The 230,686-nt window shown below is 57.5% G+C and carries 184 protein-coding genes, 17 pseudogenes and 1 riboswitch (1 of these 202 cut by a window edge); of the genes and pseudogenes, 93 read left to right on the top strand and 108 right to left on the bottom strand.

Features of this window, described 5'->3' with window-relative positions:
* From hxsC to CCGE525_RS39315, 4 genes are all read right to left on the bottom strand, one after another.
* A protein-coding gene (hxsC, locus tag CCGE525_RS35215) for a His-Xaa-Ser system radical SAM maturase HxsC (protein WP_120708959.1) crosses the window boundary here: on the bottom strand, positions 1 to 93 show its start. The gene continues 990 nt to the left of window position 1, outside the view; the window shows 93 of its 1,083 coding nt (coding positions 1-93); its start codon is at positions 91 to 93; its stop codon lies beyond the left edge, outside the window.
* A complete protein-coding gene (gene hxsB, locus CCGE525_RS35210; RefSeq protein WP_120708958.1) occupies positions 90 to 1,496 on the bottom strand; it encodes a His-Xaa-Ser system radical SAM maturase HxsB in 1,407 nt (468 codons plus the stop codon). Before hxsB ends, hxsC begins: the two co-directional genes overlap by 4 nt.
* A gap of 457 nt (positions 1,497 to 1,953) precedes the next feature.
* Entirely contained in the window at positions 1,954 to 2,157 is a 204-nt protein-coding gene (locus CCGE525_RS39320; RefSeq protein WP_245472459.1) for a hypothetical protein, read from the bottom strand.
* 46 nt (positions 2,158 to 2,203) lie between these two features.
* A complete protein-coding gene (locus CCGE525_RS39315) occupies positions 2,204 to 2,518 on the bottom strand; it encodes an isocitrate lyase/phosphoenolpyruvate mutase family protein (RefSeq protein WP_245472458.1) in 315 nt (104 codons plus the stop codon).
* A 715-nt stretch (positions 2,519 to 3,233) separates the two neighbouring features.
* On the opposite strand from CCGE525_RS39315, the gene CCGE525_RS35195 reads away from it, so the two are divergent.
* Positions 3,234 to 3,773: a peroxiredoxin gene (locus CCGE525_RS35195; protein ID WP_120708956.1), complete on the top strand. Its 540-nt coding sequence runs from the start codon at positions 3,234 to 3,236 to the stop codon at positions 3,771 to 3,773.
* A 70-nt stretch (positions 3,774 to 3,843) separates the two neighbouring features.
* Complete coding sequence (rpoN, locus tag CCGE525_RS35190; protein WP_120708955.1) at positions 3,844 to 5,283, top strand: RNA polymerase factor sigma-54; 1,440 nt, start codon at positions 3,844 to 3,846, stop codon at positions 5,281 to 5,283.
* A gap of 46 nt (positions 5,284 to 5,329) precedes the next feature.
* Here the strand turns inward: rpoN and CCGE525_RS35185 are convergent, their stop codons facing one another.
* Positions 5,330 to 5,995 carry a nitrogen fixation protein NifQ gene (locus tag CCGE525_RS35185; RefSeq protein ID WP_120708954.1) on the bottom strand — a complete coding sequence of 222 codons (666 nt, stop codon included), beginning with the start codon at positions 5,993 to 5,995 and terminating at the stop codon, positions 5,330 to 5,332.
* A gap of 469 nt (positions 5,996 to 6,464) precedes the next feature.
* Here CCGE525_RS35185 and CCGE525_RS35180 point away from each other — a divergent pair, with 469 nt between their 5' ends.
* The 17 genes from CCGE525_RS35180 to CCGE525_RS35100 all read left to right on the top strand — a co-directional run bounded on the left by CCGE525_RS35180 (position 6,465) and on the right by CCGE525_RS35100 (position 23,202).
* Entirely contained in the window at positions 6,465 to 6,785 is a 321-nt protein-coding gene (locus CCGE525_RS35180) for an iron-sulfur cluster assembly accessory protein (protein WP_120709184.1), read from the top strand.
* 25 nt (positions 6,786 to 6,810) lie between these two features.
* A complete protein-coding gene (locus CCGE525_RS35175) occupies positions 6,811 to 7,473 on the top strand; it encodes an iron-sulfur cluster assembly scaffold protein (protein WP_120708953.1) in 663 nt (220 codons plus the stop codon).
* A 29-nt stretch (positions 7,474 to 7,502) separates the two neighbouring features.
* Positions 7,503 to 8,729 (top strand): cysteine desulfurase NifS, encoded by a 1,227-nt coding sequence (gene nifS / locus CCGE525_RS35170; RefSeq protein WP_120708952.1) that lies wholly within the window; start codon positions 7,503 to 7,505, stop codon positions 8,727 to 8,729.
* Between the two features lie 200 nt (positions 8,730 to 8,929).
* Positions 8,930 to 9,313 carry a nitrogenase stabilizing/protective protein NifW gene (nifW, locus tag CCGE525_RS35165; RefSeq protein WP_120708951.1) on the top strand — a complete coding sequence of 128 codons (384 nt, stop codon included), beginning with the start codon at positions 8,930 to 8,932 and terminating at the stop codon, positions 9,311 to 9,313.
* A 181-nt stretch (positions 9,314 to 9,494) separates the two neighbouring features.
* Positions 9,495 to 10,346: an electron transfer flavoprotein subunit beta/FixA family protein gene (locus CCGE525_RS35160; protein WP_120708950.1), complete on the top strand. Its 852-nt coding sequence runs from the start codon at positions 9,495 to 9,497 to the stop codon at positions 10,344 to 10,346.
* 65 nt (positions 10,347 to 10,411) lie between these two features.
* Complete coding sequence (locus CCGE525_RS35155) at positions 10,412 to 11,470, top strand: electron transfer flavoprotein subunit alpha/FixB family protein (protein WP_120708949.1); 1,059 nt, start codon at positions 10,412 to 10,414, stop codon at positions 11,468 to 11,470.
* An 11-nt stretch (positions 11,471 to 11,481) separates the two neighbouring features.
* A complete protein-coding gene (locus CCGE525_RS35150; protein WP_120708948.1) occupies positions 11,482 to 12,786 on the top strand; it encodes an FAD-binding protein in 1,305 nt (434 codons plus the stop codon).
* A 12-nt stretch (positions 12,787 to 12,798) separates the two neighbouring features.
* Complete coding sequence (locus CCGE525_RS35145; protein ID WP_120708947.1) at positions 12,799 to 13,098, top strand: ferredoxin family protein; 300 nt, start codon at positions 12,799 to 12,801, stop codon at positions 13,096 to 13,098.
* Between the two features lie 178 nt (positions 13,099 to 13,276).
* A complete protein-coding gene (gene nifA, locus CCGE525_RS35140) occupies positions 13,277 to 15,025 on the top strand; it encodes a nif-specific transcriptional activator NifA (protein WP_120708946.1) in 1,749 nt (582 codons plus the stop codon).
* A gap of 229 nt (positions 15,026 to 15,254) precedes the next feature.
* Positions 15,255 to 16,736: a nitrogenase cofactor biosynthesis protein NifB gene (gene nifB, locus CCGE525_RS35135; RefSeq protein ID WP_120708945.1), complete on the top strand. Its 1,482-nt coding sequence runs from the start codon at positions 15,255 to 15,257 to the stop codon at positions 16,734 to 16,736.
* 33 nt (positions 16,737 to 16,769) lie between these two features.
* Positions 16,770 to 16,964, top strand: a complete 195-nt coding sequence (locus tag CCGE525_RS35130) for a 4Fe-4S binding protein (RefSeq protein WP_120708944.1) — start codon at positions 16,770 to 16,772, stop codon at positions 16,962 to 16,964.
* A gap of 97 nt (positions 16,965 to 17,061) precedes the next feature.
* Entirely contained in the window at positions 17,062 to 17,385 is a 324-nt protein-coding gene (locus tag CCGE525_RS35125) for a nitrogen fixation protein NifZ (RefSeq protein WP_120708943.1), read from the top strand.
* Positions 17,382 to 17,594, top strand: a complete 213-nt coding sequence (gene nifT / locus CCGE525_RS35120; protein ID WP_120708942.1) for a putative nitrogen fixation protein NifT — start codon at positions 17,382 to 17,384, stop codon at positions 17,592 to 17,594. The genes CCGE525_RS35125 and nifT overlap by 4 nt, the downstream gene beginning before the upstream one ends.
* 34 nt (positions 17,595 to 17,628) lie before the next feature.
* Entirely contained in the window at positions 17,629 to 18,510 is an 882-nt protein-coding gene (locus CCGE525_RS35115) for an SIR2 family NAD-dependent protein deacylase (RefSeq protein WP_120708941.1), read from the top strand.
* Between the two features lie 659 nt (positions 18,511 to 19,169).
* Positions 19,170 to 20,375, top strand: a complete 1,206-nt coding sequence (locus CCGE525_RS35110) for an AAA family ATPase (protein WP_120708940.1) — start codon at positions 19,170 to 19,172, stop codon at positions 20,373 to 20,375.
* Positions 20,368 to 22,875: a S8 family peptidase gene (locus tag CCGE525_RS35105; RefSeq protein WP_120708939.1), complete on the top strand. Its 2,508-nt coding sequence runs from the start codon at positions 20,368 to 20,370 to the stop codon at positions 22,873 to 22,875. The genes CCGE525_RS35110 and CCGE525_RS35105 overlap by 8 nt, the downstream gene beginning before the upstream one ends.
* A gap of 12 nt (positions 22,876 to 22,887) precedes the next feature.
* Complete coding sequence (locus CCGE525_RS35100; RefSeq protein ID WP_120708938.1) at positions 22,888 to 23,202, top strand: hypothetical protein; 315 nt, start codon at positions 22,888 to 22,890, stop codon at positions 23,200 to 23,202.
* Positions 23,203 to 23,716: 514 nt separating this feature from the next.
* Here the strand turns inward: CCGE525_RS35100 and nodQ are convergent.
* The 11 genes and pseudogenes from nodQ to CCGE525_RS35045 all read right to left on the bottom strand — a co-directional run bounded on the left by nodQ (position 23,717) and on the right by CCGE525_RS35045 (position 34,354).
* On the bottom strand, positions 23,717 to 25,627 hold the full coding sequence (gene nodQ, locus CCGE525_RS35095; RefSeq protein ID WP_120708937.1) for a bifunctional sulfate adenylyltransferase/adenylyl-sulfate kinase NodQ: 1,911 nt from the start codon (positions 25,625 to 25,627) through the stop codon (positions 23,717 to 23,719).
* Positions 25,627 to 26,526, bottom strand: coding sequence for a sulfate adenylyltransferase subunit CysD (gene cysD, locus CCGE525_RS35090; RefSeq protein WP_120708936.1), 900 nt, complete (start codon positions 26,524 to 26,526; stop codon positions 25,627 to 25,629). The genes nodQ and cysD overlap by 1 nt, the downstream gene beginning before the upstream one ends.
* Before the next feature lie 5 nt (positions 26,527 to 26,531).
* Positions 26,532 to 27,281, bottom strand: coding sequence for a sulfotransferase domain-containing protein (locus CCGE525_RS35085; RefSeq protein WP_120708935.1), 750 nt, complete (start codon positions 27,279 to 27,281; stop codon positions 26,532 to 26,534).
* The gene (locus tag CCGE525_RS38615; protein ID WP_162950418.1) at positions 27,278 to 27,616 is read right to left on the bottom strand and encodes a hypothetical protein; all 339 of its coding nucleotides are present in this window, start codon (positions 27,614 to 27,616) and stop codon (positions 27,278 to 27,280) included. The genes CCGE525_RS35085 and CCGE525_RS38615 overlap by 4 nt, the downstream gene beginning before the upstream one ends.
* 32 nt (positions 27,617 to 27,648) lie before the next feature.
* Complete coding sequence (locus tag CCGE525_RS35075) at positions 27,649 to 28,434, bottom strand: ABC transporter permease (protein WP_120708934.1); 786 nt, start codon at positions 28,432 to 28,434, stop codon at positions 27,649 to 27,651.
* 3 nt (positions 28,435 to 28,437) lie between these two features.
* On the bottom strand, positions 28,438 to 29,352 hold the full coding sequence (nodI, locus tag CCGE525_RS35070; protein ID WP_120708933.1) for a nodulation factor ABC transporter ATP-binding protein NodI: 915 nt from the start codon (positions 29,350 to 29,352) through the stop codon (positions 28,438 to 28,440).
* Positions 29,340 to 31,067, bottom strand: a complete 1,728-nt coding sequence (gene nodU, locus CCGE525_RS35065) for a nodulation protein NodU (protein WP_120708932.1) — start codon at positions 31,065 to 31,067, stop codon at positions 29,340 to 29,342. Before nodU ends, nodI begins: the two co-directional genes overlap by 13 nt.
* A 35-nt stretch (positions 31,068 to 31,102) precedes the next feature.
* Positions 31,103 to 31,820, bottom strand: a pseudogene (gene nodS, locus CCGE525_RS35060) (nodulation methyltransferase NodS).
* Positions 31,738 to 33,096, bottom strand: coding sequence for a chitooligosaccharide synthase NodC (gene nodC, locus CCGE525_RS35055; protein ID WP_120708930.1), 1,359 nt, complete (start codon positions 33,094 to 33,096; stop codon positions 31,738 to 31,740). The pseudogene nodS and the gene nodC overlap by 83 nt, the downstream one beginning before the upstream one ends.
* A gap of 11 nt (positions 33,097 to 33,107) precedes the next feature.
* Complete coding sequence (gene nodB / locus CCGE525_RS35050; RefSeq protein WP_120708929.1) at positions 33,108 to 33,767, bottom strand: chitooligosaccharide deacetylase NodB; 660 nt, start codon at positions 33,765 to 33,767, stop codon at positions 33,108 to 33,110.
* On the bottom strand, positions 33,764 to 34,354 hold the full coding sequence (locus tag CCGE525_RS35045; protein ID WP_120709183.1) for a NodA family N-acyltransferase: 591 nt from the start codon (positions 34,352 to 34,354) through the stop codon (positions 33,764 to 33,766). The genes nodB and CCGE525_RS35045 overlap by 4 nt, the downstream gene beginning before the upstream one ends.
* 331 nt (positions 34,355 to 34,685) lie before the next feature.
* Between CCGE525_RS35045 and CCGE525_RS35040 the strand changes: the two genes are divergently transcribed.
* Positions 34,686 to 35,612: a LysR family transcriptional regulator gene (locus CCGE525_RS35040; protein WP_120708928.1), complete on the top strand. Its 927-nt coding sequence runs from the start codon at positions 34,686 to 34,688 to the stop codon at positions 35,610 to 35,612.
* A 385-nt stretch (positions 35,613 to 35,997) separates the two neighbouring features.
* On the opposite strand, the gene CCGE525_RS35035 is transcribed toward CCGE525_RS35040, so the two are convergent.
* Complete coding sequence (locus CCGE525_RS35035) at positions 35,998 to 36,525, bottom strand: helix-turn-helix domain-containing protein (RefSeq protein WP_245472455.1); 528 nt, start codon at positions 36,523 to 36,525, stop codon at positions 35,998 to 36,000.
* A gap of 682 nt (positions 36,526 to 37,207) precedes the next feature.
* Here CCGE525_RS35035 and CCGE525_RS35025 point away from each other — a divergent pair.
* Complete coding sequence (locus CCGE525_RS35025; RefSeq protein WP_120708925.1) at positions 37,208 to 37,687, top strand: protein psiB; 480 nt, start codon at positions 37,208 to 37,210, stop codon at positions 37,685 to 37,687.
* Positions 37,688 to 38,629: 942 nt separating this feature from the next.
* Positions 38,630 to 39,922, top strand: a complete 1,293-nt coding sequence (gene repC / locus CCGE525_RS35020) for a plasmid replication protein RepC (RefSeq protein ID WP_120708924.1) — start codon at positions 38,630 to 38,632, stop codon at positions 39,920 to 39,922.
* Between the two features lie 223 nt (positions 39,923 to 40,145).
* Here repC and CCGE525_RS35015 read toward each other — a convergent pair whose 3' ends face one another.
* Entirely contained in the window at positions 40,146 to 40,613 is a 468-nt protein-coding gene (locus tag CCGE525_RS35015; protein ID WP_120708923.1) for a helix-turn-helix transcriptional regulator, read from the bottom strand.
* A gap of 813 nt (positions 40,614 to 41,426) precedes the next feature.
* Here CCGE525_RS35015 and bioB point away from each other — a divergent pair.
* From bioB to CCGE525_RS34990, 5 genes are read left to right on the top strand one after another with little or no spacing between them, the layout of a single operon-like run.
* Positions 41,427 to 42,410, top strand: coding sequence for a biotin synthase BioB (gene bioB, locus CCGE525_RS35010; protein WP_120708922.1), 984 nt, complete (start codon positions 41,427 to 41,429; stop codon positions 42,408 to 42,410).
* On the top strand, positions 42,407 to 43,552 hold the full coding sequence (locus CCGE525_RS35005; protein WP_120708921.1) for an 8-amino-7-oxononanoate synthase: 1,146 nt from the start codon (positions 42,407 to 42,409) through the stop codon (positions 43,550 to 43,552). The genes bioB and CCGE525_RS35005 overlap by 4 nt, the downstream gene beginning before the upstream one ends.
* On the top strand, positions 43,549 to 44,187 hold the full coding sequence (gene bioD, locus CCGE525_RS35000; RefSeq protein ID WP_120708920.1) for a dethiobiotin synthase: 639 nt from the start codon (positions 43,549 to 43,551) through the stop codon (positions 44,185 to 44,187). The genes CCGE525_RS35005 and bioD overlap by 4 nt, the downstream gene beginning before the upstream one ends.
* Positions 44,184 to 45,452: an adenosylmethionine--8-amino-7-oxononanoate transaminase gene (locus CCGE525_RS34995; protein WP_120708919.1), complete on the top strand. Its 1,269-nt coding sequence runs from the start codon at positions 44,184 to 44,186 to the stop codon at positions 45,450 to 45,452. The genes bioD and CCGE525_RS34995 overlap by 4 nt, the downstream gene beginning before the upstream one ends.
* Positions 45,449 to 46,438, top strand: coding sequence for a beta-ketoacyl-ACP synthase III (locus CCGE525_RS34990; RefSeq protein ID WP_120708918.1), 990 nt, complete (start codon positions 45,449 to 45,451; stop codon positions 46,436 to 46,438). Before CCGE525_RS34995 ends, CCGE525_RS34990 begins: the two co-directional genes overlap by 4 nt.
* A gap of 150 nt (positions 46,439 to 46,588) precedes the next feature.
* Here CCGE525_RS34990 and CCGE525_RS34985 read toward each other — a convergent pair whose 3' ends face one another.
* The 3 genes from CCGE525_RS34985 to fixL form a co-directional block, all read right to left on the bottom strand.
* Positions 46,589 to 47,263 (bottom strand): helix-turn-helix domain-containing protein, encoded by a 675-nt coding sequence (locus tag CCGE525_RS34985; protein ID WP_425375941.1) that lies wholly within the window; start codon positions 47,261 to 47,263, stop codon positions 46,589 to 46,591.
* Between the two features lie 508 nt (positions 47,264 to 47,771).
* Complete coding sequence (gene fixJ / locus CCGE525_RS34980; protein ID WP_120708917.1) at positions 47,772 to 48,401, bottom strand: response regulator FixJ; 630 nt, start codon at positions 48,399 to 48,401, stop codon at positions 47,772 to 47,774.
* Positions 48,388 to 49,938, bottom strand: coding sequence for an oxygen sensor histidine kinase FixL (gene fixL / locus CCGE525_RS34975; RefSeq protein WP_425375940.1), 1,551 nt, complete (start codon positions 49,936 to 49,938; stop codon positions 48,388 to 48,390). The genes fixJ and fixL overlap by 14 nt, the downstream gene beginning before the upstream one ends.
* Positions 49,939 to 50,152: 214 nt before the next feature.
* Between fixL and hemN (CCGE525_RS34970) the strand changes: the two genes are divergently transcribed.
* Positions 50,153 to 51,505, top strand: coding sequence for an oxygen-independent coproporphyrinogen III oxidase (hemN, locus tag CCGE525_RS34970; protein ID WP_120708915.1), 1,353 nt, complete (start codon positions 50,153 to 50,155; stop codon positions 51,503 to 51,505).
* A 173-nt stretch (positions 51,506 to 51,678) separates the two neighbouring features.
* Here hemN (CCGE525_RS34970) and CCGE525_RS34965 read toward each other — a convergent pair whose 3' ends face one another.
* The 15 genes from CCGE525_RS34965 to ccoN form a co-directional block, all read right to left on the bottom strand.
* Positions 51,679 to 51,903: a hypothetical protein gene (locus CCGE525_RS34965; RefSeq protein ID WP_120708914.1), complete on the bottom strand. Its 225-nt coding sequence runs from the start codon at positions 51,901 to 51,903 to the stop codon at positions 51,679 to 51,681.
* 226 nt (positions 51,904 to 52,129) lie between these two features.
* Positions 52,130 to 52,741 (bottom strand): thiamine phosphate synthase, encoded by a 612-nt coding sequence (locus CCGE525_RS34960; RefSeq protein ID WP_120708913.1) that lies wholly within the window; start codon positions 52,739 to 52,741, stop codon positions 52,130 to 52,132.
* A complete protein-coding gene (locus CCGE525_RS34955; RefSeq protein ID WP_120708912.1) occupies positions 52,738 to 53,511 on the bottom strand; it encodes a thiazole synthase in 774 nt (257 codons plus the stop codon). Before CCGE525_RS34955 ends, CCGE525_RS34960 begins: the two co-directional genes overlap by 4 nt.
* 2 nt (positions 53,512 to 53,513) lie before the next feature.
* A complete protein-coding gene (gene thiS / locus CCGE525_RS34950; RefSeq protein ID WP_120708911.1) occupies positions 53,514 to 53,711 on the bottom strand; it encodes a sulfur carrier protein ThiS in 198 nt (65 codons plus the stop codon).
* The gene (thiO, locus tag CCGE525_RS34945; RefSeq protein WP_120708910.1) at positions 53,711 to 54,682 is read right to left on the bottom strand and encodes a glycine oxidase ThiO; all 972 of its coding nucleotides are present in this window, start codon (positions 54,680 to 54,682) and stop codon (positions 53,711 to 53,713) included. The genes thiS and thiO overlap by 1 nt, the downstream gene beginning before the upstream one ends.
* Position 54,683: 1 nt before the next feature.
* On the bottom strand, positions 54,684 to 56,510 hold the full coding sequence (gene thiC, locus CCGE525_RS34940; RefSeq protein WP_120709181.1) for a phosphomethylpyrimidine synthase ThiC: 1,827 nt from the start codon (positions 56,508 to 56,510) through the stop codon (positions 54,684 to 54,686).
* A gap of 92 nt (positions 56,511 to 56,602) precedes the next feature.
* Positions 56,603 to 56,714, bottom strand: a riboswitch (TPP riboswitch).
* A gap of 193 nt (positions 56,715 to 56,907) precedes the next feature.
* Positions 56,908 to 57,588: an OmpW/AlkL family protein gene (locus CCGE525_RS34935; protein WP_120708909.1), complete on the bottom strand. Its 681-nt coding sequence runs from the start codon at positions 57,586 to 57,588 to the stop codon at positions 56,908 to 56,910.
* A 420-nt stretch (positions 57,589 to 58,008) separates the two neighbouring features.
* Positions 58,009 to 58,170, bottom strand: a complete 162-nt coding sequence (gene ccoS / locus CCGE525_RS34930) for a cbb3-type cytochrome oxidase assembly protein CcoS (RefSeq protein WP_120708908.1) — start codon at positions 58,168 to 58,170, stop codon at positions 58,009 to 58,011.
* The gene (locus CCGE525_RS34925) at positions 58,167 to 60,467 is read right to left on the bottom strand and encodes a cation-translocating P-type ATPase (RefSeq protein WP_120708907.1); all 2,301 of its coding nucleotides are present in this window, start codon (positions 60,465 to 60,467) and stop codon (positions 58,167 to 58,169) included. Before CCGE525_RS34925 ends, ccoS begins: the two co-directional genes overlap by 4 nt.
* Positions 60,464 to 60,949, bottom strand: a complete 486-nt coding sequence (locus CCGE525_RS34920; RefSeq protein WP_120708906.1) for a FixH family protein — start codon at positions 60,947 to 60,949, stop codon at positions 60,464 to 60,466. The genes CCGE525_RS34925 and CCGE525_RS34920 overlap by 4 nt, the downstream gene beginning before the upstream one ends.
* Entirely contained in the window at positions 60,946 to 62,520 is a 1,575-nt protein-coding gene (ccoG, locus tag CCGE525_RS34915; RefSeq protein WP_120708905.1) for a cytochrome c oxidase accessory protein CcoG, read from the bottom strand. Before ccoG ends, CCGE525_RS34920 begins: the two co-directional genes overlap by 4 nt.
* A 372-nt stretch (positions 62,521 to 62,892) precedes the next feature.
* Entirely contained in the window at positions 62,893 to 63,756 is an 864-nt protein-coding gene (gene ccoP / locus CCGE525_RS34910) for a cytochrome-c oxidase, cbb3-type subunit III (protein WP_120709180.1), read from the bottom strand.
* Between the two features lie 5 nt (positions 63,757 to 63,761).
* Positions 63,762 to 63,911 carry a cbb3-type cytochrome c oxidase subunit 3 gene (locus tag CCGE525_RS34905; protein WP_120708904.1) on the bottom strand — a complete coding sequence of 50 codons (150 nt, stop codon included), beginning with the start codon at positions 63,909 to 63,911 and terminating at the stop codon, positions 63,762 to 63,764.
* Positions 63,912 to 63,920: 9 nt separating this feature from the next.
* Complete coding sequence (gene ccoO / locus CCGE525_RS34900) at positions 63,921 to 64,652, bottom strand: cytochrome-c oxidase, cbb3-type subunit II (protein WP_120708903.1); 732 nt, start codon at positions 64,650 to 64,652, stop codon at positions 63,921 to 63,923.
* 11 nt (positions 64,653 to 64,663) lie between these two features.
* Positions 64,664 to 66,280 carry a cytochrome-c oxidase, cbb3-type subunit I gene (gene ccoN / locus CCGE525_RS34895; RefSeq protein WP_120708902.1) on the bottom strand — a complete coding sequence of 539 codons (1,617 nt, stop codon included), beginning with the start codon at positions 66,278 to 66,280 and terminating at the stop codon, positions 64,664 to 64,666.
* A gap of 361 nt (positions 66,281 to 66,641) precedes the next feature.
* Here ccoN and CCGE525_RS34890 point away from each other — a divergent pair, with 361 nt between their 5' ends.
* The 6 genes from CCGE525_RS34890 to CCGE525_RS34865 all read left to right on the top strand — a co-directional run bounded on the left by CCGE525_RS34890 (position 66,642) and on the right by CCGE525_RS34865 (position 74,077).
* Positions 66,642 to 67,085, top strand: a complete 444-nt coding sequence (locus CCGE525_RS34890; RefSeq protein WP_120708901.1) for a pseudoazurin — start codon at positions 66,642 to 66,644, stop codon at positions 67,083 to 67,085.
* Positions 67,086 to 67,858: 773 nt separating this feature from the next.
* Positions 67,859 to 69,211 carry an STM4012 family radical SAM protein gene (locus CCGE525_RS34885; protein WP_120708900.1) on the top strand — a complete coding sequence of 451 codons (1,353 nt, stop codon included), beginning with the start codon at positions 67,859 to 67,861 and terminating at the stop codon, positions 69,209 to 69,211.
* A complete protein-coding gene (locus CCGE525_RS34880; protein ID WP_120708899.1) occupies positions 69,208 to 70,176 on the top strand; it encodes a class I SAM-dependent methyltransferase in 969 nt (322 codons plus the stop codon). Before CCGE525_RS34885 ends, CCGE525_RS34880 begins: the two co-directional genes overlap by 4 nt.
* A 4-nt stretch (positions 70,177 to 70,180) precedes the next feature.
* Positions 70,181 to 71,419 (top strand): MFS transporter, encoded by a 1,239-nt coding sequence (locus CCGE525_RS34875; RefSeq protein WP_120708898.1) that lies wholly within the window; start codon positions 70,181 to 70,183, stop codon positions 71,417 to 71,419.
* Between the two features lie 431 nt (positions 71,420 to 71,850).
* Positions 71,851 to 72,543, top strand: coding sequence for a carbonic anhydrase (locus CCGE525_RS34870; protein ID WP_120708897.1), 693 nt, complete (start codon positions 71,851 to 71,853; stop codon positions 72,541 to 72,543).
* Positions 72,544 to 72,547: 4 nt separating this feature from the next.
* Positions 72,548 to 74,077, top strand: a complete 1,530-nt coding sequence (locus tag CCGE525_RS34865) for a SulP family inorganic anion transporter (RefSeq protein ID WP_120708896.1) — start codon at positions 72,548 to 72,550, stop codon at positions 74,075 to 74,077.
* 1,002 nt (positions 74,078 to 75,079) lie between these two features.
* Here the strand turns inward: CCGE525_RS34865 and CCGE525_RS34855 are convergent.
* The 5 genes from CCGE525_RS34855 to CCGE525_RS34835 form a co-directional block, all read right to left on the bottom strand.
* Positions 75,080 to 76,495 carry an amino acid permease gene (locus tag CCGE525_RS34855; protein WP_120709179.1) on the bottom strand — a complete coding sequence of 472 codons (1,416 nt, stop codon included), beginning with the start codon at positions 76,493 to 76,495 and terminating at the stop codon, positions 75,080 to 75,082.
* A 156-nt stretch (positions 76,496 to 76,651) separates the two neighbouring features.
* On the bottom strand, positions 76,652 to 77,860 hold the full coding sequence (locus CCGE525_RS34850; RefSeq protein WP_120708894.1) for a beta-ketoacyl-[acyl-carrier-protein] synthase family protein: 1,209 nt from the start codon (positions 77,858 to 77,860) through the stop codon (positions 76,652 to 76,654).
* Positions 77,861 to 78,136 carry an acyl carrier protein gene (locus CCGE525_RS34845; protein ID WP_120708893.1) on the bottom strand — a complete coding sequence of 92 codons (276 nt, stop codon included), beginning with the start codon at positions 78,134 to 78,136 and terminating at the stop codon, positions 77,861 to 77,863.
* A gap of 90 nt (positions 78,137 to 78,226) precedes the next feature.
* On the bottom strand, positions 78,227 to 80,152 hold the full coding sequence (locus tag CCGE525_RS34840; RefSeq protein WP_120708892.1) for an acyltransferase family protein: 1,926 nt from the start codon (positions 80,150 to 80,152) through the stop codon (positions 78,227 to 78,229).
* Between the two features lie 206 nt (positions 80,153 to 80,358).
* The gene (locus CCGE525_RS34835; RefSeq protein ID WP_120708891.1) at positions 80,359 to 80,949 is read right to left on the bottom strand and encodes a NodA family N-acyltransferase; all 591 of its coding nucleotides are present in this window, start codon (positions 80,947 to 80,949) and stop codon (positions 80,359 to 80,361) included.
* Positions 80,950 to 81,429: 480 nt separating this feature from the next.
* Here CCGE525_RS34835 and CCGE525_RS34830 point away from each other — a divergent pair, with 480 nt between their 5' ends.
* The 4 genes from CCGE525_RS34830 to queC all read left to right on the top strand — a co-directional run bounded on the left by CCGE525_RS34830 (position 81,430) and on the right by queC (position 84,301).
* A complete protein-coding gene (locus CCGE525_RS34830) occupies positions 81,430 to 81,648 on the top strand; it encodes a hypothetical protein (protein ID WP_120708890.1) in 219 nt (72 codons plus the stop codon).
* Positions 81,649 to 82,533: 885 nt separating this feature from the next.
* Positions 82,534 to 83,166 carry a 7-carboxy-7-deazaguanine synthase gene (queE, locus tag CCGE525_RS34825; protein ID WP_120708889.1) on the top strand — a complete coding sequence of 211 codons (633 nt, stop codon included), beginning with the start codon at positions 82,534 to 82,536 and terminating at the stop codon, positions 83,164 to 83,166.
* Positions 83,163 to 83,522 carry a 6-carboxytetrahydropterin synthase QueD gene (gene queD / locus CCGE525_RS34820; protein WP_120708888.1) on the top strand — a complete coding sequence of 120 codons (360 nt, stop codon included), beginning with the start codon at positions 83,163 to 83,165 and terminating at the stop codon, positions 83,520 to 83,522. The genes queE and queD overlap by 4 nt, the downstream gene beginning before the upstream one ends.
* 11 nt (positions 83,523 to 83,533) lie before the next feature.
* Complete coding sequence (queC, locus tag CCGE525_RS34815) at positions 83,534 to 84,301, top strand: 7-cyano-7-deazaguanine synthase QueC (RefSeq protein WP_120708887.1); 768 nt, start codon at positions 83,534 to 83,536, stop codon at positions 84,299 to 84,301.
* Between the two features lie 154 nt (positions 84,302 to 84,455).
* Here queC and CCGE525_RS34810 read toward each other — a convergent pair whose 3' ends face one another.
* Both CCGE525_RS34810 and CCGE525_RS34805 read right to left on the bottom strand, forming a co-directional pair.
* The gene (locus tag CCGE525_RS34810; RefSeq protein ID WP_120709178.1) at positions 84,456 to 85,505 is read right to left on the bottom strand and encodes an AraC family transcriptional regulator; all 1,050 of its coding nucleotides are present in this window, start codon (positions 85,503 to 85,505) and stop codon (positions 84,456 to 84,458) included.
* Positions 85,506 to 85,722: 217 nt separating this feature from the next.
* Positions 85,723 to 86,661: a LysR family transcriptional regulator gene (locus CCGE525_RS34805; protein WP_120708886.1), complete on the bottom strand. Its 939-nt coding sequence runs from the start codon at positions 86,659 to 86,661 to the stop codon at positions 85,723 to 85,725.
* Positions 86,662 to 88,352: 1,691 nt separating this feature from the next.
* Here CCGE525_RS34805 and CCGE525_RS34795 point away from each other — a divergent pair.
* Positions 88,353 to 88,805, top strand: coding sequence for an SgcJ/EcaC family oxidoreductase (locus tag CCGE525_RS34795; protein WP_120708884.1), 453 nt, complete (start codon positions 88,353 to 88,355; stop codon positions 88,803 to 88,805).
* A 488-nt stretch (positions 88,806 to 89,293) separates the two neighbouring features.
* Positions 89,294 to 90,634, top strand: coding sequence for an oxygen-independent coproporphyrinogen III oxidase (gene hemN, locus CCGE525_RS34790; RefSeq protein ID WP_120708883.1), 1,341 nt, complete (start codon positions 89,294 to 89,296; stop codon positions 90,632 to 90,634).
* A gap of 362 nt (positions 90,635 to 90,996) precedes the next feature.
* Here hemN (CCGE525_RS34790) and CCGE525_RS34785 read toward each other — a convergent pair whose 3' ends face one another.
* The 3 genes from CCGE525_RS34785 to CCGE525_RS34775 form a co-directional block, all read right to left on the bottom strand.
* Positions 90,997 to 92,031 (bottom strand): porin, encoded by a 1,035-nt coding sequence (locus tag CCGE525_RS34785; protein WP_120708882.1) that lies wholly within the window; start codon positions 92,029 to 92,031, stop codon positions 90,997 to 90,999.
* A gap of 510 nt (positions 92,032 to 92,541) precedes the next feature.
* Positions 92,542 to 92,766: a ferredoxin gene (locus tag CCGE525_RS34780; RefSeq protein WP_120708881.1), complete on the bottom strand. Its 225-nt coding sequence runs from the start codon at positions 92,764 to 92,766 to the stop codon at positions 92,542 to 92,544.
* 33 nt (positions 92,767 to 92,799) lie between these two features.
* Positions 92,800 to 93,978: a cytochrome P450 gene (locus CCGE525_RS34775; protein ID WP_120709177.1), complete on the bottom strand. Its 1,179-nt coding sequence runs from the start codon at positions 93,976 to 93,978 to the stop codon at positions 92,800 to 92,802.
* An 844-nt stretch (positions 93,979 to 94,822) separates the two neighbouring features.
* Here CCGE525_RS34775 and CCGE525_RS34770 point away from each other — a divergent pair.
* From CCGE525_RS34770 to hypE, 16 genes and pseudogenes are all read left to right on the top strand, one after another.
* Positions 94,823 to 95,848 carry an L-histidine N(alpha)-methyltransferase gene (locus CCGE525_RS34770; protein WP_245472452.1) on the top strand — a complete coding sequence of 342 codons (1,026 nt, stop codon included), beginning with the start codon at positions 94,823 to 94,825 and terminating at the stop codon, positions 95,846 to 95,848.
* A gap of 771 nt (positions 95,849 to 96,619) precedes the next feature.
* Positions 96,620 to 98,563, top strand: a complete 1,944-nt coding sequence (locus tag CCGE525_RS34765) for a flavin-containing monooxygenase (RefSeq protein ID WP_120708880.1) — start codon at positions 96,620 to 96,622, stop codon at positions 98,561 to 98,563.
* 212 nt (positions 98,564 to 98,775) lie between these two features.
* A complete protein-coding gene (locus CCGE525_RS38610; protein WP_162950417.1) occupies positions 98,776 to 98,928 on the top strand; it encodes a hypothetical protein in 153 nt (50 codons plus the stop codon).
* Between the two features lie 134 nt (positions 98,929 to 99,062).
* On the top strand, positions 99,063 to 100,145 hold the full coding sequence (locus CCGE525_RS34760) for a hydrogenase small subunit (protein WP_120708879.1): 1,083 nt from the start codon (positions 99,063 to 99,065) through the stop codon (positions 100,143 to 100,145).
* A 26-nt stretch (positions 100,146 to 100,171) separates the two neighbouring features.
* Positions 100,172 to 101,962, top strand: coding sequence for a nickel-dependent hydrogenase large subunit (locus tag CCGE525_RS34755; RefSeq protein WP_120708878.1), 1,791 nt, complete (start codon positions 100,172 to 100,174; stop codon positions 101,960 to 101,962).
* Positions 101,963 to 101,971: 9 nt separating this feature from the next.
* Positions 101,972 to 102,685, top strand: a complete 714-nt coding sequence (gene cybH / locus CCGE525_RS34750; RefSeq protein WP_120708877.1) for a Ni/Fe-hydrogenase, b-type cytochrome subunit — start codon at positions 101,972 to 101,974, stop codon at positions 102,683 to 102,685.
* Positions 102,686 to 103,276, top strand: a complete 591-nt coding sequence (locus CCGE525_RS34745; RefSeq protein ID WP_120708876.1) for a HyaD/HybD family hydrogenase maturation endopeptidase — start codon at positions 102,686 to 102,688, stop codon at positions 103,274 to 103,276. It begins immediately after the preceding gene.
* Between the two features lie 150 nt (positions 103,277 to 103,426).
* Entirely contained in the window at positions 103,427 to 103,723 is a 297-nt protein-coding gene (gene hypC / locus CCGE525_RS34740; protein WP_120708875.1) for a HypC/HybG/HupF family hydrogenase formation chaperone, read from the top strand.
* Between the two features lie 280 nt (positions 103,724 to 104,003).
* The gene (locus CCGE525_RS39975; RefSeq protein ID WP_120709175.1) at positions 104,004 to 104,153 is read left to right on the top strand and encodes a thioredoxin domain-containing protein; all 150 of its coding nucleotides are present in this window, start codon (positions 104,004 to 104,006) and stop codon (positions 104,151 to 104,153) included.
* Between the two features lie 155 nt (positions 104,154 to 104,308).
* A pseudogene (locus CCGE525_RS34730) lies at positions 104,309 to 105,291 on the top strand (hydrogenase expression/formation protein).
* Between the two features lie 1,238 nt (positions 105,292 to 106,529).
* A pseudogene (gene hypA / locus CCGE525_RS34715) lies at positions 106,530 to 106,873 on the top strand (hydrogenase maturation nickel metallochaperone HypA).
* A pseudogene (hypB, locus tag CCGE525_RS34710) lies at positions 106,873 to 107,779 on the top strand (hydrogenase nickel incorporation protein HypB). The pseudogenes hypA and hypB overlap by 1 nt, the downstream one beginning before the upstream one ends.
* A 23-nt stretch (positions 107,780 to 107,802) precedes the next feature.
* Positions 107,803 to 110,053 (top strand): annotated as a pseudogene (hypF, locus tag CCGE525_RS34705) (carbamoyltransferase HypF).
* Entirely contained in the window at positions 110,044 to 110,271 is a 228-nt protein-coding gene (locus CCGE525_RS34700; RefSeq protein ID WP_120708873.1) for a HypC/HybG/HupF family hydrogenase formation chaperone, read from the top strand. The pseudogene hypF and the gene CCGE525_RS34700 overlap by 10 nt, the downstream one beginning before the upstream one ends.
* Positions 110,268 to 111,425, top strand: a complete 1,158-nt coding sequence (hypD, locus tag CCGE525_RS34695; RefSeq protein ID WP_120708872.1) for a hydrogenase formation protein HypD — start codon at positions 110,268 to 110,270, stop codon at positions 111,423 to 111,425. The genes CCGE525_RS34700 and hypD overlap by 4 nt, the downstream gene beginning before the upstream one ends.
* Positions 111,422 to 112,466: pseudogene (gene hypE, locus CCGE525_RS34690) on the top strand (hydrogenase expression/formation protein HypE). Before hypD ends, hypE begins: the two are co-directional and overlap by 4 nt.
* A 168-nt stretch (positions 112,467 to 112,634) precedes the next feature.
* Here hypE and CCGE525_RS34685 read toward each other — a convergent pair.
* From CCGE525_RS34685 to CCGE525_RS34675, 3 genes are all read right to left on the bottom strand, one after another.
* Positions 112,635 to 113,216, bottom strand: coding sequence for a hypothetical protein (locus tag CCGE525_RS34685; RefSeq protein WP_120708871.1), 582 nt, complete (start codon positions 113,214 to 113,216; stop codon positions 112,635 to 112,637).
* A 32-nt stretch (positions 113,217 to 113,248) separates the two neighbouring features.
* The gene (locus CCGE525_RS39305) at positions 113,249 to 113,593 is read right to left on the bottom strand and encodes a cytochrome P450 (RefSeq protein WP_245472449.1); all 345 of its coding nucleotides are present in this window, start codon (positions 113,591 to 113,593) and stop codon (positions 113,249 to 113,251) included.
* Positions 113,594 to 113,991: 398 nt separating this feature from the next.
* Positions 113,992 to 114,429 (bottom strand): SyrB-like regulator, encoded by a 438-nt coding sequence (locus CCGE525_RS34675; RefSeq protein ID WP_120708870.1) that lies wholly within the window; start codon positions 114,427 to 114,429, stop codon positions 113,992 to 113,994.
* Positions 114,430 to 114,817: 388 nt separating this feature from the next.
* Between CCGE525_RS34675 and CCGE525_RS34670 the strand changes: the two genes are divergently transcribed.
* A complete protein-coding gene (locus CCGE525_RS34670) occupies positions 114,818 to 115,114 on the top strand; it encodes a hypothetical protein (RefSeq protein WP_120709174.1) in 297 nt (98 codons plus the stop codon).
* A 244-nt stretch (positions 115,115 to 115,358) separates the two neighbouring features.
* Here the strand turns inward: CCGE525_RS34670 and CCGE525_RS34665 are convergent, their stop codons facing one another.
* The gene (locus CCGE525_RS34665) at positions 115,359 to 116,462 is read right to left on the bottom strand and encodes an ROK family protein (protein ID WP_245472447.1); all 1,104 of its coding nucleotides are present in this window, start codon (positions 116,460 to 116,462) and stop codon (positions 115,359 to 115,361) included.
* Between the two features lie 684 nt (positions 116,463 to 117,146).
* Between CCGE525_RS34665 and CCGE525_RS34660 the strand changes: the two genes are divergently transcribed.
* From CCGE525_RS34660 to CCGE525_RS34645, 4 genes are all read left to right on the top strand, one after another.
* Positions 117,147 to 118,373 carry a DegT/DnrJ/EryC1/StrS family aminotransferase gene (locus tag CCGE525_RS34660; protein ID WP_245472482.1) on the top strand — a complete coding sequence of 409 codons (1,227 nt, stop codon included), beginning with the start codon at positions 117,147 to 117,149 and terminating at the stop codon, positions 118,371 to 118,373.
* Positions 118,374 to 118,452: 79 nt separating this feature from the next.
* Positions 118,453 to 119,121, top strand: coding sequence for an HAD family hydrolase (locus CCGE525_RS34655; RefSeq protein ID WP_120708868.1), 669 nt, complete (start codon positions 118,453 to 118,455; stop codon positions 119,119 to 119,121).
* Positions 119,122 to 119,295: 174 nt separating this feature from the next.
* Positions 119,296 to 119,799, top strand: coding sequence for a GNAT family N-acetyltransferase (locus CCGE525_RS34650; protein WP_120708867.1), 504 nt, complete (start codon positions 119,296 to 119,298; stop codon positions 119,797 to 119,799).
* Positions 119,800 to 120,075: 276 nt separating this feature from the next.
* Positions 120,076 to 120,792, top strand: a complete 717-nt coding sequence (locus CCGE525_RS34645; protein WP_120708866.1) for a GntR family transcriptional regulator — start codon at positions 120,076 to 120,078, stop codon at positions 120,790 to 120,792.
* A gap of 1,032 nt (positions 120,793 to 121,824) precedes the next feature.
* Here CCGE525_RS34645 and CCGE525_RS34635 read toward each other — a convergent pair.
* The 5 genes from CCGE525_RS34635 to CCGE525_RS34615 form a co-directional block, all read right to left on the bottom strand.
* Entirely contained in the window at positions 121,825 to 122,991 is a 1,167-nt protein-coding gene (locus tag CCGE525_RS34635) for an ABC transporter ATP-binding protein (RefSeq protein WP_120708865.1), read from the bottom strand.
* Between the two features lie 76 nt (positions 122,992 to 123,067).
* The gene (locus tag CCGE525_RS34630; protein WP_120708864.1) at positions 123,068 to 124,093 is read right to left on the bottom strand and encodes a Gfo/Idh/MocA family protein; all 1,026 of its coding nucleotides are present in this window, start codon (positions 124,091 to 124,093) and stop codon (positions 123,068 to 123,070) included.
* A 32-nt stretch (positions 124,094 to 124,125) separates the two neighbouring features.
* Positions 124,126 to 124,956, bottom strand: a complete 831-nt coding sequence (locus tag CCGE525_RS34625; RefSeq protein ID WP_120708863.1) for a carbohydrate ABC transporter permease — start codon at positions 124,954 to 124,956, stop codon at positions 124,126 to 124,128.
* Position 124,957: 1 nt separating this feature from the next.
* Positions 124,958 to 125,887 carry a carbohydrate ABC transporter permease gene (locus CCGE525_RS34620; protein ID WP_120708862.1) on the bottom strand — a complete coding sequence of 310 codons (930 nt, stop codon included), beginning with the start codon at positions 125,885 to 125,887 and terminating at the stop codon, positions 124,958 to 124,960.
* 75 nt (positions 125,888 to 125,962) lie between these two features.
* Positions 125,963 to 127,429: an ABC transporter substrate-binding protein gene (locus CCGE525_RS34615; RefSeq protein WP_120708861.1), complete on the bottom strand. Its 1,467-nt coding sequence runs from the start codon at positions 127,427 to 127,429 to the stop codon at positions 125,963 to 125,965.
* 278 nt (positions 127,430 to 127,707) lie between these two features.
* Here CCGE525_RS34615 and CCGE525_RS34610 point away from each other — a divergent pair, with 278 nt between their 5' ends.
* Both CCGE525_RS34610 and CCGE525_RS38605 read left to right on the top strand, forming a co-directional pair.
* A complete protein-coding gene (locus tag CCGE525_RS34610) occupies positions 127,708 to 128,964 on the top strand; it encodes an ROK family transcriptional regulator (RefSeq protein WP_120708860.1) in 1,257 nt (418 codons plus the stop codon).
* A gap of 176 nt (positions 128,965 to 129,140) precedes the next feature.
* Positions 129,141 to 129,449 (top strand): hypothetical protein, encoded by a 309-nt coding sequence (locus CCGE525_RS38605; protein ID WP_162950416.1) that lies wholly within the window; start codon positions 129,141 to 129,143, stop codon positions 129,447 to 129,449.
* 137 nt (positions 129,450 to 129,586) lie between these two features.
* Here CCGE525_RS38605 and CCGE525_RS34605 read toward each other — a convergent pair whose 3' ends face one another.
* From CCGE525_RS34605 to CCGE525_RS34595, 3 genes are all read right to left on the bottom strand, one after another.
* A complete protein-coding gene (locus CCGE525_RS34605) occupies positions 129,587 to 129,904 on the bottom strand; it encodes a DUF982 domain-containing protein (protein ID WP_120708859.1) in 318 nt (105 codons plus the stop codon).
* A 115-nt stretch (positions 129,905 to 130,019) separates the two neighbouring features.
* Positions 130,020 to 130,229 (bottom strand): hypothetical protein, encoded by a 210-nt coding sequence (locus tag CCGE525_RS34600; RefSeq protein ID WP_120708858.1) that lies wholly within the window; start codon positions 130,227 to 130,229, stop codon positions 130,020 to 130,022.
* Positions 130,230 to 130,423: 194 nt separating this feature from the next.
* A complete protein-coding gene (locus tag CCGE525_RS34595) occupies positions 130,424 to 130,879 on the bottom strand; it encodes a phasin (protein WP_120708857.1) in 456 nt (151 codons plus the stop codon).
* A 484-nt stretch (positions 130,880 to 131,363) separates the two neighbouring features.
* Between CCGE525_RS34595 and CCGE525_RS34590 the strand changes: the two genes are divergently transcribed.
* Positions 131,364 to 132,119, top strand: coding sequence for an aquaporin (locus CCGE525_RS34590; protein WP_120709171.1), 756 nt, complete (start codon positions 131,364 to 131,366; stop codon positions 132,117 to 132,119).
* A gap of 401 nt (positions 132,120 to 132,520) precedes the next feature.
* On the opposite strand, the gene CCGE525_RS38600 is transcribed toward CCGE525_RS34590, so the two are convergent.
* Positions 132,521 to 132,802 (bottom strand): hypothetical protein, encoded by a 282-nt coding sequence (locus CCGE525_RS38600; protein ID WP_162950409.1) that lies wholly within the window; start codon positions 132,800 to 132,802, stop codon positions 132,521 to 132,523.
* Here CCGE525_RS38600 and CCGE525_RS34585 point away from each other — a divergent pair.
* The 3 genes and pseudogenes from CCGE525_RS34585 to CCGE525_RS34580 all read left to right on the top strand — a co-directional run bounded on the left by CCGE525_RS34585 (position 132,743) and on the right by CCGE525_RS34580 (position 134,726).
* On the top strand, positions 132,743 to 133,333 hold the full coding sequence (locus CCGE525_RS34585) for a NodA family N-acyltransferase (RefSeq protein ID WP_120709170.1): 591 nt from the start codon (positions 132,743 to 132,745) through the stop codon (positions 133,331 to 133,333). The genes CCGE525_RS38600 and CCGE525_RS34585 overlap by 60 nt on opposite strands.
* A gap of 112 nt (positions 133,334 to 133,445) precedes the next feature.
* A pseudogene (locus CCGE525_RS39970) lies at positions 133,446 to 133,559 on the top strand (LysR family transcriptional regulator); the annotation flags it as partial.
* Between the two features lie 150 nt (positions 133,560 to 133,709).
* Positions 133,710 to 134,726 (top strand): helix-turn-helix transcriptional regulator, encoded by a 1,017-nt coding sequence (locus CCGE525_RS34580; protein ID WP_120708856.1) that lies wholly within the window; start codon positions 133,710 to 133,712, stop codon positions 134,724 to 134,726.
* Positions 134,727 to 135,265: 539 nt separating this feature from the next.
* Here the strand turns inward: CCGE525_RS34580 and CCGE525_RS34575 are convergent.
* Positions 135,266 to 136,186 carry a sterol desaturase family protein gene (locus CCGE525_RS34575; protein WP_120708855.1) on the bottom strand — a complete coding sequence of 307 codons (921 nt, stop codon included), beginning with the start codon at positions 136,184 to 136,186 and terminating at the stop codon, positions 135,266 to 135,268.
* Positions 136,187 to 137,253: 1,067 nt separating this feature from the next.
* Here CCGE525_RS34575 and hisC point away from each other — a divergent pair.
* Complete coding sequence (gene hisC / locus CCGE525_RS34570; RefSeq protein WP_120708854.1) at positions 137,254 to 138,372, top strand: histidinol-phosphate transaminase; 1,119 nt, start codon at positions 137,254 to 137,256, stop codon at positions 138,370 to 138,372.
* Positions 138,373 to 138,466: 94 nt separating this feature from the next.
* Positions 138,467 to 139,495: an LLM class flavin-dependent oxidoreductase gene (locus CCGE525_RS34565; RefSeq protein WP_120708853.1), complete on the top strand. Its 1,029-nt coding sequence runs from the start codon at positions 138,467 to 138,469 to the stop codon at positions 139,493 to 139,495.
* On the opposite strand, the gene CCGE525_RS34560 is transcribed toward CCGE525_RS34565, so the two are convergent.
* Entirely contained in the window at positions 139,465 to 140,484 is a 1,020-nt protein-coding gene (locus CCGE525_RS34560) for a LysR family transcriptional regulator (RefSeq protein WP_120708852.1), read from the bottom strand. The two genes, CCGE525_RS34565 and CCGE525_RS34560, sit on opposite strands and share 31 nt — an antisense overlap.
* A 1,150-nt stretch (positions 140,485 to 141,634) precedes the next feature.
* Here CCGE525_RS34560 and CCGE525_RS34545 point away from each other — a divergent pair.
* From CCGE525_RS34545 to CCGE525_RS34535, 3 genes and pseudogenes are all read left to right on the top strand, one after another.
* Positions 141,635 to 142,591 carry a glycoside hydrolase gene (locus CCGE525_RS34545; protein ID WP_120708849.1) on the top strand — a complete coding sequence of 319 codons (957 nt, stop codon included), beginning with the start codon at positions 141,635 to 141,637 and terminating at the stop codon, positions 142,589 to 142,591.
* Positions 142,592 to 142,842: 251 nt separating this feature from the next.
* Positions 142,843 to 142,965: pseudogene (locus tag CCGE525_RS39965) on the top strand (cupin domain-containing protein); the annotation flags it as partial.
* A gap of 240 nt (positions 142,966 to 143,205) precedes the next feature.
* Positions 143,206 to 144,315: a flavin monoamine oxidase family protein gene (locus CCGE525_RS34535; protein ID WP_120708848.1), complete on the top strand. Its 1,110-nt coding sequence runs from the start codon at positions 143,206 to 143,208 to the stop codon at positions 144,313 to 144,315.
* Between the two features lie 571 nt (positions 144,316 to 144,886).
* On the opposite strand, the gene CCGE525_RS34525 is transcribed toward CCGE525_RS34535, so the two are convergent.
* From CCGE525_RS34525 to CCGE525_RS34485, 9 genes and pseudogenes are all read right to left on the bottom strand, one after another.
* Positions 144,887 to 145,786: a LysR family transcriptional regulator gene (locus CCGE525_RS34525; RefSeq protein WP_120708847.1), complete on the bottom strand. Its 900-nt coding sequence runs from the start codon at positions 145,784 to 145,786 to the stop codon at positions 144,887 to 144,889.
* A gap of 953 nt (positions 145,787 to 146,739) precedes the next feature.
* A pseudogene (locus CCGE525_RS34520) lies at positions 146,740 to 147,576 on the bottom strand (hypothetical protein).
* Positions 147,577 to 148,061: 485 nt separating this feature from the next.
* On the bottom strand, positions 148,062 to 148,928 hold the full coding sequence (locus CCGE525_RS34515; protein WP_120709169.1) for an ABC transporter permease: 867 nt from the start codon (positions 148,926 to 148,928) through the stop codon (positions 148,062 to 148,064).
* 13 nt (positions 148,929 to 148,941) lie between these two features.
* Positions 148,942 to 149,859 carry an ABC transporter permease gene (locus CCGE525_RS34510; protein WP_120708846.1) on the bottom strand — a complete coding sequence of 306 codons (918 nt, stop codon included), beginning with the start codon at positions 149,857 to 149,859 and terminating at the stop codon, positions 148,942 to 148,944.
* Positions 149,856 to 150,830: an ABC transporter ATP-binding protein gene (locus CCGE525_RS34505; RefSeq protein WP_120708845.1), complete on the bottom strand. Its 975-nt coding sequence runs from the start codon at positions 150,828 to 150,830 to the stop codon at positions 149,856 to 149,858. Before CCGE525_RS34505 ends, CCGE525_RS34510 begins: the two co-directional genes overlap by 4 nt.
* The gene (locus CCGE525_RS34500; protein WP_120708844.1) at positions 150,827 to 151,846 is read right to left on the bottom strand and encodes an ABC transporter ATP-binding protein; all 1,020 of its coding nucleotides are present in this window, start codon (positions 151,844 to 151,846) and stop codon (positions 150,827 to 150,829) included. The genes CCGE525_RS34505 and CCGE525_RS34500 overlap by 4 nt, the downstream gene beginning before the upstream one ends.
* A gap of 16 nt (positions 151,847 to 151,862) precedes the next feature.
* Positions 151,863 to 153,425 (bottom strand): ABC transporter substrate-binding protein, encoded by a 1,563-nt coding sequence (locus CCGE525_RS34495; protein ID WP_120708843.1) that lies wholly within the window; start codon positions 153,423 to 153,425, stop codon positions 151,863 to 151,865.
* A gap of 468 nt (positions 153,426 to 153,893) precedes the next feature.
* Entirely contained in the window at positions 153,894 to 154,670 is a 777-nt protein-coding gene (locus CCGE525_RS34490) for a DeoR/GlpR family DNA-binding transcription regulator (protein ID WP_120708842.1), read from the bottom strand.
* A 447-nt stretch (positions 154,671 to 155,117) separates the two neighbouring features.
* Positions 155,118 to 156,659: a pyridoxal phosphate-dependent aminotransferase gene (locus CCGE525_RS34485; RefSeq protein ID WP_245472441.1), complete on the bottom strand. Its 1,542-nt coding sequence runs from the start codon at positions 156,657 to 156,659 to the stop codon at positions 155,118 to 155,120.
* 310 nt (positions 156,660 to 156,969) lie between these two features.
* Between CCGE525_RS34485 and CCGE525_RS34480 the strand changes: the two genes are divergently transcribed.
* Positions 156,970 to 158,277, top strand: a complete 1,308-nt coding sequence (locus tag CCGE525_RS34480) for an alkaline phosphatase family protein (protein WP_120708841.1) — start codon at positions 156,970 to 156,972, stop codon at positions 158,275 to 158,277.
* 38 nt (positions 158,278 to 158,315) lie between these two features.
* Here CCGE525_RS34480 and asnB read toward each other — a convergent pair whose 3' ends face one another.
* From asnB to CCGE525_RS34465, 3 genes are read right to left on the bottom strand one after another with little or no spacing between them, the layout of a single operon-like run.
* Positions 158,316 to 160,205: an asparagine synthase (glutamine-hydrolyzing) gene (asnB, locus tag CCGE525_RS34475; protein ID WP_120708840.1), complete on the bottom strand. Its 1,890-nt coding sequence runs from the start codon at positions 160,203 to 160,205 to the stop codon at positions 158,316 to 158,318.
* A gap of 31 nt (positions 160,206 to 160,236) precedes the next feature.
* Positions 160,237 to 161,151 (bottom strand): class I SAM-dependent methyltransferase, encoded by a 915-nt coding sequence (locus CCGE525_RS34470; protein ID WP_120708839.1) that lies wholly within the window; start codon positions 161,149 to 161,151, stop codon positions 160,237 to 160,239.
* Between the two features lie 16 nt (positions 161,152 to 161,167).
* Positions 161,168 to 161,779: a CDP-alcohol phosphatidyltransferase family protein gene (locus CCGE525_RS34465; protein ID WP_120708838.1), complete on the bottom strand. Its 612-nt coding sequence runs from the start codon at positions 161,777 to 161,779 to the stop codon at positions 161,168 to 161,170.
* Between the two features lie 1,113 nt (positions 161,780 to 162,892).
* Here CCGE525_RS34465 and CCGE525_RS39960 point away from each other — a divergent pair.
* Positions 162,893 to 162,940: pseudogene (locus tag CCGE525_RS39960) on the top strand (hypothetical protein); the annotation flags it as partial.
* 74 nt (positions 162,941 to 163,014) lie between these two features.
* Positions 163,015 to 163,122, top strand: a pseudogene (locus tag CCGE525_RS39955) (ribonucleotide-diphosphate reductase subunit beta); the annotation flags it as partial.
* Here the strand turns inward: CCGE525_RS39955 and CCGE525_RS34450 are convergent.
* From CCGE525_RS34450 to CCGE525_RS34425, 5 genes are all read right to left on the bottom strand, one after another.
* Positions 163,109 to 173,653, bottom strand: a complete 10,545-nt coding sequence (locus tag CCGE525_RS34450; protein ID WP_245472434.1) for a non-ribosomal peptide synthetase — start codon at positions 173,651 to 173,653, stop codon at positions 163,109 to 163,111. The pseudogene CCGE525_RS39955 and the gene CCGE525_RS34450 sit on opposite strands and share 14 nt — an antisense overlap.
* Before the next feature lie 40 nt (positions 173,654 to 173,693).
* Positions 173,694 to 177,227: an amino acid adenylation domain-containing protein gene (locus CCGE525_RS34445; protein ID WP_162950414.1), complete on the bottom strand. Its 3,534-nt coding sequence runs from the start codon at positions 177,225 to 177,227 to the stop codon at positions 173,694 to 173,696.
* Positions 177,228 to 178,336: 1,109 nt separating this feature from the next.
* Complete coding sequence (locus CCGE525_RS34440; RefSeq protein WP_120708835.1) at positions 178,337 to 178,723, bottom strand: ectoine synthase; 387 nt, start codon at positions 178,721 to 178,723, stop codon at positions 178,337 to 178,339.
* A gap of 1,023 nt (positions 178,724 to 179,746) precedes the next feature.
* A complete protein-coding gene (locus CCGE525_RS34430) occupies positions 179,747 to 180,607 on the bottom strand; it encodes an alpha/beta fold hydrolase (protein ID WP_120708834.1) in 861 nt (286 codons plus the stop codon).
* A 323-nt stretch (positions 180,608 to 180,930) separates the two neighbouring features.
* Positions 180,931 to 182,184: a glycosyltransferase gene (locus tag CCGE525_RS34425; RefSeq protein WP_342637470.1), complete on the bottom strand. Its 1,254-nt coding sequence runs from the start codon at positions 182,182 to 182,184 to the stop codon at positions 180,931 to 180,933.
* A gap of 904 nt (positions 182,185 to 183,088) precedes the next feature.
* Here CCGE525_RS34425 and CCGE525_RS34420 point away from each other — a divergent pair.
* Positions 183,089 to 184,123, top strand: coding sequence for a LacI family DNA-binding transcriptional regulator (locus CCGE525_RS34420; protein ID WP_120708832.1), 1,035 nt, complete (start codon positions 183,089 to 183,091; stop codon positions 184,121 to 184,123).
* A gap of 5 nt (positions 184,124 to 184,128) precedes the next feature.
* Here the strand turns inward: CCGE525_RS34420 and CCGE525_RS39950 are convergent, their stop codons facing one another.
* The 10 genes and pseudogenes from CCGE525_RS39950 to CCGE525_RS39945 all read right to left on the bottom strand — a co-directional run.
* Positions 184,129 to 184,971 carry an AMP-binding protein gene (locus CCGE525_RS39950; RefSeq protein WP_425375939.1) on the bottom strand — a complete coding sequence of 281 codons (843 nt, stop codon included), beginning with the start codon at positions 184,969 to 184,971 and terminating at the stop codon, positions 184,129 to 184,131.
* A 185-nt stretch (positions 184,972 to 185,156) separates the two neighbouring features.
* Complete coding sequence (locus tag CCGE525_RS34405) at positions 185,157 to 186,404, bottom strand: SfnB family sulfur acquisition oxidoreductase (protein WP_120708831.1); 1,248 nt, start codon at positions 186,402 to 186,404, stop codon at positions 185,157 to 185,159.
* A 32-nt stretch (positions 186,405 to 186,436) separates the two neighbouring features.
* Positions 186,437 to 187,231 carry an ABC transporter ATP-binding protein gene (locus tag CCGE525_RS34400; protein WP_120708830.1) on the bottom strand — a complete coding sequence of 265 codons (795 nt, stop codon included), beginning with the start codon at positions 187,229 to 187,231 and terminating at the stop codon, positions 186,437 to 186,439.
* Positions 187,232 to 187,320: 89 nt separating this feature from the next.
* On the bottom strand, positions 187,321 to 188,655 hold the full coding sequence (locus CCGE525_RS34395; RefSeq protein ID WP_120708829.1) for an ABC transporter substrate-binding protein: 1,335 nt from the start codon (positions 188,653 to 188,655) through the stop codon (positions 187,321 to 187,323).
* A 96-nt stretch (positions 188,656 to 188,751) separates the two neighbouring features.
* Positions 188,752 to 189,795 carry a branched-chain amino acid ABC transporter permease gene (locus tag CCGE525_RS34390; RefSeq protein ID WP_120708828.1) on the bottom strand — a complete coding sequence of 348 codons (1,044 nt, stop codon included), beginning with the start codon at positions 189,793 to 189,795 and terminating at the stop codon, positions 188,752 to 188,754.
* A 1-nt stretch (position 189,796) separates the two neighbouring features.
* Positions 189,797 to 190,693 carry a branched-chain amino acid ABC transporter permease gene (locus CCGE525_RS34385; protein ID WP_120708827.1) on the bottom strand — a complete coding sequence of 299 codons (897 nt, stop codon included), beginning with the start codon at positions 190,691 to 190,693 and terminating at the stop codon, positions 189,797 to 189,799.
* Positions 190,693 to 191,604, bottom strand: coding sequence for an ABC transporter ATP-binding protein (locus tag CCGE525_RS34380; RefSeq protein WP_120708826.1), 912 nt, complete (start codon positions 191,602 to 191,604; stop codon positions 190,693 to 190,695). The genes CCGE525_RS34385 and CCGE525_RS34380 overlap by 1 nt, the downstream gene beginning before the upstream one ends.
* Positions 191,605 to 191,724: 120 nt before the next feature.
* Positions 191,725 to 192,834: a dimethylsulfone monooxygenase SfnG gene (sfnG, locus tag CCGE525_RS34375; RefSeq protein ID WP_120708825.1), complete on the bottom strand. Its 1,110-nt coding sequence runs from the start codon at positions 192,832 to 192,834 to the stop codon at positions 191,725 to 191,727.
* Between the two features lie 33 nt (positions 192,835 to 192,867).
* The gene (gene msuE / locus CCGE525_RS34370; protein ID WP_120708824.1) at positions 192,868 to 193,449 is read right to left on the bottom strand and encodes an FMN reductase; all 582 of its coding nucleotides are present in this window, start codon (positions 193,447 to 193,449) and stop codon (positions 192,868 to 192,870) included.
* 425 nt (positions 193,450 to 193,874) lie between these two features.
* Positions 193,875 to 193,976, bottom strand: a pseudogene (locus tag CCGE525_RS39945) (recombinase family protein); the annotation flags it as partial.
* 617 nt (positions 193,977 to 194,593) lie between these two features.
* Between CCGE525_RS39945 and CCGE525_RS34360 the strand changes: the two are divergent.
* Positions 194,594 to 195,643 carry a class I SAM-dependent methyltransferase gene (locus CCGE525_RS34360; protein ID WP_120708822.1) on the top strand — a complete coding sequence of 350 codons (1,050 nt, stop codon included), beginning with the start codon at positions 194,594 to 194,596 and terminating at the stop codon, positions 195,641 to 195,643.
* A 421-nt stretch (positions 195,644 to 196,064) separates the two neighbouring features.
* A pseudogene (locus CCGE525_RS34355) lies at positions 196,065 to 196,474 on the top strand (recombinase family protein); the annotation flags it as partial.
* Between the two features lie 531 nt (positions 196,475 to 197,005).
* Here CCGE525_RS34355 and CCGE525_RS34350 read toward each other — a convergent pair.
* The 10 genes and pseudogenes from CCGE525_RS34350 to CCGE525_RS34295 form a co-directional block, all read right to left on the bottom strand.
* Entirely contained in the window at positions 197,006 to 197,407 is a 402-nt protein-coding gene (locus CCGE525_RS34350) for a hypothetical protein (RefSeq protein ID WP_120708821.1), read from the bottom strand.
* 326 nt (positions 197,408 to 197,733) lie between these two features.
* A pseudogene (locus CCGE525_RS34345) lies at positions 197,734 to 199,128 on the bottom strand (M10 family metallopeptidase C-terminal domain-containing protein); the annotation flags it as partial.
* A 389-nt stretch (positions 199,129 to 199,517) separates the two neighbouring features.
* Positions 199,518 to 200,834: an HlyD family type I secretion periplasmic adaptor subunit gene (locus tag CCGE525_RS34340; protein ID WP_120708819.1), complete on the bottom strand. Its 1,317-nt coding sequence runs from the start codon at positions 200,832 to 200,834 to the stop codon at positions 199,518 to 199,520.
* Positions 200,831 to 202,606 (bottom strand): type I secretion system permease/ATPase, encoded by a 1,776-nt coding sequence (locus tag CCGE525_RS34335; RefSeq protein WP_120708818.1) that lies wholly within the window; start codon positions 202,604 to 202,606, stop codon positions 200,831 to 200,833. Before CCGE525_RS34335 ends, CCGE525_RS34340 begins: the two co-directional genes overlap by 4 nt.
* Before the next feature lie 149 nt (positions 202,607 to 202,755).
* Positions 202,756 to 202,980 carry a hypothetical protein gene (locus tag CCGE525_RS34330; RefSeq protein WP_120708817.1) on the bottom strand — a complete coding sequence of 75 codons (225 nt, stop codon included), beginning with the start codon at positions 202,978 to 202,980 and terminating at the stop codon, positions 202,756 to 202,758.
* A gap of 1,136 nt (positions 202,981 to 204,116) precedes the next feature.
* On the bottom strand, positions 204,117 to 206,075 hold the full coding sequence (gene acs / locus CCGE525_RS34315) for an acetate--CoA ligase (RefSeq protein ID WP_120708816.1): 1,959 nt from the start codon (positions 206,073 to 206,075) through the stop codon (positions 204,117 to 204,119).
* A gap of 52 nt (positions 206,076 to 206,127) precedes the next feature.
* Positions 206,128 to 206,856, bottom strand: a complete 729-nt coding sequence (glnQ, locus tag CCGE525_RS34310; protein WP_120708815.1) for a glutamine ABC transporter ATP-binding protein GlnQ — start codon at positions 206,854 to 206,856, stop codon at positions 206,128 to 206,130.
* Positions 206,853 to 207,509 carry a glutamine ABC transporter permease GlnP gene (glnP, locus tag CCGE525_RS34305; RefSeq protein WP_104840450.1) on the bottom strand — a complete coding sequence of 219 codons (657 nt, stop codon included), beginning with the start codon at positions 207,507 to 207,509 and terminating at the stop codon, positions 206,853 to 206,855. Before glnP ends, glnQ begins: the two co-directional genes overlap by 4 nt.
* Positions 207,510 to 207,599: 90 nt before the next feature.
* Entirely contained in the window at positions 207,600 to 208,331 is a 732-nt protein-coding gene (gene glnH / locus CCGE525_RS34300; protein WP_120708814.1) for a glutamine ABC transporter substrate-binding protein GlnH, read from the bottom strand.
* A 186-nt stretch (positions 208,332 to 208,517) separates the two neighbouring features.
* Complete coding sequence (locus tag CCGE525_RS34295) at positions 208,518 to 209,870, bottom strand: ArgE/DapE family deacylase (RefSeq protein ID WP_245472481.1); 1,353 nt, start codon at positions 209,868 to 209,870, stop codon at positions 208,518 to 208,520.
* A gap of 140 nt (positions 209,871 to 210,010) precedes the next feature.
* Here CCGE525_RS34295 and CCGE525_RS34290 point away from each other — a divergent pair, with 140 nt between their 5' ends.
* Entirely contained in the window at positions 210,011 to 210,427 is a 417-nt protein-coding gene (locus CCGE525_RS34290; RefSeq protein ID WP_120708812.1) for an Lrp/AsnC family transcriptional regulator, read from the top strand.
* Positions 210,428 to 210,497: 70 nt separating this feature from the next.
* Here the strand turns inward: CCGE525_RS34290 and CCGE525_RS34285 are convergent, their stop codons facing one another.
* Entirely contained in the window at positions 210,498 to 210,980 is a 483-nt protein-coding gene (locus tag CCGE525_RS34285) for an Lrp/AsnC family transcriptional regulator (RefSeq protein WP_120708811.1), read from the bottom strand.
* Positions 210,981 to 211,105: 125 nt separating this feature from the next.
* On the opposite strand from CCGE525_RS34285, the gene alr reads away from it, so the two are divergent.
* Together alr and CCGE525_RS34275 are read left to right on the top strand one after the other, a co-directional pair.
* The gene (gene alr, locus CCGE525_RS34280; RefSeq protein ID WP_120708810.1) at positions 211,106 to 212,239 is read left to right on the top strand and encodes an alanine racemase; all 1,134 of its coding nucleotides are present in this window, start codon (positions 211,106 to 211,108) and stop codon (positions 212,237 to 212,239) included.
* A 31-nt stretch (positions 212,240 to 212,270) separates the two neighbouring features.
* Positions 212,271 to 212,690 (top strand): annotated as a pseudogene (locus CCGE525_RS34275) (FAD-dependent oxidoreductase); the annotation flags it as partial.
* 361 nt (positions 212,691 to 213,051) lie between these two features.
* Here CCGE525_RS34275 and CCGE525_RS39290 read toward each other — a convergent pair.
* Positions 213,052 to 213,396, bottom strand: a pseudogene (locus CCGE525_RS39290) (FAD-dependent oxidoreductase); the annotation flags it as partial.
* A gap of 107 nt (positions 213,397 to 213,503) precedes the next feature.
* Between CCGE525_RS39290 and CCGE525_RS34265 the strand changes: the two are divergent.
* The gene (locus CCGE525_RS34265) at positions 213,504 to 213,764 is read left to right on the top strand and encodes a hypothetical protein (RefSeq protein ID WP_162950407.1); all 261 of its coding nucleotides are present in this window, start codon (positions 213,504 to 213,506) and stop codon (positions 213,762 to 213,764) included.
* Positions 213,765 to 214,262: 498 nt separating this feature from the next.
* Here CCGE525_RS34265 and CCGE525_RS34255 read toward each other — a convergent pair whose 3' ends face one another.
* The 3 genes from CCGE525_RS34255 to CCGE525_RS34250 are packed head-to-tail and all read right to left on the bottom strand — an operon-like array spanning position 214,263 to position 215,812.
* Entirely contained in the window at positions 214,263 to 215,051 is a 789-nt protein-coding gene (locus CCGE525_RS34255) for a hypothetical protein (protein WP_120708806.1), read from the bottom strand.
* Positions 214,987 to 215,481 carry a hypothetical protein gene (locus tag CCGE525_RS38590; protein ID WP_162950413.1) on the bottom strand — a complete coding sequence of 165 codons (495 nt, stop codon included), beginning with the start codon at positions 215,479 to 215,481 and terminating at the stop codon, positions 214,987 to 214,989. The genes CCGE525_RS34255 and CCGE525_RS38590 overlap by 65 nt, the downstream gene beginning before the upstream one ends.
* A gap of 49 nt (positions 215,482 to 215,530) precedes the next feature.
* Positions 215,531 to 215,812 carry a hypothetical protein gene (locus CCGE525_RS34250; protein ID WP_120708805.1) on the bottom strand — a complete coding sequence of 94 codons (282 nt, stop codon included), beginning with the start codon at positions 215,810 to 215,812 and terminating at the stop codon, positions 215,531 to 215,533.
* Positions 215,813 to 215,950: 138 nt separating this feature from the next.
* Between CCGE525_RS34250 and CCGE525_RS39285 the strand changes: the two genes are divergently transcribed.
* The 3 genes from CCGE525_RS39285 to CCGE525_RS34230 all read left to right on the top strand — a co-directional run bounded on the left by CCGE525_RS39285 (position 215,951) and on the right by CCGE525_RS34230 (position 221,044).
* The gene (locus CCGE525_RS39285) at positions 215,951 to 216,322 is read left to right on the top strand and encodes a hypothetical protein (RefSeq protein WP_245472432.1); all 372 of its coding nucleotides are present in this window, start codon (positions 215,951 to 215,953) and stop codon (positions 216,320 to 216,322) included.
* A 166-nt stretch (positions 216,323 to 216,488) separates the two neighbouring features.
* On the top strand, positions 216,489 to 218,846 hold the full coding sequence (locus tag CCGE525_RS34240) for a hypothetical protein (RefSeq protein ID WP_120708804.1): 2,358 nt from the start codon (positions 216,489 to 216,491) through the stop codon (positions 218,844 to 218,846).
* Between the two features lie 533 nt (positions 218,847 to 219,379).
* The gene (locus tag CCGE525_RS34230) at positions 219,380 to 221,044 is read left to right on the top strand and encodes a COG3904 family protein (protein WP_245472429.1); all 1,665 of its coding nucleotides are present in this window, start codon (positions 219,380 to 219,382) and stop codon (positions 221,042 to 221,044) included.
* Positions 221,045 to 221,138: 94 nt separating this feature from the next.
* Here CCGE525_RS34230 and CCGE525_RS34225 read toward each other — a convergent pair whose 3' ends face one another.
* A complete protein-coding gene (locus CCGE525_RS34225) occupies positions 221,139 to 222,008 on the bottom strand; it encodes a hypothetical protein (protein ID WP_120708801.1) in 870 nt (289 codons plus the stop codon).
* Between the two features lie 186 nt (positions 222,009 to 222,194).
* On the bottom strand, positions 222,195 to 222,701 hold the full coding sequence (locus CCGE525_RS34220; RefSeq protein ID WP_120708800.1) for an HIT family protein: 507 nt from the start codon (positions 222,699 to 222,701) through the stop codon (positions 222,195 to 222,197).
* A gap of 129 nt (positions 222,702 to 222,830) precedes the next feature.
* Here CCGE525_RS34220 and CCGE525_RS34215 point away from each other — a divergent pair, with 129 nt between their 5' ends.
* The 5 genes from CCGE525_RS34215 (at position 222,831) to CCGE525_RS34195 (ending at position 225,850) form a co-directional block, all read left to right on the top strand.
* Entirely contained in the window at positions 222,831 to 223,139 is a 309-nt protein-coding gene (locus CCGE525_RS34215) for a hypothetical protein (RefSeq protein ID WP_120708799.1), read from the top strand.
* Positions 223,140 to 223,691: 552 nt separating this feature from the next.
* Positions 223,692 to 223,916 (top strand): antitoxin MazE family protein, encoded by a 225-nt coding sequence (locus CCGE525_RS34210; RefSeq protein WP_120708798.1) that lies wholly within the window; start codon positions 223,692 to 223,694, stop codon positions 223,914 to 223,916.
* On the top strand, positions 223,913 to 224,236 hold the full coding sequence (locus CCGE525_RS34205; RefSeq protein WP_120708797.1) for a type II toxin-antitoxin system PemK/MazF family toxin: 324 nt from the start codon (positions 223,913 to 223,915) through the stop codon (positions 224,234 to 224,236). The genes CCGE525_RS34210 and CCGE525_RS34205 overlap by 4 nt, the downstream gene beginning before the upstream one ends.
* A 111-nt stretch (positions 224,237 to 224,347) precedes the next feature.
* Positions 224,348 to 224,635, top strand: a complete 288-nt coding sequence (locus CCGE525_RS34200) for a DUF7673 family protein (RefSeq protein WP_120708796.1) — start codon at positions 224,348 to 224,350, stop codon at positions 224,633 to 224,635.
* Positions 224,636 to 224,674: 39 nt separating this feature from the next.
* Positions 224,675 to 225,850: a site-specific integrase gene (locus CCGE525_RS34195; protein WP_120708795.1), complete on the top strand. Its 1,176-nt coding sequence runs from the start codon at positions 224,675 to 224,677 to the stop codon at positions 225,848 to 225,850.
* Positions 225,851 to 225,980: 130 nt separating this feature from the next.
* Here the strand turns inward: CCGE525_RS34195 and CCGE525_RS34190 are convergent, their stop codons facing one another.
* Positions 225,981 to 226,187, bottom strand: coding sequence for a cold-shock protein (locus CCGE525_RS34190; protein ID WP_120708794.1), 207 nt, complete (start codon positions 226,185 to 226,187; stop codon positions 225,981 to 225,983).
* A gap of 104 nt (positions 226,188 to 226,291) precedes the next feature.
* Positions 226,292 to 226,651, bottom strand: coding sequence for a hypothetical protein (locus CCGE525_RS38815; RefSeq protein WP_205587534.1), 360 nt, complete (start codon positions 226,649 to 226,651; stop codon positions 226,292 to 226,294).
* Between the two features lie 1,011 nt (positions 226,652 to 227,662).
* Here CCGE525_RS38815 and CCGE525_RS34175 point away from each other — a divergent pair.
* The 3 genes and pseudogenes from CCGE525_RS34175 (at position 227,663) to CCGE525_RS38585 (ending at position 229,288) form a co-directional block, all read left to right on the top strand.
* Positions 227,663 to 228,478: a calcium-binding protein gene (locus tag CCGE525_RS34175; protein ID WP_120708792.1), complete on the top strand. Its 816-nt coding sequence runs from the start codon at positions 227,663 to 227,665 to the stop codon at positions 228,476 to 228,478.
* A 67-nt stretch (positions 228,479 to 228,545) separates the two neighbouring features.
* Positions 228,546 to 228,765: pseudogene (locus CCGE525_RS34170) on the top strand (hypothetical protein); the annotation flags it as partial.
* 376 nt (positions 228,766 to 229,141) lie between these two features.
* Entirely contained in the window at positions 229,142 to 229,288 is a 147-nt protein-coding gene (locus CCGE525_RS38585) for a hypothetical protein (RefSeq protein WP_162950412.1), read from the top strand.
* Positions 229,289 to 229,621: 333 nt separating this feature from the next.
* Here the strand turns inward: CCGE525_RS38585 and CCGE525_RS34160 are convergent, their stop codons facing one another.
* Positions 229,622 to 230,599, bottom strand: coding sequence for a 3'-5' exonuclease (locus tag CCGE525_RS34160; RefSeq protein WP_120708791.1), 978 nt, complete (start codon positions 230,597 to 230,599; stop codon positions 229,622 to 229,624).
* Positions 230,600 to 230,686: the final 87 nt, after the last annotated feature.

The following is a 230,686-nucleotide window of genomic DNA, read 5'->3' as shown; positions in this document are numbered from 1 at the left end:
ATCATGCTCACTATCCACCGCGTCCGTGCGCAAGCGTACGATGCTTGGATGATCGATTGGAACGTCATCGATCTTGAGCCGCAAATCGATCATGTGTGTACCGGAGCCAGTGACGGATCGAACTGCGGAATTCCAGCCCAAACCGCGAGGCTCTTTTGGACTTTCTTGTCATCCGAATAGAGCAGCTCGAAAATCTTGTCGAAGATTGCAGTGTGACGGCGACAGAAAGCTGTGTCGCGTTTCGGCAAATCGATGCGCCCGTAACGGGACAGGTCGTCAACAACGTCCACACCGCAGGCGGCTTGGTACGGACAGTGAAGGCAATCGGGATGGAATGAATTGGAGGATTCTTCGTTCAGCATATCTAATTTGGGCTGATCGATGCCATCCCAAAGATTGCCGACGCTGAGATCGATCTGTCCTATCCTCGTGACCATCCTGGCTTCATCCGTCGGATAGAAAGTACCGTCGTAGTCGATAACGATGTAGTCTCGGCCGAGAATATTCGGATTGCGTAGGTCAACGTGCTGGTTGTGGCCACCACGCAGAACACGGCGCAAGCAGTGAGTGAAGTAGAACTCTTCGACCGGCTGAGCGGCGGTCCAATTGTGCTCGATCAGCGCGTCGATAAAATCGGCATGGTAGGCATTCCATTTGTCTTCGAGACCGGAGGTCTGAAATCGTTTTCGAGCAAAGCCTTGGTGATTTACGGGTCGAAGGAAAATGGAGCGAAAACCGAATCGACCGAACGTATCGATTATCTCGGAAGCAACCGGCAACTTGTTGATGTCTAGCGTCGGGAGCGCCGAGACCTTTCCCTGGCCCAAGCGCTCGATGGCATAGCTGAGGTTCGATACAAATTGCTGCGTGTCGTTGGAATTTGCGGTTCGTTGCCGCTCATGCGTCGAGAGGTTGCCGTCGAGCGACGTGCTTACGAAGACGTCCGGGGCGTCCAGAAAATCCCAAGCTTCTTCCGACACGGATTGCAAATTGGTGCATACCGTGAAGGAAACTTCTTGGAACTTGCGACGAGCGAAATCTCGAACCTTTTCCAATAAGTCCAACCGCAGCAGCGGCTCGCCACCCTGGAATTCGATTTTGGCGCTCGCGGAATCCATGCCATCGAGAAATCGGATAACGCGTCCAAGCGTCTCATCCGTCCAATCAAAGCCCGGAGTGCTCTCGTTCACGCGAGACACCTGGCAATACGCACATGCCAAGTTGCAACGTAGGGTCGGAACGAGAATGACATAATTCAGCTCGTGAGGACGATGTAATCGTCGAGCCCATCGATAAGCAAATCCCAAATAGGCCGGGTCGTCGATCTCATTGAACCCATGACCATTCGCTTCAAGAAAACCCTTATCCATTGCCGTCAGCCTTCCGGTCGCATAGCGATCGAGAAACTGGGCGTCAGCTTTGAAGTAGCCGCCCGCGTCATCGGCAAAGAAATAGCCGGAGCCGAACGGTTTGAACTTAAGGGGGAATACGGTCATCGCCCGAGGACACCGTCGACCAGCGCACGCCTGAGCGGAAGCGTCTCGGCATAAATTTTCTCCCGATACAGACAGTGGCGGAACTCTTGGACCAACAGATCGACCGGGGCTATGCCATCGTCCAACAGGCTGACCGTTTGAGATACTTCGATTTCTATACCTGCATGCAACGCAGTGAATCGAACAATCGCAGCGGCGAGATATGGACGCATTGTCGGATCGAGTTCGATCGCACTGCGGCGAATCTTCGCTGGGCTCGGAGTGTGAGAGTTTTGCGGTTTCACGTCAGTGCAGCGTCACCCATTCTGTATGAGGGAGATTGTAGCAATGCCAACATTCGAACACCAGGGGGGTTGCACGGAACTTTCTCTTCGGATTCCTGGCGAACCACCGTCCTCTTCCAGTGTTCAAGGCCAATTTGGCACCGGGGAAGCAGCGCGTCACCCGCGTCGCCGCGTTACAGGCTTTCGGCGCGCAACAGAGCCGTCTCGAGCCCGTAATCGGCGATCAACGCCCCGGCGCTGGCGACAAGCACAAGGTCGCTTTCTGTGATGTTCTTAATCGCCTTCAGGCGGCCGGAGAACTTCTCGATATCGTCCAGCGAATGACGATCGCCGACAGAGGAATTCATTTTCGGGAAGCCCTTATCGTCAATACCCACACCAGAGGCTCCATGTTGCAAGAGCTTTGCTGCCATCAACTGCGCATTATTGATGTTCCGCGAAGCCGGAGTCACCATCAGCTAGGATCAGCAGTCCGCTGGCGTCCGTCATTCGTTCCTCCACCTCAATCAGATTTGTCCAACTTGTCTCATTGACTTCGCGGTAGCCGAGGGTCTCCGAAATGGACAGGTCGGACGCCCAAATGGCCTTGAAGCTCGCCTGCAGGCAACCGCAACAGGAAAGCCCATCATGCGCGTCCATCAGATACGTCAGGCCCGGGGAGGAAATCAGATACTCGAAGCGTTCTCGTCGGATCCTCAATCGCCCGATGCTCTTGGGAACGAAAACAGTTTGATCCATGGTCATGCTCCATCGGAAATCTGCCAGTGCCGTGTGCCGGAAAAGCCGTCAAAGCAAGTTGACTGCCGGATGGGCGCACCGCAGGACTTGCGGCCCGGGCCTGAGACCCTAGGTCGATCTTCCGACATTCTTGTCCCGCTTCGAACACAAAATGGTTTGCGCATGGACACATGCGGAGGACCGAAATATTCGATCACCATGATCCGGCCCGAACTTGAATCTCACCACGATCGAACACGCGTCGCTTGCCGAAGAACTGTAGGGTGGTCCAGATCCTAATCTGAATATGGTCGAGAGCCGCAACAGCGCCGCGCCGGTCGGTGCTGCGAGAAAAGGTGTCCGGCAGATCGCCGTGCCTACACGCGCACGCACGGCAGGCGCTGCGGTCCCTGTCGGTGGTGCGCGTTGATACGACCGATAGACTATCCGGAACGTTTCCGCCTTTTTTGAATATCGGACGCGTCTGGTAACGAGCAACCAACCAAGGTCACCGCGGCGGGCGTTATTTAAGGCCGAGATATTTGGTTCAGCGCCTTTGCTCGCTGCGCGTCCCGTCCTCATCCTCAAGCCAAAGCTCAGTGCGAAAGCAGCGTGATTCTCTGCCTTGGAGGCAAATGGCATGGCGCTTGCCTGACCAGCATGCATGCCAAAATCGGATACGGCGGCCGCAAACGCGAAACAATGCGTCAGCTTTTCTTGTGAAGGAGCAATATGAATGACCATGAAGAAGACTGTTCCCTTCGTCACGTTCCGCACGCGTGTTCGCGACGCTTCCCTGCCGGGGCCAAATCCGTATTATTGGAAAGACAACACATCCGACGACTATTTCAGTGGCAAGCGCGTCGTCTTGTTTTCGTTGCCAGGCGCCTTCACCCCCACCTGCACCAACCAGCAGCTACCGGAGTTCGAGAGCCTTCATGGGGAGTTCCGGAAGCAGGGCATCGATGAGATTTACTGTCTCTCCGTAAACGATGCATTCGTCATGAACGCTTGGGGCAAGTCCGTAGGGGTTCAGAACGTCAAGCTCATCCCTGACGGCTCGGGCGAATTCACCCGTAAGATGGGCATGCTCGTCGCCAAGCACAATCTCGGTTTCGGAATGCGTTCCTGGCGCTACGCCGCGGTGATCGATAACGGCGATGTGGAGCAATGGTTCGAGGAAGAAGGCTTCTCGGACGACTGCCAAACCGATCCCTACGGCATTTCGTCGCCCCAAAACGTACTGAAAACGCTCAAGGCCTCGGCCGCAGCGTGATCCCACAGGAATCAAGGTCTCATAAATCGCGCGACTAAGTACAAAGATCGATGGGAGCTTCCCTCTTAGGATGCAGTATTTAGCAAACCTTCTCCAGCGCCAAAGGCAATCGCTGGTTATCACGCCCCAGCTCATCCAATCCATTCGCTTGCTGCAACTGGCGCACGGCGAACTGCGTCAGTTCGTCGAGCAGGAATTAGAGAAAAACCCCTTTCTGGAGCTGGCATCAAGCGACGGCATGGCTTCTGACGATGTCGTGTCGACCTCGGAAAGCGGCCCGGACATCGGCGCACACGACAGCAAGGTTGATGCGCCGACACGTGCCGACGCCCCCGAGCCGCTCGGGGAATGGAAATCAATTCGAAATACTGCCAATGCTTCGTCAGAGCAGCGCCCGGCCTTCGAGGAGTTTGCTGCCTCGACCGAAACATTGCACGACGATGTCGCTCGGCAGATCGCCTTGACTGCATTTACCTCAAGAGATCGGCTGATTGCCGGCGCGCTCGCCAATCATCTGGAAGACACCGGATATCTTCAGGTGAACCTTTCGGAGCTGGCGGCGAGTCTCGATGCCCGCGAAGATGAGCTCGAACGGGTTCTCGCAACCTTGCAGCTTTTCGATCCACCTGGAATTTTTGCACGAACTCTTAGCGAATGCCTCGAGATACAGTTGCGCCAGCGAGATCGGTTCGACCCCGCTATGGAAGCGCTGGTTGCCAATCTTGAGCTGGTCGCGCAACGCGACTTTCGCGCATTGAAACGGCGCTGCGGCGTCGACGAAGAAGACCTTCTCGACATGTTGCATGAAATCCGAACACTGGATCCCAGGCCTGGAAATCGCTTCCAGTCCGGAAGACCGGAAGCCATCATCCCCGACGTTCGGGTCATGCCTTCCACCGGAGGCGGGTGGCAAATCGAGCTCAATCCCGACATGCTGCCCAAAGTGCTCATCAATCAAACCTATTTTGCCGAAGTCTCTCGTCTGACCGCGCATGATCCGCAAGATCAGGCATTCCTCAATGAATGCTTCCAAAACGCGAACTGGTTGGTTCGCAGTCTCGATCAGCGCGCCAAGACGATCCTTAAGGTAGCGACCGAAATCGTCCGTCAGCAGGATGTCTTTCTGGAACACGGCATCGCCCATCTTCGGCCGCTCAATCTCAAGACTGTCGCTGACGCGATCGAGATGCATGAGTCGACCGTAAGCCGAGTGACTTCGAATAAATACATTCTCACGCCAAGGGGCGTGTTCGAACTGAAGTATTTTTTCACGGTCGCGATTGCCTCCTCCGAAGGCGGCGAGGCACACTCAGCCGAAGCTATCCGCCATCGCATCAAGGCGATGATCGCCGCGGAAACGGAAGACAATGTGCTTTCCGATGACAGCATGGTCGCCCAACTTAGGGCAAGCGGAATCGATATTGCGCGACGTACCGTCGCAAAATATCGCGAAGTAATGAACATCCCCTCCTCCGTGCAACGTCGCCGCGAGATGCGTGCAGGCTTGTAATGATGACGATCAGGCCTGATGGTCCCCCACCGCTGGCGAAAGCGACTCAACAACGGCTTTCGCCTTTCTCGGGGCCGAAGCACGCTTCGATCTCGCTGCATTCCTGACAACTGGGAGAGGCGCACAGCGAAAAGCCTTCAGCCTCGCAGAGCTTGCGGTAGAGGTACTTCTTCCATCTCATGTTGTTCGTGTTTCCGGCCGCCAGCATCGGAAAATGCGTAGCGAACAAGCGGCCGAGGTCGGCTCGGTCAAGGAGGCCAAGGTCCTGCCAAAGATGGTCGTCGCGCAGGGCGCGTCGGGCAATGATTTTGGCAAAGCGGGCGCTGGCCGGGTCGTTTGGCCGGGCATGCGCCAGTAGCAGGCCGCGCAGAAGCTCTTCCTCCGTACCGAGCTCTGGATCGCTCGCCGCCTCAGAGGAGAACGCCTCGACCAGTCCGGCGGGGAAATTCCGCCCCAGGATGTCCCGCAGCTCGGTAGGAGAAAGGCCGGTTGCCTCGGTCGCCGACACCTGGCCGGCTTCGATCTCCTCAAGCGCCTGCGAAAAGACACAGGTAAGCACATATTCGTCAAAATCCATCTCGATGTCCATTCGCAGCCACCGCCCGACATTGGGTGACCGTGAGTATTGCTGCCGACTGGGCTGATAGGACATCCGTATTCCGCGATTGATGTCATTTCCCTTTAAAACCTGGATCTGATGCAGATCTGACATGGCGCGTTCATTCCTTCGCTCATTGATCAGGGCCGGCTGCTGTAGGCGGCCGCCACGAGAGAGTTTCAAAAATTATGCCAGCCTGGCCAAACAACCGCGTCGGGCACAACTTTCCGTGGTTTTTTCAACCACTTCATAAGTGTGCGCAAAGGATTTCGATTCGACATCAGATGTCGCCTAGTCGACAAACTCGACAGTTGCCCTTGGTGCCGAGCCTTTCGCGGTGAACTGCCACGAGAGTTCTCGCAGCGACGATGACGGCCCTGGCGGGAAGATGGCGCATGGATACTTTGGCGGGCGTCCTGGAGTTCACAGATGATTGCCCGGTTTTTTAGGCTTGCGGTTCAACGATATCGGACACCTGCATATTATCGGTAGAAAGATCCAACTGTTTGCGAAGGTTTTTCTCTTTGGCACGGTAGATGCACGGTCGTTCGCGAATTTGCAAACGACCAATGAGAACCATTACATGATCACGCTCACCGAGAATGCCGTTGCCGCCATGAAGACTGCGCTCAGCGGAGGGGCCGAGCCTGCGCAAGGCGTGCGCATCACGGTCGAGCCCGGTGGCTGCGCTGGGCTCAAATACTTGATGGGACTGGAAGGCGGCCCGCGCGAAGGCGACGCAATCATTGAGACAGACGGGGTCAGGCTGTTCGTGGACGTGGGCTCCCAGCCACATGTCAACGGCATGACCGTCGACTTCGTCATGGGGCTGGAGTCCTCAGGCTTCATCTTCGACAATCCCAACGCGGCAGAGAAGTGCGCTTGTGGCAAGTCCTTCACCTGATCATCTGCGATTGATGTGAAAAGTCATGCGGAACAATCGCGATAAGCTCAAGAAATCATCTTGCGATCACAAGGGCGCCCGCGTTCTGCAAACCGCCAATCCCGAAAGCAACGGTGGCGCGGTTGTCTGCGGCAACGCGCTTGGATTGGTGATGAGATTCGATCAGCCGATGGAAGCAATCACTGCCGCAAAATTACAGGCGCTCTGCAGCCGTTTCGCGATCGCCTGCTCGTCGGATTTGATCGAATTCATCATCGGCAAAACCGCGCTGCGTATCATCAATTACGACTTAGCGGATTTTCTTGATCGGCCGCCCTTCGCAGGCTCGCCATCATCGACCGGGTCATTTGCGATGCGAAGTCGCGCGTCCCGGCCAGGTGCTTCGAAGCTGCCGAAGAAGCGGTTGTCGAGGTCGCTGCGGCGTTGGTCGTCGAAGGCTTCCTTGCGTCAGAAAAGAGCTGGGCGGCAGGCACAAAGGAAGGCACCGTACTCGAGGGCGAGGAAACATTTGTGCAACCGACGATCGTTTGCGGTGGAATCTCGCCGTGGCCGTGGGGCGCATGACGGGGCCCACCTGAAACATTCCGAGCGGCATCTAAAACTGCCAAATGACGTCGCTGCAACGAGGTCGGGCAATCGAACGCTGCCGCTGTCGTTCTCGCCTGACGGAAAGATGAAGACCACTTAGCGTCATTCGGTCAACTGAGGATTGCCTCGATGAGGTCTGTATATCTCGACAACAATGCAACGACGCGAGTCGATCCGGAAGTGGTGCAAACGATGCTGCCGTTCTTTACGGATCAATTCGCCAATCCGTCGTCCGGTCACAATTTTGGCTCGTCGGCCAGCGCGGCCATCACGACCGCGCGCCGGCAACTGCAAGCACTGATCGGCGCGGAGTTTGAGCATGAGATCGTCTTTACCTCCGGCGGGACGGAAAGTGATAACGCAGCGATCCTGTCGGCGCTCGAAATTATGCCCGACCGCACACAAATCGTGACGTCCGTCGTCGAACATCCGGCCGTGCTGACGCTATGTGCGCATCTTGAGAAGAGGCACGGCATTAAGGTGCACAGGATTCCAGTCGACCAGCATGGTCGCCTCGACCTCCAAGCCTACCGGATGGCCCTCTCTCCCCATGTTGCAATCGTCTCGATCATGTGGGCGAACAATGAAACCGGCACGATCTTCCCGGTCGCCCAACTCGCCAGTTTGGCTAAGGAGGTCGGCGCCATTTTCCACACAGACGCGGTACAAGCAGTTGGAAAACTTCCGATACATCTGAAATCGAGTGCGATCGACATGCTGTCGCTCTCCGGCCATAAACTACATGGCCCCAAAGGGATCGGCGCGCTGTGGGTAAGGCGCGGCGTGCGCTTCGAAGCGATGATCAAGGGGGGGCACCAGGAGCGCGGTCGGCGCGCGGGCACGGCAAACACCGCCGGCATCGTCGGGCTCGGCAAGGCCGCTGAACTTGCCTTGAAATTCATGGAAGACGAAAACGGCCGGGTAAGATCACTGCGAGATCGCCTGGAGAAAGAGCTTCTGCAGCGCATCCCAGATGCGTTCGTCACCGGCACACCATTGGAGCGGTTACCGAACACATCGAATATCGCTTTCGAACAAGTCGAAGCTGATGGCATACTCCTTCACCTTGATCGCTATGGCATCGCCTGCTCCTCCGGTTCCGCTTGCACGTCTGACTCGCCGGAGCCGAGCCACGTCCTGACGGCGATGAACATTCCCCATATTTCGGCACTCGGAGTCATCCGCTTCTCCCTGTCGCGTGACAACTGCGACGACGATATCGACTACGTGCTCGATGTTTTACCTGGAATTGTCAGCGATCTGCGTGGCTCTTCTTCGGTTACGCCGAAACGGGCAAAGCGTCGAAGGCCTTTGGGGTTTGTTGACCCGAAGGAGAAGGGCAGAAATCCCTCATGAATCGGTCGCGATCCATTCAAACGATACGAAGTCGCCTGACTGCAACGACGTCACTCGCTTCCCCTGACGAAGGCGGAAAAACTCCGACTTGCCAGCCGCGTGATGCCAGGAGCCTGAGGGATATTCGTCGGCGGTTTTCGCAGCGGGCTAATGGCCCCCGAACTCAGCAGAGACCACCATTTCCGATTAGGGAGAATGTCATGAGCAGTTGTTACAAGAGCAGTCGAACCATTGACACCACCGAAATTCTCGCACGGTTGAAAAAATTGTCCGCTGCGGAGGAATTTTTCGAACTCCTTGACGTTTCCTTTGATCCCAAGGTGCTTGACGTCTCACGGCTCCACATCATGAAGCGTATGGGACAATATCTGGCCGAAGAAGATTTCTCCGATGTCCCGGAGCAGGTCGTTGCTGCCCGGGCCCGCGCCATGCTTGAACGTGCCTACGAAGATTTTGCGACGTCCTCGCCACTTACGCAGCGCGTCTTCAAGGTACTTAAAGATCACGATCCTGCCAGACCCAGCCAACCGGGCCACGCCTTCGTGCCGTTCCATTCCATCCTGAAGCGTTTCGGCAAGGAATGAATGCGACATGGTTGCGGCTTGAACGATGTCGAAAAGCCGACAAACTCGGTAACAGCGCCGGCACCCCTATAGAAAACATCCGAATTTCAAAGGGATGGAAAAGCTAAGAAGGGTTGGCACAGATGGTGCTTTGCAAAAGATCGAGTACCGAACCCGTCATTCGAACAGGAGCAAAGAGACCATGCACGTTGTCGTCTGTATCAAGCAGGTGCCGGACTCCGCCCAGATACGCGTCCATCCTGTGACGAATACGATTATGCGCCAGGGTGTGCCGACCATCATAAATCCTTATGATCTGTTCGCCCTTGAAGAAGCATTACGGTTGCGCGACCTCCACGGCGGCGAGGTCACAGTTCTCACCATGGGTCCGCCTATGGCAGAGGATTCATTGCGCAAGGCGCTTACCTACGGTGCAGATCGGGCGATACTGTTGACCGACCGCCATTTCGCCGGTTCCGATACGTTGGCAACCTCTTTTGCTCTTTCGCAGGCGATCGCGAAGATTGGCGAGACCTTCGGCGCGCCCGACATCGTCTTCACGGGCAAGCAGACGATCGACGGCGACACTGCCCAGGTCGGGCCCGGCATCGCCAAGCGCCTCGATCTCCTGCAGCTCACCTACGTCTCGAAAATCGCCTCCATCGATCTGGAGGCGCGCGAAATCAAAGTCGACCGCCGATCGGAAGGAGGCACGCAGATGCTGCATGGAAGGCTTCCCTGCCTCATCACCATGCTGGAAGGCACCAACGAGATCCGCCGCGGCTCGCTCGACGACGCGCTACGCGCTGCACGCAGCCCGATTGTAAAGTGGAGCGCAGCCGATGCCGGCATTGAGGACCTGAGCAAGTGCGGGCTGCGTGGTTCGCCGACGGTCGTCAAACGCGTCTTTGCCCCTACAGCCCGGGTGGAAAAGGCGGAGCAAATCACCACGGCCGATAAGGGCCTGATCGATCTTGCCGATGAGTTAATCGTCGAAATCTTCGCCCGTCAGCCGGCGCTGGAACAGGAACTCGCCTTCGACGCTAGCGCCTAACGGCTAGGAGCACGACATTGACTGCAACTCAGGAAACACCTCCTCCTGTCGCCGGCCGTGCCGGCATGAAGAAAGAACTTCCGGAGCATTTCAAGGACTATCGACACGTTTGGGTCTTCATGGAACTGGAGCGCGGGCATGTCCATCCCGTCTCCTTCGAACTGCTAGGCGAAGGCCGCAAGCTCGCAGACCAGCTAGGCGTCGACCTTGCAGGCGTCGTTCTCGGACCTCCGGGAGACGCCACACAGCATGCCATTGCCGAGGCCTTTGCTTATGGCGCCGACGTTGCCTACCTCGTCGAAACCCCGCTGCTCGCGGACTATAGGAACGAGCCTTTCACCAAAGCACTGACGAATCTCGTCGTCACCTACAAACCCGAGATTCTGCTTCTCGGTGCGACGACGCTTGGCCGTGACCTTGCCGGTTCCGTGGCGACAACCTTGTTCACAGGTCTTACGGCCGATTGCACCGAACTCGACGTGGATAGGGACGGTTCCCTTGCCGCAACGCGGCCGACTTTTGGCGGCTCTCTTCTTTGCACAATCTACACCCTCAACTGCCGACCGCAGATGGCGACAGTGCGGCCCAGGGTCATGGAGATGCCGCAGCGCACGAATAAGCCGATCGGATGCGTCATTCAGCACGAGGTGCCGATGTTCGAGGAAGAGATCGTCACCAAAGTCCTCGGGTTCCTTTCCGATGGCCAGTCGGCTAATTCCAATCTCGCCTATGCCGATGTCGTGGTGGGCGGGGGCTTGGGGCTCGGTACGGCGGAAAACCTCAAGCTTGTGAAGAATCTCGCGCGGGTGATTGGAGCCGAATATGGCTGTTCGCGGCCGCTGGTCCAGAAGGGCTGGATGCCGGCAGATCGGCAGATCGGTCAAACCGGCAAGACCATCCGGCCGAAGCTCTATATAGCGGCCGGGATTTCCGGCGCCATCCAGCACCGGGTTGGCGTCGGGGGAGCTGATCTTATTGTGGCAATCAACACCGACCCGAACGCACCGATTTTCGACTTCGCCCACCTCGGGGTCGTTACAGATGCGATCCGCTTTTTGCCGGCACTGACTGATGTTTTCACGCAACGGCTGTCGCCGCACAGTCGCGATAAACTTGCGAACTAGGGGACAGGGCCATGAGTGAGGAAAAGTTTGACGCCATTGTCATTGGCGCCGGCATGGCCGGCAACGCAGCTGCTTACACGATGGCAAGCCGTGGCCTCAAGGTGCTGCAGTTGGAGCGTGGTGAATATCCGGGCTCCAAGAATGTCCAGGGCGCCATCATGTACGCAAACATGCTGGAAAAAATCATCCCCGATTTTCGAGATGATGCGCCTCTCGAGCGGCATCTGGTCGAGCAGCGCTTCTGGATGATGGATGACACGTCCCACGTCGGGATACAATACCGATCGGACGACTTCAACGAATCGCGGCCCGAGCGCTACACAATCATTCGTGCCCAGTTCGACCGGTGGTTTTCGCGCAAGGTGCGCGCGGCCGGAGCAACGGTCCTCTGCGAGACGACCGCGACTGAACTCGCGCACGAAGGCGGCAAGGTGATCGGTGTGCGCACCGACCGTACCGGCGACATCATCCTTGCGGACACGGTCGTTCTCGCAGAAGGCGCCAATGGACTGCTTGGCACACGGGCCGGTTTGCGTCAGACGCCGACACCGGAGAGCGTGGCGCTGGCAGTCAAGGAAATTCACTTTCTGCCAGAAGATGTGATCGATCAGCGGTTCGGTCTTCATGGCAACGAAGGCTGCGTGATCGAGGCAGCCGGCACCATCTCCCGCGGCATGGCGGGGCTCGCCTTCCTTTATACCAACAAGGAGTCGATCTCCCTTGGCATCGGCTGTCTCGTCTCCGACTTCGCTGCGACTTGCGAAAGCCCTTATGAGTTGCTCGAAGCATTCAAGAACCATCCGTCGATCAAGCATCTGATCGCGGGTACCGAGGTGAAAGAATATGCAGCCCATCTCATTCCCGAAGGTGGGTACAAGGCAATACCCGCTCTCTTCGGCGATGGCTGGGTCGTTGTCGGCGACGCAGCACAGCTCAATAATGCCGTTCACCGCGAGGGTTCCAATCTTGCCATGACGTCGGGTCGCATCGCCGGGGAGGCTATTTTCGATGTGAAGAGCCGCGGAGGTCGAATGACGAAAAAGAATCTCGCCCTTTACAAGACAATGCTGGACGAGTCCTTTGTCATTAAAGATCTTAAGAAATACAAAGACATGCCAGCGCTCCTCCATACCAACTCCCGCAATTTTTTCATGACATACCCGAAGTTGATGTCAGAGGCCTCGAAAAATTTCATGCGCGTCGACGGTACGCCGAAGATCGAAAATGAAAGAGCGACCACGGCCGCCTTCATAAAGGCGCGCTCGCGCCTGGGGCTGGTCAGTGATGCGGTTCGCCTGGCATTCGCTTGGCGTTGAAGGAGAAATATGATGACCGTTGCAGCGACGAAGTTGCGCGTGGAGGACAAGCTTTTCCAGAACCGCTATCTGGTTGATCCGGGACGTCCGCACATCACCGTGCGACCGCACGAGCATCCGAGCGCGAACCTGCGGGCGTTGACGCGCATCTGCCCGGCGAAATGCTATGAGCTGAATGACAAAGGCCAGGTAGAGATTGCCGCCGACGGCTGCATGGAGTGTGGCACATGCAGGGTGTTGTGCGAGGCCAGTGGTGAGGTTGTGTGGAACTACCCGCGCGGTGGCTTCGGTGTTCTTTTCAAGTTCGGGTGAACGGCTCTATTCTCAAATAGGTCAACAGCACACTGTTTTGATCGCATCCAGGCGCTGCATCAATTTCGCGTGGAACCAGCTTGCAATTTCAGAAACTAACATTAGAGTTTCTATTTATACAAATAAGTACAAACGATGGTAGTGATGTGATCGTTTTACACAGCTAAAGGTGCTGAAAATGACCCGCATCCTACGCGATTGCGCCGATAAAGTTGGAACTTTGCCCGGATCATCCAGCAAAACGCCTGAAGTGGAAATCTCATGCAGCGGGATCTATGAAATATCCAAGCTCCTGACTGCCGCTGTCCCGCTGGAAATCACGCTTGCCAATGTCGCCAATATCCTCCCCACCTTTCTGCGGATGCGTCACGGAGCAATTGTCGTGCTGGCCGGCGAAGGGGAGCCGGAAATTACCGCGTCGGCCGGCGTCGCCGACTGCCGTCAATCCGGCGCTCGCTACATTGTTCCAGGCGCTGCGATAGACCAAATCGTGACGACCGGGCAGCCGCTCGTGATAAGGGAAACTAGCAAGTCCGATTTATTCCGGGCCGATCCTCAGCCGTCTGTGAGCAGCGACTCTATCCCAATCACATTTATCGGTGTCCCTCTAAAGGCTGCGCACAAACTAGTAGGAACGTTATGGATCGACCGCTTCAGGGACAGCGCCACCGAGCTCCGTCATGACGAAGATATCCGCTTCCTTACCATGGTCGCCAATCTTATTGGCCAAACTGTATCGTTCCATCGAGCCCTGAGCACGGCCGGTCCGCAGATCCTTCAGCCGCAGCGAAAATCCCCCGAGGGCAACAGGAACGACGCCAGCCGGGCTGCGCGAGTCAAAGTCGACTGGATCGTCGGGGAAAGCCCCGCAGTCAAGCAGGTGCTGGAGATCGTTTCCGCCGTGGCAATGACGAATACCACCGTGCTTCTGCGGGGTGAAAGCGGCACCGGTAAAGAATTTTTTGCACAAGCCATCCATGAGCTTTCCCCTCGCAGGAAGAAGTCTTTCGTCAAATTGAACTGTGCCGCACTGCCGGAAGGTGTTTTGGAATCGGAATTGTTCGGACATGAAAAGGGTGCCTTTACCGGGGCTGTCTCACAACGCGCGGGGCGTTTCGAATTGGCGAACGGCGGAACGCTTCTCCTTGATGAAATCGGCGAGATTTCGCCTGCCTTTCAAGCCAAGCTCTTGCGCGTCTTGCAGGAAGGCGAGCTGGAGCGGGTGGGCGGAACCAAGACACTCAAAGTCGACATCCGGCTCATATGCGCAACCAACAAGGACCTCGAAGTGGCTGTCGCGAATGGGGAATTCAGGGCCGACCTTTACTATCGCATCAACGTGGTGCCGATCGTCTTACCACCGCTTAGAGAGCGGCCCGGGGACATTCCACGCCTTTCAAAAGTTTTCCTCGACCGTTTTAACAGGGAGAACAATCGCGAACTCGCCTTCACGGCGCCGGCACTGGACCTGATCTCGCAATGCTACTTCCCTGGGAACGTCCGCGAGCTGGAAAATTGCGTGCGGAGGACGGCCACACTGGCGCATTCAAAGGCGATCGCTCCCTCGGATTTCGCTTGCCAGAACAGCCAATGTCTTTCGGCGCGCCTTTGGAAAGGAGACGACGGTGGTCATGGCGGTAAGACCATCGATGAACTCACTCGAGGTAGAACGATACCAGCAGTATCGCCGTTCTCCACCCCGCCCGGCGGCGCATCGCACTCGGAGGTGATGCCCGTCAAGGCCTGCGATCCAAACGGTCCGGCATGCCCGGCCATATCACCGCGCCTAACGGAGCGGGACCGGCTGATCGACGCGATGGAGAAGACCGGATGGGTTCAGGCCAAAGCGGCCCGCATGCTCGGCCTCACGCCGCGCCAGGTCGGCTATGCTCTGCGCCGGCATAATATCGAGGTCAAAAAGTTCTAAGGCTATCTCCTTCGTCAGGTCGAAGACGATCCATTGCTCCGCATGACAAAGGCGCGTCGCGTTTGCGACCCAGCCTGTGTGCCCAGCGTCAGGAACTAACAAAACTATGTCGGAGCACACGTCTTGAATCGGACACCAGACGCTAAGACGCCTGACATCAAACGATTTCTGGGGTTGGCATAGCTGTTGCAGTTTGATCTGCGACGTTCACCAACAACGGAGTTGTTTGATGACTGCATCGATGATTTCGCTTGATAGCCTGGCCAGCGCCAAAACGTCCCACCGCAGGCTGACTATCGCGAAGTCCAGTAACTGCAAATCTTCGTCCTGCGGCTCAACCGCCAAGCCGAACGACATAGACGCAGCAGTCTGGGAGAAGATAAAGGATCATCCGTGCTATTCAGAAGAAGCACACCACTATTTCGCGCGCATGCACGTCGCCGTCGCGCCAGCCTGCAATATCCAATGCAACTACTGCAATCGCAAATATGACTGCGCCAACGAAAGCCGGCCCGGGGTCGTCTCGGAAAAGCTGACGCCAGACCAGGCTCTGCGCAAGGTCATTGCGGTCGCCAACGAAGTGCCCCAGCTTTCGGTCCTAGGCATCGCCGGGCCGGGCGATGCCTGTTACGACTGGCAGAGAACTAAGGCAACATTCGAAAAGGTTATCGCTGAAATCCCCGATATCAAGCTGTGCATCTCGACCAACGGGCTAGCACTGCCAGATCATGTCGACGAGCTTGCAAGCATGAATGTCGATCACGTGACCATCACCATCAATATGGTCGACCCGCAAATCGGTGCGAAGATATACCCCTGGATTTTTTACAACCACCGGCGCTACACCGGCATCGAAGCCGCCGAAATCCTGCACGAGCGGCAGATGTTGGGCCTGGAGATGCTGGCGGCTCGAGGCATCCTCACCAAGATCAATTCGGTCATGATACCCGGCGTCAACGACGAGCACTTGATCGAGGTGAACAGATGGGTGAAGGAGCGTGGCGCGTTCTTGCACAACGTCATGCCGTTGATTTCGGAGCCGGCGCACGGCACCTACTACGGCCTGACCGGGCAACGCGCTCCGCGGCCAATCGAATTGAAGGCGCTTCAGGATCGTCTCGAAAACGGCGCCAAGCTGATGCGCCATTGCCGGCAGTGCCGTGCTGATGCCGTCGGCCTACTGGGCGAGGACCGTGGCAAGGAATTTATGCTCGACCAAATTCCTGGCGAGCTCTCCTACGACGACCGCAATCGCGCGGCATACCGCGAGGTAGTCGCGCAAGAGAGAAGCATTCACGCAGCAGCCAAGAGCGAGGCGATAGAAATGGTCAAGGCGGCAGGCCCTGACGGGTCACTTCAAATCGCGGTAGCGACCAAGGGCGGCGGCCGCATCAACGAACATTTCGGCCATGCGAAAGAATTCCAGATTTATGAGGCTTCCCCGAGAGGAATCGCCTTCGTCGGCCATCGCAAGATCGAGCAGTATTGCCGCGGCGGTTGGGGTGACGACGCCACACTCGACGCCGTCATCGTTGCGCTCGAAGGGATCGACATCGTGCTCTGCGCCAAGATCGGAGATTGTCCTAAGAAGCGGCTGGCGGACGCCGGCATTCGAGCAATGCACGCTTATAGCTATGATTACATCGAAACCGCAATCAGTGCGGTTTATGCCGCCGAGTTTGGAGTCGGCCCGCTGACGGCGACGGCGTGAACTGTTTTATTTGAACGTCCTCAGGAGTTGATAATGGCTTTCAAGATCATCGCATCCCAATGCACCCAGTGCGGAGCCTGCGAGTTCGAATGTCCATCAGGTGCGATAGAACTCAAGCGTGATAACTACGTGATCGATCCGGATAAATGCACAGAATGCGAGGGAGCTTTCGAGACGCAGCAATGCGCAGCGGTATGTCCGGTACCGAAGACCTGCGTTCCAGCCTGATCTTCTCTTCGCTGGTCGCGGAAGGCAATATCCCCGTCAAAGGACACTTTGAACTTCGTCGTTAAGCGGAGCAGTCCCAAGAAAGTAAGGAACCGCGGTGAGCCCAGGACGCGAACAAGAGGTGGAAATCGGCTCTCCGCCGCAATTCCTGCCGGGCGAGCGGGTCCGTGCCACACGCCATATAAAGAATGACGGCACCTATCCGGGCAAAGACGTTGGAGAAAACCTGGTGCGGAAAGGCGATGAGGGTTATGTGCGCGACATCGGCACCTTTCTACAGCAGTTCTACATCTATGCGGTCGAATGGATCGATCGCGGCACCATCGTCGGCATGCGCGCGCGTGAACTGACGAGCCTCGACAAAGCCGCGGTTGGCATTGCCGAAACGGCCACCAGCCCCAAAGAAGGAATAGCTCCGTGAAGGTCATGATCCGCAGAACCGGAACCTGCCTGACAGCATATGTTCCCAAGAAGGATCTCGAAGAGCCGATCATTGCCATGGAGAATGAAAATTTATGGGGCGGGTGCGTGCTGCTTAGGAACGGTTGGCGGCTCGCCCTGCCCGACCTGCCGCAGGACACGCGTCTGCCGATCACTGTCGAGGCAAGAAAGATATCTGAGGAGGACTAGGCGCTGCTAACGAACAACGAAAGGCGACAAGGGCATGACTGCGCGTCTTAACTCCGATCATCTTTCGGTCTGCAGGGATCATCACGCCGAAAGGCAACTTCATTTGCTGAAGGAAGCGCTCGTCGCGGATGAGCTCATCCCATATCTCGGTCCCGGGCTCCTGCAACTGAGTTCGGCGGCACCGCCTGTACCGGACAGGCCGGCGGCCGTTGCAGCAGCTCTTAACAAACGGGCGACCGTCTCTTCCAAGATACGCAGTAACATGTGGTCGGTCGCGCAATTTATCGAGCAGCGCAGGCATCGTCGGACGCTTCAAGCCTGGATGGCGGAGATATTCGCCCCATCCGTGCCGCCGACTGCCCTCCACCTCTGGCTTGCGACGCTGCCACTCTCGCTCATCATCGACAGTTGGTACGACGGAACGATGCGAGCAGCCATCGCGGCGAAAGGCCGAACAGACGTTGTCGAGATACAGGGCATCACGCGGGCAAACGAGAAAGCGCACATTTGGACGAAAACCTACGATTTGTCCGGGAGGGAGCTCGGCCCCGGCCCAGTGGCAAGGACGGTGCTTTATGCGCCGCATGGGAGCGTTCGGCCCGCCGCCAACTTTCTCGTCTCCGATTCTGATTATGTCGAAGTCCTGACCGAAATCGATATCCAGACGCCGATCCCTGAAAGAGTGAAGGAGCGACGCACCAATCGCGGTTTTTTCTTCGTCGGCTGCCGCTTCGACGATCAGATGTTACGCATTTTCGCCCGCCAGATCATGAAGCGTTCCAACGGGCCACACTTCGCCGTGATTGACGCCGAAACCATGACCAAAAACGAACGCCGCTTCTGCGCGGAATGCACCATCACCCTGATCGACCTGTCGATTAGCGAGGTTGCGGCTGGTCTTGTCGATCCGACATAGCTGCAGGCGAGCCAGACTCCGCAAATCGCATGCCGACCGAGGATCATAAAGTCTTCCCGACGTTACGCCGAATTCGGCAGAAAATCACCAATAGCCAACGCCTGCTTTGCGCCCGCAAGCGGACGCCGGCTCGGCTTGGATGCATGACCGATCCGGGGCCGGTTGTCTACTGACGGCTTTCTGGTGAGTGGCGGAGGGAAGCTGTCCTTCGCTGGGATGGCCGACGACGTTCGCGTCGGACGGAACTAGAGCGGTTCAGCGTTTCACGGAATCGCTTTCCCGCTCTAGCCCTTTGTTTTTACGCAATTCCGGACGGAAAACCGTTTCGCACTTTTCCTGGAATTGCTCTAGTCACCGGCTCCTGAAATGGCTCGATCAAATTCGGCGATACCGGGCCAGCCAAGGCCGAGCGCCTCTATTCAAGTAGCAATTTGGTGGTGGGCATCGGCCTACCACTGTTCGCAAGAGCGCTCCCCAGCCGCGTCGGTGCCGCGGCCCCGGCGCTGTGTTTCCGCACCAAAAGCCAGAACCGACGCAACCCGACGCCGACATTGTGCACCAAATATCAGTAATGCGCATCATTTTCCGCTTGAAATGCACCGGTTGTTGTTATATATGCATCATAGTGGCGTAACGGTGCAACGCGCCGAGGATTTTTCATGGACCATTTTACTATCATCCAAGCCCTCTGCCGCGCCGCGATGGCGGATGCCTCTCCAGCTCTGCGCAAGCAGATCGAGCGCCTGCGTGACGCATTAGCCAAAGATGGCGAACAGCAGCAGTCGGCTGCCTTGGCCAGCATTCTTACGACTGCCGACCGGACCAAGGAACTTGCCCCGAGCCGCATCGAACGGTCCAAGACGCAGATTTTTGGTGAACCTCTGACCCGCAACACGCCGGTGCCTGTCGATCGTGAAACGTCGGCCCCGCTTGCTGACATTATCTTTCCGGCTGACATCCAGTCAGCGGCTCCCTTGTTCAACGAGACCGTCAGTCAGGCTATCGGCACAATCATTGATGAATGGGCAAATTTCGATGCGCTCGCCGAAATCGACATTCGGCCATCGAAGACCTGTCTCATCTACGGTGTTCCCGGAACGGGCAAAACTCGTCTGGCACTCTGGATCGCCCAGCAGCTTGATCTGCCCGTAGTGCTTGTGAAGCTTGACGGCCTCGTGTCATCGTTTCTCGGCACGACGGCGCGAAACATCGGCAACCTGTTTACGTTCGCGAACCGCCATCGTTGCGTTTTGCTGCTGGATGAGTTCGACGCCATCGCGAAAGTTCGAGATGATCCGCAGGAGGTCGGCGAGATCAAGCGGGTGGTGAACGCGCTCCTGCAGAATCTCGATATTCGCCGCGATGTGGGCTTTACGATTGGCATCACCAATCATCCCAAGCTACTGGATTCGGCTGTCTGGCGGCGCTTCGAGGTCCAGCTCGAAATCCCCAAGCCCGACTTCGAGATCCGTAAGGCTATTGCCGCGCATTTCATGCGCCCTGTGAAGGCGCCAGACAGCCATTTGCGTCTGATTTCGTGGTTCACCGAGGGCTCCACCGGGGCTGAGATCGAGTCGCTCGTGCGGACATACAAAAAGGCGACGACTGTACGAGATGAGGACAGGCGCGGGCTTTTGGACACGCTGCGACAGTTCGCGACCCTGAACGCGGCGCGGGTTCAAAGCGAACGGCGGGCGTTGCTGTTCGATGATGCAGGCAATCTGTTCCGCGCGATGCGCGATGACCCGATCCTTGGCTTCTCCATGGCTGATATTGGCGAAATCGCCGGCAAGGACAAATCAACAGTCAGCCGGCAGCTTGGCCGTGTAGCCAAGATGGGCGAAGGTGAGGTTTCCAATGGCTAGCCCGATCCAGATCGTCCTCAACCCCGAGAATTATGAGGAAGCCCGCGACGCTGGCGGCGGAGGCGGACACAAGGACTTCTTCGCGCATCGCGATGCCGAATTCGCCAAGCACAAGGCGGCCCTCATGAACCAGATCGACACGATCTCGGGGGTTCTGAGTGCTCAAGCTCAGGGTGACGTCGGCTTTGTGAAAGTCATCCTGCGCCGGGAGGCATGGGCCAAGAGCCATCGCCCGGTCGCGAGTCTATTCCGCAACGATCGCACGCCGGTCGTGGGCGGGGGTGATCTGGGTGTCATGATCGTTGCCGCGCGCCCCGGCGCCCTGCAGCAAGTCTCATCGGAGATCGACAAAGCCGAGTCTCATACGGAGATGCGTTTCAACGAGAACAAGCAGAAGGACGAACCTCATCCCACTGCTCGCAAGAGCGAGACGGGTGCGATTGACCGGATCGAACTTTATGGCCCCTCAGACCGCCGTAGCTTCTCCGTGGAGGAGGCGGTTGCATGGCTCTCCAAGCCAGCGACCGGCGGCAGCTATCAAGTCGAATTATTCGAGGCCCTGCCGCCCCGTTCCGAATGGGATCGTCTCGATGCGGGCCAACGCCGGCTCGTCGAGAGCTTCATCGCAGGTTTCAGCCAGCTCAATGGCGGCGTGACGGTCGAACGGCTGCCTAATCACCGCAACAGGCATCCGCTCCTTTCCGTCCGCCTTGACCAATCGAGCGATCAGCCGGTCCTGCAACTGACCGGTTCCACGGTCAGTGAACGCCGCCGCGAGTTGGCGCCATTCAGCGCTGACACTGGGCGCCACGCCCGCCTGCTTGGCTTTCTTGATAGTCATCCGTTGGTCCGGCGCATCGAGTTGCCAGGCATCGTTGTCCGTGCAAGTCAGTCGGTCAATCCTATCGCCCGCACGCGACCGACCGACCTTGCTCTTCCGGTTCGCGACAGTCGTCGAACACACCCTCGGATGGGGATCATTGACGGTGGCATCAGCGATGCGCTGTCCGAGTGGGTTATCGATCGCTGGGACATTCTCGCTGACGAAGATGTTGACCTTGCGCATGGCACCTTCATTGGTGGTTTGGCGGCAGTGGGCGGCGCCTTGAATGGCGTGGAAATCTGTTCAGAACCCGATGGCGCAGAGTTGGTCGACGTCGCCGTGTTCCCGAACGAACGAAAGGCAGGAGCCTTCGCGTCCTACTACCCCGAAGGTCTTCCCCAGTTCTTCGACGAAATGGAGACGGCGGTATCCGATGCTCGCGCCCGGCATGGGGTCCGGGTGTTCAACATGAGCCTCAACATTTTGCAGCCGGCCGCCCCTGATCGCTACAGCCCACACGCTGCGCGCCTCGATCATATCGCTGAGAGCAACAATGCGATCATGTTCATTTCGGCGGGCAATATTCAGCCACAGGATCTGCGGGCTGAATGGCCCGCCGATGCGACCGCAGCCCTCGCCAATCTTGCAACTGCTCGTAACGATAGCCTGTTGACCCCTGCAGAGAGCGCTCGCAACGTCGCCGTCGCGGCGCTCAACCCGCCGGGACACAGCGGCTGCGTGGCTTTTGCACCGACTCGCTTCAGCAGGCGTGGTCCCGGTTTGCGTGCGGGTGTGAAACCCGATCTTGCACATATCGGTGGCGCTGGCTCGTTACATCCCGAACTCGGGCATGGCCTCTTTTCCATCCTGCCCGACGGAACCGTCGTGGATGGCTGCGGCACCAGCTATGCTGCGCCGCTCGCCGCGAAAACGGCCGCCGTTCTTGATCATGCCATCGAAGGCGAGGTCTCACGCGAAACGCTGATCGCCCTGATGGTCCATCACGCCGAAATGCCGGTGCCTTTGCAACCGAAGGAGCTCGCGCCGATCGCGCGTCATATGGTGGGCTTTGGTCTCCCGCCTTCGGCGGATCGGATCCTTGAGACCGGCGATCATAGTATCACCCTTGTTTTCGCATCGCGGATTCAACGCGATCAGCAGATCAACTTCCGTTTCCCTTGGCCCGCCTCGCTGGTCGGGCCGGGCGGGAAATGCCGAGGTCGGGCGAAGATCACCTTGGTCTCCACCCCGCCTCTCGATGCGCGGTTTGGCTCGGAGTTTGTTCGCGTGAACATCAATGCCACCTTGCAGCAGGAAAAGCCAAAGGGTGGATGGAAAGGGCAACTAGAGCCCCTCTATCTTCCGTCAAAACGCGAAGCACAGGTCATTGAGGCCGAGCGCATCGAATATGATCTGAAGTGGAGCCCGGTTAAAGTGTTGGCCAAGACCTTCCCGAAGGGTGTTGGCGCTTCCTCCAACTGGCGGCTGTTCGTGGACTATCTGACCCGTGCCGGAGAGGTCATGCCGGAGGAAGGCGTGCCGTTCACGGCTATCGTCACGATCAGCGATCCGGATGCTGAACAGCCTGTGTTCAACGATATGCGTCAGAGCCTTCAGGCGCTTGGCACGCAGATCGCGGATATCCGAACCGCGGCGCGCATTACACCAAGGGTTTAATAGGGGGCAGACATGGCGAAATCAGTGTCTCTCGAAACCGGCCGCACCTTTGCGACCATCACCTCCGCGAAGCAACATTTCGCGCCGATGCTCGACCGCAACGACCTTAAGCAGCCATTCTCGGGCGGTGATCTGGCGGATATAGCGGCACTCTACCGCGATTATTGCGCCAAGACCAATTGGCCGCTTCCCTCGTCCCCAACATCCTTCTACCCGACCTACGAGCGCGATGAAGGCTACACCACACGCTGCTTTGGCGTGACGTTCGCCAATGGCTCAATAGGGCGATTTTCCCTGGATAAGGCGCTCAGGGCAATCGCGGTCTGAGACCGTTCCATCCCTAGCAAGCTGGTGCTAGCCATCTGCCGGTAAACCTCTTGCGCAACGTATTCGGCGAGGCGGCCCAGACCTACCGGAATGCTGTCGCCGTGTGGAGTGGCATTGGGGAAGTCCGTGACGGCGACGCTTCGACCTGTTCAGTTTCGAAGAGATCGACTTGAACGAAGACCCAGGGGAGCTGGCCACCGACACTCGTTCGTAACTGCGAAGTCTCGGCCCTGCCTCGCCAGCCGCAGCACGTCGGCGCCGGGAGGCTTGATGATTGATACGTTTGACCGCACATCGGTCGATCACGAAGCAAATGCTGCAGTTGCTGAAATGATGAAGAGCCGAGCGGAACACACCAGATGAACATCTCGGACGCAATATGCCTCGACATCAATCGTCTGCCGAAAGAGGATCTGCAATTTCGCAAGTTTGCCGAACTAAAGCCTGAGCCGCGGGTAACACCAAACCGCCGCTCGGATGACTGACGCCCAGCGCACGCCAAAAAAAGCGAGCGTTAAGCCAGGCGCTGTTTCTCCTCCATTCGCCTTCGAAGGAACTCCTCTATCTGAAGCGCTAACGTCGCCGGCTCCTGGCCAACCGTTTTGAGATGAAGTTCCGGATCCTCAGGCGCCTCATAGGGAGACGAGACGCCGGTGAAGTTGGCAATGTTGCCGGCAAAGGCCTTTTTATAGAGTCCCTTCGGATCGCGCCGCGCACATTCCTCCAAAGGCGTGTCGACAAAGATCTCGATGAACTCGCCTTCCTCCAAAAGCTCGCGCGCCATACGTCGCTCCTCTCGGAAGGGCGAAATGAAGGAACAAATTACGATCAGCCCAGCGTCGGCCATCAACCTGGCGACCTCGGCGACGCGGCGTATATTCTCGACCCGATCAGCCGCGGTAAAGCCAAGATCGCGATTGAGACCGTGGCGTATGTTATCTCCGTCCAGGAGATAGGTATGCTTGCCGCATGTATACAGGAGCGCCTCGAGTGCGTTGGCGATCGTCGACTTGCCCGAGCCCGACAGACCGGTGAACCAAAGAACAGCGGACTTTTGGTTCTTAAGCGCGGTGCGAGCGGCCTTGTCGACGTCGAGCGCTTGCCAATGAACGTTGTCGGCACGACGAAGCGGGAAATCAATCATGCCGGCACCGACGGTCGCGCTGCTTACCCGATCGACGATGATGAAATTGCCCGTTGACCTATTTTCCTCGTAGGCGTCAAACACGATCGGTCGTTGCGTCATGATGTTGCAGACGCCCACCTCGTTCATCTGAAGCAATTTAGCTGGTTCGCGAACGAAGCTGTCGACATTCAGTTGGTGCTTGAGCGCAGTCACCGTGGCGCCGACACTGTCCGTTTCCGTTCGCAAGAGGTAGCTTCGTCCGGGGAGCATCGGATTGGCATCGAACCAAATGAGATGCGCCTGGAATTGGTCGGCGACAAAAGGTCTTGAGGCGGGGTCAACCAGCATGTCGCCCCTGGAGACATCTAACTCGTCGGCAAGAACCAAGGTTACCGGTTCCCCTTCTGCGGCAGATATCTGGTTGCCGTCGGGTGCAATGATCGCCCTGACCGAGGAGCGCCGCCCTGATTTAGAGACGACCACCGGATCGCCGACGGCAATTTTTCCGGATGCGATCCGGCCCGCATAGCCGCGAAAATCCGGATTGGGCCGCATGACGAGCTGAACAGGAAAACGTGAGGCTCTTTGCTTATCAGCTGGGTCGAGTTCAACAGTTTCCAGATATTCAAGAAGGGCCGGGCCTTCATACCAGGGTAATTGCCCGGATTTCAGCACAACATTGTCTCCGAAGCGGGCGGACATCGGAATGGCCGTTATGCTGGCAAAACCCAGCTTCGCCGAGAAGCTTACATATTCGGCCACGATGGCATCAAATACCGGCTCGCTGAAATCCACGAGATCGATCTTGTTCACCGCCAGCACGACATGGCGTATGCCGAGAAGCGAGGCGAGATAGGAGTGCCTGCGCGTTTGCTGGAGCATGCCTTGGCGGCTGTCGACGAGGATGATGGCAAGATCGGCCGTCGATGCGCCCGTTACCATATTGCGCGTATATTCGTGGTGACCGGGCGTATCGGCAACGATGAACTTGCGCTTCGACGTGGAGAAATAGCGATATGCGACATCAATGGTGATGCCCTGCTCGCGCTCTGCCTCAAGGCCGTCGAGCAGCAGAGAGAAATCGATTTCCTCGCCATTGCCGCCGCGGATACCGATGCGGCGAAGGTCTGCCAATTGGTCTTCGAAGACCAAATCCGCATCGCAAAGCAATCGACCGATCAAGGTCGATTTGCCGTCGTCGACCGAGCCGCAGGTGATGAATCGAAGAACCGGTGTTTTGTCCTCTTGGACCAGATGCTCTTCCATGTCATGCGCTGATATCGAAAAAGGATATGACATCAGAAGTACCCTTCGCGCTTCTTCTTCTCCATTGCGCCGGCCTCGTCGAGATCGATCAGCCGGCTCTGTCTCTCGGAGGTGCGTGCCTCCACGATCTCGCGCAAAATTTCTGGAACCGTCGCCGCACTGGATTCGATCGCGCCCGTCAAAGGGTAGCAGCCGAGCGTGCGGAAACGGATCATGCGTTGCGTGACGGTTTCGTCGGGCTCAAGCGGCATGCGCTCGTCGTCGACCATGATCGTCGTCGTACCGCGGCGCACGACGGGCCGCGGCGCTGCGAAATAGAGTGGCACGACGGCAATGTTTTCCTTTTGGATGTACCGCCAGACGTCGAGCTCGGTCCAGTTCGAAAGCGGAAAGACGCGCATCGTTTCGCCTGCGCTGACACGCGTGTTGTAGGTTCTCCACATCTCCGGACGCTGGCGTTTCGGATCCCAGGCGTGCTGGGCGTTGCGAATGGAAAAGATCCGTTCTTTCGCTCGCGATTTCTCCTCGTCGCGGCGGGCGCCTGCGAGCGCAGCATCAAAACGGTATTTGTCCAACGCCTGGCGCAGCGCCATGGTCTTCATCACGTGCGTGTGCACGTTGGAGCCGTCTCGAAAGGGACTGATACCCTGATCGATGCCATCGTGATTGACGTGGACAATCAATTTCAGGTCCAGTTCCCGCATCGTACGGTCGCGGAAGGCGATCATCTCCCGAAACTTCCACAGGGTGTCCACATGAAGAAAGGGAAAGGGCGGTTTTCCCGGGAAGAACGCCTTCATTGCAAGATGCAATAAAACGGAAGAGTCCTTTCCGATGGAATAGAGTACAACCGGATTTGAAAAGGTCGCAGCGACTTCCCGAATGATATGGATGGCTTCGGATTCGAGGTATCGCAGATTGTCGAATGACATCTCATTTATCCTTGCGGAGCCGATGCGTCGTCAAGCTCGAAGAACTTCGCGTAAGGCCCACCTGCAAAGTGCCGCCGCAGCTCTTCAAAATTCTGCAGCGAGCGAGTGATCGACCGTGTTTCCTGCCGTTGAATGGTGGCGCGATTGGAAGACTGATGCGCGGGAGCTCCCAGGAAGGCCAAAACCGTTGCCAGGCATGCGCTCGGTTTGAGAAGAAGATCCTCGTATTCGATCACCAGCAGTTTGCTCGGATCGAACGCACCTTTGACCCGCGCATGGAAATCGTCGGCGGCTTTGAAATAGGCTTCGCATGCGTTAACTGACAGCCAGACACTTGGGGGCTCATTACTGTCCGGGCTAAATTTCAGCCACTGACCCGTTTGCCTTGCCTGCACGAGCGATCGCAGGGATTCCAATGTATTGCGAGTAAGCAGAATGACCTTCAGGCCTTGCCAACGTGCCAATTCGTCGAAAAAGCCCGGACGGTCATAAAATTGAGGCTCGTTGATTTTACAGCCGACGTGCGTCACCTTCTTTTCGCTCGGCGGATAGCGCAGATAGGCAAGCTCGAGAAGCTCGCGATCGCTGTGCCGCAGACGATCCTTATCGGGCCAATTTTCATCATAGCTGTTGAGCAACTCTCCGTTGCTCAACACATTAGGATGGTCGTTCAGCAACGCTTCGAGATAGTGCGTCCCAGTTCGCGGCATTGCGAGGATTACAAATGGCTCGGGCGACGATACGGAATGGATCATTGCGCATGTTTCCAACTGATATTGATCACAAAGGCGGGTGGCGCCTGCACAAGAACTCCGCGGTCGCGCTGGCGAGCGTAAGGGCTCTCCGGCTGCTTCTTTGTGGCAGTTCCCCAAAATCGGACCGAGGGCCGGAGGTCGCGCGATCGGGCCGAAAAACCGATGAAGCTCATCATGGTGCTGGAGATCCGTAACGCTGGCAAATTGACTGGATTCCATCCAGAATTTCGCGTGATAAAGTGACTTCGGCAGCGGCGAAGTTGTGCGTCAGTTGCGTTAGGGAAGCCGAGCGCGCTTACCTTCAGGCCGCTGCGGCCGAGTTCGCGATACTGCATTTCATATCTCCTTTTCGTAAGCGGTCATGGCTTCAGGGCATGAGGCGCCGTCGCAACAGTGTTGCGGAAAGAAAGAACGGCAAGGCCGCGTAGAGGCAAAGCGCACCAACGTGCAGGCCGACATTGACCGGAGGCCGGCCAAGCATTGCCGGGCGAATGAGGTCGATCGCATGCGCGAGCGGCAGGAAGTGCCCCATTTCCTGAAATCCGCCGGGCAGCTGTGTGGCCGGAAACACCGCGCCGCACAGAAACAACATGGGTGTGAGGACGAGCGTCTGGTAGAAAATGAAATAGTCGTAACTGGGTGCGAGTGCCATGACGACCATCGCCAGGCTCGCGAATGCAAATCCGGTCAGCGCGATGACCGGCAGTACATAGAGGACCGAAGGCCATGCCGCATAGCCAAGAATAGTGGCAACGACCAAGATCCCGGTGCCGGCCAGAAAAGCCTTGGTCGCGGCCCATGCCAATTCGCCAAGGACGAGATCGCCAAGGGTGAGTTGTGTGTAAAGGATCGCTTCCCAGCGGTGAGTCTGCATGCGAGCGAAAGCCGCATAAATCGTTTCGAAGGTGGCGGAGGTCATGGCACTTGCCGCAACCATGCCGCCGGTCAGAAATGCGATATACGGAGTGCCGTCAACGCGACCGACCATTATTCCCAGGCCGAAGCCGAGACCGAACAGGTAGATCATCGGATCGGCGAGATTGCCGAGTATCGACGCAAGCGCGACCTTCTTCCATGCCAGATAGTTGCGGCGCCACACCGCGATCCAGTTCCAAGCGTTAGCCGGCAGCGTCGTCGAGCAACCTTCACCCATCGTTCATTTCTCCATCTCGCGCCCGGTCAGCCGCAAAAAAACATCCTCCAGATTCGGTGGTCTCTGCAAAAGACGCAGTCCCGTTCGCCCGCGCATTTGCGCCAGCACCGGCTCCGGATCGGACGCATAACAAAAGAGCGTCTCGCCGCTCACCTCCAACCGTTGCGCATATGGCCGGATCAGAGAATGTAGTTCTTGCGGGTTGCCGCCATATATCTCGATCACCTGGCACCCGATCTGCTCGTCGACAAGCGCGTGCGGGGGGCCTTCGGCGATGATGCGTCCTTTCTCGACGACGCACAGGCGGTCGCACAGCCGCTCGGCCTCTTCCATGAAGTGGGTGGTCAAGATAATCGTCTTGCCGAGCGCCAGAAGCGCCCGCAGACGCTCCCAGATCAGGTGGCGCGCATGCGGATCGAGACCCGTGGTCGGCTCGTCCATGACCAGCAACTGCGGATCGTTGATCAGCGCACGTGCCAGCGTCAGGCGCCGCTTCATGCCGCCGGACAGTTCGGAAACGCGTGCATGCGCCTTGCTCTCGAGGCGCGCGAACTCGAGCAGCGACGGAATGACCTTTTCGACCTCGTATGTGCGCATGCCGAAATAGCGTCCGAACACCAAAAGATTTTCGCGCACGGTGAACTCGGCGTCGAGATTGTCGAACTGAGGGACGACGCCGATTAGCCTGCGTGCCATGCGAGCGCGCGCCGGCACCGGCACACCAAGCACGGTGATCTTGCCGGCGTCAGGGAGAGTCATGCCGAGAAGCATGCGCGCAATTGTGCTTTTTCCAGCGCCGTTCGGCCCCAGTAGGCCAAAGCACTCTCCGGCTGCGACGGAAAACGACAGCCCGTCGACAACGGTTTTGTCACCGTATGACTTCCTGACGCCGTCAAGCTCGATTGCTACCGCGGACATGCGCTCATCTTCGTATTGTGTGCACTACCTTCTGGCGGCAGTCCGGTTACCTGCTCCTTGGTAAACAGCACGCCCTCGCACCATACATGTTCGATGCGCCCCCATTGGCAGGCCGCGGCGGCATCCGGGAAGAAGCCACACCCGTGGAGGTTTGCACTCGTGTTGCAAAGCAACGGAATGCCTGTGAGTTTTTCATACTCGATGAGAAGCTCGGTAACATCGTGTCGAGAGCTTCTGGAAATGGTCTGCAAACGCGCAGATCCGTCGAGATGCATGACAGCGGGAATTTTGGCCTGCCACTCCGGGCGTGTCTGGTGGTCGAACAACATGTAAGGATCGGGCGTGCCGGGACTGAATATATCCGGCGCCCGGTCCTCCAGGCATATCGGCGCCACCGGCCGGAAGTGTTCGCGAAGTTTGACTTCGTTGAGATAGTCTTTCATTTCCGGTGAAGTCGCGGCTGCGAGAATACTTCTGCCTCCCAATGCTCGCGGTCCGAGCTCGGCGCGCCCGGCAAGAAAGACGACGGGCTTGTTGCTGGCGAGAATCGTGGCGAGTTCTGACATGGTGCACGGCGCGGCTTTCCATCCGGGCGGCACATCGCCATTTTTCAGAGCCGGGCCACTATAGACCGACCACTCGAGCGGCACGAAGCCTTCGTCAGCCGCCATGGCGCAGCAAGCGGCACCGATTGCAGAACCGCTATCATTCGGAAAAGGCGGGACCCAGACGGCGTCGAACAGACCAGTTCCACGCAGTGCACTGTTCCATTTGATGTTGAGACCGCAACCGCCGGCTACGCACAAATTTCGCAGCCCGGGGAAAGGATGGCGCTGCAAGCAAAGATCCAATTCGCCGACCAGGAGAAGCTCAAGGAAAGAATGGAATGATGCAAGTACATTTTCGGGTGCCTTGTCCTCTAATCGGAGCACGCTGGCATCGAAGAAATCATGCACGGCGACAAGCGATGCCTCGGCGTCGTTGATGTTTGCGCGGTAACGGCGGGCAATTTCGGTATCGCCGGAAAAGTGCTTCTCGTAGAGATCCTCAAACACTTCAACGATGTCTTCGTCAATTGACCCAAGCGCGATATAGGCCATCAGCTTACCGGCGACACCTAGATCCCAGCCCGCGCGGCTCGCCCGCTTGTAAGGTCCGAAGTAGTGACCCGCGGCCGCGTAGGCTTGCCCTATCATTGGGAACAAGGATTCGAGGAACCGGGCTCCCTGAGCATCGACGTAGTAAAGACGCGGGAAGATGCAGCCATCCCACACCAAACAGAATGAAGGTTCTCCGGCCTTGGCAAACGGGCTGGTGCAATATGCGGAGGCGACATGGCCGCTCACATGTGGATAGCTCCGATAAGAAAAAACGTGATCATCGAGGATAAGACCGGAGCCATCGAGCGAATCGAGAACACCCTCGGCATGGCGTTCAACATAAGGCGCTCCCTTGAGGGTAAGGGGAACCGCACCACTGAGGACCTGGAACTGCGACTCGACCTCTCCGTCCCAGCCGTCGATGACGAACTGATCGATATCCCGCAAATTCAGGCCGTGTTCGGCCAAAGCGGTGACGATTGCCTCCAGATTGCCGATGGTTTGATATCGCTGATTATTGTCACGCTTCTCCTGCTCAATGCAGAAGACGAGTCGTCCATCCTCGATAAGGGCGATCGCCCCGTCATGGGTCAGTTTGATACCACAGATGCGCATAGTGTCTCCATGTCTAACGTCGACCATTCGATTGATCAGGAAGAGGAAACCGGATTGAGGAAACGCGCGAGCACGCAGTCTTCGTTGTCCGAGTGACCCCGGAACTCAAGACGTTCCACCTCAACCAGCTTTTCGTTCAGCATGGCGATGACCGTCTCGGCGCCAGCAACATGACCCCAGCGCCGGCAGTTTGCGTCGCGTGCCGAGCCGAAAACCAGATGGCCGCCTGGCGCAAGCATCCGAAGCAGGTTGCCGATCGCCATGCGCATCTCGGCAATGCCCCCGATGTAATAAAGAACTTCCGCGACGACGATCAGATCGAACAGCGCGTCGGAGGAATACTGTTGTACGTCCGCGACGATCCAGCTGACGTGCGCGGGCTTATTCATTCGTTGACGAGTTCGAGCAATTGCTCGTGGCACGACGTCGATAACGGTAAGCCGCTGGCAGTGAGGCGCTAGTTTCTCGGTGAAGGCGCCGGCCGCGCAGCCGACTTCGAGCGCGCTTGTGATGGCACCTTGGGCAAGCGATAGCCGAAGCATTTGCGCATGACGCTCGCGTTCGAACGGATTACCGTCGAGGCGCCATGGATCGACTGTCGCCAGTTCCCGATTCAACAATTGATAATTCTCTTGAAGTTTCAAATCCGTGCACCCTAGTAAAGCAACCATTACTTGTCGCTGGCAATGCTGTCATATGCGACCAATCTTGATGCATCGCGCGCAAGATTGTATCGGCGAAACGGAGCCTCATTTTCCGGCGATTCATTCATGTTTGGCTCAGCGAGCGGATCTTGGATGGGGCTCTGTTTTCCAGCTTTATCCGGTGCCTTGGCAGCAGAGCCTCGCGACAACCAGTCGCTATTGCTGAGCGTACACAGCGCATAGGCTTTCAAGGGCAGCAGGAGAAAGATGTTGATGAAGGTATGCAGGGAAAAGCCTACAAATCGAAATTGGCGAGCACGGACCGCTGCAACGCTGCAGCGGATCATGGTCATCGATGCAATCATTAGGCATGTCCACCAAGGCACGGTCCCAGTCATCGCGAACTGTGCCAGGCCTGTCAGCACCGACAGAGCGAGCAAGAGGGGGCCCAGATTCTGACCAATCACGTCCAAGGTGAGAAAACGATCAAGACCAGGCAGAAGGTTCAACGCAAGCAACGTGTCGCGGAAAGTGCTGCGTGCCCAGCGAAGTTGTTGACGCAGATACGGGCGCAGTCGGTCTGGAACAACTGTTGCCGCGATGGCGGTCGGAACGTACTCGGTTCGAAATCCGGCTTTCAGCATGAGGATCGTGAGATGGCGGTCCTCGCCAAAATCGCTTCGCTTTCCCCGAAACATTTGCGTTTCGTACTGGTCAAGCAGCAAGGTGAGCGCAGTGCGGCGGTACATGGCGCATGGGCCGCAGCAGCACATAACAGCACCGAAACGAGCCTGTGCCGCCCGCTCCTCATTGCAGGCCAGCCAGTATTCCATATCGATCAAGCGGGTCAACCAAGTGTCGCGCCGGTTGCTGGCAGCCAGCTGGCCCATAGCCGCGCCGATTGCTGGATCACGCATCTTAACTGCAAGTTTCATGACGACGTCTGAAGCAAGTGTCGTGTCCGAGTCGACGTTGAGCACCAAATCGCCAGAGGAGCGGCGTATCGCCGCTATTTGCGCCTTGCGTTTTCCAGCATTCTCGTGGAGCAGAATGAATGTGAATCTTGGATCACGTGCAAACGCTGCGTGTACGGGTGTGACGGCATCGCGATTGCTGGAACCATCATCAATAACATAGACACGCAGTTCTCCGGCGTATTCTTGGTCGGCGATCGAAGCCAGGCAATCCCAAAGCGTGGCCGGATCCTCGTTGAAGCAGGGGATGATGACATCCACGCTCGGCAAGGGAGCGGAACCGATCGGCTCTGCGGAGGTCGATGAATCGTTGGTCGGCCGAGCATAAACGACCTGCATGCTCCTATAGGCAGTCGAGAGCAGCGCATAAAGCGAGATGGCGGCAGTGCTGGTTGTGTCGAGCAGATTCATGGATATCGCTTTCAGTGATGTTGAGGAAGCGAGCGGATTGCAAATCCGCGGTCGCGCACGACTGGAATGATACGAGAGAGCGCCATGATGGTCTGATAGCGCAGACTGCTGTCGCCGCTCGGTTTCGCCTCGCTAGGAGGACATCCGTCGTGCAAGAGAACGATTGCTCCGGGACGGATAGAGGCGAGCACTGTATCGACGATGGCGTCGACGCCAGGACAAGACCAGTCTCGCGGGTCTACCGACCAGTGGACGGCCGCAAGCCCTGCGCTGGCGGACGCAGAAAGAACCTCTTGCGTCCAGCTCCCGTATGGCGCGCGCATATACTGGAGCGATGCCAGCGGGCATGCGATCTTGATGGCCCTGTTCGCTTCAAGTAATTCGTGTTGTATTTCGCCGGGTCCGCATTTGGTAAGGTCGGGATGAGTCATCGTGTGATTGGCGACCTTGTGCCCTTCTGCGATCATTCGTTGGATGAGTTTCGGCTGTTCGGCCGCGTAAGTTCCGATAACGAAGAACGTCGCCGGTACCCGGTATTGCGCCAGCACATCCAGAACCTCCGGCGTGCAGAAGGGATGAGGTCCGTCGTCGAACGTCAGATAGACGCTGGGCTGGCCGGTGCCGTCAGCGCACGGATCGTGCACTTCGTATAAGCAATCGAGGTGCGTCATAACTCCGGTCCGTTCCGGTCGATCGTCGTACCAGCTGGCCAATCGGAGATTGGCCGTCCAACAGGCAGAATAATGACAAGTGGGTCCTCGACGCGCGTGGGCGGCAGGTCTGTACGCGCGTGTGGCAGCGTGGATCGTACGCTAATCTCCGACACAACAGTCACCGGGCCGTTTCGACCGAACCTCTCAATGTGTTTTTGCAATGCGGGCCGCACCGTGCCGAAAGCAAACGGAACAGCCAGTTCGCGCAACACCGGAAGCATGGCTTGGATCGAATGCCCGATCCCCAAACCCTCGAGATCCGGACGCACACCATATAGTCCGAGCTCAGCCACCAACTGATCGGTTGTGCCAACCTTTATGAACCGGCGCAGCAATCCCATGTGAGCGGCGACGCCACTAGCGTCATAGGCGATTGCACGAAGCTCAGGTCTTGCTCCGGCCCAGCTTTGACTGCCCTCGAACGGCTTTGCATTAAAGGCACCGGTTGGCCCATAGGTCTTTCGAAAGAACTCGGCGAGTTCGACATGTTCGGCGAGTTCCAACTCGCTTTCCCAGCACAGTCTCCACTGCACGTCAGCGCGCATGCAAAGACCTCCTTTTGCTTGCTGTAATTCTGAGAGAAACATCGTGCGATTGAAGCAACGGCTCGTCTGCTGGACGTCGGTTGCAGCCATTATCGATTGCGACGCTAAACAATCGTGAAAGTAGAGCCTTTCTATGCCGCTCGCGTCAGAGGTGATTAACTCTCTCAATACTTCCGACCTTCCTCAGTCGTTTGTACACTTGCGCCGATGTACTCGTCTGCTATTCGACATACTTGTCAGGTTATCGACATTTTTCTCATGCACCATCGGCGCAAATCGGTAAAATTGATTGTTTGGATGGCATCCATCCACGGTTTGGATGAAGGATAAAATGCGCTTTAAGGGACTCGATCTAAATCTGCTTGTTGCGCTCGATGCACTGATGACCGAGCGTAATCTGACGGCGGCGGCACGCAACATCAACTTAAGCCAGCCTGCCATGAGCGCGGCCGTTGCTCGATTGCGCGCCTATTTCGACGATGAATTATTCACGATGAATGGGCGCGAACTTGTCCTGACGCCCCGAGCGGAGAGCCTCATTTCGGCAGTCCGTGAAGCTTTGCTCCACATTCAGCTCTCCATCATCTCCTGGGAGCCATTTGATCCCTTCCAATCGGATCGCCGTTTCAGGATCATCCTTTCCGATTTCCTCACGCTGGTGTTTATGGAAAAGGTCGTGAAGCGTGCGGCGCGCGAAGCTCCCGGGGTGAGCTTCGAATTTCTGCCTCTTGCCGATGATTACGACGAGCTTCTGCGCCGCGGCGAAGTCGATTTTCTAGTTCTGCCGGAAGTGTTCATGCCAAGTGCGCATCCCCGAGCGAAACTGTTTGAGGAGACACTCGCTTGCGTCGGCTGTCGCTCGAACGAGCAGCTATCACAGCCGCTTACGTTCGACAGATATATGTCCATGGGTCATGTCGCGGCCAAATTCGGGAATGCCCGCAGGCCTTCCATCGAGGAATGGTATCTGCTCGAACACGGCTTCAAGAGACGTATCGAAGTCGTCGTGCAGGGCTTTAGCATGATCCCACCCGTGCTAACGAATACCAACCGTATAGGGACAATGCCGCTGCGACTGGCTCAACATTTCGCAAAAAACCTACCCCTGCGGATCATGGAACTTCCACTGCCACTTCCTGCATTCACCGAAGCCGTTCAATGGCCTGCGCTTCACAATGGTGATCCGGCAAGCCTTTGGATGCGCAGGATCCTGTTGCAGGAGGCATCCCGCCTTGCTGCTTCGCTCGCAGATCGTTGAGCGTCTCGGGCACGCCTGGATCTGGAGGCAGATGTGGATTTGAGCCATTCCGGGCGGGATCTCGCCAGATCAACGCAGACTCAGGTGCCAACAAATTAGCAGGAATGTCTTTGGAGGCGGCAATGGAGCGTCGCTTTCAAACAGTCGTCGATGCGAGCTTGCAATCATTGGCCTGCGTTGACTACCGCTTTGATTTCGCACCCGAAGTCCCGGAAGAACATTGCGTCAATTACGTCCTGGGGTGAACGTGGGCTGAGGGCGGGACTTGGACCATAGGATAAGGCGACAAGTCGAGCGCACGGGCTCCGCGCCGGAATGGCACGCTCAAATTCGATCGACCGTCGCGGCGCCCCTTGCGCCTTCCCCGAAAGCTGTGGCGCACATTTCATGGTTTGCCGTCGTCACTAGGGATATCGACGGCAGCGCGACACGAAGGGTTAACTGCCGGAGCGCCATCGCCATCGCCATGGTCACAGGTCTCTCCTATGCGACCTAACAAGCAGAAAACGTCCCGCAAAGTCTCTTCGTCGAAGGTCCGCAACTTCTCGATACAGCCCAGCAGCAGAGCTGCTTTGGCTTCAGTCCGACCCCAAAGATGGGGTGCTGCCGGCGCAATAATCTCTTCCGGAGTTGCGTCCAAAACCTCACAAAAGTGAATCAGTCGACCCACTGTCAGACGAGAGACCTTATTTTCGTAGCGGCCATAGACCTGTTCGCTGAGACCAAGCAAGGGCGCGAGCTTCGAGCGAGACAGTTTTCGTCTGTCGCGAGCCTCGCGAAGGCTGATGCTGATCTGTTCTTCGAGTTCAGCGCTAAGTGCTATTCGCCCGTCAAAAGGTTTTCGATAGACCGGCCTGTTTATGCCTGGATCGTCGATCCGCTTTAAACCGAGTTCTTTAATCCATTGCTTCAATGATGGTCCTGCCATTGCTCGGACTGAAGGTCAGCGCTCAGGACCTCTTTATACGGATAAATGTCGCCGTTAAAACCTCTAATTCAAATTTTCCGATCTTATTTGGCGCATATTTTGACCGCACGATCTCATGCAAAGTTCGCCGTGGCCGAAACTATATAGTTATCTATCAAATGGTTAAGTGCATATTGCGTAAAAGCCACCTCGCATGCGGAACCGAGTTGTCGCACCAAATTGGCTACGCTTGGGATAATGTGAACGCGGGTGCCTGCAACGCACTGGCTCAATCGCTCCGCCAAACCGCTTTCCTCGCCCTCAATGTCCATCATAGGTTGATTATTTGTAGGAATATGGCTCGACCAAATATCTGCCCGAGACTTCTCACCGGGTAGTCTGGCAATAAATTTGGCGCATTGCCGGTATAGTGTCATTGCAAAATTTCGGTAGAATATTCGAAATATTCCAACTGATTCAGCGTCATATCCACTAATTTCGCGCAAAGCAGAATCGGACTTGATCGCAAAAAACGTGCCAAATTGGCTCGGAAAGCATTTACACAGCTCGGAGAAATCAGCATATTGCGCCGCGTTGTCGCTATCCAGGGTTGGTAACGCAAATCACCGGCCCTTCTCTTCATTTTTGTACGACACGAGATCGCTTCAAAAAATAGAAGGCTGAGGAAATGAAAAAAATCGCATACGTGTTGGAGTCGGAAACCGCCTTGTTTCGAGCCGTTAAGTTGCATCGTGGAGGTGGAGATAGCATTGCACCGATCTATGACCTGATCGGCGGCAGGGTGATCGAGATGATCCGCTTTGACGAAAAGCACTGGCTGTTTTTTGACGAGGACGCATTGCGAGACGGCCTAACCGCCTTCACGATCTTTGATGGCTGCCCGAAGCCGCTTGCTGGAAATATCGTTCTTATCGGAGGCGACGGTGGACAGCTTTATCGGTCGCCATTGATAACGATTGCGGATGCGGCGGCACGCTTCCAATGTTGCCGACCGGTGCTCGACCCTGTCTTTGTCACGACTGACGACATGACCTCGAAGGGTCTCATTCTTGCGGGAGCATTAGCGAGCTTACAAGTGCGCATTGATCGCCGGCCCCCAATGCTGGAAGAGAGCCGATATCATGACAATCATGGTTCAATACAATGATATCATCGCCACACTCGCCGGAACGTCCGCGAGTGTGGCGGCAAGGCTGCGGAACGCAGAACTGACGGGTCCGTGCATTTGCATGTGATCGATCATTGAATTGCCGCGGCGGCACTGCGGCCAGACAGATTATGGATATAATGGAGCCCCAGGGAAAGGCCCACAACTATTCACAATCTCAATATGGAGAACCCGCGCACCGGTAGGCGACAATCCGACCAGAAGATCCAATCTCACGCCGGCGGCAGAAACCGGGTTCATATGGACTCGCTGGACGGCACACCAGAACCCTCCTGCTGCCGTCGCCAAGACCTTGCAAGGAGACGGCCGGAAGGGCTGATGACGGAGCGGTCATCAATTGCGTCGATGATCAGCCGGCCGATCATGGTCTGGTTTGGAAAACCTGCCCTCGCCCAAATCGCCATTCCATTCAGCCATCCAGATTCACATCCGCGCTCCTCAACCGTAAGTACGGGAGGGCCGCCGCGTTCCGGGCTGGTGTCATTGGTCCGATTTTAAAGCGCTCGGCGAATTGTCGAACCCATATCCATAAGGCGAACCAAAAAGGCTCGCGCAAAACGGCATTTATCCAGGCCGCTCAATCTTCTAAAAGTAATATAAAATCAATGAACTAACTCGCCGATCGCCCCGACCGTGACGTCAAGTAGCAGTCCAGATCGGTACATATCTTGCGCCAAATTGATTTGTTAAGATATGCTTTCCGCATTACCCACAACGATCCCGACGCATGAGCCGGGCTTGAAACGGAGATGACGAAACCGACCAGAAAAAGAAAACCGCTCCCGAAGAAATCCGGAAGCGGGTCTGTAAGAGAATAAATTAAGCCAAAACCTTTCTCGCAGACCCTTCCTTCCTTGTCAACAAAAAACACCAATTTGGTGAACGGCGGAGCTTTGCCTGGTCCCGAATGGAGACGAGGACATGGACGATACGACCCCCCATCAGCGGCCAGTCGGCCGCAAGATGACGCCCCAACGCGCCGAATTCCGGCGCTTGGCACAATCGGCAGAAGTCGGAATGGTGACCCGTGCCCAATTGGCGGTGCTTGCTCAAAATCTGACTTGCACAGGTCTGATAAACGGAACCGAAAGCCATCTTTTGCTGATATTGATCAACACCGCTCCCGCCGATGCCTTCGACAAATCGGGGCAACCAATCGTCTTCAAATCAAACCGTCAATTGGCATTTGAGGTCGGACGCTCGGTCGGTCGGGTCAGTCGAATGCTTTCCCGGTTTTTCGATCTGGGTTTGATCACGATGCAGGACAGTGGAAATTATAAGCGATATCCGATCAGAAACAGTGACGGCGACATAACGGATGGATGTGGGGTCGACCTACGAATATTAATCGCGCGCTATGGCGAGCTCGATCGCCGTGTAAAAGAGATCCGGGCGGAGAAGAAGGCGACCGAAGCGGCGCTGCGACGCTATCGAGGCGCGTTGCGAAATACCCGTTATGCACTGGCTGCCGCTGATCTTAGTGCAACAGCGCGCCGACGCGTCGCCGACCGTATCGAGCGCATCAGCAATTATGTCGGCATTGCTGCCAAGGCATCCAACTATCTGCTACGTCGTGCGACCTTCCTTCTTGAATGGTCCATCGACCGGCTGATGCAGCTCGCCCCTCGACGGCAAGGCCAGCGTGAGGCAGAAAAAACGACATGTTTAGATGTCGAAAACGACATGCACAAACAGATTACACCTCCTTATCAATCAGAACGTAGTAATGGCCAAGCTGGTTCGGTTCATGCCGGACGACTTGGTTTTCCAAAAGCCGGCGCCGCCAGCAACTGGGCCTTGGAACAAAGCGCGGCGGCCCGGCCAGGCTCAATCGGCGAGCGCGACACTCGGCGGCAGGCCCTGGTTGCCCTCAAGGATGTCATGCGTGCAGCGCCGACGCTTAAGGAGCTTGGATGCGCTCCCAACAACTTTCGGGACCTTGTTCGGCTGACACCGATGTTGTGCCGCTTCACCGGGATTTCAGAGGGTATCCGTAGCAATGCCGTCGCGACGATGGGCGAACTGCAAGCAGCAGTCGCAGTGGCAATTACCCTTGAAAAAACCAACCGGCAGGAAGTCGCCTCGCCCGGCGGGTATTTGCGGGCAATGACTGAGCGGGCTGCCGCGGGCAAATTACATCTTGCCCGCTCGGTCTTCGGGCTGGCCGCCCGCAGCGGTCCGGAGGCATTTGACCGAACCGTCGGGCAAACTTAGCTGACGGCCGATGGCGATATCATCATCGGCGTTGCGGCAATCGGCGCATGCGATGATCAAGCAGAAATGAAAGGATGTGGCCTCACGCCGCGCAAGTGCGACGTCGTTATTTCAGAAAGAGGATGATGGAGAACATCTTTGGCGAGATCACCGGTTAAGAGGAGCGTCGGCTGGCCGGGTGGTTCATGGCCAAGATCCGAGCTTACCAACGCTTGATGTCTCGTCAGATCGGGTTGTCGTCGGCGGTCATGCGCCTCAAGAGCCGAATGAGGTCGTGCGTTGCGTCGCTCGGAAGCTTTCTGACTATTCGATCCAGCGTAAGACGATCCTCGGCTTCCTCCTGCGTGCGCCCCCAAAGATGCGGCGCGGCTTCAAAGATCATATCTATGGGCGTGAAGCCGAGAATCTCACAAAGATGGATCATTCGGGTGACCGTCATTTTGGAAAATGCCCGTTCGTAGCGACCGTAGACAGGTGTCGACAGACCGAGCATTGGCGCAATATCTGCGCGAGAGAGGCCCTTGGCCTCGCGCGTTTTTTTCAGAAAGGCGCTGATCAGTTCTTCCATGTCTCCCAGCGTCGTCACGTTGCCGTCAAAACCGGGCTTCCGATAGATCGGCTTGTCGACTTCCGGATCGGTGGTGTCCACGAGGCCTTTTGAACTTTTGTAGCTTGCTAGATCTTGCGTCACCGCTCGTCCCTTTTTCCAGCAAATTGCTGGTTGGCTTGGCTCACATCGGAATCGACTTGGATCATCTGTTTCCGCCGCTTTTCAGTCGTTTTCCATACCTTCATGAACGATCTTTTTCGCTTATAACAACTTTAAAGCGTTTAGCCAAATTGCTTCAGTAAACGCCTGGCCGACGCACTCAAATCTGGGGCGCAATATCGGCGGTCGGATTTGAAAAGGAGCAAAAGTTCTTCATCGCGACCGCGTCCTCATGATCACTATTGCCTTGAAATACGGTCGAAATTGGCGACATGCCTCGAAGCGGCTCAAGATAGTTGTTCGCGGTCATCATACGAATCCCACGTCAACGGCCGACCCGAACGTGCGATCCATTTTCGTGTTTGTTTATATCCCATTTGGTTAATTGGAAAAGCAAGATTTTGACACTGATCAAAGATCTGCAGGAAGGCTTGGCTGGTGCGCTCACTTTCCAGTTGAATCCGCGCGACTTTGTGAAGCCACCGCGGACGAATGACCGAGACAGAGCACTCTTCGCAAACTGACCCCGCGAAAGTCCTTTTGCGCCGGCATCGCCGTTTGCGCAGCTTGTTGCGGCACCAGTCGCTTCAACCCCGGATCGAGCAGCCTAATTTAAAGGCCGACGAATAGACCTTCGAGGAACTTCTGTCTCGGATCCGCCGCCGCGACCGTCCGCCTCACCTATTGAACCTTCGGCGGTCACCGCCATATGAGCCCCTTGCCTGGCAGCTCACAGGATTATAGATAAATCCGGATTTTATCGATAATGATTCTGCAACGAGACGGAGATGTTTGATGGCTCTGCTGCGAATAAAGGATGGGCGCAAAGCCCTACGATTAGGTCATTCCGAAGCAGAAAAAATCTATAATTTGCCATTCAGCGACCTACTGTTCCGCGCGCACGGCGTGCATCGGTTGAACTTCGATCCCAACGCCGTGCAGATGAGCCGGCTTCTTTCGATCAAGACCGGTGGCTGCGCCGAGGACTGCGGCTACTGCAGCCAATCAGCACACTATCCAACGGGGCTTAAAGCGTCGAAGCTCATGGAGGTCGAGCGGGTTGTCGCCGAGGCGGCCAAGGCAAAAGAGGGCGGTGCAACGCGTTACTGCATGGGCGCTGCCTGGCGCGGCCCGAAAGAACGCGACATGGAAGCGATCGTTGCGATGGTTCGCGGCGTCAAGGCGCTCGGCATGGAGACCTGCATGACGCTTGGCATGCTGTCGACAGGGCAGAGCGCCGAACTCGCGGCTGCAGGCCTCGACTATTACAACCACAATATCGATACTTCCGAGCGCTTCTACAGCGAGATCATCACCACCCGCACCTTCGCCGATCGACTGGAAACGCTTTCGAACGTACGCGACGCCGGGATCAAGGTCTGCGCCGGCGGTATCCTTGGCATGGGGGAAACGGCTGACGACCGCATCTCCATGCTGGTGACGCTCGCCAACCTGCCCTCGCCGCCGGAAAGCGTGCCCATCAACATGCTCATTCCGATCCCTGGGTCGAAGCTCGCCGATGCCGCGCCGATCGATCCCATCGAGTTCATCCGCACCATTGCGCTTGCGCGAATTCTGATGCCGCAATCCCATGTGCGCCTGTCGGCTGGTCGGACTGATATGAGCGACGAGACACAGGCGCTCTGTTTCTTCGCCGGCGCCAATTCCATCTTCGTCGGCGATACGTTGCTGACCGCCGACAATCCGGGGGAGGACCACGACACCGGCCTTTTCCGCCGCCTTGGCTTGAAGCCCATGGAACTGGAGCCGCGTGCATGACAGGCGCGGGCCTCGCGCGGTATCGCCGGAGATTGAACGGGCTCGAACGCAAGGGGCGGTATCGGGCCCTCCTGCCGCAAGGGGGCGTCGACTTCACCTCGAACGACTATCTGGCACTCGCCAATTCTCCGCGCCTCAAGGCTGCCATCGCCGCAGCGATCGAACGGGGCGTGCCGGTTGGTGCCGGCGGCTCGCGGTTGCTGCGCGGCAACCATCCGGAGCATGAGGCGCTCGAAGCCGAGGCCGCCGCTTATTTCGGCGTGGAACGCTGTCTCTATTTTGGAAGCGGCTATGCCGCCAACGTCGCGCTCTTTTCGACCCTGCCGCAGCGGGATGACCTGATTGTTCATGACGTACTGGTACATGCGAGCGCGCATGAAGGCATCTCGGCAAGCAAGGCACCATCGGTCTCCGTGCCGCACAATGACGTCCAGGGCTTTGCCGAGGCCATTCAAAAATGGCGGACTGCTGGCGGCGCCGGCCATCCGTGGATTGCCGTCGAAAGCCTCTATTCGATGGATGGCGATCGGGCTCCTCTGACCGAGCTCGCCGAACTGGCCGATCGGCATGACGGCTTTCTGGTGATTGACGAGGCCCATGCGACGGGCGTTTTCGGTCGCGGTGGGCGCGGATTCGCCCACAGCCTGGAGAGCCGCGACAACATCGTCGTCCTCCACACCTGCGGCAAGGCGCTTGGTAGTAGCGGCGCGCTGGTCGGCGGTAGCGCGGTGCTATGCGACTATCTCATCAACCGGGCACGCGGCTTCATCTACTCGACCGCGCCATCGCCGCTTATGGCTGCGGGCGTGCGCGAGGCGTTGAGGGTTCTTGCCGACGAGCCCGAACGCCAGGCCTCTCTGGAAGCATTGCAGACATTCGCCAACGCGGAGCTTGCTGCGACATTTGGCGCCGACGGTAGTGGCTCGCAAATTCTGCCGGTTCCGATCGGCGACAACGCACTGTGCTTGCGGATTGCAGCACGGATGCGCGACGAAGGCTTCGACATCCGCGCGATCCGGCCGCCAACAGTACCCGAAGGCACGGCAAGGCTCAGAATTGCCATCACGCTGAACGTCGACAGGACGACGATATCGCACATGTTCGCGCAGCTCGCCGCCGTTATCGCGGAGGAAAAACCGTGACGCTGAGGCTTGTGGTCACCGGCACCGACACGGGCATCGGCAAGACCGTTTTCTCGGCAGCCCTGACGGATGCGCTCGGCGCTTCCTATTGGAAGCCGGTCCAATCCGGCCTCGAAGGCGAAACGGACAGTGAGACGGTGCAGCGGCTTGGTCGGATACCGTCGGAGCGCATCATGCCGGAAGCCTACCGGCTGCAGACACCGGCTTCGCCGCATCTTGCGGCCAGGATCGACGGAGTCCGGATAGAGGCCGAAGCCCTTATTCCGCCCAGCACCGATGCGCCGCTGATCATCGAAGGCGCAGGTGGATTGCTGGTGCCGCTCACCGAAGAGATCGTCTTCGCAGACGTCTTTGCCCGCTGGCAAATACCCGTCGTCCTTTGCGCCCGCACGGGCCTCGGAACCATCAATCACATATTACTATCGCTGGAGGCGCTGCGCGCCCGGTCCATTCCAGTTTTCGGCGTCGCCTTTATCGGCGTTCAACAAGCGGATACGGAAAGCATCATCGCAAAGCTGGGGCAGGTCCGTTTACTCGGACGACTTCCAAAGCTCGATGCGCTCACACCGGAGCTTCTGCGGCAGGCCTTTAGCGAAAATTTCGACATAGATCTCTTCCGCAAGGAGCCGGCATGACGTGTTCGCCCGTATGGCATCCCTTTACGCAGCACGCGCTCGAACCCGTGATGAAGCGTATCGCAAAAACCGAAGGTGCCTATCTTGTGGACGAAGATGGCGCGGCCATTCTCGACGCCATCTCCTCCTGGTGGGTGATTACCCACGGCCACCGTCATCCGGTGATCATGGATGCGATCCGGCGCGCCTGCGAAACCTACGACCAGGTCATCTTCGCCGAATATACCCATGAACCGGCCGAAGAGCTGGCCAGAGGCTTGATCGAGGTCGCGCCTGCTGGGCTCAAGCACGTCTTCTATTCCGACAGCGGCTCCACCGCGGTCGAGGTGGCGCTGAAGATGGCGCTCGGCTTTTTCCATAACACGCAAAAGCCGCGCAGCCGCATCGTGGTGATGGAGCACAGCTATCACGGCGACACGATCGGCACGATGTCGGTCGGAGAGCGTGGTGTGTTCAACGCCGCTTACGAGCCGCTGCTTTTCGAAGTCGACAGGCTGCCCTTTCCGACGATCGGCGAGGAGCAGGCCACGCTCGATGCGTTCGAAGATGCTTGCCGGTCAGGCGAGGTGGCGGCGCTCCTCATCGAACCGCTCATTCTCGGAGCGGGCGGGATGAAAATCTATCGAGCCTCCCTGCTCACCGAGCTGAAGCGAATCGCCGAGCGATACGGCGCTCTGATGATCGCCGACGAAGTGATGACTGGCTGGGGCCGGACGGGCAGTCTGTTTGCCTGCGAGCAGGCGCATGTAACCCCTGATATACTCTGCACATCCAAGGGCTTGACGGGCGGCGCGCTGCCGCTGGCGGCAACGATCTGCAGCCGCGAGATATTCGATGCGCACCTCTCGTCGGACCGGCGCAAGACTTTCTTCCATTCCAGTTCCTATACCGCCAACCCTATCGCCTGCGCGGCGGCGGTGGCCAACCTGAAGATTTGGAAGACTAACCCCGTGGGGGAGCGCATCGCAAAGCTCGCAGAGCGCCAAAGCAAGGGGCTCTCCCGCTTTGAAGGCGATCCGCGGTTTGACAATATTCGTCAGATCGGCACGATCGCCGCGCTTGATCTCGTCGTGCCGGAAGGCGGTTACCTCTCGGAGGTCGGGCCTCCCCTTCGGGCCTTCTTCCGTAAGCGAAGGCTGCTGATCCGTCCGCTGGGTAACGTCATCTATCTGATGCCGCCTTACTGCATTACCGCCGATGACCTTGGCCGGTCGTATGACGCGATTGGCGAGGCAGCGGGCCTTCTTGCGGCTGGGCGGCTATGAGGGGGGCGCGGTCATCTTCTCTGGCGGGCGTCGGCCACGCCGTACCCGATCGGCGCGTCGATAATGCCGAGATTGAAGCGCGGCTCGGCCTGGAGCCCGGCTGGATCGAGCGCCGGACCGGTATCCGCGCGCGCCACTGGGTTGACGATGCGGAGACGCTCAGCGGACTTGCGGCAAAGGCCGCTGAGGCTGCCCTTTGCGACTGCGGCATGGCGCGTGACGACATCGCGCTGACCCTGCTCGCCACATCGACGCCCGATCATCTGCTGCCACCCTCTGCCCCGCTGCTGGCGCATCGCCTTGGCCTTCAAAATAGCGGTGCGATCGATCTTGCCGGTGCATGTTCCGGCTTCCTCTACGCGTTGACGCTTGCCGACGGCTTTGTCCGCACGCAGGGACGGCCGGTCTTGGTCGTCGCGGCCAATATTCTTAGCCGGCGGATCAATCCGGCCGAACGGGCGAGCGCCGTTCTCTTCGCGGATGCCGCCGGCGCTGTCGTATTGGCGCCATCAAGCGATACGGAGAGGGGCATTCTAGGCGTGGACCTCGCCTCAGACGGAAGCCGTTATGATCTGATTTCCATTCCGGCCGGTGGCAGCAACAGGCCCTTCGCACCGGGTATGGCGGTAGAGGATTTCCTGATGACGATGCGCGACGGTCGCGAAATGTTCACGCAAGCGGTGGACATGATGGCGACCAGCGGCGCCCGCGCGCTCGCTGCCGCCCATCTGGATGCGGCAACGATCGACCGCTTCGTGCCGCATCAGGCTAACGCCCGCATTTTCGACGCCGTTACCGACAGGCTTGGGATCGATCCGGGAAAAACTGTGCGGACGATCGAAACCTATGGAAATTCTTCCGCCGCGACGATCGCGCTCTCCCTGTCAGTATCGCATCGGGCCAAGCCGTTCGTTTCGGGGGAAAAGCTGCTACTGACAGCCGCAGGAGCGGGCCTGACCGGAGGTGCTGTCGCTTTTGGCACATAGCCCGGCAACATGATCCAGGTGAACGTATCCGAGAATGAAATCAGCTGATGCGCGTCCGCCGAACCATGTCCAAGACGAAATGGTGGCACACAGGATGGAAGACAACCACCTGCTGCTGCTGCGACCTGCAACGCGGCTGCATTGCACTGATCAACCGGCTCGTGCAGGCTCAGATGGCGAGGCGGCATCTCCACAGAGCGAACGAAGAGCATCGGGGTTCATAATGTAGACTATCCTCGCATGTCGCAGGGCGATGACGCTACGCTCCCTCAATTCGGTTATGGCGCGCGAAACCGTCTCGATTGTCAGGGCGAGATAGTCGGCAATATCCTGCCGCGACATGGCGAGTGTTAGCTGCCGAGTGCCTCCCAAGCGGTTGGAGAGATCTGTCAAAAATAAAGCGACCCGCTCAATGGCAGACTGCCGTCCGATAACCACCAGGTGTTCCTGAGCACGCTCCATGCCGTCTACCGCAAGCGCCAGAAGTTCCGGCAAATGCTGCTGGACAGGGCCTCGCTCAAACACCGCCATTCTTGTCTCGGCGATGGCTTCGGCAAAAAACCGATGCTGAGGGCCAGCTTCGAAGCCGAACATTTCCCCCGCAAGATGGAAGGAAACGACCTGGCGACCTCCGTTCGCGAAGACGCGGGATACCCGAACAGCTCCAGCAGAAACCTGAAAACATTTATCCGTGGCGTCGCCTTCTGCGTATATCTGTTCGCCACGCTGACACGTCACGATCGAGTGTGCTCTCGGTATTTGCGCCCTGACGATTTTCGCGGGCATCGCGCAACTCGGTACTGCGGTCTTAACATTGGCATGCATCTCATATCCCCCATCGTCCGGGGGAGATTGCCGGTTCTTATCACGGTAATAAATTCGGTTTCATCACTAAGAAAAATTACTTAGGCGCAACGCTGGACGGTCTCATTGCCACTTTATCCATATCCGCTTTAAGACCTGTTCGTCATTGGAAGCGGCCGCTCACAACCGTCCTGAGATCGTGCTGCTGATCGATTTGGTCGGAAGGACCAGGGCAGCCTGGCCGCCACTGCGGGCGCTCAATCGATAAGCAGATGGCATGTCACCGCAGTTTCTGCAGAAATTCCGCGCGACTGGCTCGATCTCATGCTGACGTCCGGTCGCATGACGCGCTTTTTTCGAGGAGTTTCTCCGTCCGAGACATCGCAGGACCTAGGTGAATAGTCCTTCAACTTTAAGCGCACGGGCCAAGGGCAGAGATCACCGGAGATCCCAACGGTTCCCTGGAGATCGAGCATTGTCATTCCGTTTTGCATTAATGGCTTGCGCTAGAATGCCGCGTACGGCGAGATCAAGGCCGCGAAGACGGCTCGAAGTCGACAGCGAGAGCCATGCGGACAAGATGCGGAAGGTTTTTTGCTTTCATTTTCGACATGACGCTGGCGCGATGAACGTCCACCGTACGACGGCTGATGTCGAGGTCATGTGCGATCGATTTGTTCGGACAGCCGGCCACCACAGCAAAGAGCACCTGGCGCTCCCTTTTGCTCAGGGTTCGGACGCGTGCTTGAATGGAGGCGATCTCGTCGACATTAGCATCAGGGCCGCGCAAACGCTCTGAGGCTCGTTCGATCGCCTCTATTATCACGCTGTCCTCGAAAGGTTTCTCTATGAAGTCGAGTGCACCCGCTTTCATGGCTTCGACCGCCACCGGCACATCGCCATGTCCGGTGACCACGATGGAAGGAATGGGGATCTTTTTCACGCCAAGTTGGCGGATGAGATCAAGACCTGACATCTCGGGCATCCTGAGGTCAGTGATAAGAATTCCCCTGTGGACGTGCGGGGCGAAGGAAAGAAACGAGATGGCCGATTGATGCGCCTTAACGGCATAGCCGTTCATGGCCAGTATGAAGACGAACGATTTGCGCATCGGCTCCTCGTCGTCGACGATATGAATCGTAAAGTCAGTTGGTTTCATCCGTTTTTCCTTCCACATAGGCGGGAAGCGTGAACTGGAAGGCGGCTCCACCAGCAGCGTTTTTTGAGACTGTCATTTCACCTCCATGGGCTTCGACAATACGTTTCGAGATCGAAAGGCCGATCCCCATCCCACTCGCCTTGGTCGTGACGAACGGCTTGAAGAGCTCCGCGGCAATTTCTTCCGGAATGCCTCCGCCGGTGTCTTCCACGATGACGGCGACTTCGCCCGCTTCGGTTGGCATCGTGCGGATCGTGAGCTCGCGATGCTCGACGTGGCGCATTGCCTCTATGGCGTTTCGCATCAAATTGATGAGGACCTGCTCGACCTGAACACGATCGACCATCACCATCTCAGCGCCGGGCACGTATTCGAATACAGTCCTGACGCCGTTTTCGCGGCAACCGACAAGCGCCAGCGCGCCTGCTTCCTTCACCACTTTGCGAATGTCTTCGGGTGCCCTTTCCGTTTCGCCTTTCGTGATAAGCCCCTTGAGATGTTTGATGATCTGTCCCGCCCGAAGGGACTGACTTGCGATCTCCTGTAGAGCATCTCGCATCTCCGTTGCGACGGTGTTGTTCCTGTCGCGCAAGAGCCTCGTGCACCCACAAGCGTAATTTGCGATCGCCGACAGAGGCTGGTTCAGCTCGTGCGCAAGGATAGATGCCATTTCGCCCATTTCGCCCAAACGGGCCAATCTCGCCAATTCCGCCTGGATGCCTTCGAGGCGGGCGGCAGATTCTTCTCGCTCCGTCAGATCTCTTATGAAGCCGGTGAAAAACCGTTCACCGCCCGATTCCATCTCGCCCACGGTGAGCTCCAAGGGAAAGGTCGATCCATCATTTCTTCGCCCGACGACGACGCGATCGATGCCGATGATGCGCTTCTCGCCGGTTTTAAGGTACCGTTGCATATAGCCGTCGTGGTCGCCTCGATGAGGTTCGGGCATTAATATTCGCAGGTTCTCGCCGATGACTTCCTGTTCTGCATACCCGAACTGCCGGATGGCGGCGGTGTTGAAGGAAACAATCGTGCCATCGCTAGTACTGACCACCGCAGCGTCGGGCACTGTGTCCAATATCGATCTCAGATGCACATCGCGGGCTGTGACGACAGTCTCAAACTTGACGATGGCGTGTCTCGTCGCCTGCAGCGCCTCTCCCATGCAAGCAATCAGCAGCACCGATGCGCCGAAGAAAACCAATTCGACAACAGTCGGATCGGCGGCATCGTGTAGTCGCTGAACAAACACAGCCGAGGCAAGCGACGCGCCCGCGGAAAGAACAATCGGTTTCAAGCCGCCGACCATTGCGACGATCAGAATAGCGGGAGTAAACGACAATAGAGTTAGGTTGTCGCTGATGAACTGCGATAGGGCCAATCTCAGTGCGAGAACGCCTAACGGTGCCGCCACGATAATATAGCCGGCGATCGGTTTGCCTCGCCACCTGACGAACATCTTACCGATTCGCGTGGTCCTACCAACGCTTTGTGAACGCACTCCGTCATCCACCAGAGGATTAGGTGCTGTCGCCATGCCGAGCCTCTCGACTGTCAGAGCAAGATTGAGCCGAACGCTCTTCATTGACTAACCGCGGCTCCCATCATCATTCGCATGTGGGTCGGCGTACGACCGCAGAACATAAATCAAGAGAAGTCCGAAACACTTTTTGTTGTCGATCAAAGAGCTATGCAAAGCGCGTGCCTAAGATGCCACGCATTCCCAACCGCTCTCTGTAGAAGGATTTCGAATGCAATCGGCTCTTATTGTAAAATATGGCGAGGAGCGCCTGCCCCGCTACACGAGCTACCCGACATCGCCGTGCTTCACACCCGATGTTGATGACAGCACCTATGGCGACTGGCTTACCGCCGTCCCGCTGGAGAAGGCGGCATCGCTTTACGTGCACATACCGTTTTGTCGGTCGATGTGCTGGTACTGCGGCTGTCACACGACGATCACGCGCGGCGACCGACCGATCGTCGACTATCTGCAAATGCTGCGCGAGGAGATATGCCTTGTATCTGCAAGGACGAAAGCGCCGATCAATATCGACCACCTACATTTCGGTGGGGGAACGCCAACAATCATGGGGCCGAAAAAATTGCTAGGGCTGATTGAGCTTCTGCATGAGCATTTCGGTTTCACCGATTCCACCCAAATCGCGTTGGAAATCGATCCGAGGACGCTAGATCAAGAGATGGCGACGGTTCTCGGAGAAGCGGGGATACACCGAGCAAGCGTCGGAGTGCAGACCTTCGATCCAGTGGTGCAGAAGGCGATCAACCGTATCCAAAACATTGAACAGACGATGCAGGCGGTTTCTCACCTGCGTCGGGCGGGCGTCGATAGCATCAATTTCGATCTTGTGTATGGCCTGCCACACCAGACGGTCAAATCCTGCATCGAGACGACCAAGGCCGCAATCGAGATGTGTCCTGACCGTTTCGCAGTCTTCGGCTATGCGCACGTACCTTCCTTCAAAAAGCATCAGCGACTGATCGACGAAGTCGCGCTCGCCGACGCGGAAAGCCGCATTGCCCAGGCAGAGGCAATCGCGGAAAACCTTCTTGCAGCCGGCTATCGCCGCATTGGGATCGACCATTTCGCTCGGCCAGGCGACAGTCTGGCGATTGCGCAGGCAAACGGACAACTGCACCGCAACTTTCAGGGCTATACGACCGACGCATGTGAAACGCTCATCGGGTTCGGTGCGTCGGCGATTGGCCGCATGGCAGGCGGCTACGTTCAGAATGAGATACACCCCGGTCGCTATGCGAAGCGGATTGTATCCGGGCGTTTGGCCATAACGAAAGGCTACCGCTCGTCGGCCGAGGATCGACTGCGGGCAAGCGTCATCGAGCGCCTGATGTGCGACTTCCAAGTCGACGTCCCGGCGTTGGCTGCTGTACAGGGCTTGGAGTCCGGCGCACTTCTCGACGGTAATGTCAGGCTTGCCATGCTAGAGGCCGACGGAATTCTTGAAAACACGGGCGGCGTTATTCGTTTGCGGGAAGAAGGGCGATTCCTGATCCGCGCCGTTGCCGCCGCTTTCGATTCGTACCTGCTGCAATCGGCGCGGAACTACAGCAAGACGGCTTAAAGTTCTTCTCTGCACTGCCGGAATCATACCGGGGTAAGGGGCGGGAGCGGCTTCGACGTGTCAGTTATATCGCCGGGAAGCCGCTTGGTTTCTAAGCGGCTTGCCGGGGCCGGACGAAGAGTTGTTGGCAGCCATCTTGCGCTCGCACCAACGAACGCGGATGGAACCGAAAACTAATTTGCCGCAACTCTTCGAGCGAGGGCCATCACATATTCATCTGCGATATCTGCCAAGGTCAAAGCGACCTCGGATTCCTTCCAACCGGCGGCAACAGCCGTTAGCACGAACTCTCGAAATGCCCCGGTCAGTACCTCCTCGCGCTCGACAACGCGATAGGGGTCATTCGCGGCGTGCTGAGGGGCGCTGATCTTTATTGTTGTCGGTCGGATAGGTGTCATTGAGACGTCCCCCTGAAGGTATGACTTATTGCAGATTTGTCCTGCACCTCTGTCTTAACTGCATCGCTATTATGCTTCTTTTCTAAAAGGTTAGGCGGGGTGTGTCGTTAGCCATGCATCCGGGAATTTGCCGGAGCGTCCATTTTTGCAATTGCTGGTTCGAAATTCTTCGCTTTAGGTGTGGGGGCGGTGTCCCGACGCTGCGGCCACAAACGCCGGATGACGTTCACGGGTACCTCAAGGTCTTGGTTGTTGCGATCCATTCCCTGGTTTTCTGTTCCGGATTCTCGCTCAAGACAATATCGGTTACGACCGCCGCACTATCGGCCCCATTTTCGAACACGCCGGCAATGCGCTCCACGGTCAGTCCACCAATGGCGACAAGCGGCAGCCGGCCGATGCGGCTCTTCCAGTCGCGGATCCGGTCGAGCCCCTGCGGCGCCCAGGCCATGGCCTTGAGAATGGTCGGATAGATCGGTCCGAGGGCGATGTAGTCGGGTTCGGCGGCAAGCGCCGTCGCCAACTCCGCCTCGTCATGTGTCGATAACCCCAGTTTCAGTCCGGCGGCGCGAATGGCAGAAAGATCGGCGGCGGCAAGATCCTCCTGGCCGAGATGGACGAAATCGCAGCCCTCTTCGATCGCGAGCTGCCAATAGTCGTTGACGATCAACTGGCATCCGTGCGCCGCACAGACTGCTTTTGCCCGCCGGATATCTATGCGTATATCCGATAGCGCCCGTTCCTTGACGCGCAGTTGCACGAGTTTGACACCAAACGGCACCAGCCTTTCGATCCAGGCGGCACTGTCGACGATCAGATAGAAGGGATCGAGCTTCACGCGAAAACCGCCTTTCCGATTACGGGTGTCGACGGAACCGCCATGTCGCGCGGCTCCAGCATGCCGGCGCCGAATGCCTGGTGGCCGGCCTCAATGGCCTTGGCGAAGGCTTCCGCCATGGTGGCGGGATCGCCGGCGCCGGCAACCGCGGTGTTGAGAAGGACCGCATCGAAACCCAGCTCCATCACCGTCGTTGCATGCGACGGGCGGCCGATGCCCGCGTCGACGATCAGCGGCACATCTGGAAAATGCGCGCGCATGGATCGAAGGGCGGAAAGATTGAGCGGCCCCGCCGCGGTGCCGATCGGCGCGCACCAGGGCATCAACACCTTGCATCCCGCCTCCAGCAGGCGCTCGGCCACGACCAAGTCGTCAGTCGTATAGGGAAAGACCTCAAAGCCATCGCTTGCGAGAATGCGGGTCGCTTCCACCAGCGCGAAGACATCCGGCTGCAGCGTATCGTGATTGCCGATCACCTCCAGCTTGATCCAGTTGGTCTGAAACACCTCGCGCGCCATCTTGGCCGTCAGCACGGCCTCGGATACGCCATGGCAGCCGGCGGTGTTGGGAAGAACGCTGACGCCGAGCGCCCGGATCATGTCGAAAAATGCGCCGCCATTGCGTCCACCGGCCATTTCACGCCGCAGTGACACGGTGACAATCTCCGTCCTGGATCGCCTGACGGCCTCGGCCAGGACGGCCGGCGAGGGATAACGCGCAGTGCCGAGAAGGAGTCGCGATCCAATCTGGGTTCCGTAGAGATCAAGCATGGTCAGCCTCCCTGCATCGGGGTCAGGATTTCGATCCTGTCATTGTCGTTCAGAAGGTGATCGTCGCGATCCTCGCGATGAACGAGTTCGCCGTTGACGGCGGTCGCCAGCCACTCGCCCTCATAGGCGAGCGCGGCCAGAAGCTGCGAAAGTGTGGTTGCGGCAATCGTCTCGGGTTCACCGTTTATGATCAGGCGCATCAGCGGCTCCTTTGCTTCGTTGGCCCGGAAAAGACCATGTCCGCAGCTTCAGCCGCCATGGTCGGTGCCAGTAAAAAACCGTGGCGATAAAAACCATTGAGGAAGATGACATTGGCCTCCCGCATTACGCGGGGAAGGTTGTCTGGAAAGGCCGGGCGTATGCCTGTGCCAGTTTCGACGATGGTGGCATCGGCGAAAGCGGGATGCAGCGCATAGGCGGCGTTCAGCAGCTCCATCAGCGAGCGGGCGGTGATCTGCCCTTGGAAGTCCGTTTCAATCATTGTCGCGCCGACCAAGAACAGGCCCTTGCCGCGCGGCACGATATAGACCGGAAAACGCGGATGCAGCAGGCGGACAGGCCGCGCAAGGGCGACTTCCTCCGTCTGCAGATAGAGCATCTCGCCCCGCACACCGCGCAACTCCCGGCTTTTGCCGATGCGCGCGGCCCCGGTGCAATCGACGATGCCAGGGAACTCGCGGTCATCCGCGATTTCATTGACGAAGGTCACACCCTTCACCAACAAATCCGCTTTCAGTGAACGTAGCGCCTCGCGCGCGTCCAGATGGGCTTCCTGCGGAAAGAACAGGCCTTGCCGGAAGCGAACGGCAAGCCAAGGCTCGAGGACGGGGATTTCGTCTTCGTCAACCCAACGATAACCCGTCGTGCGGCTAGCGAATCGCTTCAGCTCGCTTTGATCCCGGTTCGGCGCGACGACAAGCGTGCCGTTGCGAACGACTTTGCCCGGCAAAATCGCTTCCCATCGGTCGGCGGAATCCCGACCGCGTTCGAGCACGGCCTCATCGGCGCTTTCCCGCTCGCACCATGGCGCCAGCATGCCGCCGGCGAGCCAGGAGGCTGCCCGGTCGAAATTCTGGCTGGGATCTACGATTGTGACCTCAGCACCGCGGGTATGCAGTTCGTGAGCCACCGTGAGGCCGGCGACACCGGCTCCTTTGACGAGGATACGCATGTCACTCGGCCGGATGTGCGGTTTCATCGATCGGCATGTAGAGGTCGCCGCCCTCCCGGTATTTCGCGGCCATCGCTTCCAGCCCCTCCTTCTGCGCCTCGGCGCGGATGTCGTGCGAAATCCTCATCGAACAGAATTTCGGGCCACACATCGAGCAAAAATGCGCAACCTTATGGGCTTCCTTTGGCAGGGTTTCGTCATGGAAGCTGCGGGCGGTATCGGGATCGAGCGACAGGTTGAACTGGTCCTCCCAGCGGAATTCGAAGCGGGCACGCGACAATGCATCGTCGCGGATACGGGCGGCTGGGTGACCCTTAGCGAGATCTGCCGCATGGGCGGCGATCTTGTAGGTGATGACGCCGGTCTTGACGTCGTTGCGGTCGGGCAGGCCAAGATGCTCCTTCGGGGTGACGTAGCAGAGCATGGCAGTACCGAACCAGCCGATCATCGCCGCACCGATGCCCGAGGTGATGTGATCGTAGCCCGGCGCGATATCCGTCGTCAGCGGCCCAAGCGTGTAGAAGGGCGCCTCGCCACAGACGGCGAGCTGCTTGTCCATGTTTTCCTTGATCTTGTGCATCGGTACATGGCCGGGCCCTTCGATCATCACCTGGCAATCCCTGGCCCAAGCGATCTTCGTCAGTTCGCCCAGCGTCTCGAGTTCGGCGAACTGCGCGGCGTCGTTGGCATCGGCGATCGAGCCGGGGCGCAGGCCGTCGCCGAGCGAGAAGGAGACGTCATAGGCGCGGCAGATGTCGCAGATATCCTCGAAATGCTCGTAAAGGAAGCTCTCGCGATGATGATGGAGACACCACTTTGCCATGATCGAACCGCCGCGCGAGACGATGCCGGTTACGCGATTGACGGTCAGCGGGATGTAATGCAGTCGTACGCCAGCATGGATAGTGAAATAGTCGACGCCCTGCTCGGCCTGTTCGATCAGCGTGTCACGATAGACCTCCCAGGTGAGGTTCTCGGCAATGCCATCCACCTTCTCCAGCGCCTGATAGAGCGGCACGGTGCCGATCGGCAGCGGCGAGTTGCGGATGATCCATTCGCGGATGTTGTGGATGTTGCGGCCGGTCGAAAGATCCATCACGGTATCGGCGCCCCAGCGGGCGGCCCAGACCATCTTTTCGACCTCTTCCGCCATCGAGGAAGTAACGGCGGAATTGCCGATATTGGCGTTGATCTTCACCAGGAAATTCCGGCCGATGATCATCGGCTCGCTTTCCGGGTGATTGATATTGGCCGGGATGATCGCCCGGCCGACGGCAACCTCCTGGCGGACGAATTCCGGCGTCACATGATCCGGAATATGGGCGCCGAAACTCTCGCCGTCGCGAATCAAGGCCTCGGCTTTCGCCTTGCGGCCGAGATTTTCGCGGATGGCGATGAACTCCATTTCCGGCGTGATGATGCCGGCCCGCGCATAGGCAAGTTGGGTCACTGCCTTGCCGTCTCTGGCCCGCAGCGGTTGGCGTCGCCCTGGGAATTGCGGCGTCAGCCGCTCGCCGCTAACAAAACCGTTGTCCTCGGGGCGCACATGGCGGCCTTCATAGGCTTCGACATCGCCGCGAGTAAGCACCCAGTCGCGACGGAGCTGCGGCAGGCCTTGCTCGATGCGGATATCTGCCGCTTGGACAGTATAGGGACCGGAGGAATCATAGACGACGACCGGCGGCTCGCCCGAGGTCGGATGGACGCTGATCTCGCGCATCGGTACGCGGATGTCGGTGTGTATGTCTCCCGGAATGTAGATCTTGCGTGACGCCGGCAGCGGGCCGGTGGTGACGGTCGGGGTGAGGTTGTTTGCGGCAATGGTCATGGTTTGAGGCTCCAAGTTGCAGTTGGAGACCCAGTCAATCAGCCGGAATGATGGAAAGACGCCGGCATGGAACCCACGCGGGAATCCGAAGCCTTCGAGCGCTTGCACCGTCCCTACGCCAGTATGAACTGGATCAGGTTCAACGGGTCACTGCGCACGCTAGCAGTATCTCAGCCCCTTGCCGGGACCCCCCTGGTGAATAGGAAGATGCTAATGCTTGCCAGATGAAGCTGTCAAGCCGGCAGCGATCTGCGTTGATTGGTCCTGCATGCTCTCCATTTGACGAACCTTTCGGGAGGCGTGGTAGAAGCTGCTGCCTGCAATGTCGTTCTTGACCATATCGCAAGCGCTTCTTCTATCGCAAAAGGGGTTGCTGGTCGCCCAGAAGCTTCATCGACTAGAAACGATAGGTCACGCCGGCGCCGAGCAGCCATGGATCGAGCTTAGCCTTGCCACTGACGCCAGCGCCACCGACATTGGCATCGAAATCAGGCCTCAGGAATATTTTTTTCGCGTCGAAGTTCATGCCCCAATGGTCGTCGATCATATAGTCGAAGCCAGCCTGCAGGGCGACACCGAATGTGTTTTTGACATCGAGGCTGCGCGCAGTTTTTCCTGACTGGTTGTAGAAGACCGTGTAGTTGACGCCGGCGCCGACATAAGGCCGAAAAGCGCCAAGCTCGGTGAAATGGTATTGTAACGTGAGCGTTGGCGGCAGCAGCCAGGTCTTGCCAATCTCGCCAAGCGCTGAAATCGAGCCGCCGCCATGGACCTTGGCGTAAGTGGTACCGAGGATGAGTTCCGCAGCGATATTCTCGGTGAAGAAATACGAGATATCGAATTCTGGTATGATCGTGTCCGAGAAGGAAAGATCCGAACCCGGCAATCCGTCGACGCGTCCAGAATCGGTGGTGACCACACCAAGCGCCCGCAGCCGCATCTGCCATGGGCTTCGGTTCGCCACCGCGCGGATGGGAGCCTTAGCTTGTGGTGTCGGCAGATCGGCAGCTTCTGCAGTGCTAACGGCAACCAATGCTGCGGCAGCGACGATGGCACGTGCGATGTCGTTGGAAGTCATCCTTGTCTCCTTCGATCCGAAATTCGTTCAGTCGAGGAGCAGTAGCATCGGCTGGCTCGCCATGATTTGAGGCGGCTCAACTAAAGGAGATTAGTCTGTTTATCGCGGACAAACCCGCTCCTTCTGTGGCAGTTTCGCAACAATAAGACACGTGAAAAGGTGCTTGCTGCGGCGAATTTGGCGCAACAGTAGCAAGGACGGCGGGAAAGCCCTTTTGCTGCGGCTTGACGGTATACTTTCGTGTTTGGCATGAGACGAGATCGACTATTCCCAGGCGATCGGAAAGCCGCGGGCAACATCAACCCGGTTTCGGCTGGTCATTGCGGAAGCAGGCTGTTCGAGCGGGACCGTCGGTGATTCGCAGCGCTTGCGAAACCAAGGCAATTTTATTCCTTGTCAACTGTGCTTGCTATTCTCGTTTTATTGCTCCTCATCGGGTGCATCACCCTCATTCCCTAGAATGCGCCAGGAAGCGCCTTCCAAATCGTCATACTGCCCGCTCTCAAGCGACCACAGAAATGCTCCAATGCCAAGCGCACCCATGAACAAAGCAAGCGGGATCAAATAGATCAGCACGCTCATGAAATGGAGACCTCCTTCTGCGGGGCGGGATCGGCAGCACGAGCCTCGCATACCAACCGAACTCGCCACCCATTCAGGCGCAATGTATTCGTCACGACTATCAGCGAAGAGCAGGACATTGCGATGGCTGCGACAAGCGGCGTGGCATGGCCCGCGATGGCGATGGGAACAGCGAGCAAGTTATAACCGATGGCAAGTGCGAAGTTCTGTCGGATCAAGGTAGTTGCTGTTCGCGCAAGTGAGATTGCTTCGGGAACCGCGTCGAGCCGGTCGTTAAGGAATACGAGGTCCGCAGCCTGCCGGCCGATGTCGGAAGCGGTCGCGGGCGCCATCGACACATGTGCTGCCGCCAGCGCCGGCGCGTCGTTGATGCCGTCGCCAACCATCATGACCCTGTTGCCGGCCTCGCTCAAACGGGCACACTCCTCCACCTTCTGCTTCGGATTGGATTCGGCAATCCACCGATCCATATGCAATGCTCGTGCCGTCGCCGCGACCACGGCTTGCCGGTCGCCGGACAGGATCATTGTCTGCAATCCCGCGCGACTAAGTTCGCCAATAGCCTCGGCTGCCCCGGGGCGAAGCGTGTCTTCGAAGTAGAAACGGGCGACTTCGATGCCATTCCTCGACAGCACGACCTCGCAGAGCGAGCCATCGGCTTCTTTTTCTTCGCGCGGCGGGATCAAACAAGCGAACCCCGTATTGCCGAGACGATATAGGCCGGCGGTGGTTTCGACCTCGAGGCCCGCGCCCGGAATCTCGACAACGCTGTCGAACCGTTGCCCGTTGCCACCGGCACTCCGCGGCAACGCCAGGGAGAGCGGATGGCGGGAATGCTCTGCAAGACCGGCCGCGATCGCCTTTTCCTCCGGCCCCACCTCCACCATCTCGACGAGCCGTGGCTGGCCCATCGTCAGCGTACCGGTCTTGTCGAACACGACGGTATCGATTTCAGCGAGCCGCTCCAAAGCGGACCCGTCCTTAATGATGATGCCGCGGCGAAACAGGCTGCCCGCGGCAACGACCTGGACGACTGGCACCGCTAATCCAAGCGCGCAAGGACAAGTGATGATCAGCACCGCGACCGCGACAAGCATGGCATGCTTCCAATCTCCGCCAAGGAAGCCCCAGGCAAGAAAGGAAACCAGCGCAAGCAAATGAACTGCCGGAGCGTAAAGGCTTGCTGCACGATCCGCGATCCTGCGATAGCGCGCCCTGCCCCCTTCTGCCGCCTCCATAAGGTTTATTATTTCTGCAAGCAGCGAGTTTTCCGCCGTCTTCGTCGCGCGAATGGTCAATGACGCCATGAGGTTCATCGCGCCCGATCTCACCTCCGCGCCGTTCGCGACGGCAACTGGCGTACTTTCGCCCGTGACGACGGTGAGATCCAGCTCGCCCGTGCCGGCGGTCACGACGCCATCGACAGGGATGCGTTCGCCCGCGCCAATGAAGACGTGATCACCGATGCGGATATCCTCAATCGCGGTGTGGCGCTTGCTGCCGTCGGCGGCTATTACCGGCGCGCCGCGTGGCGCAAGCCTCGCCAGGCTGTTGACGGCAGCCCGCGCCTTTTGCCGCATCATGTAATCGAGCGTGCGGCCGATAAGCAGGAAGAACAGCAACGACACGGAGGCGTCGAACCATGCGTGCTCCCCGTGGTGGATCGTCTCCGACAGTGAGACCGCATAGGAAAGCGTAACGGCCAGCGAGATCGGCACGTCCATGTTGGTGCGCCCGTGCTTCAGAGCATTCCAGGCAGATTGGAAAAAGAAGCGCCCGCCATAAATCAGCGCCGGTGCAGCGATCATCGCGGAGATCCAATGGAACAGGTCACGGGTTGCCGCATTCGCGCCAGACCAGACAGATACGGACAGCAGCATGATGTTTACGGCTGCAAAGCCGGAGACGCCGACAGCCAACAGCAATTGATTGCGCAGGCTGTCGGGCTGGTTCGATGCCAAGGCGGACGTCAAGAGGTGGACGCGATGGCCTGTCCCCATAATCGTGGACAGAATACCGGTAGGATCGACCGGCGCGTCCCCCAATCGCTCGATATAGATGCAAGTGACTCGCCGGGCGGTCAGGTTGACCCGGGCATGCTTTACATAGGGAAGTTTCTGCAACGCCCGCTCGATCGTCGAGATGCAGGCTCCGCAGTGCGCATCGGGAACGCTGAGGTCAAGTTGACGCAATCCATCCCCCAACGGATGGCTCGCAAGAGCGATCTCTTCAGCACTGAAAGAACGATAGCTCGATAGTCCCAATGTGCTTTCGGCGTCCATGGTGCGACAAGTCATTGCCCAAACTCCGCCGTATCGATGCGCACGGCTTCGTGCATCACCGTGACCTCTTTCTTTCGGGAAATGATTTCCACGATCCAGTCGCCTGGCTGAACGTGATGCGCGGCCCGGAAATGGCCTTCATCCTCTTTCACCAGATCCAGTCGGAAATCCTCGTGATCGCCGACCGGTCTCCTGAATTTCAGCGTAACGTCATCGACCGTTGCCGGCGGTCCGTCGCGATTGTAAATATCATAGTGGATGACGTCGCTGCGGACGGACAGATTACCGGAAATGCCGCCGGCGGCCATAGCGCGCATTGCCGCTGCCTTACCGTTGAATTCCTGGCTTGCGACATAGGTGTTTTCAACCACGAGCCCGCTCCATTCCGTAGACGCAAGAATTGCCATCGTAACGTTCACTCCAATGACCACGGCGAAGAACGCGGCCGTGACGATCAGCATGTGACGGCCGGTAAACGTGCGGGCTGCGGCTCTCATTTGCGTATGTCCGGTGTATTGAAGGTGGCATGGTAAGTTGCCCTGTCCTTTTGATTTTCGCCCTCTACGACAAACAGGAATTCGCTGGCGGCCGCAGCCCTTGCGTGTTGTGTCACGTACGCCTTGAACGTGGTGACCTGGTCCGCAGCTGCCTCGACGCTGAAGCTGCGTCCGCCTTCCTTCGACAGTTCCGGGATTTTCATCGTCGCGCCATCCAGGCCCTCGAGCCGAATTTCGATCTTGCGCGGCATCGGCACCATGTTGAGCACACGAAGCGAATACCCATTGCGGATCGAGCCGTCCGATTCCAGGACGTATTGCGGATTCCGATCATGGAGCACGTTCAGTTCCAGCCGTTCGCGCAGCGCCAAATGTGCGAGCATGGCCGCACCGATCGAAGCCCACATCGCTGCATAAAAAATGACGCGCGGCCTGAAGATCACCCGCCAGTTGAAATGCTTGATCTCCTCAACAAAGCTGCCGTCAGCATTTCTGATGAGATTAGGCTGCGCCAGGCTCCTTCCGCTATTGGTCGCAATACCTGCATTTGCCGTATAGTCGCGCAGGGTCGCATACGAGATCAGAGCGCGTGGCTTGCCGACCTTATCCATCACGCCATCGCAGGCGTCGATGCATAAGGCGCAAGTTATGCACTCCATCTGCTGGCCGTCGCGGATGTCTATCCCCATCGGACAGACTGCGGCGCAAGCGTTGCAGTCCACGCAATCGCCGACTGCCCGGCCCGCTGCCTGCGTCTTCTTGGCAGGCCGGGAGCGAGGCTCTCCGCGCCAGTCGTTATAGGTGACGACAAGGGAGTTTTCGTCGAGCATGGAGGCCTGTATACGCGGCCAGGGGCACATATAGATGCAGACCTGCTCCCTCATCAGCCCGCCAAGGGCATAGGTCATCAAGGTGAGAACCGCGACGGTGACGTAGGCAACGTCCGGCGCGTCTCCTTGGACTAAAGCGGATGCAAGAGAAGGCGCGTCCGCGAAATAGAAGATCCACGCGCCGCCAGTAAGAGCGCCGATCAGCATCCATATGGAATGCTTGGCGATCCGCTTCGCAATCTTTTTCGACGTCCAAGGGGCCGCATCGAGTTTCCCGCGCGCGTTGCGCTCTCCTTCGATCGCCCGCTCGACGACGAGGAAAAGATCAACCCATACTGTCTGGGGACAGGCGTAGCCGCACCAGGCTCTGCCTACGACGGAGGTCAGGAGAAAAAGGCCGAAGCCGGCCATCACCAGCAGGCCTGCGACATAGTAAAACTCTTGCGGCCATATCTCGATCGAAAAAAAGAAGAAGCGACGGGACCCAAGGTCGAAAAGGATTGCCTGATCCGGAGCATAAGGCCCGCGCTCCCAGCGGATCCAGGGCGAAAGATAATAGATGCCGAGCGTAATCAACAGGACGATCCATTTGAACCGTCTGAACCGGCCGTGCGCCCGTTTCGGAAACACTTTCTTTCGCGGCGCATAAAGCGGTTGGCGATTGCGCCGGGCGCAAGCGTCGTCGATACTTGGCCGTTCGGCGCGATCGTCATGTGGGCTGGGAGCCGTGTTGAGGTTCATCGCATGCCACCCTGATGATGATCCTCATCTCACATTGGACGAGCCGAGCGTTCTTGACACAAGGCTGGGAGAGAGCGAGCCGTCGGCTCAATCAAAAGGAGAGCCACACTCCGGGAGGGGTGTGGCTCGGAGGAACTACGGGGGAGAAGCCCGCAGGGACGTCCTCCAGCGCCGGATAATATCAGCTTGCGATCCTGCAATCTTTGCGTGAAATCAAAACGTGGCCAAAATTTCCAATCTCGCAGATAGGCTTTTGACCGCTAGAACCCAACGGCTTTGTTCAAATGGAAATTTGTTTGTGATCGATGCTGACGACGTCGCGCGTCGGACGCGAAGAGGATTGTATAATGCTGAGTTTTTCTTTGTTTCTTTCTATTTTCCGCCGCCCAACGAATGGACGAATACCGTCAGCTCCTTCACGATGGGGCCACCCAGGCGGGCCGACCACGCGGGCATGACGCCGTGTTTCGGCAGGCTCACTTGGTGAATGATCGCCTCCTCCCCCCGCCCCTTGAGCCAGATCGCGTCGGCGAGATTCGGTGCCCCGATCTCCTGATTGCCCCTGTCGTCTTCGCCATGGCAGACGGCGCAATTTTCGAGGAAAACCTGCTTGCCGGCTTCGGCCCAAGCCGGATCGAAAGCCGTGTTCGTCAATCCCCAAACGTAGGCAGCGACCTGGCGGATCTGCGTGCGTTCGAGTACATCACCGAAGGCCGGCATCTCGGATACATGCGTTTCGGGATCCGCCTCGAAGCGGATGCCGTGAGCGATGGTCTGTTGAATGGCGGAAAGATTGCCGCCCCATAGCCAGTCGTCGTCGTTCAGATTAGGGAATCCCGGGCCGCCTGTCGCACCGGAGCCATGGCATGGTGCGCAATTGACCTTGAACGCCGACGCGCCACCGGCGATCGCAAACGCGCGCAATTTAGGATCGGCATCGATTTCTTCGACGGATTTTGAGGCGATCAGAATATCGAATCGGGCCTGCTCACGCTTGGCTCTGTCCAGTTCCTGCTGCAGTTCGGCCCGGCTCGAAAAACCAAGGACCTTCTCGGTGGCATCACCGAACGAGGGTATGGGGAGATAGGCGATTGCGTAGCCAACAGCCCACAGGATCGTGGCGCAGAACGTCCACACCCACCATCGGGGCATCGGATTATTCAGCTCGCGAATGCCATCCCACTCATGACCGGTTGTCTCGACGCCACTGATTTCGTCTATATGCTTCTCCGACATCTCGTTCATTCCCTCAAAGGTATGTCAGCGGCGTCAGCGGCGATCCGTTTGCTGCCTGGCCGGAAGGCGAAGACAATCGCTCCCGTGAAGAACAGCACCATTGCCAATAGCCCCCAGCTGTCGGCGAATTGACGCAATGCAGTATAGGTCTCCATGTGATCACCTCAGCGATAACCGGTTGCATCGTCGTATGTCGAAAAGTCTACCAGTGTGCCGAGCATCTGGAGGTAGGAGACCAGTGCATCCATCTCCGTCAGTCTTGTGGGATCGCCATCGAAGTCACCCACCTTTGCTTTCGGGTAGCGCGCGAGCAGATCGGTCGTGTTGGCGTTCGGATCGGCCTGCGCGCGCATGTCGGCCTCGGCGTTTGCCAGCATGTCGGCGGTATAGGGCACGCCGACGTCCTCATTGGCCTTCAGGTCCATGCCGATGTCCTTGACCGTGACGTCCCGGTCCTTGAGGAAGGCATAGGTCGGCATGATCGATTCCGGGACGACCGCGCGCGGATTGGACAGATGCTGCACGTGCCATTCATTGGAATAGCGCTCGCCAACACGTGCCAGGTCCGGGCCCGTGCGCTTCGAGCCCCATTGGAACGGATGGTCGTACATCGATTCAGCCGCAAGCGAGTAGTGGCCGTAGCGTTCGACCTCGTCGCGGAAGGGGCGGATCATCTGGCTGTGGCACAGATAGCATCCTTCGCGGATGTAGATGTTGCGTCCGGCAAGTTCGAGCGGCGTGTAGGGCCGCATACCTTCCACCTTCTCGATCGTGTTCTGAAGATAAAACAGCGGTGCAATCTCGACGATACCGCCTATGCTGACGACCAGGAGCGATCCGACGAGCAGCAGCGTGGCACTTTTCTCAAGAATCTGGTGTTTTGCGATTATAGACATCCGGTTTGATTTCACTCCGCAGCCTTGGCGATGAATGCGCCTGGGATCGCGGCTTCGTCACGCTGGTAACCACGGATCGTCATCGCGACATTGAAGGCCATGACCACGCCGCCGGCCAGGTAAAGGCCGCCGCCGACCGCGCGCAGCAGGTAGTAAGGGAACATTGCCGCGACCGTTTCCGCGAACGAATAAACCAAGAAGCCCTGGCTGTTATATTCGCGCCACATCAGGCCCTGCTGGATGCCGGCGACCCAGAGAGCTGCCGCGTAGATGACGATGCCAAGAGTGGCGAGCCAGAAGTGCCAGTTGACCATGCGCAGGCTGTAAAGCCGCTCGCGACCCCAAAGCGTCGGCGTCAGGTGGTAGACGGCGCCGAACGTAATCATGCCGACCCAGCCGAGGGCGCCGGAATGAACATGACCAATCGTCCACTCGGTATAGTGGCTGAGGGAGTTGACGGTCTTCACGGACATCATCGGCCCCTCGAAGGTCGACATGCCGTAGAAGGCGATGGCAACAATCATCATGCGGATGATGGGATCGGTGCGGATCTTGTCCCAGGCGCCCGATAGCGTCATGAGTCCGTTGATCATGCCGCCCCAGGAGGGCATCCAGAGCATGATCGAGAAAACCATTCCGAGCGTCTGCGCCCAATCGGGCAGAGCCGTATAGTGCAGATGGTGCGGACCGGCCCAGATATACATGAAGATCAGGGCCCAGAAATGAATGATCGACAGCCGGTAGGAATAGATCGGCCGGTTGGCCTGTTTCGGCACGAAATAGTACATCATGCCGAGGAAGCCCGCGGTCAGGAAAAAGCCGACGGCATTGTGGCCGTACCACCACTGAGTGAGAGCATCCTGCACGCCTGAAAAGAGGGAATAGCTCTTGGAGCCGAGGAACGAGACCGGCACCGCCAGGTTATTGACGACATGCAGCATCGCAATCGTGACGATGAAGCTCAGATAGAACCAATTCGCCACATAGATATGCGGCTCTTTGCGCTTCAGGATTGTTCCGAGGAACACCGCAAGATAGGCGACCCAGACGAGCGTCAGCCACACATCGACGTACCATTCCGGCTCCGCGTATTCGCGTGCCTGGGTGATGCCCAGAATGTAGCCGGTGGCCGCCATCACGATGAATAGCTGGTATCCCCAGAAAACGAACCAGGCCAGTTTGCCGCCGAATAGGCGGGCGCGGCAGGTACGTTGGACCACGTAAAAGGACGTCATGATCAGCGCGTTGCCGCCAAATGCAAAGATGACGGCGGACGTGTGGACAGGACGGAGGCGACCAAAGTTCAAGTAGGGCGCGATGTTCAGATCGGGGAAGGCCAGTTGGAGAGCGATCACAAGGCCCACAAGGAAGCCGACGACACCCCAAAAGACCGTCGCGATGAGCCCATACCGGATGACCTCGTCAAAATAGGCCCCCTTTTTGGCTTTGGCGCTAACTGCCTCGGCGGAAAAATCAATCCGACGCACAAGCACGACCACACCCGCCAACAGACAGAAGAATAGTATACCCATCTGGGTTGCAAAAAGCTGGTCATGAGCGGCGCCGGCGCAGACCAGTGCCACGAAAGCGCCGACCGCAACCAGCACGGTTTCAGCGGTATAATTCATGTGATGGTTCCCAAAGCGCAGATGACCGCGCCAGAGGCAGCCATCTTTCTCGCCACTTTGGGGAACTATTCGCACGTGAGGCGCACTCAGTCCTTGATCTCTCTCAACGGAAACTACAATTTTTTTGTGGTGCGCCGACTGGTTGCATCCAATTGCGGTTTAATCGCCGACGATGTGCGCGTCGAGACCGTATGCCGGAACGGCTGGCTTCTCAGCAGCGCTTATCGAGCGTGGACAGTTACCGGCTGCGCATCGCCCTCGGAGAATCTGATCAGAGATTGTTCGACCTCAAGGAATATCTGCCGATACGCGCCTAAACTTCGCCGACAGCTAATCGGGCTGTCGCAAAAGGAGACCAGAAATGTATTTTAAAATCGGTCCGATCGTAGCAACGGCGGCGCTGGCCGCATCGGCGATGCCCCTCATGGCGGCGGATCACCAGATCCGCATGCTCAACAAAGGCGCGGACGGCGCAATGGTCTTCGAGCCAGGTTTCATGAAGATCGCCCCAGGCGACACGATCACCTTTATTCCGGTTGATAAAGGCCACAATGTCGAAACATTTAAGGGCTTGATCCCAAAAGGAGCACCCGAATTCAAATCCAAGCCAAACGAAGAATATCGGACAAAACTCGACATACCCGGCGCCTATGTAGTGAAATGCACGCCGCACATGAGCCTGGGAATGGTGGCCCTCATTCAAGTTGGCGACAACCCCGACAATCTCGATGCCATTAAGACTACGACGGTTCCAAACCTCGTACGCAAGCGCCTCGAAGCCGACCTCGCGCAGATTGCAGAATAATGCGGGTGGTCGGATAAACGAAATGGATGAGTAAGCTCAGGAAGGCGCAAAGTCACGAAGAAGGAGAATGACAGCGGCACGCGAGAAGCCATCCCATACCTCGCAACGATGATGCAGAAACAATAGTGGCCATTCTTGCTGCCTCGAACTGGATCGTGATGGCTCGGTCTGATCGGCGAGCAAAAAAATCGCCTGACTTTACGCCGCCGCCGGCCGGCTCGCATCGGACGGAAGTCGCAGTTCTTGGCGCATGATAATTCAAACAGGAAAATATCCATGGATCAGCCGCCGCCACGGCCCGATGCGTCAGCGATTTGCCACCTCCGTGCAGACGTGGCGCCGTACGACGCAGCAGTACTGAAGTTCGCTCGCGCTGCGCTGCCCGCCGGGAAGTGCGTCGGTCTTATCCGTCCATGGCAACCATGCAGGTAATGGGAGCCTATGCGATCAAAATCTTGGACAACGCGAGCTTAGAAAGCTTAGCAGGCTGATCAGCACGAATGCGGCACGCGAGAGAAGATTTCGGCCCGCTCATTCACTTGAAAAAATGCGCAGTAAAATTGCCCCATCTCAAAGAATGTCGGCGGATCAGCCTTTAAGAGTGGTCTGGGAGCCAATCTGCCGTCGCAAACAGGAGATGAGAGATGAGTCGCAAAATCGGTTTGATCCCGGCGGTAGCAGCACTTCCTGTTTCGGCGACATCGCTCTTGGCCGCGCCATCTGAAGCATGGAAATGAGAAGGAAGCGGGCGAACGATAGCAGGAGAACGGGGCATGCAATCGCTTGCAAAAACCCTGCGGGAAGCCATCGGCAACGGGGAGCTCAAAGCGTATGTATACAGCTATCCCCCGAAGCGGACATATAACGAGCTTGAAAACATTGGACTGAGCAATGTGTGGGACTCAAACGACGTCGGGCCGGTGTCTCTATATATTCATATACCGTTTTGCCGATACAGGTGCACGTATTGCACGCTATTCCTCACCACGCGGCACACGGAAAATCTCATTCGATGCTATGTCGAAAAAATCTGCGAGCAGATACGTCTTTATGCAACATTCGCCGGGCACAGGACTGTGACATCGGTATATTTCGGCGGCGGAACCCCGACCCTCCTGCCCATCGATCAGTTTGCCCAAATTTTTTCCTCCATTCGAGATGGATTTCCGAATATCGATCGTTCAGCCGAGCTGTGTGTGGAAGGCTCTCCAGACACTATGTCGGAGGAGCTGCTAGATTTTCTGAAGAACCAGGGGGTGAACCGGATCAGCATGGGAATCCAAACGATGGATTCCTCCGAACTGAAAGCAAGCGGTCGCCCATACCCGGTTTCGATGTCGATTTCTGCCATTGAAGCAATTCGGAAGCGTTTCGACAACTTTAATCTCGACTTGATCTACGGCCTTTCTGGTCAGACCCAGGAAAGCTGGAAACGCTCGCTGGAGCGGGTTTTGTCCTTCGGGCCGACGACCGTTTCGCTCTATCCGGTGGTCAGCCGGCCCCTTACCGCCCTGCAGAAGCAGCAACGATTGCAACCGCAAGAATATGCAGATGACCATGTTAAATATGCGATCTATGACAGCAATGTCGATTTTATGCAGAAAAATCGATATCGACAGGAATCCTTTACCCGGTTTACCTGCCTTCCCGGAGGCACCAGCGCCTACGGCCAGGAAACGTCCGACTTTCTCGGCGTTCCAATGATAGGCGTCGGAACAGGCGCGCGAAGTTATAACGGGAAATGCCACTACAGCTTCGACTACGCGGTCGACCTGAAGCAGGTCGGCAAAGCCATAGACGATTATCTAAATCTCGAAATCACCGAACAGAATTTGGTGAAGTATGGAATCATCTTGAACGAAGCCGAAGAACGTTTGAGATATTTTATGCTTAATCTTACGCTCAACCAGCTTTCTGAGGCAGATTATTCACGACTATTCCAGCGGAATCTCTATGCCGATTTTTCAGAGGCGATAGATGCTCTGGAAGCCGAAGGGTGCATCGATTTGCGGTCCCATGGCGCCATCCGGCTGACCAGGAAAGGTTACAAATACAGCAACCTGATAGCGCATCACCTCTTCTCGGACCATGTGAAGATCCGTGAAGAAAGGTACGTTCCGAAATGAGCAGTAGCGAACGGTTTTGGGAACAAGGCTATTCGGATCCTAACGTCTGGACCATGGGCGGGCCAAGCCTTGAAGTCTATGAGGTAGAACAGCAACTCCCAAGAAGCGCAACGGTCCTCGACATAGGGTGCGGCGAGGGCAGGAACGCTCTCTTTCTTGCGTTCAGGGGGCATAGCGTAACCGCACTGGAATTGTCATCAAGCGCGGTCAGAAAGCTTAGATCGATTGCAGACGAATTTTCGTTGAATATCGATGTGATCGAAGGGAGAATCGAGGATTTCGTCCCAGATAAAACTTATGACCTGGCTCTTGCGCACTCTTCCTTGCATTTCGTGACCAAGGATGTGTGGGTTCCGTTGGTCAATGAGTTGAGACAACGGACCAGCAAGGGCGGATTTCACAATTTTACATCGATTATTGGGACTTCCCGCTATCCCGTTCCGTACGAGTGTCGGCACGCGAATTCATTTGATCGGGGCGATCTCGAGTCATTGTATGCAGATTGGCAGGTCCTACGGTCTGATTTTTATGCAAAGTGGGATTCCCATCCAGGGATTTCGACGCATGTTCATGCCGTGGAAAAATTTGTGGCTAGAAAGGCAAGGCCGGATGAGCCTTTGCCGTTCATCAAAGTCGATTTGTCGAACGGCGATGAGCTCTCCTTCGAGTTATTCGATAGCATCCCACTCAGGATCCATATTGCGGACGTCAAACTGCCATGCATCCGGCCGAACACGGTCAATCGGATTGAAATATCCGGATTGAACATGAATTCGCCAACTCAGCTGACACGCAGCTATGCTGTTGAAGAGTGGTTCTTTGGCAGGTACGCGCTTCAATTCACCCAGGGCGTGCTGACGGGTAAGTACGAGTACTTTACGCAGCCGATCTCGTTGCGAGCTGTCCAGTCGATGTCGAACCGGCGTGGCGCAGGAGCACAGCTCGGTTCGCGAAACGCTGGATGAATCCATGCGTATCCGAGAATTTCTTCGAGCGTGGGTCAGAGCAAGTGGAAAAGGCGGCTGCGCCAGCGCCAACCAATCCAGCACAGTTGGCGGTGTGGATAGTCGAATTCTCATCCTCACTATCGCTGTGTTTATCACAGGATTGGCCGAGAACGTTTTCATCGGGATTCTGCCGGATGTAGCGCGCGGTCTCGGAGTAACCGAGTCCGAAGCAAGTGTCGTAATTTCAGTTTTTTCGGTCACCTACGCGATCTTCGCGCCTATTGCTGCACTGATCTCTTATCAGTTCGATGCAAAACCGACGCTCGTCATCGCCATCGCGATCTTTGCAAGTAGCAATGCGCCGGTGGTGATCGGCGGATCGGGGCTGCTCTTGATAAGCGCCTCGAGGATCGTCACTGCTACCGCTTGCGCGCAAATATCGATATGCGCCGTCGCTTGCGCAGTCCGGATCGTCTCGGAAAGATACCGGGCCCGTGCCATAGCCGCCGTGTACCTTGGAATAAGCAGCTCTCTTTTTCTGGGAGTGCCCCTGGGCGTCTGGATCACGCATCTGATTGGTTGGCGTGCCGTCGGCCTTGCGATGATCGGGCTATCTATCGTCGCACTATCGCTTGTGCTCTTCCGGCTACCGAATATCGGGCCAAGGAGCAAGGGCTTGCTTTTTGGCAGGCTGTATCTGGCTCATTTCCGAGATCGCAGACAGATGATGGCGCAGTGCGTTTCCATTTTGTTCATTGCAGGTCATTTTACTCTTTTCAGTTATTTGACCTCTTATGCAGCCAGCAAGGGTTTCTCCGGGCCAGGTTGGGAGGCATCGCTTTATGCCGTTTTCGGGTCGTCAGGAGTGGCGGGCGGCATGCTCGCCGGCATCTTCTCCGATCTTGCAGGACGCCGGTTGGCGCTGGTCGCAAGCCCCGCGATTTATCTGGTCACAACGTTGCTATTATGCGTGTCAGAAAGCAGCATCTTCTTTTTCGCGAGCCTGTCACTATGGGGGTGCGCGAGTTGGTCGATCTCGCCGATCGTCCAAAGCTATATTGCGGATCTCGCGCGAAGCCCGAACGACATTGTCATCGGTGCGAATGTGACCGCAATGCACATCGGTGTTGCTGGTGGTGCCGCAGTCGGCGGCGGGCTTCTTGCAAGTTATGACGTGTCGGTGCTGCCGATGGGCGCGGCCGGTCTGGCCGCCATGGCTCTGGCCACAGCAATCTTGCCTGTCAGAAACTCGCATTCTTGACACGGCGCGGGCCCATGGTTGCGTCGGCCTGTTCGTTTGCCGTTCTTACAAGCAGTCGTTGACCCATGCCCTCGCGAAATTCGACATCTGCTCTCGGTCGAACAAATCGATGAAATCGTGGATGATGCCGAACTCTTCGTCACGATTCCGCATCGCAACATCACATCGATTATGAACCTCTCCGCCACCTAAATCGGGTCTCGTTGGGAATTGCCGCCTTGCTTGCGCACACCGGATTTGGCCGGCAGCTGCGGGAGGCAGCTGCATCGCCATCCTGAGCACGTCACATCTTTGCGATTTGGGACGGAGCGACTGAAGGCTTGGCATCGTCTTTGCTTATCCCATTCCCATCTCGCACTTGCGAAATAATCAGATTTCCAATCCGCCGAAGCAAGGTTGCGCCCTGCTTCCACCGACAATGAGGACTTGCTATGGGTGATCTATTAAAAGGTATCTCGAACTTCCGCGGTGCCGTCTTCCCGAACTATCAGGCACTTTACCAGAAGCTTGCGCAAGAGGGACAGCAGCCGCACGCCTTGATGATTTCGTGCGCCGACAGCCGGGTTCTGCCTGAAACAATTACGCAATCAGGACCAGGTGAGCTGTTCGTATGCCGTAATGCCGGAAATATCGTTCCACCGTTTTCCACCGCAAATGGTGGCGTTTCATCAGCAATCGAATATGCCGTCGTAGCACTCGCGGTTCGTGACATCATCGTCTGCGGCCATTCCGATTGCGGCGCGATGAAAGGACTATGCCGTCCCGATTTGCTGAAATCCATGCCGAACGTGGCCGCATGGCTGAAGCACGGCTATGCTGCCCACTCGATCGTTTGCCAAGCCTATCCGGCCGATCTGCCCGAACGCCAAAAAATCCGCGCCATCGCTATGGAGAACGTAATTGTTCAGCTTGATCACCTTCGCACACATCCTTCCGTCGCAGCCAAACTAGCGACCAATGACGTAACGCTGCACGGTTGGTTCTTCGATATCGAAACAGGCGAGGTGGAGGTTTACGATGGGTCGGCCGCTCGCTTCACGAAGATACGCGAGGACGGGCCGTTACCCGCCGCAGTCACTGGCCGGAATCGTCCGCAAGTCGCAGCCGCGATTGCAGCGGAGTAGTGCGATGACCAATAGTAACTTCGTTTTTTCGCGCGACTTTGCTGCGTCGCTTGTCGTTTTTCTCGTTGCCATCCCGCTTTGCCTTGGCATCGCGGTTGCCTCGGGCGTGCCTGTTGCCATGGGCCTCATATCAGGCATCATCGGCGGCATTGTGGTCGGCTTGCTGGCGGGCTCGCCGCTACAAGTATCAGGGCCTGCTGCTGGTCTGGCGGTGGTTGTCTTCGGCTTTGTCGAACAATATGGAGTCGCGATGCTGGGGCCGGTCCTGATCGTCGCTGGGCTTCTGCAGGTCCTTGCCGCGTTCCTGAAGATCGGTTCATGGTTTCGGGCAATCTCGCCTGCTGTCGTTCACGGTATGCTCGCCGGTATCGGCATTCTGATTATCCTCGGACAAATCCACGTTCTGATGGGGGCCAAACCCGCTGCCGGCGGAATCGAGAACGTCGTGGCGATGGAGCGAACATTCGGACATCTTTGGGGACGCGGTTTGACGAGTGAAGCCGCAGACTTGCTTGTAGGGCTGATATCCCTGCTTGCGATGATCGGTTGGGAAAAATTCAGGCCAAAGCGGCTGAAGCTGGTGCCTGGTGCGCTGGTGGGCGTTGCGACCGGAACCATATTGACGGCCGCAATGCGGCTGCCGATTGCCAGGGTCGAGGTTCCCGCATCTCTGGCAAACAGCATTTCATTGCCGACGATGGAAAGTTTCGCAAATATGGCTCATCCGGGGATTGTCGTCACAACTTTGGTGATTGCAGTCATTGCCAGTGCGGAATCATTGCTGTCGTCTGCGGCTGTCGACCGAATGCATGACGGGGTCAGCACGCGCTTCAACAAGGAGCTTTTGGCGCAGGGCATTGGCAATGGGCTCTGCGGTCTGCTCGGTGGCCTGCCGATCACTGGCGTTATCGTGCGCTCATCGGCAAATATTCAAGCTGGGGCGCACACACGGGCATCGGCTGTCCTGCATGGCGTTTGGATTCTCGGTCTTGTGGTGTTTCTGCCGCAATTGCTTTCCATGGTGCCTCTGACGGCGCTGGCAGCGGTATTGCTCGTTACGGGTTGGCGGCTGATCAGCCTTCAGCACGTGCGCATTCTCTTCGATCATCACGGTTGGGTTCCGGTGGGCATTTGGATTGCGACCGTTGCCATGGTCGTACTTCAAGACTTGCTCGTTGGCGTGGCACTAGGTTTGACGCTTTCGATTCTTGAGGTCCTTCCTTATCTACGACGCAAGCTTGCTATCGATCGATTGGAAGAGGCTGAGACAGTTCATCTGATCCTTGCCGGCGTTGCGACTTGCAAGGATGTTCCGGCACTCCTCAATACTTTAGAAACGCTGCCAGCTGATTGCAAAGTCCGGATCGCCGGCGGCGATCTGCATTATGTTGACCACACCTGCGCAGAAACATTGCGCGATTGGCTAAAGCGGCAGAAAAAAGTGGGCCGCACGGTCGATATTCAGCATCCGCCCACCGGCCGTCATCCCCGGTTGGTTCCGATCTTTAAGCGATTGACGGCCGAGATTGCCTAAACGGCAGGGATGCATCGCAAGGACTGCTTAGCAGACGGATGGGCGAAAACATTTTCGGCCATCCGGACGTCATGTGGTGATCAACCGGCTCGGAATGTATCATTCAGAGAGCCTGGCGATGTTTCCGTTGAGGTTTTTAGGATCTATCTGCGCTGGCCGACTGGAAAGCAGCGACTGTGTTGTATCTGGTTTCGCGCAATGCCGCGCTGCAGTGGTATTGCGTCGAAACGGGCTCATGGTCCATCCGAGACCCTTTGCAGAGCGATGGTTCCTGCGTTCTTCGGCAAATAGCGCCAGGGGTCGGCTCTGAGGCTTTGTTGCCGGCAAGCCAGTCCATCCTTCCCACATGCCTCGACGAGGCGCCTCAGACTGCCCGTGTCGGATTTCTGACAATCCCGACAATGATCGCCATGACGAACCGTGGTGCTTCCTACAAACTCACTATGCGAACGAGGGAACGCTATTTCGGATCCAGCTGCCGGTCTCTTGAATTACACAGTCAACCAAGCTTTCGGATCGCCGACGAGACAGCAACGCAGATCGGCAGCTATTTGGTCATCGGGCCTATGCCCATCGCACCATCAGCATTGCCGATAACGTCTCGTCGCATCTCGGGTATATGCTCTGACACGTCCCAAACGAGGTCAGGCGGCAGACCACACTTTGACGGCAAGGCGCTTGAACTCGCGAACGCCAAACGCGCCGCGCTCACGAGCCTTTGACCTTGACGAGGCCAATCGTATCTGGATATCCACATCGGATGCTTCCCACATCTCGCGCCGTTCGAGAGTGGCATTATCGAGCCGCACCGGCACGTTATCGCAGCCTGCGGCTTGGTTGCTTTGCATGATTGCCGAAGGCCCGACCCTTGATCTGGATATGCTGCTTGCTGCCATCTGCGGTACGACGAATGGCGTCGTAGCCGACAGTGCGTGACGGCACGAGTTCAGCATCCTATAGCCGAGCCGTGCCAGCCGTTCCGCCAAGGCGTCAGTTTGCCATTTATGCACCGGCAGGCAATCGTGAGCGTCGTGCTTTGACTACCGCATAGGCGATTGCGAGTAAGACGAACCAAAGCGGCGTGACCTTCAAGGCGATGGCCGTATCGGGCTTCTGCGCCAACGCCCATAGGATGAAGATGAAGAAGCCGAAGACCATCGCGACAGCCGCACGTCCGCCGGGCATTTTGAAGGTGGACTTTTCGTGCAAGTCAGGCCGCTTGCGGCGATATTGCAGGTAAGATGCCAGAATGATCGACCAAATAAAGATGATAAGCACCGCCGAAACCGTGGTGACGATGGTGAAGGCCTCGATAATACTATCTCCGACATAAAGCAGTACGACGCCCGCCAGTAGGAAGATGCACGAGAAGAACAGCGCATTTACCGGCACTTTCCGCTGGTTCAACTTGCCGAACAGGCTCGGCGCCAGTCGGAAAGTCGCAAGCCCGTAGACCATGCGCGATGTCGAATAGATGCCTGAGTTGGCACTTGATGTCGCCGAGGTCAGTACGACGAAATTCACAACATGCGCGGCAATGCCAAAGCCAGCGAGCGAGAACATGGAAACGAACGGGCTCGAATTCGGATCGACTTGATTCCATGGGATGACTGTAAGGATGACGAATAGGGCACCGAGATAGAAGAGAGCGACGCGGACCGGAATCGAGTTGATCGCCTTTGGCAGGTTGCGGACGGAATCTTTGGTCTCCGCCGCGGTCATTCCAACGAGTTCGATACCTGCGAAAGCAAACACCGCAATCTGGAAACCGGCAACGAAGCCGTGGAACCCGTTCGGAAAGAAGCCGCCATGTTGCCAAAGATGCGAGACGGATGCCGTGCTTCCGTTGGGCAGCCTGAAGCCTGTGGAAAGCATATAGGCGCCAGTAATGATAAGCGACACGATCGCGAGGATCTTGATGAGTGCGAACCAGAATTCAATTTCGCCGAAATTGCGAACGGTAGGCAGGTTGAGGGCGAGAAGCGTGAATATCAAGCCAAGCGCCGGTATCCAAAGCGCCAGTTCAGGGAACCAAAACGCCACATAGCTGGAAACGGCAACAACATCGGCCACGCCGGTCACGATCCAGCTCAGCCAATAGGTCCAACCGGTGAAAAACTGAGCCCAGGGGCCGAGATAATCCCCGGCGAAATCCGCAAACGAGCGATATTCCAGGTTGGAAAGCAGGATTTCCCCGAGCGCACGCATGACGAAGAAAAGCATGAAGCCGATGACCGCATAGACGAGCAAGATCGAAGGACCGGCGAGCGAAATGGTCTTTCCTGATCCCATGAAAAGACCGGTGCCGACCGCGCCTCCGATAGCGATAAGCTGGAGGTGCCGGTTGGAAAGATGGCGTGCAAGATGAGCATCCTCTTTTCGATGCGAATCTGCAGCGTTCCGCGGTGCGATATTCATCGGGACCCTTTCGTCGTTGATGATCGACATACTCTGGGCGCCGGCGGCAACGTCACCCAGAGACAGCTGGCCTGAGCGCCCTGTCGGTAAGGTTACTGAGAGGCAGTGTGAGCAAGGCATTGCTGAAGCGACAGACGGTGAGACGTGTGTCTCCCGCTAAGCATGCTTGAATGCCAAAACTGCGTTCGTGCCGCCCATTGCGAAGGCGTTGCTTAGTGCTACGCGCACCTTTCGCTCGCGCGGCACATTGGGGGTAATGTCAAGATTGCAATCGGGGTCTGGTACACGATAATTTGCTGTCGGCGGCACCACGCCCTCCCGGAGAGCCATCACACAGGCGATCATTTCGAGCGCGCTCGACGCGCCAAGGCAATGCGCATGCATGGACTTGGTTGAAGAGACGGACAACGAGCGGGCATGATGACGGAAGACGCGATTGATCGCCGCAGTTTCTATCGGATCATTGGCCTTGGTGCCCGTGCCATGAGCATTTAGATAGTCCACATCCTCTGCATTCAGCCGTGCATCAGATAGGCAGGCGCGCATCGCGGCCATCGGCCCTTCGACACTAGGCGCAACGATGTCGAATGCATCGGCGGAAAGACCAGCGCCGGCGACCTCAGCAAGAATTTTGGCATCGCGCCGTGCAGCATGCTCGTAACTTTCCAGTACGGCCATGCCCGCGCCCTCACCCAATACCAAACCCTTTCGATCGGCCGAGAAGGGCCTGCATGTATCTGATGAAAGTACGCGCAGTGCTTCCCACGACTTCAGGACACCCCATATGAGTGGCGCATCGCTGCCGCCGGCGACCATCGCGTCGGCGCGGCCAAGTCTAATCTGATCCACAGCCGATGCGATGGCATGGTTGGCCGAGGCACAGGCGGACGCAATACCGAAGACCGGCCCTCGCAAACTGAGGTTCATGCTGACCTGTGCGGCAGCCGCACTCGGCATGACCTTCGGTGCAGTGAGAATGGCAGCCCGGCGAACGCCCTCTAAAAGGAGAGCACGGTAGTTTGTTTCAATCGCATCCCAGCCGCAAATGCCCACACCTACAGCTGCGCCGATACGATGAGTGTTTTCTTCGTCAACGGAGAGTTCGGCCTGCTTAGCGGCTTCGCGTGCGGCAATTACGGCAAGTAAGCTGAAGCGATCCATGGAGGCGGATTGCTTCGGGTCAATGCCATGCTCCGGCAGCACCTTGATCTCGGCCCCAATCGTGCCGTTCAACTCATGAAGTTCTGAATTGGTGATGGGGCTAATCGCGGAACGTCCTTCGCGCATAGCTTTCCAGATGGCGGCGACGTTGGTCCCGAGCCCGCACAGCCCACCAATTCCCGTGATAACGACGCGCCTATCCATTCAAACCTCCTTTGCGATCAGAGCGCGGACGGCTTCCACCAGATCGCCGACAGTTTGAAGATTTGCCCAGGCTTCGGTCGTATTGAGCTCGATGCCAATTCCATAGGTCTCCTCTAGATCCCATAGTAGTTCCGTCAGGTCCAACGAATCGAGACCCAGCGAGGCAAGTTCAGTTGCAGTCGTAATTTTGTTTTCAGTTGGAGAGGACTCAGTGCCGTTAGCTGCGGCTTTTTTCTTGATCATTACGATGACGTTGTCTGCGATTTGATCGGGCATCTTGTCTCCTATCGTTTTTGTTTCGACGCATGGGCGGCGCCAGGGTGCGCGTCACCTTCCTCGTCACTGGAAGTTTTTGTCGAACATGCTCTAACGGGCCGCCCTGATCAGCTTTTCAGCTAGTTTTGTCTGACGAGCGATGATCTCTGATCCTTCATAGGAAAGGTGACCGCTGTCCCGGTAAAGGAATTTGCCGTCGATCTCGGTTTTGCACGTGGTGCCGTCGCAAAGAAAGTTGTGATAAGAAACCACCCCAACATCAGCCTTCAAGCCCACTTCGTTCAACAGCTCGAGCGTACGGGCGCGTCTCCGGCGGTATTCGCTGACATATATTTCGCAGCCGCTGTAGCGCCCAAGAATAATCGCTCCCCTCGCCTTCCGCTCAAGGCAATCGCCAATGTCGAAGTTTCCGACTGGCGGAGGAGCAACCACAACCACTCGCTTGCCCAAAGCGCGAACATCTTTGACGAGAGCCTTGATTCCCTCAACGGTTATATACAGAGAGGCCTCGTCATCGGTGAGGGTCTCACCGCTTCTCTTAAGCACCATAAATTGATTCGATACGGGGGTATCGAAAGGGCTTGAGATGGCCACCGTGCTGATCTCCGGCCGATTTCTCAAAATGGCCAGAACACGATCATTGAATGCAATGCAGTCCTCGCCGAAGGCACGGGAAAAGGGCGACGCTAACTCTTTGGAAACAGCAGCAACGCCAATGGCCGGGAAGCACCCGCTCATTGTGAGCTGAGCTAGTCCGGCTTCGCCGATTGTTTTGGCTAAGCCGGGAACCAGTGCCATGGCAAATGAATCGCCCCAGACCAGTAATTCAGGTTTGCTTGTCGTCTGGCAGCTCTTCGGGACGTCCTGAGGAGGCGGACCCGGTTTGAAATCACATTCTCTCCCCAGACCGTAGTTGATCCGCCGGACTGTGGCAAAATCAAACTTTCTCTCGGTTGTGGCAATGGCAACAGAGGGCGAGAAGGCGAGAAGAATCGACGCGGCGGCCAATCCTGAGACCAGCCGGACGCGAGACATCACGTATCCACGCCGGAATGGCTCCTCCACGAACGAGTAAAGCCCCAAGCTTCCAATAAATGAGAAAGCAACGGCCGCATAGATCGCAAGCGCCGGAGGCTCCGCCAGCCAAACAGCTCTCACATAGACAAGTACGGGCCAGTGGATCAAATAGAGTGAGTAAGAGACGTCCCCGATCCTCGCCATGCCTCGCACCATCACATTGTCCTGGGTGGGCGCAAGCAGGAGGGCCAGAGTTGCAAGGCAAATCAAAGCGGCATCCACGACGGGATGTGCGAGGCCCGTCGGGGCAAGGAGGAGAACCGCGAGGGCGGGAAGACGCAGCTTCATAAGCGCGGCAGACACCAAGGGTCTGGTGGGAAGCAATGCGCCAAGTGAACCAATGGCCATTTCCCAAGATCGGGTCGGCAGAAGGTAAAACACAGCAGATGGGTTCTGGGCGACCAGATAAAAACATAGAGCTAGGCTAGCGACAAGGAGCGTCGCAATTCCGATGAGCCACCATCTCCTCGGCGCCAAAGCCAAGAAGAGAGGCAGCAGCAGATAGTACTGTTCTTCAACGGAGAGCGACCAAAAATGCAAGAGGGGCATCGTTTCGGCGGCCGGGCCGAAATAGTCCACTTGGGACCAAAGAACGATGTTAGTGGAAAATGTGAGCGCCCCTATGACCTGATTACGGAACTCCCGCAGCCCGACGTCCGACAGCAAAAATGGCGCGGCGACCGTCGTAAGCGCAATGACGACGTAGGCCGCCGGCAACAGACGCTTCGCACGTCGGTAATAGAATTCCGAAAAGCTGAACCGCGATTGCTCAAGCTGCGTCCGGATCAGTCTGGTAATCAGAAAGCCGGAAATCACAAAAAAAACGTCAACGCCCAGATAGCCAGCTGTAAACGGCCCAATACGTGCGTGATAGAGGACGACCAGCAAAACAGCCAAGCCACGCAAGGCTTGGATATCAGTTCGAAATTTTCGCGGCATTGAGTAGACCTGATGTAATTCTCAATCGATTGGATTAACTGAGGGCTCGACGGGAGGCTGCCATAAACTAGAACTGCCCTAAGCAAGGAAGCGATTGATCTGCTGCGGACTGGCCCTTGCCCGCAGAGGCCGCGTCTGATGCGCGCAACACGTCAAGGATTTCCTGTTTGCGATAAGGGTGAGGACGTCGATGCAATCGAACGGCGTCATAGCTCCGGCCCGTTCCGGTCGATCATCGCACCAGTCGGCCAATCGGCCATCGATCGTCCAATCGGCAAAACCGTAACCAGTGCGTCATCGATGCGCGTGGGCGGCTTGTCGAGACGCGGCTCTGGCAGCGTAGACCGTCCGCGCACGCCCGACAAAACCGTCATCGGGCCGTGCCGACCGAGCCTCTCAATATGCTTTTGCAACGCGGGTCGGACCGTGCCGAAAGCAAATGGCACGGCGAGCTCCTCCAGTATTGGCAGCACGGCGCGGATGGAATGGCTAATCCCCAGTCTTTCAAGATCGGTGCGCACCCCGTACAATCCCAATTCGGCGACGGGTAGGTCGACGGCCCCAACTTTGATGAATCGACGCAGCAATCCCATGTGAGCGGCGACACCACCAGAGTCATAGCCGATTGCCCGCAGCTCGGGTCTCGCTCCCGCCCAGCTTCGACTGCCCTCGAATGGTTTTGCGTTATAGAGGCCGGTAGGCCCATAGATCCTTCGAAAGAAGTCGGCAAGTTCGACGTGGTCGGCGAGCTCCAGCTCGTTTTCCCAGCATAGTTTCCACCGCACTTGCGAGCACATGCAAAGATCTCCGACTATTTCTTAAAACGGCTAACCGATGAAAGTCGCGATACCGAGGGCGCGTACAACGCCTTCGCCAGCAGTCGATGCAGCCCCTATGCCAACAGGGTCCTCCTTGGCGTCAGGTTCCGATCTGTTGGGCCCTGTAACCAAGTACCTGTCCTTTCCTGAACCGCTTGGCGAAGCCATCAGTGGGCTTGACGTCAATCAAGCGACCCTCTTCTAATGGATCATACCGATCAATCCGTAAAATCGATTATTTGGATGCAACCCATTCAAATGACGGATGGATATCGCTTCGGAATGCCTTGACGTCAGCCCTTGTTGCGTTCGATGCGCTAACGACTGGAGCGTGGCTTGCACTGAGAGCATGGCCAGAGAATTCGATTATAATTGCGCTGGACGGTTATCAGCCAAATGTGCTGGCCATGGCGAGAATAAACGTCTAGACCGCTCAGTCATAAACAGGCGGGACGAATAATGGCAGAATACATCAACATCGATAATCGGGGTGACTTCGGTATCTGGGCCATCGAAGTCGCCAAGCGGATCGTCGGCGAACAAGGTTTTGACCTGGCCAAGGCCGCGCGTGATGAAACCGAAGAGGCTGTCCGGGAAGCAGGCAATGCTCTTGGACAGGCTATCACCAGTGCGCTCATGGAAGTCTATGACGGCCTCCTTGAAGGCGCGCCAGAATAGGCTGCACAATATTGGCAGTTTGGCGACTCGCCTCCGCAGATGCGCTGCGCCCAGCAGACACATTCAGTCTTGCATTGATCACTTGGCGTAACGCCGATCGGGAATTTCGTCGACATGTGCTTTCTTTTGTCCCGGATGCGCTTCAGTCGGCAGCGCAACAAGGCCGGACAATGGGATCACAATCGAAATCAGCTTACTGCTAACGGCGGATACTATGACCCACTCCGGCGATCGCCACCTGTGGCGTGATTGTACCTTGGAGACCGATCGCTGCTTAATCGGCCGAAGGAACTGACGCCCAGCATCCCGGCTCATCACTCTTGATCGGGCATTCGCCCTGTCATTACCGCGTGGCAGGCAATGACAGGGCGGGGCGCGCTGACGCGGATGGCATTGGTGCGCCAGCGACAAGGCGCACGGTCTATATCAGACAATCTGCCCTAGGGGGAACCCTGTTTGCGTAAAGAACGGTGGTCATAGCGGAAGCATGCCATGATCGGAAAAAGCTTCAATCGATCTGAACACGGAGCTGCGTCGCAAGGAATGGACACAGGCGACAACGCCGATAACGTCGATCGACCTCGAGCACTCAGCGACCTGTCATCCCGAAATCAAAATCAATTGCAGGACGTTGATATTGCTCAACGACACAGGAGAGCGAAGCGGTTAGGAAAATACTGAATCGGGCTGGGAGACGGCAATGCCGCAGACCTCATCTTGACAAAATGCAGCGAGGCGCAGCTGCGTTCGTACTTCAGTTATCCGACTGCGCCGCAGTTTCTCGGTTGCGAAAGCAGCTAGATCACTGTGGAGATCGACGCGCGGCATTCACGGCCGAGACAGCAAAGATCGCGATGACGATGCCGTTACGGAGATAGGTGGAGTATGAGCTACATCGTCAAAGAATTGTTCAAGACGCTTCAAGGCGAAGGCGCTCAAGCCGGACGTGCTGCTGTATTTTGCCGATTTTCGGGGTGCAATTTGTGGTCAGGTCGAGAGGAGGATCGGCACAAAGCACTTTGCCAGTTTTGCGACACCGACTTCGTCGGTACCGATGGCTACGGAGGCGGCAAATTTCAGGATGCGGCCTCACTAGCGGGTGCAATCGCCGCCACCTGGGGAAAGATAGAACGCAACCGATATGTGGTTTTCACAGGTGGCGAGCCGCTGTTACAGCTGGACGCAGCTCTCATCGGCGCCGTGCGTGCAGTCGGCTTTGCAATTGCAATTGAAACAAACGGTACAATGGAGCCGCCAAAAGGTATCGACTGGATTTGCGTCAGTCCAAAAGCTGGCGCGCCGCTGGAGCTTAGATCTGGGAGCGAACTTAAGCTCGTCTACCCGCAGGTCGATCTCTTTCCTGACGATCTCCCTGACGTCCATTTCGACCAATATTTCCTTCAGCCCATGGACGGGCCGGATCGAGCAAGAAATACCGCAGCGGTTACGGAGTTTTGTCTGCAGAACCCGCATTGGCGGCTCAGTCTGCAGACCCACAAAATGATCGGAATGCCATGAAAATCACTCAAGCGTTTACCTTCGAGGCCGCTCATCGTCTGCCGCATGTTCCGGCGGCGCACAAGTGCCATCGAATACATGGCCATTCGTATCGGATCGAGCTCCAATTGGAGGGCGAGGTCGATCCGAATACGGGGTTCGTCGTTGATTTTTTTGATGTAGAAAAGGTCTTTGGACCAGTTATCGAGCAACTCGATCATCATACACTTAATGAGATTCCAGGATTAGAAAATCCGACCGCAGAGAACATCGCGGTTTGGATTTGGGAGCAGATCAAGCCTCTCGTTGGCCGAATGCGATCGGTCAAGGTGTTCGAGACTCCCTTTTGTTGGGCGGAATATGACGGAAAGAGATAAGGAGCACTGAGGTGGCGGCGTCTGCATTGGTCTTATTTTCCGGCGGACAGGATTCGACAACTTGCCTAGCTTGGGCACTCGATCGATTCGAGCGCGTCGAGACGGTGGGTTTTGATTATGGCCAACGGCATAGGATTGAACTTAAGTGCCGCGAAACGCTTCGTACCAAAGTTGGCAAGATCAATGCGATGTGGTCGGAACGCCTCGGTGATGATCACAGGATTCCTCTTGCAGCCCTGGAGGATATCTCAAACAGCGCGCTAACAAGCAGTATGGCAATCGAAATGGCTGATACTGGACTTCCGAACACCTTTGTTCCGGGCCGCAATCTGATTTTCCTGACGGTTGCGGCAGCGCTCGCCCATCGTAGAGAGTTAGAACACATCGTAGGCGGAATGTGCGAAACCGACTTTTCCGGGTATCCAGACTGTCGCAACGATACGATGAAGGCCCTGCAGACTGCGCTTAATCTCGGAATGGAAAAGCGTCTGGTCTTGGACACACCGCTTATGTGGATCGACAAGGCACGGACTTGGCAGCTTGCCAAGGACCTCGGAGGCAAGGAACTCGTCGATACGATCATAGAGAACAGTCACACCTGCCACTTGGGGGTTCGGGGTGACCGCCACGAATGGGGTTATGGGTGCGGAATTTGCCCAGCTTGCGACTTGCGAGCAAAGGGCTACCGGACGTTTCTCGCGCAAGAAGTGCGCAATCTGGCAAAATCCTTACCGTCGAATCATGCTCAGGATGGCGGGTCGAAAGTCGATGACACCTGATGAGATCGCGGACGCGGGAATAGTTCAAGTGTCCCCCTACCCTTATCTCCAGTTCACCGCTTGACGAACATCGATGGCGGCTTTTCGAGCCGGGCTGCAGCGCAATCTTATCACCGCTTACGGTACTTCCGCTGATCATCTATCAAGCGAGAGCTCATGTCAGCGAGATCCAACCGCCCACCACAGTTTTTTGTTGCCGGCAAGCACGAGGCGGCATGCCCCTGATGCGTCTCCTCGTGTCGGAAGGGCCTTCGCCGTAGGTCGCTTTATACATTGCCGAGAACCGTCCGAAGTGAAAGAATCCCCATTTCAAGCAGATTTCTCTGGTAGAGTTCGCGTTGGTGGGATCAAGTAAATCCACCCGCGCGGCACGCAACCGAAGCGTCGCCAGATATGCGGCCGGCGTGGTTTCCCGAAAAGCCCGGAAGCCAAGTTGCAATGCGCGTATCGACACTCCGGCGGCTTCAGCGACCATCGGCATTCTGATCGGCTGACTGATATTGGCTTCCATAAACTCTATCGCGCGACGGACATGCTTGGGTGCAATCATGCAAGGCTGCCTGTCGAGCAGGTGGGAAAGCTTATGCGGCACCAGGCGCACTATGACGTCGGCCAGAGCTTGCGTGACGTGCGCCATCGCGACTGGGGATCGCACCGAGGGATCACGCAGGCCCTGCATGATAGTCTCTGCGAGTGAGCCAATCATTTGGCCAGCCGGTGTCGACATTTCTAATTCCGGCAGGAGATCCAACGAGCCGCTGAATGGCGTTTCGAAGGTTCGATCAAGCGTTTCGAGAACGACGTTCCAGTTGAGCAAAAGCTCGTCGATGATGTTCGATCGGCCGTACATCATGACGCTTTCCGCCTCGAGATTGTTATAGAGAAGCAACTTTCCATCGCGGGCGACGGCCTCGCGCGAGCCGGAGGCCACCCCCATACCACCATTGCGTGGCAGCACGATCGACAAATGCGGCACGGCGCTGGCGGTAGGTTGAACTTGAAACTGAAACTCGTGTCGGTGAAACCCCCTGATCACCGTTGCACAGTCAAAGGTCGAAAAATCAAGACTCCATTGGAAGTCATCGACCTGGCTGACAAGCTCGGCCCTATATTCGCCAAAGGCGGCACCGAGTGTTTCGATCATGCCATCAAACGTCGATCCATCGCGTCTAAATGTCAAATGTGGGTCGCTACTTTGCGACATCCGGCCCAGGTCTCTTGCGGTTACTGTTTGCATATTACATTTCTTCTGTTTGCTATGATTTGCGGTTGTCGCCGCCGATGAAGGGTCCGGCTCGTCGTCCAGCTCAGCTGCCGTGAGCGCTTGGGACATCCACCAGGTGTTGGCCGAAATGGCTTACTCGAACGTGTCAACGATCTCGTATTGGCACACCACTGCAAGCTCAGCTTCGTTCCGTCTCCTAAATACCGTGTTCGCGTGACATGGAAGAATTTGCTAGCCGGCACGCCTCCTGCCGCATTATCTCTCGCATCCAGATACTTGCCGGATCGTTTTCATGGGAGGTCGGCCACTGGATACCCTCAGTGAAGGCCGGAAGAGGTATAGGATTTTCCACAATCCGTAGTGGCATTGATGTTTCAAAGTGCTTCACCAACCGCAGAGGCATAATTGCGAGCCTGTCGGTGCCCAGAAGCGCGGCCGGCACCAAGCCAAAACCTTGAACGGCCACTTCGATACGTCTTTTGATGCCACGTTCCAACAAATAAAAGTCCTCAATGGACTGCTGCTGGCCAAGCCCAAACCTAGCCGAAACGTGACCCATCGACATATAGTCTCTGACCGTAAGATGACCAGTTAGTTTTGTGTTCTTGGCACAGCCGACGGACACGAACTTTTCGTCGAACAGCTTCGCTCTGGGGTGCGCACTCGACATGAACAATTCCGGAAGAATTAGAAAATCGGCTCTTCCCCGCCGCAGAAGCTGATCCGGATTGTCCGTTAGCGGAAGCAACTCAAAACTAACTGCGGGAGCTTCGCGCGCGAGACGCTCTATGATATTTCGAAAGAAAACAGTCGTCATGAAATCGCAAAGCGCAATCCTGAAGTGTCGCTCCGGTTCGTCTGGAGCGAACCCGGCGCCAGAAACAATGGTGAGTTGAATGTGTTGTAATGCCTCGCGGACTGCTGAGGCCAGGCCTTCCGCACGTGGCGTGAGAACAAGTTCTCGGCTCTGCATCGTAAACAGATCATCGCGGAAATAGTTGCGCAGTCGGCGGACAGCGGCACTCATTGCCGGCTGACTGAGATTGATGCTGCGCGCCGCCGCTGTAAGGTTGCGTTCAGTCACCAAAGCGTCCAATGCGACGAGAAGATTAAGATCAAGACCCTTGAAACGCATAAGCGGATTAACCTGGGAGCTGTTTGGAGCAGAAGAAGAGGAACAGTCGAGTTTAAACGTTGCAGGGCAGATCTGAGGCCCTGAAGTTTCAGGGCAAGGCGAAGGAGCATCGCAACGACTATTAAGTGCGTAATTCGGACATCTCTGGATTGAATTGACTAGTTTCGACTGTAGGGGAGCTGACCTTTTGGGCATTATGACCTGCCGCCGAGCGCCTGGCCTGACCTGGCCGGCGGGATCGCTCTGCCACCAAAATCGACTGGTATGACAAAGGCTCAGACCTCGTGAGGCTGCTGCCATCTGTTCGAAAAGGCGGCCATGCTCGAAACGGCCGGTGTCCCATCCGCGGCAATATCGGCCGACTATTCCTCGCGCCTGGTTTCGCACTCGGAGAATTCCGACCCGCCGGCGGCCTGTCCGGGCCGCTGATCTGGCTAAATTGATAGTGTTTGTTTGAAGAAGAGCTGAATTGTCGTTGCTCTTCGTTTCCGACCGTCACCATTTTGCAAGTACACCGTCTTGCGCTCTGGGGACATGTTCGGTGGATTCCGCCGTTCCCAAAATCCGGTTGAGGGAATTTCGATATATTATGGATATCCAGCGCGAAAAGCCGGTTTTGGTTGCTGATTGGGTGGCCACCGGCTGGCTGAACCTTCGGGAGGCGACCGCGCCGGCCGCAAAGTCAAACAGGGCTGGGAGCGGCGGACTCGCAGAGAAGCTAAAATCGCGCATCTGCCAGGTGGTAAGGCCACGGTAAATAATGCAATCAGACGAACGTGAAGTCCCACCCTGCCAGATGCATATGGGCAAGATCGGCCACAGTGTGGGCACCAGTCAGGTGAACCAAATCGTCCACGCTGTTTTCCGAGTTGACATAGGCCAGGTTTTGCCAAAGAGGCTGTCGGCGTTCTCGCTCCCCCGGAAAAATTTTCCCATCGCAAATGCTCCTGGTGATGCAGCACTACAAACGCCGCGTGACGTCTACATTTTTCTCATCGGACATTGGGCATAATTGATTGTTTCGATTGATTGGCATCCACGTCACCGATGCATTCCCACGCACCTTGTTCTGCAGCAAAAATTTTTGAATTTGCCGCCACTTGTCGTGAAGAGCTCCATCGGGCGAAACGAGCCCCAAAATTCAGTTTGCTGAGATGTGGCCGCGATCGTCGGCTTGGCCGATTAGCAAACCCTGAACGGTGGCCCAAGGGGGCTTGAATCCAAATTGATCGCGTGGATGCATGTTATCCAAACAATCGATTTTGCGAATTGATTGTCGCGCTGCATTAGACGAGCCATCAATTGACGAAGATCAGGCCGTCGAGGGCACACGGGTGCTACGGGAAAGGATCAAAATGGGTCAAGAGGCCCCGCTCTGGAATGTGGTGCTGAAAGGGTCCGACTAGGCTACATTAAATCACCTGGTGATCGCCGCCTGCCTCTGTCTTTCACCAATCCTGGCGAGTGCCACTTGCTTGCGGCAATGGAAATACGGCGTCCCCCAGCGTGGAGGGCCAGCCGAGGATTGGGCGGTGTCCTTGGTTATGTTCGAAGGATTTTTCGTGCAGCTCGCTGAAGCAAATTCATCGGTTGGCATGTCGATCTTGGTGATACCAACGAGGCCTCCAGCCCCAGAGAAAGTGGCCTTGAGGGTCACTCAACCGATCCCGTAACAGAACCGGAGATGACACATGCGTCTTATACTTGCCACCGCGGCGGTACTTTCCACTCTCTCATTGCAGCAAGCTGACGCTGGCAGCGTAAACTGCGCACCGATCACCGACCAGCAGGTAGCCAAATTGTTCGACCGCTGGAACGCGTCGCTCAGAACGCGAGATTCCGAAAAGGTCGCCGCGAACTATGCGGAGAATGCGATCCTCCTGCCGACGCTGTCGAACACGCCGCGCCTGACGCACGAGCAGAGAGTCGCTTACTTTGACCATTTCCTCGAAAAGCAGCCGCAAGGATCGATCGACCTCCGGGTGATTAGGGTCGGCTGTAACACGGCAACGGACAGTGGCACGTATACCTTTACATTCGCCGATGGCACCAAAGTTCCCGCGCGTTACACCTATACGTATGAATTCATGGACGGAAAATGGCTAATCACAGCCCATCACTCCTCGATGATGCCTGAGAGGTAAGAGTGGCGATAGCACGTGCTGGCAAAGCGAGCGCGGCCGCACATTCGGTGAAACCAGCACATCATTCCAGGCCAGAACCTTCATCAACCATCACTTGTCTGATTTGCTCCGTCTTGGAAATCGAAATTCGCCAATTCGTCATCATGGCCTAGAACGTTAGCTTGAAACCGGCCGATAGGGTCAAGGCATATCTATCGTCGCCGTCGCAATGCCGCCATGACTGTCATTGCGTGCAATCGTCTTTTGGCATCCAGAGTGGAACAGCTCCTCTTGCGACTTCGATGATCCCTAGCTCCCAGAGCTTCAACGCAATTGGCATGACCTTTGCGGGCTAAAGGCGGCGGGAATTGTCGATTGGCGGTCGGAAAACCGAAATCATGATGCCTAGTGGCGAAAAACGCTTTCTATCGGCGCGGAATCCCATTTGATCGAAAGGAAGACGACGCATGAGATCTGGATATGGCAAGCTGGGCCGGAGGTGAAAGTAATTGCCGCTAGCGCCATCGATTCTCATCCAGCAAAAGTATGGCAAGGCCTCTTTGCCCTGGTATACGATCTACCCAACGATACAGGAGTTTTCTTCGGCAATCGGCGCCAAGACTTGTGAAGAATGGCTGAGGAACCTGCCACCTGATGACGCCATTTCGCTCTATCTTCACATTCCATTCTGCCGATCGATGTGCTGGTATTGTGGCTTTCCGACCAGCATCACTCGTCAAGATGCATTGATCCTCAATTATCTGGCAACGCTGCGTGAGGAGATCCGTTTGGTCGCGGAGCAAGTACCGCAGACACTTCCTGTGAGCGACGTGCACTTCGGTGGTGGATCCCCGACCATTATGCCGCCAGCGGAGTTCCTGTCCCTGATGGAACTCCTGCGCGGCCGCTTCGCGTTCAAGAATGCGGCTACCATCGCTATCGAGGTCGACCCACGCACCTTCACGAGCGAGATGGCCGACGCTCTGGAAGTGGCCGGTGTGAAGCGCGCAAGCGTCGGCGTGCAGAGCTTCGATCCCATTGTCCAAAAAGCCATCAACCGGGTCCAGAGTGAGACGCAAGTGATGGCTGCCGTCAAAACCCTGCGCCTGCATGGAGTAAGCCGCATCAATTTCGACCTGATGTTTGGTCTGCCGCGTCAAACACTGCAATCCTGTGTCCAGAGCGCCGCGCTCGCAGTTGCAATGCGCCCCGACCGGCTCGCAGTTTTCGGCTATGCGCACGTCCCATCTTATCGAAAAAATCAGCGCTTGATTGAGAAAGAAGCGCTACCGGATATCACTGCCCGCGCTGAGCAGGCCTCGGTGATAGCCGATACCTTGGTTGCCGCCGGCTATCTCCAAATCGGACTCGATCATTTCGCTTTGCCGGATGATGAGCTTGCGCTGGCGCAGAAAACCGGCCGCCTGCGGCGCAATTCCTTGGGTTACTCGGCCGATACATGCCAAACTGTGATCGGCCTCGGCGCGTCGGCCATCGGTCGTTTGGGCGAAGGTTATGTCCAAAACGAACTTACCCAAAGCGTTTATAACCGACACATTGCGGCCGGCCGCTTAGCGACGTCACGGGGCTATCGTCTTAGCGGCGAAGATGGAGTACGGAGCGCAATCATCGAGCACCTCATGTGCAACTTGGAGGCAAACGTGCCAGCGATCTGCACCGATCACGGATTTGACCCGATCGATTTGCTGAGTGAGCGGTTGGACACGCTTGCCGAGAACGGGATATTGGACATCGACAATGGTTTCATCCGTGTACGGCAAGAGGGTCGCTTCGCGCTTCGCGCTGTGGCCGCTGCATTCGACTCTTATCTTGACCGCTCCCCCCTCTGACCCGCCAAGCAGCAGGTGCGCAATAGGTTCGAAAATCGATCATAAGGGCTCGTTGAAGCGAATGGCTCTTAGTTCCGGCGCTATGATGCGAAGGCGATCGGCAAATCGATTTGCAAGACAAATAGCGGAAAAGCGTTTTCAGCAATCCGGACGCGGCGTTGCGGTCAAACTCAAAGCGTGCAGGCAACGCGGATCCGACGCGGATAGATTGGCCGCACGCAGCCTGTTTTGTGTCATTTCGATTTGGCGGCACTCATCATCCGCTGCATCGGATTGGGTCCAATGCTTTGGTGCGGCGCGTGCCTCTCGCTTTGCTCACCAGGACGTTATCTGTCTTTCCCGCCCGCTTTTTCTGACCAAATTTAAAATGATCGCTGAACGCGAAGCGCGCCGGCCCAACTGTCCACATTGATCCTGTCGTAGTTCACGTAGGATACTTCCGGCTCGATCTTCAGATCTCTGGTTACAAACCATTCGACATTCGACGCAGCTTGGAACGTCTTGTTGTCGGCGTAGGCGAACTGCGTGTTCCAGCTTAGCCTATCGTTGATCTTGACGGTGCTGCCGGTCCAGAGGGCCCAATCGCCGGTGCTTCCGGTCACGTCACCGTTCGCAAATTTGTTGATCTTGCTGCCGTCTGTATTCCAAGCCCCCATGAGAAATGCACCGAGTAGGCCGAAATCAGCATCGACACGAGCCTTGATTGCTCCTTCCTCCACAACGGAATCATAACCGCCGACAACTCTTAGCGACCAAGGACCGACCTTGTAGCCAAGACCCACCACGGGGTCCGGCGCATAATGATCTGCACTGTTGGGGTTAAGGTTCGTCGAAAGACTGTCTTCAATCGAGACGACGCCGAAGATGCCGTTGCCACCGTCATAAAAATATGAAAGCTGGTTCAATTTAATGGGGCCGTTGCCGATCACATCCGGATTGATGACATTGCCGGCGTAGCCGATCCAATCATTATATTGTGAGCCGGCGCGGCCGATGAGGAAACCGCCGAGCGAGATATGCGCCACGGGCAGGTCAGCACCCATCGTATTGCTGTCGTCCGTATAGTCGAACCGCAGAGTCGTCGTCGTCTTCAGCGGACCAAATTCGGTGTCTGTCGTCGCGTTGATATAGAGCTCGCTTCGCGTCAGCCAGGTGGTGCCGCTCGGCTCGACCGGGGCATAAGGGTTGTACGAAGATGCCTGCGTACGGACCATGCCGCCGAGCTGCATGCAGGTTTCAGCTCCCGGGATATAGAAATAACCCTTGCCATATGAATCGCAGATATGGACATATTCAACCGGTTCCGGCTCGAGAGCGACGACTCCATTAACAGCGGATACGGAGGGCGCGACCGAAAGTGATGCGATCGAGCCTAGAAGTAAGGATCTGATATTCACTGAAACTCCGATGTTTTAAGTCAACGCGCATCCTTCACGCGCCGCCAGGATGCGTGTCTTAAAATCGCCGTCGGGAAGAAAATCGTTATGGCATTCCAGCGACTCTTTGCCATAACTGATCAATCACGGGGCCTATTTTATATTTCTAGACGGGATAATCTCGGCCTCACTATTCTTTTGAGACAAGGGTATAATCCTTTCATTGCATCCGGAAATCTGACTGCAGGAGAAGACCTCGCCAAACAACACTGTGCTGACATTTCGACATCTGCGCTCAATTGTCTTTGATGATGAAGCGTCTGCAAATGACTGACAGCAATATGCGTGCCGTGGGAAAAACCCTTTATTTTACAATGCAACTCGGTCGAACCAGCTCACAGGGCCGTCTACCATTGTCACACATCAGACAAGCCTGAGCGACATCGACCTATGGTGTTAGCGGGTAACGGAGTTTGACACGTGTTGAATCGTCGATCGATCCATCTGCTTTTTTCCTGTAAGTCGCCAGCATCAGCTCACCCCATCATTGGTAATGTGATCGGATGAGCGATCGATTTCCAGCGCACGTTCGGGGCAGGATCGAGCACCCCGTAATGCGAGAAATTCGTCTCTTTCAGCAACATTGATATTACCAGGCAGGATGTAGCCATCCTCATCCAACTTGAAGATGTCCGGTGCTTGCGACCAACATCGAGCGTGCCCCTGGCATTTGGCATTGCGGACGATGATGTGCATGCGGCACCCCCGTATCTGCGCCCCGTGCTTGCGTTAGGACCAGTCCAAAACTAGATTTTCGATTCCAAACACGTGGCCGCCATAGGTTATAGGGGCCGTACCTTCCTTGATACGGAAATGAGGGATGCGCGACAGCCATTCCTCCAGGGCGATGATGATTTCTCGCCGGGCAAGGTGTGAACCAAGACAACGATGCGGGCCACAGGCGAAGGCGGTATGGCGGTTGTCCTCTCGTGCCAGATCGATCGTGTTGGGATTTTCGAATTCCACCGGATCACGATTGGCAATCATCGTGGCGCAGGAAACATAGTCCCCCTTGCGAATCGGCGCGCCTTCGAAGTCGACATCTTTTGTTGCCACGCGGATCATCTGCACGGTCGAATAGGCCCGCAGCAATTCTTCGGTTGCCAGTACAATCCGCTCCGGTTCACTCCGCAACAATTCCTGGTCTTTTGGATTGCGCGCGAGATGGGCCAAGTCGAAACCCAACGCGGCTGCGACCGTGTCGAGACCTGCGACGAACAAAAGCACGCCGATGCCACGGACTTCCTTGTCGGCCAGCGAACGGTTATCAATCTCTGCCTCCACGATGAAGGTCATGAAGTCGTCGGCCGGCTCTTTGCGGCGCAAGGCCGCAAGTTCGTCGATAAATTCCAGAATTGCTCGAGCCGCCGCCGATCGTTGCGCCTTGTCTCCGTGGAGCAACCTGTTTGCCCAGCCGACAAACATGTCGAGCCGCTCGTCCGACAGTCCCAAGAAATGAAGAAAGACGCCAACTGTGAACGGGATGGCAAAATCCTTCATGACCTCGCAGCTATTGCTCGACGCGGAGATCTTTTCGACTTGGGTGATCGCTCGCGCACGGATAGACGGTTCGAGCGCTATCACTCGCTTTGGCGAGAACAGGGGATTAAGCAGAGAGCGAAAGACGCCATGGGCCGGTGGATCGAGCTCCAGTGGGATCAACGGCCAGTCGTCACCGAGCGCGGAGGCGAAAATACTGCGGTTGCTGGAAAAAGTCTCGGGGTCCTGCAGCACTTGGCGTTGGTCCTTGGCCCTGGTGATGAGCCAGGTGCCACGACCATCCCGGGTATTGTCGGGTGAATAAAAGATCGGAGGCCCGGCATGGACGCGAGCGACGGCTTCATGAGGATCTCCATTGGGGATGCGTTGCATGCCAGGCGACGTGAACAAGCTGAAGTCCCCCACCATTTCGCGCGGGACATGATCTGGGATATGGTCATTCACGACTTGCTTTCTCCTGGACTGGCGGCTTGCGAGGCTGCCGCCCGTAATGTTTTCGCCGGCACAAGCCACCTTGTCGCGCTTCACCTACCCATCGAAACGCGAGAGCGCGAAATAATCGATCGACGGCACCTCCGGCTCTCAGCCGTCCGCGGCCTATCGTTCGTGCTTCCGGATGATTTCACACGGCTTGAGATTTCATCGGCGGCTCCTTGCTGGTATCCAAAATAGTTTTCGGCGTACTGGCCGGCGGCGATCGGGCGTTCCCTTCTATGGCAGGCCACCCAACGTGCCAGCAGCGCTAAACGCCTTGCATAGGAGAATTCAATATTCATGCCAGTTTCCTTGGCTGCCGCACAGCAATTTTCCGATTTCTTTTCAACTGGTTAATGTGAGCCAGGCAACCGAATGACTGAATAACACCAGTGTCGGGGATCTAACAAAACTGGCGGAAAGCGGCTTGCGACGGCGCCGAGGTGGACGACCATGCGCAGTGACGTTGCGGTGTCCCGGTTCCGACAATGTCGGACACAGGAAAAGCTGCGTTGGTATCACTTCCTTGTTTTAAAACGATGTTCTCGTTTGGCCCGAATAATGCCTAACCGGCCGCCGACCGCCGGGCCAAGGAGGAAGAACATCTAAGGACCTGCCTGACAAACACGCCGGTAGCCGCCGCCAATACCGTACAATGCGAAGGCGCTTGAGACCGTCGCCCCGAATTAGGCGCTCAATGCTTGTTCAGTGAGATGAATTTCCTGCGCGAAGTTTCGCCCGCCGATTATCCCATCACCACAGCGAGAGGAGAGCAATTGTGAGCTTTCTCGAAACGAGTTTGGAGCTGTTTCGGCAAAAATATGCGCCAGACCTAGGTCCCGAGCAATACGCTCACCACACGGGACTTGACCGGGACGGCAATTCGATGAGTGGCTCGTTGTTGTGGGCAAAGGCTGAGGCCCAGAGGATCAATAATGCGCTCGACACCGGGACAGCCAATATGGTGGATGCCGAGATCAAGTTGGCGCAAGAACTTCAGCAGAAAGTGAGAGACTATGTCCGATGGCATCATCAAGACGAGCGGTCTCAAAAAGGGGTGTCAATTCTGGAGTATGGTCCCGGAACAGTGCGGGCATTCCAACAGAAGACCCTTCCCCTTGCAACGGAATTGCGCGGTAAGGCCTCACGCTGCGTACTGGTCGATCGCTCGAACGAGTTCCTTCGGGACATTGAGCAATTGCCTGCTCCTTGCGGCTTGAAAATCGAATTCATTCGCGACGATATATTTTCTGGGCAGCGCTTTTTTTTCGATGAGGAAGCGGCATTTGTCGTCATGTTTGGCCGGACATTTGGAAACCTCGCCGCCAGCATAAGTGAAACCCCTCCCGTGACGACGGTCGTCCAGGCGCTGAAGACAATATCGAACAGCGCGAAGCGGTGCTGGCTTGCAATCTCAATTGGCTCGGATCTGAGGTGGGATGTCGCAAGAGCCTACTACGAAGCGCATCCTGAATTTCAGCTGAATGTATTCTATCGAATGAAGGCAGAGTTACCCGTCGACGATAATTTTGATCCCAGTGCCTTTGAGTATGAAGCAGATATGAAGGGTAACGACAAGTTCATGCAAGTAATACATACGGCTATCGTAAATAGAGATTTATCATTTAATCTTAATGAAGAAAGCATCGCATTGAAAAGCGGTGATCGTCTGCATTTAAAGAACTCGTTTTCTTTTTCCGAAGCGTTTTTCAGGGAATGTGCGAACTTGGCAGGGCTTGTGCCGATCGACGTGCTTTCAGATAATGCCGGCTCAGACATTCACGTGTTAGAAAAGGCGACTTAAAAACAAGTCTTTCCGCCGTCGCCGGCGAACGTCAATCCTAGCATGCGATGGCCAATAACCAGCCGTTTTGACCATGTCTGGCAAGACTTTGCTGTCCATTATCAGTCAGAGCGACATGGGGTATCGGGCGTGGAGGACTGGACAACCTTCACAGTTGAAACGCTTGGTCGCCGAGCCCGATGTCCTGGCGAGAAGAGGCGTCAGGAGTCCCGCTTGCTCATCAGGCGTCTAATAGGTCAGTGTCGCACGGCTTTGTCCGATGGGTGACAATGCTGGATATGAGAAATATACAATTTTTGCCTATTGTATTGAATTAGCATCGATTTCTACTTTGGCACGCCCATTGCTGCGACGCATTTGCAGACGCGTCACGGGTCGACGATAATCGCACGGAGATGTCGATATGTTAGCACAATACTTTCTGCCGGGACCTACGTCCGGTTATCCGACAGCAGAACGTTCCAGATCCAGAAGACGGAAGAGACCGCGCAGACGTTTTCAGTTGTGCGCGGGCGAGCGAAACGAATGCCCCGAGCAAAGCCTCATCGCCGTCGCAACTTCCGATCTGAGGGCGCCTCATAAGCGGTTCTTCGCACGTGGCGATCGATGCCGACCGCCCAAACGCGTTCTGGATTAGATATTCGGCGGATTACTGCCGAACCTCCCTCATGCCCGTCGTCAAAACCGCGCGAAGTTGGACAGCAAATTCGCGTGCTGGCGCGATGCCTTGGCGTATCGGTCCAGACCCTTGCAATTGCAGGAACCTAAACCATGGGACACTCCACAGACCCCGACCAGTTCCGCCGGCGTATCGCCGAAGCGCTCCCTTCGGCCAATATTCCAACCCTGTTGCTCCTTCTTTATCAGTTCACAGGACGAGACTATTGGCTAAACCCGCCGTTTATTCCCGTGAAGAGCGGATGGGACGACAACGATTCCGGCGGTCTGACAGTCGAACTGCAGGCGGAGGTTCGCGATGCAGCACTGACCGCCATCACGGCGTGGCGCCAGGGAGAACACATCGCCAAGCCGGACTTATCGGCAGAAGAGTTGATCCGCATGCTATCCATGTCGGAGGCTGAGCCTATTCCGCCGGAATATGCTGACATGATGATCCACAAGCTGCGGAGGTATTCGGGCGCGGTTCCCGATCCGGTGTGCTTGCCGGAGGACTTCCGCGTGCTTGTCATCGGAGCCGGCATGTCCGGTATGGCGGCCGCAATTCGGCTACGACAACTGGGCGTTTCCTACATCCAGATCGAAAAGCAAAACCGCACCGGCGGCGTCTGGCATTCACATCACTACCCTGGCTGTGGAGTGGACACGCCCGGACATCTTTACTCCTACACTTTTGCCAGTGGCGACTGGAGCAAGTTCTTCCCTTTGCAGCGAGAAATCGACGACTATCTTAACCGGGTTGCCTGCGAATTCGGGATCGAGAGCTCGATCCGCTACGGCACGGAATGCCTCCACACTCGCTATGACGAAGAGAGCCGGACTTGGCATTCCCGGTTACGCTTGCCAGACGGTACGGAAGAAACCCTCGTGACCAATGTGGTCATTTCGGCCGTCGGAGGCTTTACCACGCCGAAATGGCCGAATATTTCAGGCCTGCGTGACTTCGACGGCCCGGTGATACACACCTCGAATTGGGATCCAGAGGTTAGACTCGACGGCAAACGCGTGGCTGTGATTGGTAATGGAGCCTCGGCAATGCAGGTTGTCCCAGCAATCGCAGATCGGGTGGGTGCCCTGACAATCTTCCAACGGTCGCGCCAATGGGCGGCGCCCTTTCCAAAGTTTCGTATGCCGGTTGCCGAGCCGGTGCGGTTCTTGCTGCGCGAGGTACCACACTACGAATGGCTTTATAGGCTCCGGCTGAGTTGGATTTTTGACAGTCAAGTGCACCAGTCCCTACAGAAGGACCCGGCGTGGACGCATCCTGATCGCTCTGTGAATGCGATGAACGACGACCATCGCGAGACCTACACACGATACATCGAAGAGCAGCTGGCCGGGCATCCCGAGCTATTGGCCAAGGTCATCCCGCCCTACCCGCCATTCGGCAAGCGAATGCTCCTGGACAACGGCTGGTACCGAACCCTGTTGAAGCCGCAAGTTAATCTAGTAGACAGCGCTGCTGCCCATGTTGAAGGCAAGTCGATCCGCGCGATAAATGGCGACACCCATGAGGCAGACGTTCTCATTGTCGCCTCGGGCTACGATATCACACGCTTCTTGCTTCCGGTTCAGGTATTCGGACGCAATGGCGTGACAGTACGTGAGGTCTGGAACGATGACGACTGTCAGGCCTATCTGGGTACCGTCGTGGCGGGCTTTCCGAACTTCTTCATGCTCTACGGTCCCAATACAGCCCTCGGTCATCGCGGCAACTTCATTTTCACGATCGAAAGCCAACTCGATTACGTGTTGAGCGTTCTGCGCCAGATGGGAGAAAAGAAGCTGATCGAGGTGGAATGCCGGCAAGACGTATATCAGCGCTACAACCGGACGATCCAAGAAATGCACCAGAATATGATCTGGAGCCATCCCGGCATGTCTACCTATTTCCGCAACGACCGGGGGCGAATCGTGACCAACAGCCCTTGGCGCCTGATCGATTATTGGAACCTGACGAAGGAAGCAGATCTCGGTGACTACCGCACGACGGGCCGCATCGGCTCCCAGTCAGAGACCGCGGCGGAAGCGGTTTGAAATGGCAACCCACCAGCCGCTCATGATTGGGGGCCGTTGAGGTTGGGAATTTATGACTGCGGCGCAGGCACAGATCATTGCGAAGACGTCGCTTTGTCGAATAGCACAGCGATCACGTGCAACGAGTTTGCAGACAGTTGTCTATCGGGTTGCACCCCCTAGTAGATTTCCGCATCGGTCGATGCGACATTTGCGTTGCGAGACCCTGGAAAATGATGATCTACACGCTGCATTCGTTCATCTCCTCGATGGTCCAGTTGGGTATCGAACACCTAGGCGGCGATGGCATTGCAATCGATGCCCTCGGCCAGAGGCGCAACACCGACGGTGTCATGACGCTGACTGTCAGCAGGCAAAAATCTTAATCCTCACCAACCTTCAGTCCGAATGAAAACAAAAAGTCGGCGAGCCAGTTCTACAACTGGTGCGCTTTTTGCAGGCATCTGCCTCAACGTCGCTGGCTTGAAAAGCCTGAGGGATGCAAAGTTCGAGGAGCAATATGGCCGCGCCAGAAACGTTTTACGATATCATCCGCCGCCAGGGTGTAACCCGCCGCAGTTTCCTGAAATTCTGCAGCCTGACGGCAGTCAGCCTCGGCTTCGGCCCCGGTACTGCGACCGCAATGGCAGAGGCGCTCGAAACCAACGAGCGCGTGCCGGTGATCTGGATGCATGGGCTCGAATGCACCTGCTGTTCGGAAAGCTTCATCCGCTCGGCTCATCCTCTGGTCAAGGACGTCGTCCTGTCGATGATCTCGCTCGATTACGACGATACGATCATGGCGGCAGCCGGCCACCAGGCCGAGGCGATCCTTGAGGAGACCACGGAAAAGTACAAGGGCAAGTACATTCTTGCCGTTGAAGGCAATCCGCCGCTCAACGAAGACGGTATGTTCTGCATCGATGGCGGCAGGCCCTTTGTCGAGAAGCTCAAATGGATGGCCGAGGGTGCCCTGGCTATCATCGCCTGGGGAACCTGCGCCTCCTGGGGCTGCGTTCAGGCGGCAAAACCGAACCCCACTGGGGCGACGCCGATCGACAAAGTGATCCGCGACAAGCCGATTATCAAAGTGCCGGGCTGTCCGCCCATCGCAGAGGTGATGACCGGCGTCATCACATTCATCACCACGTTCGGCAAGCTGCCCGAACTCGACCGCCAGGGCCGGCCGAAGATGTTCTATTCGCAGCGTATCCACGACAAGTGCTATCGCCGCCCGCATTTCGACGCTGGCCAGTTCGTCGAGGAATGGGACGATGAAGGCGCGCGCAAGGGCTACTGCCTTTACAAGATGGGCTGCAAAGGACCGACCACCTACAATGCCTGCTCGACCGTTCGTTGGAATGGCGGCGTCTCCTTCCCGATCCAGTCCGGCCATGGCTGCATTGGCTGCTCGGAAGACGGTATCTGGGACAAGGACAGCTTCTATTCCCGGCTGACGCACATCAACCAATTCGGCATAGAAGCCACCGCGGACCAAGTGGGTATGACCGCAGCCGGTGTTGTCGGCGGCGTGATCGCTGCCCACGCTGCAATCACGACCGCCAAGCGGGTCATTGCCAAGCGCGGGAAACCCAACCTTTAACGTCTGCAGGGACAGGAAGGATCACGATGACCATTCGAACGCCAGATGGCTTCACGCTCGACAATTCCGGCAAGCGTATTGTGGTCGACCCGGTAACTCGCATCGAAGGTCACATGCGTATCGAGGTCAACGTCGACCAAGACAACGTCATCCGCAATGCCGTTTCTACCGGCACAATGTGGCGCGGCATCGAAGTCATCCTCAAAAATCGCGATCCACGCGACGCCTGGGCTTTCACCGAACGCATCTGCGGCGTCTGCACCGGAACTCATGCGCTCACATCCGTGCGGGCGGTAGAAAATGCGCTCGGCATAACCATCCCGGAAAACGCCAATTCGATTCGCAATCTGATGCAGCTGGCACTGCAGGTGCATGACCATGTCGTGCATTTTTATCACCTGCATGCGCTCGACTGGGTGGATGTCATTTCTGCTCTCAAGGCGGATGCGAAGGCCACATCGGCGCTTGCGCAATCGATGTCCGATTGGGCACTGTCTTCGCCGGGTTACTTCAAAGACATTCAGACACGGCTCAAGAAGTTCGTCGAATCTGGCCAGCTTGGCCCGTTCAAAAACGGCTACTGGGGCAATGCATCCTACAAGCTTCCGCCAGAAGCGAACCTGATGGCCGTGGCACACTATCTCGAAGCCCTCGATTTTCAGAAGGAGATCGTCAAGATCCACGCGATCTTCGGCGGCAAGAACCCGCATCCGAACTGGCTGGTCGGCGGCGTGCCTTGTCCTATCAATCTCGACGGCACAGGCGCCGTTGGCGCCATCACAATCGAACGGTTGAACCACATTTCGTCGATCATCGACCAGCTGATCGAGTTCAACGAGAAGGTATACCTGCCCGACATCATGGCGATCGGCTCCTTCTATAAGGACTGGCTCTTCGGCGGCGGATTGTCGGGCAGAAACGTCCTTGCCTATGGCGATGTGCCGGAACACGCAAATGACTATACCGACGCGAGCCTGAAGCTGCCGCGCGGTGCGATCATTAACGGCAATCTCGAGGAAGTCCTACCCGTCGATCATTCCGATCCAGAGCAGATCCAGGAATTCGTCAGTCACTCTTGGTACAAATATCCGGAGGGGGCCAAGGGCCTGCATCCCTGGGACGGTGTCACTGTGCCGCATTATGAGCTTGGTCCGAATACGAAGGGCACCAAGACCAACATTCAAGAGCTGGACGAGGGCGGCAAATATTCCTGGATCAAGGCGCCGCGCTGGCGTGGCCACGCCATGGAAGTCGGCCCGCTCGCCCGCTGGGTCTTAGGCTACGCGCAAGGCAGGCCAGAGTTCAAGGATCCGGTCGACAAGGTCCTGAAGGATCTCGGCCTCCCGACCGTGGCGTTGTTTTCGACGCTCGGGCGCACCGCCGCCCGCGCGCTCGAATCTGTCTGGGCCGGCCGGCAGATGCGCTATTTCCAGGACAAGCTGGTCGCCAACATCAAGGCCGGCGATAGCGCCACCGCCTTCATCGACAAATGGAAGCCGGAGACCTGGCCTTCCGAGGTCAAAGGCGTCGGCTTCACCGAGGCGCCGCGCGGCGCCCTCGCCCACTGGATCAAGATCAGGGACGGCAAGATCGACAATTATCAATGCGTGGTGCCGACGACCTGGAACGGCAGTCCGCGCGATCCGGAGGGCAATATCGGCGCGTTTGAGGCTTCCCTGATCGACACGCCGATGTCGGATCCGTCGCAGCCACTCGAAATCCTCCGAACTATCCATTCCTTCGATCCGTGCCTTGCATGCTCCACGCATGTCATGAGCCCGAATGGACAGGAAATGGCCAAAGTCCAGGTCAGATGAGGGACGATCATGAGCCTTTCCGATACTTCCGACGCTGATGGCGAACGCGCCAGCGAGTACCAAAGCGTGTATGTCTACGAGGCGCCCGTGCGGCTCTGGCACTGGGTGAACGCCTTCTCCATTGTGACGCTAGCGCTGACCGGCTATTTCATCGGCAGCCCGTTGCCTGCCATGGCCGGCGAGGCGAGCGCTCATTTCCTCATGGGCTATATCCGTTTCACTCATTTCGTCGCCGGCCAGAGCCTGGTCGCGGTCCTGCTCCTTAGGATCTACTGGGCCTTCGTCGGCAATGTGCATGCGCGTCAAATCTTCTACGTTCCCTTCTGGAGCGGGCGGTTCTGGAGCGAATGGCTGCACGATGTGCGCTGGTACACGTTCCTCGCTGGAAAGGCGCTGAAATATCCCGGCCACAATCCGCTGTCGCAGTTCGTCATGTTCCTGATGTTCACGCTGCCGCTGGCATTCATGATAATCACCGGATTTGCCCTCTATAGCGAAGGTGTCGGACGCGACAGCTGGGAATATGCGCTGTTCGGCTGGGTATTTTCGATCTGGCCGAACAGTCAGGACGTCCACACCTTTCATCGCCTCGGAATGTGGGGAATTCTGATCTTCGTAATGATCCATATCTATGTCGCGGTACGCGAGGACATCATCAGCCGCCAAAGCATCGTCTCGTCGATGATTTCGGGCGAGCGACTGTCCAAGCGCAAGGAGGACTAGATGGGCGAACCAAACTTTCGCAAACGCCGCGTCTTAGTGCTCGGCGTCGGCAATATTCTCTGGGCCGACGAAGGTTTCGGCGTTCGCGCTGTCGAAGCCTTCCACCGCGCCTATGCGGTGCCGAACAATGTCACCGTGCTCGATGGCGGCACCCAGGGCCTCTATCTCGTGCACCATGTGACCGAGGCCGATGATTTGATTATCTTCGACGCCATCGATTTCGGGCTCGCGCCCGGGACACTGAAGATCGTCGCGAATGACGAAGTGCCGAAATTCACCGGCGCCAAAAAGATCAGCCTGCATCAGACAGGCTTCCAGGATGTCCTAAGCGCTGCCGATCTTCTCGATCGCTATCCCGCGAAACTCGTATTGATCGGCTGCCAGCCGGCGGATCTCGATAGCTGGGGCGGACCGGTGACAGAGCCCGTCAAAGCGGTAATTCCGGAGGCGATAATGGCCGCCGCCGGTATCCTGGAGCGATGGGGCGTCGACGTGAGCCCGCGTAGCGGCAGCGCGCCAACGCTTCTGGGCAACGGCATCGATTTTGAGCATTACGAGTGGCGCGCCGATCCTGCCGCATTGACCGCCTGAGGAGGGATTCGGGCGCGCCCGCGACCGTCGGTGCGTTCCAGTTCGCCGGCTCCCTCAAACTTTTCCCAAGGCTAGAAACTACGGGAACCGTTCGCAGCCAATCCATGCGGTTCCCGACATCATGAACTTTCGCGGACCGAGGAGCTGATTATGTGCATAGGGATTCCGATGCGAGTGGTGAGCAGCGGCAAATTGACGGCGCAGTGTGAGCACCACGGATCGGTTTTTCCCATATCGATGCTGTTGGTCGGCCCGCAACCGGTCGGCACTCACGTTCTTACTCATTTGGGATCTGCGATACGGCTGCTCGATGCCGACGAAGCACGCATGATCGACGATGCATTGGCCGGCCTTGGCCAGGCCGTCGAAGGACGGCCGTTCGAAAGTCTGTTTGCCGATCTCATCTCCCGCGAGCCGGAACTGCCGTCCCACCTGCGGGAAAACTGACAGTTTAAATTCCATCATTGAAAGCAATCCGCCCGTCTTTGTAGAGCTGGTGTTTTATCTCGATGAAAATTTTCCTTTCAGATCAATGCGATCGAATTTCTCTGCAAATGGTACGCCGCTTGCAAACAAGAATTTGAAGAATGTTTGCAAGCCAATATCTGGAGGAGACAATGCCGTCCCATCTGAACCGCGTCCTGAACGCGCGGACGCGATCGCCCGTCGTCGATGAAACAAGCATCGACATTTTCTCGGAGCTGCTGGCGGCGAAGCTGAAACGGCGATTCTGTACTTTACCGGCGATCCGGCACAGCGAGCCGAAGCGGACGATGGCGCCATTGTCCTGCCAAAAATCTTGCAGGCCTTTCAGGGCCTGCTGCTGCGCCCCGTCGTCAGCTGCACCGGGACAAGCCGAAGCCGCGCTGCAGCATGATTGTCATGCCAAGCTCGGCAACACCGCTATCAACCGCTCCACGTGTTTGGCAAGATCCGCCACTGGTCGGACTATATGGACAAGATCGGCAACCGGCGGTGCGGGGATGCGCTGGCCATAGTTAGCATTCGTTAGGCCGGGGGTTGAACTCCCCCATGTCGGCAGGGAGTCGTTCTATGACAGCAGCTTTCCGGATCGCGCCCGAAGGCGAAGATGCCGCGCCGGTGGTGCCGATCGGCGCCGATCCACCGCAAGGCGCCTGCAAGCTCAACGGCCTCGTCACCAGCAGCGCCGAGAAGATCCGTCGCTGCCGCCAAACTGCAACGCTGCTGCCCGACATTGCCGCGACGCTCGCGGTGCAGAAGGCCGACCAGCCCGGCCGGTTATTCGACATCTCCGAATTCACCGACGATGACAAGCAGCTGATCACCCAGACGCTCGGCACAGGCGAGGTCGCCGGAACAGCGCTACTGCCCTCCGGTGTCCTTGCGCATATCCAGGAAGCGGTGACGGCCGGCGTATGGCGTATCCGCTTCAAGGACCCCAACGGCATCCCGATTGCGGATTATATCGAGGTTGCGTCGATTCCGATGGCGGTGAGACAGGCCTGCGCAGTACTGCCGGGCTGCCTCTCATATGGACCTGCGCCGTCGGGCACAATGAATGTTATGCCCTTGCTGACCGAGATCGGCGACCGCATCGACCGCTATCGGCACGGCGATCCAGCGCATGTTATCACCTTGTCGCTGTTTCCGATGAACCCCCAGGACATGAATTTCCTGCAGGTCGCGCTACGGCCGGGCCCCGTGCAGCTGACCTCGCACGGCTATCGCACCTGTCGCGTGGTGGCGGCGGGACCCGCAACGTTTGGTCCGTGCAGTTCTACAATCGCATGGATGCAATCATTCTCGACGCTCTGGAGATCGTCGACATCCCGTCCTTTGCCCTTGCCGCTGAAGAGGATTTCCGCGATTCCGCCGCCCATCTGCGCCATATCGGGAGGCATATTTCAGATGACGAGCTTCCAGAATGTCGGCAAGCGCCGGACGGTCTCGAACAGGGACAGGATGGAATGCGACATCTGCTGGCACGTTCATGCCCCTGCGCAAGGCGACCCTCTCTGGCGGTCCGGCATTAGGAGTTTTTTCGCCGTGCCGGAAGAACGGGGAGAAAGCGGTGCGCGCTTTCTTCGAGGCCGTCGCGCGCACGCCGCCGCTCCGCCGGCCGGCTTCAGTTGCCCCGATCTCCTTCGGAAGAATTTCCGCGGACAGCGAGAGCGTGCTGCATGACCTTCCTCCTTGGCGCAGGCTCGATCCGGATCGACGTGACAGTGACACAAGCGCTCCTCGTCGGTGGAGGTGAGGGTTAAACGCGCGCAAGAGTTGACGCGCATCTTCATCGGCCGCCGACCCGAAGAAGCGCCCGTGCTTGCCGGGCAGGTTTTTTCACTCTGGGCTTTTCGCAATCGGTGGCAGCGCGGCTCGCAATACTGAATGCGGCAGACCTGCCAATGCCCGCCGAGGGTCGGTCTGCGGCAATGGCCGGATTGCTGGCGGAACGGATATTCGAGGCATTGAGGGCGCTAATTTTGCACTGGCCCTCGTTACTGGCTGGTGCCGTGGCTGAGGCTGGCCAATATCTGCGCCGGGCTCTGACCGCTTCCCAGGCTATCATTGATGACGCGAAAGCGATGAGGACGGACCATATTTCCTAGCCGCAAACACGCGGCGGCTTGGAGCCGCCGCGGCGGGGCTCGGCATACCTGAAGACGATGGCTTGTCGCGGGGACGGCACGGCTTGCGCGGCGATTTTCCGGGATATTGAGGACGACCGAACTTTTATGGGGCGGCCGACCGACCCGCTGACCGCCGGCGATGACACCGAGGTTATCGCTCATTTGCTGCGACGCGGGCTATAGCACCTTGCCGCATCTTGCCGGTCGCGTCACCGAAACCGGCGCTTATGCCCGGCTTTGCCGTGCCAGGGGTCCGACGGCCCTCACCTTGCGCAACGCTTCATGGCGCGCTGCGCGATGTTCGCCTCTGCTTGATGCAACTCCAGCATCTTGCCAAGGGCCAGAATGACCCTTCCGAGCTCATGGCCGTGGCCCGACGCCCGGTACGGGCGGCTTTGGCGCGGTGGAATGCGCGCGTGGCAGACTTTACCATCAGGCCGAAATCGGTGTGGATGGGAAGCTCTGTGCATACCGCATACTCGCCCCGACAGAATGGAATTTTCATCCGGCGGGCCCGTTTGTCGAAACACTTCGGTCGTCACGGATCGGTGCGGGTGAATCCGCGACCCGGTCGGTCTCACGCCTGGCCGTGCTGTTCGATCCCTGCGTGGGGTTCAAGGTTGGAATTCGCGACGTTGCGCATGCATGAAATGTCATTGATGGAAAGCGTCATCGCCATCGTCTGCGAGACGGCGCGGGTAGGTGTAAACGGGCGCGCAATTAAAGCTATCCGGCTTGATGTCGGTGTTTTGAGCCACGTCAATCCGGATTCGCTGCTGTTCTGCTACGAAGCTGTGCGGCGTGGCACGATAGCGGAATATGCCGCGCTCGAAATTAACCGCATCGCCGGCGAGGGCTGGTGCCTCGATTTGGGGAAACGGTGACCCTTTGTGAGCGGTTTGGCGCCTGCCCGGACTGCGGCGGCCATCGGGTGCAGATGACGGCGGGCGACGAATTGAAGATCAAGGACATGGAGGTGATCTGATGTGCACCGTATGTGGTTGCGGGACGGAAATGATGGAAGTTAACAAGAGCGAGACCGGCGCGCACGGCGGTCATGATCATCATCACGACCATGGCGGCCGCCATCGCGATCCTGGACACGGACATCACCATGACCATGACCGCCATCGTGCGCATGATCATGACCGCCGCGCGGAAGACGGTGGACTCCACTACGGCAACGGCATTGCCGGCGTGCATGTGCCAGATATGAGCCAGGAGCGTATCGTCCAGGTTGAAAAAGATATCCTCTCCAAAAACGATGCCTATGCTGCGGAAAACCGGGCTTGGTTGCGCCGGAACGACACCTTTGCACTGAATTTCGTTTCGAGCCCCGGCTCGGGAAAAACAGCTTTCTGGTGCGCGCCATCCGCCACCTCAAGGGCCGGATGCCGATCAGCGTGATCGAGGTGACCAGCAGACCTCCAACGATGCCGCACGCATCCGCGAGACCGGTGCCCCGCGATCCAGATCAACACCGGCAAGGGCTGTCACCTCGACGCCCACATGGTCGGCCACGCGGTGAAAGAGCTGGCGCCCGAGCCCGGTTCGATCCTGTTCATCGAAAATGTCGGTAATCTTGTTTGTCCTTCCGCTTTCGATCTCGGCGAGGCCCACAAGGTCGTGGTGCTCTCGGTCACGGAAGGCGAGGACAAGCCGCTCAAATCCAGACATGTTCGCAGCCGCTGATTTGATGATCCTCAACAAGTCCGACCTCCTGCCGCACCTCGACTTCAATGTTGGCCTCTGCATCGCTAATGCGCTGCGGGTCAATCCGCGCCTGCAGACTTTCACGGTTTCTGCCCGCAGCGGCGAAGGGATGGAAGCGTTCTATTCCTGGTTGGAGGCTGCGGCTGCCGGGAACACCAAGCCTTCGAACGTGGCCTGACTTATGGTGCGCGCCTGGCATCGATGGGGGAAGATCGTGTCCGGCGGCTGCGACTGCGGGTGAGCGGTGCCGTGCAGGGTGTAGGATTCCGGCCGTTTGTCTACAGGCTGGCCAGGATGATGCAGCTTACCGGGTTTGTGCTCAACGACAGCGCTGGTGTGCTGATCGAGGTCGAGGGCGCCGCTGCCGACCGCTTCGCGCAACGCCTATGGTCAGAGGCGCCGCCGCTTGCCCGCGTCGATGCCGTCGATGTTCTGGAACTGGAGGCGGCCGGCGGGGACGCGTTCGAAATCCTTAAAAACGTCGGCGGCCGGGCGCAACGCGAATCGGGGCCGACGCCGCGACCTGTGTCGAATGCCAGCAGGAACTGAACGACCCGACGAGCCGCTTCTTCGGCTATCCCTTTGTCAATTGCACTCATTGTGGGCCCCGCTTCACCATCACCCGCGCGCGCTCCCCTACGATCGCCATCAGACCTCGATGGCCGCGTTCCCGATGTGCAGCGCCTGCCGCGCAGACTATGCCAATCCGGAGAGCCGGCGCTTCCATGCTGAGCCCGTCGCCTGCCCGGCTTGCGGCCCAGAGCTCAGCCATTCGATCGCCGAGATATCCGCACGGCTCGCGAACGGCCAGATCATAGCGATCAAGGGGGTCGGCGGCTTCCAGCTCTTCTGCGATGCACGCAATGATGCGGCGATTGATCGTCTCAGACTGAGCAAGTTGCGCGGCGACAAACCGTTCGCGATCATGGTCCCGAACGTCGAGACAGCCCGGCAATTGGCCAAGCCCTCGCGGGCGGAGGAGCAATTGCTCGCCTCGACCGCCGCCCCGATCGTCCTGATCGATGGGCGCGATCATCTTTCCAACCTCATTGCTCCGGGCCTTAGGCGGATCGGACTGATGCTCGCCTATACGCCAGTGCACCACCTGTTGTTTGCTGCGCTTGCCGCCGAGGGGGCGGGCTTTCCCACCGCGCTGGTCGCAACCAGCGGCAATCCGGAGGTGAACCGCTGATAGCAGACAATGATGATGCCATCCAACGGCTCGCCGGCATTGCCGACCTGATCGTCACACATAACCGCGACATTGCCGTTCGCGCCGACGATTCCGTCATGCAGGTGATCGACGGCGCGCCGAGTTTCCTGAGGCGCGCGCGAGGTTTTGTACCGGAGCCAGTCGATCTCGGCGAGGACGGCCCATGCGTGATTGCCACCGGCGCGGATCTCAAAACACGATCTGTGTGACGCGGGGTCGGGAGGCGTTTCTGTCGCAGCACATCGGCGGTCTCGACACGGTCAAGACGATCCGTTTCCAACGCGAAGCCCTCGAGCATCTCTGCTCCATCCTGGATGTCAGGCCGGAATTTGCCGCTTGCGATCTTCATCCGGATTTCCGCTCCGCGCGAATGGCGGAACGTTTGGATCTGCCGCTTCTGCCGGTGCAACACCACCTCGCTCATGTCGCCGCCGTGGCGGCGGAACATCACGTCCGCAGGCCGATCCTCGGACTTGCACTCGACGGTCATGGTTACGGCGTCGATGGCAGCAATTGGGGAGGCGAAATGCTGGTCGTTGACGGCCCTCGCTGGCAGCGCATCGCTTCGCTTCTGCCGTTGCCGGCGGTGGGCGCCGACCGCGTGGCGCGCGAGCCCTGGCGCATGGGACTTGCCGCGCTTCAGGCCGCCGGCCGCCGCGACCTTGCGGCCACGCTCTGGCCCGGGCACCCGGGGTCGCGCGTTTGGACGCGATGTTTGCCTGCGGCTTGCGATCAGCCGGGACATCCAGCCTCGGACGGCTTTTCGATGCGGTGGCTGCGATCGCGGGTATCCGCCTCGTCCAGAGTTACGAGGGGCAGGCAGCAATGGAGCTCGAGGCCCTGGCCGACGATCCGCAATGTCACGCCGAAGGCTACAGCCTCGCCGATGGCATGCTCGATTTCCGACCGCTCATCGTCCATCTGGCGGACCGGCGGCTTGGCGGGCGCGAAGCCGCAGGCCTATTCCACGGCACCCTGATCAGCGGCCTGGCCGATTGGGCCGCCCTTGGTGCATCGCAGACCGGGACGCGAACCATAGTACTCGGGGGCGGCTGCATCATGAACCGCGTGCTCGCCGAGGGTCTCTCCCGCGCCTTGCGCGACCGCGGCCTTCAACCCTACTTGCCGCATCGGATTCCGCCCAATGATGGTGGCATCGCGCTCGGCCAAGCCGCTTATGCACGGCAGCTCATCCAACACGATCTTGCACAGATCCAGGAGCACCGGACATGTGCCTAGCCCTACCGGTAAAGGTGAAGGAACTGCTGCCAGACAATATGGCCAAGGTGACGCTCGACGGCGTGTCGAAGGTCATATCCATCGCACTTGTCGACGATGTCAGGCCTGGCGACTATGTCGTCCTGCACGTCGGCTACGCGCTTGCCAAGATCGATCCGGAAGAAGCGGCAAGAACGCTTGCCTTGATCCGCGAAGCTACGGTGGGAGGCACGGCATGAAATATGTCGACGAATATCGCGATGCCAGGCTCGCCAATGATATTGCTCGTCAAATCGCAACGGCAGTGAATCCGGCGCGCAGCTATCATTTCATGGAATTTTGCGGAGGCCATACGCATGCAATTTCGCGCTACGGTCTCGCAGACTTGCTGCCGTCCAATGTGTGGATGATTCATGGACCGGGTTGTCCAGTCTGTGTGCTGCCGATCGGCCGCATCGATGCGGCGATCGCGCTTGCCATGCGGCGAGAAATCACGCTTTGTACCTATGGCGACCTGATGCGCGTGCCGTGCTCGAACGGCTCGAGCCTACTGAAGGCCAAGGCGGCCGGTGCCGATATCCGCATGATCTATTCGACACTCGATTCGCTGAGCATCGCCGAAACCGAACCGGACCGGGAAGTCGTGTTCTTCGCCATCGGGTTCGAAACCACCACGCCGCCAACGGCGCTGGCGCTACGGTTCGCAATCGCGAAGGGTCTCCGGAACTTTTCGATCTTCTCAAACCACGTGCGGACACCGGCCGCTATTCAGAACATCGTCGAAAGCCCAGATGTCGGCAAGCCCGGCGCCGTCAAGATCGACGGCTTCATCGGCCCGGCACACGTCAGCACGGTGATCGGTACGGAGCCGTATGACTTTATTGCCGAAAAATTTAAAAAGCCGGTCGTGGTGGCAGGTTTCGAGCCGCTCGATATCATGCACGCAGTCCTGTTGCTGGTGCGTCAGGTCAATGACGGCTTGCACCAGGTGGGGAACCAGTATATTCGCGCCGTGACCACTTTCGGCAACGAAAAGGCGCAGAGCGAGATCGCAAATTTCTTCGAATTGCGTGAAAGCTTCGAATGGCGCGGGCTGGGCGAAGTGCCCTATGGTGCACTCCGCCTCAGACCCCAATATGGCGAATACGATGCCGAGAAGCGTTTCGGAATGGTGACGCCGGCAGCGCAGGACAACCCGGCCTGCGAATGCGCAGCCATCCTGCGCGGTATGAAGAAGCCGGCCGATTGCAAGCTGTTTGGCAAGGTCTGCACACCCGATACGCCGATGGGTTCCTGCATGGTGTCGTCGGAAGGCGCCTGCGCCGCGCATTGGATCTACGGCCGCTTCCGCGGACAGGTGAAGGCCGACGAAAGCAGCAGGATCGTCAGATGAGCATAAAAGGCGTTAGGTGCAAGCTCGACCTCAGGAACGGCCGCGTCGATCTTTCGCATGGGCGGGCGGCCGTGCCATGGGCCAGTTGATCGAGGGTATTTTCCATAAGGCTTTCGACAATGACTGGCTCAGGGCTGGCAACGATCAGTCTGCCTTTGCCGTTCCGGCAGGGCGCCTGGTGATGACCACGGACGGCTATGTTGTGTCGCCGCTGTTTTTTCGGGGGGTAATATCGGCTCGCTCGCCGTGCATGGCACGATTAACGACATTGCCATGGCTGGAGCATGGCCGCTTTATCTTTCAGCGGGCTTCATCATTGAAGAGGGCTTTCCGCTCGCAGATCTTGATCGTATTGCCGAGACCATGGGTGCGGCCTCCCGCGAGGCAGGTGTGCCAATCATCACCGGCGACACGAAAGTGGTTGAGCGCGGCAAGGCCGACGGCGTCTTCATTTGCACTTCCGGCGTCGGTATTGTTCCAGCCGGTCTCGACCTGCGCTCCGACGCCGCGCGGCCAGGTGATGCTGTGATCGTCTCGGGTTCGATAGGCGATCACGGAGTCGCGGTGATGTCGAAGCGCGAGAATCTAGAATTCGATACGAACATCGTTTCGGACTCAGCGGCGCTGCACGGGCTGGTAGCAGCAATGATCGAGGTCGCGGGATCGTCAATCAGACTGATGCGAGATCCAACACGCGGTGGACTTGCTGCGATACTCAACGAAATCGCCAGTGCCTCAAAGATCGGCTTGCGCCTCGACGAAGCGGCCATTCCGATCAAGCCGGAAGTGGCCGCGGCCTGCGAATTCCTCGGCCTCGACCCGCTTAACGTCGCCAATGAGGGCAAGCTCGTCGTATTGGTGGCGCCAGAGGTTGCGGATGCGTTGCTCGCCGTCATGCGCACGCATCCGTTGGGCGCGGAGGCTGCACTGATCGGCCATGCCGAGGTTAGTGACCATTGCTTCGTGCAGATGGCCACGTCGTTTGGTGGCGGTCGCATCATCGATTGGCTGTGGGGCGAACAGCTGCCGCGAATCTGCTGAACACGGCGATGAGCATCGCTTCACGCAAGAAAGCGTGGCCCAGGACCAAGAACGAGCTTGGCGAGCAGCTAGCGTGCGCCCTTTGCCGACAAACAGGTGCGCAGCTCTATTGGCGGCCTTGAAGGATCTAACCGCCGAGACGCAAACTGGATCGGTTTACAAGATGCCTCAGTTGACGCCAAATCGCGCAAGCATCTTTCGAATCTGCATGTTTTGTTGAAGAAGATGTTTCACCAGCAACGCCTTGAGCCGTCGATTCTCTTCGTCAAGCGCGATTAACTCATCGACTGATATATCCCCATGGCTATCGTTTGATTGCGCACTGGGCAGGCTTGCGGTGTCGTTCGCATGGTAATTGACATTCGCGTCGCGTCGATGCTTTGCATCCTTTCGAGGCCGCCTGGAAGAGCCCTCTTTCAATGGTGAAACAGAGGTGAAAGTCAGACCGTTGTCCTGCTGAGGCGGACAAATCTGTCCCGCATCGAGAGAGGGCGCCGAAATCTGCTTGTCGTCGCCGGTTTCAAAATTATTATTGAGACGAGTTTTCGGTTTTGGATCCGCCCAGGGCTCGCCTTCTCGTTTCGGACCATTTGAGACGACATTGGGCTCGAAGAGATGCGGTGCGTCAACTTCCGCCTCGAGCGCAAGCGCCTTGAGATCGGTATCGCCCCAAATAGAAGCCGGCCGCATCGCTGTCCGACGGCGCGCCGATTTGAGTTCGACAACGAATTTTCGCTGCTGTGTTTTCATATGTGTCCCATCTATGAAATCGTAATGAAGATTTACGGTATTTCGAATCGCTCAAGCATTTTTTTAAGCTGATCATTCTGCAAAAGCAGCTTTTGAGCCAATTGGCTCCTCAGTTGCTTGATTTCCTCGTCCAGCCTTGCCATCTCCTCGAAGAAGGCCTCCCGTCTCGATGAGGATTGCGCAATTTGATTATCGCCTGCGACAGCTGCGTTCTGCACCGCCATGTCGGCGTGGATTCTTTTCGCATGTGTCGGCTTTTTTTGTCTGCGGTATTCGTCGAGGCTGTTTGCTCGTCTCGCTTTCAAGCGGTAATGCAGAGGCTTCGGCGTTCGACCACCTGAGCTCAGGAAGCGCCGGTTCTTGGACCTCGTCAACATCGACCGGCGCCGAGGCCGCGCCCGCGGCATCGACCTCAGGTTCGAATTCCGTTGGATCAGTCGCGACGAGCTCAACAGATCGGTTTTCATCGAGCCCGGATCCAAGGGTGCGCTCCGTTCGGTTTAGAGGAAGCTCCAACGCCTCTTGCCGGTCAATTTGGCTTGCGTCGGTGTCGGCACCATGCCCAATCGAAGTCTCGCGTGCCGGTGGTCTTCGCGAGGTTAGTCGAACAAGAAATTTCCACGGTGATTTCATAATGCTTCAACCTCGACCAATCCGTATCCATAACATCGCCGCAGCCCAAAAACCGGGCTCGTAGGTGAGCCCGGCGAACGTATCCCCTGCCGAGAAGGATGGCTAAGGTCGATCTCGCCACCATCCTGCTGTTGATCGGCGATCAATCGAGCCCGAGCCGCTTGCGCAGTTCGGCATTTTCCGCCCGCAATTTCTCTGCCAAGAGCTTACGCAGCCTCTTATTTTCCTCTTCCAGCTGAATAAGATCCGCCATCTCGTCTCTTGCCGAAGCGGGCGCCGAAACGGTTTGCTCAGGCTGCTGTGACATCCTCTCGCGTACCGTGTCCTTCGTGACGTCCTGGACCGCGATGTCGGCAGCTTGCGTTCCGACAGATGCGGACTTTGTGTCTGCGGTTTGTTCGCGACGCTTCCTGCGACCCCGCGGCGCCTTCCCGGTCTTGCCAACTTGCGTGGCAACCGTTGCCTCGGCAGCTGCTTTCGGGCGTCGCGGTGCGCGCTGCATTTTAGGCGCCGGCGTTTTTGCCAATGAATTGGTGTCTGCCATCTCGGTGATTGAGCCAGTATTATTCTCGTCAGCCATGAGTTATCTCCCTCTGTCGGCAGGACTTCTTTTCGGCTGAGTGAAAGACAGAGTCAACATCAGTGCTTTGGTGGCCGGCGGATTTGGACAGCACCGCTCTCAGCCCAGGCTGGGAGATGAATGGAAGCTGTCAACGAGGAATAAAACAACGAAGCCGTGCCTGCGAGGCCAGACCGGTCAATGTCGCGACGAGCCGGCGATCACATTCCGAGATGAGAGAGGAACTCGCCCGTATGCTGTCAACCGCATCGCTGTATGTCCGGCTTTCCTCGACCACTCACAATTGATCAATGCTTCACGTGGCCGCGAACCTTGACACACATGTGCAAATGCGGTTTGCACCGTCATGGAAATCGCCTTTGGTGCGAACGGCAAGAGAGGATGCGAGATGCGTGCACCATCAGGTTCTGTTCCCGGGCTTTGCTCTGCCTCCGCCACCATGTTCGCGGTGGGAATGGCGTTCCTTGGCTATTGGGGCGTGTATGAGCCCGGCGGCTGGCACCGCTCCGATTTGATCGTTGTGATCTTGGCGCTCGTCGGGTTTGCAGCGCTTGGCTCGGTCCCTTGGATTATAACGACCCCGGTCGCAGAAGAAGGCCAGGAAAAAATCGTGGCTGCCAGGCGAGCGTTGTTGCTGGGAGTCGCCTTGATCTGGTTGTCCGTTCTCGTCTCGTTATTAGCTTAGTTTCGCCTCGCCTGCACGCCGCCGCACAGTCCCTTTGCCGGACCGGCACATATAACACAAGATCTCGCGCTCCAACATCGTCTGCTCCACCGGCCTTAGGCTCAGCGCGAACCGGAAATACAAACAGATTGCGGCGGGCAAGCAATTCGGTCTTCGACTTGGACGGCAGCGGTTTCACTGGAAATCGGGACGAACACCTTTTGCAAGCAGACCCCAATTCCAATCGAATCTGGCCCTTCTCTGTTCAGATTATGACATCTAGCAATTCTGCGAGAATGAGACCCGCCGCGCCGCGCAGGCTAGCGACGTCTTCACTATCGCCGGGAGCGAGGGTGATCTGTTTATCCGCAGGATTGAATATCAGTTCTCTGAAGTTCTCTTCAATAAGCTCTAACATCCATTTTCCTCCACGCACGACATCACCATGCAGAGTAATGCAGTTGGGCGCCGCCAGCTGCTGAAGGTTCGCCAATCCAACAGAAATATTGAACGCGTAGGCTTGAAGTAGCTCTTTTGCCCCTTCCGTGCCACTCTTGGCAAGCGACACCAAACGGCCCGCATCCAACGAGCCAGGCTGCGGCAACCCCCTGGCTTGTGCTTCGTTTCTTAACCATTGCAGACTGGCAATCGTTTCCCAACATCCTCGTCGTCCGCATCGGCAGATCCGGCCATTGAGTTGCACGATGGTATGGCCGATTTGGCCGGCCTCACCCGCCGCACCCCTGTAAAGATGTCCATCGACATAGATCGCCGCGCCCAATGACTCACCGACATAGACCGCAGCAAAATTTCTCTGCCCACGTCCTTGTCCGAACCAACGATCGCCAACAAGCAAAGCTCTGGTATTTGGATCGATGCAGACCGGAACCCCGAACCTTTTTGTTAACTCTGCTTCTATCGGAAATCCATGGAGGCATGGCGCAAGATCCATAGCCAAGATCGAACCTTTTGCCGCATTGAGCCCTCCGGCAACTGCCAGCCCGATGCCTAAAACCGGCAGGTGGGCAAAGGCGATTGCCTCTTCAACACAGGTACTGACGATCTGAAATCCATCGGAAGCATCTTTTAGATCTGTCGTTAAATCGGCATCGTGTTGAGCATAGATCTCGCCCTCCAGTGAGACCAAGCACGCGCGGACACGTTCTGGCATCAGCAGGACTGCGCAGATCGGCTTGGCCTGCCTCGAGAACCACACCTTGGTAGCCGGTTTTCCGCCGGTCCGATTAGCGGGAACCACGTCGCCTTCGACAAGAATACCCTGGTTGATCAATGGTTGGACGATGCCGCCGATAGTTGCTCGGTTTGCGCCGGTGACGCGCGCGAGCTCCACCCTGCTCGACGCGCCCATGTCGTATAATGCTTGTATCAGGCGTCCCCGATTTGCGACCCCCAGTGTCCCCGCTGAGATTAGAGGATGAGCTGGCTTGAATCGTCTGGCGGGGTTTTGATTGCCGTCGACCGGCCCGATGAAACAGTGCTTGTTAGATCCGTTAGACGTGTCCGCATTTCCTGCAGTCGATCGTTTTTCTAATCTTTTTATCATGGACTCCATTGGATCCGACTTTCCCTTTTTATCGAAACTCGATTGCCCTTACGGCGACTTCCTCGCGACTGCCTGTGGCCATTGCCGTTTCCCGGAATCGCGGGTGGTAACTTGGACCTATGTGGCTTGCCGGTTTTAACACTCCTTCCCACTGGTGGCGGTATAGGCGATCATCACACAACTGAAGTTCTTCGCCAGCGTATCATCCGAATAGTCACTTCGGAAAAAGAAGGCACGCTCTCTCAGTATATGTAAATCATGCTGATATATATTTTTAGTAAAATCCACATCCAATGTCGGATATTCCATCTATAATAAAATATACTTTAAAATATATTTTGATATCTGTTGATTTTCCTTGATAAAACAATAGAACATCCCCAGAAAATTGACCGATGATCGATCACAATTAGCTGTCGGAGGAGTGTAATGAACGGACACGCCAGCAATAATCTGGAATTTTATAACTCCAGAGAGGACAGGCAGGAAATGGATCTTGCCCTTCTCGGCGGGGAGCCTATCGTTCCTCCGAAGCGGATCACGCCTTGGCCAGCCACACAGGCGGAGCATTTAGATGCGCTCCGCGAAGTTGTAGATAGTGGAAGGTATCATCGGGTTAATCACCCAATCGTGGCCGACTTGGAGCAAAATCTCGAAACATGGGCTGGGAAATGGAGGGTGCGCGCCGTCGGCAGTGGTACGGCGGCAATCCATATCGAGCTTGATTATTTTAAAGACCGGGGCGAACACGTGGTCACCGCCGCGCTGAATTGGCCTGGAGCGGTGGGACCAATTGCAATCAGTGGTCTCCAGCCGGTCTTCGTTGATGTCGACATGAACTTGGTCGGGATCGATCAAGAAGCGGCAGCCGACAAATTCGGGCCAGGCGTCGGAGCGGTTCTCATCACGCACCTCTTTGGGAATAATATCCGTGTTCCTCACGCAAGATCTGCCGCACGCGCTCGAGGTGCCGCGGTGATCGATGACGTCTGCCAATCTATCGGCGCCATTAAAGCGATCGTAAACGGAGCATACATCGATACAGATGCACTCGCTTTATCGGGCAATGGCGCCAAGCACCTTGGAGCCGGCGAACTGGGATTCGTGATTACGGAGGACAAAGACCTAATTGAACATGTGGACGCCGTTTCGCTGACAAGTTCATCTCGAAATGGAGATCGGGCTTTTTCCCCGTGTTCGGCAGGCTATAACTACCGCCCCAACGTCTTCTCCTCGAGTATAGCAAAGATGCGATTAGGGAATCTGGAGACACAACTTCAAGTTCGAAGAGATAATGGAAAAATTCTATGGGAGATGATCCGAGATCTCCCAGGTTTATTTCCGCTCTTCGACCCATCTGACTGCGATCAGTCCATGCTCAACTTCCCGCTTCGCATCGAACCGGAAGCATTCGGTTTTGGTTCAGGTCCGGCGGCAAGGGATACCGTGGTCAAAATGCTACAGGCCGAAGGTGCGCCCGTTTTAGTTTGGCTTAGGAAGCCCGTCTTCGAATATCTGCCGAACATTGCCGACGATTGGAAAGCCGCCGATTTTCCCAACACAGTGAAACTCTTGAATACGATGTTTTACGTATCAGAGATCGCGCCACCCAATGAAGCCGAGGTAATGGAACTTTACGCAGAAGCGTTTCACAGGGTCTGGAAGGCTCTTTTCAAGTTTGGCCCAAAGATTTCCGGTATCACGACAACCATCTAGCAATGGAAGGGATGAATTCAGGCTAACCTGCAGGCCTGCCCTCTTGCAAGATTGTTTGTGTCGACAATGGAGTAATCCTATGACGTCCTGCAAAACCCCGAAACTTTTGATTTTCGATTGCGATGGAGTCCTAATCGACAGCGAAATCATTGCTACCGCGGTGCATGTCGAAGCATTGGCAGGGCACGGATATAATATCACCGCTGATACTTATAATAGTCGCTTCATAGGCATGACCGATCGCCAAACTTATTCAATCATCGAAGCTGAGTCTGGACTACGTTTGCCGGAGGGTCATCATGAATCTGTGATGGCAGAAATTGGCAAACGGTATGCTAGCGATCTCAAGGCAATCTCGGGCGTCAATCAAGCTTTGGAGGCCATCAATGCGGAGAGATGCGTGGCATCGAGCAGCGATCTGAAAAAGCTGCATTTTGCACTTAAACTAACAGACCTGTACGATTATTTTTCGCCTTATGTCTTCAGTGCTTCTCAGGTCGCGTGCGGCAAGCCCGCCCCAGATCTTTTTCTGTTTGCGTCTGAAAGAATGGACACGTCGGCCGATGACTGCTTGGTCATCGAAGATAGCGTCGCGGGGGTTCAGGCGGCGGTGGCGGCTCGAATGCGGGTAATTGGTTTCGTCGGCGGTTCTCATTGTCCTTTCGAGCACGCTAATAAATTGCTGGAAGCAGGCGCGATGAGAACATTCAGCCAGATGACGGCGCTACCAGAAATCCTTGCAGGTTGACAGTTGGGCCGTTGTCCAAGACGCTCTTGCACCTTATGACCTGCAGGTCAGGACCCAGATGCCCCATTCGTTGTTATGGATCCCCTTTGGCGACGGAATCATCCCGTGCGAAGACCTGCTCCACTATGGGCCTCAATCTTAGAGCGTGCGGCATACGGTAAAAAGGAAGAGACGATGGCTGCGAAGCACACATACATTCAGGCTCCGATAGCAATTGAGTATCTGGAGAGTTGTCGCGATTTAATTTCCGTTTGTGCGAGTTGGTCCTTTGGGCAATGGGGCTGTCAAGCCAATGGATCATTCGAGCAGGTGGAGCGTGAATTCGAAGCCTCCACACGGAGTTCTATACCACTGACCTTGATTGCCATCGAAGACAGCAGGCCCACAGGGATGATCAGCCTGGCCGAGTATGATTTTGGGGGAAGACCCGATCTTTCTCCGTGGCTGAAGTCGCTATATGTCCATCCATTCCACCGCAATAAAGGCACGGCCACATTGCTGATCAAGAAGCTGGAACACGAAGCTTTGCGCCTCGGCCATAAAAAGCTTTATCTTACAACGGAGGATGCAGAAGGCCTCTATACAAAGCACGGCTGGTTGGAAATTGACCACGTGCGGACACCTTATGGCGACGCGACGTTAATGACAAAGATCTTGCCGGACGCCATTCAAGCCTAGGTCAGAGCAACTGGAATATCTGTGTTGGCTTCCCAGTCAATTTTCCTCCGAGGCTCAAGTGCCCTGCCCGCACTGAAGGTATCGAAGACGGCAACGGATCGTACTTCGGACTGTCGGACTAGGGCAGACGTGACCTCAGCCAGACTGTCGCCTATATTAGACTTCATAAATCATCGCCCACACGAAATCCCTATGCATCGCAATGAGTTGGGTTGACGTTTGAATTCGCCAAACGCCATACGGTTCTCAAATTGCACCGACAGAGGAAATTGAAAAATGTGGCTCTGTGAGAAAGCGCTCCAATGTCGTGGAATAGCCGTTCCAACTTCCACAGGCGAACCGCTGCCTGCAAAGGCTGACGCTGCCTACAATGCTGTTCTTGAATTGCTTTACAGCTACGCCCGCGTGCCTGCGCAACATCTCAGTGACCAGGATCTTGCCACCACTCTTGGCCTTGGTCGGACACCGATACGCGAAGCGCTCATCCGACTTGCCGCGGAGGGAAAGATTCTCTCCGTTCCTCAAAGAGGCTATTTCACTAGGCCGCTCGTGGAAGGGGCACTGTTGGACTTATATGTTATCGCGCGTCAAACCCTCACCTACGCACTCTGGCGTATGCGGTCGCATGTCCCGGACGATGGCGGCGTACGCGATAAGCCGCCGCGCGACCAGCTCGCAATACATGCGGAAACCATCTTTGCCAACATCGCCCAGTTGTCGGAAAATTGCGAGATTTGCAGAATTATCGACAAATTCTGTTTTTGCTCTCGTCCTATCCGGATGGAAATAATAACGTCGGAGCTTGCCCCTTCCTATGAAAAAAGCCTAGCAAGGCTCATTGACGTGATGCCGCAGTTGAGCAAGGCGACGGGGGCGGTGGAGGCCGCATTAATGAGCCACCTTGATGTCGAACAAAGCGCTCTCCCGCGCGTCGTACAAGAGGTAAACAATCAGCGATCGACAAGTTTTCTTCGGCTGGTGAGAAGTTTGTAAAAACGCAATTTTGATCATTGTCGAGCAGCTCAGCCATTCAGTTTTTTTGCGCAGCCGAACAAGCGGCTTTCCGTGTCCGGTAGTTTGTGATCAGGCAGGCCTCCCCGAGCTCAAAACGGAGACATGGTGGCCCGCGGAGCAGTGTACCCAACCTGACCGCCTGTTGTCGCCCAATCGTAGCCGACGCGTTCGGCTCCCTGAGCTGCAGGTTCCTTTGAGGATCTGTTAGGTGTCAGAAGCGTTTAAGCTTTTCTCTCTGGTAACGGCACTATCAGGCGATCCGACCTAAAGAGGTTCGCCTTCTTGAGCGCATCCTCTACAGAGGTCGCACCAAGGCGGGCAACTGCACGGTCCAGACATAGACAGATTTCGGCTTCACGCTTGCCTTCAAGCAAGGCAATCTCGGAGACATTCCTGCCGACCGATATCCACCAAAGGCACGATCTTTCAAAGGGCGAGAGTTTCCGCTTCATGAACACTCGGTAAAAATTCGGTCTATGACCTCGTGATCGATTCTCGGCTTGAACTGCGCAATCAAATTCGACGTCCGACGGATTTTCGTTCCTCGCCGAACAGCCGGCGCACAACACAGCGAAGACAGCGATCGTCGTTTCGCGCCTGCAGAGCTCTCAGATCGCCTTCAACGCTCCGCAACGTTGTTGACCATCCCCGATGGCATCCGCAAGTTTCGCCATCATACACCGGCCAGGCAACCGCAGCAGACTGTCAAGACTTGCCACGTTTGGATGGCGGACATCCGATGAATTGTCTGCAGGACCAAGGCGGAACTCCGCAACGATTTCGCCCAAATGCCGGATCTGAGCCGCCGCGTCGTCCGTTTTCCGTATTTCACGCGCCACTCCTAGCCTTTGGATGTTACAAATCTCTCGATCATGGTTCGAATGTGCCGACTCTCGCCGTTCGAAAAGAGGCTGTCGCCGAGCTTTGCTCGACGACAGCCAAGGCGCCTTGGGAGGCAATCGTACTACGCGGGGCCCATTCGAGCGGATCGTTTGCATGCAAGCACCTGGATCAGTCGCGTATCGAAACCCCTGTATGCGGATCGAACCAGTGCAGCTTGTCCAGATCGACCGTCAGCGGCAGCCGCTGCTTCGGCGCGGGGGTCGCCATCGGGGGGATGCGCGCAACCAGCCGGTTCGTAACCTTGCGGCTGAAATCGTCGGGGTCATCCGCATCGCTGACATTGACCGGCGGAGAGGCGATGTCGAAGAACACGAAGGTGTCGGCGCCGAGCGCCTCGGCAACCGGGACCGGCTCATTAAACAGCGCGTCCTGCTCTGGACACACCCGAAACATTTCCGGGCGTATTCCGGCGATGATCTGGCGCCCGGCATAGGCAGACAACGCAGCGCTCGCGGGAACCGGAAAGGTGATGCCGGTGCCTACGATCGTGGCACGCAGGCTTTGGCCATCCGCCTGTAGTTCAGCCCGCACGAAATTCATCGCCGGCGAACCGATAAAGCCGGCAACGAATAGATTCACCGGCCGATCGTAGAGCCGCTGCGGCGTGTCGATCTGCTGCAGGTTGCTTTCGCCGGCATCGGCGACCGGCTTTAGCACCGCAACCCGGTCGCCCATCGTCATCGCCTCGACCTGATCATGGGTGACATAGAGCGTGGTGACGCCGATCCGCTGGTTCAACAGCTTGAGCTCGGCGCGCATCTGAACACGCAGCTTGGCATCGAGATTGGAAAGCGGCTCGTCCATCAGGAACGCCATTGGATGGCGGACGATTGCGCGCCCCATCGCGACACGTTGGCGCTGCCCGCCAGACAGCGCGCCCGGCTTGCGATGCAGGTACTTCGTGAGATCGAGCATCTCTGCTGCGTCGCGCACGAGCTTCTCGATCTTGTCCTTGGGCATCTTGCGCTGCTGCAGGCCGAAGGCCATGTTTTCATAGACCGTCATATGCGGATAAAGCGCGTAGTTCTGGAACACCATCGCAATGTCGCGGTCCTGCGGCTCGGTGTTGGTGACATCCAGATCGTCCATGAGCAACCGGCCGCTGTTGAGCAGTTCGAGCCCGGCCGCCATCCGCAGAAGGGTGGATTTGCCGCAGCCGGACGGTCCGACCAGCACGACGAACTCGCCGTCGGCGACCGTAAAGCTCACATTGGCGACGGCGACGGTCCCGTCCGGATAGGTCTTTCCAATCCCGTCAAAGGTCATGGATGCCATATAATTCTTCTCCCAGTATTTAGAGGCGAGGCAGCCTATCCATCCGGATGAATGCCTCGCGGGATTGGTGACGGCATCAGCCGATGGTCTGAGGTTTGCCGCTGGCAACGGACTCCTCGATCGCCGCCAGAACCTTGGTATTGGCAAGACCGTCGTTTGCATCGGCAAGCAGGGGCACGTCGCGCACCACGCTGTCGACGAAGCGGGCAATGGATTCCTGCACGAAGCCGCCGATGCGGGTGGCGCCTGTCGGCGTCATGCCGATGTAGTCGTTGAACCGCATGCCTCCATCGACGATACGGCGAAGGCCGCCGCTATGGGTGGGATCCGCCTGGATCTGACCCTTCTCGCCGACGAATTCGATTTTGAAATCGACGAGCGACGGGTTGTCGCGTGACAGGATCCAGCTGTTTTCCATGGTCACGACAGTGCCCTTGGAAAATTCGAGGATCGAGGCGTGGAAATCCTTGGTGTCGACGCCGCCGGCGGCAAGCGTGCCGGACCGGGCAACGGCATAGACGCGGGTCACCTCGTCTTCGAGAATGAAACGGAGGACGTCGACGAGATGGCTGCCCAGGAACCAGAGCGCCGACGACTTCGCAGCCCAGCTCAGCATTTCGAAGGGAACAAAGGTCGTGTTCGAGAGCCGCGCCGTGCCGTGTTTGGCCAAGCCGATCTGGCCGTCCTGGATCATATCGCGGACCTGCGCCAGGATCGGGTTCACCCGGTTGTGAAAGTCGATCATCAGCTTGCCCTTCGACTTTGCGGCAGCCTCGGCGATCTCTTCGGCTTCCTTGACGGTCGTCGCCAGCGGCTTTTCGCTCAAGACATGCTTGTCGGCCTTGAGTGCCGCAAGGACGATCGGCGTATGGGTGAAGTCGGGGGTTGCCACCGACACGGCGTCGATGCGGTCGCTGGCGATCAGCTTATTGTAGTCGGTGAACGCTTCCGCCGCGCCGAAGCTTTCCTTCATCTTGAGCGCCCTGCCCTCGTCCAGATCGCAGACGCCGACAAGTTCGGTTTCTGGTAGGACGTTGAAGGTATGGGCGTGATTATTGCCCCAGAGGCCGGCGCCGATAACGCCGATACGAAGTTTGCTCATTCTTTTTTACTCCATTCAGACTTTAGAAAAGCTCAGCCTTTGACCGACCCGAAGGTCAGGCCCCGGACGACGTAGCGGTCAAAAACCAGGAAGATGATCATCGGCGGGATCATCGCGAGCACGGCGGCTGCGGCGATGTAGTTCCAGGTCACGCCGCTGGTCGCGAAATATCCAAGGGTCCCGATCGGGAGAGTGGCGGTGGAACGCGAACTCAGCACCAGCGGGAAGGCTGCGTTGTTCCAGGCAAAGACGAAGGCGAACATCGAGGTAACGATGATGCCGGGACGCACAATCGGCAGCGTGATGCGCCACATGATCGTGTACCAGCGGGCACCGTCGACGCGGCCGGCTTCTTCGAGTTCGGCCGGCACCTCGTCGATGAAGCTTTTCATCAGCCAGACGGAGAACGGGATCGTCAACGTCTGGAGAACCAGCACCATCGAGAAGTAGGAGCCCTGCAGGCCGATCCGCGTGATCAACACGAAATACGGAATCAGGAAGGCGATCGGCGGCGCCATCAGCAGGCCGAGATACCAGAGCATGATGTTCTTCTTGCCCCGCAGCTTGAAGCGGGAAAGCGCATAAGCGGCGGGAACCGAGAACGGCAGATTGAGCAGCACCGCGCCGATTGCGACGATCAGCGAGTTCACCAGTTGCGGTGCGTTGGTGCCGGGATCGACCAGGATATGCCGGAAGGCATCGAACGTCGGCTCGAACGTCAGCTGCGGCGGCATTGCAAACGCGGTTTCGGCCGGCCGGATGGCGAGCGCCAGGAACCAGAGTATCGGGCCGATGAAGACGGCCAGGAACAGCAGGCCGGCAGCATAGGTGAGCGCGGTATAGAAGGTCTTGCGGCTTTTCATATCACCACTCCTCATTTCGGAAGGCGAAGAAGACGTAGAGGGCGACGATGATGTTGACGATCAGCACCGCGATCCATGTCTGAGCGCTGACAAGGCCGACATTGAAGTTGACGAGGCCCTGCTCGTAGAGCGAATAGCCGAGCGTGCGCGTCGACGTCCCCGGCCCGCCACGGGTCAGCACCAGCACCGTGTCGAATGTGTTGAAGATCTGCATGAAGCGCAGCATGACGATGATGATCGCGGTGCGCCGGATGAGCGGCAGCTTGATGCGCGTCAGGATCGTCCAGGCCGACGCCCGATCGAGCCTGGCCGCTTCGATTATCTCGTCTGGGACCGAAAGCAGGCTGGCATAGAGAACGATCGCGAAGAACGGCGTCCACTGCCAGATATCGACGAAGAGGATCGCCGCAAGCGCTGTTGCGGGAGAGCCGAGAATGCCTTCCGCCGGGACCGGCAGCCAGAGCGACTGCAGCAACCAGGTGACAAGACCGCCGCCGGGATCGTAGAGATAGCGAAACAGAAATCCGACGACGATCGGCGCGATGGTAGTCGGCAGGATCAGAAGCGCACGCACGACATTCATGCCGGGCAGCGCTTTGAGCAGGACGAGCGCAATCGCCAGGCCAAGCGAGAATTCGATCGCGGTGCCCAGGATCGACAGGATCAGCGTATTCGTGAGCGCCGCGCGGAAGTCGAACGCATTGAGCGCCTGCACATAGTTGTCCAGCTCGACGAAGGCCAAAGGCTGCGGGCCAACCTGCAGGTTCCAGAAATAGAAGCTCGACTTCAGGGCAAAGAGCAGCGGATAGGCGATCAGCGCGAGCAGCATGATCACCGAAGGCGCGATCAGGAAGTATGGCAGGTTGCGCCGGACGAAGCCGCGCCGGACTGGCGCAAGCGCCTGCGGCGAGCGAAGGGTGGTAGCGTGCATTGTCGAAGTCCAGTTCTTCTTCACTCGTTTCAGCCGGCGCGAACCTTTGCACGCGCCGGCCCGAGGAGAATTCTATTACGCCTTGCCGAGCTTGCCGATCAGGGCCTTGGCGCCATCGAGCGTGTCGGCATAGCTTTCCTTCTGATACGGGATCATCAGATTGCCTTTGAGGATGCTTTCGAACAGGCTGTTCGTGCGCTCGAGCGCCGTCTTCGGATCTTCGTTGCCGGTCAGAAGCTGGTTGAGCGTGAGGCCGAGCACACTTTCGACGGCGGTGTAGCCGGGAACCGGCGGACGCGTGATCTTGCCGTTGCCCTGCTTCATCATGTCGTACTGGACATCGAGGTAGGGATAGATCTTCTTGACGTCGGCGTCCTCGTAGAGCGACTTGCGGGCAAAATCCGAGAACTGGAAATTGAGGTCCGGCCACTCGGCCATCTTCTTCTGCGTCGCCTTCGACGTCGCCCATTTGATGAAGGCATAGCCGTTGTCCTGCCGGTCGGAACTGGAGGGAACACCGAGGCTCCAGCCACCGAGGCTCACCGTCTGAGAGACTCCTTCGGCCTTCGGAAGTGCGGCGGTCGCGTATTTGTTGATGACATCGGATTTCTTGCCCGTCATGTAGCCGGAATTCTTCACCAGATAGAAATACGGCGTCCACCAGTAGAACATGCCGATATCGCCCTTGGCGAAGCGGGTGCCGGCATCGAACCAGACGTAGTTGATCGCTTCGGGCGGCGAGAGCTTATAGAGCTGCCGGTAGACATCGACCGACTTTGCCCAGGCCGGGCCGGTGAGCTGCGGCGAGAAATCCCAGGGCGCGCCGGGGAAGGACTTGAACCAGCTCGCGCCGTGGCTCGCCGAAAGCTGGGTAAACATGTGCGTAATCGGCGACGGCTGCGATCCGCAAATCACCGTCGGGAAGAGCGGCTTGCCGTCGAACGACTTGCCTTCGAGCGCCTTCAGCGTCTCGATATACTTCGTCCAGGTCCAGTCTTCGGCGGCCTTGGTCGGCGGTGCGGCGATGCCGAAGCTCTCGAAGATATCCTTGCGGTACATCACCCCTTGCGCGTAAGCCGCCACCGGCAGCGTTGCGATCTGCCCGCGCCACATGTTCGACGAATAGAGGACCTCCGGGATGAAGTCGGCGAGGTCGATGTCGCTGTCCTTGGCGATGTAGTCGTTGAGAGAAATGATCCAGCCGTTGTCGAGATACTGGCCAAGCCACATCTGGTCGACGGCAATCACGTCGGCATCCGAGGTCTTTGCGACGAAGGCGGAGACCAGGCGCGTCTGCAGCGCGTCGTAGGAAAGGCTTTCGAGTTCAACCTTGATGCCCGTTTCCTTCTCGAATTCCGGGATCATCGCTTTCATCGAGAAGAAGAACGGATCTTCGACCGACAGAACGCGCACGGTCTTGGCGTCTTGGGCAGACGCACGCCGCGGCGCGACAAGTGAGCCTGCACTTGATGCCAAGAGAGCCGCGACCGATGCTGACTTCAGCATGTTCCGGCGCGACATATTTCCGATATCGAATGTCATGTATGCCTCCTCAGTTGCTCGTAATCCAACCTCACTCGATGCCGGGAAGCCTGTTGGCGCCGAGCTCGATTTCGATTGTTGCCCCTCGATCTGCCGCTTTCAGCGGTTTGTTTGTACTTCGCACAAACTTATGTTACTGTCAAGAAGTCGTCACAGGGATTCCTCGAGCTAGCCTGGCCAGCCATCGATCTGGTTGTTCTGTGCGACGCAGGCAAGCGCCATCTGGCCGAGCAAGCTCTCAGGGGCTAGAAAGACGGCTGCCAAATCGGAGATAGAAATTGAAGTTCGGAAATCAGCCATCCTATTCGCTGGGGCAACGCAGTGCTTCCACCAAGGAAGCGCTGGCTGGCGAAGGTGGCAATGTAACGCTCGTTTCCCAGTCCACTCTCGGCGAGATCAATCGCGGCCGGGTGCTGCAGGCGTTGTACGACAATGGTCCCAAAAGCCGTGCGGAGCTCGCCCGTTTGGCCGGCGTCAACCGGACGACCATTACCGGCATCGTCCAGCCGATGATCGAAGAGGGCCTGCTTGTCGAAGGCGATGCGGTGCCCTCCGACTTCAAGGGCGGCAAGCCGGCACGTCCGATCTATTTCAATCCGGAAGCCCCGATGCTCGGCGCCGTGCTCCTCCTGCCAGGCCGGATCCAGACATGTCTCGTGACCCTCAGCGGCGAAATCAAAGCGCTGACAAAGGCGGAATTCGATCCGCATGGGGACAGGGATATGTTCCTGACCATCATAAAGGACACCTTATCCGTGACGCTCGCACAAGCCCATCAGGCGCCCTTCGGGATTGGCATAGCCTCGGGAGGCATGATCGACAGCGATAATGGCGTGATCCTTGCCGTCAATCTCGCGCCCGTTCTGACCGGCCTTCCTCTGGTCGACATCCTGCAGAAGCATTTTTCACTCCCTGTCGTCATCGATCACCATCCGCGCGCGCTGCTCGTTGGCGACCGGTGGTTCGGGCCGGGACGAGGCCAGCAGACATTCGCAGCCATTTATACCGGCGAAGTATTGGGCGGCGCGTTCTACATCGACGGACGCGTCTATCGGGGGCTTGCTGGCTCCGGAGGCGAACTTGGCCATACGGTGGTCCAGATCGATGGAGAACTCTGCAATTGCGGCAAGCACGGATGTTGGGAAACCGTCGCCGCTCTGCCCTGGTTGCGGCGCGAAGCGGCTCGACAAGGCATGGAAAATCCCGAGACTGTCACCTGCGCTCGCCTCGTTAAAGGGGCCGCCGAGGGGTCGGAGGCTGCGGACGGTCTGCTGGACCGCTATACACGAAACGTGGCGTTCGGGATTCTTAACTTGCAACAGACCCTGTCGCTCAATTCCTATGTCCTGCACGGCGATATCGCAGGCGGCGGCGTAGACGCAGCCGAGCGCGTCAGGCAGCATGTCGAGCGCCTGGTCAGGAAGCGGCCGAACCAGGAAATTTCCATCACGGTGAATGGTATTGGCGAAGGTCACACCGCATTGCGAGGGGCAGCTGGCTTGGTCTTGTCCAGCCACCTCAAGCTCGTCATCTAGCATGATACGATCGCTGGGGCCAGAGCGGCCGATCCTGACGGTTAAGCCATTGTCGTTTCAATTATCGGTGGGGCCAAAACAAGAGAGGGCGCTCGACCTTCTCAGGGAGCGCCCTCTCTTTCCAACCCGGACAGCCTCGAACGCCAAATGAACGATCATCGAGCAGGAAGCCATCGATGCGGGCGGTAATCGGCAAGTATGGTCTGGCGTATCGGTTTTCAAGTGGCGGCTGCTCGATCGAATTGCTATCGCGGGGGCGCTTAGTTCGATCCGGGGGGCATGGTATCATCCAGTCACGACGATCCATTGCGGAACGTGCAATTGCCCGCGCGCGTGCTCGTGGAACGCCGATCGACGACGACTCCGAATTCGTCGCGCTCGTTGAGTTGTGGATCGAAGGCGAGATCGACATGAAGGAGATGCGTCTGCGCTATGTGAAGCTGCTCGACCAGCGAGCTCATTCACACTTTGCTCGTTCGCAATAGGATCAACGCGACGTCATTCCTAAGGTCGACTAAACGGACAATGGATCAACCTTCGATCGGGTCCTCGACAAAAGGGGCGATCTGGATTGGCCTTGAAAGCGCAAGTCCCGCATCTAGTGAAGCGGGACCAATAAATGTCAGATCCGGATGAGAGCCAGCCGAGCGGTTCGCGCCGGGTGAGTGTTCTGCTTAACCTTCAACGGGGCCATGCCTGCCGTCATGCCGGCTTCGAGGCAAGCATCCATGAATGCCTCTCGCGCGATGACGGCGGCTACGGTGCCGTTGAGGGCACCGCGACAGGTTTTGACCGCGCGCTGATGGCGTTCGCCAAAGCGCAATGGCCATTCGTTTTCGAGAAAATCCAGGGCGTCGTAAACGCCTGCAAATGTCCGCTCGAGACCGCTCTGCAGTCGGATCGTGATCGGACGAGTCCATGAAACATCATTCACCGGCATCTGATTCCTCCTTTCCACGCCACCTGTGATCCTGCGAAAGATATTGGAATAACTTCCGAACGTTCAAGTATCGCCGCGATGCCGAGCCGCGTTGATTGAGCTGGCGGACCAACCCTCAAGCGAAGCGGACGGCAATGGCCGCCTGCCACAATTCGACGCGATTGTGAGATTTTGCTACCGCGACCGGTAGCATGGGCGCGCCGTCGTTAGCTGCTAATGTCGGCATGGTATAGGTTTCCGGCCAAATAGAGGTTGCCGGCCGCACGTCGTCCAGAAGATCGTTTGAAGAAAAAGGCGAGTAGGCCGCCGCTGCGACCGCGGTCAATTTCCTCGCCAAGGCAATAGAGCAATCATTCCCCATTGCCCTTCGACAAATTCGAATCATCCCCAAACTCCGTCAAAAGCAGCTTCGATCATATGCGTCTATCGGTGAAATCCTGCCATTCGTCTCGACGTTTCTGATTAGGCATTGGCATGCACCAACAACTCCTATCGGCGGTGTGTTAGTCTGGAGTTGATTTAGGTCGCCTTGAGGTCCGTCAAAGCTTTGTCAAAGGCACCCTTGATCGGCTTTGAGATCTCCGCCACCGCCTTGTTTGCCAATGCGCGGAGTTCCTTGGCCTGCTCGATGCTTGCGTCAACGCGCTTACGGAGGTAGGTCGACTGCAGTTCAAAGAATTGCGACGGCGAATTCGCGCCGAGCAACGCTTGCAAGTGCGAGAAGCCGGCTTCGGTATTGGCCTGCAGTGCAGCGACCGTCTTCAGCGTTAATTCGTAGCCAACCAGATTGGTAGTTTCGAAGATTGGGGTAAGCATTTTCTGCGTCTCTTCAGCGCTCGACGCAAACTTCAAAAAGGCTTCTGTCAACTGCTTGTTTCCCTTTTCTACGGACGCGCCGAACTGATCGACCACCTTGGGAGCCGACGACGCTGAGTTTTCGATGGTTTCAAAGGACCTTTCTGAAATCTTCGTCATTGCGATTTTCCTTCTCATTGACATTGGTTGTGACCTGTTGATGTCGGCAGGCGCAGCGACGATCTTTGAGAATTTTGACGCTTGCTGTTTGCCTTGTGGCGAGGATCAGCAAGCTTCATGCCAGCGGGGTGGGCGCTCTAAAAAAGTGCCTTTCGATTATCGTTCCGCGGCTTAAGGGGTACGCCTGGAGACTTTCGCGTCTGCCATGTCATTTATTGTCGAATTCGCGACACTTTCAAACATGGAATAGAGCGACCATCTGAATGATCGCCTTGCTCCGCAACGATTTTTTTCATTCGGCACGAAATATGCGTGGTTTATGACAAACCTGCGAGCGCAAAGGCTCTGATGTTGTTCCGCACCTATTACACAGACGATTGGTTTTGTAGGTCTCAAAAGGTTCTGGCCAACGCTGCTCGATGAAGCTGTCGAAAACGCAGTTGGCAGCGAAGTATCCGTGGGGATGAAATCAACGGAGTTAAAGATGAATAGATATTTTTGCGAATTCCTCGGAACTTTTGCGCTCATTTTCTTCGGCTGCGGCACACTTCTTTTTATGCGTCTGGAGGTCGGCATGCTCGGTGTCGCTCTTGCCTTCGGGTTGACCGTGGTGGCCATGGCTTACACGATTGGCCCAGTTTCAGGTGCTCATCTCAATCCGGCCGTCAGCCTGGGTTTTCTCGTTTCGCGGCGATTTGGACTATGGGATTTCGTGGCTTATGTCTTCGCGCAAAGCGCGGGGGCTATCGCGGCGGCAGGCACGCTCTACCTGATCGCTACGGACAAGCTCGGCGGTTACGATATCGCCACAGAAGGTTTCGCTCAGAACGGCTGGGGAGCCTACGGGATGAAATCTGCGTTCCTGTTTGAGTTCATCTCCTCGTTTCTGTTCGTGACTGTATTTCTCAAAAGCACGGCAGAGGATAGCGGAGGCACTCTCGCAGGATTTGCGATCGGTTTAACCTTAATTGCAATCCATCTGGCCGGCATTACGGTTTCGGGTGCTTCTGTAAACCCTGCAAGATCACTCGGGCCGGCACTCTTCGCGGGAGAGATCGCGCGCGCTCAGCTCTGGCTCTATATATTTGCGCCAATGCTCGGTGCAATTGCGGCGGGCCTTCTTCAGCTCAGTGGAATTCTCGCGTTCCGACCGACGAGCAACCCGTCGAAGCGTGAGGGCACCACCTTTGCAGACCGAAGTAGAGCTGACGCGCCTCGCCACTATCGACCTCGCCTCTGATCCGCCGTTCGACGATATTGTCCTCTTGATCGCTGCCAATCGCCACCAAACCCGCGCATGTGCGGCGATTCCGTTTCCCATTTGCAGAGCCATGTCTGCTTACTCCAACTGGTCAATTCATTAGAGATGGCTGATTAAAATCAGCATTCCTTCACGAGAGGAAAACGGTCGCTTACGACGGAGGTTCGGGAAGGCTCAACCCCGACGAAGAAAATCCTCCGGTCGGCAGTGCGGCCAATGGCCAAAAATGGACATATGATCGATGTTTGCGGCTGACGTTCGAGCGGGCTTTGCGGGGAATTCAAAAAGATCCGCAAGATATTCGTTCCCATTTATCTGCTGGAGCCACCCGAAACCGAGCACTATGAGCTCTGTTCATCGATTCATGAAATAATGCCATTTCAGATTTGATTGGCCTCATGATATGGCGCTTCGGTTACCGAATATCCCCCTTGAGAGCCACATTGAGAACCAATGCCGATCACTCGGATCTGGGAAATTTCAAAAAGATTGGGTGGCCGGTACGCCGCGTTCGGATTGCTGCTTGCGGCAAACTCGAGCGATAAACTTTGACGAAGGTCGATATCTCCGAACTCCAGTCGACAGCAAATAAGAGGTCTTGCATGCGCGCTGACGTGCAGTGGAAATTGCGCTGGGAAAGCGAGTTGGAACTCGCCGAACATGTCGAACTCGCCGAGTTCTTTCGAAAGACCTATGGGCCAACCGGTGCCTTTAATGCAAAGCCGTTCGAGGGCAGTCAAAGCTGGGCCGGAGCAAGACCTGAGCTTCGTGCAATCGCCTATGACGCTAGTGGCGTCGCCGCTCACATGGGATTGCTGCGCCGGTTCATAAAGGTTGGCACAACCGATCAGTTGGTGGCTGAGCTTGGACTATATGGTGTGCGTCCGGATCTCGAGGGTTTGGGGATCGGACATTCGATCCAAGCCATGCTTCCGGTGTTGCGCGAACTGGCTGTTCCGTTTGCTTTCGGCACGGTGCGGCCCGCATTGCAAAAACACATTGAGAGGTTCGGTCGAAACGGCCCGGTGACTGTTGTGTCGGAGATTAGCGTACGATCCACGCTGCCACACGCGCGTACAGACCTGCCGCCCACGCGCGTCGAGGACCCACTTGTCATTATTCTGCCTGTTGGACGGCCAATCTCCGATTGGCCAGCTGGTACGACGATCGACCGGAACGGACCGGAGCTGTGAGTCACCTCGACTGTTTACCCGAAGCGCCGAATGCCCACTGGCAAACTTACGCAGTCCCACACGCATTGAAATTCCGGCGATCGAGATTGCGCCAGCCTTCTGTGGAGGAAACCTGCGGTTCAAAGGACTTGATCTAAATCTCCCGGTCGTGTTCGACGCTTTGATGACGAGCCAAGCTCACTGGGGCGGCAGCCAGATCAATCTCAGTCGGCCGGTGATGAGGGCGTATTCTGTCGCGGAAAGTCGAATTGTTGCCGCACGTTGAAAGAGATCAACGACGCGCAACCACAACTCGGAATGCACGAGCACACAGCTAGATCACAGGCTTGGTCATTGAACCAGCATGACCGAGCAGCAGGATTGAGCCTGGAGATGCATGATGGAAAATAGCGCTGAGAATACCGTTTTTCGATATCGTGGCTCGACGTTCGATAGCATGATCGAATCCCTCGGAGCGGTTTTCGGCACATTCGACGCCGATCTCGTTGGTCGTACTCGAGACTTCTATTGGGCGCTCGATCTTGCCGGGTGTGAAAGCGCAGCATTGATCACCGGTCACCATCAGACCGGGTTTCAGTTCCGCGCTCAGTGGTGTTCCGAAGCTACAGAGCATCTATCGATCGTGGTGCCTCGCAGAGGCGGCATGGGGGTTACGTACGGTTCGCGCATGGCTGAGGCCCGGGAAGAGAAATTGCTTCTTTACAGGAATTTCGAACCAGACAGCATTTCTATACAAGGGCAATCCAATTTAATAGATGAGCTGGTGCTTAATTGGTCTTTGATCCAACGGACCATTGGCGAAACTTTCGATATCCCGTTTAGCGGCTCGCTCGACCTGTTGCCCGAAGTGGATCTTTCAACGCCAGTTGGTCGGACAATCGGCAATCTCACGGAAGCGATTATCGACGGAATACGTGATAATGGTCCCCTCTGTCAGAGTCCCATAGCCATGGCTCATATTACGCAGGCGCTAGCCGATGTCGTAATACGGATGGTGCCCCATCGGTTATCGCATCTGCTGGATAAGAAACCCCATATGATTGCTCCCGGCCACGTCCGCCGTGGGATCGAGTTCATGTGTGCCAATGTCAACCAGCCGATTACAATGCCAATGGTGGCAGATGCAGCGGGTGTTTCCACCAGGGCACTCGAAGCAGGTTTTCGTGCTTTCAAGAATACAACGCCGGCAGCTTATCTGCAGATGCTTCGGCTCCGGGCAGCACGCGAAGACCTGCTCGATCCAGAAAACCGCATGCTTATGAAGGAAATCTGCCTGAAATGGGGCTTCTTTCAATTCGGAAGATTCGCCGCAGTTTATAGGGCGCACTATGGAGAAAATCCCTCCGAAACAAGGAGACGGGTCTGCGGATCAAATTCTCGTAGGTCCTCCTGACAAGCGGATTGACGAAGGCGCTGGCGCGACAAACGGCAGAACCGGTCTGTGCGAGCCGGATGATGCCATCACATTGATAAGCCTCTGGGCGGATGATTGCCTCTAGCTTCCCCTCGTCAGCATCCGTCGCGTTCAGCCGCTTAATGTTGATCGGCCAATTTGTCCTGCGGTTCACGAAGGAGTTCGCAAGCGAGGTAGGGGAGGTCGCTCCTCGTTGTTGTCCGCCTTTAATGCGGCCGTCGACTCCTAAAGCTCTCGGCCGAAAAGGCCGACCGTTTAATGGATGGATCCCTCGTGTTGCCCATGCCGCGCAGACCACCACGGCAGCGATTGAGTTAGCGCGTGAGCTCTTTGTAATTTCAGCCAAGCCTTAAACGGTCTCAGAGTGGAAAGGCGAACATGTTATTGCCATGGCAATATTCGGCCTCGGCCTGACCAGTTGCGCCTGACAGTAGTGCGGGCAGACCGGACTCGGATCAGAGTTGCTGCACGATCCCCCTGCGATAGAAACGGCAACTGAACAAGCAGCGCTTTGCGCTCTAAATTGCAGAACTACTGTCCGAATGAATGGGACCATCTCTCTTTACCGCGTTCAATCCTCCAGTTTCAATTCCCTGTGTACCACTTCCGGCTTTAGCTTTGCGCCAGCGGCGTTGGTCAAACGGGAACATAATGAAGTCGCGTACGGTGAGCGGTTCGGGCTGATTTCGCATGCCAACTTCCGGCCACTCATTCATTTTCGGCCAGTATGCAGTACGGAAAATCGTGTCCCAAACGGTTGTAAAGAAGCCATAGTTTTTATGCCGGTGGTGAAGTTCCGTGGAGTGGTGAATACGGTGGAATTTATTATCGCCGATGAGGTACCGAAGCGGCCCCAAATTAAAGCGTGTGCTAGAGTGGGAAAGATGGGCCTGAAAGGTAATCAGCGCCATGGCAGCAACGGGCACGACGCCTGATTCGAAGTGAATTAGCGCGAGTGGTAGTGCTACAAACGCCGCGTAAACAAATGGCTCGGAAATATGGTGGTTGCAATTCCACGCCGTCAGTTCGCGGATTGAATGATGGGTTGCGTGCAGGCGCCACAGAAATGGAACGGCGTGCTGAGCCCGGTGCATCCAGTAGTAAAAGAAGTCACCGGCAATCGCGACTAAAACGCCCGAAAGGACGGCGAAGCCCGTATTGATGATCGGGCTATTAGAGTGAAGCAACGCACCAAAATTGATCGTTAGGAGCGGCTTAACCCCCAACCATTTCAAACCCAAAGCGTAGAAGTGCCAGATTAAAGTGCCGCATCCGATACGGATAATCCAATTCCGCGCACCGCGAATGTACGAGGCAAAACTGTATCGGTAAGCCGGAAAGATCACCTCGAGCACAACGCATGCGGTAGCGAAAATCGCAACCAATTTAAACGATTTGACGAAGAGCTGGGCCATTTCCCCAACATCGAGAACGTGCATTTTGATTGCTCCGACGAATTGGCGAACAACAAAACGCACTATGCGGAATTTACCTAGATTGCAAAATCTATTGTTTGGATGATGAGTATCCATCTCCTAAATGATTCTCTCCACTCCATTGACGGGAATGATCCGTTCTTCGGACGGCTCTCTCGCAAATGTGCTGATTGAGTTCGGCCCAGTGTTTTCTCGCGACAGATCCTCACGGCCTGCATGGATCACGTGGACTGGCCGCAGGGCCAAGCTACAAGCCTAATCGCTTTGGTTGTATTCGACATTTGGATGTATCCCATCAAATCAATCAATTACCCCAATGGTCCGATGAAGGGTAAATAGGTTTCGTTGAGACGCTCAATCACAAGGGGTATCTGCGATGCTAATCCGTTGTCCACGTGACAAAGCCTCGTCTGAAGAAACAGTGGCGATGTGCTCATTGATCCTAATGTCAATGACCTTGACCGACGATGTGTCGGCTAGCGACTCGGCAGGTGGAGGCAACGATCGAGTCATCGGTGGAAGATGGGCCAGGATGCTCCGTGTGCACGCGACACCGATGGTGCCAATCATGGCGGCATTGGAGTCTTGATCAACATCGAATTTTCAATGTCATTCGTCAGGAGGCCTTCATGACGTTTTCCGCAGCAATCAATGGTGCGGGCCGCCCTGCCGCCACCTGCCCTATCTATCATCGCGTGCACCATTCATTGCAAATTATGCGAGGGACATGTGGGCCGGCGGGACCGGTAATGTCGCAGCCGCGATAGCGGCCGCGTTCGCTGCTTCTCCGTCTTGATCGAAGACAGGTGGACTGAATTCGAAACGGCGGGCCACGAGCTAGCAGCGGTGGCGCCTAAGATCAAACAGTTTGTCAAAATGCGAATGGGGCGCGGTGACGCTCCAATGCGAAGTTTTGAGCATATTGCGGCTTGAGGCACTCGCGGTGGTCCTTGGTGAATCTGCCGTCAGGATGGCCATTGCTGCGCTCGCTTAGGCACGAAGGTTCGAAGCCACATAGGACGGCCAAATGACGCGCAAACGAGTCCAGCGAATTGAAACGGAGAAAAGATATGTCTGATGCAAAATTGCAAGGTGTGCTTTCGGCTCTTTCGCAGACAGCGAGACAGTTAGATGCTGTGCCGTCCAGTCAAGCGGGTCCGGACGCCGATTGCGTCAAACTAGACACAAATGAGAATCCCTTTCCGTTACCGATTGCGGTGATGCGAACCGCGCTTACGGCTCTCAAACGGCATTACCTTTATCCCGAAGATGACAATTTCAGCTTGCGGGAGGCGGCGGCCAATGCGTATGGCTTGTCCCAGGATCAAGTGATCGCAGGCAACGGATCGTCTGAGCTGCTGGGGCTCCTTTACAGAGCCTTCCTTGCTCCAGGCGATAGCGTGGCGATGATGTCGCCGGGTTTTTCGTTCAACCGCAAGCTTGCTATGTTGCAGGGTGCTCGATTTTTAGAAATCGGATGGGGCAAAGCTTATTCGTTGCCAATCGAGCAGCTGCTTCTTGGTCCCCCAAAAGATGCAAAGTTTATCCTGCTGGCTAATCCGAACAACCCGAGCGGAACGTTTGTTCCGGTAGCCGATATCGATAAGCTCGCCGCCCAGTCCGACCGATTGATCGTATTGGATGAGGCATATGTCGATTTTGCACCCGATGATGCTCTACGCCTTATTAATCGCCATTCGAATCTTCTAATTTTAAGGACATTTTCGAAAAGCTACGCCGCCGCCGGTATCCGCGTTGGTTTCGGCTTCGGTCATCCTGAACTTATCGGGAGGCTACGCAACATCCAGAATCTCTTCAACATGAACCTTATTGCCCATGCGGTGGGCATTAGCATCCTTTCACACCGCGCCGCTTACGCCGAGAACCATAAACACATCAAACATGAAAGACAGCGAACGATGGTTGCGCTATCCGAACTCGGATTTTCGGTGATCCCGTCTTATGCAAATTTCTTGCTTGCTCGTGTGCCATCCGGACAAAACGGCGCTTGGTGGCAAGCATCGTTAAAAAGGCAAAAGGTACTTGTAGCCGTCTTTCCCGATGATGGCTTGGAAAATCATATCCGCGTGAGCATCGGTACAAAAGCCCAAATGGATAAATTCCTTTCAGCTGCCGGTGACATTTCTGAAAGCCTGAAGACGCAGCGATTGCCGGTTACGCGCCGTTAATTTTTGCTTTGTCACGCGGACGAACGAAATGGCCAAAACGACATATCGGATCGCCTGAACCTACGGGTTTTAGTCAAACATTGGAGACAATTGAATGGGAAATGCCCTTCCTTCTAACCTGACCTTCGGCATCTTCGATCACCTTGACGCGAACGGCAGCGACATCGCCCAGCAGTATTCGGATCGCCTGAGGTTGGCAGAGGCGTGCGATCGCCTTGGTTTCTACGCGTATCACCTCGCTGAGCACCATTGTACTCCGCACGGCAGAGGCCCATCGCCAAATTTGTTTTTATCAAGCGTTGCACAGCGCACGCGTCGCCTTCGTATTGGGCCTTTAGTCATGCTGCTGCCCCTCTATCATCCGCTGCGGGCTTTCGAAGAAATCTGCATGCTGGATCAATTGAGCGGCGGCAGAGTCGAGCTCGGGATAGGGCGCGGGTCTCTCCCGATCGAACTCGGTTATTTCGGGATTGGTCCGGACGCGGCGCCAGGCCGCTACGTAGAAGCCAGTGAGATTCTGGTGAATGCGATGAAAGGCGGAACGCTGTCGCATAAGGGCGAGCATTATGAGCTAAGCGGCATACCTTTGACATTGAGGCCTCATCAACGTCCGCATCCACCGACGTGGATCGCCACCAGCCGGCCCGAGTCTGCGCACTGGGCAGCTGCGAACGGCGCAAATATCGCGTGCGTAGGACCTTCCTCTTCTGTCCGCAAAATTACCGATGCCTTCCGCGCTTATCGAAAATGCAACGCGAGCGCAGATGATCAATCGCCATTTCGAGGATTGCTACGCATGGTCGTGATTGGACGTTCTGACCGCGATGCTTATTCGATCGCAGCGTCGGCTTACGAACATTGGCTCGAGAGCTTTAAGTTTCTTTACGACCTGAATGACCTGCAGACGCCTCCGAACCTGCCGCTGACCTTCGACGAGGCGGTCGAGAATGAGTTATGCGTTGCAGGAACGGCGGCCTCGGTGCGGCAAGCTTTACTGAATCAGATAGAAGAGGCAGGCGCTAACTATCTTCTGTGTCAACTTGCGTTTGGGAGTCTCCCGCTGGATGCTTCCCTGTATACCGCTGCCAAGATTCAATCTGAAATCATGGCTCGACCTGACTGATGCGCCGTGTTCGGAAGATGGGCTGGACAACGTTCGTGCTGGTCCTGATCGACGAGGGGCTCGGCCGCGACAAGCGGCGATTTCATACGGGCCGCTTCCTGGAATAGAATGTCGCGCATCCAGAGGCTTGCCGGATCACTGTTGTGAAGCGCATGCCATTGCACGGCCTCGGTGAACGGAAGATGTTGTGGCAGCGGAAGGTCGACAATTCGAAGGGGTATTGTTTTTGCGAAATGCTGCGCCAGCCGTAAGGGCATGGTTCCTATACGGTCAGTGTTGGACAGCACGGGCGCAATCATGCTGAAGCCGTGTACCACGACGTCGATGCGTCTCTTGCGACCGTGCTCGCGCAAATACCATTCCTCGAGGCCTGGCCTCCGGAAACTTCCGAACTTAGCGACAACGTGCCCCATCGACATGTATCTCTCGAATGTGAGTGGCTCTGCCAGCTGCTTGTTCGAGCGACAGCCTACGCACACGTGTAAATCGTCGAAAAGCCTCGCATGAGGATGGGCGTTCGACATGAATATTTCCGGCAAAATGAGAAGATCGACTTCGCCGCGCCGGAGAAGGTCTTCATTGTGGTCGGCGGGGGGGAAAAATTCGAAGCTGACGCCGGGAGCTTCCCGCGCCACACGCTCCACGACTTTTTCAAAAAATACAAGCGTGACGTAATCGGAAAGTGCGATTCTGAAGCGACGATCCGATTGGGCCGGATCAAACGGCTGCCAGGAAATAATGGAGAGCTGAACTTGCAGCAGAGCCTCGCGCACCGCAGGCGCAATACCTTCCGCCCGCGGCGTCGGGATAAATTCGCGGCCCGTCATCGTAAACAGCTCATCTTGGAAATAGGCGCGCAGCCGGGCGACAGCCGCGCTCATGGCCGGCTGACTGAGATTGATGCTGTGTGCCGCCGCCGTGAGCTTACGCTCATTCATCAAAGCGTCGAACACGACTAGGAGATTTAGATCAAGTCCCTTGAACCGCATGTCTCTCTATCTATCCATAGCGTGGATCTATGCTATCCAAACCCAACAGCATTCTTCATTAGTAATACAAATTGACATTTTCACAGCGCAGAGGCCAAGTTTGGAAATTTTCATTCGCGAAATGCACATCGAATGCGAATTTGAACATGGCGCTGTCGACTTGCGCGCATGCGCGGTGGTCGGACAGCGCGAGCTACCTATCCACCACGCGTCACACCGGTTCAGCGTGTGACCGGAGCTCGTTAGCGGCGCGCAATCCGCGGATGGTGATTTCGGAACGGTTTGCAACCAGGATCCCGGAAATCGTCACCTTCAGGTCCCCGGGTACTGGAAGTAAAGAGTCTGGATGATGGAATGCACTGTCACCCGCGCGGACTACTTCCCACCAAAGTGAAAACCGTGTTTTATGCCGTCAAAGCCGCCGACAGTGCGCAAGCTATGAAGTGTAAGCAGCGAAACATAACAGACGTCGGTTGGGTCGGATCGGATGGCTTCTTCAGGTCATCATTCATCGACACGGGTCATGGCTTCGATCTCGACCAGTGCGCCCTTGGCAAGTGCTTTGACCCATAGCAGGTACGAGCCGGATAGGGCACGCCGAAGAAACCGGCGTACACGTTGTTGACATCTTCGAACTGGCCGAGATGGTAAGGAGAACGGTGGGTTTTACGGGGTTTGCGAATGCTGCTGGCTACCGAGGTTGCGATCGCAGCGATATTCTTTTGGCACTGTTCAGCTAGCGCGATTGCATTGTCGGAATTGAGCTCGCCGGTCGCTGATCGATCGGCGACTGACATGAAACAAAAAAGCAGATTATCGACCCTGTCCACCTTACGAAAGGTGCCACGAAAATGTGACCCCGCACACGCGTCTTCTTGTTCCTGACGGATTTTTCGATGGCGTACGGCAAACTGCGGAGGGCCTGCCGAACGAAAGGATTGCCGCCTAGAATCTTCTCGCCAACGTCCAGAGGCATGTTGGCTTCAGCCACAAGATCTTTGTCTGCTGCCCTTCCTTCGGATTATGGCCGATGCCGCAAACGCCCGGCACGAAAGATTGTCATCGAGAACGCTCAATTCAGCTCTTTTCTTAGTGATTGGCACGGTTGTTGCCTTTTCTCAGGAAAATAGCGCATAAAGGAAAGGTCGCGATGATCCATACGTGCTTGATGGGGGTAGTGCTCTGCGGAGGCTACCTATTTGCTGCATCTGCAAAGGAACCTGGCGGTATTGACAATGAATCATCTGCGTCACGGTTGTCGATGGCTGACATATCCAGTTTCGAGACATTCATCGTGCGCAGCCCACCGAAAGCACTCGGTCTGGATCCATTCTACGCGAAATATGCTGACGCAGCAGGCATACCTGTCATCTCGTCCGAAAAGGTTCCAGACACCGCACTTTTGATTGCCCGCGACATCGTCCTTTACATGTTGTCAGAACGGCGTGATGTCCGCGATGCTTTGGTTCGGGCCGGGGCGCGGGTGGGCATCATGGCAATTGATGAAACGACCACTGATATTCCCGAGCAGCGGGACTGGGAGAAGCCAGCCCCCGATGATCCGCGCCTCACCCCTGACGAACGGCGAAATTACGCCAGCACGATCGCCAAGATGACAGACCGAGAGTATTGGGCCCAAAGGGCGCGCGGCATGGGTGGGCTCTATACGACAGGTGCCGTCGAGAATTTGATGGGCGTGCCGGGCACGCGGTATTATGGAGGGAACATTCTGGTTCACGAATTCTCACATAATATCTTCAACATGCTTCGAACGGTGGATCCCGAGCTCGTTGCACGAGTTGGACAAGCTTATGCTCATGCCTACCAGAAAGGACTGTGGGCGTGTGCATATATGGAGAACAACGTCGACGAATATTGGGCCGAAGGCACGCGATTTTGGTTCAATACGAATGTGGCCTACCGCCGTGGCGATCTCACCGTTGCCACATCAGACGACTTTAAGGATCACGATCCGGAACTCTACCAGATCATGGCGGAAGTCTATCGCGATGATCACCACATTCTGGCGGATGTCTTTTACCATCATTCGGCACAGTTACGAGTAACACCGATCGGACCCGATTGTGGCTCCCGACCGCCAAAGTGAAGAGTGCATGTCGCAGCCCGATGCTTTACCTGGACCCATCACGAGAGTTTCTTGCATACAGCAAAGAAAATGTGTGCCGATGTCGCGCCCAACGCGGCTTGGACCGGATCTCTGGCGCGTTCCAGGCCAGACCAATGCGCATCAATGACGATCTCACGAGGCCGGTCATCGTCCATTCGGGTAACCTAGACGGGGTACCGAGCCCCGCAGCCGGGTGAACCGACGGATGCTCTACCCCGCGTCGGCGGGGAAGTGCGACCTCGATCGTGCGCTACGCGCGAGGCCGCGCTTTTCCGCGTCACGTGCATAGCGGGGGTGAGGAAATTCTCGTGCTAGCGGGGGTGTTCCAGGACGAGCACGGGATGACTGACTGATGGCGGTGCGAGCGTCACAAACTCGAGGTGCATGAACCGCCGTGTTATGAGCAAAACTTGTCGATCCATGAAGCAAGGCCATTTTTGATCTGACGTTCCTCATGCTATCGCCGCGGGATCGCAAATTTGTCCCGCCATCCTGCCTGACCGTCAATCCTGCGAGCCGCTTGAAGACTGTCACAGCCGCGCCCGCTTCTAACAGGCCAACGCTGTCGGGAGCCAGCTTCCCGGAGAGAGATAATGAGGAACACCAAGGTAGCTATTATCGGCGGAGGCTTGGCAGGACTGCACACGGCGCGACTGCTGCATTCGGCCGGGATTGAGTTCCTGCTCATCGAGGCAAGAGCCACCCTCGGCGGTCGGATCGAGACAGTGAACGAGACAGGCCAGGCGGACGCAGACGGCTTCGACCTTGGACCGTCCTGGATCTGGCCTCGAATGCAGCCTGCGATCGCCGCGCTCGTTGCCGAACTCAATCTGCTCACGTTTGCGCAAAACAGCGATGGCGACGTTGTCTTCGAGCGGATGTCGCGGGAATCGGCAAAGCGCTATCCCGGACTGAATCAGGAGCCCGAAGCCCTGAGGTTCATCGGAGGATCCGCGTCATTGGTTCGTGCGCTGGCGCAAGGCTTGCCTGAGGCGGCGCTGTGGTGCGGTGCGCAAGTCACCGCGATGCGTCTCAACGAAACCGGTGTCGAGCTGTCTTTGAGATTTGCCGACGGGCGTATAGAGCTGATTCAGGCGTCACAGGTGATTGCGGCGCTTCCGCCGCGCATTCTGGAGGCGACCGTCCAGTTCGAGCCAGCCCAGGAGAAAGGCACGATCGAACTGTGGCGGCAAACGCCGACCTGGATGGCGCCACACGCCAAATTTTTCGCTGTCTACGATCGTCCCTTCTGGCGCGAGGCGGGATTCTCCGGGACAGCGCAAAGCATGGTCGGACCTTTGGCGGAGATCCATGATGCGACCACGTCCTCGGGCAAGGCTGCCCTGTTCGGCTTCGTCGGGATGGGAGCCGAACAACGTGCGGCAATCGGCGCGGACGCGCTGAAGGAGGCCTCGATCCGCCAGTTCACGCGCATCTTCGGGCCGCAAGCTGCCCATACACGGGCGACCCTCTACAAGGACTGGGCTGCCGACCCGCTGACAGCGACATCGGCCGACTGGTTTTCCGCCGGCCACCCGAATGCCCCTGGCGGCGGCTGGATCGCTGGCCCGTGGAAGGAGCGGCTGGTCCTGGCCGGGAGCGAGGCGAGCGGAAGTGAGGCTGGCTACCTTGCCGGCGCCGTGCAAGCATCTTCCCAAGCGGCCCGAGACGTCATCTCGAAACTCATTGTCGAGCAAAGCTGAAGGATTTGCCATGGCCAATCGTCGATCAAGCGCTCCGCGATACAACCGCCGTGTCGCAACATCAGAAGACCACCACACGAAACGTCTGGGTTCGGACTGCGCGCAGTCGCTAAGCGCGACAGAGCGATCGCCCAGGTTATGGTCGACGGCGTGGTTGCTGCTGTGATAGCCCGCAGTTGGTCATCTGGACCCGCGAAGCGGTTCCAGGTCGCCGGCAGCTTCCTCAGTCAGGCCGCACTTGCGATGTGATCGGCGAAGACCCAGGAACCATGCCGCCGCACGTCCAGCCAACATCCTCGGCGGCGCGTCCTTCTGATTGGCCGACGAGGCAATCTTCAACCTGAAAACCGCCTATGCGGAAGGCACCATGAATTCAATGTTGAGCTTCTCCCCTACGCCGGAGGCGAGAGGACATCACAATGTTATGCCGCACGGAAGGAAAGATGCGAGACGTGGTCGCCTACATGCACAAGTTCGAATAGCCTCTTGAAAGTATCGTGGCCTGAACATCTCCTCGACCGTGATTGACGAGAGAGACTCAAGGCGGCGCTGGGAAATTCGCTTTCCGCGATCACGGCGAAGGCGAACGTCCCCTCTCACGGGCAAGCGCTAGAAAACCGTCGATGTATGATATGGTCTCCTCGCCGCGCCGTACACCCAGATTGATGTTTTTCCGTATACCGGCATCGCCCACGCGTAGCGCGCGTATCGGCATTCCAACGGCGTCTTCCTGCAACAGCCAGTCCGGTAGGACCGTAACACCCCTTTTCGCACAGACGAGTTGCAGCATCAGGTCGATGGTTTCGGCCGTGCGGTGCTGACGCGGCCGGCAATGGGCGGGAACAAGGAATTTGGTGTATATGTCCAGCCGCTCCAATGTGACCGGAACCGTGATCAATTCCTCGTCGATAAGATCCTGTGGCTGCACGCATTTCCGATCGGCAAGAGGATGCGTCGCATGCACCATAAGCACCAGCTCATATTCGAAAACCGGCGTAAAGAGCAGGTCCGGCGTGTCCACGGGATCCGGTGTGATCAGAAGATCGATTTCGTACCCAAGGAGTGCCTCGACACCGTCGAACCGGAAAGCCGTGCGCACGTCGAAATCGACATCGGGCCATTTGTCGAGATAAGGTGTCGCTATCTTGGTCAGCCACCGCTGGCAGGGATGACATTCCATGCCAACACGAAGGGCTCCTCTCCTTCCCACAGCAAAATCGGTCAGGACCCGCTCGGCATGTTCCATCTGGGGCAGGACGCGTTCGGCCACAGAAAGCAGATACTCACCTGTTTGCGTCAACCGCAGCCCGCGGCCTGATTTCATCCATATCTTGATGCGGTGGCGTTCCTCGAACTTTGCGATCGTATGGCTCAAGGCGGATTGAGTGACGTTTAGCTTTTCGGCGGCCGCGGTAACACCGCCTCGACGGCTGACTTCTCTCAGAATTGCAAGATGCTGACGATCAAGCATTATGATACCCATTCATGAACCGAAGGAACAATGCCATTTCTGCTCATAATGCATTGCTGCTAACCTCTTCGTCAACCAAGCTCTGCCCAAGCCTCTCGATGGACGAAAGGATATTCCAGTGATGAAGCCGGTAATCGCCCATCAACACGATACCGATCACGGGTCGGCAACATTGATCTTCGACGAGATCATCGACCGCAAGAACAGCGACTCGATGAAATGAGTTTATGTCGAAAACCTGCTGGCTTCGGATAGGTCGCCGGCCGTCCACCGTCATCGCGAGGCAAATACGAGGCAAATCGCTTGGTCAGGCGGCAATTCGATGCCTCGTTCATATAGACGTCCCGATGCCGAGCCCTCAACCTACGGATCGAGTTACACGAGCAGAGAAAGAAGAAGAATAGCATCTCTGTCGAGAGAAAAGCAGTAACGTGCAAAACCTGCTTGCGGAGGCACACACACCCGTTTTTGGCGATTGGTCGAATGCGAACTATCGCATCTGACTGCGATCGGTGAACGCACGCCGAGACGGTGTGGCTACAGACGCAAGACTTAAGGTTCCCTCAGCGGATAAATTGCGAGGCACGGGTGGAACAATGTTGACCGCGGTAAGTTCGAAGCGCTGCCGGAGACCCACTTGGCTGCCAATGTAGCCAGGTCGTGCCGTGTTGCCGTTAGCAGAAATCCCGTCCTGCTAACGGCACCTTTTTGTTCTTCTTAGATTTGCCAGCAGCAAAGCGCCGGGCCCGGACGGTCAACCGCAGGCTTTCCGTCCTGGGCGGTGCGAGATGGCATCTTGTGTCGCGACACGCGATGTTTCTCATATTTTGTGGAAGACGGTCCACGCTGCGCGACGACAGACCACGCCTGAGGCTCCACTGGGTCGAAGACTTCGAAGAACTCCAGCTGATGTTTCCGATTTGTGCTCGGTCAATTCGGTCTCCAACTTGGCATCATGTCGAGCGGCCGGTGCGGGCGGGATCAACTGGCAGCAGGCGCTCTGTCCGCCGCTGTTTCGCACGCACTTTGGTCCTCGCCTCGCGCCGCGCTGCCCCCGCAGCTCGTCCAACGTTGGAAACCACCAGCCTCGGTCTAACTCCTCCTTAGCTGGAGAAGATTTCGCGGGCCAGGTCGCGACTAACTCTTCGAGCGATCCGGGCCGCCAGCCGTCCAGACAAGCTCACCGACATCGTTCGGAAAATAATACGCGGCAGCGGTCTCAGGTTCCGCAATCTCGCCATCCGTGCCCGCGAACACGACAACGCCGATACGCGTGGCGACCGCCCTCGCCAACGGCGGGTGGTCTGCGAGGGGCACGGGGTAGCGCTTGCGACGGCGCTCTCTCGCTCTCGCTTTTGAGGCCTCGGCTATTTCGGTGCCTTTTCGCGCTTGATAGCGGGCCTTTCGCACGTCCGGTTCGTTGCGGCGGGCAGCAGTCTCAATCGCCGGCCAGGCCAGCGGCGTCGAAGATCCTCGAATGAACGGAACGGAACAGCACAGTAACGATTGTCGGCGTCCCAACGCGAGAATGGCACTTCCCGAAGCTCGACGACCACGGTCTTCGAATAAGGTGATTCGAACGCGAAGTTCCGATTGGCTTGCATCGAGACACGGGCTTTCGATCGGATCGAACGCGAAGGCGTCCCTGCCCTTCTCGTCAGCAAACGCATCGGCCTCCACCTCCAGTTTGGCGAGCCAGCTGCTGATGCGCTTTTCTGCATTGCGACCGGGCACGAACCACGACCTTGCCGTGCTCGTGGGAAAGCCTCGCGAAATCGCTGCACGGTCATGCGGTCGTGCGGTAGCTCCGTTGTCGCCCCGATCTTTTCCGCTACTGGAGGGGCATCTCTAGGCAAAGATCGTCCGCGCGATAATGGGCGAGCAAGCGAGAAATTCGGGGGCTCTGCGCCCCATTTTTGTGTATATGACCGCACCGAATATATAGGATATGAATGCTGGCCCACCGCCTGGCAGCAAGTTGCTCCGTATTCACGCTGAAGACGTTTAGGGTCACGCAAGTACGGAAGTTATCTGTTGGAGTCGTGCCAATCCCAGGGCCGAGTTTGTCGCGTCTTTTGATTGCATCTGGCTTTAGATCTTAATGCATTTCAGCTCCACCACGCCTCGCAATAGCTGCGTCTTCCGAGATACGGCCGAATTCTTCGATCCACTTTGTCGAAAGAGCAATGAAGACTGCAAGGGACGCGAGACCTAGGCAACATTGAAACGGCAAATATCTAATTTTGGTCTGCCAGCTGAAGCGCACTTCGTTTCCTCACACCAGCGTCGGATCGAGCTGGTCTCGCAGCCAGTCTCCGATCAGGCTAATGGAAATAGTCGTGAAGACGATCACCAGACTCGGCACCAATATCATCCACGGTGCTCTCACAATATACTCCCGGCCGATACCAACCATGATGCCAAGGCTCGTGGTCGGCGGTTGGACGCCAAGGCCAAGAAACGACAGACCGCTCTCCGCAAGCACGATTTCAGGAAAAAGAAGGGTCGCCGTCACGATCAACGTCGATGCGGTATTCGGCAATATATGTTGAAGGTAAACTCGGACTGGATGGGCTCCGAGATGCGCGGCTGTCGCCGCATATCCTTGGGATTGACCTGCTATGGCAAGGCCACGCGCAATTCGCGCGTTGCGCTCCCAGCCATAAAGCCCCATCAGTCCAATGAAGAGCACCATGTCGCGGCCGAAGAATGCCATCACAGTCAGAGCGACGATCAAAAAGGGCATCGATGCCTGCACATCTGTCAGCAGCGCAATGACGTGCTCGACACTACCGCGGAAGTAAGCTGCGGCGAAGCCGAACGTCGTGCCAATAACCATGGATAAGAAAGTCGCTCCCACGGCGATCAGCATCGTCGTGCGTATTGAAAAGAGCAGGCGGGAAAGGACATCGCGGCCGAGCTCGTCGGTGCCAAGCAGATGCTTGATCGAGCCGCCGAAACAGATCGGCGGTTTCAATCTTGCGGCGAGGTCCATTTCCGTGACGTCGAAACGGGCGAGTCTGTCGGCAAATATCGCTGCAATCAAAATGACCGCGATCCAGCTTGCCGCGAATAAGATCAGACTTAGTCCGGCGGGAGAGGCACGATACCGTTGAGTCGTGCTTTGCAGTGATATCGTCATCGGAAATTCATCCTTACGCATGTCTCATTCTCGGATCGATGAATCCGTAGAGAACATCGACGAGAAGATTGGAAACGGTCATCGTCGCGGTCACGAGCAGCAGGATGACTTGGACGACCGCCAAGTCTCGGTTGGCAACGGACGTGACGAGCAACTGTCCGATCCCCGGCCAACCAAACACAGCTTCTATCAGCACTGAGCCGGCGATTTGACTGCCCAACATCAGCCCGAACAACGTCACAATCGGAATGGCCGCATTTGGAAAGGCATGGTTACGGACGACATTTTTCCATCGAATGCCCTTTGCGCTTGCGGCGGTGATATATAGCCGGCCAAGAACGGCGACCATAGCGCTCTTGGTATAACGGGCGAGCACGGCGGCGCCACCAATGCCCAGGGTCGCAATCGGCAGGACACCGCTCGCAAGACTATCTGCGCCGCCGGAGGGGAGAACACCGAGCCACACCGAAAACACCAGAATCAGGATTAACGCAAGGACGAAGCTTGGCACGGTAAAACCGATCACCGAGGCAATCATCAGCGATCTGTCGACGACGGTGTCGCGATAGAGAGCTGAACAAATTCCCGCTGGAATCCCAAGAAGAATGTTTACCGCAAGCGCCGGCAGGGTCAGCTGCAGCGTAACAGCGACCCTGGCTAGCACGATCGCCAATGCATCCTGACCGTCCAGCATCGATTTGCCGAGGTCACCATGCAGCAAGTTGCGCAGATAGAGAACATATTGCACCCAGATGGGCTGATCGAGGCCCCACTCGCGACGGAACGCGGCAATATCCGGCGCCCTGGCGTTCGGACCCAAGATCTGCAACGCCGCATCCCCCGATGCGCGTAGGACTACAAAGGTGATGCTCACCGAAACGATGAGCGTAAGAAGGGTGCGAAGGATTCTGACAGCTGCAAAGCGCGTCACGGCACGCCCCCGTTCTCTTCGACAAAATGACAGGCAACCTGCCGTCCCGGCACTACGGCGGCAAGTCGAGGCCTTTCCTGGCGGCAGCGGTAGGTCGCATGCGGGCAACGCCGATAAAACTTGCAGCCCTCTGTCTCAGTTGACCCACTATCGACTTCGCCGTCGATGAGGTCCATTTCGGTGATTATTCGTCCGAGGGCGGGAACCGCCGACATCAGGGCGCGGGTATAGGGATGGGCAGGAGCGTGGACGATGTCGTCCGTCTGACCGATCTCAACGATATTTCCGAGATACATCACCGCAAGTTCGTCACAGATGCTGCGAACTGCGCGCATGTCGTGACTGATGAAGAGGATAGTCAAATGAAACTCGTCGCGCAGATCGGCAAGAAGGTTAAGGATTTGCGCCTGGATCGAGACGTCGAGCGCGGAGACTGGCTCATCGCAGACTAGGAGGCGCGGGCCGCTTGCCAAAGCACGCGCCAGAACGACCCTTTGTCTCTGGCCTCCCGACAGTTCATGCGGATATCGCTTGCCAATATCGCCACCAAGTCCAACAGATCGCAGCAGCACGGAGACTCGTTCGTCGCGCTCGTCACTGTTGCCAATGCCATGGATGTGCAGCGGCTCCGATATAATTGATGAAATAGTCATCCGCGGATCCATGGCCGCAAGTGGATCCTGATAGACCATCTGCATCTGTGCCCTGAGACTTCGCCAGGAACTGTCGCGCGCGGCCGGCAGTGGATTGCCGGCAAAAATGACTTCACCGCTATCGGGCTTCTCAAGGCCGAGCACCAACTTGCCAGTCGTCGACTTTCCGGAGCCCGATTCTCCGACCAAACCGAGGATCGTGCCCTGTTGAAGTGACAGTGACACGTTCTCCACCGCAACAATCGGCCTCTTCCGACCAAAGCAAAAGCCTGGCGATGTGTACCGGCGCGTAATGGCGTTGACGGACAGAAGTGTCATGGTGCCAAACCCAGCGCACGCGTGGCCGTGAAGCACCGGATGGAATGACTGCCACGTAGGCAAACCGGAGCCGGTATCGATTCCTTGCATTCTTCGGAAAGACTACTGCAGCGGGGCGCATAGGCGCAGCCTTTTGGCATGTGCCGAGGATCCGGCGGTTCTCCGCCAATGGCCTGCAAGCGTTTGCGCTCGCCGCTCAGGGGTGGAATTGACGCGATCAAGGCACGCGTATAGGGATGCTCAGGCTTAGAAAGTAGCTCCGCTGTCGGCGCATCCTCGACAATCCTGCCCGCATACATGACACAGACGCGATTGCAGAGCGCCGCCACGGCGCCAAGGTCGTGGCTGATCAAGATGACGCTCATCGCGCGCTCAAGCTGAATGCGCTTGAGGAGCATCAATATCTGCGCCTGGATGGTTGGATCGAGCGCCGTCGTCGGTTCATCGGCAATCAATATTTCCGGGTTCCCGGCCAGAGCCATGGCGATGGCCATGCGCTGGTTTTGCCCACCGGACAACTCATGTGGATACGCCCGAGAGCGGTTGGCGGCGTCCACGATCCCAACCTGATCGAGCAGGCGCAACATTTCCGCTTTTGCCGCCGCGCCATTAAGGCTTCTGTGTATACGAAGAGATTCGAGGATCTGGGATCCAACCCGTTGGATCGGGTTAAGTGCGGAAGCGGCATCCTGGAAAATCGCCGCAATGCGGCGTCCACGAATGCCTTCGAGGTCATGCTCGGCCGTCGCAAGGATGTTCCGGCCGGCGAACGTCACCTCGCCGGATGTGCTTGCACCTTTGGGGAGCAGCCCGAGAGCTGCTCGCCACGTCATCGATTTTCCGCTTCCCGATTCCCCGACTATCCCGACGGCCTCGCCCTCATGTACCGCCAGGTCCACGCCGTGCAAGATCGCCGTATCGCCAATTTGCAGTCGGAGTCCCTTGATCCCAAGGACGGGCTCGCCACAGGCAGGTGAAACGGGCATCGGAGCCACAGAATTCAATCCGTAGTGCATCGTGGATAATCCCTGCTCAGATCACGGGCTCAGAGGGAAGCGACGGTCCCAGATACATCTGCGGAAGAGGGGTCGGCATCCAATCGATTCCGGCCTTCTTTCCATAGATGAAGGGCATTGAATGCAGGGGCGTGATCGGAGGATCATCACGGTCGACGATGTCCTGCATGCGCTGCCAAATCTGTTTGCGATGCGCCAAATCGACAGTTGAACCGAGTTCGTCGCCGAGCGAGTTGAATTCACTACTCGACCAATCGCCGTTGCTTTGAAGACCGTTGGTCGGTCCTATGATCTGCCACAGCGTTGCAATCGGATCGGCGTAAAAAGCACCGCCTGACTCGTCGAAAATGCCGGGAATATTGGCGACCTGGTCCCAGTTTTCGCACATGACCAGCTTGACGTTAAGCCCGACGGCCTTCCACATTTCGACCAAAGCCTGATTTTCTGCGAATTGCATTGGATAGTAATTGCCGACCGTCGGGTAAGGGATCTCCTCGCCACGGTAGCTCGCGCTGGCAAGAAGCTGTCTTGCCCGATCTGGATCGAAGGACAATGGCGGGCGTGACGCATCGTTCAGATCCCCGAAGATGGGAAGCTGCCATCCCGACGGCACGCTCGCCCGACCGTCCCATAGGCCATGCGCCAGTGCATTTCTGTCTATGGAAAGAGCAATGGCCTGACGCACTCTCACGTCTTTAAGCGGCGCGCACTTGCGCGCAGAAAAGGTGAGAAAACGAAACCAAGCCGAATTCCCCCCTAAGACTTCGAGTCCGGGTTTTCCATCGATTTCGTTCATATGATCTGGCGTAATGTCGGTTACGATATCATAGTCGCCGGATTGCAGGCCCGCGATGCGCGCGGCAATTTCCGGAACCTTTTTGAAACGAATTGATTTGAACGGCGGTCGGCCTCCCCAATAAGCATCATGGGACTCGAGCAGGATGGAATCGCCGGTGTTGGTTTGTGCGATCCGATATGGACCTGTCCCGATTGGCCGCTGCGCCCAATCCGAATAGGACTTTGCCCCCCTCCAGGCTTCAGCGCTGATGATCTGGGTTCCCCAGGCACCTAATCGCTTCAAAAATACCGGGTCGGGCGACTTCGTTGTGATCTGCACCCGATCAGCGGCCAGCTTCTCAATTGAGTCGAAGGAGGACAGAAAATTAGCCTTGACGGCCGCCCCTGGCGCCTTGTCGCCCAAAAGCCGCTCTCGACCCAGCGAAAACACTACATCGTCGGCCGTCATTTCCGCGCCGTTATGAAATTTCACGCCTCGGCGGAGCGTCACCTCGTAGGTCGTTTCATTGATCTGCTTAACCGTCTCCGCGAGCGCGAAGTGAAGACGGAAATTGTCGTTGTAATCCGTTCGCAGCAGTTGATCGAAGATACTGTATTGGACGCGCCAGGCAACATTGGCAATAGAGGATTCGTCGATCGGCTCGAGAACGGTTCGAAGGTCCTGAACCGCAATCGTTAATGCCTTTCGCGAGTCGTCGGTGGCCGCCAGGCCAATATCAGACATGGCTGCGTATCCGGCGGATATGGCTGCCAGGGTCAAGAATTCACGCCTATCGATCATGGTGTCCTGTCCTTTGTGAAATTGCTCGGGATTTAAGAACTTTAGGCAAAAAACATCGCCCCATCCGAACGGTGAGCTCGGATGCTATTACGTCATTCGGGGATTCGGGTCGGGTGGTCCGCGCCTACCAGGTCATCTTAGCCGCGAAAAAGGCATTTGGTTCGTTGATATGTCCCCACCGTCAGATCTTCCTGCAACGCATCCTCCTCCGTCACCCTTGCTGATCATTTAGCGTGTCGGCTGCGAGGACTATTAGCGGATATTTATGACGGTTTTATGCGTGAATGCGATGGATTTATGAGGGCTAAGGTACCAGCGAAGTGAAATGATTACGACATCAACTTCTGCGTTTGAAGGAAAATTGTCGGAAAGGCGACGCGAATTGGTCGTGTTTGTAGGCAAAAGTCCAGTATTTACAGCATATGTCGGTCAAAATAACGACGGAATGTTTTGAACTGAAATGTGGGTTCATGACGGTTTCCGCCCCGCCCAAATTACATTGACGCGAACACGCCCGAACAGTTCGAGCGCCCGCGCGGATGGAATTCGGTCGGTGACGAGGACGGAGATGGCCTGGGGTGGCAAGATGCGAAATCGCGCGCGCACGTCGAATTTCGTGTGGTCAGCCAGGATGACGACCTTCTCGGCCTGACGGGCAAGCGTTGCCGCTAATGACTGTCCGATCTCCTCATGATCGAAAAAACCTCTCTCCGGATCAACGGCATTGACGCCGATAATAGCGAGATCGAGCAACTGCTCTTCAAGAGTTCTAAGCGCTAGCGGCCCCATGACGCTACGATGATCGGCATTGAAGTTGCCACCGAGTAGGCTGACCTCATGTCGACCGCCCTCGGCGGCGGCGATGCAGGTGTCGATCATGTTGGTCACGATTCGCATCTTCGGAAGCGCTGATATCCGGCGTGCCAGCGCCAGTACTGTGCTGCCTCCCCCAAGAAAAACGTTCTGGCCGGGCTTCAGCAAGGACAGCGCCATGCTGGCGATATCGTCCTTTTGACCTGCCTGGCTGGTGGAGCGCGATGCGAGCGCGAGCAACTTTGGTTCTCCGGTAGCGACGGCTCCGCCATGGACCCGCACCACCCGCCCGCTGCGTTCGAACATTTTAAGATCGCGGCGAACCGTCTCTTCCGATATCCCGAGCATTTCTATGAGCTCGCGGGTACGCACCTCTCCGGTGGCTTCAATCATAGACAGGATTTGTTTTCGACGCTGGTGGCTTGACGACATGCTTTGACCGATCTTCGTTGATCCTGCGGCACAGGATCGTTTCCGTACACACTGCGCAGAACCATACACTTAAATTGGCCTGCTTTGGATCATAGGCCGAGGTGCGTTACAATTGCGTGGCCAAACATAACGCGGCTGACTGCCGCAGCGGCGCTTTCTCCCCACGGCGCGGCGCCACGTGCCAGGACCAAACGGCGATTAGAATCGATGTCATGGTATCGTCTCTTTGAAAGATGACAGTTGGCCGCGAACAATGGCGTCGATCAGAACCATGCAGGCGAAATACGTGTATCGAGTGCGTCAACGAATGACATCGGCGTCCGCCGGCGGGCGGCCGAGCGCCAAGAGAGCATAACTCATGGACGGCGTATGACTCGTCGCGCACCCGAGAAAGCTTCGTAGAATGTGAAACAATCGTCTCTTCGTCGCAAGCCCATACCCCTGCTACTATCGGACGAGGGACGATTCGGAGCCGCCGGTGCATTGGCCAAGATTGCGCTTCAGGATATTGACGAGCGCTTGATTTTCCTCCGGACTGCGAACCGAAAGGCGAAGATAGCGATCAGCATCCTTCATCGTTTGATAGCCGCATTCTCTGACGAGGACGGATTCGCGCCGGATGAGGTTGTGCTTCAGCTTCGCGGCGGATGGGGAATTCTGCGGCAGCCGGCACAGCACGAAATTGGTTTGCGACGGCACCACCTCGAGGCCCGGGACGGTCTTGAGATCGCGCTGGAAGTGCTCTCGATCACTGCGTAGCAACGTCAAACTATCCTCCAGTTCCTCCAGAAATTCGGCCAGAAGGAAGAGCGCGCATTCCGCGACGCCGTTGATGTTCCACAAGGGCAGCTTCCGCCGGACGCAGGCTACGAGCTCAGTGTCGCTGCTCATGAGATAACCAAGCCTCATTCCGCCGAGCCCGAAGACCTTTCCGAGACTTTTCACCACGATCAGCTTGTCGTGGAAAGACACCAGGCTCTCGACACTATGGCGCCGGCCGTCGGCGGGAAAATCGATGAAGGATTCGTCGACGATTAACCGCCGGCCTGTGGATCGGAGCGCTTCAATCAGCCATACCATGTCGGCGAAGTCGACCAAGCGGCCTGTCGGATTGTTCGGATTGATGACGATTGCGGTGTCGGCATTGCTCCTAACCACGAAATCGAAGAAAGCCTGAACGTCTAGGTCAAAATTGGGTGCACACAGAACGAAGTTCTTCTTTTGCTCCTCTGGGAGCGGCGTCTGGAAGCCTGCAAAGGTCGGCGTCGGAACCGCGATCGTCGGTTTCAGGGTGGAATAGAGAGCCAGTATCAGTTCGGTCACGCCGTTTCCGACCGCCACATAGTCACTTCTCTGCGCAGTCATCTCGGCGACAAGGGTCGCAATGTCAACTTGCTGAGAGGGATAGCACGTCAAAGCGCCTTCGATCCTCGATTGAAGCCGGTGGAAAAAAGCTTTTGGCGGGAAGCGCGTATTGCAGAGCAGCATATGTTCTGCGATCGGTTTTCTCCAGTATCCCCCGACACTTGTCTCCAGGCGATTGACAAGGTTTTCCGTGTTGCAGCGAAACTCCGCGATCGCGACATCCACTCCGTCGCGAATATCGAGCAGTTCACCCGCGGTGCCTGCATATTCGGGCGATGGTGCTGCAGATATCCTCGATATACCGTCTGCAATCGCACCGAAGACCTGTCTGACTTCGCCGAAGGCAGCGCTCTCCAGCAGAAGCGCATGCAGATCGTCGCTACCGAGACGATAAACACCGGTGGGCGCTTCGGGCCGCCACTCGGTGCTTCGTAGCCCCTGACCTTGCTTCAAGCCATAAAGAACGGAACCGTCGAAAAACGGAGTTCCAAAAATAAAGAAGGTATCATTGTCCTCACGAAGACGTGCGTCGATGAGCTTAATGTCGGACAGCGGATAGGCGGTGGCCCCAAACCTGCGGCAGAACGCCTCGAGGCCATCGGCCGGTAAGGCATTGGCAACCATCAGGAGCTCCGAAACGCCGCATTCCAAACATGTTGTTGCTAGCCGGTCCAAAAGTGCTTCGCCGCAAACAGGAACCAAGTGTGCATCATAGCGGCCGCTCCAAAGACGTATTTCCCGGAAATCGAGGAGGAAAATCGCGCGCGTTGCCATTGCCATCATAACACCCCTCTTTGGCCAAACAGACATTGGTTAAAGCTTTCGACCGATCCCAGCGGGCGGCCGGCTTCTTGCGAAATTTCCAAATGACAGGTTCACATTTGCGTCACTCAGAACGGATAAAAGGCCGTTTCGACTTTTCCCAGGTGGCCAAATGATGAAGCCCGATGCGTCAACGCACGTTTCCCCACTTACAATTCCTGCTGTCACGCATCAGCCGGTGCCCAGTAAGGCGATCGTGATTCTGGTGGATGGCGTAAGCGCCGACTATTTTGTAAAACACAGATACCGGCTTCCGACGCTGTCGCGCCTGGCGGGCGAAGGGCTTTCGGTGGAGCGTCTGCGCCCCACCATGCCCGGCACCTCGATGCCCGGCCGCGCCAGCATGATGACCGGAGCAGAGCCACAGGTGAACGGCATCTACGGCAATCACATCGTCAAAGACGGCTCCTTCATCTGCGCCGACGCGCAATACATGCGGGTGCCGACGATTGCCAAACTCGCTACGAATTCGGGACTGGATGTCGCCTCGATCGGTGCTGGTCTCGTCGACCCTGCCGATTGCAACATCTTCGTACCTGCCTGGTGGGAACGTGGCTTTTTGCAGGGAAGCCGGTTCTTCAAGAGCCTGCCCGAAGATCGCCTCGGTCGCGCCCGGATAATCAAGGATCCCGAGGGCCGCTTGGCCGCGGCTGGCGTGCTCGACCTCTTCGGGTTTCCCGCCGCACGGAACACCGTTCCAAGTACACCCTTGATGGCGGGACTGGCCGCTGACCATCTGATGGTCAACGCGGCGGGTGCGCTCGCATGTTCGGACAATCCGCCCGATCTCATCTTGACTGAAATCGAAATGACCGATGCTATCCAGCACCAATTCGGCTATGAAAGCGAGGCGGCGCATTGGTCCATCTCCATGGCAGACCTGATGATTGGTGCGTTGGTCGATGGATTGCGACGGGTCGGTCGCGAAAGCGACTATGCCATCGTCGTCGCGAGCGATCATGGCCACAGCGCCGTCCACACGGCCCTCTATCCGCAGGCCATCCTTCCTGATCATATATGGGAAAGCGAAGGAGCGACCCTTCACGTGTTGGTGGACGGGTCGCGGGACCGCACCACCGTCGACCAACTGTTGGGCCAACACAAAGTGGAAGCATGGTCGAGCGATCACGTGCCGGTAGCCGAACGGGCTCTGGTAGCAACCTATGTCGCCCCGCCAGGATTCTCGTTTGAGGAGACGCCACTCGGCACGACTGCTCAGACCCCAACCGGCAAACCGCAATATGCTTCGACCCATGGCTTCCGTCCAGGCTCCATCGAAGACGACCGTATGTGCCTTTTCGGTCTTGGCGGCATCGAGCCTCGCCGGTTGGCCGGAAGTTCTGCCGAGGCTTTCGCTCCGACCGTCGCACAGATTCTCGGCCTTTCGAGCGCCTCCTTCGCTGCGCGGGGTCTTCTTTGAACGGCGCTTGCAAGAAGGGGTCGGAGAACACAGCTTCCTCACGCTAGGACCTCCCGGAAGAAGAGCGCGAGATTGGCAAGAAGCCAGAATTTTCGGCCAAAGCAGTCGGAAGGATTTGTTCGACCGCATTCGAACCAGGTCCTCAAGGCGTTAAGGTCGAAGAGATCGCCGAGCGGCGATTCTTTACCAAAAACGAGATTCCGATAGGCCCTGGATCGCTCCGCGACGGCCCACTGACCGAGCGGAAGGGGAAAACCCATCTTCTTCCTGCACAGAACGGACTGGGGCAGGACCTTGCCATAGTCCCGCCGCAGCGGATATTTCGGCACGTCGAGACGCTCGCTGAATGAGGTGATGGGGGAGCACAGCGCCTGGACCGGGGCGATCGCCGATTTCCACTTCAGCCGCTCTGAACTCGAGATAGCCATAGCGGCAGCGACTACTCGATGATCGGTATAGGGCACGCGTGCTTCGAGGCCTGCGGCCATCGTTGTATTGTCGACCATTTCCAGCAAAGCTGGCAGATGCGTTGCTACAAAGACATGGGCGATCTGACTGAAGAGGTCACCGTCTGCCTCGGCAAATTGCTTCTCGAAATGCGCGAAAAGTTCCTCGCCGTCGTCGGCGCTAAATCTGCCGCTGATGGCAAGCGACCGGATCTCATCAAAGGGGAAATACGAATAGCGGTCGAGGAAAAATTGCAGCGGCCGTGCATGAGGTCCCAACGCGAGTCGGCGACGTGCGAGTTTCGCGATGGCAGCCGGGAAGGTCGCCACGAGCCTGCTTCTGTTGTAGTCGTACGGCAGGCGGAATAACCGGCTGTAGCCCGCGAAAATCTCGTCCGCTCCCTCGCCGGTAAAAACAACTTTGTGCTCCTTGGCGACGGCCTTCGCGAGAGTGAACATGGCTGTTTCGTTGTGCATGCCAAGGGGATGACCTCGCAGGCGAACCAGTTCGGCTACCGCATCAATATCTGAGGGTTCTCCGATGGTCACCACGCGGTGGGGAAGACTTAGATGGGCCGCAACCTCGCGCGCGTAGCCGGTCTCGTCGTAGTCAGCACCATCGACCTTTCCGGTATAGCAGATGGGACGTACCGGCGCGCGCGCGGAGAGCTCATAGGCGAGGATGCTGGAATCTAGTCCGCCCGACAGCAATGCGGCGATCGGAACGTCGGCAACTAGCTGGCTCTCGACCGCATCGCCGACAAGCGACCTAATATCCGTTTTGGATAATCTTCTTTCAGGGGGACACGCCAGGCTCCACCAACGTTCACACCTTACGTGCCCGTCCTTGACTTCTAGCAGGCATCCTGGCTCCAATTTTGATATGCCGGCAAACAGCGTTCTGGCGCCGACGACGGCGCGGAAGGAAAGAAAGCTCAGCGCTCCTTTCATATCGGGCTTACGGACAACGCCAGGCCAGCGAATGAGTGCGTTGGGCTGCGAGGCAAAGAGCACCCCGAAATCTTGATCCATATAGTAAAGCGGCTTGACGCCAATGCGATCGCGCGCAATGAACGAAAGAGATCGGCGCGGGTCGAACAACGCGAATGCGAATATACCATTGAGACGATTCAGGAACGACTTGCCCCAGGCAAGATAGCTCTTGAGGAGAACCTCAGTATCCGACTGCGTCGAAAATTCGAATCCGAGCTGAGCCAATTCGCATCTCAGTTCACGGTAGTTGTAGATCTCTCCGTTATAGGTGACAACCACGCGGCTTGCCTCATCGCGGAAGGGCTGGTTGGCCCTAGCATCAAGATCAATGATGGATAGCCGTCGGTGTGCGAATGCGACGGCGCAGTCGATATAGCGGCCACCGGCGTCCGGCCCGCGATGGGCGAGAGCGTCGGCACAATAGTCGACCGCGGTGGCGGGGACCGAAGCGCCGGGCTGTTTGAGTATGATCCCAAAGATTGCGCACATGGGTGTCGCGTTCGTCCTAGAGGGATTATTGTTACTGCCTCGGCCTTTCGCCAATCATCTGGATGCAGCCGTCGCCGAACCAGAACCGCGCTAGCGGGTGGTCATAGTGGCGATACATCGGCGCAAGGAAGCGGCGCAGATTGTGAAAGGCTCGGGTGTAGCGAGAGATGCGGCGGATATTCGCGAAGCCGCATTCAGCGAACCAGTCCCTAATTTGAATTTCGGTAAAGTCGAAATCGTGATAGGTCGGCGCTTGGAAGCGGTCTCGGATCGTCACGAAGAAATCCTCATCGAATAAGCTGCGGAAGAAGTCGTTTTCCTTCGAAAGATATTCGGCCTCCTCACGATCTTTCGTGTCCAGCAGCCAATCGATGGCTTGGCGCGCGCTAGCCGCATTGAGATTGTCAACCGAATGGCGAAATTGTAGGTCGTGTTTATAGAGTTCGCGCAGGTGATTGATGCATCGGTAGACGACACCATTGCCGGTGCCCATGACTGTTATGAAGAGCTTGCCGTCCGGGCGGGTAACGCGCGTGAGTTCTTCGAAGCCCTTTCTCGGCTCGCTGGTGTGAGGCAGAACCCCAGCGCAATGGACAAAATCGAAGCTTCCATCATCAAACGGCAAGTCAAGGACGCTTCCGGCGACGAGTGCTGAGCGGGCGCCAAATCGGCCGAGCCGCTTGCTCGCGCAGTCCATCCACTCACTACCTAGCTCCAGCGACGTGACGCTGCGCGCACCCTTCTCAAGAAACGCATAAGACGCATTCGCGTTTGATCCGCATCCGGCGTCCAGTATGTCGAGACCGCGGAAGCTTCCCGCGGGAAGACCGAAATAGTCTTCTTCGATGAGCGATGCCAATCTGTCGAAGATGTGATCGTCATTTTCCTGCTGACGCTGGTATCGATCGAAGACGGCACGTGTTTCAAGCTCGAAAGCGCTTTCCATGACTTCCTCCCTTTGTCTAGGATGCCAATTCACTCGTCAGCAGGGCAATGGAACCGGCTACCACAAGGGTCAGATTGGTAAGGCGCAATTTAGTGCCGGTCCCGGGGAATCTGAAACTGGCAAGATGCAGGCCGGATAGCACAAATGCTGCACCGATAAGGGCAACCCCGAGATGGCGAATTCGCAAATAGTGGTCTGCGGCAAAGAGAATAGCGAGCACAAAGACATCGTTGTTAAGCGGAAGACCTCTGCCGAAGCCATCCTCATCGAGACCAAACGTTGAAAAATATGCGAGGCGAAGTGCACCCGAAAGCACGAGGCAGAGCGCAGCCAGCAAGGCCGGCCCGGAAAAGGCGTTGAAAGACAAAATCAGGACAGATGGAAAAATGCATGCGTAGACGAGATCCGCCAGATTGTCGAAGGCGCCGCCAATCTGCGCCGTCAGGGCCGATCTGTTCCGCGAGTATTTTGCGATCATGCCATCTGCATCATCCGCCAGAAGCGCCCACAAGGAAAAACATATCGCGAGCTCAAAATGTCCAATGAGGGCAAAATAGATGGCGGTTGTCGCGAAGACGAGGCCGAGGGCTGTAACGGCGTTCGCCGGATCATAGAGATAGCGTATCATGGCTTACTCTGCCGCAACTGACACCACTGACATGGGCCCACTGGCGAAAAAACACGCGGCATTTGCAGGTCTCCTTCGCTGTAGATCTCCTGCCACCGCAAGTCATCAGACCTGGCCGCTACTAGTTGCAGGCCAACGTCTTTCGATGGGGTGTGAAAGGATCTCTCCTGTATAGGGCTTTGTCGCAGCGCAGCCGATTAGGTGGTCAGGTGCCAAAACCACCCTGCGGGAATCGCGCCGCAAGAGCGCATCAATCTGAGAATCTTGCTCAGCAACATTTATTATCTCCGGTCATTGAATCTCCCCGAGCTATCTCTCACTCCTGGCAAGCAGCTCTCGCGAACTTTTGATGGGCAGCTCCAAAATTCATGCCAGTATGTTGAGAGCTTCAAAAAGGCAATTTGTGATTTCCATTCAGTGGGTTAACTGAGAGCACTCAAAAAGTCCGACAATACAAAACTTTGTCGTCAATTCGCCAAAACCGTTGTCTATTGGTATCGCGAACTCCGAGCGCGAACGAACCCGCCTGCCTATCGCGTGTTGCGCTGGAAGAACATCATTATTCAACCGATAATGCGTTCTTCGGGAGCGCGACTTTCAATGCACGGGCGCAGCACGGATCAACTACCATGCTCCCGCGTGAAACTCTTACTGCCGAAATACAATTTTCCAGAACCGGACGAGGAGAAGATTTGGCTCGCGCTCGGTTCGGAGTGATTATGGCGATCCCGGCGGAAAAGCACTGCCGCGTGGCAGCTGGACGGGGGTTTTCTCACTTTGTAAAGTTCATTCCCCATCGCTGAAGATGCCACTGCCGGCGGGCATCTAACGAAAACCAAATGGTACCCCCGCGGATCAAAGTTTCGGGCGTCGTACTTGCCGATCACGAAAAGCGCGCGAAGACAATACTCGCGCCGCGCAAAGGCGCGTACGCTAACGAGCGCCTAGGGAAAGGTGCTTCGCTCAGTCAAAAGGATGCCTTTACATCGTGAACTTGTCTATTAAGCATATCCGCATCCGTTACATCCCGGTGGCGAGGCGCGGCCTTAGGCCGACTGCCAGGAAGCGGTCGAGCATTGCATTCACCTGGTCAGCCACCTCGATGGTGTTGAAATGGCCATCGGCGTGCGGGTTTTGGTCATCGACGAGGTACACAACATCCTCGCCAGCACTTGTCGCAAGCAGCGCATCGCCCTGAGTCACTGCGCTTCCTCAGCATGGAAAAGGTGGCATAGCTTAACGCGGGACTGTGTTCGGCTTTTGCGAAATACGCAACCCTCTTCGCGGAGACGCAAAATCCATTTCCCTGGATGTCAGAAGCGATGGATCTCAAGAAAGTGAAGTTCGAACATTCGTTGTCGATGAGCTGTTCAGGGTCGTTGATATGCGTCGAGCCAGAACTCGGCGGTTTTCCGGGACACTCATCATGGTCAGATGGTCGCCTGGAATTGGAACGGCATGAATGGCCTCTGCACTTAAAATCCGGTCCCAACCTCGCAAAGGCGAATGTGCTTCTGGACCTATCGGAATTTTGTGAGATCGTGCCCGATGACTGATAGAGCTGTTGGCATAGAACTGGTGTATCTCAACCGGCAGAGACGGAAGTCGATACAAGTTCAGCGCCCTTCGAAACTGCAAGGCCTTTTCATACATCAAAATCTCTTTCTGGAGATCACGATCCAGAGGTAACCCTCCAAGTTCCTGTGCCATTTCGAGGAGCTGAGAAACTGAACTTTGCTCAGCGATCCGTTCGAGTACTTCGAAGGAGTCGTCATCTAATTCGACAGAGTCAAGAAGCACCTCTCGCATCATTTTGGTCGGCGATAGCCTTGACGGATTTGCAGGTAACACAACATCGATTAGGGCAATGAATGACACAGCGTCACCGGGACCTAGCAAGCAATGCGCAATTGCGTAAGCTAAGATTGCCCCTGATGAGTATCCGGCAAAGCGGTATGGGCCCTGTGGCTGGATCTCTCGAATTGCCAGGCTTAGCTCCGCTGCCATTGCCTCGAGAGTTGGCGGACGAACGTCATTGAAAGGCGGCCATGGCAAAGCGTAGACAGGACATTCTACGTCCATTTCCTTCGCCAAACTCAAGACATAGGAGCAATCGCCCAAACCTGTGGGAACGAAGAACAGCGGCGGCTGCGATCCGGTTTCTCGAACGCAAATCACTCCCGACCTGCTGGGTTGTGGTTCCAAATGAACCTTTGATGCAAGTTCCTTTAGCAACGGGGCTTGGAAGAGGTCAGCGGCGTTAAGCTTAAACCCAAGATCGAACGCGCGACTGAGCAACTGCACCGCCAAGAGCGAATGGCCGCCGAGTTCGAAGAAGTTGTCGTGGCGTCCGACCCGCTCGACCCCGAGAAGCCCGGTCCAGATCTCGGCCAGCGTCGTCTCGATCTCGCCCTGCGGCGCCTCATAGGCGGTGCGCGCATAGGCAGCGTCGTCGGGAACAGGCAGTGCCTTGCGGTCGAGCTTGCCGTTTGGCGTCAGCGGCAGCGCCGCCAGCTGCACGAAGGCAGCCGGCACCATGTAGTCCGGCAGCCGCTCGCTGACGTGTGCGCGCAAGGCGCCGGCAAGGTCTGACCCCTCGGCTCCGTCGGCATGCTCGCTCGTAACCACATAGGCGACAAGGTGCTTGTCGCCGGCCCGGTCCTCGCGCGCCACCACCACGGCCTCGCGCACGAAGGCGTGCTCGCAAAGCCGCGCCGCGATCTCGCCCGGCTCGATGCGGAAGCCGCGGATCTTCACCTGATCGTCGGTGCGGCCGAGGAACTCCAGATTGCCGTCCGGCAGATAGCGTCCGAGGTCCCCGGTCTTGTACAACCGGTCGCCTTCTATAAAAGGACTGGCGATGAACCGCTCCGCCGTCAGCTCCGGCCGGTTCAGATAGCCGCGCGCCACGCCTGCCCCGCCAATATAAAGCTCCCCCACCGCCCCGAACGGCACCGGCCTGCCATGCCCGTCCAGAAGATACACACGCGTGTTCGCAATCGGACGGCCGATCGGGACAACGGACCCATCAAAATCAGCCGGGCAACTCCAAACCGTCGCACAGACTGTTGTTTCGGTAGGTCCATAAGCGTTGACAGTGGATGTGGGCGCCAGACTTCGGATGAGCCCAGCTTTCGGCAGCTCTCCGGCAAGAATGAGAACTTGCGACGTCCGATATTCAAGAGCGCCGCTCTCCTGAAGCAAGGCTGGAGGTAGCGTCGCATGGGTGATGGATTTGCTACGGAGATAATCCGACACCCTGTTACTCGTCTGGCGGATCTCATCCGCAGGCAAGTGCAACGCGGCGCCTGAGCCAAACGCCATAAGAAGCTCCCAAGCGCTTGCATCAAAACTAAAGGAAGCGAACTGCACGACACGGCTATTTGAACCAACGCCAAAAAGCCCGATCTGAGCCAATGCCAGGTTGACCAATCCCCGATGCTCGACCATGACCCCCTTTGGGGTTCCGGTTGATCCGGAGGTGTAGATGACATAGGCGAGATGGCGGGCGGTCAGGCCGAGGGCGCGGGAGTCGGGATCTTTGGCAGGCAGTTCGGCCCAGGCCGGGGTGGCGGTCTCCAGATCGACGACCGTCAGAGCGGCAAGAGGCTCGGGACCGAGGGCGGCCCGTCCGGCCGCATCGCAAAGGAGCAGCCGCGGTGCTGCATCGTCAAGAACCTGCCGCAGCCGCTGAGACGGGTAGGCTGGATCGAGCGGCAGATAGGCACCGCCCGCCTTAAGGATCGCCAGAACACCCACCACCATCGCCGGGCTGCGCTTCAGGCAGATCGCCACCGGCTGATCCGGCTTGACCCCGAGGGCGATCAAATGATGCGCCAACCGGTTGGCTCGCGCGTTGAGTTCGCCATAGCTCAGCTCATCGTCCTCATGGACGAGGGCGACGGCTTCGGGAGCGCGCCGCACCTGCTGCTCGAACAGCTCGTGGATGCACTTGTCCGATGGATAAGGCGCCGCCGTCCGGTTCAGATCCTCCAGCAGGTAGGCGCGCTCCTCGGCCGGCAGGATGTCGAGATCGCACACCGGCATATCGGGGGCATGCTCCAGCGCTTCGGCCAGTTGCTCGAGCACGTGCTGCATGTAGCCGCAGACCCGCTCCGCAGACACGGGCTCCGCCACCTGCGCCGTCAGCCCGAGCGCCTCGCCAAAATCCTCCACCGACAAGGTCAGCGGATAGTTGGTGCGCTCCTCTCCGCCCAGCCATTGCATGCCGGACAGAACATCATCCGCTCCGCAACCGGACATGGCCGCCGGGCTGTTGTGACGGTAGTTCAACAACGCGCTGAACAGCGGCGCCGGCGCTGCAACGCCGCTGCAGCGTTGCGCCAGCGCCAGCGAGTCATGCTCGTGCGCCAGCAGCTCGGAAAGCCGGCGATGCGTGATGCGCACGCTTTCCTTCACACCGGTCCCGTCCAAGTCGAGCCGCACAGGCAGGGTGTTGATGAACAGGCCCATGGCGCGGTTGGCGCCGGTGCCGGCATGCATGCGGCCGAACAGCACCGTGCCGAACACCACCTGCTGACGCCCGCTGCTCAGCGCCACCACCTGCCCCCAGGCCAGATGGCACAGGCTCGCAAGGCTCACCCCTAGCCGCCGCGCCTGATGGCGCAGCCGGTCGTTGAGCCCCTGCGGCAGCATCCGATGCGCCTCGCCAACCCCGCTGCCGTCGCCGCGCACCTCGCTCAGCCCGAACGGCAGGGTCGGTTCGTCGATGTCGGCCAGCTGTTCCTTGAAGAACTCTTCATGCGCCTTGGCATCCACACCCAGGCGCGCCTGCGCCACCAGATTGCGGAACGGCTGCGGTGCGGCAAGCTCATGCCCGCGACCTTCCAGCACGGCCCGCACCTCGGCATGCATGACCTCCAGCGTCGTGTGATCGCCGATCAGATGATGCAGCAGCTCCGACAGCAGCCAGCGCCCCGTGCCCGGCTCGCGCGCAATCACAAACCGCAACAACGGCGCCCGGCCAAGATCGATGCGTTGCCGGCGTGGATCGAACCTTCGCTTCAGCTGCTCGTGGCCAGCACCGCCATCCTCGTCCAGCTCGACCTCGCTCACGTCCAGCGGCGCCTTGCGCCACACCACCTGCGCCGGACTCGACAGCCCCTCCCACACAAATGAGGTGCGCAGGATGTCGTGGCGGTCGACGACCTGCTGGACCGCGCCGAGATAGCGCTCCAACAGGCCGCGGTCGGCGAAGGCCATCTGACTGACCAGCAGGTACGGATCGCCGCGGCTCGCCAACAGATGGTGGAACAGGATGCCGTCCTGCAACGGCGGCAGAGCATAAATGTCTTTGATGTTGCCGACGCCGCCGGGCACCGTTTCTACGATCCGGTCGATCTCCGGCTGGGAAAGCGCGATGAGCGGCAGCATCTCTGGCGTAATCGCCGTGCACTGCTCGGTGATCAGGTTGGCAGGCACCGTCACCTCATGATGGCTGACGAGGCTGGCGGCAAGTTCGGACAGCACCGGCCTGGCGAACAGGGTGCGCACCTCGACGTCCAGAGACAGCCGCCGCAGCCGCTCCATCAACTGCACCGCCAAGAGCGAGTGTCCGCCGAGTTCGAAGAAGTGGTCGTGGCGTCCGACCCGCTCGACCCCGAGAAGCCCGGTCCAGATCTCGGCCAGCGTCGTCTCGATCTCGCCCTGCGGCGCCTCATAGGCGGTGCGCGCATAGGCAGCGTCGTCGGGAACAGGCAGTGCCTTGCGGTCGAGCTTGCCGTTTGGCGTCAGCGGCAGCGCCGCCAGCTGCACGAAGGCAGCCGGCACCATGTAGTCCGGCAGTTGGGCACTCAGATGCGCGCGCAGGGCGCCGGCAAGGTCTGACCCCTCGGCTCCGTCGGCATGCTCGCTCGTAACCACATAGGCGACAAGGTGCTTGTCGCCGGCCCGGTCCTCGCGCGCCACCACCACGGCCTCGCGCACGAAGGCGTGCTCGCAAAGCCGCGCGGCGATCTCGCCCGGCTCGATGCGGAAGCCGCGGATCTTCACCTGATCGTCGGTGCGGCCGAGGAACTCCAGATTGCCGTCCGGCAGATAGCGTCCGAGGTCCCCGGTCCGGTACAGCCGGTCGCCTTCTATAAAAGGACTGGCGATGAACCGCTCCGCCGTCAGCTCCGGCCGGTTCAGATAGCCGCGCGCCACGCCTGCCCCGCCAATATAAAGCTCCCCCACCGCCCCGAACGGCACCGGCCTGCCATGCCCGTCCAGAAGATACACACGCGTGTTCGCAATCGGACGGCCGATCGGGACAACGGACCCATCAAAATCAGCCGGGCAACTCCACGCTGTAACGTCGATGGCAGCTTCCGTGGGACCGTACAGATTGTGCAGGCCAGTCCAAGGCAAAACGCGCCGAACCTTCTGCGCAAGGGGGGCAGGAAGCGCCTCACCACTGCACACGAGACGCTGCAGCGATGTGCTGCGGTCAACACCTTTGGCGTCCATAAAGCTGACCAGCATCGATGGAACAAAGTGTGCCGTGGTGATCCGTTGACTGATTATCAGTTTTACAAGCGCATCAGGGTCTTTATGCGCATCTGGCGGCGCCAGCACCAGGGACGCCCCTTCAAGCAACGTCCAGAAGAATTCCCAGGCCGAGACATCGAAACTAAATGGCGTCTTCTGCACCACGACATCAGTTGCTTTGAGAGCGTAGGCTCTTTGCATCCAGATCAGGCGATTGATAATAGCCCGATGCTCATTCTGTGCCCCCTTTGGGGTTCCGGTTGATCCGGAGGTATAGATCACATAGGCGAGATGGCGTGGGGTGAGGCCAAGGGCGCGGGGGTCGGGATCGGAAGCGGGCAGTTCAGTCCAGGCCGGGTTGACCGACTCCAGATCGACCACCGTCAGGTCGGCGAGCGCTCCGGGCCCCAGTGCTGCGCGGCCGGCCGCATCGCAAAGGAACAGCCGCGATGCTGCATCGTCAAGAACCTGCCGCAGCCGCTGAGACGGGTAGGCTGGATCGAGCGGCAGATAGGCACCGCCCGCTTTAAGGATCGCCAGAACCCCCACCACCATCGCCGGACTGCGCTTCAGGCAGATCGCCACCGGCTGATCCGGCTTTACACCGAGGGCGATCAAATGATGCGCCAACCGGTTGGCCCGCGCGTTGAGTTCGCCATAACTCAGCTCTTCGTCTTCATGGACCACCGCCACCGCGTCCGGCGTCTTGGCTGCCTGCTGCTCGAACAGCTCGTGGATGCACTTGTCCGATGGATAGTCCGCCGCCGTCCGGTTCAGATCCTCCAGCAGGTAGGCGCGCTCGTCAGCCGGCAGGATGTCGATGCGGCCGACCGGCTGGCTTGCATCGGCGACCATCGCCCGCAGCAGCGCCAAAAGATAACCACGCTGCCGCTCGATCGTCGCTTCATCGAACAGCGCGCTCGCATAACTCAGCGTTCCGGCGATGACCTCGCCATGCTCGCAAAGGCTCAGTTCCAGATCGAACTTGACCTGATCGAACCCCTCCCCCGCAGCCTCCACGCTCAGCCCCGGCAGGTCGAATGACCCGTCGGCACTGTTCTCCCAGGCCAACATCACCTGGAACAGTGGCGTGTGATCAAGAGCCCGGGGCGGTTTGACGATCTCCACAACCTGCTCGAACGGCACGTCCTGGTGTTCCTGTGCCGCCAGCGCAGTGCGCCGCGTCCGCTCCAGAAGCGCCGACACGCTCGGCGCGCCCGACAGGTCCAGCCGAAGCACCAGGGTGTTGACGAAGAAGCCGATCAACTCTTCGGTCTCGCGCCGGCCGCGATTGGCGCTCGGCACACCAATGACAATGTCGTCCTGCCCCGACAGGCGCGACAGCACCGCAGCCCAGGCCGCCAGCACCGTCATGAACAGCGTCGTGCCATGCTGCCGGCTCAGCCGCTTCAGCCCGCGCGTCAGATCCGCATCGATGACAACGGGAACATTGGCTCCGGCAAACGACTGCTCGGCCGGCCGCGGCCGGTCCGTCGGCAGCGCAAGACGGGCCGGGGCGCCGGCCAGGGTCTCGCGCCAATAGTCCGCCTGGGTCTGCAGCCGTTCCCCCGACAGCCACTGGCGTTGCCAGGCGGCATAGTCCGGATATTGGATGGCGAGCGGCGGCAAAGGATCGTCCTGTCCAGCGGCGAATGCCCGGTAGAGGCTGCTCAGTTCCCGCACGAGCACCCCCATCGACCAGCCGTCCGAGACGATGTGATGCTGGGTCAAAAGGAAGACGTGCTCCTCATCCGACATCCGGATCAGCCGGCCGCGGATCAGCGGCCCGCGCGAAAGATCAAAGGGCGTGCACGCTTCCTCATGGCACAGATCCAAAAGCGACGCCTCAGCATCCGCCCTGCCCTTCAGATCGTGCTCGATCACCGGCAGACCGGCATCCGGTGGCAGAAGCTCGACCCGGGGCTTGCCCTGCGGTGCGACAAAGACGCTGCGCAGCGCCTCATGCCGCGCAAACAGGCGGTCGAGGCTGCGCTGCCAAGCGCTGCGCTCGAGCACACCAGATAGCCGCAGGACGAGCGGCATGTGATAGTTCGTGCTCTCTGCGTCCAACTGCGTCAGGAACCACAGCCGCTGCTGGGCAAACGACGGCACAAGCGGCGCATCGCGCGACACGGCCACGATCGCCGGCAGGTGTTGCGGACCGGCTCGACTCAACACCTCGACGATGCTTTGTGCCAGATCGCAAAGCACCGGCTTGGCAAACAGGGTTCTCAGCGGCAGTTCGACACCAAAGGCCTGCGACAGCCGGCTCAAGAGCCTTACGGCGAGCAGCGAATGGCCGCCGAGTTCGAAGAAGTTGTCATGGCGGCCGACCCGCTCGACCCCGAGCAGCTCCGTCCAGATCTCGGCCAGCGTCGTCTCGATCTCGCCCTGCGGCGCCTCATAGGCGGTGCGCGCATAGGCAGCGTCGTCGGGAACAGGCAGTGCCTTGCGGTCGAGCTTGCCGTTTGGCGTCAGCGGCAGCGCCGCCAGCTGCACGAAGGCAGCCGGCACCATGTAGTCCGGCAGTTGGGCACTCAGATGCGCGCGCAGGGCGCCGGCAAGGTCTGACCCCTCGGCTCCGTCGGCATGCTCGCTCGTAACCACATAGGCGACAAGGTGCTTGTCGCCGGCCCGGTCCTCGCGCGCCACCACCACGGCCTCGCGCACGAAGGCGTGCTCGCAAAGCCGCGCGGCGATCTCGCCCGGCTCGATGCGGAAGCCGCGGATCTTCACCTGATCGTCGGTGCGGCCGAGGAACTCCAGATTGCCGTCCGGCAGATAGCGTCCGAGGTCCCCGGTCCGGTACAGCCGGTCGCCTTCTATAAAAGGACTGGCGATGAACCGCTCCGCCGTCAGCTCCGGCCGGTTCAGATAGCCGCGCGCCACGCCTGCCCCGCCAATATAAAGCTCCCCCACCGCCCCGAACGGCACCGGCCTGCCATGCCCGTCCAGAAGATACACACGCGTGTTCGCAATCGGACGGCCGATCGGGACAACGGACCCATCAAAATCAGCCGGGCAACTCCACGCTATCGCGAAGGTCGTCGTCTCGGTCGGACCGTAGCAGTGAATGAGACGTAATGGACCTTCTTCACTCAGCAATTTCAGAAATGATTGAAAATCGTTGCGCTCGCCTCCACAGAGGAGGTACTTAAGTTGTGCTAATATCGGAGCAATCGATAATGTATATTGATTGAATAACGCCGTTGTTAGGAAAAGGGTTGTCACCCGTTGCTCTTTAAGTGCCTTGGCAAAACTTGAAGAATTTATGACTGTGACGGTATCCATTGCAATAATGCAGCCACCGTTGAGCAGCGGCGCCCACACTTCAAATGTGCTGGCGTCGAAAGCCAGATTACCCGCCCACGCCACACGATCTCCGGCATCGATTTTCGCATATCCATTGTTGATGACTAGCCGGTTCACGGCGCGGTGAGGCACAACTACTCCCTTGGGACGGCCGGTCGAGCCAGACGTGTACATCACGTAAGCGGCAGCCTCGGCGCTCAATGCCAAGCCAGGATCTCTACTACTTCCTCTTCCAACCATGAACGGCTCAATGGCCAGAACAGGGATCGTCGCCTCAACCAGCTCATCATCGTCACTCTTGCAAAGCACCAGGCGTGCCGCACAATCGGCCATCAACCATTCTTGTCGCGCAGACGGAAGAGCGTGATCGATCGGCACATACACTCCCCCCGCCTTGAGGATCGCCAACTGCGCCACGACAAGGGCGATGGAGCGGTCCAGCACTGTCGCAATGCGATCCCCCGGCCTGACCTCTCGGGCGATCAGATGATGCGCCAACCGGTTGGCCCGCGCGTTGAGTTCGCCATAACTCAGCTCTTCGTCTTCATGGACCACCGCCACCGCGTCCGGCGTCTTGGCTGCCTGCTGCTCGAACAGCTCGTGGATGCACTTGTCCGATGGATAGTCCGCCGCCGTCCGGTTCAGATCCTCCAGCAGGTAGGCGCGCTCGTCAGCCGGCAGGATGTCGATGCGGCCGACCGGCTGGCTTGCATCGGCGACCATCGCCCGCAGCAGCGCCAAAAGATAACCACGCTGCCGCTCGATCGTCGCTTCATCGAACAGCGCGCTCGCATAACTCAGCGTTCCGGCGATGACCTCGCCATGCTCGCAAAGGCTCAGTTCCAGATCGAACTTGACCTGATCGAACCCCTCCCCCGCAGCCTCCACGCTCAGCCCCGGCAGGTCGAATGACCCGTCGGCACTGTTCTCCCAGGCCAACATCACCTGGAACAGTGGCGTGTGATCAAGAGCCCGGGGCGGTTTGACGATCTCCACAACCTGCTCGAACGGCACGTCCTGGTGTTCCTGTGCCGCCAGCGCAGTGCGCCGCGTCCGCTCCAGAAGCGCCGACACGCTCGGCGCGCCCGACAGGTCCAGCCGAAGCACCAGGGTGTTGACGAAGAAGCCGATCAACTCTTCGGTCTCGCGCCGGCCGCGATTGGCGCTCGGCACACCAATGACAATGTCGTCCTGCCCCGACAGGCGCGACAGCACCGCAGCCCAGGCCGCCAGCACCGTCATGAACAGCGTCGTGCCATGCTGCCGGCTCAGCCGCTTCAGCCCGCGCGTCAGATCCGCATCGATGACAACGGGAACATTGGCTCCGGCAAACGACTGCTCGGCCGGCCGCGGCCGGTCCGTCGGCAGCGCAAGACGGGCCGGGGCGCCGGCCAGGGTCTCGCGCCAATAGTCCGCCTGGGTCTGCAGCCGTTCCCCCGACAGCCACTGGCGTTGCCAGGCGGCATAGTCCGGATATTGGATGGCGAGCGGCGGCAAAGGATCGTCCTGTCCAGCGGCGAATGCCCGGTAGAGGCTGCTCAGTTCCCGCACGAGCACCCCCATCGACCAGCCGTCCGAGACGATGTGATGCTGGGTCAAAAGGAAGACGTGCTCCTCATCCGACATCCGGATCAGCCGGCCGCGGATCAGCGGCCCGCGCGAAAGATCAAAGGGCGTGCACGCTTCCTCATGGCACAGATCCAAAAGCGACGCCTCAGCATCCGCCCTGCCCTTCAGATCGTGCTCGATCACCGGCAGACCGGCATCCGGCGGCAGAAGCTCGACCCGGGGCTTGCCCTGCGGTGCGACAAAGACGCTGCGCAGCGCCTCATGCCGCGCAAACAGGCGGTCGAGGCTGCGCTGCCAAGCGCTGCGCTCGAGCACACCAGATAGCCGCAGGACGAGCGGCATGTGATAGTTCGTGCTCTCTGCGTCCAACTGCGTCAGGAACCACAGCCGCTGCTGGGCAAACGACGGCGCAAGCGGCTCGTTCCGGCTTACCCGTGATATCGCGGTGTCTGCTTCGCTCCGTTTTGCTATCTTCTCTTTTGCAACTAGAAACAGCCGGGCCAAGCTTTCGTCGTCTAGGTTTTCCAAGCCGTTCCTAACTAAATTAGTCATTAGCTAGCTCCTTGGAGACCAGCTTTTCAAGCTCGTCACCATCGAATTCTTGTTCAATCAAGGTGATAGAGATTTCACGGGCAAGGTGCGCGAGCACCGGTTTGGCAAACAGGGTTCTCAGCGGCAGCTCGACACCAACAGCCCGCGACAGCCGACTCAAGAGCCGAACGGCGAGCAGCGAGTGTCCGCCGAGTTCGAAGAAGTTGTCATGGCGGCCGACCCGCTCGACCCCGAGCAGCTCCGTCCAGATCTCGGCCAGCGTCGTCTCGATCTCGCCCTGCGGCGCCTCATAGGCGCGGCGCGCATAGGCATCGTCATCGGGAACAGGCAGCGCCTTGCGGTCGAGCTTGCCGTTTGGCGTCAGCGGCAGCGCCGCCAGCTGCACGAAGGCAGCCGGCACCATGTAGTCCGGCAGTTGGGCACTCAGATGCGCGCGCAGGGCGCCGGCAAGGTCTGACCCCTCGGCTCCGTCGGCATGCTCGCTCGTAACCACATAGGCGACAAGGTGCTTGTCGCCGGCGCGGTCCTCGCGCGCCACCACGACGGCCTCGCGCACGAAGGCGTGCTCGCAAAGCCGCGCGGCGATCTCGCCCGGCTCGATGCGGAAGCCGCGGATCTTCACCTGATCGTCGGTGCGGCCGAGGAACTCCAGATTGCCGTCCGGCAGATAACGTCCGAGGTCCCCGGTCCGGTACAGCCGGTCGCCTTCTATAAAAGGACTGGCGATGAACCGCTCCGCCGTCAGCTCCGGCCGGTTCAGATAGCCGCGCGCCACGCCTGCCCCGCCAATATAAAGCTCCCCCACCGCCCCGAATGGCACCGGCCTGCCATGCCCGTCCAGAAGATACACACGCGTGTTCGCAATCGGACGGCCGATGGGTGGCAATTGGGGCCAGCATGATGGGTCAGCTGCAAGGCGGTGCTCGGCAATGACGTTGATTTCTGTGGACCCGTATTGATTGATCAATCTCGCCTTTGGATGTGCTTCGAAGAACGCCCTAAGCAGTGGAGTGGCCTGCAATCGCTCACCCGCTGTATAGATCTCGCTCAAATAGGGCAGCCGCACTTGCTGCGCGCCCCAGACTTCCGCAAAATGGTTCAATGCTACGAACGGGAGGAAAAGCCGCTCGATCGCCTCCCTCTTCACGAATTCGAGCAAATCGGAGAAGTTCCTACGGGTTTCTTCCCGCACGAGCACGAGCAGTCCACCATCCTTCCAACAAATGAACAATTCCTGGGAGGACACGTCGAAGTTCAGGGTCGCGAATTGAAGTGTGCGTTTTCGCACTCCATTCCCCGGTGGGGGCGAGAGCGAATTCACAAGCGAGCCGTGGGACATTTCGACGCCCTTTGGGGTTCCGGTTGAGCCGGAGGTGTAGATGATATAGGCGAGATGGCCGGAGGTGAGGCCAAGCGTACGCCGCTCCGGGTCCGAGGGCGACCGCTCGGCCCAGGCGGGGGTGGCCGTATCCAGATCGACCAGGCGGACATCGGCCAGCGCGTCGGCACCCAATGCGTTTCGGCCGCCGGCATCGCAAAGCAGCAGTTGCGGTTCTGCATCGTCGACGATTTGCCGCAGCCGCGCCGACGGATAGGCAGGATCAAGCGGCAGATAGGCACCGCCCGCCTTGAGGATCGCCAAAACACCCACCACCATCGCCAGGCTGCGCTCCAGGCAGATCGCCACCGGCTGATCCGGCCTGACCCCGAGGGCGATCAGATGATGCGCAAGCCGGTTGGCCCGCGCGTTGAGCTCGCCATAGCTCAGCCGCTCGTTCTCATGGACCACCGCCACCGCCTCCGGCGCCTTTTGCACCTGCTGCTCGAACAACTCGTGGATGCACTTGTCCGATGGATAAGGCGCCGCCGTGCGGTTCAGATCTTCCAGCAGATAGGTGCGCTCGGCGGCCGGCAGGATGTCGACGCGGTCGAGCGGTTGGCCGGCTCCGAGCATCACACCATGTAATAAAGTTTGTACATGCTGCGTCATTCGGTCGATCTGCTTCGGCGCTAATCTGCTGGCATCAAAATGCCAACGAAAGCTCCCATCCAGAGCGCAAACCTCGAAAGTCAGCAAATCGCCGCATAGGACTGGGCCAGTTCTGTGGCTCGTCTTCAGATCGCCAGCGGCCGAACAGCTATCTGCCGTTATGGTGATGCCAATCGGCCAGGGCTGGCGCGATCGTAGCGCCTCCACCCCTCGCAATGACGGGAAGCGCGCGGTGAGATCCCGGGCAAAGCTAGCGTGCTCCCGCAACTGAGCGAATTCGATCGCCACCGTTTTGCGCATTTCTTCAAAATCATGTGCGAGATCAATGGTAACTTCCATCGGCACGACAGAGGCGATCAACTGGTCTACGGCTTTGCAGCCCGTTTGCGATCCATCCGATGCAGGCGTCCATCCCAGTTGAAGCTCTGCTTCTCCGGTGATGCGGGCGAGATAGATCAGGAAAGCCGTTACCAAGTATTCGGTGCGATCGAGTGGGAACAGTTTAGCCAAAGCACTTGGGTTGAACCACGAACTCGACTGCCATCCGGGCAGCGCCGCAGCCGCAGACGACGACAGGAAAGGAAGCTGCAATATTCTAAACTGCTCTAACCGCTGTCGCCAAAAATCCTCCCGCGGCGCCAGAAATTCGTGGGTGGCAGTTATGCTCCGCGCCTGTTCATCGCTCAAAATCGGAAGGTGGTCACCTTCATCCAGATTGGAGTGCATGGCGAGGGCTCGCGCGTCCAGCACCTGCCCATCGGGGTCGCCAAAACAAACATCGACATCCTCTGTACCCGTCGCCATACGCCAATGGCTGGAGTGGACTTCCAGCAAGGAACCTGCTGGAACGCCCGAGCGTCGAGGCAACACCTCCAGGGACCTCACTCTGACAACCTCACCGGCTACGAGAGCCTTGGCTAGACACAATGGATTGGGATGATGTGCCCCAAAGTCTAAGGCACGCGTCATCGCCGACAGATCCTGCGCGGATTTCTCCCATCTCAGACAGCCTGCCGCATCTGGGCGTCGGCGCCTCGGGAAATAGCTTCTGTCTGCCAGCGCCTGCGGCCGGGCAGTCAGCTTCCCGTTCGCTAAGCCCGTTATTAGCTCGCGGAAACCCTCGAATGCAGCTTCATAACATTTGAGGTTCAGGGTAAGTGTCGTGTCGCTGGGCGCAATCGACACTTGGCGCTGAACCGCGACGTCACCAGTGTCAACACCATCACCCATCCTATGCCATGTGATGGCATATTCGCTCTCTTGCGCCAGCAAAGCCCAGGACGTCGCGTGCACTCCCGCATATCGTGGCAATGGACCGTCGTGGTAATTGAACGCACCTCGACGCACTCGCCCAAACACGTTCGGTGGCAATACGAACGGATTGACAACGGAGAAAAGCCACTCTACCGGCTGGGCCTTCAAAAGAGAGCAGAGCTCTTCAACACTCGCTACACACCGGATGTTGGCGCGAGCCGCCCACTCTGCGAACATGGGGTCGGCGGACAGGGCCGCATCAATGACGTGGCCTCTCTCCATTGCCAGCTGAGCGCAGCTGATAGCAAGTGTACCACTGCCGACAAAGGCACTGGAGGAAATGGGTCGGACTGCAGGTTGCCTATCCTGACTGTCTGCTTCGCGTGCACCGGACCCATGTGCCATTTTTATCCCTCTCACAGTCTACCCTTGAAGTAGGGCAGGTCCCATCCTAGGCGCCCCACCATGGAGCGCCTCAAACGCGTTACATTGGTTTAGATTTGCTCGGGCGCAATCGCGCCCACAGTCCCCGGTGCAAATGGGGCCTGCATTGACGGTAACGAAACTTTTGCGCGCAGCCAGATATCCCCAAAGTGCCCCGGCAAGCCGTGTCTGCAAATATCGTCTCTGGCAGTCTCGCAGTCGCCAACTTACCTCGTCTGAGTTTCCGGTGAGCGTCATCATCGGACGACTTCTCCTCAGTTCAGGGGCCTTTGTACAGTACCACGCACGTACCGTGCCAACGAGAAATCGTTCTCAATCAACACGATAGCCCAAACACTGCTCTGTCATTTATCCGACATCGCCGGACATAAATTGAGCGCGCTGTCAATCGGCATAACCCTTCCGGAATCTTGCCCGATGTGTTCCGAGCAAAGAAAGGGGAGCCTGGAAAGCGGGTTTTGGGGTCCATCTTCGCTTGTTGCGCAACGGTGCGTTTGCGAGGCGAGAGCGACCCTTCTGATGACGGCGGGTGATGCAACTTTGGGTGCTTGCCAATCTCGATGAGTGCATTGTACTTGGGGTTGAGATCGGGATTGAAGGGGCTGCAACAACTGCTGGCATATAGAGCGCTGACGGACGATGGGGCCTTCTGCCAGATTAATGCGCATCTGGTCCACCGTCCGGATTGTCGGCTCATGGATGCGAGACCGCATCAGAAGATTGCGGTCTTTTCGTCGATGTTTCCGAGTTCCGGCATTTTAATGATTAGAGCGGTTCCCTGGCCGAATGAATCTGCGGGGTGCCGTGCACTTCGAATGCGAGCTTTCGATCGGGACCTGAATCCTGTTTGGCACTGTGGCCAGCGGCACATGAAAGGCGGCACCAACCAACAACCGCAAAGCTCAACTAGCGGCGGTTTATAAGAGATCTGCGTTTGTTCGCCTTGCTCAATATGCTGAGCCTGCCGGGTCGTTGAGCTTGTGGCGCTCGGTTCCCTTGAGGGGCGGGTTGAAGATGCTGACGAGGATCAGGTCCTTGTCCCGGCCCCCGCGCAGAAAATGCTTGTCATGCTTGTCAAGCACATAGAGGTCGCCCTTGCGAATAGGGAAGACATTACCGTCCATGTCCTCGACCTCGCCCTCTCCAGCTATGCAGTAGCACGCCTCGAGATGATTGCGGTATTGGAGAAGCGAGACGGTGTTAGCCCGCACTACGGTGTGGCAGATGCTAAAGCCTATGCCGTCCTTGTCTGTCAGGAGGCGGTGGCTAGTACCATTGCCCCAATCGACGAAGTGATCCGTCGCTTCAATATCGCGCAGGCTACGCACAATCATAGCGCTATCCATTTCTATCTTTGATCGCAGAAATGCAAGTCAAGTCATTATTGTGGGAAGCTGTAGGCCGTTGTTCTGACTGGAAGCTCGGCTTCCGGCAGCTCCCGGCGCCGAAAAGGCAAATTGGTTATTTGGGCGCGGGGCACGCCGGCAAGCACATGCATGTTCATGTCCGCCATTGCCGTTCGCTGGCTAGCATTGGTTCTGATCTAACTCGATCCCTTTCTCGCAATGCCCCTATTGCGCGGGCGACGGCAGACGCTGCGTAGGAGTTTTCGGATCTGGCAAGTTGTTTCCTTCCGTCGCTGTGCCTCGCAACGCGAATACGGCTCCGCAGCCTCTTAGCTAACGACGCAAATCTTGTGCCACCATAACGGATAAGTATATGCCTGTTTTTAGCTGGTTAGAGAGTGGAAAGATAGCGGCGCGTGAAGCCAATCTGACGAACTGCCAACGGATGGCGGACAATTCCGCCCGGTTATGTGTCGTGCAGCTTGTCGACTTCCGCCCGTTCAATGGCGCGCTTTATGTCTTCCAGTCAAAACGCGGCTAACGACCGACATTCTGCATACGGTTTTCGTTTTGCGACGATCGCCTATCCGTGGCACCGCTGTTCGGGAGCAAGGTGAAGGTCTCGCCGTTTCGGCGCTGCAAGAGCCTGATGTCCATCTTTATGCGCAAGCGGCCCGATCTTTCCCAATGAGTCAGCGAACTGGATGTTCGATGAGCGCTATTGCCGCGGGATGAGACTTGGACCACCCGAGATCAGCATCGATGGCCTTGACGAACTGGCGGCTGCCTTGGCACCGTTCGGCGCGACTCGCTCAAGAGGTTCTGCCCTCTCAACGAGGCAGAAACGGGCGCCCACGATCAGCGCACCCTTCCGCTCGACGCGGGCTCATCCAGCGTGATGTTCTTCGCCGAAAACCGCGGCGCTGACGACCAGCTAGGGAAGGTGTCGCGATGCTTCGCTCAGTCGAAAGCATGACTTTACATCGTGAACCGGTCTATTAGGCACATCCGTTACACCCCGGTGGTGGGGCGCGGCCTCAGGCCGACTGCCAAGAAGCGGTCGAGCATTGCATTCACCTGGTCAGCCACCTCGATGGTGTTGAAATGGCCAGCCAACAGCGTCTTCGCCAGAATGAGCTGCGAGCAGCGAGCCTTTAGCCAGTCGAGATCACACGCAGCGCTCACCAGCGGCACATCGGCCGCGATGTAGGCCATCGGGACCTTGCAACGCGATGCCGCAGGGGACGCGTCATAGTTGAGAAAGAAATTGCGCATCGCAGAATATGCCACATGCTGCGGTGTCTTCTCGCACGAAGCCCGGATGTAGGTGTTGTGGATGCTCTCGCGCCTGGGAGGGTCATCGTAGTCGAGTGCCATGGACCACGCGTTTTTCCGCAAAACCTGCCGATAATTTGAGCCGGAAATCTCATCCAGGAACTGGCCAATTTCGGGGCTGTCGCGCAGCGCCCGCCGGGGCATGACAACAGAATCGATCATCACCAGACCCGAGGCCAGCTCCGGATGGCGCCCGCACAGCTCAAGTGCGACCGAGCCCCCCATGCTGTGGCCGATGATCAGCGGTTTTTCGAGCTTCCGCTCACCGCATTGCCATGCTACGTCGTCGGCAAAACCCTCGATCGTGTATTCCTGCTTCGGCGCATCGCTGTGTCCGTGACCGCGGAGGTTGACCGCAACGACGTGCCGACTGTTAGCGAAATGTTCGATCTGCGGCGTGAATATCCTGTGATCGCCGGTCCAGCCGTGAATCAGGACGAGCGGCGGACTCAGGGGCGATGCCGAAATAGCTTCGAAGTGCGCGAGGCACACCCCGGCGCGATTCATCAGGATGGGGCCTGATTCGGCTACATTCATGAGGTTCGACTCCTTTTTTCTGTGCTGGCTATCTAAGGATAGATGGTGTGTGTCAGAGAGAGAGCAGCCAACGGCAGTCAGACCGCGAAGACAATGGGTTCGCCGACCAAACTGATGCAATCGAGTAGAGAACGCCCGCGCCAGAAGGGGCAACGCTGGAATACGATGACCTGGAAGAGGCACCAGGCCGGAGATAAGATCGACTTGCGCCCGGTACGGAAGCATCGAAGGAATGATATCGATGCCTAGATCCCGTAGGGGAGATGCCTGCGCGCGCCGACGATGAATTCGAACAATCCGAATGCACGATCAAACCGCCTGCATCAGGTCGGCGATCCGACAATACGCCTCTTTGCCACCATAGCCTCCAATTCGTCAACGAGACCGGAGGCGGCGATTTCCGCTTTGATGCCATCACCCAAGCGGCGCGCCGCAGCACGATAACCCGGTTCCTGAAGTAGCCGACTGACAGCATCGGCGATCTCAGCCTCACTCGCACTCGGTGGTAGCCTTAGACCAGCTCCCTTCGACACAACTCGTGCCGCATTATCCCCTTGGTCGCGCCCGTTGGGGAGCACCAATTGCGGCAGGCCGTTTATCAACCCTCGGCTGACGGTGCCGTGGCCGCCCTGCGTTACCACAAGGCAGACTTCCTTCATCACTACGTCATGCGGTGCGCCGTGCAGCAGATGCACGTTCGTGGGGGCGACCAGCTTCCCCGCGTCAACATGGGGGCCGATGGTCGCCACCGCGAACACATCCAGCGTACCCAGTGCGCTGATGATCCTTTGGACCAAGTCGTCCTGACCCTGAGCGCCGGAGCTGCAGGCGACGAGCACACGAGGTCGATTGGGGTCCACTGGCCAAGGCGCTTTCCAGCTCTTTGACCAATTTGGTTGCTCCAGCAGCGGCCCAACATAACGAACGTTGTCCGGCAGGAGGTCGGCCGCAAAGTCAAAAGCCCGGCTGATCGCCAGCAAGTACCGATCGGCACATTCGAACAAATCCACCGTCTTGGCTAAGCCGGAGAGGCCGAGGCCGGCACGCGCTTCGTTTAGAATCGAAAGGAATTGGTTTAGGAAGCAAACCCAGTCTTCGTTCGCCGCCGCAGTCGCGATCCGCTCTTCCGGCGTTTGCGGCTGCACGAGTCCGCTGGTGGCCGGCGGAATCCCTGGCAGAGGGCGAAGACTCACATGGGGTGACAACATTGCGATGGGCACGCCCGCAGCTTCGGCGGCCAGTACGGCACCGAACAACATATCGATGGCAACAACAGCATCCGTCGGGACGCGGCCGATCTCATCATGGATGTCGGCCGCATAAGCTGGCGCGGGGCCGAAGACCGCCTTTTGGAACCAGTCGCGCATGTCTGAAAAGCAAGTCGGGTCCGCGTCGATGCCTATTGGGGCACGACGCCAGCACACGAAGTCGAAACCCGCCGCAGCCACTTCACGCTGCATCTCTGGATCGGCCATGATACGGACGCTATGGCCGCGCCCTTGCAGTCGTCGAGCTGCAGTCAACAACGGGGCCAGATTACCCGACGTCCCCCAGGACGCAAGCAAAAAGCTATACACTATGCGTCACCTCAATCATGGATAGAAACCAAAATTCGTCGTAATCGGGCGCCACCAAAGAACTCGTGATCGATAACGGCACCACATGGCGAGGTCTACAGCCGTCACAATCGAAGGTGAGCGTCCCTGTAACTTCCCTCAGCGGACTTTCCTCGGCAGAGATTGGCGCTCCATTACCGCCATCGCGCACGTTCTAACCGCTGTCGTAAGGCCGGAAGGATTCCCAGTTGCACACAGCTCAATTGCGTCTGGAGCCGGCACCATCGGCGGGTGGTCTAGCCGCCTAGCCGACCTCGACAGAGGCAATATGGTCCTGCGAACTTTCGTCAGACACACTCATCTCCGGTGACTTACCGAAGGACCCTCGATCGTCTCCAGCTCGCGGGCCGCGGATGCGATGACTTGCCCGCCTAAGCTTCTTTCAACTCCGTCCGTCGTGCGATTTTTAAGGCCTTCGAGACGCTGCGTAAAATTGATTGTTTGAATGAGTGCAATCGGCGATCGGCATGTCTCTGCTGCGCGCCCCTGCGCCTTGCTCATACTACGCCGTGCTGGAGACTGCGCTTGCGCACGTATTCCGATCGCGCTACCTCCATCAATTCGGAATTTCCAACCTCCGGAACTGCGACGTCCCACTAAAACCCACCTCCCGCCTCCCCAGGTCCGGGTGAAGAATGGGTGTCGATGACGATAAGGAACGCCTTGGTGATCAAGCGCATTTCAAGAACTAAGCCGGACCGTTATCCATAGGCGCGCGATCGCCGTCGGCGTCCGAAAGCGGCGTCACCCTTTGAAAGGTCGCAGACATGAGAGTATTTCCTCCAGAAGAGAGAACCTCCGAAGCTCTCGCGCCAAACTGACTTTAACTGGAAGATGAATTGCGAAAGATTATGAAAGGTTTGACATGTCTCGCCCGACGATCTCAGATTTGGCAAAGGCCGCTAACGTAAGCATTTCAACAGTCGATCGTGTGCTGAACGGCCGCGACTCGGTGCGTCCGCAGACAGTGGAGCGGGTTCTGAGCGCCGCCCGACAGATCGGGTTCCACGGCATGACGGCCATCGAGCGGCGGCTCGAGCACGACAAGCCGGCGATCAAGTTTGGCTTTCTTCTAAAGCGATCTCACCGCAGGCTTTATCAGATGTGGAGCGACATTCTGGTTGCAGCGACCGAAGCCTTTCCTGATGCCGATGGAAGGGCCGTCGTTAGGTTCATGGACGACCTTGCGCCTGACAAAGCTGCCGAGGCAATCTACGCTCTCAGCCGCGAAGCCGACGTCATCGGAATGATCACCTCCGACCACCCGCAAGTGAATCACGCGGTCGATGGCCTCGCCGCAGAAAACATTCCGGTCGTGACCATGATTTCCGACATTTCCACCGCCGCGCGCGCAGGATATGTCGGCAACGATTGTGTCAAGAAGGGCCGTACGGCGGCTTGGTTCATAGCTGGGCTAAATGGCAATGGCGGCAAGGTTTCTGTCTTCGTCGGAAGTCACCGCTATCTTGCCCAAGAGCTGAACGAAATGGGCTTTCGATCGTATTTTCGAGAGACCGCATCGGGCTTCCAGATGTTGGAGACGGTTGCGACCCTTGAAGAGCCCGAGATCGCCTATGAAGCCACACAGCGTCTTCTGCAGACCGAGCCGAATTGGGTCGGTCTCTACGTCGCCGGCGGCGGTATCACAGGCGTGATGAGAGCCTTGCGGGAGGATGGAGGGCCAGCAGCCAAACGCCTTGTCGTCATAGCGCACGAACTTACGAATGAAACAAGAGCCGGTCTCGCTGAGGGTCTGATCAAAGTCGTCCTATCCCATCCAGCGAAGCTGCTAGGAGAGACCATGGTTCGCGCAATGGCGGAAGCGCTTGATACTGACCGATCACCGACTGTGTTGCAGCACATTGTCCCTTTTGAATTTTACACAGCCGCGAATATCTGATGCTTCTATTGTAGTTCATCCATCAGCCGGATGTCGCAAAGTGCATGGCTGATCTCGGCCTTGTTGTGATACTTGGTCAATTCTCCGGCGCGGCATCGGCATGGTGTTGACGACAACGGCGCCCCCTTTGTCGCAGCCAACAAGCACGTCACCATCGCGGGATTATTCGCCGAGCGAATCAGCACCCTGTTGCCCAGCCTCACGCCCAAGTGATCCACAAGCGCGTTTGCGAGGCGATTGGTCCCGTTTGCAAGCTCTTTGTAGGTTCGCCGGCGCCTTGCGCCGATCAAGGCGGCACGATCGCCAAACCCCTTCGCGACCATGGCATCGGTCAGTTCGACAGCGACGTTCAGACGATCAGGGTAATCGAAGCCATCGAGCAGAAGATCGGGCCAGGTGTCCACCGGTGGCAGAATTTCCCGGCTGAAACTGTCCTCATGGGCTGATGGGCTGAGGATATTTCCCTCATGTCCTTTGCGACGGACCGGCGGGCCGGACATTCCTGTCTGGCCCGTCTGGTTCAGGGTATCGTGAGCAAGCTCCTTGGCCAGGAGGACATTAAACCGCACAAGATACGCCACTATCTGAAACGTCGCGATGCCGAGTTCGAGCAGAAGATGGCGGAGGTCTTGTGTGTCCATCGCGAGGTCCAGGTCCTGAAAAAGGCAGCAGCCAAGTTGAACAAATCGGGCATGCGGGTCGCGATCGGCTCCTATGACGAGAAGCCTGGTATCCAGGCAATCAAACCACTGTCCAGGGATCTTGCGGGCGAGATCTCGTTGCACGAACTCGAGCTCGATCCGGGACGAGAACATCCGCTGTTCATAACGGCGCGTCAGCGGGACCAATCCCGAATTTGGACGTCTCCGCTATTCTGGGAGCCTTGAAAATTGATGCTTCTAGACGCAACGGTGCTTGGTAGCTCCTCTTACCATTGACCTGCGCTAGTTTTTGATAGTGCAGATAGCCTCCGCCATGTGTTTGGCAGAGGCCGCATTTGGTTTGCTTCGTCGCGAGAAACCTGTTCGGATCGTCAACTCCATGCATGCAGGGGAGGATTTTCGCCATTCAGGAAGTATCTTCCGAGAATGGCGTATTTCCAGCGCACAGGGTCATGGAGCGTATGGGTGCGCGCATTGCGCCAATGGCGATCGAGATTGTGTTCGGCGAGCGTTGAGCGGGTGCCTGCGAGTTCGAACAGCTTATTGGTCGCCGCAATTGCGATTTCGGTCGACAGGATCTTGGCCTCTGCCGTCACGATCTGCGCTTCGGCGACGGTGTCCGCATTGGGGTTCAGCACGGCGCGATCGATTGCATAGCCGGCTTTTTCCAGAAGCGCTTGCGCGGCATGCAGGCGCAAGGTCAGGTCGCCGACGGCCTGGATCGTATAGGGATCCTCCCAGGCATGATCCTGGCCGCTGTCGACCCATGCCCGGCTCTTGGTGCGCACGAAGGCGACCGTCTCGTCAATGGCGGCCTGCGCGATACCGGTGTCGACGGCAACCTGGATGATCTGGAAAATCGCGCCATCGGCGGTCGGCACTTCATAGCCCTTGTATCCAGGCACGAGATGGGTCTTCGGCACCTTGACGTTGTCGAGCAGCACGGTGCCCGACAGCGTCGTGCGCTGCCCGAACGAGGACCAGTCATCGATGACGGTGAGCCCAGGCGCATCCCGCTCGGCAATCGCATACCAGGCCCGCCCTTCGTCATCGAGCGCGACGATCGGCACGAGATGCGCGAGCAGCGCGCCGGAGGAATAGAACTTGCGCCCGTTGACGACGACGTGGTCGCCGGCATCGGTGAAGCGCGTCTCGAAATCGACCGCCCGTTTGGAACCGAATTCCGAAAAAGCGTTGCCGAAGCGGGTGCCCTTCAGCACCTCGGCAAACAGAAGTTTCTGTTGGGCGGGATCCGATACGGTCCGGATAGCGGCAACGACGCCCAGATGGTTCTGGGCGATCTGGCCGATCGAGGAATCCGCTGCCGATATGATCTCGATAACCTTTGCGAGCGTGGCGTACGACACCTCCGGACCGCCGAAGGCTTTTGGCACATTGATGGACCACAAGCCGCTTTGAGAGAAGGCATCCAGCTCAGCGACGGGCCAAATGCGTTCGCGGTCGCGCTTGGCCGAGTCTTTCACGAATTCGGCGGCAAGCCCGCGGGCAACGGCGATTGCCTCGGCATCGTCTTTGATGACATGGGCAGGCTCGCCCGGGCGAGGAACCGCCGGCACAGCCTTGACGGCATTTTCGGTATTGACCTGTGAGAGCGTCATGATGGTTTCTCCTGGTTGACGATGGCGGCCGATCAGGCCGGTGGGAGGCCTGTTGCGGCGGGTGTGGGTACCGGCGTGGTTTTCTGGCCGAGATAAAATGCCTTAACGTCCTCGCGCCCGCGCAACTCGGCCGCATCTCCCGAAAGCACGGCGGCGCCGTTTTCGAGGACTGTCGCGCGGTCCGCATAGCGCAGAGCAATCGCCGAATTCTGTTCGGCAACGAGAATGGAAAGACCGCTTTCAACATTGAGCCGCCGCAGCGTCCGGAAAATGTCCTGCACGACCATCGGGGCCAGCCCCATGGACGGCTCGTCGAGCACCAAAAGCTTTGGACGCGACATCAGCGCACGGCCGATCGCCGTCATTTGCTGTTCACCGCCTGACGTAAGGCCGGCCAATGCGCGGCGCTTCTCCTTCAGTCGGGGAAAAATCGTGTAGATTCTCTCCAGATCCGCGGCGATCTCGGCGCGCGAGCCGCTCCGTCCGAGACCGCCGGAAACGAGATTTTCCTCGATGGACAAATTGCGGAAGCAATGCCGGCCCTCAAGGACCTGCACCAGACCGGCGCGCACCAATTCGGCCGGCGTTGCCGTGGTGACGTCGCGGCCCTCGTATAGAACGCCGCCGGCGGTAATTTCGCCGCGCTCGGCCGGAAGCAGATTCGAAATTGCCTTGAGAGTCGTCGTCTTGCCGGCGCCGTTAGCACCCAGCAGCGCCAGAATCTCGCCGCGGCGCAGTGTGAGGCTCACACCGTGAAGCGCCGTGATTGCCCCATTATAGGTCGCTTTGATCCCGTCCACGCTCAGCAGAACGTCTTTTCCAGCCATGGTCCACCCAATTTCAGTGCGGTTTCGTAGGCGAGCCGGGCACCGGCAGACGGCAGCATGGCCGCGCTGCCGATGCCCAGCCACGGGGCTCAGTTCGTCACGGCCTGTGCGTCTTCAGACGTGCGCAACTTGATGCCCTTTTCCTTGGCGTAGGCTTCCGACGATTTCTCAATGATCGGCCGGAGCAGTGCCCAGTCCGGCGCAATCCAATCGGAGACGACGTTCCATTTCTTGCCGTCCCACTGCTGGAAGGTCACGTAGCCATTGCCCTCGTGATTGTCCCAGGTGACGTTGATGGAATGGAACAGACCCTTGGCGCCAAGCGCCTCGACGCGAGCCGGATCAAGCTGCAGATGCTCGAAGCCCCAGCGAACCTCGTCGCCAGTCAGGGTCCGGTGTCCGAATTTTTCCTGGGCAATACGGATCGCTTCCACATTCAGGATGCCGTTGACGATGCCGAGATTGTGATAGACGGAGCCGATGCGCTTTTTGTCTTCGAGATTACCCTTGCCGTTGTCGTAGAGCGTCTTCACGATCTCCTGGACGATCGGATACTCCGTGCCGGAAGCCTGGGTGGTGATGGCGGTATATCCCTTCGCGGCGTCGCCGGCCGGGATCACGTCCTCTTCCGAGTTCGACCAGACATTGCCGATGATATGGTCTGCAGGAAAGCCGGTCTTGGCCGCGGTTTTCAGGGCGACCGGGTTCATGACACCCCAGCCGCGCAGCACGACGTAATCCGGCTTGGCGCGGCGGATCGTCAGCCATTGCGCCTGTTGCTCATTGCCGGGATGCGGCACCTCGATCTGCTGCAGTTCGAAGCCGTATTTCTGCGACAGGAGTTCATAGATCGGGATCGTTTCCTTGCCGTAAGGCGAGCCGTGATACAGCACGATGATCTTCTTGCCCTTCAGCTTGTCGAGGCCGCCGAGCTTCGAGCCGATGTAGTTCACGATGCCCGAGGTCTCGCTGTAGGGATTGAGCAGCAGCGGAAAGACATAGGGGAAAACGCGGCCGTCGGTGGAATCCGTGCGACCGTGGTTGATGGTGATCAACGGCACCTTGTCCTGCGTGATGCGGTCGATCATGGCATAGGCGATACCCACGGAAAGCGGGTTCCAGGCGGCGATATTCGGATTGCTCTTGAGACGCTCGTAGGCCTCGACGCCGCGTTCGACCTCGTATTGCGTTTCCGCTTCCGACCAGGTGAGCTTGACGCCGTTGACGCCGCCATCCCGCGTGTTGATGAGGTTCAGGTAATCGATGAAACCGCCGAAGAAGCCGGTACCGCCGGCCGCATAGGGCCCAACGCGATAGCTTTGTAGCGGAAAATATTGTTCGTCGGCATGGGCGGCCGGTATCGCGGCCGAGACGGCCAGTCCAGTTGCTATGACGGCGGCCTTCAATTTCGCAAGCATGGTCATGTTTGGATACACTCCGGGTATTGTCCGGTGTGATGGCCGGAACTGGGTTGAATGAGCGATGGGTTTGATGTCTGCGGAGCTTGTGCCCCGGCTTGGTCAGGCCGGCCTGCTGACGGCAGAGCCGAACCGCCTTCGGATCTCGCCCCAGAGGGAGGAAAGCCCGTCCGGTTCGAGGATCAGAAACAGAATGATCAGGGCGCCGAGCACGATGCGCTGGCTCATGTCGAGCACGCCGGAATCGAAGACATCACCGAGCAGGAACGAGCCCAGTCGGGACAGCACGAGCGGAAAGACGACGATCAGGGCGGCGCCGAGAAAGGCGCCCCGCGTCGAGGCAAGCCCGCCGATGATGATGATGAAAAGGATCTGGAACGATCGGTCGAGATTGAAGCCGGCCGGCTCGACGGTCCTCAGATAAGCAAAGGCCCAAAGCGCTCCCGCAACCGCGATGATGAAAGAGGAGATCGCGAAGGCCAGCAACTTGGTTCTCAGCACGGGCACGCCGATGATGCGCGCCGCGATCTCATTGTCCCGAACGGCGATGAAGTTGCGGCCGGTTTGAGACATCGTCAGCCGATGCGCCAGGAAGGTTAGCACCACGACGATGGTAAGCGAAAAGAGATAGCGGCCTGCCGGACCTGTAAATTCCACGCCGGCAAGCGTCAAAGGTGGCGCATCGATGACGCCTGAAGCAGAGTCGTTGGAAAACCAGCTAAACTTAGTGAGAGCCCACTGCACGAAGAACTGCGCGGCCAGCGTCGACACCGCCAGATAAAAACCCTTCAATCTGAGGCTTGGCAGGCCGAAGACGATGCCAATTACCGCCGCTAGAAGGCCGGCCAGCAAGATACTGACGATCAAAGGCAGGCTATCGACGCGTAGATTAAAATTGTAAGCGGCAAAGGCACCGACGGCCATGAAGGCAGCGCTTCCGAGCGAGACCTGGCCTGCATAACCGGTAAGCAGATTCAGCCCGACCCCGGCAAGGCTGAGCGCCAGGAACGGCAAAAGGATTGCCTCGAACAGATAGGTCGAACCGATAAAGGGAACCACGAGGTAGGCGCCTGCAAGGATGGCAATCGGTGTCAGCCAACGACTGAAGAACCGTGTGAGATGAAGATCGGCGGTAATGACAGCCATATCAGACCCTTTCCACGAGCTTTTGCCCAAACAGGCCGGAGGGGCGGATGAGCAGGAAGGCGAGTGCTGCGACATAGGCGATCCAACTTTCGATGCCGCCGCCGAAATATTCGCCGATATAAACTTCCGCGAGCTTCTCGGTCGCGCCGATCAGGAGACCGCCGACGATCGCACCCAGAATGGAATCAAAGCCGCCGAGCACGAGAACGGGCAGCGCTTTGAGCACCACCAGCGAGAGGGAGAACTGCACGCCGAGCCGGGCGCCCCACAACAGGCCAGCAACCAGCGCCACGACACCGGCAGCCGCCCAGACCGTTGCCCAAATCCAGGGCAGTTTAAGCCCGACCGCAAGCGCGGCGAACTGATCATCTGCTACGGCCCTGAATGCCAACCCAATTCGGGTATAGCGGAAGAAGGCAGACAGCACCGCCACCATCAATCCGGCGACGGCGGCGGCAAATAGATCGAACTGGCTGATGAATACGCCGCCGACATCGAAGGGAACATCCTCGATCCCGAGCTCCAGACCGTGGACCTGCGTGCCCCAGATGAGCTGAGCCGCCCCCTCGATGATATAGGAGAGCCCAAGCGTCGCCATGAAAAGCGTGATCGGCGGCTTGTTGGCCAACGGCCGCAGCACCGTGCGCTCGACGGCGAGACCGATCAGCACCATGACAGCGAATGTAATGACGAGCGCCAAGGCAAAGGGGACGCCGCGCTCAAGAAGGCTGACGAAGGTCAGTGCGGCAAATAGCAACATCGCCCCTTGAGCGAAATTGAGGACGCCCGACGTCTTATAGATCAGCACGAAACCGATGGCGACGAGCGAATACATCACGCCCGACAGCAAGCCGCCAACCAGCACTTCGATCAGAAACAGCCAGTCGAAATCTGCCATCAGATGCCCTCCCCATCCTCGTTTTCCGCGACGACGCCGAGATAGGCGTCGATGACGCGCTCGTCGGAACGGATCTCGTCCGGGCTGCCGTCGGCGATCTTGCGGCCGTAGTCGAGGACCGCGATCCGGTCGGAAAGCTGCATGACCACGCCGATATCGTGTTCGATAAGGATGACCGTGGTGTCATACTGATCTCGGGCAGTCCGGATGAAGTCGGCCATGTCGTTCTTTTCGCTCGCCGTCATTCCCGCCATGGGCTCGTCCAGGAGCAGGACCTTCGGTTCGGCCACCAGCGCGCGGGCGAGCTCGACGCGTTTTTGCAGCCCATAGGGCAGCGTGCCTACGAGACGATCGCTGACCTGATCCAGATGCAGGAACCCGATAATACGGGCCGCCCGCTCACGCGCATCCGCCTCTTCGCGGCGTGCGCGGCCAAGGCCGAGGATCTGTTCGGCAAAGCTCGAGCCCACCGTATAGGCCCGACCGGCGATGACGTTATCGATGACGCTCAAACCCTTGAACAATGCGAGGTTCTGGAACGTGCGCGCAACGCCGAGCGACGCCAGCCGTCCCGTCGGCACATGGCGATAAGTGTGGGAACCGATACGAACATGGCCATGGTTCGAGCGATAGACACCGCTGATGACGTTGATCAGCGAGCTCTTGCCGGCGCCATTCGGACCGATGATCGCCCGGATCTCCCCCGGCTCAACAGAAAGGTCTACATCGACCAAGGCAGCGACGCCACCGAATGACAGGCTGATGCCATGCAAAGAGAGAGCATGGGTCTCTTCGTCATGCTGCGGGATGCCGCCGGTCTTGCCCGGTGGCAACGCGCGGGCAATCTGGTCGCCGGAGCCCCGCAGCGTACCGGGATCCAGCACGTCAAGGGAATAGGTCGCGGCAGGCATTCAGTGTCCTCCATTCGGCTCGGGCGCGGCTTGAACATGGCACGCCAATCCCGTCGGCGTGGACCAATCGGCCCACGCACCCATCATGTTTCACTTATGAGATATTTTGCTGCGGCGAGCCTATTCGGCCGCCACTGGCTGGGTACTAGCAGCCTCTTCGAGCTCACGAACCAGCGGGATCACATGCTTGCCGAAATACTCGACCTCCTCCTGGAAATGCAGGAAACCCAGCAGGATCAGATCCGCACCCGCCTGCTTCAGCGCGACAACCCGCTCGGCAACCTGCCGTGGCGTGCCGATGAGGTTCGAGCGGAAGCCGTCATTATATTGAACGAGATCTTCGAAAGAGGATTTCGCCCAGTTTCCTTCGCCTTCCGGCGACGCCTTGCCGGCGTTCTTCACTTCATGCCCGAAAGCATTGACCGCCTCGGGATTGGCCTTCTCGATGATCTCGGCAAGCACTGCCTTGGCTTCTTCCTCCGTCTCGCGCACGATTGCGAAGGCGTTTACCCCGATCCGCACGGAATGGCCATTCTCCTTGGCCTTCGATCGGATGTCGTCAACCTGCTTGCGGATCTCGGCCGGCGTATTGCCGTTGGTGAAATACCAGTCAGACACCCGGGCCGCCATGTCGCGAGCGGCACGGGAGGAGCCGCCCTGGAAAATCTCCGGCTGCGGGTCGATCGGTTTCGGCTTCAGCGAATAATTGTTGAAGCGATAGAAATCGCCGCGGAAGGTGAAATTGTCCTCGGTCCAGATGCCGCGAAGTGCACGGATGAACTCCTCCGAGCGACGATAGCGCTCATCATGATCAAGCCAGTGCTCGCCAATGGCCGCAAATTCGCCGCGGAACCAGCCACTGACGATATTGACTGCGACGCGCCCGTTGGTCAGGTGGTTGATGGTGGCAATCTGCTTTGCGGCAAGGGCCGGATTCCAAGGACCTGGCAGGATCGCCGCGATCACCTTCAATGTCGTCGTCGATTCAAGCAGGGCGTGACTGAAGGAAACGGACTCATGCTGAAATTCCGCTCCATAACCCGCCGTGAAACGGATCTGGCTCAAGGCATAGTCGAACCCGCTCGCTTCGGCGATCTGCGCAAGCTTTCTGTTGTATTCGATTGTCCAGCTTGTGCGCTGTTCGATATTCGAAATCACCAGGCCGCCCGAAACGTTCGGCACCCAATAAGCAAATTTGACCGGATCGGTCGAGGCATTGGAAAAAGACATCTAAGGGCTCCCTCTTGAATTTCGTTCTATGGACTAAGCCGCCAATCCGCTGTGTTTGCCCGGCGCGGCAGTAGCGGTCGCTCCAATGCCGAGCGCTGGCGTGATTACTGCGACCTCCTCGACGGCTCGATCGATACGCTGGAGGACGGCAGGGTTCGTGAGTTCGTAATCTGTAAAGTCGTCCTCGAGCGCATAGATTGCGGTCGGGAGCGTTAACGCATTGAAGAAGCCGAAGAGCGGGCGCAATTGGTGCTCAAGCATCAGGCCATGCAACGGCGTGCCGCCGGTTGCGGCGAGGACGACACGCTTGCCCGTCAGCGCTCGATAGTCGACGAGGTCAAACAGATGCTTCAGCGCGCCGCTGTAGGACGCGCGATAGACGGGCGATCCAACGATGATGATATCGGCGCCTTCCACCGCGGCAATGATTGCCTTGCCCTCGGTATCGAGCTGGTCCGCTCTAAGCGCGCGAAAGAGCACGGGCGCCGCGTCGACAAGCTCGATGGACTGCACGTGGCCACCAACGCGTTGCCGCAGGCGATCGGCGGCGAGGTTGACCAGAGACGCCGTCCTAGATGGTCTTTTGACGTTGCCACTCAGTGCGAGGATGTTCATATGACGACAGATCCAGTTCGATTAGATAATTTACCCTATATTTTTAGTAGATTTTAGATAGGCGAAGATGTTCTAATCTTCGAAGCAAAGTGGATTGAATTGCTGTTTTCAGCGGCGACTTATCGGAAGAATTTTCTCAAACGCAATCTGTCGTGCATAGCAGATGGGGTGCTGAAGAACTGACGCCGGAGCGGGAGGAAGCTCATCTTCATACCAGTGTGGAGAGCATTCATTTTCCTAAGCGCCCTTACATACTCTATATTTGGCCCTTGATCGCCTCGCGTCTGACGCAGCGCACGCGCTGGAGAGGCCGACGGCGGATTATGGCTGGTCGCCCCAGTGAGCGAAATCGCAACCAGCCTGTCCGTCTGCACCTTGAATCGCGAAATCAGGTTGGGAAAGAGAACGACTTCTTCGGCCGCTGATGATTCCAAGTTAGACATGACCTTTGGTTGTGTTGACTGCCGCACATTAACGACAGCCTTGCGTGCGAGCAGTGATGCCGGAATCAGATCAGTGTTGGCCATCCTCAGTTCCTCGGCTTTCAGACCCGCAGCTTGCATCAAGATCCGGGCGTTCGTTCATACCGCCTTCGCTCATTCCTTGTCGCCCAGCCCTGAACTTCCATCGCGGCACTGATCGGGGGCGGATTGCGAACACGACATGTCCGCAACCCTACACCCCCCAATGAAACATGTGCAATCTCGAACGGTTGCCGGGGCGACATGATTGGCACGAGTAGTGCTCAGAAGAAGCCGGGGCGCTAAACCCAAATCCGATGGGGCTTAAATGACAAAGTATGCGGTGCGCGATGCGTGTAACTGATTGTAGCGACGACGGCGCCTGGAAAGCATTGCGGCCGAATCTTGTAGAGAGCGCGACGGAGGTATCATCGGCGGCACTATTTTGCTGAAAACGGATGGCGATTAGACCGCCCGATTTTTCGCAGCGCAACCGTCTACGCGTTACTGTCGCGCGAGGAGGCAATCCAGTTAGAGTGGTGCGCAGGTTGCTAGATAAGCGTCTATGCAAAGCGTAGGCGGTGCATACACCCGAAATCGAGGGCATCGAGTTCATCTGTTGCCGACCGACCCCTCAAGCCGCAAGTGGCGCATGAGGCCGCCACAAATCATGAGGAATTCACATGACGGAAATCAACGAAACAACGCTCAATGAACTCGTGGGCCGCGTCCTTGGCGACCTTGGCGGAGCGGTCAGCGTGCCGCTGGTACGGATTGGAGATGCTCTCGGGCTATACAGGACGCTGAAGGCAGTCGGGCCGGTGAAGGCCGACGAACTTGCCGATGCCTCGGGATGCGCACCTCGTTATGTGCGGGAGTGGCTGGCGGCACAGGCCGCCTCAGGTTATGTGCATCATGAGCGAGGATTGTTCTCGCTGACGCCGGAGCAGGCCTTCGTGTTTGCCGAGCCGGACAGCGCGGTCAATCTCGTTGGCGCGTTCGATACCGCTGCTGCGATGGTCGAAAACCAGCCGAAGGTGCAGTCCGCCTTCAAAACCGGCCGAGGCGTTGCCTGGAGCGATCAGGCTGGCTGCATGTTCTGCGCCGTCGCGCGACTATTCCGCCCAGGTTATGTTAATTCCCTCGTGCAGGACTGGCTGCCGGCACTCGACGGTGTCACCGATAGATTGAAAACGGGCGCGAAGGTGGCGGACGTCGGATGTGGGCACGGGCTATCCACGATCCTTCTGGCGCAGGCGTTTCCCAATTCCCGCTTTGTGGGCTACGACTTCCATGCAGGCTCGATTACCGCTGCGACCGCGCACGCCCAGGCACACGGGTTGACGAACCTGCACTTCCAGGTTGGCCGGGCGCAGGATTTCGACGGCCGAGATTTCGATTTGATCACCTGCTTCGACTGCTTGCACGACATGGGCGACCCGAAAGCCGCGGCGGCTCATATCCGAAAGGCGTTAAAAGAAGGCGGGGTCTGGATGGTGGTCGAACCAACGGCCGGAGATACCCTGGAGGAGAATATCAATCCGGTTGGACGGCTCTACTACTCAGCCTCGACGATGATCTGCGTTCCGACCTCGCTTGCCCAGGAGACAGGGCTCGCGCTCGGTGCGCAAGCTGGAGAGCGGCGATTGGCCGAGGTGATCCGCTCAGGCGGTTTCACTCACATCCGGCGTGCAGCCCAGACGCCCTTCAACATGGTGCTCGAAGCAACTTGAAGAGAATGAGTGACGCATCCGGGTCCGGCCAAATGTGGCAGGCGCTCTGCGCGTGACGTCGGAAAGCGGGTGGCCGCCCTTGAAATTTGGACTATATGTGCGCGCTTTGAGGACAGATCCGGTGATCACTTTCCAACTCCCTGCTCGACGAGCGAGAGAGGGAAGTCGATACCGCAATGTGTTCTGAAGCGTAGTGATAAACGAAGGCTAAAACTTCTTACCACCTCCTAAACACTGCAAGAATCTGCAGAGCACCTGACCTCCGGGTGCTTGCAGATCGGAAAGCTCAGCTCCGAGGATGATGTTGCGGAGGTGGGCTTGCTCCTTGGCGAGACAGCAATGCAGCAGCAAGAGCATCTTGCCACGCATCCATGATCGCTTCCAGCGACAATGAGGAGGCGATATGCGATTCCTGTCGGATAGACTTAAACGACTTGCTAGATCTCGTAAAAGGAACGCCGCCGCTCAGGCATCGTCGACGCTGTCCCGGCCGGAGGCCAAAGGCATCGGTTTTCGATCCATCACCGAAAACATCGACACCACGACATCCGGCCGTCGCCTGGTCTTCCACCATTTCGGGGCATTGGCGCAGTTCGAGCACGATCTGATCAGAGCACGAACACGTGCCGGTCTGCAAGACGCAAAGGAGCGCGGTCGACGCGGTGGCCGACAATCATCGTAACCCCGGAGAAACTTGCCAAAGCCCGTCGGCATCTGGCTGCCGGTTTGAACGTCCGGGAAGCCGCGGCCCGCATGAAAATCGGAACAACCGCCCTTTACAAAGCTCTCAAGGGCAAAAAAGCAACTACATCCAAGGTTAAACAGACCTGAGTTCCGGATACGTTCTCGCACAGATCCACCACTTTCCTGTTGTGATCGGTGATGGTGCGCACGCCTGCTCGCCAAGCGTGGCCCAGGGCGCGCAATGGCGATCGAGGACGCGGTTGTCCGTGCCGAACTTGTCGCAAAGCGCGATTCGGTCAATGGCATCCTTCAAGGTTTCATAAGGTGCACATTGGTCGCGTCTGCTGGGTACAGGAGAAATCGCGCGCTCGCGATAAACTTAGGCCGGGTTCGAGTGCGATCAGGAACGCTGTCCTGCGGCTGTTTGGCGACGCCTTGTACCGGCGGACCTATGAGCAGCTCACACGCCCCTTCTGGAAGGCGGCCGAACAACCAAAGTCCCTGGCCCTTAGGCGCCCTCACCCGCAGATCGACCTCTCAACCCGGGATTTGATGGTGCGCCAGTTTGGTGGAGCAAGGCCTGCCGCTATTAGCGAGTTTCTACGCGCGAGTCAGGCGGTCAGCTGTCGACATCGATTTTCGAGACGAGTTCTGTCGTCAATCATTGGTCTTGACCCCTTAGTACATCACGGTGTTGAGTGTGACATTGACAGGCGAAGCCGCCTTGAGCTGGGTGCTGCCGCGCGCCACCAGCCAGCCATCCGCACGCTCCAGGCGCACAACGATCCGCAGCGTTCGCGAAGCAGCCGAGCTTGCGGGCGGGGGCAAGGAAAAGGCTATCGCCTTGGACCCGCCGTCGCTTCTGATGCGCGTTTGCGAGGCGCGACGTCGCGGGTTATTTTGACTGGCGGTGTCCTCGAGATAAATCTCAAGATGACCCTTCGGTATCACCGCGCCGCTCTCGAACGTGACGGAGCCCCGAATATCTGTCGATTGGGCAGCGACTGGCCCGGCGAGCGCCGCAACAGCCGCAGCCCCGACGGCCTGTAATACTGTGCGAAGGTCGGTCCGGCGCTTCATCGCACATTCTCCATGATCGCCTCGCAAGGCCCTGCGCTAGCGGGATTGCCGCTAAGGGCTCAAAAAGATAAACAACTGCAAATGTAGTATCAAGAGGGGCGCCCGAAAGCGCCCCTCCTGGTATCGAGTTAGATGACAATGAAGCCGGCTGCCGAAAGCCTCAGATGTGGGGTCAGCTGCGCAACCTGAATGGCCGCAAGCTCTCCGCCTCCGTCGACGTCATATGACAAGGCGCCACTATCGGTGTTGTAGATGATGCGGTCGTCTGCGTTATGAGCGTTGCCCTCCGCACTCCCGTGGAACGCGCCCAAGGCGAGAGCGGCGCCGTCTCCACCGCCGCTCTCAAAGACGAAATTGTCCAGCAGGACCATGTCTTTGATCACCCTGAAGTCCTTGATCCGGTCGACATTACCGTTCCCAAGCTCGGTCGAGAAGCGGAATGTATCCTGACCCTCGCCGCCGGTCAGCGTGTCCTCGCCAGCTCCGCCACAGAGGATGTTGCCATCGTTGCCAGGCAATTCGTCGGCGTAGATGATGTGTTCGACGTTGGCGATTTGCGGAATCTTCAGGTTCTTGGACAGGAGGATGACGGTGTCGTTCCCGCCGTTAGCCTCCTCGTGAATGACGTCGTCCGGGGAGTCGACGAAATAGATATCGTCGCCGCCGTTGCCAGCCATGCGGTCGGCGCCGCCGCGGCCGTCGAGGATGTTGGCGCCGTCGTTGCCGATCAGGATGTCGTCATAGCTGCTGCCGATGCCGTTCTCGACGTAATAGTCGGTCGCATCCGCGTTGTGTCCAGCGAAGATCGAAACATTGTTGCTGCGACCGTTGACGCTGGAGAAATGTCCGGCGCGCAAGTCGAGGATCGTACCCGACGTCGAGCCGGAGAAATCGATCGTGTCGGTTCCGCCGGTATCATGGATCGCGAAGCCGATGTCATGCTGCTTGCCAGAGGAGGTCAGCTGGTAGCTGCGCTGTGTGCTCCCGAAGCCGTAGATATTGTCCTCTGTGTTGAGGTCGATGTGCTGGTAGGTGCGCACTCCATTCGCGTCGACGGTTGAAAAATGGCGGCGAATGACGGCCTCGATGTCGGCCATAAGCGGCGTCGACGCAAACCAGAGGCTGGTTTCGCCGACAGCGATGCTATCGAAATAGGACATGACGCTATATTGCCACCGATCATATATCCAGGTCGCATCGTTCCGATAGGTGATCGGCTCGCCGTCGGGACCGCTGTAATTGTAGTCTCCAGGATGATTCAAGCCGAATTGATGGCCGAATTCATGCATGAAGGCTTGGAAGACATAACCGCCGACATCGGTCTTGTGGGCTTCCTTGTCGTCGAAACCCTGGCCGATGCTGACATGGTGACCGTTCGAATAGCCCGTGCCATCGTCCTCCTCGCCAAGTTCGGGGCTGACAACCTCAATCTGGTCCGTTGTGCCGTCGAACGGCGCGTCGTCGATGATCTCGAATTTCAGGGGCGTGACAGACGCCCACATCTCTAAGGCGCCGATCGCGGCGGCCTTGTATTCCGGGTGGTTGTTGAGTTCGTAGAGGTTGATCCTCACCGTTCCCGCAGCGATCTCGGGCGTCAGCCAACTGGGCAATGACCCAAGATGGTCGATAAAGGACTCATAATCCTCGCTCTTGCCATATGGGTTGTCTGGCGTCTGGTCGTTAATCCACCAATCGTCGCTCGTCTTTCTTTGATGCAGCATCAAGGGATTCCTCTCTTCGATCGTGCGCAGTTACGGCTATACCGTTCTGCAGGGGTGAAGACTTCTGGTACTAGTTTGGAGGACGAACGGCAGAGAAGTGTTGTCATTGCCGTAAACCGCCCGATCGCATGGGTTTTCTGTTCCGTTACTACTCAGAGGCCAATAACCGATGTTCATGATCCATTCGTCCTTAGCGCTGGCTTTGAACTGCTTTTGTCCTAACCTCAATTGCATATGAGCCCACAGCCTGCTGGGAAGACGTGAGGCTCTGCGAACCCCCATAGGCCGACGAAGCATTCCCCGGAACGCATCGTTCTTGGAAAACCGCTGCCCCGCCCGAGGCCCACCTCATTTACCGATATCTACTCGCCGCTCCAGCCACGCGCTGCTCAATCCTCCCGGAACGCATGCTGCATCTGGTCGGTGAGCGGCTTCGTCAGGTAGGAGATGACGGTACGGTCGGCGATCTTGATGAAGACCTCGGCGGGCATGCCGGGGTAGAGCGAAAGGCCCTTGAGCTTGGCGAGGCTTTCTGGTTTGGGGTGGATGCGCAGCGGATAATAGGTGGCCCCGGTGCGCTCATCGGTTACGAGGTCGGGAGCGACCGTCACGACCTCCGCCTCGACTTCGGGCGTGGTGCGCTGGTTGAAGGCGCTGAAGCGGATCTCGACCAGCTGCCCGACGTGAATCTGGTCGATGTCACGGGTGGCCACCCGGGCTTCGATGGTCAGATCATCTGCCTCCGGTACGACGAGCATCAGCGTCTCGCCTGCCATGACGACGCCGTTGATGGTGTGGACTGCGAGCTGGTAGACCCGCCCGGGAAGCGGCGCTGTGATCTCGAGATGGCGCAACTGGTCGGTTGCGGCGATGCGGCGCTCTTCATATTCGGCGATCTTCGCCTCGACCTCCGTCAGGTCCTTGGAAATTTCCGTGCGCCGGTCTTCATCGAGCTGCAGGATTTGAAGGTCCATTTCGCTCGACTTGCCGCGGGCCTGGGCGCGCGCGGCGACGTGCCGTCCCCGCTCGCCTTCGAGCTCCGCGCGCTGGCGCTTCAGCGTCGTCACCTGCTGAATCGGCACGAGCCCCCGGCGATAGAGCGAATCGACGCGGGTCAGCTCTTCCTCGATCAGCTTGAGCGCATCCTCGATCGCCTTCAACTGCACCGTCAGACCTTCGATCTCGTCCGCGAGCTGCGCCTTTCTCGATGCAAGCTGGCTTTTCATACCGGCGAGCGCCGCGTTGCGGCTTGCGAATAGCTTCTGCTCGCCTTCGATCAGCTTCGCCGCCGCCGGGCCGGAGATGAGCTGGTCGATATCCTCGTCGAGCGAGAAGGAGGCCACACCGATGCGCTCGGCCTGGAGCCGGGCCCGCTGGGCATAGAGCTGCGCCACGGTGCTTTCGACGATGGCGAGGTTAGCGCGCGCAGTGGTGCCATCGAGACGGATCAGGACCTGTCCGGCTTCGACACGATCGCCTTCCTTGACGCGGAGTTCGCCAACGATGCCGCCTGTCAGGTGCTGGATCTTCTTGACGTTGTCGTCGACGACGACCACGCCCCCGGCGACAACGGCGCTCGACAGTTCCGTGGTCGCCGCCCAGCCGCCGACGCCTACGACCAGCGCAAGCGCCAGCACGGCAACGCCGATCAGGTGGCGTGAAAGCGAACGGCGCGAACTCGATGTCTGCTGCATGCGGCCGTTCATTGCTTCGTCTCCTGGCCTTCAACGATCTTCAGCGGCGCAGGCTTCTGCTGCTGGCGCAGCACCTTGCCAAGGACTTCTTGCTTAGGGCCGAAGGCCTGCATGCGGCCCTCCTGCATCGTCAGCACGAAGTCGACGCTCGCAAGCGCGCTCTGGCGATGAGCGACGACCACGACGATGCCGCCGCGCGTACGCACATTCATGATCGCTTCGCTCAGTGCCTGTTCGCCTTCCGCATCAAGGTTGGAGTTTGGCTCGTCTAGGACGACCAGGAAGGGATCGCCGTAAAGCGCCCGTGCCAGCGCGACGCGCTGGCGCTGGCCGGCTGAAAGTGCCATGCCGCCCTCGCCGATCTCGGTATCGTAGCCGTTCGGCAGACGCAGGATCAGATCATTGACCCGGGCAGCCTTGGCGGCGGCGACGATCGCCTCGGAGGTAGCGTCCGGGGCAAAGCGAGCGATGTTCTGGGCAACGGTTCCAGCGAAAAGCTCGACCTCCTGCGGCAGGTAGCCGACATGCTTGCCGAGGGCATCGCTATCCCATTGGTCGAGTGCTGCGCCATCGAGCCGGACGGAGCCGCGATAGGCGGGCCAGACGCCGATGATGGCGCGTGCCAGCGACGATTTTCCCGATGCGCTCGGGCCTATGACGCCAAGGGCGCCGCCCGCTCGCATAGTGAAGGTCACATCCGCGACGACGAGGCGCTGCGCCGTCGGCGGACCGCTTGCCAGGGCTTCGACGCTGAGCCGCTCTTGCGGGCTTGGCAGCGCCAGGGGCGTTTCTGTCACGGGCAGGACTTTCAGCAGTTCCTTGAGGCGCTGCCAGCTCTGGCGCGCCGAGACGAGACCGCGCCAATTGCCGATCGCGAGTTCGACCGGAGCAAGCGCTCGGGCAGTCAGGATGGAGCCGGCGATGATGATGCCCGGCGACGCCTGTCCCTCGATCACCAAGACCGCACCGGCTGCGAGCACGCCCGATTGCAGCACCATACGGAACACCTTCGACATCGCACTATAGCCGTTGCCGATATCGGAGGTACGACGGTTCTCGTCACGATATTCGGCGTTGCAACGCTCCCAACGCTCGGTCATGCGCCCCGACATGCCCATAGCCTGAACGACCTCAGCATTGCGCTGCGACGCCTGCACTAAGGCGTTGCGGTATCCGCCCGCTTCGGCCGCCTTCTTGGCGGGCGCCTGGGTGCCGCGATTGGTGAGGTAGGTGAGAAGCGTCAGGATCATCCCGCCGACGACGGCGACCATGCCGATGACCGGGTGAAACAGAAAGCAAATGGCGAGATATAAGGGAAGCCAGGGAAGGTCGAAGAGCGCAGCCGGTCCGGTGCCTGAAAGGAATGACCGGACCTGATCGAAATCGCGTAGGCCCTGAAGGCCGTCCCCTTGCATCTTGAGCTTCAGCGGTGCCTTAACGAGCGCCCGATAGATGCGCCCGCTGAGGCTTTCGTCGAGCGCGCCGGCGATACGCACGAGCATGCGGCCGCGGATCAGCTCGAATACGCCCTGGAATCCATAGAGCAGCAGTGCGAGGAGACAGAGGGCGATGAGCGAAGGAATGCTCCGGCTCGGCAGCACACGATCATAAACCTCGAGCATGAAGAAGGAGCCGGTGAGATAGAGAATGTTGACGAGTGCGCTCGCAATGCCGACGCCAATGAAGGCCGTTCGGCAGTCGCGTAGGGCGGAGGCGGGATTGGCGCTCCTGCTGCTCGATATTGCTGCAAAGTCAGTCACTAACAATGTCTCCCCTCGGGACATTCGGCCCTTCGGCGGTGAAGCGCAACGCCATGGCCAGCGCCAGAACTCGATGCATTTAGAAAACAAAGGTGCCGCTGTTTGGTAGGATCAAAGCCTGTAGAGCGGAACCGGCAGCCTTTCGCTGCCGGTTCCAAAACTGCCCTAGTCGCTCAGAGCGACCACCAGGAGTAGTCGGGACACGGGACACTCACAATAACAACGCCGACTTCAGGCACATGCGCGACGCTGAAGTCATCTGTACCGTGATCGGGGATGGTTCCAGCAAAGCCGGAGCTCCCCTCTCCTACGGATACGGCCTGTTGATCTGTCACTGTGAGAGCCGGTGCCGCCCGGTCTTCGACCGTTTCAAAGGACCTTTCGGAAGTCTGGGTCATTTGCGCTTTCCTTCTATCTGGTCGCTGTGACCTATGACGTTGATAGGCTGGGCGACTACGAGCTGACTGCTTTTTGTCGCCAAGAAAGGGATCTGCAAACTACATGCCAACTGTGCGGGCGCTTCAAACGGGTGCTTTCCGCTACTGGAGAGGATAAGTGGACCGAACCCCTGTCCTAAGCTCGACAAACCCAACAAATTGGTGGTTAGTTCACCCCGTCGACCAGAGGCGTTCGCTCTAAGAGTCGCACTCGAAGAGGGTTCAACGGCATCCATATCTTGCGAGGCGTCTTGCGAGCATGCGGATGTGGGCGACGAACGACATCGTTGGCATCGTCCGCGAGCGCCACATCAATAACGGTCAGCCGTTACTTCATGCCTTCCTGCTTTCGAAAGCTGCGCCAGTAGCACGTGAGCATATTGTGCATGTTGGCGCTGGTGTAGGCTACCACTCTGCGATCATGGCGTCCGCCGCGGCGAAGCCTCCCTTGCGGCCTGCCGCTCGCAAGCGGCACGCCGCAGGCCATGCCGCCGACTCAATGCCAAGGCGTGTATGCAACAACGACGATTTCGACGGTTGGTGGAATGACAGGCTTCGGGCGAGCACCGCCTAAAGCTGACATCCCACTGGTATCCACGGTGCAAACGCGCACCGCACGCCCTTTCAATATAGCTTCAAAATTCGGGAACCAATGGGGGTAAAGTTTAATAAAATTCACCCACTCTAATATCCCGGATTCGAGGCATCCAAATGAATCAGCTTTGGTCTGGGATAATCTTACCATCGTTCGAGAAGAGATCACGTCGGAAAGCGTCGACGTGATCTATCTCGACCCGCCATTCAACAGCAACGCGAATTACGACGTTTTATTTCGAACGCCGTCTATGAGGCGGCCACCGCTCAAATTGAGGCATTCCGCGATACAGGGACCTGGGCAACGAAGCTCAGTGGCCAATTGACGATATCATGATGAGCGGCGGTCCCGTCGCCACTATTGTTCATGCACTTCATTCCGCCTTGGGCGAAAGCGACATGATGGCCTATTTGGTCATGGCAGAGGACACTGCGCTCAATCACCCAGCTTCAATACCGGAACCGCACTCTTTGGACCTTCCGCGGTAATAGGAGGTAATACTTCAAGCTGCCGCATCGGCCCTGTTCTGCCTGTTGGCAATCAAATCGTCGACAACGGCCGGATCGGCCAGCGTCGAGGTGTCGCCAAGCGAGCCGAAATCGTCTTCGGCGATCTTGCGCAAGATGCGGCGCATGATCTTGCCGGAGCGGGTTTTCGGCAGGCCGGGGGCAAACTGGATCTTGTCGGGTGAGGCGATCGGGCCGATTTCGGTCCGCACATGTTTCACCAGCTCTTGCCGCAGCGCATCCGTACCCTCATGGCCGGCCATCAGCGTCACATAGCAATAGATGCCCTGCCCCTTGATCGAATGCGGATAGCCGACAACGGCCGCTTCCGAGACGTACTGGTGCGAAACCAGGGCTGATTCGACCTCGGCGGTGCCAAGCCGGTGGCCGGAGACGTTGAGCACGTCGTCGACACGGCCGGTGATCCAGTAATAGCCGTCCTCATCGCGCCGGCAGCCGTCGCCGGTGAAATATTTGCCTTTGTAGGTGGAAAAATAGGTCTGGATGAAGCGTTCATGGTCGCCATAGACCGTACGCATCTGGCCCGGCCAACTGTCGGCGATGACGAGATTGCCGTCGGCGGCCCCTTCCAGCAGGTTGCCCTCATTGTCCACCAGTTCAGGCTTGACGCCGAAGAAGGGCAGAGTTGCCGAACCCGGCTTCAGGTCGGTCGCGCCCGGCAGCGGCGTAATCATATGACCCCCGGTCTCCGTCTGCCACCAGGTATCGACGATCGGGCAACGGCCATCGCCGACGACATTGTAGTACCACTCCCAGGCTTCTGGATTGATCGGCTCGCCGACCGTTCCGAGCAGGCGCAAAGAAGAGCGCGAGGAGCGTTTGACGAAATGATCGCCAGCTCCCATCAGCGAGCGGATAGCCGTCGGGGCGGTATAGAAGATATTGACCTTATGCTTGTCGATGACCTCCCAGAAGCGTCCCTGATCCGGGAAATTCGGCACGCCCTCGAACATCAGCGATGTCGCGCCGTTCGCCAGCGGCCCGTAGACGATATAGGAATGGCCGGTCACCCAGCCGACATCGGCGGTGCACCAGTAGACATCGCCGGGATGATAATCGAAGACATATTCGTGCGTCATCGCCGCAAAGACGAGATAACCGCCGGTCGTGTGCAACACACCCTTCGGCTTGCCGGTCGAGCCCGACGTATAGAGGATGAACAGCGGGTCTTCCGCCTTCATCTTCGCGGGCGGGCATTCCGGTTTCACCTTGGCGACCTCCTCGTGATACCAGAGATCTCGGCCCGGCGCCCAGCCGGTCTTGCCGCCGGTGCGGCGCACGACCAGAACCTTCTCGACGGTGACATAGTGCCTGCCGGCAATGTGGATTGCCGTATCGGTATTCTCCTTGAGCGGCACTGGCTTGCCGCCGCGTACGCCCTCGTCGCAGGTAATGACGAAGGTCGATTGGCAATCGATGATGCGGCCTGCCAGCGCATCCGGAGAAAAGCCGCCAAAGACGACGGAATGCACCGCGCCGATGCGGGCGCAGGCGAGCATCGCATAGGCCGCCTCAGGGATCATCGGCATGTAGATGGTGACGCGATCGCCCTTCTTGACGCCATGCTTCTTCAAGACATTCGCCAGGCGGCAGACGTGTTCGTAGAGCTCGTTATAGGTGATCTTCTTGTCGATGTAGGGATTGTCGCCTTCCCAGATGAAGGCCACGTCGTCGCCGTGCTTCCTCAGGTGACGGTCTATGCAATTGTAGGAAACGTTGGTCAGCCCGTCTTCGAACCATTTGATCGAGACTTTCCCTTTGAAGGACGTATTCTTGACCTTGGTATAGGGTTTGAACCAGTCGATCCGCTGGCCGTGTTTGCCCCAGAAATAGTCGGGATCCTCGACGCTCTGCCTGTACCAATTCTGATATTTTGCCGCGTCGATCAGGGCATGCCGTCTTGTGGATTTCGGCACCGGATAGGTTTCTGCCATGGGTTTCTCTCTTCACACGCGTGTTATGCCGTCCGATCAAAACGGATGATGCTTAATGGATATGTTGGAGGAAATCCTTGAGCCGCGGGTTCTCCGGATTATCCAGCAGCACCTTCGGGTCGCCATCGACCGAGATTTTACCACCCTCCATAAAAATCAGCCGGGTGCCGACCTTTCGGGCGAATCCGATTTCATGGGTTACGACAACCATCGTCATGCCTTCCTCCGCGAGTGACTGCATCACGCGAAGGACTTCATGCCGAAGTTCCGGATCAAGAGCTGAAGTCGGTTCATCAAACAGCATGATCTTTGGCTTGACGGCCAGTGCACGAGCAATGGCTACGCGCTGCTGTTGTCCGCCCGACAGTTCTGCTGGAAAATGTTCAGCCCTCTCAAGAAGACCAACCTTTTTCAACAGGTCGCGGGCAAGTTCTTCGGCTTCGCGCCTCTGTAAACCTCTTACCCACCGGGAACCGCATGCGACATTCTGCAGCGCCGTCAATTGTGGGAAAAGATTGAACTGCTGGAATACCATTCCGGCTTCCTGCCTGATCAACCGTACCTTGTTCTTGCCCTCATGGACGCTGATCCCGTCAACGATGAGGTCGCCGCCGTTTATTCTCTCCAAAGAATTGATACACCTCAGGAGCGTCGATTTTCCTGATCCCGAGGGACCGATGAGAACCACGACTTCACCCTTGCGGATTTCGAGATCCACATTGGTCAGCACCTTGATGCTGCCGAACTCCTTGGTCACGTTCTTAAACTGGACGATACTCATAGCACGCGCATCCTTTTTTCCGTGACCCGCAACAGAAATGACAGCACACCCGTCATGATTAGGTAGAGGACCGCCACGGCGCTCCAGATTTCGACCGCTCTGAAATTGGTCGCCATGATTTCCTGGCCCGCCCTCGTGAGCTCGGCCACACCGATCACGATAAAGAGCGACGTGTCTTTGATGCTGACGATGAACTGGTTCCCGAGCGGTGCTAGGACACGCCGTAATGCCAACGGGCCGACAACATTCGTGAGAACCTTCCAACCCGGCATGCCCAGCGCTAACCCGGCTTCCGTCAGTCCCTTGTTGATCGAAAGCAGGGCGCTCCTGAAAATCTCGGCAATGTAAGCGCCCGAATTGATGACAACGGCGATGACCGCAGCAAGGAAAGGATCAATCCGGATGTCGACCAGCAGCGGCAAGGCAAAATAGATGAACATCACCTGCACCAACATGGGCGTGCCACGGATCACCTCGACATATACGAATGCGATCGCGTTCAATATGATACCGCCATAGACGCGGCAGAGGCCCGCCAAGGCACCGACAGCTGATCCGCCGAAAAGGCCGATGAGTGCGATGACGATGGTAATCCGTGCACCCGCCAGAAGTTCTGGCAACGCTGTCGCTACGACAGACCAATCAAGTTCCATTTCTCCCCCCATGGCGTGTCATGCGGAGCCTGCTCCGCATGACATCTTCCTTGCTCCAGAAAATTGAGCGGCCTCTACAGCCGCTCGCCGTCAGTTGAACCACTTCTTGTAGATTGCGTCGTAGGTTCCGTTGGCCTTCAGCTTGGCGAGCGAAACATTCACCTTGTCGCGAAGTTCACTACCCTTGGGAAAGGTGATCCCATATTCCTCGGACTGCTTCGCATCGCCGATGGCCCTGACCTTGCCCTGGCCATTGGTCTTGATGAAGTAGAGAATGTTCGGCTTGTCGTGGAGTGCGGCGTCGGCCCTGCCGGTCACGACTTCCAAGAACATGTTGTCACCATTCGGGAACTGCCGAAGCTCCGTCTTCGGAAGGTTTTTCTTGGCATAGGCCTCGCTGGTCGTTCCCGTCTTGACGGCAAGAACCTTTCCTTCCAGGTCAGCCGGACTGCTGATCTTGCTGTTCGTCGGCACCATGAATGTCAGATCGCTGGTGTAGTAGCCGTCAGAAAAATCGATGACCTTTCCCCGTTCCTTGGTGATGGTGATACCAGCAATTCCGACATCGACCTGTTTTGTCTGCAGCGCAGGCAGGATCCCGTTGAAGTCCATCGGCTGCAGCTTGTAGGTAATGCTGATATCCTTCGCGATGGCATCCCAAAGCTCGATATCGAAGCCAGTATATTTGTCACCGTCCTTGAATTCGAACGGTACGAAGTCGGCGACAGTGGCGACAGTTACCTCCTCGGCAAACGCCGGAACCGACAACGACATCAACGAAACTAACGCGCCGGTGCATAGCGCAGTAATGAAGCCCTTCATTTCAAATCCTCCCATTCAGGTCAGGTTGGGTTGTGATGTGAGCACGCCCTCCAGAGTGCCCGGTTTAAGAGGAGCGCCGACACAGCAGCCCTCCTCGCCGCAATTGCGTTGCGGCTGAGTTCGATAATCAGGAATGTCGAGTGGTTCTGACCAACGGCCGTCCGGGACAGCCTAGCTCGCCAGATATCAGGCGTCCTCAACGCCGCACCAGGCCGCTGCAAACAACGCGATCGCCTTGGTGACGTGCTTGAGGGATGCCAGGCTGACGCGCTCATCTACGGCATGGATGGCCTCGGCAACGGGTCCGTAAACAAGACTGGTCATGCCGCCATGTCGGGCGAAAACGGACGCATCGAGATAGCAAGGCATCACGAACCTTTCGAGAGACCGCCCCTCGCCATCAACCGCACGATGGGCCATCGCAAGGCAGCTTTCGGCCTGCGAACCCGGCTCGAGTACGAATCCTCCTTGCTTGACACCTACCCATTCGATCTCGGGACGCGGACATCCAGCGAGAAACTCATCCGTCTGAAACGCGTTATCGACAAATTCCTCGAACTCCTTCGCGCGCACCGAGACATCTTCATGAGGATAAAAGCCAATTCGGCCTTCGAAGCGGCATTCGCTTGGTACCGATGCAAGCCATTCGCCGCCCGAGATCGTGCCAATGGTCAATGCGATGGGATTGTCGACGCCATCGAACAGCTCGCCTGCTGACAAGTGCTGGCTTCTCCATTGGCTTTCCAGAACGCGAAGCTCTTCGATCGCCCGATGAGCGACATCGATCGCGCTCCTCCCCCGCGCAACCTCGAAGGGATGCGCTGGCACGCCTTGTACCGTGATTGCGAATTTCATTACGCCGGTATTGGCTGCAACCAGCTTTTCATCCGTCGGTTCAGAGATCAGGACTGCATCGGCCTTAAAGCCTGCGGCCAGCACCATTGCGGCACCATTGCCCGTTACTTCCTCTTCAATCACGGACTGGATTTGCACCTTGCCTTTGAGCCTGAGCCCAGCCGCCTCCAATGCATCCAACGCAAACAGGTTGGCACAGAGCCCTGCTTTCATATCACCGGCTCCGCGGCCGTAAAGCCAATCGCCTTCACGCGTTGCGGAATACGGCGGATACTTCCAACGTTTCTCCGGCCCGGTTGGCACGACGTCGACATGTGCGTTGAGCGCCAGTGACCTGCCGCCCTCTCGCTTTGGCTCCCGTGTGCCGACAACAATGCCCGTATCCTTGAGCTGGATGTTCATCGGTGAGAACGCTGGATCCACACTAATCAACGCTTCATCGATACCGAACCGGTGCACCTCGTAACCGCGTTCAGACAATGCATCTGCAACGATATTCTGCACGCCCGCTTCTTTTCCCCGAAGAGAGGGCGATTGGACAATTTTCGTAAGGAAGGCCACTTGGCGGTCGAAACGCTCTTCTACGGCCTGCAGTATCTTATGAACTCGAGCCGAGTCCAACCCGTGCGCCGACGAGGAGCCATCCATACTGGTTAGCGAAACCGCGTTTGCCTGCAATGTCACCAAAGACCTCCCTCCAATCCATTGAAGATCAGAATAGCTCTGCGGTTTGCTGACCGTAAAGCGCATATGTGCTAGCTAAAAGTCTTTTTCTGTGAGCATTATGCTACGTGTTGAGACGCAGATTGCTGCATGAGGCCTGAATGGACGATTTGGATAGAAAGCTCATTGCGCAGCTTCGGCTGGATGGGAGAATGCCGGTCGCGATGCTGGCGGCAAAGCTCGACGTGTCGAGAGGCACAATTCAAAAGAGGCTGGACAAGCTCATTAATTCGAACGCCATCCGTGGGTTTACGGTCCGGACTCGCGAAGAAATCGACACGAACATTCTGCGTGCGATGATGAACATCAAGACTTCAGGCAAAAAGCCTGCCGCTATCATCAAGGCGCTCAACGGATTACCGGAGGTCGTTGCTCTCTACACGACGAATGGTGTGTGGGATTACGTAGCAGAACTCCGAGCCGAAACGCTGGCGGATTTCGACCGGGTACTGCGAGAGGTTCGCAGCATCGACGGGGTGGCGACGACCGAGACGAGCTTATTGCTTGGTTCCGTTTGAGGGAAATTTCACATTGAAATGCTCCGGCGCGATCCCGGCGAGCCAAAGTCGGCAAAATCATAAAAGCTTTTCAGCCTTGGGCTATTCTGGATCGACGTGCATTAGGCCGTGCCGCCAAGACATCTCGAATTGAAAAGCTCGAATGGATACGCAGCACGCCTGGCAGCGTCGAAAGGATTTCCTTGTGAATTCGCTCGAAAGCTCCAGCGTTTTCGACGTCTACGCGCAGCATGTAGTCAGAACCGCCTGTCATCAGGTAGCACTCCCGGATCTCGGGATGCTTGCGGACGGCCGCTTCGAAACGGTCAAGATAGTCCTCCGTCTGTCGCTCTAAGGTTATGTTGATTATGACGGCGATCGTCGCATTGGCGTTTACGGTGTCGACCAGCGCCGTGTAGCCGCGTATGACGCCGGCCTTTTCCATGATCTTGATGCGCCGTAGGCAGGCGGAAGGTGACAAGCCCACCTCGTTTGCAAGTTTGACATTGCTCATGCGTGCATCAACGCGCAGCAGCCTCAAAATATTGCGGTCGATGTTATCGAGAGCGGTCATAGCATAACGTTCCAATCAATGAGTTATTGTGCGAAATATGCCTCTTTATTGATCGTTTAAAGCACAGATTCGCATTCCTCGTCACCGATTATTTCATATTGTTCGGAGCGTACAGGGAGTGGAAGATGAGCAGCACCTTTTCGATAGATCGTGGTACCGTCAGCACAGCAGTCGCGGGCGTGACAGGTTATCTCACTACCGATCTGGCGGCGCTCGGTCGCAATTATCAGAAGCTTACCGAGATCGTCGCCCCCGGGCGCGTTGCCGCAGTCGTCAAGGCCGACGCTTATGGTCTCGGAGCGGAGCGCGTTGCAAAGACGCTATTTGAACGAGGTTGCCGGCATTTTTTCGTAGCCCAATTCGGCGAGGCGCAAAAGCTGCGACCCACCCTCACGAGCAATGCGCAGGTATTCGTGCTGAATGGGCTGCAGCCTGGCGCCGAGATCGAATGTGCTATGGCAGGCATCATTCCCGTCCTCAATTCACTCGAGCAGTACCAGCGCTGGTCGGAGGCTGCAGCTGAACTGAGGCGGACCCTCCCCGCGGTTCTTCAGTTCGATAGCGGGATGTCGCGGCTCGGCGTTCCGCCACAAGAACGCACTGAGCTAGCCGAGGCTCTCGATAAACGTGGGAATGTCGAAGTACTGTTCATCATGAGTCATCTGGCCTCTGCTGACGAAGTCGACGCGACGCAAAACGCCGAACAGCTGGCGGAGATGCGGCGCATCGCCTACGAGTTCGCTGGCTTCGATATTTCATTCGCGAATTCCGCCGGTGTGTTTCTCGGCGATGCTTATCATGGTGTCCTGGCCAGACCTGGGATCGCGCTTTATGGCGGCGCATCAACGGCCGGCGTGCTAAACCCTATGGAGCCGGTCGTCCGGCTCGATGTAGCAGTCGTACAGACACGCAAGGTGCCGGCGGGTACTAAGGTGGGATATGGTGGGGCGCATGTCACCACGCGAGAGACACGTCTCGCGACCATCGGGGCCGGCTATGCCGATGGCCTGCCGCGAGCCTTAAGCGAACGTGGTGCAGTCTATTACAAGGGGACCCGCCTGCCGATCGTCGGCCGCGTGTCGATGGATAGCATCACGGTCGATGCCTCCGCCCTGCCGGATGGCGCGTTGACGCTTGGAAGCCTCGTTGAGGTCATTGGTCCGCACCAGACGCTCGAAGACATCGCCCGCGACGCCGACACCATATCCTACGAAATCCTGACCAGTCTTGGTCGCCGCTATGTCAGGCAGTATCGCTAATAGTCTTGCTGGCTCCGTTATTGAGGAAACCATGAAAGTTGTTGTTCTCGGCTCCGGCATCGTCGGTGTCACATCCGCCTACCAGCTGGCCAAGGCCGGCCATGAGGTGACGGTCATCGACCGCCAGCCGGGCCCCGCGCTGGAAACAAGCTTTGCCAATGCCGGTCAGGTTTCATTTGGCTATTGCTCGCCATGGGCAGCACCCGGAATCCCGATGAAGGCATTAAGATGGCTGTTCATGGAGCATGCTCCGCTGATCCTGCGCCCGAAGTTTGATGCGGCCATGCTCTCGTGGCTGCTGAAGATGCTGTCGAACTGCACGTCGGAACGCTACGCGATTAACAAGAGCCGCATGCTGCGTCTGGCGAACTACAGCCGTCTGGCGCTCGCCGAGCTTCGTGATGAGACTGGGCTTGCCTATGACGAAGGTATGCAAGGTACAGTGCAGCTTTAGCCCCAGCCGATTTGCGCAGGACGACAAAGTGCGCAAGCTGAATGTCCAGGACCTAAGGACCAACGCAGGCAAGCCCAGTGCCGAATGGGCACAATACGGGCTTGCAGCCGTCACCTCCGGAGCCTTTCCAATCGGCCTGCTTGGATCCGACAGCTCCACGGGCACGTTCTCGAACGCACAGGGCCCGCTGCCCTGGTGATCCTTCCTTACGTGTACGATCTCTTGCAACTGGCTACGAGCGCTCGGCTGGCATCCGATATCCCCGGTACCAATAAGGAACGTGCGGAAGCTATCGTCTCTGGGTACAGAAGGGGATTGCAAAACCCGCGCCCGCATTTTGTCGATGATGAAATTCCTTGGATGCAAACGCTTCTGTCACCGCATCAGCCGCGATCCGTGCATCGCTGGTCACCACACCGCGTCCCCGATTGGCTTCGGCATCGAGTCGATTGACGGTCGTGTTGAAAAGAAAGCGGACCCCTATCTCTTTCGCCTTCTCCGTCAGCGCATTGGTGAATTTGAAGCAATCGCCAGTCTCGTCCTTCGGCGTCAGCAGGCCGCCGACGAATTTTTCGCGGACATGCGCAAGCGCTGGTTCGACGCGAACGCAGCCGTCCCGGTTCAGCACTTCATAAGGCACGCCATCGGCCGCCAATGCCTTCACGTCTTTCGCGGACGCGTCGAGTTGCTGCTGCGTGCGGAAAGGCGCGTGACCATCAAGCCTTGCAGCGCGACTATTACCATTTATTAGCAGAGATAGAGGAGAACCCCGAACCGTCGGCGGTAGAGGTCGCACGCTGGTGGGGGCAGATGAGCAAGATCGCGGGAGACGAGCCGCCGGTACTTCGAGCGCTCGACTCGAAGGCATATAACGATGCTATGGGTGCCACCGAACTCTATCCTGTCAGCCAGCGAATCTACATTCCGTGGTGGCATCGCATTCTCGGACAACTCTGGTCCTACGAAGGCTATGACTACAAGAAGCTGTTCGAACTGCCTGAAGGGCATCGCGGGCGGCGGAGAATACGGGGCCTGGCTGAAGCCGAAACTTCATCCGAGATCCGTGCATAGCTTGTGAAGTCAAACGCCGACAAGATTTGCGGTTCTAAAAAAGAAGAGGATGGTCGGTGTTGGCTTAGGTGCCGGTACAGATCTAAAGAAGGCTAAAAATCCCTCGAGCATCAGGACGGCCGACGCCAGTCGGCGCAGTGCAAGAGCCCTAGAATGGTTCGCAGTCGCTCCCATGGTCAAATTTGGAACGTAGGCGGCATATCCGGCATCGGGCCAGTCCCCATCAACCATCGCTGCGGGCAGCCGCCAGTCGACGCGCATCCTGTTGTCGAATTCCCTTGCGGCTTCCACCCGCTCGATGTTTAGGAATATTTCTGGAGAAGCGCGACGCCTTGATGATGACATCGTGCTAAAAGGATTCGATGGCGCCCATCTGGCCGGCCAGCTTGGACCCAGGCAGCCAGCGGCAATTCCCAACAGCAAGCGCCTCCTCAATTGTCGCGATTGTCAGATTAAGCGCTACCCGATATTTCTTTTCCGCTCTTTGGTGTCACAGGTCTAAATATCATCGCCAGAACCCGTTGAACTGGCAATCAGCATGCGACTGGTTGCCGCCATGCTTCCAGTCGTTCCATTCGCTGACGATTCTAACTTCCAAGTCATACGGTTTCGACTGCCTTCGTCGGTCGGTACAGTCGTAACACGGCACCTTCTGTCACGTGGATCGTCCACGATGGCTACATGATCGACTGCAGTTCGCTTCAGCAGAACGACGCAAAACTCACCGTTGTAGGGTATCCCTTCTAGATGATCACAATCGCCATATTCAGTTCCACATATTGAGCACTCTTGCGATTCGACGATAAACCCCGTGCTTACAAAGACTTGAGGTGGAAATACAATTTTTTCGATACAATCTAGCCTCTCTACATGGTCCGTTAGTGCAGAAAAGCCCTGATGAGCCCGAACAGCTGCACGGCCAGCATCTTGTGCAGAAATAAGTCTATCCCACGCAGAATCCGGTTGCCCCTCTTTCAGGGCGATCCACATCCGAAGCTCGTGCCTAAGACTGTCTACAACGCATTCAAAACCGAGCAAAATGTTGGCAAAATCTTCCTTGGCCTGATCAAGGGCTTTCTTCTTGACTTCAGCACACTGCCGCCTCATTTCTCTCAATCGAGAAATGCATTCTTCCTGCAACTCGCTGTCTCGCGTCAAATTGCAGAACAGTCTCGCTTCATCGACGATGCGGTTGAAGTATCCAATCCACTCAAAGTCAGATTTATTCGTCTGCGAGCCGTCCAATAGCGGCGGCGAGCTCTCGGATCCCTTCGACATCTCCTTCATATTTTAGCCTTTTGCAGAGTGTTGATCTCCTTTTTTCGACGACAATTTCGAGCTTCATCGTCTTACGTCCCGGCGCTCCCTTGAAGAAGTCTGTAATATACGTGGATAAGACGTTCAACGCTAGATTGACGGCATTAGGCTCTTGCGACCAGATCGAGCCGGCAACAAAAAGCGTGGGAGCAATCCATTCGATTGAATTATTCTGAATATAAGCTCCACGCTGTTCCTTCGATACCAATTCATCGCTCGGCACACCGTTTAATCGAAACAAAGTTCTGAGTGTCGCAGCCTCCGTACGTTGCAAAAAATCATTGATGGAAACGGCTGATTCGAAATTTGCAGGCAATACTGATATTCGATCGGAAACCATGCATCCAAGTTGCTCGGCTCGATCTCGAACAGAGACGTAGTTACTAATGTCGGTGATCATAAGGTCCCCTTGGGTCTGCCGTGAAAATTCTGCTGCGTTGAATGATCGCTCACCAAGAAAGCGTTCTGTTCAGACTTGCTTGTATCGAGTTCATGCTTAGCGAGCGAAGAAAGGGATGCCACGGCTGCGGGCCGATAAATTTCATCCTTCCGCCGCTTGTCCAGACCACGACAACCTTACCCCGCAACCCGGCGCTCTGAGCGGCTACCTGAATCTCGTCGATGGCATCGCTTTGATCATCTTGCGACTTTTGTTCAAAAGAACTGTCGAGCGGGACAATTATTATGTCCTGCCCCTGCTCTCGAATGTGTGCGATCTTTAATGTTGGCATTAGGCCCTCCGATGATTTTCAACTTTATGGCGAGCACAGAGGGGCTGTCAATTGTGGCACAGTAAACCGAACCAAGTTACAGCGTGTCGACGTTTCAAACAGTATGTTGACAATCGTTACGTCTGTTGCGGTTTCTCGTTGCCCAACAAGTATGCACCCGCAGGAGGGAAACCGTTACCGCCTGTTTCCCTCCATCGCGGTAAAAATACCGTGCTACAAGTTTGGCTTCTAACGAAAGAGCTGGAAGGCTTTGTTGCCGAGGACGCGGCGATGTTGCATGCTGGTCTGGTGTCGTCGTCTTATGTCATCGTCGTCGACACCGGTGCCCGACATTCCCATATTCCATCTTACGCTACAAACATCGGCGGCCCGAATTTTACTGTCTTTCGCATCCCAAAATCGAAGTCCCGGGTGAATTTCCTGTCGCTACCGCACGGCGGCTGCCAGGATATCGGCGTCAGCAATCACGCACTGTGCGGGTTCATGCCGAACGTCTTCTGCAAATGCTGATGCCAGGAACCGCAAAGAGTAGCGGTCGCTCACCATCATGGTGGGTGCGAGCGCCATCCGGCTGCGCTGCTTGAGGAGGGCCGACCGGGGATACATGGTTTTTTAAAAGACAGCCTTTATTTCCGCTCGCCCTCGGCATTGGGGCCGATAGCTATGGAATGCGAGCATGCCAAAACAAGACGTTTCTTCACGCCATTTTCAACGAAAAATCTCAGACTTCTGCGAACTGCGCATTGCGCCGATCGCATCGAAACGGGTCCTCGAGAATATCCGACCATACCTCATCAGCCTGATCATCTACCGCAAGTCACCACCGATGGAGAACGGCCGCATCGACTGGACGACGGTCGCGGAAGCCTGCGGGATCAAGGACGAGATGACAGCGGAGCTGAAAAAGCACCTGCGCCCGGGTCTCGACGCCATCCTCCGATGGCTCCGCATGCCGCCCGCGGCGGAAGACGTTCGACCGCCAAGCCCGAAAACCAGCCCAAGCAAAGCCGCTCGCCGCGCGCCAGCATCAACCGCATCCTCCACCCGCAAGCCCCAACGGATGAGCAGAGACGAGGCTCCGGCTCAATCGGCGTCTGTGCCGCGCGGTCCACAACCAAAACCGATCCGGGAATTTCCCGAACCGCTGTTCGAGGCGGCGGACGATCCTGAAAGCTTTCAGGACGCGCTCATCTACCAGATGCGCCGCTTCGGCGACAGTTATTGGCAACTCTATCGCGCGATCATTCGTCTCGGCGAGACTTTTGACCACAAGACGCTGTTGTCATGGATCCAGGGTGAACGCGCCCCGAGATCTATTGCCAGCTTCGATATCCTCGCCCGCATCGAGCGGCGCTACCGACTGCCGGAGGGATATTTCAAGGCCAAGCTTCCGCATCAGGCTCGTTCGCTCAACGGTCATGACCTTGGTGATATCAGTCCTGCCGAGCGGCGGCGATTAGCCTGGCATCTGCCGGACGATTTCGGCAGCCTGCCGTTTTCCAAGCGCGAGGAAATCCTCGATTGGGTGCGGCGAGTCATCATATCCGGTTCCACCGATTATCGCCGCTACCAGGCGGCGGCTAGCAAGCAACGCTATGCCATCCGGTTTCCCGGCATCACCTATGGTGGCGCATCCCTGTCTCCTCGGTCGACGGCCCTAACCCGCGGCGCCTATCACAGCGCCGAGGAATCGTTCGAGGATCCGGACCTTCTTTCCGGCGTGGTCGATGCACCGCCGCGCCTGGCGATGGAGATGGCGGACCTGATCCGTTTCAAGACCTCGACGCTGACGGCGATCGGGTTTCAGCGCAACGGCGTGTGGGGCGAGGAAACGGCATCGCAGAAGATCGAGCACCTTGGGCTGATGTTCGGGGCGCTGGCCGCGTCACCCGCCGGCATCGTCAAGGGCCGCGGCGTCCCGCTCAGCCAGTTGACCTTCGGCTTGCTGATCTTCCCGGGCGTCTGGGACTGGTATCTGCAATGGCGCGAGCAGCGTCGCGGCTTCTACACCAAGTGGGAAGAGGACATGCTGATGGTCGCACAAGCCCTCACCCGTGCCGAGGTCGGCTGGATCCGGCAGCATCCGGAGCTTCTGAAGAATGTCAGGCCGATCGAAAATCTGATCGCGCCGGAGGAGATCGAATTCGCTTCACGCGACTGGCATGGCGCCTGCGACGCGTTTCATCGGCATGCCGCTAATCGCTCGAAGGAAGTACAGCGGGTCATGCGGGTGCATCGCGATCCGTTCGAGCCGATCATGGTGATCCTGGAGGCAGACAGCCCGCTCGCGGAATACCGCAAGATCACCGACGAGATCCTGAAGCGCATGCCGGACGAAGGCCATTATCCGCGACCCGCGGCGGAGGCTGTCCGCTCCTTCCTGATGCTTCGGCTTGGGTTGCATCTGGGACTGCGGCAGAAGAACCTCTGCCAGCTTCGCGTCTGCCCACGTGGTCACTTTCCGACGTCCGAGCGCCGCCTGGAAGACATGAAGTGTGGGGAGCTGCGCTGGAGCGACCGCGAGCGTGGCTGGGAAGTGCTCATCCCGTCCGTCGCCTTCAAGAATTCCGGCTCGTCTTTCTTTGGCCAGAAACCATTCCGACTGATCCTGCCCGACCTGCTCGACCTTTATAAATACCTGGAAGCCTACGTCGACCGGCATCGCGGTGTGTTGCTCGCCGGTGCAAAGGATCCCGGCACCCTGTTCGTGAAGACGGTGAAGACGACCAGTACCGAAGCCGCATACGACTCCACGACATTCTACGAAGCCTGGAGAACCGTGATCCAACGATATGGGATCTACAACCCCTACACCGGTCGCGGCGCCATTCAGGGCCTGCTGCCGCACGGGCCGCACAATGTTCGGGACATTCTCGCGACCCATATCCTTAAACAGACAGGATCCTACGAGCAGGCAAGCTATGCGATCCAGGATACCCCGGATGTGGTGCAGCAGCACTATGGCCGGTTCCTGCCCCAGGACAAGGCGGCCTTGGCCGCAAAAATTCTGAACCAGGTTTGGGAAGCAGCATAGGAGGAACGGGAGGCGATGAGTCGAGCTGAGTTTAATGCCGGTGTCCGGTGTTTCAACCGAACTTGCTCACCGTTCCGGCGGGCGACCTCGGCCGCACGCGTTTTGGCGGCTGCAATAAAATGGCCGTTGTGGCAGGTGTCGGCACCTCCAACGTCGGTCGCCATTTCTAGATCGGGGCCGCTCAGCACCGCCCGGGCCATCGGGAGGTCGGCGCCAGATTTGGCTCCCTCCTCCGAGGCAAGTTCGATTCAGGCACTAAGCGGCCTCGCGCGAACATCCGCCTGAAAGCCGAGAACTAGTTGCTGCAAGTCGAGACGGTCCCAACCAAGATGAATCAGTACGGAGCGCTCCAATTTCGTGTTGGCGTCAAATTTCTTGTCGTCGGCGCGAAATATCGCTTTCAGTATTGCGCGTAACAGTTGATGCGATAACATGCATCTTGCTGTTCTCTGGGGTTAGTATCGGTGTTCCTGCGTCAATCCGTTCTGGCCATTTTTGCATCCGCAACCTTGTTCGGCGCGGCGCGTGCAGACATGATGATACAGCGTATCCCAATCGAAAACGCCTCACCGGTTCTTCTGCTGAAAGGTGAATTCAGCCAGTCCGACGATCCTCAGCAACTGTCGCGGGAGGTCGCGGCAAGCGGCGCCAAGGCCGTCACCTTTGACAGCAACGGCGGCAACATCCTTGCGGCCATGGCCTACGGGAGGATGATCCGGTCGCTCGGGCTAGCGACTTTCCAGCTGCGTGCCAGCCAGTGTGCATCCGCCTGCACGCTGGCATTCGTCGGCGGGGTGATCCGCCAAGCAGAGCCCGGCGCCATCGGTGTTCATCAATCTTCGTTTGCGCCGGGGACCGGGCTCGATGGTCCGACCGCCGTGGCTGCGGTACAGACGATGACTGCACAGATCATGTCGTATTTTACGGAGATGGGCGTCGACCCCAAGCTGCTTCAGCTCAGCCTCTCCGTACCGAGCGACGATATGCGGTATCTCACCGCCAGTGAGATGCAGAGCTATGGGGTAACGTTCGGGAATCTGAACGATATCTCCGACCGGCTTGAGGCGGCGAGAGCGGCTGTTCCAGCGGTTCCTTCCCCCTCAACGCATCAAGCTGCTGCCACGACAGTCGAGCAGAAGGCCCAGGCCTTCATATCCGCCTATTACGACGCCTGGTCTCGCGGGAATACCGAAGCGGTTGCTTTCATGGAAAGAGCATACGGCGATACCGTGGATTTCTACGGAAAAGCGACACCCAAAGCTGTGGTGGTCACTGCAAAGCGCGACTTTGCGACACGATGGCCGATCCGGGCCTATAGCGAAAGACCGCAATCTCTGAGGATCAGCTGTTCGGATACCTGCAGGATCGAGGGAAATGTCGATTGGTACGCAAAGCGGGCCGGCGATCGCATATCATCGGGGACTGCGGAGTTCTCCTTCGTCTGGGACCAGAAGACCGGTGCGATTGTGTCGGAGGGCGGGAAGGTCAGCGAGACCGATAAGGGAGCCTCCGCGCCGGCCCGCCTGATATCGCAGTGGCAAGAACAAAATGGAGCATGCCGCGGCGGCAGCGGAGATTCGACTGAAACCCTGGCAGCCTGCGACAGGCGCGAGCGCATCGCAGCGAAGCTGCAGACTGTCGGCTGGTGCTTCGGTCGCGAAGGCGAGTATGGCTATCAAATGGAATGGCATGCGTGTGACGCCACATCATCCCAGCCGATAGCCACGGAGGCGAACGCATCGGTCATATCAAGCGTTGTGCGCAAAAAACCGGCCGACTTTCCGATCTCAGGTCGATTTGCCGGAAAGACGATGCTGCCCGACTTCAAGGGCCGAGACCGTCAGTTCAATTCCTTCAGAACGCGTATCCGTGACGGGATGCGCCAGGGCCCCAACTTCGCGGGACACTACACCCTCATTCAGATCGGCTGCGGAACGGGATGCTCCTTCGCGATCGTCGCCGACAATAAGACTGGCCGGCCGGCGAGTTTCCCACGCGGCGGCGAAGCCAACATGTATCTTGCATTGGAATACAGTCTCGAAAGTCGCCTGCTTGCCGCTCAATGGTTCAGCTACGATGCCGGCCGCTGCTTCCTTGAGTATTTCGACTTTGATCGCGATGAATGGAAGTCACTGGCTAAGGCCGACATCGGGAATAACGATACCTGTTACAAGACGATCGAAGAAAATCTTCGCTGATCCCTCGGAGTGCTGGAAGTGAAAACTCTTATCCGAGGCTCAAATAGCCGCCCCACCTCGATCCCGAATTTCCGGGGGCCCCAGCAGGATTGATCTAATCCGGAGCTCCCCGCAACTGCTTTGGACCGTCTGTCGATACGGGACCTGCCGGACGGGCACTCTCGACATAGAGACCATAGCGAGTGCCGTAGCCGGCAACACTTAAGCGCATGCCAGGTGCAAGGCTGTGTCTGAAACTATCCGGAAAGCCGCACAGTTCTCTGAACATCAAGGGCATTCCTTCGAGCTTGATCGGTCGGCGGCAGCCTTTGCTCTCAAACCCGTCAATTTGCACCACCGTGTAAGGCATCTCCACATGCGCCCCAATGAACAGCGGAAAGATCATTGGCACGATAAGGATGGCGATATTCCTACCAGCGGCAAAGGCGAGCAATGCCGCGCCTCCGACGATAATTGGGTAGTCACCGCGTAATTCCAGGTAGGCTCGCAGTACCAGAACATAAATTGCGGCCGATAGCAGACCGATCGCAACACTCGGTATGCTCATCAGCGCCGCCCACTCGGTCGAAGGCAGAAATAATGGAATGAACACACCGACGATCATCGGCACCGCGACACCGATCCATAGCCAAAGCCAAAGCAATTTCCGGGCAAGCCAAGGAAGCTTCCGCCGTGCTTGACCCTGTTCGCCACGTGTTTTCGCCGGTCTATTCGCAGCGATAATACGCCTCGCCTCCGCCGCGGTCATGGCGTGCGGGTAACGCGGCGGCACCTCGATTTTGCCGGACGCGATCCAGCGCTTGATTTGCTTGATCTGGTTATCCGAGGCAGGATCGTGGATCTTGATCCACGCCGACAGCTCTTTATCGTCGCCCAGCGCGCCTTCCCGGATGGTCTGCTCGGTGCGGAGTGCAATCCATTTCGCACGCTCGATTTTTGTCGAAGAAGGACGACGAACTGTCATGCGTTTGCGCTGGCTTCGTCAGGCTTTTCAATACCGCACTTCTTCATACGTGACTTGCATCCTCTCCTTACCGAAATCTCGTTAAGATTGCCGTGGTCAGTTATGGTGAAAGAGCGCCCGCAGCACAATGCCTTGATCTCCGGATCCCCTGGTCAGTCGTGCAATTTCATGACGCTCACTGGCCAGCTATGGTGCGGCCAGTTCAGAGTGATAAGCTTCAGTGATCTGTCGCGCCATCTGCGCCATTTCGTCATCAGGTATGCGCAGGATCCCGTGCTCCGCCATCAATGCATGGTATTGCTGCTCTTCGAGCGGCACACCTGCAGGCAAAGGCACGACATGAAAATGTAAGTGGCTGTTGGCTTGTCGGCTGCCGAGCGAAAGTACATAAATTCGTTCGGCATCAAACACCCTTTTTAGGGCGCGCGACAACACATGCACCTTCTTCTGTAATCTGAGATATTCATCCGTCGACATATCCTGAGCCAAATCCTCGCGGTGCTCGCGCGGACAAACAAGGCAGTAACCGGGCAAAGTCGGGTATTTGCTCAGAAAGATAATCGTCTCGCTATCCTCAAAAATGCGGTGATGAAAGCAAGACGGATCATTCCCGACCAGGCCGCAGATGAAGCATGGTTTTGTTTCACGGTCGTGCACGTAGGCCTTGAGATCAAATGGTTGCCGGTCGTTCATTCTGAACCTGTTGCCGCTGCTCGGCAGTGTATCGACATTTGGCTTAGGGCATCATTTCAGGTTGGGAAGTCACATCGAATTAGGCATTGCCAGAACCGCCTGGCATTGCGCAAGCGGCTTTCAATTGCGATGGACAGCGAAACCTGTTTATCTGATGAGAAATTGCAAGTGGCTGGACAGCAAAAGGCTGCGTTTGAGATGGCCCCTTATCTGCTATTATTTTTCATCTTCGTCACATGCGGCCTCGTCAATATGACACGCCCTCGAAACTCCATTAGACCCGTGACGGACCGAGACATCGAGAACGCTTACAAAGCGGCTTTCAAAATTGAATCCAAGGAGACTATGGAGCGACGAAAGCTCATAAGCCTCCTTCTGGTGATTGTATTGCTCATCGACATGCTCCTCATCGTGTGGATAGTTGGCTTCGCCTACTAAGTGGGCTTGCTAAACGCGAAGAGGCCCCTGGATGCGCGGGGTAGCCTCCCCACGGACGTCGAAATTTCCCCATTTCCATTTCGTTAACCATATGAATTGATGCTGTTCTTTTCTGTATCGGACCTTAACTCGGCCATTGCTTCCGTCACTCAGCACGATGTCATAGACGTCGCCTCACTTCCGATAGGGATCATGTATCGATAGTGATGGATTTGGCGGTGCAAATTGTGGAAAACAGATATCCGGACGGCTCGTAACGCCGCCGAAAACAGGGGTTTTACTGTTGCCGAGGCGGAACCCGGTTGCCAGTTTGAATCGACTTTATCGACCCATTTTCACGACCAGTCGTCGTGGACGACGAATGGTCGGTTCCTCGACAGAGGCCCAGGCAAGCGAGCCGGAAGTCGATCAGCCCGCCCCTCCGAACCGACGCCCGAATACACAGCAACCTTTCCTCGCCAGCGTGAGGATCTTCACGCCCGGCAGCCAGCTCATTGACATGGCGGGGCTTGCTTCTTATGTTACATGTAACAATCGTAATGGAGTTTGATCATGGCAAGCTCGGTCAACGAAAGAGTTCAAAAGCGCCGTGAAACGTTGCGGGCCGCTGGGCTGCGTCCCGTGCAAATATGGGTTCCTGACACCCGTCGCCCTGGTTTTGCCGCCGAATGCCATCGTCAGTCCGTTCAGGTCGCCCTTGCCGATGTCGCCGACCGCGGTCTGCAAGATTTCCTTGACGCCGCTCTCGGTGACCTCGACCACGAGGGTGAAGCGTGAGGCGCGGTGACATCGTGACCGTCGCAATCAGCGGCGATTTCGGCAAGCCTCGTCCAGCACTAATCATCCAGACCGATCAGTTTGATGCAACGGGAACAGTCACTGTCCTGCTGATTTCCGGCACACTCGTCGACGCGCCGCTCATTCGACCAACAATTCAGCCAACCGCACAAAGCGGTTTGCGCAAAGCCTCGCAAGTGATGGTGGACAAAGCCATGTCCGTGAAACGGGATAGAATTGGCACGACGATCGGTCGCCTGGAAGATGATTCCCTCCTGGCGGTCACAAGGTCGCTCGCCGTTTTTTTGGGTGTCGCCTAAGGATGAATCCATCCGGGATGCCGCTAGCCCGGCCTAACCGGAACGCTCGATGACGCGGGTGACACTGCTCATACCGCGATTAAGGATTAAACAGACCAACCGGAAAGCGCCATGGAAGACCGAGTTAGATTCGCCGTTGAAAAGCTGCTGAATGTCGCCCATGAAGACACCGGCCAGGGCCGGCGGGTGGCCAACTTCCTGCTCGCCTGGTGGAACGCCGAGGTGCATGGCGGTTTCGATCTCGCCGATCTGTTCGCTGTTGATCGCGAAGTCTCCGAGGATATGGCGACGATCTTCACCTATCTCGCGCGGGAAGAGGACGCCGTCCACCCCACCGACTATCGCGGCGAGATCGAGGAAATCATCGAGCGCTGGCGGCCCCTCGCCTCCCGTGTCTAGGGGCGGTACCATTCTCGGATCTATTGGAGAATTGGGAGCATGATAAGCGATCCTGGAGCAGCAGATTCCGGCAGCCAAGCCATCCTCCGCCGCGCCGAAGAACTCGATGCGCTCGACGCCATCCTGCCCTTCGATCGCCGCGATCAGCTGGCAGCACTTCTGACCGACGACGACGTCGCGACGCTCAAACACCTGGCGCAGGAGGGCATGGGCGAGAACACGCTCAAGGCGCTGGCATCGGACCTCGGCTATCTCGAAGCCTGGTGCCAGCTTGCCACCGGCGCTCCCCTGCCCTGGCCGGCGCCCGAAAGCCTGCTGTTGAAATTCGTCGCCCATCACCTCTGGGATCCGGCCGAGCGCGCCGAAGATCCACGCCATGGCATGCCTGCCGATGTCGAGGTTGGATTGCGCGCCGAGCGCCTGCTGCGGGTCGACGGACCGCATGCGCCCGACACAGTGCGCCGGCGCCTGACCTCCTGGTCTATCCTGACGCGCTGGCGGGGCCTCGCCGGCGCATTTGGCGCCCCTTCCTTGAAGACCGCGCTCAGATTGGCGGTGAAAGCCAGCAGACGACCGCGGCAGCGCAAGAGCAGAAAGGCGGTAACCGGCGATATCCTGGCGAAATTGCTGGCGGCCTGTGCTGGCGATCGTCTGGTTGATCTCCGCGATCGGGCGCTGCTGCTCGTCGCCTTCGCCTCCGGCGGCCGCCGGCGATCTGAGGTGGCAGGGCTGCGGGTCGAGGATCTCGTCGACGAGGAGCTAGTACGCGCCGATCCGGGCAATCCGAACTCCCCTGCCCTGCCCTGCCTGACCATCCATCTTGGCCGCACCAAGACGACGACAACCGATGACGACAGACAGGTCATTCTGATCGGCCGGCCGGTGACCGCCTTGAAGCAGTGGCTGGCGGCGGCCAGGATCGACACTGGACCGGTGTTCCGGCGCATCGATCAATGGGGAAATATCGACCGGCGGGCGCTGACACCGCAGTCCGTCAATCTGATCCTCAAAAGCCGCATCAAACAGGCCGGGCTCGATCCGGTGATGTTCTCGGCGCATGGCTTGCGTTCCGGCTATCTCACCGAGGCTTCCAACCGCGGCATTCCGTTGGCCGAGGCGATGCAGCAGTCGCTGCACAAGTCGGTCACGCAGGCGGCAAGCTATTACAACAATGCGGAACAGAAGATGGGACGGGCGGCGCGGTTGCTCGTCTGATACCGCAAGCCGCTCCAGACGATTGGTATATTACCGCCATGGATCGAGAATGGCAAACCTCGGTCGGTCGTTCTCAAGGCAAAGTCGGTACCAAACCGACTCTGCCAAAGTGCCGAGCCTCGGCGTCAGGTTAGGCCTCGAGATTGTCGGCCGACATCTTGCCGGACCGGCGATCCTTTACCAGCTCGTAGGTGATCTTCTGGCCATCATTCAGGCCACGTAGACCAGCGCGCTCGACCGCGGAGATATGAACGAACACATCCGCGCTGCCGTCATCCGGTTGAATGAAACCAAAACCCTTGGTCGCATTGAACCATTTTACAGTACCAGTTGCCATTATCGGCCTTCTCCTATTGCGTCTTCCTTCAGCCCTCGCTGACGGAACGGTGTCGTAATATAGGATGCGCGACAAAAACAGCCATCACCTGGCGGGATGCGTTATCAATTTCCATCTGTGGAGCGAATAAGCGAACGCCGCGCTATCCCAAATAGCTCGAGGGATATATTCCACCCCTTCCCTACCGAAAAGAGGGTAGCCTCGCCATTATCGCCCGTCGGCGGATCAATCGGCCAGTGTGTCGAGACGGATGACGACCCCCTCGCCCAGCCCTCGGCGAGACTCATTAAAAAGTCCATCTCCTTTTTCAGGGTGACGAATCGGACGACGACGTCCACTGCATGTTCGCTCTCGCTGCGAACGTGGTAGAATTCGCCGACCGGGATCCCCATGGCTTTTCGCCTCCCCTCAAGCGCCGACTTCAATCTCGTCAGCTCTTCCCTCAGTGCGAAATAGCGTCGCATGACGGCAATCATCGTTGTCGGCAGCATCCATTGTGGCACCTTCCAGAACTGATGGCCCCCCTGAAGAAACAGATTCGCGCCGTATTGTCACGGACTACGCGATGCTCATTCGCCTCCGCTCTGAAACAGAACAAGCGCAGCGCGGTGCGCCCGGGCTTTCCATACTGACAGACAACTCGGAGGAGGAGCGCTGCCAGCCCCCACGCAATAGCTCGGGAGGATGAAAGCTGCTCCGATACCGGGACATAATGTTGTATTGAATTTCTTGTGCAGTTAGTCCCTTTTCCCCTCGGGAGATCACGTGGGCGAGGCTCACAATTTCTTCTACAGTGATTACACCCTGATCTTTGCGCTGGGAGACAGTGTCGAAAAGCGCATGAATTACTTCTTCCAGATCTGGAATCGGGACTTCAGTGTTTCGGCAAATGAGGGTACGTGCACGTTTGCCTACCTGTTCATTTCTCGGCTCTCATACGTCACCACGGCTGATGGGGCGGTACATCTGCTCGTAGTTCTCGTACGTCTCAAGCACACCTTACCTTCATGTCAATGACAGCGTCGCCCGCGTGCTTCGCCAGTGCTTGCCGACAAGGCAGGCATGATCACTGGCGCCGCCGGCAGCGGTGAACCCTGTCAATTATCGAAGCAAGTTGCTTGCCTTTGATCGCGGGACCACTTGTCCATTTCCGGCATAGTTGTTCTGCTTTGGACATAAAGAGGCTGGCGGCTTGACACGCGCCGGAGAACGAATGCAAACGCAGCGATCCAGTCCGACCTCAAAGGCTAGCCCAAACATGAACCCGCTAGCCGGATGAAGTGCCCTGCCGTCATACACTTGAGCACGATCTGGATGATGACCTCCAGAGTTCAGATCCATTGAGGCGAACCGCACGTAGACGCATCCGTTATGTCGATGTGTTCTATCAAAACAACCAATTACTCTAATTATCCGATAAGGCATATGAATGAGTCGAATGGCGTCGCGGGGCTGTTTCATAAGGAGGATTCACAATGGAAAAGACAATTCTGGGCGGCCCGGGTAGCAACAGTCTCTTTGGCAGCAACGGTGATGATGTAATAGTCGATCCAACAGGAAATGACTGGATCGACGGCGGTTATGGCAACGACTCCATCTCGGCCGGCGAGGGCAATGACCGAGTCTTCGGTGGCGTGGGCAATGACCACGTCTTTGGCGACGAGGGCAACGACTACCTCTACGGCGACACTGGCCTCGACAATCCGCGTATCCTCGGTGCGGTCATCCTCGGTGCGGACAACGACAAGCTCTACGGCGGCCCCGGCGACGACGCCCTCTTCGCGGGCGACGGCAGGGATTTTCTGATCGGGGGTGCCGGCCACGACACCTTTGTGTTCCAGTTCCACAACCCGCAACCCGGGGTAGATCAAAACTACGGGCCAGGCTCGGACCACACCAGCATTGTGGATTTTGACCCAGCGCAAGATACTTTCACCTTCGACGCGGTGGGCCTTGGTAGCGATGGTCATGATGCGAATTTCGTCAATCACTCGGCGCCCGGCAATCAGGTGGACACGTTCTACAGCGGCCCCGCCAACGGCGCGCACGGCGCGCACGTCGTCGTGATCACCGATCACGGTTTCGCCGATGGTTCAGCCGCAGCCAGGGATATCTCCGGCGAGGCTGCAGGCGATATCGTTGCCTATTTTAATTACAACACCATGACGGCGGAGCTGGGTTATGTTACCTCCGACAATCAGGTGGATGACTTCGCGCATTTGGCTAATGTGCAGAGTTTGCTCCAATTGGCCGGCCTGGGTCTGACCGCGTCCGATTTCATGTTCTGCTAGTCCGGAAAATCATGGGGAATCGCACCACGCCGGCTCAAGTGCAGTCCGGAAAAACCGCGGCGTCGACCTTGATCCGGCGATGTTTTCGGCGCATGGGCTCCGATCGGGCTACCTGACCGAGGCCGCCAACCGCGGCATTCCCCTTCCAGAGGCGATGCAGCAATCGCTGCACAAATCGGTGACGCAGGCAGCGAGCTATTACAATAATGCCGAACGAAAAGAACGGCCGGGCGGCGCGCCTAGCAACTTGGCGAGTGGAGCCTTCACGTCTCAGGCTGAACTCGTAAAGGTCCTCGTGCCTGCTCCCGAGAGGTATGCCATCCATAAGCTCATCGTGGACTCGATACGGCTCGCAGACGCACTCAGACATGCCAAGGTGGACAAAGTCGATTTCAGGCAGCCTTGCTCTCTTTGAAGCGCTCGTAGAGACGCGCCAAGCCGACCTGTTGGCCAATGCATACGGAGAGCCATGGGGGAAGGGGACCTTCATGTCGCGAAAGTATATCAACAGCAGCCTCGCAAAGCTGCGCGATAGAGGCAAGAAAGCTCTCGCGAAGGCACTCAGCGTCAAGTTTGAAGATTTCGAGAAAAGGTGAGCGGGCTAACTTTCAACAAGGTCATTTGTAGCCGGCCTCGGAAAAGCACAATGAGTGATGAGAACCGATGGGCCGCCAGTTTCTCCAAGGTTTAGGTGTTCATCAGGATGATCGAGCGCCGAAACTTGGTTCAGTCGATGGCATGACGGTTGCCGCCCATCTCGATCTGCTGCTCCGGCATCCGGTGGCTGGAGCAGGTGGCAAGGGATTGTGATCGAGACGTTGATTGCCTCAGCACCGGCCGGAACCCAGCGCAATTTTTATCGGAAAGCGTGTGGTGCCGCAATCGACCTCCTTTTAGACCGTCAGGTGATCATTCATGGGCAATCCAATCAAACGCAGTCTGATACCGAGACCTAAGAAGGGCTCCTGTCCTGCGAGCGAGGATCTGGCGCAGGCGCATCGTCGTTTATCCTGGATATCAGGCTTTCCCTTTGGAGAACGGCGTCGAAGCGATACCGATTGCCTCAATTGGCATCGCCCACCTTGATAGAAGAGATTCAAGCTGAAGCTGATGCATGGCACTCTCCTGGTTCTACGAACGCAGTTATGCCTTGTAACGATCAAAAGCGGTCAAATGCTGGACTGGCGGATCGGCATCTTCCCAGCGGTAGATTTCAGAGCGAAGATAGTGAAGCTCGTCGCGGAACTCATCTACGCCGATTTCTATCCACCATGATTTCGGGCGGCCGTCGCTGCCGTCGGACCAGCGGTATCCCCTGCCCTTGAGATGATCCTTCATCTCATATGGACTATGCTCGGCAAAAATACGAACCCTTGATTGTCCGCTTGTGCGAAGCAACTCCGCAAATGGCCCTTCGTCCTCTCCAACGCATCGATCAAGAACCTCAAGTAGCGCAAAACAATCGTCAACGGCACGATGACCATCGTGGAAATAGCCGGCCTGCCCAATCAGATATCCGAGCTTCGTGCCCTCGAAACCGCGGGCATTCCAGTCGATCTCGCAAACGGAACAAGCCCAAGCCTTATTGGCGAAGATATTTGAGAATGCCTCGCAGAACGGCCGGTCAAAACCGGCGTTGTGTGCTATCACGAGATCCGCGGGCTCGATAAGCTCGCGAACCCGCTGCATGTCGATTAACTGCCCCTCGACCATATCATCGGTAATACCTGTGAGCCTCGTAATCTCGGCCGAGATCGGCGTGCTGGGCTGCTGCAATCCGCCATAGACACCGATGACATCGCCAATCTTGCCGATACCGTCAAATGTAAAGGCAACCAAGCCGATCTCTATGATTTCGTCATCACGGTAATTGAGGCCCGTCGTCTCGGTATCAAGGATCACGCCAACCTGTCGGAATTCGGGACGCTTGCTCACAGTGAGCTGTCTTGGACTAAGCTTGCGCAGAACTCGATACTGACCCCCATCTTCGAGCCTACTCACCATCTCTTCTTCCGTGAGAGGGACGGGGACTGCCTGACGCTTCGATCGGGCAGGCGTATCCTGCCGTTCCGATCGCATTTCGACCACTTGATTTGCAAACATATCGAGTTGAGAGGCCATGCCTGCTTTCGAGACCGTTGATGATCCGGCTGCACACTAGAAAATGCGCCGACACCGGGCAACACACAAACGAGCTTTTGCACGGTT

The organism is Rhizobium jaguaris (assembly GCF_003627755.1).
In the GTDB taxonomy this organism is placed as follows: domain Bacteria; phylum Pseudomonadota; class Alphaproteobacteria; order Rhizobiales; family Rhizobiaceae; genus Rhizobium; species Rhizobium jaguaris.
This window is presented reverse-complemented; position numbering and strand designations above follow the sequence as displayed.

What these genes read in the sequence shown, in the direction of transcription:
- thiC (WP_120709181.1), bottom strand. Translation starts at nt 56,510, where the DNA reads ATGACCATTGCCGCAAACAACCTCACCCCGACCGTCACCACCGGCCCG.
- CCGE525_RS34285 (WP_120708811.1), bottom strand. Translation starts at nt 210,980, where the DNA reads ATGACCGCTCTCGATAACATCGACCGCAATATTTTGAGGCTGCTGCGC.
- CCGE525_RS34210 (WP_120708798.1), top strand. Translation starts at nt 223,692, where the DNA reads ATGGCAAGCTCGGTCAACGAAAGAGTTCAAAAGCGCCGTGAAACGTTG.
- CCGE525_RS34565 (WP_120708853.1), top strand. Translation starts at nt 138,467, where the DNA reads ATGGGAAATGCCCTTCCTTCTAACCTGACCTTCGGCATCTTCGATCAC.
- CCGE525_RS35075 (WP_120708934.1), bottom strand. Translation starts at nt 28,434, where the DNA reads ATGGGTGAAGGTTGCTCGACGACGCTGCCGGCTAACGCTTGGAACTGG.
- hemN (WP_120708915.1), top strand. Translation starts at nt 50,153, where the DNA reads ATGCAATCGGCTCTTATTGTAAAATATGGCGAGGAGCGCCTGCCCCGC.
- CCGE525_RS34400 (WP_120708830.1), bottom strand. Translation starts at nt 187,231, where the DNA reads ATGGCTGGAAAAGACGTTCTGCTGAGCGTGGACGGGATCAAAGCGACC.
- CCGE525_RS35195 (WP_120708956.1), top strand. Translation starts at nt 3,234, where the DNA reads ATGACCATGAAGAAGACTGTTCCCTTCGTCACGTTCCGCACGCGTGTT.
- nodC (WP_120708930.1), bottom strand. Translation starts at nt 33,096, where the DNA reads ATGAATCTGCTCGACACAACCAGCACTGCCGCCATCTCGCTTTATGCG.
- fixJ (WP_120708917.1), bottom strand. Translation starts at nt 48,401, where the DNA reads ATGAAACCAACTGACTTTACGATTCATATCGTCGACGACGAGGAGCCG.
- CCGE525_RS34990 (WP_120708918.1), top strand. Translation starts at nt 45,449, where the DNA reads ATGAGGGGGGCGCGGTCATCTTCTCTGGCGGGCGTCGGCCACGCCGTA.
- CCGE525_RS34195 (WP_120708795.1), top strand. Translation starts at nt 224,675, where the DNA reads ATGATAAGCGATCCTGGAGCAGCAGATTCCGGCAGCCAAGCCATCCTC.
- CCGE525_RS34360 (WP_120708822.1), top strand. Translation starts at nt 194,594, where the DNA reads ATGACGGAAATCAACGAAACAACGCTCAATGAACTCGTGGGCCGCGTC.
- hisC (WP_120708854.1), top strand. Translation starts at nt 137,254, where the DNA reads ATGTCTGATGCAAAATTGCAAGGTGTGCTTTCGGCTCTTTCGCAGACA.
- CCGE525_RS34380 (WP_120708826.1), bottom strand. Translation starts at nt 191,604, where the DNA reads ATGCCTGCCGCGACCTATTCCCTTGACGTGCTGGATCCCGGTACGCTG.
- CCGE525_RS34885 (WP_120708900.1), top strand. Translation starts at nt 67,859, where the DNA reads ATGCAATCGCTTGCAAAAACCCTGCGGGAAGCCATCGGCAACGGGGAG.
- CCGE525_RS34810 (WP_120709178.1), bottom strand. Translation starts at nt 85,505, where the DNA reads ATGTCGCAAAGTAGCGACCCACATTTGACATTTAGACGCGATGGATCG.
- CCGE525_RS34995 (WP_120708919.1), top strand. Translation starts at nt 44,184, where the DNA reads ATGACGTGTTCGCCCGTATGGCATCCCTTTACGCAGCACGCGCTCGAA.
- CCGE525_RS34670 (WP_120709174.1), top strand. Translation starts at nt 114,818, where the DNA reads ATGCGTGCACCATCAGGTTCTGTTCCCGGGCTTTGCTCTGCCTCCGCC.
- CCGE525_RS34490 (WP_120708842.1), bottom strand. Translation starts at nt 154,670, where the DNA reads ATGTCGTCAAGCCACCAGCGTCGAAAACAAATCCTGTCTATGATTGAA.
- CCGE525_RS35175 (WP_120708953.1), top strand. Translation starts at nt 6,811, where the DNA reads ATGCGGAACAATCGCGATAAGCTCAAGAAATCATCTTGCGATCACAAG.
- msuE (WP_120708824.1), bottom strand. Translation starts at nt 193,449, where the DNA reads ATGAACATCCTCGCACTGAGTGGCAACGTCAAAAGACCATCTAGGACG.
- CCGE525_RS34875 (WP_120708898.1), top strand. Translation starts at nt 70,181, where the DNA reads ATGCGTATCCGAGAATTTCTTCGAGCGTGGGTCAGAGCAAGTGGAAAA.
- CCGE525_RS38815 (WP_205587534.1), bottom strand. Translation starts at nt 226,651, where the DNA reads ATGCGACGCTATTTCGCACTGAGGGAAGAGCTGACGAGATTGAAGTCG.
- CCGE525_RS34515 (WP_120709169.1), bottom strand. Translation starts at nt 148,928, where the DNA reads ATGACGATATCACTGCAAAGCACGACTCAACGGTATCGTGCCTCTCCC.
- thiS (WP_120708911.1), bottom strand. Translation starts at nt 53,711, where the DNA reads ATGCGCCTGATCATAAACGGTGAACCCGAGACGATTGCCGCAACCACA.
- ccoO (WP_120708903.1), bottom strand. Translation starts at nt 64,652, where the DNA reads ATGTCTATAATCGCAAAACACCAGATTCTTGAGAAAAGTGCCACGCTG.
- CCGE525_RS34430 (WP_120708834.1), bottom strand. Translation starts at nt 180,607, where the DNA reads ATGAATGTAGCCGAATCAGGCCCCATCCTGATGAATCGCGCCGGGGTG.
- CCGE525_RS34630 (WP_120708864.1), bottom strand. Translation starts at nt 124,093, where the DNA reads ATGAGCAAACTTCGTATCGGCGTTATCGGCGCCGGCCTCTGGGGCAAT.
- CCGE525_RS34495 (WP_120708843.1), bottom strand. Translation starts at nt 153,425, where the DNA reads ATGATCGATAGGCGTGAATTCTTGACCCTGGCAGCCATATCCGCCGGA.
- CCGE525_RS34440 (WP_120708835.1), bottom strand. Translation starts at nt 178,723, where the DNA reads ATGATTGTGCGTAGCCTGCGCGATATTGAAGCGACGGATCACTTCGTC.
- CCGE525_RS34605 (WP_120708859.1), bottom strand. Translation starts at nt 129,904, where the DNA reads ATGCCGGTGAATGATGTTTCATGGACTCGTCCGATCACGATCCGACTG.
- CCGE525_RS34760 (WP_120708879.1), top strand. Translation starts at nt 99,063, where the DNA reads ATGGCCGCGCCAGAAACGTTTTACGATATCATCCGCCGCCAGGGTGTA.
- CCGE525_RS35100 (WP_120708938.1), top strand. Translation starts at nt 22,888, where the DNA reads ATGGCGAAATCAGTGTCTCTCGAAACCGGCCGCACCTTTGCGACCATC.
- nifB (WP_120708945.1), top strand. Translation starts at nt 15,255, where the DNA reads ATGACTGCATCGATGATTTCGCTTGATAGCCTGGCCAGCGCCAAAACG.
- nodI (WP_120708933.1), bottom strand. Translation starts at nt 29,352, where the DNA reads ATGTCCGCGGTAGCAATCGAGCTTGACGGCGTCAGGAAGTCATACGGT.
- CCGE525_RS34200 (WP_120708796.1), top strand. Translation starts at nt 224,348, where the DNA reads ATGGAAGACCGAGTTAGATTCGCCGTTGAAAAGCTGCTGAATGTCGCC.
- ccoG (WP_120708905.1), bottom strand. Translation starts at nt 62,520, where the DNA reads ATGAACCTCAACACGGCTCCCAGCCCACATGACGATCGCGCCGAACGG.
- CCGE525_RS34845 (WP_120708893.1), bottom strand. Translation starts at nt 78,136, where the DNA reads ATGCCCGATCAAATCGCAGACAACGTCATCGTAATGATCAAGAAAAAA.
- CCGE525_RS34485 (WP_245472441.1), bottom strand. Translation starts at nt 156,659, where the DNA reads ATGGTTGCCAATGCCTTACCGGCCGATGGCCTCGAGGCGTTCTGCCGC.
- CCGE525_RS35085 (WP_120708935.1), bottom strand. Translation starts at nt 27,281, where the DNA reads ATGATCCATTCCGTATCGTCGCCCGAGCCATTTGTAATCCTCGCAATG.
- CCGE525_RS34620 (WP_120708862.1), bottom strand. Translation starts at nt 125,887, where the DNA reads ATGCACGCTACCACCCTTCGCTCGCCGCAGGCGCTTGCGCCAGTCCGG.
- CCGE525_RS34890 (WP_120708901.1), top strand. Translation starts at nt 66,642, where the DNA reads ATGTATTTTAAAATCGGTCCGATCGTAGCAACGGCGGCGCTGGCCGCA.
- CCGE525_RS39315 (WP_245472458.1), bottom strand. Translation starts at nt 2,518, where the DNA reads ATGGATCAAACTGTTTTCGTTCCCAAGAGCATCGGGCGATTGAGGATC.
- CCGE525_RS34255 (WP_120708806.1), bottom strand. Translation starts at nt 215,051, where the DNA reads ATGAAGGAGATGTCGAAGGGATCCGAGAGCTCGCCGCCGCTATTGGAC.
- CCGE525_RS34545 (WP_120708849.1), top strand. Translation starts at nt 141,635, where the DNA reads ATGATCCATACGTGCTTGATGGGGGTAGTGCTCTGCGGAGGCTACCTA.
- CCGE525_RS34755 (WP_120708878.1), top strand. Translation starts at nt 100,172, where the DNA reads ATGACCATTCGAACGCCAGATGGCTTCACGCTCGACAATTCCGGCAAG.
- CCGE525_RS38615 (WP_162950418.1), bottom strand. Translation starts at nt 27,616, where the DNA reads ATGCAGTATCGCGAACTCGGCCGCAGCGGCCTGAAGGTAAGCGCGCTC.
- CCGE525_RS38585 (WP_162950412.1), top strand. Translation starts at nt 229,142, where the DNA reads ATGGGCCGCCAGTTTCTCCAAGGTTTAGGTGTTCATCAGGATGATCGA.
- CCGE525_RS34500 (WP_120708844.1), bottom strand. Translation starts at nt 151,846, where the DNA reads ATGCACTACGGATTGAATTCTGTGGCTCCGATGCCCGTTTCACCTGCC.
- CCGE525_RS34905 (WP_120708904.1), bottom strand. Translation starts at nt 63,911, where the DNA reads ATGGAGACCTATACTGCATTGCGTCAATTCGCCGACAGCTGGGGGCTA.
- CCGE525_RS34290 (WP_120708812.1), top strand. Translation starts at nt 210,011, where the DNA reads ATGGACGATTTGGATAGAAAGCTCATTGCGCAGCTTCGGCTGGATGGG.
- CCGE525_RS35115 (WP_120708941.1), top strand. Translation starts at nt 17,629, where the DNA reads ATGACTGCGCGTCTTAACTCCGATCATCTTTCGGTCTGCAGGGATCAT.
- CCGE525_RS35110 (WP_120708940.1), top strand. Translation starts at nt 19,170, where the DNA reads ATGGACCATTTTACTATCATCCAAGCCCTCTGCCGCGCCGCGATGGCG.
- CCGE525_RS34390 (WP_120708828.1), bottom strand. Translation starts at nt 189,795, where the DNA reads ATGGCTGTCATTACCGCCGATCTTCATCTCACACGGTTCTTCAGTCGT.
- CCGE525_RS34880 (WP_120708899.1), top strand. Translation starts at nt 69,208, where the DNA reads ATGAGCAGTAGCGAACGGTTTTGGGAACAAGGCTATTCGGATCCTAAC.
- queE (WP_120708889.1), top strand. Translation starts at nt 82,534, where the DNA reads ATGAGCTACATCGTCAAAGAATTGTTCAAGACGCTTCAAGGCGAAGGC.
- CCGE525_RS34250 (WP_120708805.1), bottom strand. Translation starts at nt 215,812, where the DNA reads ATGCCAACATTAAAGATCGCACACATTCGAGAGCAGGGGCAGGACATA.
- CCGE525_RS39305 (WP_245472449.1), bottom strand. Translation starts at nt 113,593, where the DNA reads ATGTTGACGAGGTCCAAGAACCGGCGCTTCCTGAGCTCAGGTGGTCGA.
- cybH (WP_120708877.1), top strand. Translation starts at nt 101,972, where the DNA reads ATGAGCCTTTCCGATACTTCCGACGCTGATGGCGAACGCGCCAGCGAG.
- glnH (WP_120708814.1), bottom strand. Translation starts at nt 208,331, where the DNA reads ATGAAGGGCTTCATTACTGCGCTATGCACCGGCGCGTTAGTTTCGTTG.
- CCGE525_RS34855 (WP_120709179.1), bottom strand. Translation starts at nt 76,495, where the DNA reads ATGAATATCGCACCGCGGAACGCTGCAGATTCGCATCGAAAAGAGGAT.
- CCGE525_RS34405 (WP_120708831.1), bottom strand. Translation starts at nt 186,404, where the DNA reads ATGACGCTCTCACAGGTCAATACCGAAAATGCCGTCAAGGCTGTGCCG.
- CCGE525_RS34840 (WP_120708892.1), bottom strand. Translation starts at nt 80,152, where the DNA reads ATGCCGCGAAAATTTCGAACTGATATCCAAGCCTTGCGTGGCTTGGCT.
- CCGE525_RS34795 (WP_120708884.1), top strand. Translation starts at nt 88,353, where the DNA reads ATGCGTCTTATACTTGCCACCGCGGCGGTACTTTCCACTCTCTCATTG.
- repC (WP_120708924.1), top strand. Translation starts at nt 38,630, where the DNA reads ATGGACGATACGACCCCCCATCAGCGGCCAGTCGGCCGCAAGATGACG.
- CCGE525_RS34985 (WP_425375941.1), bottom strand. Translation starts at nt 47,263, where the DNA reads ATGCATGCCAATGTTAAGACCGCAGTACCGAGTTGCGCGATGCCCGCG.
- cysD (WP_120708936.1), bottom strand. Translation starts at nt 26,526, where the DNA reads ATGTCATTCGACAATCTGCGATACCTCGAATCCGAAGCCATCCATATC.
- CCGE525_RS35005 (WP_120708921.1), top strand. Translation starts at nt 42,407, where the DNA reads ATGACAGGCGCGGGCCTCGCGCGGTATCGCCGGAGATTGAACGGGCTC.
- hxsB (WP_120708958.1), bottom strand. Translation starts at nt 1,496, where the DNA reads ATGACCGTATTCCCCCTTAAGTTCAAACCGTTCGGCTCCGGCTATTTC.
- CCGE525_RS34190 (WP_120708794.1), bottom strand. Translation starts at nt 226,187, where the DNA reads ATGGCAACTGGTACTGTAAAATGGTTCAATGCGACCAAGGGTTTTGGT.
- CCGE525_RS35040 (WP_120708928.1), top strand. Translation starts at nt 34,686, where the DNA reads ATGCGCTTTAAGGGACTCGATCTAAATCTGCTTGTTGCGCTCGATGCA.
- CCGE525_RS34215 (WP_120708799.1), top strand. Translation starts at nt 222,831, where the DNA reads ATGGACAGCGAAACCTGTTTATCTGATGAGAAATTGCAAGTGGCTGGA.
- CCGE525_RS34805 (WP_120708886.1), bottom strand. Translation starts at nt 86,661, where the DNA reads ATGCGTTTCAAGGGTCTTGATCTTAATCTTCTCGTCGCATTGGACGCT.
- CCGE525_RS34240 (WP_120708804.1), top strand. Translation starts at nt 216,489, where the DNA reads ATGCCAAAACAAGACGTTTCTTCACGCCATTTTCAACGAAAAATCTCA.
- CCGE525_RS34965 (WP_120708914.1), bottom strand. Translation starts at nt 51,903, where the DNA reads ATGACACCTATCCGACCGACAACAATAAAGATCAGCGCCCCTCAGCAC.
- alr (WP_120708810.1), top strand. Translation starts at nt 211,106, where the DNA reads ATGAGCAGCACCTTTTCGATAGATCGTGGTACCGTCAGCACAGCAGTC.
- ccoP (WP_120709180.1), bottom strand. Translation starts at nt 63,756, where the DNA reads ATGTCGGAGAAGCATATAGACGAAATCAGTGGCGTCGAGACAACCGGT.
- CCGE525_RS35150 (WP_120708948.1), top strand. Translation starts at nt 11,482, where the DNA reads ATGAGTGAGGAAAAGTTTGACGCCATTGTCATTGGCGCCGGCATGGCC.
- CCGE525_RS34780 (WP_120708881.1), bottom strand. Translation starts at nt 92,766, where the DNA reads ATGCACATCATCGTCCGCAATGCCAAATGCCAGGGGCACGCTCGATGT.
- CCGE525_RS34700 (WP_120708873.1), top strand. Translation starts at nt 110,044, where the DNA reads ATGTGCCTAGCCCTACCGGTAAAGGTGAAGGAACTGCTGCCAGACAAT.
- CCGE525_RS34775 (WP_120709177.1), bottom strand. Translation starts at nt 93,978, where the DNA reads ATGGTGGGGGACTTCAGCTTGTTCACGTCGCCTGGCATGCAACGCATC.
- CCGE525_RS34340 (WP_120708819.1), bottom strand. Translation starts at nt 200,834, where the DNA reads ATGAACGGCCGCATGCAGCAGACATCGAGTTCGCGCCGTTCGCTTTCA.
- nodB (WP_120708929.1), bottom strand. Translation starts at nt 33,767, where the DNA reads ATGACGCACCTCGATTGCTTATACGAAGTGCACGATCCGTGCGCTGAC.
- CCGE525_RS38605 (WP_162950416.1), top strand. Translation starts at nt 129,141, where the DNA reads ATGCGGGCGGTAATCGGCAAGTATGGTCTGGCGTATCGGTTTTCAAGT.
- CCGE525_RS35145 (WP_120708947.1), top strand. Translation starts at nt 12,799, where the DNA reads ATGACCGTTGCAGCGACGAAGTTGCGCGTGGAGGACAAGCTTTTCCAG.
- CCGE525_RS38590 (WP_162950413.1), bottom strand. Translation starts at nt 215,481, where the DNA reads ATGATCACCGACATTAGTAACTACGTCTCTGTTCGAGATCGAGCCGAG.
- CCGE525_RS34335 (WP_120708818.1), bottom strand. Translation starts at nt 202,606, where the DNA reads ATGTCCCGAGGGGAGACATTGTTAGTGACTGACTTTGCAGCAATATCG.
- CCGE525_RS34330 (WP_120708817.1), bottom strand. Translation starts at nt 202,980, where the DNA reads ATGACCCAGACTTCCGAAAGGTCCTTTGAAACGGTCGAAGACCGGGCG.
- CCGE525_RS34635 (WP_120708865.1), bottom strand. Translation starts at nt 122,991, where the DNA reads ATGGCATCCATGACCTTTGACGGGATTGGAAAGACCTATCCGGACGGG.
- CCGE525_RS34655 (WP_120708868.1), top strand. Translation starts at nt 118,453, where the DNA reads ATGACGTCCTGCAAAACCCCGAAACTTTTGATTTTCGATTGCGATGGA.
- thiO (WP_120708910.1), bottom strand. Translation starts at nt 54,682, where the DNA reads ATGCGTATCCTCGTCAAAGGAGCCGGTGTCGCCGGCCTCACGGTGGCT.
- CCGE525_RS34385 (WP_120708827.1), bottom strand. Translation starts at nt 190,693, where the DNA reads ATGGCAGATTTCGACTGGCTGTTTCTGATCGAAGTGCTGGTTGGCGGC.
- CCGE525_RS34925 (WP_120708907.1), bottom strand. Translation starts at nt 60,467, where the DNA reads ATGACTTGTCGCACCATGGACGCCGAAAGCACATTGGGACTATCGAGC.
- CCGE525_RS34575 (WP_120708855.1), bottom strand. Translation starts at nt 136,186, where the DNA reads ATGCACGTTCTCGATGTTGGGGAAATGGCCCAGCTCTTCGTCAAATCG.
- CCGE525_RS35025 (WP_120708925.1), top strand. Translation starts at nt 37,208, where the DNA reads ATGAAAAAAATCGCATACGTGTTGGAGTCGGAAACCGCCTTGTTTCGA.
- CCGE525_RS34625 (WP_120708863.1), bottom strand. Translation starts at nt 124,956, where the DNA reads ATGAAAAGCCGCAAGACCTTCTATACCGCGCTCACCTATGCTGCCGGC.
- CCGE525_RS34850 (WP_120708894.1), bottom strand. Translation starts at nt 77,860, where the DNA reads ATGGATAGGCGCGTCGTTATCACGGGAATTGGTGGGCTGTGCGGGCTC.
- CCGE525_RS38600 (WP_162950409.1), bottom strand. Translation starts at nt 132,802, where the DNA reads ATGTTCGGCGAGTTCCAACTCGCTTTCCCAGCGCAATTTCCACTGCAC.
- CCGE525_RS34535 (WP_120708848.1), top strand. Translation starts at nt 143,206, where the DNA reads ATGAGGAACACCAAGGTAGCTATTATCGGCGGAGGCTTGGCAGGACTG.
- glnP (WP_104840450.1), bottom strand. Translation starts at nt 207,509, where the DNA reads ATGGAACTTGATTGGTCTGTCGTAGCGACAGCGTTGCCAGAACTTCTG.
- CCGE525_RS34265 (WP_162950407.1), top strand. Translation starts at nt 213,504, where the DNA reads ATGAGCAAGATCGCGGGAGACGAGCCGCCGGTACTTCGAGCGCTCGAC.
- CCGE525_RS35160 (WP_120708950.1), top strand. Translation starts at nt 9,495, where the DNA reads ATGCACGTTGTCGTCTGTATCAAGCAGGTGCCGGACTCCGCCCAGATA.
- ccoN (WP_120708902.1), bottom strand. Translation starts at nt 66,280, where the DNA reads ATGAATTATACCGCTGAAACCGTGCTGGTTGCGGTCGGCGCTTTCGTG.
- CCGE525_RS35155 (WP_120708949.1), top strand. Translation starts at nt 10,412, where the DNA reads ATGAAGAAAGAACTTCCGGAGCATTTCAAGGACTATCGACACGTTTGG.
- CCGE525_RS35130 (WP_120708944.1), top strand. Translation starts at nt 16,770, where the DNA reads ATGGCTTTCAAGATCATCGCATCCCAATGCACCCAGTGCGGAGCCTGC.
- CCGE525_RS34660 (WP_245472482.1), top strand. Translation starts at nt 117,147, where the DNA reads ATGGATCTTGCCCTTCTCGGCGGGGAGCCTATCGTTCCTCCGAAGCGG.
- CCGE525_RS38610 (WP_162950417.1), top strand. Translation starts at nt 98,776, where the DNA reads ATGATGATCTACACGCTGCATTCGTTCATCTCCTCGATGGTCCAGTTG.
- asnB (WP_120708840.1), bottom strand. Translation starts at nt 160,205, where the DNA reads ATGTGCGCAATCTTTGGGATCATACTCAAACAGCCCGGCGCTTCGGTC.
- hypD (WP_120708872.1), top strand. Translation starts at nt 110,268, where the DNA reads ATGAAATATGTCGACGAATATCGCGATGCCAGGCTCGCCAATGATATT.
- CCGE525_RS34870 (WP_120708897.1), top strand. Translation starts at nt 71,851, where the DNA reads ATGGGTGATCTATTAAAAGGTATCTCGAACTTCCGCGGTGCCGTCTTC.
- CCGE525_RS35180 (WP_120709184.1), top strand. Translation starts at nt 6,465, where the DNA reads ATGATCACGCTCACCGAGAATGCCGTTGCCGCCATGAAGACTGCGCTC.
- CCGE525_RS34595 (WP_120708857.1), bottom strand. Translation starts at nt 130,879, where the DNA reads ATGACGAAGATTTCAGAAAGGTCCTTTGAAACCATCGAAAACTCAGCG.
- CCGE525_RS34590 (WP_120709171.1), top strand. Translation starts at nt 131,364, where the DNA reads ATGAATAGATATTTTTGCGAATTCCTCGGAACTTTTGCGCTCATTTTC.
- CCGE525_RS34505 (WP_120708845.1), bottom strand. Translation starts at nt 150,830, where the DNA reads ATGACACTTCTGTCCGTCAACGCCATTACGCGCCGGTACACATCGCCA.
- nifA (WP_120708946.1), top strand. Translation starts at nt 13,277, where the DNA reads ATGACCCGCATCCTACGCGATTGCGCCGATAAAGTTGGAACTTTGCCC.
- CCGE525_RS34580 (WP_120708856.1), top strand. Translation starts at nt 133,710, where the DNA reads ATGATGGAAAATAGCGCTGAGAATACCGTTTTTCGATATCGTGGCTCG.
- CCGE525_RS34480 (WP_120708841.1), top strand. Translation starts at nt 156,970, where the DNA reads ATGATGAAGCCCGATGCGTCAACGCACGTTTCCCCACTTACAATTCCT.
- glnQ (WP_120708815.1), bottom strand. Translation starts at nt 206,856, where the DNA reads ATGAGTATCGTCCAGTTTAAGAACGTGACCAAGGAGTTCGGCAGCATC.
- CCGE525_RS34395 (WP_120708829.1), bottom strand. Translation starts at nt 188,655, where the DNA reads ATGACCATGCTTGCGAAATTGAAGGCCGCCGTCATAGCAACTGGACTG.
- CCGE525_RS34160 (WP_120708791.1), bottom strand. Translation starts at nt 230,599, where the DNA reads ATGGCCTCTCAACTCGATATGTTTGCAAATCAAGTGGTCGAAATGCGA.
- CCGE525_RS34615 (WP_120708861.1), bottom strand. Translation starts at nt 127,429, where the DNA reads ATGACATTCGATATCGGAAATATGTCGCGCCGGAACATGCTGAAGTCA.
- rpoN (WP_120708955.1), top strand. Translation starts at nt 3,844, where the DNA reads ATGCAGTATTTAGCAAACCTTCTCCAGCGCCAAAGGCAATCGCTGGTT.
- CCGE525_RS34835 (WP_120708891.1), bottom strand. Translation starts at nt 80,949, where the DNA reads ATGTGCTCGCAAGTGCGGTGGAAACTATGCTGGGAAAACGAGCTGGAG.
- bioB (WP_120708922.1), top strand. Translation starts at nt 41,427, where the DNA reads ATGGCTCTGCTGCGAATAAAGGATGGGCGCAAAGCCCTACGATTAGGT.
- CCGE525_RS34665 (WP_245472447.1), bottom strand. Translation starts at nt 116,462, where the DNA reads ATGGGCGCGTCGAGCAGGGTGGAGCTCGCGCGCGTCACCGGCGCAAAC.
- CCGE525_RS34350 (WP_120708821.1), bottom strand. Translation starts at nt 197,407, where the DNA reads ATGAAGCGCCGGACCGACCTTCGCACAGTATTACAGGCCGTCGGGGCT.
- CCGE525_RS34220 (WP_120708800.1), bottom strand. Translation starts at nt 222,701, where the DNA reads ATGAACGACCGGCAACCATTTGATCTCAAGGCCTACGTGCACGACCGT.
- acs (WP_120708816.1), bottom strand. Translation starts at nt 206,075, where the DNA reads ATGGCAGAAACCTATCCGGTGCCGAAATCCACAAGACGGCATGCCCTG.
- CCGE525_RS34525 (WP_120708847.1), bottom strand. Translation starts at nt 145,786, where the DNA reads ATGCTTGATCGTCAGCATCTTGCAATTCTGAGAGAAGTCAGCCGTCGA.
- CCGE525_RS34445 (WP_162950414.1), bottom strand. Translation starts at nt 177,227, where the DNA reads ATGGAGAGAGGCCACGTCATTGATGCGGCCCTGTCCGCCGACCCCATG.
- ccoS (WP_120708908.1), bottom strand. Translation starts at nt 58,170, where the DNA reads ATGAGCGTGCTGATCTATTTGATCCCGCTTGCTTTGTTCATGGGTGCG.
- fixL (WP_425375940.1), bottom strand. Translation starts at nt 49,938, where the DNA reads ATGGCGACAGCACCTAATCCTCTGGTGGATGACGGAGTGCGTTCACAA.
- CCGE525_RS35045 (WP_120709183.1), bottom strand. Translation starts at nt 34,354, where the DNA reads ATGCGCGCTGACGTGCAGTGGAGACTGTGCTGGGAAAGCGAGTTGGAA.
- nifS (WP_120708952.1), top strand. Translation starts at nt 7,503, where the DNA reads ATGAGGTCTGTATATCTCGACAACAATGCAACGACGCGAGTCGATCCG.
- CCGE525_RS34685 (WP_120708871.1), bottom strand. Translation starts at nt 113,216, where the DNA reads ATGAAAACACAGCAGCGAAAATTCGTTGTCGAACTCAAATCGGCGCGC.
- CCGE525_RS34230 (WP_245472429.1), top strand. Translation starts at nt 219,380, where the DNA reads ATGATGATACAGCGTATCCCAATCGAAAACGCCTCACCGGTTCTTCTG.
- CCGE525_RS34175 (WP_120708792.1), top strand. Translation starts at nt 227,663, where the DNA reads ATGGAAAAGACAATTCTGGGCGGCCCGGGTAGCAACAGTCTCTTTGGC.
- CCGE525_RS34830 (WP_120708890.1), top strand. Translation starts at nt 81,430, where the DNA reads ATGGCAGAATACATCAACATCGATAATCGGGGTGACTTCGGTATCTGG.
- nodQ (WP_120708937.1), bottom strand. Translation starts at nt 25,627, where the DNA reads ATGTCATATCCTTTTTCGATATCAGCGCATGACATGGAAGAGCATCTG.
- CCGE525_RS34225 (WP_120708801.1), bottom strand. Translation starts at nt 222,008, where the DNA reads ATGACAGTTCGTCGTCCTTCTTCGACAAAAATCGAGCGTGCGAAATGG.
- CCGE525_RS34585 (WP_120709170.1), top strand. Translation starts at nt 132,743, where the DNA reads ATGCGCGCTGACGTGCAGTGGAAATTGCGCTGGGAAAGCGAGTTGGAA.
- CCGE525_RS34955 (WP_120708912.1), bottom strand. Translation starts at nt 53,511, where the DNA reads ATGCTTGATCTCTACGGAACCCAGATTGGATCGCGACTCCTTCTCGGC.
- CCGE525_RS34465 (WP_120708838.1), bottom strand. Translation starts at nt 161,779, where the DNA reads ATGATACGCTATCTCTATGATCCGGCGAACGCCGTTACAGCCCTCGGC.
- CCGE525_RS34745 (WP_120708876.1), top strand. Translation starts at nt 102,686, where the DNA reads ATGGGCGAACCAAACTTTCGCAAACGCCGCGTCTTAGTGCTCGGCGTC.
- CCGE525_RS34865 (WP_120708896.1), top strand. Translation starts at nt 72,548, where the DNA reads ATGACCAATAGTAACTTCGTTTTTTCGCGCGACTTTGCTGCGTCGCTT.
- CCGE525_RS34675 (WP_120708870.1), bottom strand. Translation starts at nt 114,429, where the DNA reads ATGGCTGACGAGAATAATACTGGCTCAATCACCGAGATGGCAGACACC.
- CCGE525_RS34935 (WP_120708909.1), bottom strand. Translation starts at nt 57,588, where the DNA reads ATGACTTCCAACGACATCGCACGTGCCATCGTCGCTGCCGCAGCATTG.
- CCGE525_RS34420 (WP_120708832.1), top strand. Translation starts at nt 183,089, where the DNA reads ATGTCTCGCCCGACGATCTCAGATTTGGCAAAGGCCGCTAACGTAAGC.
- CCGE525_RS34650 (WP_120708867.1), top strand. Translation starts at nt 119,296, where the DNA reads ATGGCTGCGAAGCACACATACATTCAGGCTCCGATAGCAATTGAGTAT.
- hypC (WP_120708875.1), top strand. Translation starts at nt 103,427, where the DNA reads ATGTGCATAGGGATTCCGATGCGAGTGGTGAGCAGCGGCAAATTGACG.
- CCGE525_RS34560 (WP_120708852.1), bottom strand. Translation starts at nt 140,484, where the DNA reads ATGCGGTTCAAGGGACTTGATCTAAATCTCCTAGTCGTGTTCGACGCT.
- nodU (WP_120708932.1), bottom strand. Translation starts at nt 31,067, where the DNA reads ATGCGCATCTGTGGTATCAAACTGACCCATGACGGGGCGATCGCCCTT.
- queD (WP_120708888.1), top strand. Translation starts at nt 83,163, where the DNA reads ATGAAAATCACTCAAGCGTTTACCTTCGAGGCCGCTCATCGTCTGCCG.
- CCGE525_RS34765 (WP_120708880.1), top strand. Translation starts at nt 96,620, where the DNA reads ATGGGACACTCCACAGACCCCGACCAGTTCCGCCGGCGTATCGCCGAA.
- CCGE525_RS34470 (WP_120708839.1), bottom strand. Translation starts at nt 161,151, where the DNA reads ATGGAAAGCGCTTTCGAGCTTGAAACACGTGCCGTCTTCGATCGATAC.
- sfnG (WP_120708825.1), bottom strand. Translation starts at nt 192,834, where the DNA reads ATGTCTTTTTCCAATGCCTCGACCGATCCGGTCAAATTTGCTTATTGG.
- CCGE525_RS34645 (WP_120708866.1), top strand. Translation starts at nt 120,076, where the DNA reads ATGTGGCTCTGTGAGAAAGCGCTCCAATGTCGTGGAATAGCCGTTCCA.
- nifW (WP_120708951.1), top strand. Translation starts at nt 8,930, where the DNA reads ATGAGCAGTTGTTACAAGAGCAGTCGAACCATTGACACCACCGAAATT.
- CCGE525_RS35185 (WP_120708954.1), bottom strand. Translation starts at nt 5,995, where the DNA reads ATGTCAGATCTGCATCAGATCCAGGTTTTAAAGGGAAATGACATCAAT.
- CCGE525_RS34920 (WP_120708906.1), bottom strand. Translation starts at nt 60,949, where the DNA reads ATGAGAGCCGCAGCCCGCACGTTTACCGGCCGTCACATGCTGATCGTC.
- CCGE525_RS35105 (WP_120708939.1), top strand. Translation starts at nt 20,368, where the DNA reads ATGGCTAGCCCGATCCAGATCGTCCTCAACCCCGAGAATTATGAGGAA.